A 230,686-nucleotide genomic window follows, 5' to 3' on the forward strand; every position below is an offset into this window, starting at 1 on the left:
CTCGAGCAAAAATCATCCAATAGTGCTTGATTATTTTTCGCCCCCAAACTACTGTATATACATACAGCATGTACAAAGGAACAGTAATTATGATTCAGGCACAGACTCCCATTGGTACTTTCTCAAAATACAATGTTCTGGCTCAGCCTACTCAGCCAATGAACATCAACCAAGATGTTCTTAGCCGTTTAGCAGGCCTGTCGAGTCAAAAGCAATGGATCCTATTTACGGCACAATGTCCGCGTCCTGATTATGATCAACTTTCTGCTTGTCGCATAAGTTGTACCAAAATCATTCAAATGAAAGCATCTCAAACCCAGTCAGAGTTCGAAATCGTAACCAAGGCTATTCAATCAGGTAATGCCAGTGCTGTCATAGCATCAACGCAAATACCACCGGTGGAACAACGATTACTGCAAGATTTGGCGGTTCAATATCAGTGTGAAGTATTCTTTGTTGAGGGCGGAATTAACCAGTATCACTAACAAGCTCAACATTTATACGCTGTCTTTGCCCCCTCATATGAGGGGGCTTTTTGTCTTTCCCTTTTAAATAAACGTGCCCTTGGCGTTCAAATTGCAAAAACAAAGCAAACGTTTGCTTTTTCACTGGCGAGGAGAATTAGTTCTGGTATTATGCGGTGCAAATGGATTATCAGAGCGTGATAATCCCCCCATGTTGCTTAAAGATAGGAATGTCTAAATGAGTCTCGCAGATCAAGTACTCGCCGTAAACGACGATCTTCCCATTCGTACAGATAAACCCGTTCATAGCGGAAAAGTTCGCTCTGTCTATTGGCTAACCGAACAAGACAGTAAACGCCTTATCAAAGAAAAAGGCTATGATGTGGCTGAAGATGCCCCCCTCGCGATCATGGTCATCAGCGATCGTATCTCTGCTTTTGACTGTATTTGGCACGCAGAAGGCGGATTGAAAGGCGTTCCTGGCAAGGGTGCGGCGCTCAATGCCATTTCTAATCATTGGTTTAGTTTGTTTAAACAACACGGGTTGGCCGATAGCCATATTTTGGACATCCCCCATCCATTCGTTTGGATTGTACAAAAAGCAAAGCCAATCATGATTGAAGCCATTTGCCGTCAATACATCACGGGATCAATGTGGCGCGCTTACTCCAATGGCGAACGCGACTTCTGTGGCATCCAACTTCCAGAGGGGCTTGAAAAAGACAAACCACTCCCTGAACTGCTTATGACGCCATCGACCAAAGGCATCCTTCGCGGTATTCCAGGTGTGCCAGAGGCGGACGACGTCAACATTACGCGTAAGAATATTGAAGACAACTATGCGGCGTTCAATTTTTCGAAAGCAGAAGACATTGCGCAATACGAGAAATTACTGCGAGAGGGTTTTGTTGTTATTAGCAATGCGTTGGCAGAAATTGAGCAGATTTTCGTCGATACGAAATTTGAATTTGGTTATGTAACGGATTCCAAAGGCCGTGAAAAGCTGATTTACATGGATGAAGTGGGCACACCAGACTCTTCTCGTATTTGGGATGAGAACGAGTACAATGCGGGTAATATCGTCGAAAACTCTAAAGAAGGCTTCCGCCAATTCTTGCTCAACTACTTCCCAGATCCAGACATTCTGCTTAACAAAGAACGTATGGATGAACGTGAAGCGCTCGCGCGTGACAACGCCCTGCCCGTTGATGCCCTGATGGATATTTCACGCACGTATCTCGGTATCGCCGAAAAAATCACAGGGCTTAAGATCACATTAAGTGAGAATCCTAAGCAAGAAATCATCGATGTTCTTGCTCAAGACTACGGCCTGATCGATTAAAGCCGCCAAAAAAAGCCTCAACTCAGTTGAGGCTTTTCTGTTACTTGTCTTTTCCTTTACCGCCCTTGTCACCGCCACCTTTATTACCGCCGCCTCGATTGCTACTCCCGCCACCTTTGTTACTGTTTCCACTGCCTTTACTATTCGATTTGGACTGACTGCCTGCTTCGTTGCTCGAACGCAACTGTTGTTTTTGCGTTTTTAACTCACCCGTCCCATTGCCTGGGTTAGAATATTTCGCGTGAGCATTGAGCTCTTCTTGGGTAACGAAACCGTCTTTGTCTTTATCAAATGAGGCGAATGCGCTCAAACCGCTTCGGTTTTCATCTTCATCGCTCTCTATCCCCTCTTGTTCCTCTTCCTCTTGAGGCTCCGATGACCCAAGACGGAACTGGTTAAACTCATCTTGTGATACTAATCCATCACCATCATTGTCCATGTCCTCAACATTAGGGGCAACTTTGGTGCGATTATTAACATCCGCTTCTTCCTCTGCTGCTACGAGATGAAAAGAGACTGCAGCGAACAGCGCAATAAACAAACTGGTTAACTTATTCATACTTGACTCCGCTAAACACATCACCTCTAAGTTTAGGCTAACTGAGGTAAAGTGCTTGCTGATGGGTTTATTGCTACCATTTCATTTGTCTAAACGTTATAACTAACTCTTGTTTCTATAAATTCTTTCGTTATGGATTATATCGCCCTCTCTCGCATCAGTTTAAAGCACCTCACGGTTTTGCATGTATTGCTGAGCACCCACAGTGTCACTGTGGCATCGGAAGTTTTATGCGTGACGCCTTCCAGTGTGAGCAAAACTCTTGCGCAGCTTCGCAGCCAGCTCAAAGACGAACTGTTTTATCGCGATGCATCAGGCCTGTTGCCAACGCAATTTGCACTCAGCATTGGCCCTGAAGTACACAAAATTTTGTCGAGTATGAATGGCATTCTTCATCAAGGTGCCTTTCGTCCTGACACGTTCAAAGGGGCAATTTCTCTGTCGATGCGTGAAAGCACTTTCGAGTTATTTGCGCACAAAGTAGCCAAACTTACTCAACAGTTAACTCAGGCGCGCGCCGTTACTGTCCATGCCAAAGACGCGCTTAGCTTTGACGCACTACACCGTGGACAAGTGGACTTTATGTTGCTGCCCCACGACATTAGCCAGCCTCCCACTCGGAGCCAGCAATTGATGTGGCAGCAAATCATGGCGGACGAAATGGTCTGTTTAATGAAACCAGACCACCCTCTGGCGACCAAGACATTGACCATTGAAGCGTATTTAGCCAGTAGCCACATCGGGATTCTGGATAAAGACTTAGCCGAGCCATACTTTGAGCAAAACCTCACCCAGCAATACGGATCGCGCAATCTAGCATTGTCCGTTTCGGATTTTGGTAGCGCCGCGACACTGTGCCACCACACTCCACTATTATTAACTTGTTCAAAAATGTGGGCGCAACAAGCCAAACAAGCGCAAGGGTTGATCAGTAAACCTTTGCCGTTCGAGTACGGTCAAGTGGCCTACAGTTTGGTATGGAATCCAGCCAGCTTAAATGACCCCGCTTTGCGTTGGGTTCATAGTCAGCTTACTCAGGTATAAACACTCGGTAATATGATTGGGTTTTGGATGCGCTTGGCGAGCAATTGGTGAAAATGAACCATCTGCTGTTCACTGCATTTAGGCCAACTCAGCGCTTCTCCCACTACGCCATGATGCTGGAAGGCATTTAAACGTACGATTACTGACGTAGGTAGACGGTTGATCACGGCCGCGACTGCCTCTATTTCCTCCTCCAAATCACTGATTCCCGGAATGTGCAGCAATCTGATCTCATGCAGTTTACCTCTCTGCGCCAGAAGATACAGTGACTGAATCACGCGCTGATTACTTCGCCCTACGAGCCAACGATGAGTGTCTTCCTGCCATGACTTCAAATCCACCATCACGCCATCGACAACAGGCGCGAGTTTGCGCCAGCCCTGCTCGCTTAAATCACCGTTGCTGTCGACAAAGCAAGTTAAATGATTCAACCTTGGATCTGCCTTTATCTGGCCAAACAGATCGATCAAGAATGGCAACTGCAATGTCGCCTCGCCACCTGACAATGTGACACCATTAATAAAAGGATTCTGTTTAGTAATTAATCTCAACAATTCAGTGACAGTGTAACTAGATACTTTAGGACTAGATTGATGCTGACAGACCTCGATACACAGATCGCAATCAGTACAAGCAGACGCATCCCAATGCACCCGCTGCTGATTATCTACACTCAGTGCTTGGCTTGGGCAACTGGTGACGCAATCTCCACAATGATTGCAATGGTTGATGGTATGTGGATTGTGGCAATTGAGGCAGCGAAAGTGACAGCCTTGCAAAAAGATAACCATGCGATTTCCCGGGCCATCAACGCAGGAAAAGTTTAGGATCCGGCTGACTTTCGCTACATTGGTCATATCACGTCCCACTAATCGAACTTCGGCGTTACTTCAAAACAAGCTACGCGAGGTCGGCGCTGTAATATCTCTGTATTCTTTGCCGCTTCCGCCCCAAGAAACGTGGTGTTGGTTCTTGAGCCTTGTTGTTCGAACTTAGCGATATCAGACAGCTTCACCATATACCCTGTAACCCTAACGAGGTCATTAGAGCTGACGTTGGCGGTGAACTCTCGATAGCCGATACTCAGTGCCCCTTTACACAGATTAAACATCGCTTCTGGATTGGCTTTGACCGTTTCATCTATGGTCAAAATATCACTGATACCGGAGGTATAGTATTGGTGATGCGCGGCCGTCGCTTGAACATAACTCACGGGATCGGGCTCATGGCCGTAGGGAATACGAACACCCGGCGTTACATCCTTATCCAAGCTGATCCCGCCTTGCGCATGCAGAAGCGCCTTGCCATTTAAGCCATATTTCACGGGCAGTTTTTCAACTAACTCTGCCAGTTTCCGAGAAATAGCATACGCAAGATCGTTGGCTTGATCATCATGCCCGTACTTCTTATGACAGCCCTCTTTCTCAAGTAAAATGTTCACCGCTTCCGCCATTCCATAAATACCAAACATTGGGGCAAAACGTTTTTCGTCAATCAGCCCTTCTGTGGTCAGAAAGCCTTTGAAGAAGTTTGACTGCTCATGTAGATAGCTGGATCGCGCATCCATCAACTCGGTCATCAATCGGCTGTATTGAGGCAGCAAGTGATCAATGAAATGGTCACGATTATGAGCCAGCAACGCCACGTGCTTAAGGTTCATCCTAACTAAAGTATTAGAGCCACCAGCGAGGGGAAGTGAGTTATAGCAACTGACGATACCAAACTTTTTGTCACCATACGCCGCAGCATGCATCGGATAATTGGCAATATGCGGTTTACTACACTGACAAATGTTAGATGTTGCTTGGCGCAACAAATCATCGGGCGTCACGCTTGGGTCATACATAAAGGTCAAGTTAGGCGCGATTTGTTTAAGCTCGGCATCGATGATGAGAATAGTGCGACAAATCACGTTGTCACTCGGACCAATATTGACGTGCATAAACGCATCGGGCAGCGTTCTGTCTAACATCACCCAAAAACGTTTCAGCTTTTGGTAAATCGCCTGCTCACTGAGAGCGCCGACAAAAGGCAGTAGCAACTCATCCAACTGGCCGAGATAGACAGGAATATTAGTCACCGAGGGCACGTGGTGGTAAAGGATCGTTAGATGATTCAACGCGTCATCAAAGTCTTGCGCTGGCTGCAGTTCAAGATAGCTTGACCCTTGACGGAGAAACTTAGCGTAATCTGGTAATACATAACGCGGTTTAAATGGCGCATGCCCTTCAAACATATCGCACAATACGCCCTGTTCCATCGCCTGTTTGAGCGGAGCCGAGATAGGGACGTAATCCAAACTTGCTTCTGCTTCGAGAGCAAGAAACTGATTCTTCTGCTTAGGCGAAAGCGTCGCATCATTAATGATATTGCGCACGCGGGTTTGAAATGTGTCGTGGGATACAGTCATAGATAAATCCTTATTAGTTTTGTGGATTTTATCTAGTCCCAGATCTGTCCACCATTGAAATAAAGTCTCAACCAAATTTCCGAAATGGAAAAATCTCAACAAAAAAAGCCTCGGCAGACCGAGGCTTTCAAATCACAATAATAGTTAGAGCTTAAAGCGTTGAATCTCTTGTTCCAGCTCATGAGAGAGTTCGGACAACTGAGCCGCTTGAGACGCCGCATCATGGGCTTCATCAGCCAGTTCATTCGATACATCACGAATACCGACTGTGTTACGCGTGATCTCAGATGTCACTGAGGCTTGCTCTTCTGCTGCCGAGGCTATCTGCGTTGCCATATCACTAATACGCTCTACCGCGGTTTGGATTTGCGTGAGGCTGACAGCGGCTGAGTCGGCGTCTGATACGCTCGTTTCCGCCAATTGACGACTGTCATCCATAATATTGACCGCTTTACCAGTGGTTGACTGCAGCGTCTCGATCATTTGTTGAATTTCTTGCGTCGACGCGTGGGTACGCTGGCTAAGCACGCGAACTTCGTCTGCTACCACGGCAAAACCTCGTCCTTGCTCACCGGCGCGCGCTGCTTCGATCGCGGCGTTGAGTGCAAGTAAGTTGGTTTGCTCGGCAATATCTTGAATCGTCGACAAGATAGTACTGATGCTGTGACCGTGGGCTTCAAGCTCTTGAATCACATCCGTCGCCACTTGAACTTCTGTGGCTAAGTTCTTGATCGAGCCTTGCGTTTGAACCACTTGGTCCCCACCGTGGACACAGGCGCTCACCGCTTCTGATGAGTTTTGCGCAGTATGATCTGCATTGCCGGCGATTTCTTGTGTCGCCGCGGCCATTTCATTAATTGCAGTCGCGACCATGTTGATCTCATCTTGTTGGAGACGGATACGTGCGCTGCGCTCTTCGGCTTGCTGAGCGGTCTGCTTAGACTGCTCTGATAAAGAAGCGGATACTAAGCTTAACTTAGAGACCATTGCATGCATGTTACCGACGAAGGTGTTGAAGTTTGTCGCCAACTGACCCACTTCATCGTCACTACGAGGCTCTAAACGCTGCGTTAAGTCGCCCTCACCAGAAGCGATTTCTTCCAATGCTTTCGACACTCGCCCAAGGTCGCGGAAAAGGAAGCTCACCAACCAAGACACGAGTGCAATGACCACTAGGGTGATCACCACGGCAGTAAAGATCAGACTTTGCAGCAGTTCACTGTGCGCGGCTTCTTCTGTGGCTCTATCCATTTCAATCGCGAAGATCCATGGCGTGTTTTCGACCTGACGGAAGAAATACAGTTTCTGTTGTCCATTACGTTCAATCAGTTCGATCTTTCCTGTCTTCGCCGCGTCTTCGATGGCGCGCAACGTAAACTGTTTAGACAAGGTATTAACTGGCTTTAGTGACAGCGCTTTGTCTGGATGCGCAAGGAAAGTACCGTCTTGCGTATCAATCAGCATCGCATACGCATTGGTGCCCGCATCAAGGTTGATGACGTCGTTGATGAGCTGATCAATCAACACATCGGCCCCTACCACACCGACAAATTGCCCGTTGCGGCGGATCGGTTCAGCAATGGTCACCAACAAAGCATTGGTGATCGCATCTTGATAAGCTGTGGTGATGATCTGTTTTCCCGCACTATTGGCATCGATATACCAAGGTCGCACTCGAGGATCGTAATCGGCACGGTTGCGTTCTGGATGCGAGCGATACATCCCCCCTTCAGGTGTACCTAAGAAAATATCGTCAAAACCACCCGCTTTACGCGCTTGCTGCAAAAAAGGAACGACATCCGCTTGTTGGCTGTAGTCATTAAATGCCGAGGCAATGTCTTCACGAATCGAGATCCAGTCAGAAATGCCTGCAGACGCGGCGTTAGCAAGGCTTTCTGCGCGAGCATAAACGCCGTTTTGGGTTTGTTCTTCAAGTTGATCGGCGGCAAGCCAAGTTAACGCGCTAGCCATTAGCACAACGGCTAATAAGCTTGAGCCTATTAGCTTCTGTTTGAGAGTGAGTTTCATAGAATTTTATTTTGATATTGGAACAGACAGGCGGTGGATTTTATAGTCAAATTGCTGAATATGCACGCAATAATCCTAAAATTTTGGCACAACTTAACTTGTTGTAATATTGTGAATTTTGCTCTGGGCTGCTTATGACGTGATGTTCGTCATGCCTCCAATCCGCCTGTTGTTCTCGTTGGCTATCTCGCCACTCGTTATCTCACAATCAAGTATCGAGTCGTTTGATCAACTTGGCCGGAGTGCCACCATACACGCAATCGGGCGGAACGTCACAATTAACCACAGAGTTTGCCGCAATGACAGAGCGCGCACCGATCGTCACCCCTTGGTTAATCACACTGTTACCGCCTATCCAAACATCGTCTTCAACCACGATTGGTTTACAGATAGTCTCCCACTGACGCCGACGTCGATAGTCGAGCGGATGGCTTGCCGTGTAAAACTGCGTACTCGGACCGACAAGAACGTGGTTGCCGATAGTAATGCTCGCACCATCTAACATCACCACATTCATATTGATGAAGGTATTGTCGCCGATTGAAATGGTTTTTCCGAACTCACAATGGAATGGGGCTTGAATCATAGAATCGCCTACGCTCGCAAATAGCGCATCCATTAATGCTGGCTTTTGTGTGCTATCAAGGCATTGGTTGAATTGTTGAAGCGTTTTCGCCGCTTGGTTTCTGATCTGATCGACTTCCGCTGAGGCGCCATCAAAAGCATCACCGGCCATCATTTTCTCTAGCTCTGACATATCGAATTCCTATACTGCCTATCGATAGTGCCAGCTTAACCTATTGCTGATAAAGAAAAAGAGTAAACAACGGTGCTGGATTTTCCGGTTTTGTAGGTTCCATTAGGAATGAAAGGCTTCGGCTGATACTAACTCCGGCTTAATGTAAGCTTAAGCCGCACTACCACGCAGGCGAGCAAAAAAAGAAGGGTATTTCTGTCTGATGTGACGCTGCTCATCAACCATAATCTTGAACGTCGGCCCTTTGCGCAGTTGGATGATCACTTCATCGTTGTCGAAGCGCAGCACCGCTCCTTCAATCGCGACCGGATTATCACCATGAAGGTTGAGCACGCCTTTAATAGTGAGGCCTTTATACATAGAGGTAAAATTGTTCAAGACCATTCTTATCCCGCCTTCGGATACTTCAGTCACTTGAAACATCTCATCACCAAACCTCACATACGGACGCGCCCGTTTGGGATATTTCAGTCGATAGTATTTCCGTTTTTGTTCAAAGTCGCTCATGGTCGTACTCCTCATAACACATGGCTGCCGCATATTCATAAAGTATAGTCTGTGGCTTCGACAGCGAAATGTCGACCAAATCAATCTAACATACAATGAGTTATATCGACAGCGAGATAGAAGTCTTTAATTGAGCAGGTTGCTGCGGTGAAGAATGGGTAAAACCACTCGAAGAGTGTCTGGTTCTAATCCTTCGATTTGGATATTAAAGTTGAGCGTTGGCATTAAGGCTTCCTTATGTCTTTGACCAGAGATAGAAACTATCGATGGGCAATGAAAGCAATCTTAATACCAACTTAAAGGCATTATATTTCAACAACTTAAATAATCAGCCCCACTCCAACCAAGCAGCTTATTACCCTCTTTAAGCAAAGTTTTGCCCAAGCAGTTTAAAAGCTAGCCTGTTGTAGCAGAGACAGTCACTAAAACGCCAAGCTCAAACTACCATTCCAAATCATGGTGGCAGCTAACATTGCAGTAATACCTAGCACGCCCGCTCCCAAACGTTCGCGACCTTTAAATGGGAGGATACCTTGCTCGCGTTTTGCTTGAACGTAAAAATAGAGCCCCGGTAGATACAATAATGCTGATAGCAGTAAGTAGTTTAAACCTGAGGCATACAATAACCAAATCCCATAAACACTCGCGCCTAAACCGACCAACAGTAGGCTCCCTCGGTGTTTCTCGGTGATCGCAATCTTTAGTACAAACGCACCAACAAAGAAATAAGGGACCAAAATCATTTCTGACGCGATGATAAGCAGGGTGTCATAAGTACTGCCCGCGAACATCACAAAAATCAGCGAAATTTGAATCCATATATTAGTCAACGTCAGCGGCTTTACTGGGCTACCCGCTTGGTTTAACTCGGCGTACTTTTGTGGAAACATCTTCTCTTTGGCGCACAAATATGGGGCTTCTGATGCCAATACAGTCCAACTAAGAAAAGCATCACACACAGAGATCAGTAAACCGACACTGATAATGTATTGACCCCAAGGCCCGAGAATTTCCGTTAACACTTTTGCCATTGAAGGGTTTTGATAAGTCGCGAGCTCCACTGGTTTTACCACCCCCATCGAAAGTAGAGTGACAAACACGTAGATCGCTAAAGCAGTAAGCAAGCCTAGAATCGTGGCTCGACCAATATCTTTTCGGTTTCGCGCACGGCTTGAAACCACCACCGCACCTTCAATCCCGATAAACACCCACACAGTAACCAACATGGTGCTTTTCACTTGCGATAAGAGATCATTCTGCTCGCCAAGATGTAAACCGGTGAAGTCAACGGTGAAAGTTTGCCAACTAAACGCAAACATCGCGCAGAGAATAAAGATGATCAGGGGGACTAACTTGGCATAGGTCGTCACCATGTTAATTAGTGCCGCCGTTTGTACACCACGCAGCACTAACGCGTGGACTAACCAAAGTAAACAGGATGCGCCGATTATCGAAATCAGTGTATTACCTTGACCAAAGATAACTTGGTCAGGAGTATCAAACAGCATTCCCAAGGTGCTGAACACAATCACGAGGTATGAAACGTTGGCTAACATCGCACTTAGCCAGTAACCCCAAGCGGAGCAGAAGCCAACAAAGTCACCAAATCCCTCTTTCGCGTAGCCAAATACGCCACTATCGATATGAGGACGGTGAAAAGCGAGCTTTTGAAAAGATAACGCTAAGAAGATCATGCCCACGCCAGTAATCGTCCAACCGATCATGACGGCAGCAGGGCTGGCAACCGACGCCATATTCTGAGGCAAGCTAAACACGCCTGCGCCTATCATTGAGCCAATCACGATGGCAGTGAGAGAGCTTAATCCGAGTTTATTGTCCATTATGAGTTCCGGAGACAGGATTTTGAAGCGGTGATTTTACGCTGATTTAGTGATAATAGGCAGAGCGGATGTGACCCGTATCGCATACTTTAGTGGCTAATCAGCACTTTCATTGTTACCGATCAATCGAAAAGCTCACCCGCAGTCGAATAAATCAAATACATCCATCAATACAGAGTTTGATGCGCAAAAACATCAATACCATTGGAATTAATAACCAAAAATTATCATTTGGAAAAAGTATACGACCATTAAACAATAACTCATAGCTCGACTAATTATCCCTAAATAAAGGGAAATGTGCATAAATATCGCAAAACCAAGCAAATGAGCTAAACTAAAATAACACGCGTAAAGGCTATACCTCTCGCCTTCACGATATCCATTACTTCCTGTTACTGGTCGCAATCGCGGCCTTTTTTTTGCGCTGTTCTAACGTGTTAACAACAATGAAAATTCAGTACAAGTGAGTGGTTTTGAGAACAAGTACCCTTGCATCAAATGGCATTGTTCTTTCTGAAGAAGTTGACGCTGCTGTTCGTTTTCCACCCCTTCCGCAATCACGACCTTGTTGAGGTTGTTACCGATTTGAATGATAGTTCGAACAATCATGTGATCCGTTGTCTGTTCTACACACTCATCAATGAAAGACTTATCGATCTTAATGACATCGAGCGGTAATTGTTTAAGATAACTCAATGAAGAGTACGCGATACCAAAATCGTCTATCGCAATACTCACACCCAGCTGTTGCAGTTGGTGACAGGTTTGAGCGACATGAGTATGTTTATCCATCATCGCGGTTTCAGTAATTTCGATCTGTAGCAGTTCAGGGGCTAACCGATGACGCGTTAAAAGCGCTTCGATGTAAGGATAAATATCGTCATGAGCAAACTGGACACTAGAAACATTCACTGAGACACATATCGGACACCCAAGATTCTGCCACTCTCTCGCTTGTAGAATCGCTTGCTCAAGTACCCAACGACCTATAGGGATGATTTGTGCGGTTCTTTCTGCGATAGAAATGAAATCAAGGGGTGGCACAATGCCTAAATCTGGGTGATTCCAACGCAACAACGCTTCAGCCCCAACAACAGAGTTATCGGTTAAATCGACCTTGGGTTGATAAACTAAAAATAGCTGCTGATTGTCGATCGCTCCATTTAGCTCCACTTCTATTTGGTGATCACGAATAGTCTCATCCATCAACTCATCATCGTACCAACGAACGATTTGGTGTGGGCTTTTTTTCGCTCTTGCAACGGCTGCATCGGCATTTTTCCCCCAGACGTTAACATTATTTTGCGCATCACTGAGTAAGGCAACACCTATGCTGAATCGTAACCTATGTGAGGTGTTAAACACATGACAAACCGAATCATAATGCTGGGTAAGTTGTTCGACAATTTGCTCAACGACTGACTTGTCGGCGCGACTACATGGCACGATCACTACCAGTTCGTCCCCGCCTAAACGATATACATCTCCTCTATCATCAACCACTTTAACTACTCGAGAGGAGAACTGTGTAAGCAATGCATCGCCATAACCATAGCCAAGGCTGTCATTCACCCCTTTGAGGTTATCTAGCCCTAACTGTAATACAGCATAATCCTGTTGTTGATTGGAAGTGAGCTCATTCGATGCTTGGAAGAAGGATTTGCGATTAGGCAATTGAGTGAGGTAATCGGTTAAACTCGCTTTTTTATAACGTAAAGATTGGCGCAATGATTTTTGTTGATAGTAAGTCATGACGGTAGCGAAGCAAGCAATAAAAATCAGCTCCACCGAATCTTCAATGAACTCATCGAAATCTTCTGCTGGTATGTTAATCCAGTAGCTACCGACTAAGACTAAAGCAACCACAATTGGCCAAAGAGCGCCAGGGAAGAGATAGACATACACCAGAGGCAGCAGAATAAAGCTTTCTTCTATTGCATCTAACTCGAGTGGCTCTATCCAACCTCCCACAAACAGCACCAGTAATGACACAGCAGTGGCATAGGTTCTCGTAGGTCGATGAGCACTGAACAAACAAGTAAAAAGTGAGATGGGAAAGAGTAGATACAACCAGCGAAACATCACATGCTCAGTGATCAAAGTGTATGAGATCAAGAACACCGATACAGAAAAGAAAGCAATGAGCCCCAATCGGACTAGTTGGTTCACTCGTTCAGTTGACACCCACTCCTCCTCTTTCATTGTCACCGTTTTAATAGTAGCCGCTGCAAGTCACCGGAACAATTCAAATACCGAACAAGACGCCGTCAATGAATCGATTTCTTATTTTCAATACTGCTTAAATTAGTAAAGGAAAGACAGTGAGATACGATGTAAGTGCGACAAAACCTAAAAAAAATGCCAGGTTAAACCTGGCATTTTAATGTCGAAAAGAGGAATATCTGGATTACTCGGTCGAGTCGTCTGTCTCTTGACCTGTTTCAGTTGAAGCGTCTGCAGTCGCTTGCGCGTCCTCTTCTTCTCCTTCAAGGATCTCCGCTTCTTCAATTTCGTCGATACGTTGCAGACCAACCACGTTCTCGTCTTCTGCGGTACGGATCAGTGTCACACCTTGAGTATTACGGCCAACTTGGCTAACCTCTGCAACGCGAGTACGAACCAGAGTACCAGCGTCGGTGATCATCATCATCTCATCGCCTTCCTCGACCTGCACTGCGCCAACGACTGGGCCATTACGCTCGGAGACTTTAATCGATACCACGCCCTGAGTTGCACGACCCTTGGTTGGGTACTCCGCAAGTTCGGTACGCTTGCCGTAACCGTTTTGAGTCACAGTCAGGATATCGCCTTCATTCGCAGGAACAATCAGCGATACGACTTGGTCGTTTTCAGCAAGTCTCATACCGCGTACACCTGAAGCGGTACGGCCCATGGCACGTACTTTATCTTCACTAAAGCGTACGACTTTACCTGCCTGAGAGAACAACATGATATCGCTATCGCCATTAGTGATGTCGACACCAATCAATGAATCATCATCACGTAGGTTAACCGCGATCAGACCATTTGAGCGCACGTTAGCAAATTGAGTTAGCGGTGTTTTCTTAACTGTACCGTCACCCGTTGCCATAAAGATAAACTTATCTTCAGAGAACTCGTCAACACGCAGTATTGCTGTAATGCGTTCACCGTCTTCCAGTGGAAGAATGTTGACGATTGGCTTACCACGCGCTGTGCGACTTGCGAGTGGCAGTTGGTACACTTTCAGACGGTAAGTCTTGCCACGAGTAGAGAAACACAGAATGTTGTCGTGGGTATTCGCCACTAAAAGACGCTCAATGTAGTCTTCGTCTTTCATTCTAGTCGCACTCTTACCTTTACCACCACGACGCTGAGCTTCGTAGTCGCTTAGTACTTGATACTTAACGTAACCTTCATGAGACAAGGTAACAACGACATCTTCACGAGCGATCAGCTCTTCCATGTCGATATCGTGACTAGCGGCAGTAATTTCTGTCCGTCGAGCATCGCCGAAGCTTTCGCGAACAAGCTCTAACTCTTCAGTGATCACTTCCATCAAGCGTTCAGTGCTTGCCAGGATATGCATCAATTCAGCAATTTGATCGAGTAGCGCTTTGTACTCGTCTAGGATTTTTTCATGTTCTAGACCGGTCAACTTATGTAGACGTAGATCTAGAATCGCTTGTGCTTGTTGCTCAGTCAGGTAGTACTGACCATCGCGAATACCGTATTGCTCTTCTAACCACTCTGGGCGAGCCGCATCGGTACCAGCGCGTTCAAGCATCGCAGCTACATTGCCTAGATCCCAGCCACGTGCGATAAGACCTGCTTTCGCTTCTGCTGGCGTTGGTGCTCTGCGAATAAGTTCGATGATTTCATCGATATTCGCCAGAGCCAGGGCCAAACCTTCTAGGATATGCGCGCGTTCACGTGCTTTACGCAGTTCAAAAATAGTACGACGTGTCACCACTTCACGGCGGTGGTCAACGAAGCACTTAAGCATATCTTTTAGGTTAAATAGCTGCGGCTGACCATTGTTCAGCGCAACCATGTTGATACCGAAAGTTGTCTGCAGTTGGGTATTGGCGTAAAGGTTGTTCAGCACCACCTCGCCTACCGCATCACGCTTACATTCAATAACAATACGCATGCCGTCTTTGTCAGACTCGTCACGTAGAGCGCTGATGCCTTCGACTTTCTTGTCTTTAACCAGCTCAGCGATCTTCTCGATCAAGCGAGCTTTGTTGACTTGATAAGGGATCTCAGTAACGACAATTGTCTCTCGACCATTTTTGTCGGTTTCGATATCCGCTTTCGAGCGCATGTAAATCTTACCGCGGCCAGTCTTGTAAGCATCTACGATGCCTTTGCGGCCACTAATCAGCGCGGCAGTCGGGAAGTCTGGACCAGGAATGTAGTCCATCAGCTCATCAATAGTGATCTCTTCATTATTGATGTATGCCAAGCAACCATCGATCACTTCCGTCAAATTGTGCGGTGGAATGTTGGTTGCCATACCTACTGCGATACCAGAAGCACCGTTAACCAATAGGTTAGGAATTTTGGTTGGAAGAACGGCTGGGATTTGTTCTGTACCGTCATAGTTAGGTACGTAATCAACCGTTTCTTTGTCTAGGTCAGCCAAAAGTTCGTGGGCGATTTTCGCCATGCGAACTTCGGTATAACGCATTGCCGCCGCTGAGTCACCATCGATCGAACCGAAGTTACCTTGACCGTCGACCAGCATGTAACGAAGTGAAAACGGCTGAGCCATACGTACGATAGTGTCGTACACTGCGCTATCACCGTGAGGGTGATACTTACCGATTACGTCGCCAACAACACGGGCAGATTTTTTATATGGTTTGTTCCAATCATTACCGAGTACATTCATCGCGAATAATACGCGGCGATGCACTGGCTTTAGGCCATCACGCACATCTGGAAGAGCTCGACCCACGATAACTGACATCGCATAGTCTAAGTACGAACCTCGCAGCTCATCTTCAATGTTTACGGGCGTGATCTCTTTCGCTAGATCGCTCATAGAGCCATTATCCCTCTATTTATAGATCGTATGTACAATACGCTTAAGGTGCAAAAATATAACATAGATTTCAGTCGTTCGGCATCACTTTCCCTCCCCTTTTACAAGGTTGTGAGCTTGGTTGCGAATCAAACGCCGACAATTTGCACACTTTCCCCTTATGATGCTGATAACTGGCTATATTTTGCTCACTAAGGGATAAAAGTGACCGGGTCTATGGAGTGTTAGACATTAGCGAGTATAATGTCTGCCCCAAGGAAGCTGGTTTAATAGTAAGAGTTGTTATGACCCAATCACAAAACGTCGACCCGAAAGAAATCAAGAAGTTTGAAGATATGGCTTCTCGCTGGTGGGATTTGGAAGGCGAGTTCAAGCCGTTGCATCAGATCAACCCACTACGCTTAAACTATGTGCTGGACAACTGTGATGGTCTGTTTGGTAAGAAAGTTCTCGACGTCGGTTGTGGCGGTGGCATCCTTGCTGAAAGCATGGCAAAACAAGGCGCAGTAGTCACCGGTCTAGATATGGGTAAAGAGCCGCTTGAAGTCGCTCGCCTGCATGCATTAGAAACCGGAACCGAGCTGACTTATATCCAAAGTACCATTGAAGAGCACGCACTGAACAACGCAGGTGAATATGATGTAGTCACGTGTATGGAAATGCTTGAGCATGTCCCTGACCCACTCTCAGTTATCCGCTCTTGCGCCACACTGGTTAAACCAGGCGGGCACGTATTTTTCTCTACCTTAAACCGCAACATTAAATCGTATTTGTTTGCCATTGTCGGTGCAGAGAAACTGCTAAAAATCGTACCAGAGGGCACACACGATCACGACAAGTTCATCAGACCCGCAGAACTTATTAAGATGATCGACCAAACCGATTTAACTGAAACCGGAATCACTGGTCTACACTACAATCCGCTTACTGACACCTATAAATTAGGCCAAAATGTCGACGTCAATTACATCGTCCATACGGTGAAATTCTAGTCACCCATAACTCAAAAGTGAGTCTGATTTATGCAAAGGCGGTAGCACAAGCTCACCGCCTTTTTTAGTGACATTTCAGTCAATTTTTGTCGGTTTGATTCCAAAATAATCACCCCAAATTTCGCACCCAATTTTGTCTAAAGATCAAGGGATTTTTTTTTGTTTGTGGTTAGTTCTAAACCGATCCTAAAACGGTAATTTTACGTAATCTTATCAGCTCTAATCTCATCGGTTAGTAGCCACTTACTGAAATTTTCATTTTTGTAAGTTATCCACAAGTCTTCCAAGATCTGTAACTTGAAAACCACCTTGGATAGCACTATCTTGTAATCCGCACCTCAGTGCACCCCTATATATTGTGTTTGTACTACAATATATAGATAGACTTTGATCACAAAGCCGGAACGAATTTTACAAGAATTACACAAAAAATCGGCTTTAATCAGTTTTGTTAGGGAAATGAAGCAGAATGAACCAACAACTTACCGTTACTAAGCGTAACGGACGCAAAGAAAGTATTGATCTTGATAAGATCCATCGCGTGATTACCTGGGCTGCCGAAGGCCTAGAAAACGTCTCTGTCTCTCAAGTAGAACTGCGCGCTCACATTCAGTTCTACGATGGCATTACCACGACGGATATTCACGAGACCATCATCAAGTCAGCAGCGGATTTAATTTCGGAAGAGTCGCCAGATTACCAATATCTCGCCGCTCGCTTAGCCGTCTTCCACTTACGTAAAAAAGCGTACGGCCAATACGAGCCGCCAGCACTGTTCGATCACGTATCGCGCTTGGTTGATAAGGGCAAATACGACAAGCATATTCTGGAAGACTACACTAAAGCTGAACTCGACGAACTGGATGCGTACATTGATCACCGCCGTGACCTTAATTTCTCCTATGCGGCCGTTAAACAGCTTGAAGGTAAGTACTTTGTTCAAAACCGTGTAAGCGGCGAGATTTATGAAAGTGCTCAGTTCCTCTACATTCTTGTCGCTGCTTGTCTATTTGCCAAGTACCCGAAAGAGACTCGTCTTGATTACATCAAGCGTTTTTACGATGCTACTTCAACGTTCAAAATCTCTTTGCCTACACCAATTATGTCGGGTGTACGCACACCAACTCGTCAGTTCAGCTCTTGTGTATTGATCGAGTGTGGCGATAGCTTAGATTCGATTAACGCAACAGCTAGCTCCATTGTGCGTTACGTTTCACAACGTGCAGGCATCGGTATCAACGCGGGTCGTATCCGCGCTCTGGGTTCGGAAATTCGCGGTGGCGAAGCTTTCCACACGGGTTGTATCCCGTTCTACAAATACTTCCAGACTGCGGTCAAATGCTGTTCTCAAGGCGGCGTGCGTGGTGGTGCAGCAACTGTATTCTACCCTCTATGGCACGGTGAATCGCAAGCACTGATGGTGCTTAAAAACAACCGTGGTGTAGAAGAGAACCGTGTTCGTCATATGGACTACGGTGTTCAGCTAAACCGCCTGATGTATCAACGTCTGGTTGAGGGTGGCAACATCACGCTATTCTCACCTTCAGATGTACCAGGTTTGTACGATGCGTTCTTCGAAAACCAAGACGAATTTGAACGTCTGTATGTGAAGTACGAAAACGATCCTTCAATCAAGAAAGAGACCGTTAAAGCAATCGAGATGTTCTCTATCTTGATGCAAGAGCGTGCGTCTACCGGCCGTATCTACATTCAGAACGTCGACCACTGTAACACTCACAGCCCGTTTGATTCAGAGGTGGCACCGGTTCGTCAGTCAAACCTGTGTTTGGAGATCGCTCTGCCGACTAAACCACTGACCAATGTGGAAGATGATTCAGGCGAAATTGCCCTGTGTACGCTATCTGCGTTCAACTTGGGGGCAATTAAATCTCTGGATGATTTTGAAGAGCTGTCTGACCTTGTCGTTCGCGCGCTTGACGCTCTATTGGATTACCAGGACTACCCTCTTCCAGCAGCGTACAAATCAACGATGAACCGTCGCACTCTAGGTGTGGGCGTTATTAACTACGCATACTACTTAGCGAAGAATGGTGTGAAGTACTCAGACGGCAGTGCAAACGGCCTGACTCACCGCACGTTTGAAGCAATGCAGTACTACTTGCTGAAAGCGTCTGTGGCACTCGCGAAAGAGCAAGGTAAATGTCCGTCATTCCACGAAACAAACTACGCGAAAGGCCTACTGCCGATTGATACTTATAAGAAAGATATCGACCTCGTTTGTGACGAACCACTACACTACGACTGGGACGGCCTACGCGATGAGATCATGACTCACGGTCTGCGTAACTCTACGCTAACAGCCCTAATGCCTTCAGAGACGTCTTCGCAAATTTCGAATGCGACCAATGGTATTGAACCGCCACGTGGCTACGTTTCGGTGAAAGCATCAAAAGACGGTATTTTGAAACAAGTGGTGCCAGAGTTTACTGAGTACAAAAACAACTATGAGCTGCTTTGGAACATTGGCTCCAATGATGGTTACTTACACTTGGTTGGCATCATGCAGAAGTTCGTTGACCAAGCGATTTCAGCCAATACTAACTACGACCCATCGCGTTTCGAAAGTGGCAAGGTGCCGATGAAGAAACTGCTCCAAGATTTATTAACGGCGTACAAGTTTGGTGTGAAAACACTGTACTACCATAACACTCGTGACGGCGCGAGCGATGATCAAAAAGACGCGGTACAACCTCAAGATGATGATTGTGCAGGCGGCGGTTGTAAGATTTAATTCCTCGGTATTTGGGATTATCTAGACTAAACAAATTATTCGCCCCTCATAAAATGAGGGGCTTAAAAGGAATTGAGGCACCATGGCTTACAGTACTTTTAACCGAAACAAAAATGACCAACTCAAAGAGCCTATGTTCTTGGGTCAATCAGTTAACGTTGCTCGCTACGACCAACAAAAATTTGAAATCTTTGAAAAACTGATCGAAAAGCAGCTCTCTTTCTTCTGGCGTCCAGAAGAAGTCGACGTATCAAGTGACCGTATCGACTACAACAAGTTACCTGATCATGAAAAGCATATCTTCATCTCAAACTTGAAGTACCAAACTCTGCTTGATTCTATCCAAGGCCGCAGCCCGAACGTTGCCCTACTTCCACTCGTTTCTCTACCAGAAGTTGAAACTTGGATTGAAACTTGGTCATTCTCAGAAACGATTCACTCGCGTTCTTACACTCACATCATTCGTAATATTGTCAATGATCCGGGTGTCGTGTTTGACGATATCGTTGAAAATGAGCACATCCTTAAACGTGCAGACGACATTTCTCGCTACTACGATGAACTCATTCAACTGACCAATGACTATCACCGTTACGGAGAAGGCACACACCAAATCAACGGCGAACAAGTGAATGTTTCGCTTCATGATTTAAAGAAAAAGCTCTATCTCTGCTTAATGTCGGTAAATGCGCTTGAAGCAATTCGCTTCTACGTGAGTTTCGCCTGTTCATTCGCCTTTGCAGAACGCGAACTGATGGAAGGCAATGCAAAGATCATCAAGCTAATCGCTCGCGACGAAGCGCTGCATTTAACTGGCACCCAGCACATGATCAACTTGCTACGTAACGGTCAAGACGATTTCTCATTCATGCAAATTGCAGAGGAGTGTAAGCAAGAATGCTTTGACCTCTTCAAGGCAGCTGCAGAGCAAGAAAAAGAGTGGGCAGAATATCTGTTTAAAGACGGTTCGATGATCGGTTTGAACAAGGACATTCTTAGTCAGTACGTTGAATACATTACCAACATCCGTATGCAGGCTGTCGGCCTAGATGCTGCGTACCCTGAAGCCACCTCGAACCCAATTCCATGGATCAATGCTTGGCTGTCTTCAGATAACGTACAAGTCGCCCCGCAAGAGGCTGAAATTTCCTCTTACCTTGTCGGTCAGATCGATAGCGATGTCCGCGCCGATGACTTCAAGGACTTTGAACTGTAATGCCCAGTATCAAAATTAACGGGATCACAACGATCCAATCTCACCCTTCTAACACCATTCTAGAAACGTTAGAAAAAGCGGGGTTGGAGCCAGAGTACAACTGCCGTGACGGACATTGTGGAGCTTGTCGTTGCAAACTGGTCTCTGGCGACGTTGAATACGTTGGTTTTGCGATGGCTTACACTCAAGAACAAGAAATTTTGCCGTGTATCTGTCGAGCTAAAACAGACATTGCAGTTGAGGATGTCACCTATACGCTCAAAGAGAAACGCGCATAAATATGCAAACAGAAAAATGCCAGCAGCAATGCTGGCTTTTTTTATACTTGTACGTTTGGTCCAGATAGGAACTCATCTGCCGTGAGCATAGATACAGATTTGCCAGCGATCTCTCTCCCGCCATCATCGAACAGTGATAAGCGGTAGCCCAAGTAGTCCGTCGTAAGGCGTTCCTCAGGTGCTTTCAGCCACATTGAAATCAAATCTTGATGTTGGCCCCCAAGTGCTTCACCCAAAATGACTTTTTGGCTAGCCACTTGATACCAAACCAAAATTTTGGACTGATTTAACATGCTAACCTCCTTGTTCAGTGATAGTCGAATCGTTATTTTATCGCTTATTACAAGGAATGCACGTAGCAAATCCAAGACAAAATTGTCTTCTATGGAAAATCATTCAGTTAAGCTTTATATCAAATTAGAATAAAAATTAAATATGCTCAACGATGCGTAATAAGATGTGGTTTCATTTACTTATTACAGAATGGCACACTGCGCGAATTTGACAAAACCTGCCTATCCTTCTAACTGCATATTTATGCGCCAATAGCACTTCTAGGAACAAACATCTCTTTTTCGCGCGCCAGAGCGCTATAACGAACAAACATCGTCTTTCCACTCAGATAACGACGCAGCATGTCAGCCGCCACCGTGGTAATCACCAGCGCTTGTTCTTCTCGGCTGTATTGACGACTAAACGCCAGCACTTGCCCCCACTCGCCTTCCGGCGCCGCTAATGTCACTGAAAAACTGTTATCGATAGCCTTACCAGTGACCATCGCAATGTCAGTCGCACACTTATCTCTCGTTGCTCCGGCCAACGCAAAGGCCGATGCTAGTTTATCGTCCGTCTGTTCACCTACCGATACTCGCTCCCCCAGCACCCAACCATGGCCGCAATATTCAGCCGCGCTTGAATGTGATTGAAGCCACTGGGATAGCCCACCGAATGTCGATTGCTCTGCCGTAGAAATGGACATTTTCTTCTCTTGTATTAAATAGGCAACGTGGTCTTTCATTGATTCATCAACGCTCACTACATGCTCTTCAATAAGATTAAAGATGATTTGCAGTAACTTAACACGCGTATCTAGGTCGTCTTTGGGGCCAAAAAGTTTTACCTCGATATAAGGTAGGTACGACCGATAACCCAGTGTATAGCCGGCTGGTAGCTGCACTTTATCGAGCTTATCAGACAAGGCTGACTCGGATGTTCCAAAGGTATAAAGTTTGCTGCAATCTAACCCGAGAACTTGCGGAAAGCAGGCTTTCATATCTGGGATAACCTGTTGCTCTACCATCAGTTTAAACTCACTCGGTACCCCTGGAGTAAAGTAGAAATGGCAGTCATTGAACACCACCTTAAAGCCACAAGCGGTACCGATAGGATTATCGAGCATTACAGCGCCTTGCGGCAGCATAGCTTGCTTGCGATTGCTCTCTGGCATCGGCACTCCGCGAGCGGAAAAAAACTGTTCAAGACGCTCTAACCATTGCGTAAATAAAGTGAGTTCTTGTTCCGCGGCACTGGCCGCGGCTTGCGCACTTAAATCATCTGTCGTGGGACCAAGCCCCCCATTCACCACAACAATATCACTGTTAAAGCTGAGCATGAGCAACTCTTCTGTCAGGGCAACCAGTTCATCGCCAACCGTCGAGCGCTTGGTCACGCTATAACCGTTTTCAAAAAAACGCTGTGATAGCCAAGCCGCATTGGTATCGACAATATCACCATGCAGAACTTCTTCCCCAGTACTGAGCATTGCGATTTTTAACATTGTTATATCCTTTGTGGGAAATCCACCGTTGTGATGGTCTAATTAATCACTAGTGTGCTTGATGCAAACCTTGAGTACATGTTGACATTAGGACAGCTTTGAACAGGTTTTCCTGCTGACATCGTTAGATAACTGTGAACTTGATCATCAAAAAAGTTGCAGTGATAGAGTTTCGCTATTCCAAACACACCTTTATGCTTCATTTTAGTTTGCTCTCAGCTATGACAATGCCAATCTTTGCCAATCAGATCAATATTTTGAGTTCGATGACTGAAACAAACGCCACTATGCAGTCAATGCAACGATATTTTGAACATACGCACACCATCAAACGAAAACCAACCCTATCTATCAAGGCACATTTCAAGATGAAACTCAGGGCTAACATACGAGCGTTTTGTGCTCACGGTAAAATATTGATTATGCTGATAAGGTATTAGGTTTAAAAGTTGATTTACATCAAACCTCGCAGTACGCGCTCTTCTACACTGAATTTAGGCACCAATCAGTTTTCGCCGCTGAAAAGATTGGTATGCAGTATCTACTTCAGCGCTAGGAGGCCCCATTATGAACAACACATTTATCGCAACCTTTGTCGGACGTGCGACGCCCGCGACCATAAAACAATTGGCTGCTATCACTCATGAAAATGGCGGTAAGTGGCTTATCAGCAAGGTCAACTTCATTGAAGATCAAGTCGCTGCAGTGATCAAAATTGAATTGCCCGCATCCAACATCGATATAGTCAAAGAGGCATTCAGCGCTCACCCTGACTTGACGGTTCAGTTTACCGATTCAGATACTGCCGCGCACAATGCCGACACAATCTATCAGTTAAGACTGGATGCCAACGACAGAGCCGGTATCGTCAATGAAATTACCCATGTTCTTGACGGACAAGGGATCAATATTCTCGATATGGACTGTCAGCGCGTCTTTATCGCTGGAGGTGGGGGGGTAAGCTCGAGCTTGTTCACAGCGAGCCTCGCGATCCGCATTCCAGAACAAGTCGACATCAACGATGTGGCCAACGAACTCGAATCATTGAGCGAAGATACCCGAGTTCTGGTTGAAAGTTGATAGCAAAAGAGAGCGAACATCGCTCTCTTTTCATTTAACTACTTAACACTCCACTGCGACAGTGAGCGTTTGAAATCTGCATAATCAAACTCATTGAGTTTTTGAATTTCTCCACTGGTTCGCTCGCAGTAAACTGACGGCATACGTAAACCGTTAAACCAGTTTAACTTGACCATAGTGTAGCCCGCGCTGTCCATGATATGTAGTCGTTGACCAATTTCTAGTGGCTTATCGAAATTCGCCACACAGAACTGATCGCCAGCCAAACAAGAGCATGACCCGATCACATACTCATGTTCACCACTCTCATTAGCTTCTGTAATCGATGCAGGCTCGTTATAAATAAGCGTATCTAAGCGATGTGCTTCTGTCGCCGAGTCAACAATGGCGGTCTTCTTGACGTTTTCGACAATATCCACAACTGTCACAACCAAGTCGGTTGTTTTGGTGATGATCGCTTCACCTGGTTCTAGGTACATTTGCACGCCGTGTTTTTCAGCAAACCCTTTAAGGGCTAAACCAAGCTTGTCGATGTCATAGCCGGGCCATGTAAAGAACACACCGCCACCCATGCTAACCCAATCTAATTTATCTAGATACTCGCCAAACTGCTCTGAGATAGCATCCAACAAACCGATAAACGCATCCACGTCTTTGTTCTCGCAGTTCATGTGGAACATCACGCCGTCAATGCTATCAAACACTTCTGGGTTAATATGATCGGCTTGAACTCCTAAACGTGAGAACTGACGCGCGGGGTTAGCCAAATCCTGACCAGCGTAGCTTACACCCGGATTTAAACGTAACCCCAGAGAGGCTTTACCTTCTACGATATGGCGGTAAGCGGCGAGTTGTGTTTGTGAGTTAAAAATCATCTTGTCACAAATATCGGCGACGTCTCGCACGTCATCTTCGCTATAACCAACGCTATAAGCGTGCGTTTCACCACCAAACGTCTCATAACCAAGTTTCACTTCAAACGGGCCAGAGCTGGTTGTGCCATCTAAGTACGGCTTGATGATGTCAAATACACCCCATGTTGAGAAGCACTTCAGCGCCAACACCAGCTTCACGCCCGAAATCTCTTTCAACTGTTTCGCTTTCTCAAGGTTCTCAATCAACTTATCTTCGTTGATCATGAAGTACGGGGTTTTAAGTTCTTCTTTCTGAAATGTCATCTTATGCACTCAAGCAGAATCTAATGATAAAAAGCCATGGCTGATGGCGTTGCTATTGATTATGTTTATTTTGTCCTGTTTGAACGAAGTAAGTTACAAAACAAACATGGTTAATAGCACACCTAATCGAGCGCTATGACCGAAAAAGGGAACACTGCTGTCCCCTTTTGATACAAAACTATAATTCAGTCGTTACTTTTTAAGCTCATGAATTACTGGTAGACCTTGTCCTGGCTCAAGCTCTTGAACGTGCCAATCTAGACCAATGCTAGGCATCGTTTCTAAGAATGGATCTGGGTCTAGCTGTTCCATGTTGAACACGCCTTTATCCGCCCACTTACCACGGAAGAATTGCAGTGCAGCAGTAATAGCAGGAACACCAGTGGTGTAAGAAATCGCTTGATGCTCGACATCTTCATATGCCACTTCATGGTCTGCGTTGTTGTAGATAAACACGCTACGCTCTTTACCATCTTTCTTACCTTGAACCCAAGTACCGATACAAGTTAGGCCTGTGTAGCCTGGCGCTAGTGATGTAGGATCTGGTAATAGTGCTTTCAACACATGCAGAGGTTGTACCACAGTGCCATCGTGCAGCATCAGTGGATCTGGGCTCAATAAACCGATATCACGCATAACGTTAAAGTAGTTTAGGTAACGATCGCCAAAGCCCATCCAAAATTCAATGCGTTTAGCAGGAATAAACTCTTGCATTGAACGCACTTCATCGTGCGCCATTGAGTACACTTTGTGCGTACCACAGTTCGGGAAATCGAACTCCAGCATACGTGAATGACAAGGTACTTGCTTCCATTCGCCATTCTCCCAGTAGAAGGAATCGCCTTGGATCTCTAGCATGTTGGTTTCTGGGTCAAAGTTGGTCGCAAACTTCTTGCCGTGGTCGCCTGCGTTAACGTCCATGACATCGATAGTATCGATTTCATCAAACAGATGCTTGACAGCGTAAGCGGCAAACACAGAAACCACACCAGGATCGAAACCCGCACCAAGAATCCCTGTGATGCCCGCTTCTGCGAACTTCTCACGGTAGCCCCACTGCCAGTCGTACGCTTGTGGTACTTGTTGGCCTTCTGAACATAGGTCCACCGCGACAGAGGTATCAAGATAAGAAACTTTCGCTTGGTAACACGCTTCCATAATAGACATGTTGACCCACGGAGGACCAGCGTTGATCACTAAATCAGGTTGAACCTCTTTAATCAGAGCAACCAGTGACTCTACGTCATCTGCATTGACTGCGCGAGCTTCTAGCTTCTTGGACGGATCTTTCAGATTGTTTTTTTTCTGAATCGATTCAATAATTTTTTCACACTTACCCACAGTACGAGATGCAATAGTGATATCACCCAGAACATCGTTGTTTTGTGCTGCTTTATGTGCCACTACCCAGCCAACGCCGCCTGCACCAATTTGTAAAATTGCCATAGTATTCGTTACCTTTATTTCGCTAGCTCAAGCGCTAGAGCATTAATTTTGTTTAGCAAAGATTCGAAGTCCGAAATCTTCAAGCAAGGGTTTAAGATGGTGAACTTCAGGGCAGACTGACCATCTACAACTGTTTCTCCAAGTACTGCGATACCACGAGTAAGCGCTTCAAGTCTTAGATTTTTGTTCAGCTCATCAAGGTCTGTTTGACCTTGTACCGCACGGAACAATACCGTCGAAAGCGCAGGTTCAGCCAACAACTCAAAACTATCGTTATTGCGAATCAAGTTCGCGACTTGCTGAGTCTGCGCCAAGAGGTGATCGTACATCTCACCCAAAGTTGCAGGACCTAGGTTTTGCATCGTCATAAAGACTTTCAATGCATCAAAACGTTTTGTCGTTGCAATAGATTTATCGACTAAGTTTGGTAGTTCATCGTGTTCGCGGTTCAAGTAGTCTGCATGGTGAAGCAAGAACTTGAAATTGGCCTTATTGTTGACCAGTAGCGCGCCACAGCTAATCGTTTGATAGAACAACTTATGGAAATCGACACTAACCGATTTCGCTCGCTCAATACCTTTGAGGCGATGTTTATGACTGCTTAAAATCAAAGCCCCGCCATACGCACCATCAACATGCATCCACATCTGGTGCTTGTCAGCCATATCCGCAATAAAGTCAAGATCATCTATCGCGCCGTGATCAGTTGTACCGGCAGTACCGACAATGGCAAACGGAATCAAGCCATCAGCTTTCGCCTGCTCGATTGCAGCGTCGAGTTTGCTGACATCCATCGTCCCGTCAGCATTGGCCTCAACGGCCAAAATGGCTTTCTCACCTAGCCCCATCCAAGAGGCCGATTTTTGTACCGTGAAGTGCGACTTAGTAGAGCAAACAATACGCAACTTCTCAGCATAATCAGGTAAGCCCATTTTTTGCACTGAGTGACCTGATAAGGTTTCTGCAATCCAATCACGAGCCAACATTAAGCCCATTTGGTTACTTTGAGTGCCACCACTGGTGAAAATACCGTCTGACTGCTCACCGAGGTCGTACTTATCACACAACCAATCAATCACTTTCTGCTCAACGTAGGTGGCAGAAGACGCTTGATCCCATGAGTCCATCGATTGATTAAGTGCCGCAATCATCGCTTCTGCCGCAACGGCAGACATGAGTGGCGGCGTATGCAAGTGAGCAATACAGTCTGGATGCTGAGTAAAAATCGCATTTTTAGCCACCAGTTCGGCGGTATCACCAATCACATCAATCAGTGACGCACTATGACCATCTAGGTCAATCGCATTGATCGCCTGCTCTAATAGCTTAGGGGCTAAGCCTGAGTATGGCGCATCTACCTGCTCAAATACCGATTTCATCGTCGCAGTGGTATGGTTCATGACCTTGGCAAATTGGTCACTGCCCATCTCGCCGGTATGAATAAAATGTTGCTTCCAGTTTTGATTCGCTTGCTTGCAGTCAACTTTGTTCGCCCCAGCCACCAGCATCGCCTCTTCGAGAACACGCAGTGCAAAGTCGATTTGTTCGAATGAGATGATAAGTGGGGGTAAGAAACGAATCACAGAGCCATCACGTCCGCCCTTTTCAACCATCAACCCACGCTCAAGCGCAGCACGCTGAATTTTCAACGTCAACTCACCATCAGAAACGGGTTCACCAAACTTGTTCAGTTCACTGCCGGGTTTACGAATTTCAACGCCGAGCATTAAGCCTTTGCCGCGAACCTCAGCAATACAGTCGAGGCGCTGCTGCATTGCCTCTAGCCCATGGCGCAAATATTGACCCGCAATGTTTGCGTGCTCAACTAAGTTATCGCGTTGGATAATTTCTAGTGCTTTCGCCCCCGAGACCATAGCAAGTTGGTTACCACGGAACGTGCCAGTATGCTCGCCTGGGTTCCAAGTATCATGCTGCTTATTGATCACCAAAAGCGACATTGGCATACCACCACCGATTGCTTTGGATAAACAAAGGATGTCTGGCACAATTTCGGCTTCTTCAAACGCAAAATTGTAACCGGTTTTACCCACACCACATTGGATCTCATCAAAGATAAGCAGAATGCCATGTTCATCACAGATTCGGCGCAACTCACGCAGCCAAAATGCAGGAGCGGGTATGACGCCACCTTCTCCTTGCACTGGCTCTACAACGATTGCCGCAGGCTTCATAATGCCGGCTTCATCATCGTTGAGTAAGCGTTCGATGTAACGGATGCTGGCTTTCGCGCCTTCATCTCCACCTAAACCAAACGGGCAGCGTAAATTGTATGGGAAAGGCATAAAGTGCACATCAGACATCAAGCCAGTTCGACGCGCTTTAGTCCCTAAGTTGCCCATCATGCCCATAGTGCCATTGGTCATGCCATGATACGCACCACGAAAAGCAAACATGGTGTTACGACCTGTCGTCTGTTTAGCCAGTTTGATGGCCGCTTCTACCGCATCGGCACCAGAAGGACCACAGAACTGAATAACACAGTTATCGCCCAGTTGGTTTGGCAAAAATGCTTTAACCGCTTTGATAAAGTCGGTTTTCGCTTCGGTTGCGATATCTAATGTTTGGTAAGGCAATCCACTGTCTAATTGGTCTTTCAGCGCCTGATTGATCTCAGGATGGTTGTAACCCAGTGCCAATGTCCCCGCTCCCGCTAGGCAGTCGAGAAAAAGTTGGCCACGCGTATCTTCAACTAACGCACCATAAGCTTGCTTAATTGCGATCGGTAAGCGACGAGGGTATGAACGAACCGCAGATTCGTGTTGCTCTTGGTCAATAAGGATTTGGTCAGGCGTCAGATCGTAAGTGCCTTCCAGAACCGGAACCTGAGTAGAAAAAGGGGTTGCGATAACAGCGTTATCGACTTCAAAGGCTGTGCTCATGTGTTATCCCTTGAAATATAAATAAATCCCCTGTTCAGAAACCAAGTCCGGAATCAGGGCAAAGCAAAAAGTCACGCTAAGAACAAAACCTGCGTGTACGACAAATCGCTCCATCTATCAAAAGAAGATGGACTCTATTACGAGCAATTAGATCAAGGTTCAGTAATGCAACTGTCTTGTAAAACAGGGCATTGAGGAAGAACTAAGCTGATTAATGGTTGTTTGTAATGTGAGTTCAATGTTGGGTTTCCCATTCTTATGCCGCATGGCGACAACAGTATCCCGTCTATCGACAAAAGGACTTGTCGATACCTACCCTACGTGATGCTCACTCAGCCCGAATGTCATCACGCGTATCCCCCAGAATGTCTTATAACTTGTCTCCGAGATTGCGGCGAAAATTATCATAAAATACGACGTAGTGGCAATAATAATTTGTGGTGACGCAAAAAATATTTTTCTCTTTATAAAAACAAAAAGCTGACCATTTGAGGTCAGCTTTTTTCGCTAGTTGTATCAGGGTTAAACCGTATCGGTTTTGAGAATTTGCGTGAGCATCTCCAACTCGTTAGTAATGTTGCTATTATCGATCAGCCCCGCATCTTCAAAAGCGCTAGTCACGCCTTCCAGAATGATGGTTTGCGTTCTTCCTTCATCCGAAACGTTCATGATGACATCGTCACCAGACACTTGCGTTGAAATGGAATCCATCAAATCACCGAGTACCACATTGTCGTCCTGCTCTAAGATACCGGTTAAATCGATAAAATCACTCCCCAGCGTAAAGTTGTCGACAACATCAGTGCCGTTATCTAACGTGCTATCTAACCAAGTAAAGACATTGGCATTTTCATCACCCAGCATCACCTGATTTCCCAAGTCGGCATCGAGGTTATCTCCTTGATCGGCTGACAGAACTTGGTACTCGGGAGATTCCGACACATCGATGGTCACTGTCGATTCATTACTCACGGCGAGATCGGAATCGACCGCCACGTAATCAAACGTCACATCTTCGGTTATATCTTGAGTTCCTGACAAATAACGTAGCTCCCAGTTTCCTCCTGTCGAAGACATTTCCATATTAACGATGGGGTTGTCTGGTGATGAATAGCTAAACTCATACAAGATCTGATCATTACCGACATCACCTTGATCTTTTTGGTACTGCTCAACGTGTTGTGTGCCGTCAGCCAAGGTGTAAGTTACCTCGACATAAACATTACTGTTGGTATTGAATGACGCTCCCATACCATCGAGACCAAACGAGACCACATCTAAAGGATTATCGCTCAAGTCGACAATTAATGTTTCTTGTTTATTAAGACCATTACCGTCACTATCACCGATCCCCCACCCCACATGAGGCTGTTTACCTGTGTATTGATGGAACGGCTTGTCGTTATTATCATCGAGCGAAATGGTGATGGTGTTACCGTTTTCGAGTGTGATTAAACGCTCAGTATCACTCAAGGCAACACCCCAATTGTAGAATCCATCACTGCCCGGTACCATCTCACTCGGATCGCCGCTAAAGCCCATTTCAAATGGGTCACCTTGACCTGGTACATAACTAAAGTTATTTGGGTTGAAGAGCTTCGCTGGGTCAATGGCGTCCCCAAGAGTATGAAGGTCTGCTTGAGTGATAACGCGCGTGTCGCCGAAGTCATCGGTATAGAGCAAAGTGCCGTATTGCGGCAATGACGTTAGCATGATGTTCAAATCGACATTGTTGAAATCATCGTCTTCGTCAGAAATGTGATCCAGTGCTGGCTCGCTTGAGTCAAACACTAATGGGACGTATATTGCGTTGCCTGCGTCTACGTCAAAGTCTTCTGTGACTGGTAATTCGTTAACATTGAGCTCTGACAGTTCAACACTGATATCTGTAGACTTCTGTTCTCCAAATCCATCCACTTCGGTCGCGGTAACAACCAGCATATGGGTATTCGCCAAAGCCTCAAAATTGTTGGTGAACGCCAATACACCCGCAGCGGTCAAACTTATATTGCCGCTGGTAGAGTCAATAGCAAACAGAGGCTCGTTGTTGTAAAAGACATTGGTTTTAATGCTATACGTGACATCCTCACCATCCGAGTCAACCGCTGATACCGTGCCGATAACATGCTCTACATTGTTGTTTTCAAAGTATGAGAATGCGTACTGCTCGCCATCATTTGGGTTAAACTCTGGCGCGTTATCATCGAGGTTCACCTCATCCAGATTGACGTTTACATCGGTGGTTTTTACCTCACCCAAGCCATCGACTTCGGTCGCAGTCACGACGATGTCGTGCATATTGCCCAGCGCTTCATAGTCATTGGTAAAGGCTTCATATCCTGCTGCGGTTAAGCTTATCTCACCGCTTTGTGCGTCAATCTCAAACAGTGGCTCATTGGCCTCATTCAACACATTGGTTTTGATACTGTAGGTTACCGCTTCACCATCGGCGTCGGCCGCCGAAACCGTACCTATCACATAGGACTCAGCCGAGTTCTCGTTGTAAGTGAAACTGTACTCACCATTGTCACCTGTGCCTGTGAAGATCGGCGCATTATCATCGAGATTTACTTCGTTAAAGAACACATCGACATCAACAGATTGTGGCTCTCCAATACCATCGCCTTCGGTTACGGTGACTACCAATTGATGAGCATTCGACAGCAGTTCGAAGTCGTTGACATACGAAGCCGCGCCGGCTTCGGTAAGACTAATCTCACCCGTGTCTGGGTCGATTTGAAATAGGTCATCACCTTGCTCATTTTGGATATTATTGGAAATGCTAAAAATGAGGACCTGATTATCTGGATCGACTGCAGCCACTTGGCCTATGGGTGTACCAGCTTGTGTATTTTCTGGTAAATCAAAGGTGTACGCACCATTTTCAAAGTACGAGGGTACAACAACGTCAGGGTTTTCACTGCCAAAACTATCCGCTGCGACAAACTGCGGTAAATCATTGGTACCATTGATGGTGACTGTTACGCTACCCACGGTGCCATCGGCCGACTGGATAGAGAAAACATCAGAAACCGAGTCACCCACATTGAGTTCATCGAACGCACTGTTGGCAACATAAGTCCAATTACCATCTGCATCTATCGAGAAAACACCGTTTTCACCGACAACATTTTCTTGCACAACGAACGTAGGTAGGTCGGTATCCGTCGCTTCAATCGAGCCATTGAGAACCCAAGGCTCATCGGTTTCAAAAACGGAGACAGAGTCTTGCCCAACAAAGACCGCCTGTGCAACCAAATCAAGTAACGCCAAACTTTGTGTTTCAGACAAACCTTGAGACTCTAATCCAGAGGTTTCAAACTGAGTCCCTGCGAGCGTTTCGGCGCCCGTACGCTCAATCGCCCCCGTCGCAGTGAGGCTAGAGCCGCCTTGTCCACCCGCCGCAGTGGCAAAGTCTTCATTCTGAGTCGGGTCGGCCCCTTGCTCAATTTGCTCAAATATTGCGGCTATTTCATTGTCGAGATCGAGCCCTATCCCCTGACTCTCTTCGCCGAATAATTGTGCTTCAACGCCAACCCCTGCTTCTGCCGTTGTATCTTGCCCTACAGTAACAACCACTTCCCCTGGCGCCGGTACCTCTCCAGGAAGCAAAGCACGGATCTCACCATTTACATCGATCACTACGCTTGTGTTAGCGAGCATCAATGTCGCTAGATTGTTCGCATTCATAACCCAGTTCCCCTGCTGCGTTTATGCGAATAACTCCGCCCACCCAGCCGAGAATATAAAATTCGCATACCCCTACAACCTAAAAACTAGACCCATCACTAATGACAATCTAGTAAATAGCAAAAAAGTCCTAACGAAATATGCAAGCTGACTAAAACTTTTCAGTGATTTTATTGACGATAAACTCACAAAAGCCTCCTATGTCGACTAAGCTTTTGATACCTAGCTTGGGGCAGCTTGCTGCCTCATGTTTAAGCTGACTACGCCATGGCACATCATAAGGAGGCCACCTTGAACTGGAAAAAGCCACTCATAGCAAGCTGCATTGTCATGGCGACACAGACGCCATCCTATGCACAGACTCTCGAACAGGCCGTCGCTATTGCCCTAGCAACAAATCCGGACATAAAGAGCGCTTACAACCAATTTAAAAGCGCGGTCAAGGAGGCCGATGCCTCAAGCGGTGCCTATCTGCCGAGTTTAGATTTGGATGCGGGCATCGGTTATGAAGGGATCGAACCTGCTAGCTCGACGGGCCGTAACGACACTGACTTAACTCGAAAAGAAGCCACAATAAGCCTGACTCAACTATTGTGGGACGGAAACGCCACTTTAAATGATATGGATCGCACCGCCGCAGAAGCTGAGTCAGTCCGTTATCAACTTCTTGCCGATGCCTCTGATTTGGCACTCAAGATCACTGAAGTGTATCTAGACGCAGTTAAAGCAACCGAGGTTCTTGCACTTTCTGAAAGCAATCTCGCTGTTCATAAAGAAATATATCGTGACATCACAAGACGGGCCAACTCAGGTATCGGCTCAACCGCCGATGTGACTCAAGTTGAGGCACGTATCGCTAAAGCGCATGGCAACTTGCTCGCCGCGCAAAACAACCTAATAGATACCCATACCCAGTTTACCCGTTTAGTCGGACAAGCACCGCTCGGACTGATTTATCCGAGAGCCGATGAATCAAAACTGCCACTGTCGCTCTCAGATGCTTTAGTTGAGGCGTTTGACCAGCATCCGGTCATCCACATATCGATGGTCGATGTTGACTCAGCGCGCTATCAATACAAGCAGTCTAAAGGGAACTATTTCCCCACTTTCTCAATTGAAGCCAGTCAAACCTGGCGTGACGATGCGGGTGGTGACCGTGGTCAAAGTGAAGAGACACTCGCTATGCTGCGTATGCGTTACAACTTGTATAACGGCGGCTCAGACAGTGACCTTTCTGAACGTGCGGCCTATCAACTCAATCAGGCTAAAGACCTCAGGGACAATGCGTATCGACAAGTCGAAGAGAGCTTACGCTTGTCTTGGAGTGCTTTAGACCTCACCTTACAACAGAAAAACTTTCTTGCTGACCACGTTGATTCCGCATCAGAAACCGTTATTGCGTACCAAAAGCAATATCGCATTGGTCAACGCACCTTACTGGACCTACTCAATACCGAAAACGAACTGTTTGAAGCGCGTAAAGATTATCTCGACGCGCATTACGCAGAGCAGTACGCCAAATATCGGGTAATGAATGCGATAGGCAATTTACTTGATGCATTGTTAGTCGACACGCCAAAAGAGTGGGCAGAGCCAGTGGAGTATTGATATGAAGATGAAACAACTGATTCCCTACGCGCTGGTCGCTGCCATAGCATGCGCTGCGGCATACGCCGAAGATGAGTACAACTATATAGATACACCTATGGCTGACCAGATCTCGGATCTGACAGATGATGACAGAGATGGTGTCGTGAATGCACGAGACCTTTGTCCAGGCACTCCGTTGGCCGCTAAGGTTGACAACGATGGTTGTGGGGTTGCCATTACTGAGCAAGAAGAGCGCGAACTGCGCATCCTCTTTGCCAATGACTCCTATGAAATCAACCCAATTTTCGCCAGCCAAATCCAAACCATGGCAGATTTCCTTAAGCAGTATCAATCGGCCTCGATTCAAATCCAAGGTTATGCGAGTAAAGTAGGAAACCCTGATTACAATCTAGAGCTGTCGAAGAAACGGGCTCATGCAGTTGAAGACCGACTACTCTCTTACGATATCGATCCTAAGCGCGTTGCGATTGTGGGTTATGGCGAAGACAGGCTTGAAGCACAAGGTGATGACGAGACATCGCACGCACTTAACCGACGTGTGACGGCAAAAGTCGTTGGATTGAAAGAAGACGTTATTGAAGAGTGGACTATCTTTACCATCATTGAAAAATAGCTTTTGTCATGTAAAAAGCGCTCCTACTAGTGGAGCGCTTTTGATTTTCTAGCAGATCACCATTAATGGTGAGATTTCACTTGCTGCTCGCTAGTGTCAGCATTCACCGCTTTTTTGGGTAGCGAGATTCTTAGTAAGCCGTACCCCAGTATCGCTGCTGTGGTTGAACCCATCAAAATACCTAACCTAGCATAAGTGTCGAACTCTGCAGCGACCGAGCCAAATGCGAGTGAAGAGATAAATATCGACATCGTAAAACCAATACCACATAGCACAGAGACTGCAAAGATGTGCCTAAAGCTGATCCCTTCTGGTAGCTTAGCCACACCCGCTTTCACAGCGAGCCAGCTAAATGAGAATATGCCTAACGGCTTACCAATAAGCAAACCAAGTGCAATACCCAAAGGTAACATTGAAGTTAAACCACTCATTGAGACGCCTTCTAACGAAATACCTGCGTTAGCAAATGCAAACAAGGGTAAAATTCCGAATGCGACATACGGATGCAGTGCATGCTCCATATGTTTGAGCGGTGAATGCTCACCTTTTTTGCCTTGGAGCGGAATGGCGAAACCAATAACAACACCAGCCAAGGTAGCGTGAACGCCAGATTTTAATACTGCAAACCACAAGATCGCGCCCACGATCATATATGGGGTCAATTTGGTTACCTTTTTAGCGTTCAACACAAATAACGCTGCGGTCATAGCAAAGCCGACGGCTAAAGCGAGTGTAGATAAATCACCAGTGTAGAACAGAGCGATAATGACCACGACACCTAAGTCATCAATGATCGCTAGCGCAAGCAAAAACACTTTTAGGCTAACAGGAACACGATTACCCAATAACGCCATGATACCCAAGGCAAATGCGATATCAGTTGCTGCAGGAATCGCCCAGCCTTGTATTGCCTCTGGGTCATTGTAGTTGAATAGCACATAAACCAATGCGGGTGCCAACATACCACCTACGGCTGCAATCGCAGGAAATATCGCCGTTTCTTTTGATTTCAGTGCGCCTTCCAAAAGTTCACGTTTTACTTCTAAACCAATGAGTAAAAAGAAAACCGCCATTAGGCCGTCATTAATCCAATGGGATACTGACATACCTAACACATAGGTGTGTAAAAAGCCTTGGTATGCAGCGTTGAGATCCGTATTTGCGATCGTCATTGCAATAGCCGCGGCTATTACCAGAAGAATGCCGCCGGCAGACTCCATTTTGAAAAAATCGCGAATAGCGTCAGTCATGATATTGCCCTTATATTTATTATGTAAATAAGCGAGTAGCAAAGAATAGTCTTGAGTGTATAGAGTAAGGTAACTCAAGAATAATCGCTTGTTTAGAGTTTTCATTTCGGAAATCCCGATACAAATAACTTTAAACCACTTATTTTCTTTCACTAATTATAGGCAATGATGACCATTTGCAATAGACAAATAAAAAGGCCACTTCTCATGTTTCGAGAAGTGGCCCTGCACTGCCGTCGGATTAATAACCCGTCATCTGCATAAAACCCTGGGCTTGATGACTTCCAAACGCTGTGACCGGCCCTTCCCAGTACGGAATCACAAAAGGTAGCCAAAGATCATGATTGACGGCACGTACGGTGACGTTAATATCCTGATCCGGCACCAGAACCTGCCATTCTACCGGAACCTCTTTGCCATTCTTTAGTACTTGGGTCGATATCGGCTGCATCGTCAGTTGGTCGTTGTCTAACGACACGGTCTTTCCATTGCTGGTGGCCAAGGTGCCAAAAAGGTAAGGCATCTGCATATCATGACGGTAGCGATTCACCGACAACGTGGTTTCATTATCTAAGTTCAACACCAACCAGTCCCAACCTTGCTGACCTTCAGCCAACAAACCGCTGCCCCACTCTTTACTCATCCAAGCTTGACCTTGCACTTGAATTGCGTTGCCCTGACCAAGCTGAATCTCACCTCGTACTGATAAGAAAGGCGCAGTTATGGAATGAGAAGCCACGGGTAGTAAGTTGTGCTTTTTAACGTAGCCACGCTCCCCTGGAACGACTAAAGGTCCACGAGTGGTCGACTGTAAATCCAGTCGTAACTGCTCCGTCTCTACGTTCAGTGCGCCAGGAAACGGCGTCGTTCCGAGCGAGCGCCAGTACCAATTGTCTATCCAAAGTTTGAAAGGTTTTTGAGTCATACCCGCTTGGCCTATCCCACCACGAGCGACTCGTTGATCTCGCCAAACCTTGTCTTGATTTGATATCACCACATTGGCTATGTATAACTGTGGGTTCAACCACCCCTTAAGATTTGTGTCGTGATTAGCGATTCGAAAATAGCTCCACTGGATGGCGTAGCGCTCGCCCTTTTGGTCAACTACATTGGCGAAAAAGTGCCACCAACCGTGTTGAAATTCGTATTGAAATGAAAAATCACGCGGCACGACGACCGGATTGTCGGGCAAAACAGGTTCGAAAACCTGGTGAGTGTTCGTACGCATCACCTCACCAAGACCATCGGGGTTTGCATCGCGATCAGTGTGGTTCAACATAGCCCAGCAATAGATAATTGCAGTGGTGAAAACCACAGATAGCAGTATGGCGAGCGCGATCGTTCGTTTTGTCACTTTAGCCTCCGGTTATAGCGAATCACGTAGCGATTTCATTGGCGTGTTTCTTACCATACGCAACACCGGTAGAGCGCCCGCGAGCATCAAAGAACACATGGCTAAGGCAACGGTGTAGAGATATTCATAAGGAATAAACTGCAGTTCAATGGTCCAGCCAAATGAATGCCTGATGATAATGTCGACGACTAAGCTTGCCAGTGCGACCCCTAGCGGCATGGCGATCAAAATCGAAATAGCACCAAAGACAAACAGCTGTAGGCCACCCATAACGATCAATTCTCGTCCTGACATCCCTAAACAGCGCAGTAACGAGATGTGCCGCTGGCGAGACACCTCGCCCGCGACGGTGGAAAAGAAAATCCCAAACACCGCGATGACTAAAGTAATATTACCCAGTGAGTCAGCAATCGAAAACGTGCGATCAAACACACGCATCGCTTGCTCGTGTAAGAAGCTCGTATCAAAAATACGCTGAGAATCAATACGGAACATGTTTTCCAATCGCCGCTGGAGCACCTCGGTTTTTGCTTGAGGGTCTAACACCACTCCAAGAGCAACGCTACCACTCCCAGCAAAGGCATAGAGCCAATTTCGGTGAGAGAGAAGAACTTGGTTGTAGCGGTTACCATAGTCATAATACACACCACTGACTAACCAGCCATCACCCAGCTCTCCCTCCAAGTCTATGACATCACCCGGACGAATATCGAGCTTCAGCGCCATAGACTCACTGACCATAACTGCCTTAGCTTGATGCAAGTAATACCAATAGTTCGGAATACCTAGCTTGACCGTCAGCGACTCCAACTCGCCTTCTGATGGACCAGTACTCGCAACTTGGAGTAAACCTTTGTCGGTTTGTATCTCTTTTTCCCAGCGCCACCAAATGGCATTCACCCCAGGTTGCTGACTCAGCCAAGAACTGATTCGGGCAGCAGAACTGCTATTTGGATAGACATACATGTCCGCCGCGAGTCGTTGATTAAGCCATTTGTCGGTGGTATCGCGAAAGCTCCCCACCATGGTCTCAATCCCGATATTTGCCGCCATTGCCAGCATAAGCGCCATCGTCGCCACACCACGATAACTCATACTTGCAGCAGCATCCGCAAAGAACCAGCGCGCCTTAACCCAACGCAACGAATAGGACAGACCTTCAAATACACGCCAAACAATGTACGGGGTGAACAGCGCGACACTCAGCATCATCAAAGCGATGATAGCAAATCCAGACTCTTGGCTTTTCGGCGCTTGATATATCGCAACAGCCGCAACGCAAAACGCACAACCCATTAGTGCCTGAAAAGTAAACTCTTTTCCAGCAAATCGTGTCAATGATAACCGCGTGGTCAAACGCGTTGGCTGAGAACGCAGCAGGCGAACTAAGGGCCAGGCACAGGCTGTCATAGCCCCAATAATTGACATGGCAAGGCTATAGAAGCTCGCATGCCAGCTCCAGTTAACCGATAACCCCACATTCGCATCATACAAATCGGATAGGCTTGCAGAAACAGACGGGATGAGTTGCTTCGCCAGTAACATGCCGAGCAAATTGCTACACAACCAACTTATGGCCACCAAAACTAGCAACTCAAGCAACAAGGCTTGGGTCAATTGCCATCCAGAGACACCTGTTTGACGCAACAATCCAACTAAACGCTGACGCTGCGTTAAAGAGAGCGACATCGCTTGATAGAAGATAAAAAGGCCGACCAGAAACGCCAGCATTCCCATTGCACTCAAGTTTATATGGAATGCTTGTGTCAATGACTCCAACTCAATTCTCGAGCTTTGGGTTAGCTCCATCCCGTTAGGAAGTTTGGCTCTAAGCTTCTCGAGTTTACTGGAGTCCATTTCGCTACATGCGACGACAGAAATACCTGCACTACGCTCCATCATGCGCAGCAACGCGATATCGGCGACGATCCGCGTGCCTGTCACCACACCATCGTTGTCGATTAATATCGGCCCCAAGGTCCGTCCATCTTGCAGTTGAATGGTATCGTTTTCTTTCCAACGCATGTGGGCAGCAAGCTCACCACTGACCATCACTGGATAAGGCGGACGCATCAATGCAAGTGAAGAAAACTGATTGAGCTTGGCACCTTGCTTAAACCGAATCATGGCTGCAGGGTCAATGCCCATTAGAGTGATGTCGGTACCATCAAGGGTGTTGAGGCGAATGCTTTCAAACGGTACGCACTGATGAAAACCATCACGACGTAACTGGATATAAAAGCCTTGGGGAATCTTGTTTGGCGCATGCTTTGAACGAATGCGATAAGGTAAGGGGTTGTCAAAGAGTTTTTCACCATGCGCGTAACTTAAGCGAGCATGATCGTTGATCAGCGTGACTCCCACTAACAGTGAGCCGCCTAGTGTTAAACCGAGCCAGACGAGAAGTATTTGGAACGGATAACGCCGATAGTGACCCAGTAATGCCTTAATTACGGGCCATAACATGCAATTGCCCTCCTTGTAGCCTCACTCGACCTTGCATATGTTCGGCAACGCGCTCACTGTGCGTAACCAATAGCAGAGTGCAGTCCAATTGCTTAGTCAAGGTTGTTAGCAAGCGCATAACAGCCTCAGCATTGCGCTCGTCTAAGCTACCAGTCGGTTCATCCGCCAACAACAACTTCGGCTCCATATACAAGGCTCGTGCAATCGCAGCTCGCTGCTGTTGGCCCCCCGACACTTCTTCTGGGTAACGCCCTAGTAGAGGCATGAGATCGAGTGAAGAGAGTATCTGCCGCCACAAACCCGTATCTTCAGGTAAACCTTTTAACTGCCGACAAAAACGAATATTGTCGGCGACGTTAAGGGTTGGGAGCAAGTTAAACTGCTGAAAAATAAGGCCAATGTTATTTCGGCGATAAGCGGTGCGCTTCGTTTCTGCCACTTCATGCATCGAGAAGTTAGGAAACAGAACTTGCCCGGAATCTACGGTATCAAGTCCAGCGATCAGATTGAGTAAGGTACTTTTTCCAGAACCACTCTCACCCATCAAGGCAATTTGCTCACCTTGCTTCAAAGACAACTCAGCACCTTGTAAAACTGGGTGAAATTCTCCCCCATCCAGATAGCCTTTACATAGGTCTGTCAGCTGTAACATTGAAACTCTCGATAATGTAAATTTAGGTGTGTGAATCTACACTAAATCTCACGCTCAAGAAAGTATTTTGGATACTGGATCACAACATATGCACTAAAGCACTATAAAATGACGTTCAAAGTCTAATTTTCAATCAAATTTCGAATCCATTTTTTCGAATGGGTTCGGTGCAGTGAACCAAACCACTTAATCAGTTCTTCGGTCAAAAACAGTAAATATATCCATTCAGGTGGCCACCCCAACCCAATCGCCGCAAAAGCTGCGAGAGGAATACCAATCAGCCATTGAGCAACAATATCTTGATATAAGCAGAATTTAACATCGCCTCCCGCTCGCAACACACCAACAATCGTCATCATAGGAACAGAACGCAAAACAATGCTCAAACTGAGCACCAACATAAATTTTTCGGCTAACTGGCGGGTTTCTATGGTTAACGCGCTAAATGCGTCTAAAACATGACCTTGGACAAAGTACAGCACGCCCGCCACCACGATTCCGACTGACAAGCTGAGCAAAGTGACTCCCACCGCTTGATAGTACACCGCTTGGTAATTCTTCGCGCCGATCTGATTTCCGATTAATACCGCAGCGGCGTTAGACATACCAATCAAAAGAGCAAGAGAGATGGACTCGACTGGAGTCATCACCGACAAGGCGGCAAGCCCCTGTACGCCTGATTGACCCATTATGGCGTGATAGGCAAAAAGCCCGCCTGCCCAAGCAAGAAAATTAAACGTTGTGGGCAACGAGAGCCTAAGAAATTTCACCACACGTTGAATCTCTAAGACTTGACGTATATCGGTAACACCAAACGCCAACAAATGTTTTTTCGCATACAGATAACCAAACAGCGTAGTGACTTCAATCGCTCCACTCATCACAGTAGCAATGGCCGCGCCTTTGATACCCATAGCAGGTAAGCCAAATTTACCAAAAATCAGTATCCAGTTGAGTAAGATGTTTGAACCAATACCGATCCCGCTAAAAAAAGTACTGATCCCAGGACGGTGTATTGCTCTGAGGCCAACCGACATACTCGCCACACAGGCCACAGCAAACATAGTCACTGAGGTTATGACCAAGTACTCGCTACCGAGACGGTTTACTTCAGGAGCATTGGTGGCGAGCCCCATGATCTGACTCGGGAAGAGAATAAACAAAATCGCAGTCAATGCCGCAAAGACCGTGCACACAAGCCAAGTCAGCGCTGTACTCTGACGTACACCTTGCCTATCTCCTGCTCCCCAATACTGAGCAGTGAGCATGGCGCCACCCGTCGTGACACCCACGAGCATAATCGTTGTGACAAATGTCGCTCGAGCCGCGACACCCACGGCCGCAATTTCGGCTTCTCCCAGTTGCCCCAACATGAGTACGTCGACCAAACTGCGACTTGAAAACATAATGCTTTGTAATGTAATTGGCATTGCGATAGCCAATAAACGCCGAATAAAGTCGCCGCGTGTATGGTGGAGAACTAATGACAGCATGGTGAAACCCGAACCTTAGAATGCAACAGCATGAAAAACGAGAAAAAAATAGCTGCCTATTATATGATCACTCCTAATATGAAACCAATAAAATAACAGGGTTCCTCAATGAAGAAAGTGCTGGTATTGGGCGCTTCTGGCTATGTTGGCTCGCAGCTTCTCACTCAGCTTTGTGAGCAAGGTTACAGCGTCACTGCTGCCGCACGGCAGATTGACTACCTACAAGCTCGTGTCACACCACACTCGAATCTTACTATCCGCTATCTTGATCTTGCCGATCTCAAGGCAACTTTGGCACTTATTACTCACTATGACTTAGTCTACTTTCTCGTGCATGGAATGGCTCATGGTCACGACTTTGTCGATTACGAGATTTCTTTAGCCGAGAACTTTAAACAAGCGTTGCAACAAAGCTCGGTTAAACACGTAATTTATCTAAGCGCCATTCAACCGCAAACTGGTGACTCCAGCCATTTAAAAGCGAGAAGAATGACCGGAGATATTATTCGTCAAGCAGGCGTGCCGATCACTGAGCTAAGAGCTGGAGTCATTATCGGCCCGGGCTCAGCTGCATTTGAGATTATGCGTGACTTTGTCTATAACATGCCTCTACTCATTACACCAAAATGGGTCGATTCAAAAGCCAACCCAATCGCGCTCGAGAACCTCAACCACTACCTGCTGAAGTTAGCAAAAGAGTGCCCCACTGAGCACCAGTTGTATGAGGTTGGAGGACCAGATACCTTGAGCTATCGCCAACAGTTTCGTGTGATTGCACAGGCGATCAATAAACCTATTAACATTGTCTCAACGGCGCTACTCACACCAAAAATGGCATCACGCTGGCTTGGCGTGGTTACCTCTGTCCCTTCAAGTATTGGCTCTGCGTTATTATCAGGACTTGAACACGACTTCATCGCCGACTGCCATCAAATTCATCACAAATACCCACAGCCCTTGATACGCTTCGAACAGATGGTGCAAAACAGCATCAAGCACGAAGGTAAGTTTGTACGCAGTAATGTATGGGGCTTTGATCCCACTGCTTTTTCGCGCTGGCAACCAGGTTTTGGCTACTATCCGAAACAAACAGGCGCAGAAATAACGACACATTTGAGCGCAGATCAGCTTTGGCGAGTGGTAAGCAAAATTGGCAGCCGAGAAGACGGCTATTTCTTCGCAAATATTCTGTGGCGAATACGCGAATGGCTTGATTTCTTTGTTGGAGGCGGAAGACCTATCAGACGCTCACCACCCGGCCCAGAGTTACAAGTTGGTGACTTTATCGATTCTTGGAAAGTGATCCGCTGCGAGAAGAATGCCTTTATTTCACTGCTTTTCGGTATGAAAGGGCCAGGCTTGGGTCGGCTTGAGTTTACGATTGACGATTTGGGAGAAAAGCGCAAACTCAATGTCACGGCCTGGTGGCACCCCAAAGGGTTCACAGGTCTACTGTATTGGTTTGCGATGATGCCTGCCCACCTGTTCATATTTAAAGGTATGGTCAAAGCGATAGTGCGCAAAGCAAAAGAGCTCCAATAATTGAAGCTCTTTATCATTTCAGCCATGCGGGTTAGGCATTGAAGCTAAGTGGGATCTCCGCCAGCTGATTTCCACGGTTAGCGGGAAAGATGAGGTACTCGCCATGATACTTAACGTTGGACTTGTAGTCGGTGACTTTATGCACCATAAATCCTGCAGCGGAGGCTTTCTCGACAAAGTCCGCATGGTGTCCACGGACAAACCAGCTCATCGGTTTAACCAGTTCCTCGCCTTCAAAACAGCTATCACATTGCTCAGAGCACAATGCGAGTGAGTTTGGCCCTTCGGTAAAAATCTGGACTTTACCACACCCCACTAGTGGCTCTGAAGTCGACACTTCCCAACCATTTTGCTCCATCATATCGAGAAAAGCGTCGATCTCTTTATCTCTGATCACGCGCTCCGGTTTATCTTGCGGCAAGCACTGCTGATAGTAGTTCGAAATACGCTCAAACGTCGGCATGAGCTCGGCGTTGTTGCCTTTTGAGCGGCCCATTTTTTGCCAACGAATAAGGTCGTTGGCGACAAGACGCGAAAACTGCTGCGATTTGATTGCTTTCGTCACCCACCGAACTAAATAGAGGTTATTGGCCACTGAGCCATTACTGAGTCGACCCGATTCATGCTCTTTAGCGATATCCGCCAGAGCTTGGTTCACCACTTTTTGTATTTCTACTGAATATTGCGACATCACGCCTTTCTTCCAAACATCCAATAACACGCGGCCGAAATCACCGAACACGCGCTCATAACTAATATCATCGGCCAAGTGACTCCACCTGGCAACCAAGCCACGACCGCACCAATGATGGATCCTGTGCCAAATCTTAACGTACCTGCAAGCGATGAAGCTGTACCAGCCATCGTAGGGTAGCCGCTCAACAACAGCCCCATTGAGTTGCTCCCTATGGTGGAAAGCGTCCCAATAAACATCACGACAAACACCACGGTGCTCCACAAGCCAAGATCCCACAACCAAGTGGCAAATAACCCAAGCCCCGCAAACAGTTGTACAGACAAACCAAAACGCAACATAGCGTGAGAGCCGACCTTTTTCACCAAGCGCCCATTGACGCTAGTCATGATGATCATCGCCACAATATTCATTCCAAACAAGTAGCCAAACTGATCGGGTCGAACACCATAGATATCAATGTAAACAAACGAACCAGCGGTTAAAAAAGCAAACATACCTGCAAAAGAAAATGCGCCAGAGAAGATCAAACCAAGAGCTTGCGGGTTACTAAACAAACGAAGATAGTTTCTTAACGCACTTCTAAGCCGTAGTGGTTGCTTGTTCTCTGCACTCAATGTCTCTGGGATTTTCCACAGTACCAGCGCGATCACCACCAAAGAAAAACCCGCTAGAATCCAGAAGATCGCGCGCCAACCAAACCACACGGCCACGTAACCACCAATCATTGGTGCGACCAAAGGCGCTATGGTTATCACTAAGGTGACAAATGACATCGCTCGCGCAAAATCTTCGCGATCAAACATATCGCGCACAACGGCTTGAATCACCACCGCTGCCGCTGCGCCCGCAAAACCTTGTGCAGTACGCACCCAAGTCAGTGCCTCAATTCCGTGCGTCGTTGCGCTGACGACTGAGGCAAGTGCAAAAGCCAATATACCCAGTATCAATACCGGACGCCGCCCGTAGCTGTCCGCCAACGGACCATGAATGAGCTGTCCAATTGCGAAACCAGCCGTATAGGCGGTAAGAGTGATTTGCACCGCCCCTTGTGTGACGCCTAAGTCGCGTGCAATGGTTGGCATCGCTGGCAAATACATATCAATCGCTAGCGGTGTCAGGGCACCAATAGCACCTAAGACGATGAAGAGTAATAAACTGATTTGCGGTGGGTTGGGTTGCGCTTGCGTTGTCTCGGACATAAAACTCCTACTCGGTTGCGGATCAGATGCAGCGTCCATGCTGCAACCAAACAGAATAATCTGAGTACCTAGCTCCCTTCTTCATGAAGAGAACAATGGGCACTGAGGTGTATGTGTTAACCGATCTATCCTCAGGCATTTATGAGTAAAAGACTAGTTCCCATTTGGAAATAAACCATTTCCTATTCAGTTCATTATTTCCAAACAGATTCAATTTCTTGTTCCGTTAGGTAACGATACTCACCAGGCTCCAAGGAATCACACAGTTCAATGGCACCAATACGTTCGCGATGTAGATGCTCGACTTTATTCCCAAGCGCGGCAAACATACGTTTAACCTGATGATATTTACCCTCAGTGATCGTCAGCAATACTTGGTTTTCATCTCGGTCGATAATCTCCAACTTGGCAGGCAACGTCAGATCTTTTTCGTTGCGCAGTTGAATACCTTGCTCAAACAGCTCGATGTACTCATCCTTGATCGGATCAGCCAGCCATACTCGGTAAGTCTTCTCACACTTATGCTTTGGCGATGTGATTCGATGTGACCATTTACCGTCATCAGTAATCAGAACAAGCCCCGTCGTATCCACATCTAATCGGCCTGCGAAATGGAGGTCTTCCATTTTGACTTCATCAAGCAACATAAACGCGGTTTGATTGAAACCATCTTCATGCGAGCAAACAAAACCATCGGGCTTGAACAACATGATATAGCGAGGACCCGGTTTAACGATTTCTCGACCTTGCCACTCAACCTGGCTGTCATCCGTGACTTTAAACGCGCCACTCTTTTGCACCACATCGTCAACCGTTACATCGCCGCTTTTTATAATCTTTGTTGCTTCTTTACGCGTCGCACCGAGTGCGTCACACAGATATTTATCTAAACGCATGAATACCTCATCTTTCTTTGCTGAGGTATTATAGTGTGACTGACCCAAATAGTTGAGCTATTTCACACAATTTATGTATACACTTCGCCCCTATCAAGCTGATTCGGTCAAAGCCGTTATCCATTACTTTCGTAAACACTCTACGCCAGCAGTGTTGGTGCTTCCTACTGGAGCCGGAAAAAGTTTGGTGATTGCCGAGCTCGCACGGCTGGCTAAAGGTCGCGTGTTGGTATTGGCACACGTTAAAGAACTGGTTGAACAAAACCATGCGAAATACGAAGGCTATGGCTTACAAGGCGCAATTTTCTCTGCGGGTTTAGGCAGGAAAGAGACCGACCAGCAAGTGATATTTGCTTCGGTACAATCTGTCGTGCGCAATCTCGACCAATTCAAGAACCAATTCTCTTTGTTGGTTATTGATGAGTGTCATCGTGTCCCTGACAATAAAAATACGAGTTATCAGAAGGTCATTCAACACCTCACTGAGCAAAATCCAGGCATCAAGGTCCTCGGATTAACAGCCACCCCTTATCGACTGGGGATGGGTTGGATATACCAATACCACACGCGTGGATTGGTTCGCAGTGAAGAGCCACGTTTTTTCCGCGACTGTATTTTTGAGTTGCCGATTCGATATCTACTCGATGAGCAGTTTCTCACACCGGCCAGAATGATGGACGCCCCTGTGCTCAGCTACGACTTCTCACAGCTAAAGCCCGCCAGTACTGGTCGGTATAAAGAAGCAGAGCTAGACATGGTGATTGATAAAGCCAAGCGAGCAACACCTCAGATTGTCGAACAGATCATGGAGTTGGCCAAAGATAGAAAGGGCATTATGGTGTTCGCCGCGACAGTCAGACACGCTCAAGAAATACTCGGATTGTTACCAGCCGATCAATCAGAAATAGTGATTGGTGATACACCAACACCAGAGCGGGACATCATCATCAATCGCTTTAAGCAGCAACAAGTAAAGTATTTGGTTAATGTCTCCGTACTGACAACAGGGTTTGACGCTCCACATGTCGACTTAATCGCCATCTTACGCCCAACAGAATCGATTAGCCTCTACCAACAGATTGTTGGCCGAGGTCTACGCTTGTCTCCCGGCAAACAAGAGTGCTTAGTACTTGATTATGCAGGTAACAGTTACGATTTGTATCAACCCGAGGTTGGCGATCCCAAACCAGACTCAGACAGTGAAATCATCACCATCCCTTGTCCAGCGTGCGGCTTCAATAACAACTTTTGGGGGAAACTAGATAACAATGGCTTTCTAATTGAACATTACGGGCGCAAATGTCAGGGCTTTTTTGAAGACCAAGACACCGGTGAACGCGAACATTGCGACTACCGTTTTCGCGCAAAATATTGCGCTGAATGTGGCGCAGACAATGACATAGCCGCTCGCATATGCCATGAATGTGATGCGACACTCGTCGACCCTGATAAAAAGCTTAAGGAAGCGTTAAATTTAAAAGATGCTTTAGTTTTCGAGTGTATTGAAATGGATCTTTCAGTCTATAAAGACGAAAAAGGTAAAAGCAGCCTAAAAGTTTCTTATATCGGTGAAAACCAAGCTCAAGTGAGCGAGTTTTGGTCTCTAACAACAAAAAATCAGAAGCAACGCTTTAAAGACCAGTTTGTTCGCCCTCACTTAGCCGATAAGCATAGGCCGTTCGATGATGCTTCACCGGCCAAGGTAGTCAATAATCAGCATCGATTTCGCCCTCCTCAGTTTGTTATCGCAAGGAAGTCTGGTCGATTTTGGAAAATGCGCGATAAGATCTTTGCTGACGAACTCACTGGCTAACTGACACCAATTCACTTAGTGTTCATGTTTGAATCCATATACTCCGTATAAAGGTATGGCAATAAGGTAGTATTATGTCTATGCGTTTTGTTATTCATAGCACTGTGTTAATAATATGCACTCTCGCAGCTTGGCCTACACTCGCCAAAAAACATAATGAGTATGATGGCCACGCTTTAGTTCAAGATGTCCACAAACCCGGCGCACGGGTTGAGTTTGATGAAGACCAGAACGAAGTCTATGAAGCGGTAAAAAAAGGGGAAATCAGGCCTTTCTCTGAAATGTATGCCGTTGTCGAGCGCGACCTTCACGGTCGCATCATCCAAGTGGAACTCGAAAAAGACGATGATATGTGGGTATACGAGCTCAAACTCAACTACGACAATAATATCATCAAAGTTGAGTACAATGCTCAAACCCTCGAAATGCTGCAGCTCAAAGGCAGAAACATCAGACAAGCGCTAAAAAACACAGAAGATTAAGGCTTATGAAAATTCTCGTTGTTGAAGATGAACCCCGTTTAGGTGACCAAATCGTAGAGTCCCTCGAACAGACTGGTTGGGTCCCAGAACTGTCCCAAGACGGTATCGATGCGTTATATCGTGCCACGTCTGAACAATGGGATGCAATTGTACTCGATTTAGGCCTGCCGAAATTAGATGGCTTGACGGTACTTAAAGGCATCCGAGACGAAAATATCAATACACCGGTGATTATTCTCAGCGCGCGTGACACTCTTACTCAAAGAGTCGAAGGGCTCAACGCTGGCGCGGATGACTATTTAACCAAGCCTTTCGAAATGGTTGAACTGACCGCACGTATTCGAGCGCAGCTTCGTCGCGCTTCAGGTAATGCGTCTCCAGTATTGCAAGTCGGCAATTTAAGCCTAGACACACGCACTTCGAAAGTCATGTGGCAAGGCCAAGCGGTAAGCCTGACCGCTTTAGAATACAAAGTCGTCGCCTACTTTATGCACAATCCCGAAAAAGTTATCTCTCGCACTGAACTGGTCGAACATATTTATAAACAAGATTTTGACCGTGACTCCAATACCATCGAAGTATTTATTGGTCGTATCCGTAAAAAAATTGCGCCAAAAGTAATCAAAACCGTACGCGGTTTGGGGTATCAATTGAATGCCGAGTAAGCAACGCCCAAGACTTAAGCGCTTAAGCCTTAAAAGTCGCTTAGTACTTGCTGCCATCGTATGGCTCACTGCCATGGTGTTTGCCGTCGGTGTGAGCGTGCCAAGCCAACTGCATCACTATATGGTCGATGATACCAAAGACCAGCTTAACTTGTTTATTGACGAAGTTTCCGCATCGATTGAAGCCGACGAAACAGGCAATATCACACTTTCTAGCAACCTCTCCGACCCTAGATTCAGTCGCCCATATAGTGGGCTATATTGGTCTGCGCAAACCGAATCAGATCGACTACGTTCACGCTCATTGTGGGATAAAAACATGACCTTTGAGCGAGATGGCAAGCGCTTATTCGGTGCCAGGGACGAGACGCTTATCTATGTTCAAACCAACCTCTACTACCCTGATTACAACGGACCAATCGAGGTAACAATCGGCATCGATGAGCAACCCATTAGGGAAACGGTTGGCAGTATCATGAGCCAGTTGTGGGTCATACTTGCCCTGCTCTACTTCGGGATATTAGCGGTCATCATACTGCAAGTGCAGTGGTCGTTAATTCCATTGAGTAAAATGCATAAAGAACTATCTCAACTGCGTGCCGGAGAAAAAACACGCCTTGATCAAGAGTACCCTAAAGAAGTCGCGCCAGTAGTGTCAGACCTCAATGCGTTGATATTCCACTACCAGGAGTTGCTTCAGCGAGCCCGCCACCACGCGGGGAATATGTCACACGCGCTAAAAACCCCTCTGTCGGTACTAAATAATGAAATCAATACGTTAGATAAACAAACCCAACAGCAACTGTTGCCATCTGTCGAACAAATTCAAACTCAGATTGACTACCATTTAGGAAGAGCCCGTATGGCGGGTTCGGAGCATATTCTCTCTGTCCGATGCAATGTAGCACAGCGCATTGACGCAATTTCTATGGCATTCGACAAAGTATATGCGTCACGTCAAATTACACTGGTTAATGAACTCGATTCCGAAATCGAGGTAGCGGTAGACCAAACTGACTTAGACGAAATGGTTGGTAACTTACTGGAAAATGCCTATAAATGGTCATCCACGATCATCCGGGTACATTCACTCCCTAGCGATGACGGCAGCATCAAGATAATGATCGAAGATGATGGCCCCGGCATACCAAAAGAAAGCGTACCTCGCGCAGTTGAGCGTGGTGTTAGGCTCGATGAAACCACGCCAGGTTCAGGATTAGGACTGAATATCGTCAGTGAAATGGCGCACAGTTATCGCGGAAAACTGGATCTGGAAGTCAGTTCACTAGGCGGCTTAAACGCTATTTTGACTTTGAAGCTCTCTTTCTAGAGATCACGTAGCATTTTCAAGGCTGCCAGCAGAAAAAACTGAGCCCTGCTATATGCAGGGCTCTAAATCATTGCTCTAATCGATATCTGAATAGACCTTGTTAACCCTATCCCATGGAACTGGGTCTATAGACACACCGGCCTGTTTGGCTCTTTCGGCCATTCTAGCACTGTAGTTCGCTCTGTAGATTTCAGCATTATTGCCAAAGGTATCAGCCTCTAGCTCTGCATCTGCCGCTATTTCAGTGATGTATTTGTATTCACCACAACCATCTAGCCATATTTTTGTGTTTCCATTAGGTAAAAAGCCAAAAATCATGTCAGTACGATAACAATCACTTACCACACCTTCCCAGGTAGTATATTGCTCTTTAGTTCTCATCATTTCTTTTAATTCTGGGGTAAGCTTCCACTTAGTGGTGAAAAAGCGTTGATTTGTGATTGAAGCCCAGTAGATATAGATGGTATCGGGCAAAGACTGAGTGCCTGCTACTTGTCTCTTTTCCGTTACTGGTGGCCCGAGGGCTAAGCCAAAACCATCATAGTCGGGGTAATAATATCTAATACTCTTTAACTTAGTTCTTGTCATAAAATGCATATCATTATGCACAAATGAAGTCCAACCTTGCTCTTCATTAACACCATAGGCTTTGGTTATCTTCGCAGGGTAGAGATGTGACATAGCATACCCAATTCGCCATTGAGGTATATCATCAGGGACACTCGGCGTTTTAACAAATGCGCAAGAAGCGGTAGACATAATAAGTAACAAAGCTGATATCAATCGAACCATTTTAGTTTTCCTTCTTGCATTCAAATATCTCCCTGACAAAGGTTTCTCCAGATTTGTGTGGTTTATTAGCAAGTGAGCTATCCGATGAGTGATGAACTAAGTTTGCATGCATAAAAGCAGACATGAGGGGGCTATCTTGAGTTTTTTCTACGTTTTCGACATTTAACACATTCAATAGCTGTCCATTTTTAGCAGCCTGCAGTGCTTTATCGCATAACTCCCCAAACGGATAGTCTCCAATAACCGAAGGCACCGAATAGTAGCTGTCACCAGTCTTTTCCCATAGCTGACCATTATCATCATCAACTGGCACGCCCGAACTTTGCGCTAGACCGAACATCACTCTCAAGTACAAGCGCGAAAGATCGCCCTCAACGACTCGCTTCTTGTATAACTTACCCTCTAAGTAGGTTTGATCACTGTTACCGCGAGTAATGGTTTTATAGTCAACGATATAGTGTTTTTCACTCCACCCCAATGAAATTTCATTCTCGAGGATTTGACCAAATTTTTTATCTAACGAAGCTTTGACTTTATCATAGTTCCAACGACTGACACTGCGGCGCATCCTTTTGATCGGTTTTTTCTCAAGCAGAGGCAGTTGATAACGGCTTTGGTTTTGTCCTCCGAGTGTGTCATAAGAGAGTGTGGACTGATAGCCACCACCGAGATCGGAGTGAGCTCCGGTAACCACAAACTCCTCAAAATTGCTATGTGGGTTAATTTTGTTTAGACAGAAGTTATAGCGGTATTCCGTCTTCTTATGGGCGGTAAGGTGAACGACCTTATCAATACGCTTTGGATCTAACCAGAGTCTTACGTCTCCGTTGTTATCATTATGAGGGGTAAAATCCCCATTCCATGGATCAAATATGGCGGCAACTGTATCAAAAAGACCAACAAATTTTATCCTACAAGAATCGTTACTTCCCCAGTCAAATCCCGATTTCAAGCCAATTGAATTAGTCTGACAAGCTTTATCAAATTCTGTGGCAAACGTTCCTTGGTCACCATCAGATACTATGTTGGCAAAATGTCTTGCAGCCGCGGCCCCTCGACTGAATCCAAAGATATCTATAATTATTTCTGCAATTCCATCCAGCTCGTTTTTCACCCATTCTTTTGAGCTTTTCAATTTCTTTAGGTTTGAACTTAGCTGATCTATCCCCGTTTCAACTTTAGCGATTACACCGTAGTCGCCGGTACCAAATGCTTGACCGGGAACCAGAGATTCATCCGCCGGTTTAGAGCTGTCTTTTTCATTTCCAGTGCCGATTCCAGTGATATATTCCGGGTGCACAAAAGTATTAGTGCTAGGATCAAAGATATCATCTGGGTACAAATCATGTAGTTTCTGGATATTTGTCAGCTCATTGGAAGCACTGCCATCAACCGCGTAGTCCTCTTCCCAGAAGAAGTGAAACTTTTCGTCATCTGGATATTCGAACATCTCATCCGGCCATTCAGTGACTGGTTTGTCTTTGTGTACAATGTTCTTGTTACGCCACTTGGTATAATACTTATCTAGCTGCTGTTTGCCCCACTGAGCACTGTACGTATTGTTCCCTGTTCCATCAAAAAACATCCCCACACGCAGAGTAATAAAATTGAAACCTCTTACTTTTAGTACGTAGCTCTTGTCGGCAACCAGCTTTAGCGCATCCGCTTTGCCTTTTTGGTGGCGTGTCGGCAACGTTTGGTCTTCTGTTAGATCCGTTAAATCGCCGGCCGTAACTTCAAAGAAATTGGATTTGGAACCATTGTGGCCTTGGTATTCATCCGCAAAGTCTTTGGTTGGGTTCCCTTCTTTATTGGGCTTGCGCTCATCCCCCTGAGACGCCAATAACCAAGAGTCACTTTCAAGCTTGAGGATCACCTCACCGGGACAGATGCCTTCGAGTAAAATGGGGGCTTCACTCAACGTGACTGGATATTCGTTACAAGCACCATCAATCACGACGCCACCGACGTTTCGGAAAGGTTGATTGAACTCATCCCTTACGACTATTTCTATCCAATGTGACTTTTTCTCGCAAGGTATGCAATAAGGGCTCGCTCCAGTGGCACTGCTCATACACCACTCTCCTTGATAGCTTGTAACATTTTTAACTCTTCGAAAGTCAGGTGAAATGGAATCGAGAACTCTGAAATGTGTATCCCAGTTTGTTGGGCGGCATCAACCATAACGTAATACTCTGCTTGTTGTTGGCACCCGGCATCTATGGCTTTTTGTAGAGCTCCAGAAATAAGCGCTGCCGGACTGTCCGTTTTTTCCATTAACTCGGGAAACAGCTCCCACCACCGGCGCTCAATCGCATATGCGTGAGCGCCGAGGCTATATAGCTCAGCGAGGTGATGCGGTTGAATTTTCCACCATATATCGGTGTTAGGTTGAAACTCTGGTTTTGGTGTATTGGAAAAAACTGTCAGCGCATCATTGGTAACGGCCATTGCTGTCAGGTTGCCGAGAAAGCTAGACCTTTCTCCCTCATCCATCGCTTCAAGCATAGGAAGCACTACGTTAGGGTCATAGAAACGGAACATGACCTCTTCACCTTCTAAAGAGGCGGTCAGCAAACTGCGCAAATGCGCCAGCACTGCTTCAGTGTTCTCGCTACTGCAAAGACCAATGCCTCGTTGGAGAGTCTCTTCTTCAAGCGCTAATACTTCTTCAGAAACAGGAATAATCCATGGCGATAAATCTTTCACTTCGGAGAACAACTCTCCAACAAAGAGAGGGATAGAATCCTCAAAACCAAAACCGCGTTCTTTGACCGCGTCTGTATGAGTACTGCTGTTGGCCAACCAATAGCCATTTTCTCGCCTCTCACTTAGCCAATCCTTTATCATCATTAATCTCCAGATAGCGGACAAGGCTTGACGGCTGGCACACTCGCCTGCTCAGCTTTTAACAATGCTTGATAACTAACGGCTTTCGATACTTTCGGCACCTCGGGCGCTTCAACATGATTGGGTAACGCAGGAGCTGTACCCGCATAACCACTTCCCGAGCCTGCACTGCCACCAGCATTTAAGTTGATAGTAGGGCCGACTAAATGTACCCCCCCACCGTCGACTTTAACGAAACTTCCTCCCGCTTTAAGGGTGATTTCTGCTCCCGCTTCAACGACCACTTTAGCGCCACTGTTTAGTGATATTTCACGTCCCGCTTGAGCCACCAATAGAGTACCCAGTTTGTTCTCCGCGCTACCTTGCGTGATATCAGAATAAGTACCTTTGACCGATATTCGTGACTCCGCCTGGGTTATACTATGGTGGTCATTCGTTACAGACTGGAACTGATCATTATCGATTTCAACATGCTGGTTATGCTTGATATGTTTGATCGCATCGTTGAGTACTTTGGTCTCTAAATCTTTTTGCGCGTGAATATAAACTTGCTCAATGCCTGCTTGATCTTCAAAGCTGAGTTCGTTAAATCCGCTACCTTGATGTGACTCCGTTCTAAATACCGTTTTGCTTTTGTTCTCTGGTAGCGCATAGGGCGCCACATTCGCCGCATTATACGTGCGACCAGTGATGATCGGCTGATCAGGATCCCCTTCGAGGAAGGATACAATCACTTCTTGCCCAACTCTTGGTAGCGCTAACATACCATACTGAGAGCCCGCCCAACCTTGAGAAACCCTAACCCAGCAAGAGCTCTGCTCATCACCGTTTGAATAACGGTCCCAAGGGAAATGTACCTTAACCCGGCCATGCTCATCGCAATAGATCTCTTCGGCCTCTGGGCCTACGACAATGGCAACAGAAGCCCCGTCAACCTTAGGCTTACATTGAGGTTCTGCTTGCCAAGTGACATTAGCGGGAATAAGCACCAAACGATTGTTGTAAGTGGTAGCGCCCTCTCCCCCTTCTTCTTGTAAAGCCTGAGGTTGCGTACCAGACACATACAGATTAATCACTTGCCAATGTGGTGTAGAAAAGTTTTCTAAGTCATCTTCTAGCTGAAATTTGCTTCCAACCTGCATTTGCAGATGGTTGCTTTTCGCCAATGCAGAATGGGACATACTGCGCAAGTATTCCAACCTTGCACGACTAAATTCCAAACCGATGGAGTCTTGTTTATAGCGCCCTGGGAAATCAAAATGCTCATAGAGTTCGGTATTTTGATATTCAATGTCACTCGCCTGACTTTGCTGTAAAAAACGATACGTCGGTTTTTTAAAACTATAGTCACCCATAGTCACTCTACTGACCTGGGATTTTTTAGATTCGACTAAACTAGAAATATAATTACTATCTTCGCTGCCACCGGTAGTTGGGTTATAGAGAACCGGTGATTCAAATGCTATTAAAGATTCGGCTGAGTCGCAGAAAACAACGGTGTGCTTGCCGCTCTCATGCAAGAAGTAGTAACTGATCCCCTCTTCAGCAAGTAAACGATGGATAAACTCTAGGTCGGTTTCACGGTACTGAACACAATACTCTCTGGCCACATAGTGGTGCTTTAAAGAAAATGCGTACTCAGACATCCCCATTTCTTGAAGAAGAATTGAAACGATCTCGGGAACAGTCTGCAACTGGAAGATACGACTATTATGGCGCAATGAAAGACGTTCTAGCTCGGGTACTATAACAACGGAGTAAAACGTATGATGATGCCCCGTATCACCTTTAACGAACTGACGAGCGATGCCATGAACCACGCGTTGCAGCACACTGTTTTTATACAGTTCAAGCTGCACTTTTTTATCGACGATATCATCTTGATGTAGGTTATTTCTTCTACTCGCTAGGTCAATATGGTATCGATAGCCAGTGCATTCAGCCTCTAACGCTAACTGAGATGAAGAGATCGACTCAGTACCAGAAAACTGCCGGACCACGAGGGAGTCATCGTCTAACCCATCAATTTTTATCTGGTAATGCAGTGTTGCCATAATGCTTCCTATACTTGCTATTCGCATGTGAGACGATTCAATCAATTACGCGACACTGCAAAGATAGCGCCAACCGAAAGATGGCTTTAAGTCTTGATATTTGGTGAATATGAACGAACCGCCAAGCAAGCTTTTGCCTATGCTTAGGCAGTATTTTACTCACGGGCAAAAAAACTCGAGTTGCCTCTTGGGAAAGCATTTCTGATTCAAGCATAAACATTTGATAATTAGATGATGTTAAAACACGCGATCACTTGATTTAAAGTTGCGATTGAAGGGATAGAGTGATAGTATCCGCGCTCGCTTATGGAGTTACTACCAATTTCTCCTAGGCGCTTGATATCCGCAAGGTCGCATTGTGGATGTATAAACTCAATTTCTATTTTAGAGAGTCATACTATGAAATTTGAAGCAGTAGTACGTACTGAACTAGGTAAAGGTGCGAGCCGCCGCCTACGTCACGCTGGTAAATTCCCTGCAGTTGTATACGGCGGTGAAGAAGCAGCAGTAGCAATCGTTCTTAACCACGATGAAGTTATGAACCAAATGGACAAGCCAGAGTTCTACGAAGCAATCACTCTAGTGATTGACGGCGCTGAAGTTAAGGTTAAGCCACAAGACGTTCAACGTCACGCGTTCAAGCCAAAAGTTGAGCACATGGACTTCATCCGCATCTAATTCCCTACAAGGAATTAATTCGGATTAAATCCAGCCTTTTGCATATAAGATAATCGGCCTTACCATCCGAGACATCTAAAAATTCGAAACCCCGATGCTACCAACATCGGGGTTTCACCGTTTTTGAGCCCTCAAAAACGCTCTCAATTCTCTTCAACTTACTGAAAATTAGCCACTTTACCCTAACCCACAGTAACCACATTATTTTTGGGTGGATTAAGTGTGGACGAATAGTGGACTTATACAGTAGTTTTTCTCTCAACTATCTTAGACCCATTTTCACCACAACTCAAATCACAGCCCTACTTCCCCTACTTTATTCTTTACTCTAGAACATATCTGAAATGTCTCTCACAAGCTTCCGAGTAAATCCCACATCAGTGATATACTTCCAATTAAATTGCTTACTAGCGAGGATACAGAAGTGGATAAGAAGACGTTTACCGAGCAGGAGCTACTCGAAGGATTAGATGCACATACTGCGCATGCTGATGAATTGTTGGAGCTGGTTGATACAGAGATAGACTTTGACGAAGCAATGGAAGATTTCAGTCACGAATAGAGAAATTATTCGTAGCTGCTTACTTTTTAAGTTGAAGTTGAAGTTGAAGTTGAGACTCTAAATCATTTCTGGACAGAAATGAGTTTTGGAAAATCAAACATTAGCAAATGACTAATAGCTTCAGGTATGACAAATAACTAAACCTGATAGAAAAACTGCCACCAAAAAGCAAAAGACAAGACCTGACCCTATTGGTTTTTTTGGCTTCTATCTTTAGAAATAAAGAGGATTTTGTTGGTAAAAATCAATATGAGACTATACTGACTATTAATTCTTATGGTGATTGGTATTCTGTATATCGTTTCCTTGATAGTAATCTATCAAACTGGAAAGCGATTTATGGTGATAGTTATTATGTTTTGATTGACATGCTCATTGATTCAATATCTTATTTCCCTCCTTCAGAAAAACGACTACACCTAAAAAATAGTTAGATAATAACTTAGCACTAAATTTATAAAACTAGTGCTAAGTGTGTACCATGCCAAAATAAAAGTTAGCAAATGGCAATGTTGATTGCTATCAACACAATCAAATTTAACCATTACATTCGTCGGTTAATAATCAACTCAATATCACTGATCAACTTACTACATTTATTAATAAAATCTTTATTCATGGATTGAGTGCAATCATTGAACTTAATTAAAGATATCAAGTAAGAACGATAACCTATTAGTTTGTTATTTATCTGTGACTTGGAGTACTCATCTTTAAATGAGTCCTTGGGGTTAAATCTAAACTTCAACTTTTCAACATCAACATTGAATACTGCTTTAAGAATCTCCCGATCACTTTTGTCAGTACTACACTCGTATATTAGTTTAGATACAACTTTCGTCTTCTTGTTTGAAACCCTCAACTCACCTATTATATAAGGATAGTTTGAACCTTCTATAAAGTAACCATTAATGGATATATAACCAGACTTTTTAATGGTTTTCCTTCTATTTATTTTATAGCCATCAATATTAATTATAAATGATAACTGCTCAATAAATCTCTGGGAGTGAACGAATGGTTTTTTGTCTTTGATACCTAGAACTCCATCAAACGGAGTCTTTTCTCGATATTTACCATCCCTCATCGTTGAGCTAGAAAACAACATATCATCAGCATATCTAGTGTATGTAATATTATGTTCAGAACAGAACTTTTCAATTAAGATATCTAGCTTTCTAAATACAATATTAGAGATCAAAGGTGACGTCTTAAAACCGATCGGCAAAATTGAACGTCCAACAAAATCAGTATTTTTTGCTGACTTAGGTAAAGTGTAGGTGACAAGGCTTGTAACCAAATCTAAATGACTCTGACTACAGGTTTCACTAATGTTTGATGTTGAAACATGTTCCTTTAGAGACTCTCTAACGATTTTGTCACTAATAAAGTGGAAGAAGTTTTTTAGATCAACTCTCAAATAGTGGTAGTGGTTTCTATGTGGCTCAAGAAAGTTAAGGTATGTTTTGTTTTTAACATAAGCTGTAGCAGATTGATTTACAGGAATTCTACTAAAGAGACTTCTATTTAAAGCCTCATGGATATGATTAATCTTATCGCCTTCTGATCCAGTGATACTGTAAATAAACTTATTTTTAACTTTTGTTTCATGCACACAGCTTAAAGGGAGCGACTTAACGCCACTCCCTTCATTGAAAAACATACACTCCTTGACCAAGGATAGAATAGAACTACTAACAGTGTAATTTTTCATACAGATTCCACATAGATACTAATTCATCTTTTCACGAACTTGTCGTGCAGTAAAAGTACATCACAACCTGGATGCGCGGGATTAGACAATGTTGAGACTGGGATACATAAAGCATCTGCTTTGCGAACAAAGCCTCTCTATACTATCGATGAAGAAATCTTCCTAAGTATATCACTTAAATAGGGAAAATTTCGAGTGAAATTTACATGGAAATCATCGTGATCTTTAGACTCTATCTCAATGCTGTTTATCGCATAGTCTAAAAATGATGTCACCCAACCTCCGGTTTTTCCAAGTTGAAATTGAAGTTTCCTAAGACAATTTTCCTTAATATTAGCAACGGCACTTTGTACATCATCACAAATGTAGCTCTCATAAAACTTAGACTTTTGACTACATAACGTATGAGTTTTACCATCAAGAGCTAACCTTAAAACAGTCACTTGGTCTTTTCGACTTAGTGCGTTACTTTTGCAGTAAAACTGTTTGAGCAATCCCATAAGGTTTAGGACCAATATTTTCCTAACAAATGCTTTGTTAACCTCCGATAACTCTCCGCTATATGGTGATTTAGTGAACACTCTAGAATAGATGAACTCAACATTGCTTTTAGTTAAGTTCCCTCTGAGGCTATCTAGCTTTTTATTAATATCACCACCACCACCTATCATCAAAACTCCATCAGCTAATTTCTTGGTTTCTTCAATTAGCCACCTTAACGCAAGCTTCCGTGAAGTTTCGCATAGAAGCACTTCTTCGATTGTTGATGGAGCAATATGAACTCTATCTGTTTTTGTAAGTACTTCATTACACATAGAAATAAAGTAGAGGTATTTGAATTTTTCAAATCCCGTACCAAGGGAATTAGTTGAGATTTTATTACCATAAATAGTAAGAATAGATTTCAAATTTTTCTTTAAAGAGTAATTGTCAGATATAAAACAAGTGTATTTAAAACGCTCAGCCAAGCCAATCAAATTAACTTCTTTTTGTTTTAATATAAATTTCTTATCGTCAAAGTCATATGAGACCATTTTGTCCGCATCGTAGATGTTCAGGTATGGTATTGGAGCTTTTGAAGCTCTCGGGTTTAGGGAGCGTAAAATAACCTCATTTGTTTTATATATATCAACATTGATCAGGAAGTCAAAATATTCCATTAACCTCATATTGCCGAACAATTCAAGCTCTGTCTCTCCTTCAACAAATAGTATAAAATCACTAAAGTAGAGCCTCGCCTCGTTATCACTAAATACATTAAGAAAACGCTTATCTTTAAACCTCGTATTTAATAAAGATACAGTTGTCCTCCTAGATTTTATTCCAAAATGAAAAATACTATGTTCCCCTTCGGATTCAAAACTTTTGATAACTGATTTTAATATATTAGGTGAATGTGTGGTCATCAATACTGTTGGAAAAGGTGTGGCATATTTTCCTAAAGATTTTTTTTCTGTTCGCTTCTTTAAACTATCATATAGGTTATATAAGTTATATATTAATTTTTCATTCAGCTTGGGGTGCAACCCTAGCTCAGGCTCATCAATATATACTATTGGTGTAATAAACTCGCGTCGAGTTAGGGTTATAATTAGAGAAAGAAAAAGCTCTATGAACTTATGTGAATTAGTTCCATCAGATTGCGTAGTCAACTCAAAACCATCAATATTGAATTTGTGACCGCTGAGCCCTACTTTTATGTAATTTAAAATCAAGTCTTGATAGCTATAAGGAGAAGCTTTAGTTAAGTCACCTATTATCTTCACATATTCTTTGTAGGAGTTACTATTGCTTGACACTTTCTTATCAAAAAAGTCTACGATTTGCTCAGTTTTTAAAGCTTTTGTATTAAGAAATTTAAGTTGACTAGTTGTTTTCCAAAGCCCATCCCAGTCATATAAGTCAATTTTCCTAACATCTATAAAGAAAAATGGGTATATTCTATTTATTATCTTCCTGACACTTGCATCCTTATCTGACCAACTAATTGAACCGTTATTTTTTATAGTAAGAGTTAAGGAGAAATTTTTTCTTATCTTTCTTTTGGAAACAAGGTTGAAGTTATCATCTTTAAATAGAGAACTATAGATATGCTTTTGATAAATACTTTTATTTTTCCTCGACTTAATAACCTCTTCTAAACGAGTCGTGTCATAAGTTAAGGTAATAGTGCCTATACTAGAGTAGTTAGAATTTAAAGGTAAAGGTACAACCGACTCTTCTTTAAGGTTTGCATAAAAATATCGTAGAACCTTAAGAAAGTTTGACTTACCAACATTGTTTTTTCCTATAATGCAATTAAAATCACTAAAGTCGGTAATCGTGCAGTCATCAAATGACAGTATGTTTTTTATTCTAACGGATTTTAAAGCCATTCATAGTTAACCAACTGATATTAGATAAGTTATTTTAACTAAAGAATGTATTGATTTAAACCTGTCTGTTATCGTATGTATCGCATTAAAAACGCCTTTGGACGCAAACAAAACTGATATAAAGCTCAACTTAGTGACTGCAGTATGAGACTTCATTCAAAAGATACAAGGCTCGAAAAGCTCATTTGACTACACCGCTTCCCCCCCCCCCCTTATCTCAAGTGGGGGAAGTGATGCAAAAGCCTTAACTTAGATCTTTAGCACTGTTGGGAAACAGTATCTGTTCGTGCCATCTTTCTTCTTGCGTTCTATTAGCCCCTCACTACTGAGAGTTTCAGCGCTTTACCTGTAGCATTCGCTTTCGAGTAATCGAACCTCATTAAGTCGCAGATCTCTTTTGTAGTCATCCATTGTCTAGCCCTATCACCACAAACCGAAACATGGTCTGATAATAGCTGAGCACATACTGGGGTCAGGTCTTGATTCTTGCCTAATCATTAGCTTTCGTTATGCAAGTATTAGGAACAATGAAGATTAGCTTTATTAAGGTCAGAACGTTTTGGGGCACAAATGAATTCGAGAATCCGTTCACATTAGACTAAACCACATTATTGCTTTTCTTATTTGTTAAGCGGTTCTACTTCATTTCTAGCAAACTAAGAAATGCATTTTAATGCGTGGTTTTAAGCTCATAATGACCTTAAAACTCCTTCACCACCTACCAACAAATGAGTAATTATTGCGTTGGACCTCAATAAGCGGTCCAACGCTTAATAACTCACAGTATGAAGCGTTTACAAGAACTTACCCAGGTGCTGAAATATTTTGTCTAAAGCATTAGCCACCTGAGCCACTACTTTGACCTTGTCTTCAGAACTCTTCAGCATTTCTTGCGCCCCTTTCGCTTGCTGAATCAGTTCCTTAATGCACCCTTGTTCCGCCTCATACATTCGAGAGTTATTCTCCAGTATGGCCGCATTGTAGGTATAGATTTTATCACCCAAATGCTCGCATTTGCGCAATAACTGTTCATCCTCAGGTTCAAGCATCACTGAATCTAGATAGTTTTTAAGTTCATTGTACATGCTTTGCAATTCGCTATATGCGGTCTTGTGGCTAGCGTCCATTGGTTATTCCTCTAGGCTATCGCGATATTCTTTGATGGCATCGATCTGGTTTTTGGTCGACTTGAGCGCCTTTTTAGCTGCATCTATGGTTACATCATCATCACTTTTCAAAGATACGACTATCGATTGGTTTAAGTGCTGAATCGAACGCAATGCATCTTCAAGTTTTGCATACCTTGCATCCAGACCATTTAAGCGTGATCTGATCTCGTAAGCTTTTTCATATGCATCAACCCTTTCTTCAAGTGAATGCTCGAAAGTAACGCAACGCTTATCATCGCTTTCTTCACATCGATTGGGGTTATTGAGTAGGTACAAACGGATCCGCAGTTCTTTTTCCAGAGAAACTCTGGTGGCAGACTTCCAAGCCCCTAACTCGGCCTCTAAAGACTTAAATGAGCTCTGCACGATTTTTTCAGAATCAATCACCACTTTTTTGAGCAAGTCATATCGTTTTTTCTCCGTGTAAGCGCGAGCTATAGCATTGACGCTTGTTGTAAGCAGCTCTACGTCTCCGTCATCGATACCTTCAAGTTGAGGCATTTCCGATAGAGAGACCAAAGAAGAGTTCAGTTTTTGGGAATACTTGTCCAACTCTTCACCTCGATCATCCGTCGCCAAGAGGTAAATACTTTGAGTGAAAGTCTGCAAATTGTGCAGCAACGTTTCTTGACCAGAACGATCAATAGTAGAAATGTCGAGCCCTTTTCCCGTCACACCATCTCTTGCTGCTTTTACCAGTTCAGCACTAACCCTAGCGTCATCAGCAGACTCATAAACCTCTATCAGAGCATTCTGCACCTGTGTTGATTGCTTCGCATATTCACCTACCAAGTGAATCGACTCATTGGAAGCACATCCTGCTAATCCAATAGTGACCAACGAAGCTAATATATTGAATCGCCACCTCGAGGCATTTAAGCTTTGAAGTCGTATTATCATGTTTTAAGCCTTTTGTTTTCCATAAGATTGATTTACTAAGCGATACAAATGCCATACGCAGGCAGGACATCTCTGATTATTTCTAAACGATACGTTTTTAGTGCATCATGGAAGTGCTTCCAGTCTGAGTCCAGAAAGGCATGTGAATATGGATAAACAAGTTGGCCATCTTGAAAAAAGCCTGTTCCCCTAGCCTGTTGTTTCCAGCTATTCTCACCATCTTTGTCAAAAGTTAAATCAACGGGATCAAAACCAAATCGCCCTTCACGAAGCCACTCAATCCATGCTGTATGCCGAGCTTCACCGTCATCATCTTTAATGGTTGTTAAAGCGTACTCAATCTTGGAACGTTGCTCCGTTGTCAAGCCAGGTTGGTTATCAATGCTCGCCCGAGAGTCACCCTCATTCCACCATTGTAGGGCTTTGCACATTGCTTCCGCAGCCTTTAGAAATATTGTGGTATTGTCCCTTTCAATAGTATCCCCTTCACCATTTTCGTATGTCCAAGAAACATAAGGTCGGTCAGGGAAAGACAGTGCAGCGCCATGGCCGAGTGGAGACGACGCAGAAATACTGTCACTTAACAAATCATCTTTGATTCGTTCCAATAGAGAGCTGGATGAGGATCCTAGATTATCCACTTTATTATAATCATGGATAACTCCTGCAAACCCCTGGTGAGCAAACGTGTCTGCGTAAACATGCATGGCGATCCCCATTAAGTGGGCAGCGTAAGGTTGGCCCCAATGCGAAGCCACCATTGTCAGCATGTCCCGTGCTACGCGGCTGTCAGGCCGACAGACTAATCGATGTATAAACTGACCATCAGGCTCTACTCCAGATGGTAACCCTTCATTGCCGGGAAGAAAGTGAAACGGTATCCAAACTAAGTGATTAGCCAAATCCTGAGTGTTTCGGTAATCTAGCATTTTGTGAGCGGATACAATGCGGTCATACATTGCTCCATTGTCAAAATGAATCGGGTTGTCATTGGTAGCCTCATCCACATATTGAGCGGAATACGCCACCTTCTCAGCGAGACGATGTTCGATTCCTGCATAGCGAGCAATGACATACGTTAAAGTGTGGTGTCCATCGATTTGCATGTGTGCCTCCAGTAATATGATATTTGACGTTTAACACTCGGCAAGTAAATGTGCAAACTACTAGAATACAGCTGTTCGAATCTCACCTTACTAAGCTTGTGAACCGTCTACTTGTTATTACAATTCGATATGAAACAAAGAGAAGATAACAACAATGCTCCACAATTCATACAATCGATGAATAAGTGCGCAATGTAGATCTCAAACATCATGACTTCTCGTTGTTACTGGGGAGATAATGTGTACATCTATAGTACTTGTTAACGGGTTTGCATCCTTGGTGGGAGGGTTTGGTCAAAGCTTATTCAGCCATGTTGTGCCTTTGGTTTATTTCATGGTGCGCTTTTCTTGTAATCGTCTTCTTTGGTTTACTATGGCTTGTCGCGAAACATCATAATAAGTTGTGCGGTCCGACTGATTTAAAAAATGAATAGAATTTTATTAGAACTCAGCTTTCTACCGCAGTTTCACTGGCCGCTGCGGTATCAAGACAGTCAGGGTTCAAGGACATTTATAGTTCGACCTCTGGGGTATCGTTACAAACATTAACATGCGGTATTTATGTAAAATACCCAGGTCTGATCACATCCTTGAATCTCGAACTTTTCATTTATATCCATATTTGACAACTTGTTTCACAATAGCCCGTTATAAAACGCTCAGTTATGGAGATAAAGTCGGTATGGATTTAGGTCTAAAACAAAAAGGGATTCTACTATTTCTGCTATTGGCTGGCAGCGTTCAGGCTCGTGAGTGTGATAACTCACCAACACCTAAGGAAAATCATGTTGTCGACAAAGGTACTTTCATGGTGACTTTAGTTGACGGTCATGCCCCAGTCTCCTCCTATCTGCCATCAGGCGCTGTTGTAAAACTGCTTGGTAAGCAAACGATTTATTACAAAAAGCGACAAGGAAGACCCCCTATCCCGCAATGCTACTACCAAGTAAAAACGAACTTAGGTAAATCCGGATATGTCTTGCAGGACACTTTAGACAGCGAATCTATGTATCAAGGTGAATATGTCTTTCCCCGAACTGAAATTGAAATCTATAAACGAGCGAGCCTAGAGCAAGTAACCGACTATCGCTCGCAAGGTAAGACATCACGAAGTGCCGTTTTCATGTCTTCAACCAACCCAAAGGTGAATGAAAAACTTAAAGTGATTGGCATGGACCCCAATCAGGACTTTTATATCGTAACGGCTGAATTTCTGGGAGAAAACGTAAAAGGGTTTGTATTTGCAGACGATATTGATCGAGGAATGGCAGCGGTCGTGGACCCAAGAAAAGTCGATTTTGCCGACCGACAAATCAAACAAGTAAGCAGTAACCTTAAACAAATCTTCAAAACACTCTTAAGTGATAAAGTGTATGATGAAATGAGCAGTTATTTCGAGGGCTTTGGACAAGGCGCGACCTTGGAAATGTGCAAACTTCCTTTAAGTGTCACTCCGTCAGCTGAACTAAAAGCCAATGCATGGTGGATCAGTGGCTCGATTAAGGTCGAAGGGAAGATGATGATTAAGCCGGAGAATCGAAGCTTCTCTCACGAGTCTTACACCATTGCCCGAGGAAATGAACACTACGATATTGAGTTCATGAAAAGCTTATCATGTGATACCGAGAGTATGTTGTATCCCGTGATACTTAAGATTAAGCAAGGATCTCTCGAGCTCAGAAGAGAAAACTTCAGCAAACTCGGTCCGATTTTTCGAACGAAGAAAGATCCTGTTGGAGAAAAGCAATATGAGACCATGTTAACCATCAAATCATACGGTGACTGGTATTCCGTTTATAGTCATTTAGACGACAATTTATCTGATTGGAAAGCCGAATTTGGTGATAGTTACGATGTCCTACTGGATATTCTCATTGACTCAATTTCTTATTTTCCACCATCTGAAAAACGTACCGCTAGTAAAACATCATAACCACTATCATTTTCTCTACGATGCCTCCAATCGTGTTACCCCAGCCATGAACAAAAAGTCATGGCTGGGTTTCAACGGGTTAACTCACTTAATTTCGATTTAACCTAACACCGTCATAGGGTCCCGTGTTTTTGGTCCCTAACGTTTGCTTCCAGCGGTATTCTGCTTTGAGAGCCAAACTTTCACTGGTAAACTCAAGAACAGTAAATACCAAGTTGTTATACCCATGCTCCAACACATACAGGTTAAGATGTTTTGCATCACCATTGCTATTGAGGTGTTTTAGCCACCGGCTCAAGATCCCTCCACAGTTGTATGCAGAACCAACATAGCGAGAAGTGCCATCAGTTGACCGCTGTAGGTAGACTCCAGCTTGAGACAATACCTTTTTAAGTTCGTTGTCTGGCGACTCATCTTCAGAAATCGCAATGATCTCTTTCCAGGTAAACTCCATCCCCAAAATCTCGGTATCTGAAGTGTTCACATCGGCAAAGCCAGACCTTCATACGCACTATTACGCGTGTAGATTTTGTTTTGGCTCGCGATCTCTTTAGTTGTATCGCTTGAAAATAGGGCGTAAAAATATTGGAAAATCGCTTCTCCATCGCCCTCTAAATCTGAATAGTGTTTCGCGCTTCTTTTATGGAAAGGATAAGACTCGAGCTCCGCTTTGATTGCTGCAGGAACATCACCATGATAGATCCGAAAAAAGCTCCCTTTGGTGTTTTCCCATAACTCAAAAGCTCGGAGTCTAAACGCATTTTGCTTTAAGCGAATGGCCGAATAACTGCGCTCTAGGTAATCTTGCTCAACACGAATGTCAAACAATCCCGCTAGCCCACTTTCTTCGTATAGTTTTTTAGGGATTCAGCACACACTGATTTGCCTCTAAAGATAAATGAAGGTGCGGATTATATAGCAGCAATACACCAAATGTAACGCATCGTTTATTACCTCTAATCAAGCCGAAAGCAACCACTCTCTCAGAGTCATTATTGATATCACCCAATATCATTCGTTTCTGCACATCGAAGCCAACCCATCGCCTCCCCTAACCCACACTAAGAGTAATTCGTAAGTATGTATTCCGTACTCAACGACGCTTGAGCACCGCCGTGCCCACGCCAGTACTATCTATACGAAGAACACACCCAAGACCACCCAGACACCTCTCTCAAGAAAGACAACAACGACAACTATTACCTAAAATAAAAGCAGCCAAGTGAAACATATGAAGCTTCTGAAAAAGTGTCACAAACGTACTGCTATGTAAGTTCTAGCCCCTAACCTTAATGAGCTTACTTTAAACTAATTTAGTAAAGAGCACGAACTCCAAGTACCAAGGGGCAGTATAAGCAAGCCAGAGTAGCTGGCCAATTTTGGTTCTACGGTCGAATAATCCAACTACAAGTTAGATAAGCTGTTATAACTATTCTCACTTAATACACCTTGTTGCTACGACATAACACTAAAACCGTTCTAACTTAGAACGCCCAACCACTCAGACATACCGCCCAAAACCGTTCTAACTTAGAACACCCTGCAGCTCAGACATACCGCCAAAACCGTTCTAACGTAGAACACCCTGCTCCCAGACATACCGCCAAAACCGTTCTAACTTAGAACACCCTGTTACTAAAACATGCCTCCAAAACAGTTCTAATTCAGAACAATCTGCTGCTCGACATACCTCTAAATAGCTCTAACTAAAAATGACTCAGCCATTATTCAACGCCCTAGATAAACTACTGTCACTTCCTCTCGGCCATGCCCTAGCTCTTCGCTTATGATCATTCTGGCTTCATAGTCACGCTGCTTGTCTGCACCACTCAACCCTTTCGTTGACGGGCCTCCCGCAGCAGGAGCGCTATTACCCGTCAACTCAAGGTATCGCTGGTGCGCATACGCATGTCTTAGGCCATGTGCACGCTCTAGCCCCATCTTGATACACGCTCGTTCATATCTACCTAAATGAGTTTTATACGTGTCCTCTTTCGGTATTAATGAACCATCCCCCACCCACTTTTTTATCGAGTCGATGAGTTCACGCTGTGCTTGGGTTCTGATTGGTACGGTTCGAGGCCTAGCGCCTTTCGTTTTAGTCAGGACTAAGTGATCACCTTTATCCGAAAAGCGCAGTATTATCTTCATGCACTCTTCTCGGCGAAGACCAAAGGCGGCCTGTAATCTGAAACTCGCTTCTAAATAGCGGTTATTGAGCCTTGATAACTGCTCATTTGATATATGGCGGGACCGATTGATGTTTGTAACGTAATGGCGCTTTTCAATACCTAGAGATGCATTGTTAGCGGGTATAAGCCCAGGCTTACCAATTTTTTCTGATAGCCATCTTAGGTGAGACATTCGGTTTTTTATTGTACCAGCCGATAAGCCTTGCGATTGCCAATGAGTCAATAGCTTTACTGCGTGTCGACGGCCAAAGTTCTTTAGCTCTAAGTTTCGTACATTCAGCTCTTTCAGTTGACTGTCCACCAGCTTGAGCACTTTCTTTCTCTCTGCTTGAGTGGCTTTCGAGCCATCTGGGTTTCGGTGTAGTAAACGGGTAATTTGGAAATAGAAATTAGTAGCCATGCGCTAACCCTCTTCTTGTTCAATGAAAAATAAAGAGCCGTATGGTGTCGGCTCTTTCTCTTGTCATTCGAAGGTTCTTATTTCACGGGTGCAGTAGTTAGGTATCAATGCGATTTCAGATTAGTGTTGTTACTCCCGTTCATTTCGACAGAACGCCTATCGCTTGGTTGAAGCAATTAGGTAATGGAGTGAGACTACTGTGCGGTCAGAAATTCCGAACAATTGAATGACTGTAAGCCATGTGCAATTGCTTAATCCCCAGAAGCCCGTAGGGCTGATGAGATAAGAATGCGCTGGTAATTAATTGGTTTCTTTTACAAGTAGGCTATGCAGCAATGACTGCGTATTTAATTCCATTTCATTGTGTACGATGAGTGCCGAGCATTCAAATTTGGTGACGCTCTCAGCGCCAGTTTGGGTTCGGCGTCATTCGCTGATAATTCTGAGAATCGGCTCGGAAGGTAGTAATGGCGGGCGCTGTCCGTCCTGTCACTCCTTGTTTGGAGTGACAGGACTCGAGTAGCTTGACTTACTTCTACCTTGTTTCCCCAAAAAGTGAGTTAGATAGAAATCAAATATCCACTGTATTCTTTAAGATGTAGGTGCGCATCGAGCAAATTTTTGCCCCGACCATTTTTCTGATATGGTGCTAGACCTTCAGTTTTATTATCAGAAAATCAATGCTCTACGACGTCTTTTCCAATAACGAGTTCAACCGAAGGCTAAAGAGAAAGCGTTGGCTAAAAGTTATGATTAGTTGGCCTCTTATGGTTTATATGGTTTGGTTGAGTTATAGCTCAATTAATGAGTTATTCAGCATTAACAGTTTAATCGGCACAATTCCTAAAGTAAGAATTGCAGGATTATTGAATAATGTAGCTTCTTTTGTCGGCTTTATAATATTTGGGTTTATAACGATCGTACCCTTAGTCATGCTTCACCCATCAATGGAGCTATTACTAAAAGCACCATTTTCGACAAAAACAGGTCTATACACTGTAGCGATCGTCGTAATCAGCTCTGTGGTTTCTGCTGTATGGCTGGATAACAACATTAGAAAAAAAATAGATCAATACAGCTATATCGAATGTACATCTCAGAGAGAACTCACATTAAAATACTCAAGTCGCACATACGTTTTAGACCACAGCCTGTGTGATTGATTTGCTTTTCAAACTCTTGAGGTAACTGATCTATCCTAGAGCGCACTGATACCACTTAAGCCCTTCTAAGCCGATTAACGGCCCTAACCAACCTTTGGCTTAACCTCAATCGCTGGAACCTGATTCCAGCGAATATCATTTTCTCTCGTGTAAATCTTAGTTGTATCCGCGTTGGCATGAGCCATTCGCTCAGTTGCGCTTATGCCCTGCTCTTCAATCATTCTTGCAGATAATCCTCGGATCTCATGATAGGTTGGCCGAAGGGCTTTCTTAAGGTGATCGTATAGGCCCAAAGAGTCTCTTACTTTGCTGAACTCTTTACTGATATTGTGGTGATGGACCTGATAAAGATGGTCAGTTTCCTTAGAGATACCTCTTTGTAATTGGCGAGGTTTTCTATGCACCACATACGGACAGTGCAACCTTGAGGTTTTGGACAGGTCGACAATGTCTTTTATCGCCTGAGTAACTGGAATTGCTACCGCAGAAGTCTCCGACTTTTGGACTTTCTGGCGGTGAATATAAAGCGTTCCATAGATGGGTTGGCCGTCAATGTAACCCACCCTACCCTCTGGGTTCCACAGAATACCGCATACGCCTTCTCTTGGCTTCTTGATTCGATAACGCAATCGGTAGATTTCTCGCACAGCATGAGTTGTCTCTAAGGTTAAAGACATCGCGACTTTCAAGAACAGTGGTGCTGCTTCGTAAATCTGAAGATAGCTTTCATAATCTAAGTTGTGACGCGCTTTGGTGTAATCCTCTTTCGATAAGCGTCGCTGTTTCTTGTTAAGAACAAAGTTACTCTCTATCGCACTCTCGTCAGCCAAATAGGAAAATATCTTTTTCAGATTGCTGATTTTTCCATTTAGCTGTCGATTATTAAGTTCTGCATAGTATTTACCAATGTGTTCATTGATATGCTGTAACTTCAACGATTTTGTTAAGCACTTACCCATGTGCTCTTCCAGCCTTTCACAGTCACGTTCTAAGTTTCGAAAAACGTCTTTTGAGAGTTTTTCTTCGGCTTTGACACGGGCCAACACGACAGGAAGCCAATCTTTTAATGGCTTATTAAACTTATCTCTACGCCCTTTTGATATAGCTCTTTGAAATTGGCTTGGCTCATTAAGATCGAAGTCTTGCGTCAATTCCGGCCTGTTCTGCATGTTATAAACATACGCCGCTTGAATCGCCTCTTGCTCAGTGGTGCCACTAGGGAAAAGTCGTTTAACACCTTCAACAGTTGTAAAGCGAAAACGAAGCTCTCCCCTGTGGCTCATTCGCACAAGAAATGCTGGGTAGTGAGCCGTTTCTTTACTTCTTGCTCGACCTACCATCACGACTCCAGAAATCTGACTAATTCTGAAATTCGATCGGCTGGGTTGCCTATATCTTCATCTATACAGACAAGGTATCGGCCTGTGGGGGTTCGAGTGCCGCCCAGCTTGCCAATTTTTATCCAATTAATGATCGTGGCGCTGCACATACCAGATCCAGGATAAAACTCCTCAATGTACTGACTCGGTCTTAAGTATCGGATTGCCATGTTCTTCTCCTCACATTTCAAATAATGAAAATTGCTTAAGAAAAACTATGCATGAAATTTTCGGTAAGATTTGTTTTGAGCGGCAATTGGCCACAAAAGCAAATGAAGAGGAGATGAGTAAAGTGGCCGATATCAGTCGCTATAGGGTGGACTTATACAGTAATAGCAAGATTACAAACGATTGATTTATAAGCTTTTACCAATTAGAGCATTTTCGCATTTAAGACGTCACTTTAAGATATGAAATGCTCTATAAAGTAATGAAAACTTTAAAAATCAATACCCTACAATTGTGCTTACTACCAACATCGGGGTTTCACCGTTTTTGAAGCCTCAAAAACGCTCTCAATTCTCTTCAACTTACTGAAACTTCGCCACTTTAGCCAACTCCACAATAACCACATCACTTTTTGGTGGAATAAGTGTGGACGAAATAAAGGAGAAAGTCAGCCACGAATAAGGTTATCATTCTCAGCTGAAAATGTTCTATATTGACCCTAGTTGCCAGCTTACTTTCGTGCACCATATTGATGGTGCGGCTCAGTTGTTACTGGTGAAGAACAATTGAACGCTCAACAGTTCCAAAGTCTGTAAAGAATCACCTCTTATAGGTACATTTCTGCCTATTAGCATACTCTTTGGTAACTGTTTTGTTTTAACAACTCGGATAAGCTGCCTACTCCATGTTTTTGAGTAGCATGTTGCTGCTGTTGCCTGATGACTTGGTCAAAGGTCGGTTTTTCAATCGCACGAAAAACGCCCACTGGAACCGGAAACTCTGGATAGCATAGATTGGCTAAAGCATAAGCGTAGTGTGCTTCTTCATTTTGAGTAGAATGGGTCATAAGACATGGCGTTTCTGAATCAACGACTGTAAAGCTAAACCCTTTACTGTCTATCGCCTTAGAGAGTTCTTTACCAAACAACAAGGGTTCACCATCGCTCAGATACAGCAAATGTTCACTTCTGTTAGCGGGGCTGTTGTATGGCGCGTGAACTTTATCGTTAAAAATGACGCAATTTTGCAAAATTTCAACAACCGCCGTCCCTGTATGCGAAGCCGCCGCTTCTAGTACCATTGCCATGTGCGTTGGATCATTATCCGAGGTTCGTGCCAGAAATGTCGCGCCTGCTGCGGCTGCGAGAGCTAAAGGCCTTAGCGCTTGGTCGGGAGAACCTTCAGGACTCGATTTAGAGACAAAACCTTGTTCACTGGTTGGTGAAAACTGGCCTTTAGTGAGGCCATAAACTGCGTTATTAAACAGAAGAATTTTGATGTCTTGATTGCGTCGAATCGCGTGAATAAAGTGATTCCCTCCAATACTTAAGGCATCACCATCTCCAGTGACCACCCAAACATCGAGAGCGGGATTGGTCGCTTTAACGCCTGTGGCAATGGCCGGCGCGCGTCCGTGAATAGTATGAAATCCATAAGTATCCAGATAGTAAGGGAGCCGTGATGAGCAACCAATGCCAGAGATGAACACGGTATTTTCTCGTGTTCGACCAGTTTTAGCCAGCACGGATTGTATCGTTTTTAATACGTTAAAGTCACCGCAGCCTCGACACCATTTCACCTCAACATCTGAAGCAAAATCTTTGCGATTGAGTTCGTTAGTTGTCATGTCTGATCTCCTCTAAGTATCGATTGATGGATTCAATAACGTCATGAACTTTGAATGGTAAGCCCTTAACTTGGGTTGTGCTGCGAGCAGCAATGGCAAACTCTGAACGAATTACTTTCACCAGTTGTCTATTGTTCAATTCAAAGACGATAACGTGTTTAAAGCGACCAATAATATCCTTAAAATTTTCAGGAAACGGATTGAGATACTTGATATGAACGTGAGCAACAGAGGCACCTTGTTTTCTCATACCATCAACAGCCGTTGATACCGAGCCAAAGGTCCCTCCCCAACTGATCACTAGTAGTGAATCGTTCGTGCTGCCCATTAACGTCTGTTTAGGGATGAAATGACGAATGTTGTCGATTTTTTTCGCTCTTTCATCGGTCATTTTCTGATGGTTTTCAGGATCATGAGAAGGCTCCCCCGTTAGCGATTGCTTCTCCAATCCTCCAATCCTATGCATTTTATCCTTCGTTCCCGGTACGACCCACTCTCGACTGTAATACACATCGTCACGTTGATATGGGTAAAACTGCCCAACTCCTGAATTGTGAACCTTGGCACTGAGCTTAATATCGTCAGGGTTCGGAACAGACCAAGACTCTGAGCCATTCGCTAGATAACCATCGCTTAATAAGATCACTGGTGTCATAAATGTCGTTGCTATGCGACTGGCTTCTATCGCCATATCAAAGCAGTCTGCAGGAGAAGCCGGAGCCAACACTGGTAAAGGTGAATCACCATTTCGACCATACATTGATAGCAGTAAGTCCGATTGTTCGGTTTTGGTCGGCAAACCGGTAGATGGTCCTCCTCGTTGCACGTTGATAATAACCAACGGCAGTTCAGCCATGACCGCAAGGTTAATGGTTTCTACTTTTAGACAGAGTCCGGGGCCAGAAGTCGATGTGACTCCTAGGCCTCCCGCGTACGATGCTCCCAGAGCAGAGCAAGCAGCGGCAATTTCATCTTCAGCCTGAAAGGTTTTTACTCCGAAGTTCTGATAGGAAGCCAGTGTATGTAGAATGTCGGAAGCTGGCGTGATCGGGTACGAGCCCAAAAACAATGTGCGCTCGAGTTGTTCAGCAGCGCAGATCAATCCGAGAGACAAAGCTTCATTTCCTGACACAGTGCGATACAGGCCTGATTTTTCCGCAACCGGAGCGACCTGAAAGCTCTCACTAAAAATCTCGGTGGTATCCGCGTAATTAAAGCCCGATTTTAGTGCCATAATATTCGCTTCTTTCGCGTCCAAGTTGTATTTGAACTTGGTGCTTAACCAGTCGATAGTAGGCTCTAAAGGGCGGCTATAAATCCAGAAAACAATACCAAGCATAAAGAAGTTTTTGCTTCGTTTGACTACCTTTGGTGCAATGTTCATTTCAACAAGAGATTGCACAGTCAAACGTGTGAAATTGTCAGCAATCACCCGATAACTTGAAAGGCTACCATCACTTAATGGGTCAGATTGATAACCTGCTAGTTCAAGATTCTTTTTATTAAAGCCATCAATATCAATCAGGACGAGGCCACCTTGAGAAAGCTGGGAAATTTTGCTTTTTAACGCTGCTGCATTTAGGGCAATCAACACAGAGTACTCATCACCAGGGGTGAAAATTTCGGTAGATGAGAACTGCATCTGAAAGGCAGACACACCCGATGTCGTTCCGGCTGGCGCACGAATCTCGGCAGGATAGTCAGGCAACGTCATCACATCGTTACCCTGTTTAGATGAGTTGTCGGAGAAGCGTTCTCCAAGCAATTGAATGCCATCTCCGGAATCGCCAGCAAAACAGATCACTTCGCGTTCAAGTTGAATTATTGTCATTAATACCTCTGGCAATGTTCAAGCCAATTAAGTGTGGTTCATTGCGCTGTTTAGTTGCATGGAATGAAATAGATAGTAGGAAAAAATTACGATAAAGCGTCAGTTCAAACCTAAATTCTAGTCAATTAGATTCCAAGCTCAGGTTTTGCTTCATCTTCATATCGTTTCTCTACCCACCTAGCGAGTTTCCCTTCAACCGAATGTAGGTTCTCCACTTACTATTAGAAAGCTTGATTTGAAAATCGAGAGTATTGCAGCGCATCAGCCACTTCTTCGGCTTTAGCGGGAGAGCTCATCAAGTTTAATAACTTGAGAGCGGCTTGGTAGCTCACTAGACTGCCATTCGACGTCAGAACCTTACCATCGATGACGTAGTTTTTATCGCTCAGCACGTTAACTTGTGGGTAGTCACTTTGGAAATCACGCTCTCCCCCTGCCCATGTTGTGGCTTGTTTTCCATTCAATACGCCGGCTTCGGCTAACAGGTAAGCACCAGAACAATTGCTTGCCATCCATTCAGCCTGTTTCGCTGTGGAAGCCACGTATTCAACCAAGCTACGATTGTTGATCAATGGTTCCATGTCATAGCTTGATGTCAGTATCAAAACATCTAATGGGGGCGCTTCCCCGATCCAGGTATCTACACCGATTTCTAATCCTTCTTCGGTGGTGACGATTTGTTTGTCCGTCACGGAAATCGTCACGACGTCATAATCACTAAACCAAGTTAATCGACTGGCGACGCCAAACACCTCGAGGGGAGCTGTCACATCGGATGTAAGCACACCATCGTAAACCAGAATACCAATGGTCTTATCGGCAGCTGATACGGTCGGCGTCAGAGTAAAAAGCCCGAGAATAAATATTGATAGAGTAATAGTGCGGCGCTTCAGTTGACCATTAAACATTGTTTCACCTCGTGATTAGACTGAAAGAGTTCGCATTATCTTATCGAACCCACTTCGTGATTGAAGTGCCTAGATAACTCATCTATAGTGAATTAAATTCACGAATAATGGCGGCATAGGGTTGGATAAGATACGTACTTTACGCTTTTTTGTTGCGACGTTAGAGCGAGGAAGCTTTGCAGCCGCCGCTAAAAAGTATGGTACTGACCCATCCACAGTGAGTAAGGCGCTGCATAGGTTAGAGTCAGAGCTAGGGATCCAGTTATTTCAGCGCTCCACTCGCCAGCTCAATCTAACCTCAGCAGGTCATCAATACGCTCGAACGGCGCGATTGGTACTCGATGAACTCAGCGCCTGCGAAGAAGAACTGCAACAATCTAATCGACTTCCATCAGGTACATTAAAGCTGAACTTGCCTGTGTCATATGGGCGGAGATACATCCAGCCCTTACTCACAGAATTTCGCCAGTTGTACCCTAACATTGCCCTAGATATTCAGTTTGATGACGCTTACCTAGATATGATCGAGCATGGCATTGATGTCTCGATTCGTTCAGGGGCAGTTCAAGACTCACAACTGATCGCTCGACAACTGAGCCCTATAGACTATTTGATTTGTGCGAGTCATAACTACCTCAATCAACACGGTGCCCCAAGCGGACCACATGAATTTCATCAACATTCTTGGATACGCTTTCGCTTTAAACAAACAGGAAAATTGTTACGACTGAAACTGCCCCCGAGCGACGAAGCAAAAATACCTGAAATAGCCCAAAACATTGTTGTCAATGATGGAGAATCAATGGCAGAGCTTTGTGCTCAGGGCCTTGGCTTAACCCAAATTCCTCATTTCATCGCTCGTGATTGGATAAAAGCGGGGGAGATCACGCCGCTATTTCCAAGCTTTCGCCCGCAAGATGAAGGTGTTTATATACTCTATCATCGCCGTGAGCATTTACCCCTCAGGATCAAACTGTTTGTAGATTTTGTCGTGGAATCAATACAAGCTCAAGGAGAGAACCCACGTCGCACTTGGGTCAACGCTCTCACTGAGATTTAGTTTTGATTTTTAGTTGCTTCTCAGCTTATTCCATAAGCTCAGTCGCGTACCCTTTCCCTTAAGACTGAGGAAGTACAGCTAAAGGTGCTAAGACATAACACTTAATATGCGGCCTCACGTTATCAAGCCGAATCTAATATGAAATGTGCAAAGGCATCCTAAACACAAATCAGAGCGAACTGACCAAACAAAGGCTCTCAATAGATGAAAGCCTTCACGTGAGATCAGAGTTTAATTAGCCGTTAACCAGTCGGAAAGGCGAGTAGAGGCTATAAGGGGATGGTCTAACGTACTCGATTCTGGCTCTTCTCCAACTTTTTCGGTGTAGGACAATAGATCGACTGAATCAAGCAAAGTGTCATCCGCCACCTCTTTGGCATAGTCCCAGGCCTCGCTTTCTGTCATGTGGTACCTGCCAAGTTTCTTAGCTTGCGCAAACAGATCCGCAGCTTCGGTAATGGTGAAGCTTTCCGGTCCTAATAACGTTAATCGTTTATTGTAAAGTTCTGGCATTCCATAACTTTGTGCGACAGCCTTGGCGTAATCTTGAACGCTGATCCAGCGTAAAGGTTGTGTTGATTGGCACATGGTCGTTACAGTTTCTTGGTCAACCAATAAGTTTAAGGTTTCGAAAAACCAGCTTGGTAGATATGTGATGTATGGGATCCCACTATTCTTTAACAGGTTTTCTGCTTCGAGTTTCGCCTTCGTATCAGCTCGAAAACTGTTCTTTTCATACGCCGTCGCTGTTGAAATCATTGTAATTAGTTGGACCGACGATTTATCGACAGCGCGTAGAATGTGTTTTGTTCCCTCGACGTGATTTCGATAGTAAGTCTCTGGGCTATTACCACTGAGGTTGATATGAATCGCTTCTACTCCCTTCAACGCAGCAGTTAAGCTTTCTTCATCAAACAGATCGGCTGCGAAAAACTCATACTGAGGCCCTTGAAATAGATCACGAGCTTTAGATGAATCTCGAGAAATAATTCGAACGCGATGCCCATCCTGAGCGAGCTTTTTTGCGACAGGTAAACCAAGCATGCCAGTTGCACCGATAACAGCAATTGTTCTAAACATAATTAGACTCCTTGTGAATGTATCGTCAATAGTAAGTGGCATTGATTAATATTATTAGTAGGATAAAGTGAGAGTCTATTTATCAAAAATGGGATAAAAATGGATCTTGAAGCGAGCTTATGGTTTTCAACAGTGGTGAGAATGGGTTCTTTTTCAAAAGCCGCAAGCGAGTTAGGTGTACCAACTAGCACGGTGAGCCGACGCATCGCCAATCTAGAGAGCCAACTGGGAACGACGCTGTTGGTAAGAAACACTCGTAGCATGCAAGTCACCCAATCTGGCAATGAGTATTTGATACTAACCAAACAACTCGAAATGGGGTATCAGTCATTAAAAGATTGGCAAGATAATCAATCCCAAGTCTCTGGAACATTCCGTATCACAGCCCCACTTCAATTTGTTGATTGGCCACTCAGCGACTGGGTTATTGAGTTTAAATCGACCTATCCAAAACTCAACATTGAACTGGTTGGCAGTAACGAAAACCTCGATTTCTACGAAGATAGAATTGATATCGCCTTTCGGCAGGGTCCACTATCCGACTCTGATCTGAGACAGCGTCGGTTATTTGAGTTGCAGTACGGGATCTACGCGTCACCGAGTTGGCTTAACAAGCATGGCGATTGTCTGGATTTTGCGTGGCTGCAGGCTCAAGAGGTGGTTAACATTGGTGTTAAGGGGAAAGGCTTTCCATGGCTAATCAAGCAAAATAACAAACTGCATACCATTATCCCAAAATCGGGGTTGTTGCTCGAATCTCCCCAGCAAGCAGTGCGAGCCGCTAAAGCAGGGTTAGGACTTATATACGTACCGTACTTCGATGCCCATTCTGCGATAGCCAAAGGGGAAATAGTGCCAGTGTGTGAATCACTATGGCCCGATGGGATTAATTTTTACCTTGTATTTCATGAGTCAAGAACCAAGTCTAAAAAACTGTCGACGTTTATCGATTTCATCTTGGATAAACAAAAAGAACTGATGACACTAACGGGTATTCGTTAGTTTACAGAACCGCGCTTCTCTGATCTTTTGGATTGATGAATACAAAGCTAAAAATGTTCTGACTTTGAACACTCTGCTCCTTCGAAAGTGACACAAAGTGTTCTAACCTAAAACACGTTTAAGATCGGCCGTTGGGATCTAGCTGTTACTTCAATGCCCAAACAAACCGCAGTCACTTCCATGCCCTAGCTCTTCGCTAATGACCGTTCTGGCTTCATAGCCACGTTGCTTGCCTGCAACACTCAACCCTTTTTGAGGAGCCTCCCGCAGCAGGAGCGCTATTACCCATCAACTCAAGGTCTTGAACTTGAAGAAGATATTTTCGTGCTGGCTGACGAAATCGCCATCAAAAACGCTCACTTCAGCCATTCTATCACTCATTTACTAAGACGTGATACAACGGTCAATACCGCGAGCCCGTCTCGGATTAACGCAATAGATCTCAAACCTAATAGCTCTTAACAGCTCTGCTCATTAAACTAGCATTTTGATTTTCTTTTTACTTCTTCTGCTGAACTGTCGTACGACTCTATGTTTGATACCTTGTAAATTTTGCAACGACCTAATTTTTGGCCGGTAGCATAGAGCGAATGGGAATCATCATTTGTCACGAAGTCCAACGCTGCGCTCTCGCTGTTATTAGACGCGGCAGTACACTGAACAGGGCCACATGCAAACCATTTACCATATTCATTTTGCCATGTGAGAGCCAAGCCATCGCGTTTCTTCTTTTGTATCTCTTTTGAACTACAAGATGTATTCGAAGCGCCACATTTATCAACCGACTTTGCTTTAACAGAAGTAGTTTTGCTATGTTTCGCTGGCTGACCGAGAGTATCTCTGTTCACGCTAGAATTATTTGCTTTCACTGCTACCTTCGCTGTGTTGCTTGAAGAAGTCCTACTTACAGTCGCGAGTTGTTGTTTTGCTCTTTCAAGAGATTGGTTTTGCTTTCTTAAAACTGTCCCAATATCTATAGTTTGTTTAAGTCTTTTCTCTGCTGAGAGACTACGTTTTTCTAATACTTGGACCTGACTCCTGAGAGCATTTTGAGTCGCAGCTAAAGCGTAGTTAGAGTCGTCATAAAAGCAATCTGAGTCTACCTGCTCAAAAAAGTGTGGTTTTTTTAAAGAATATCCTCCTAAGCGTCGCAAAGCCTTTAACTGACTGCAGTAATATGCGGAATACTCAATAAGATGATCCATAGCGTTTTCTCCATAATCATCGGCTTGATTGAGTTTCCCACCCGCAACCATCAGCAGCTTGACATGAGAGAGCCGTCTAGGCGCAGCAGCCATGATAGGGGTCTCTCCTCTTCCCTTTAAACGTGGGAGGTTCGGGTCAGCGCCTGCCGCTAATAAAAGCTTCACTAAATCATCAGACGACTTGTTCTCAGCCGCGAGATACAAAAGTGACTTTCCTTCATAGTTTCTTACGTCCGGAGATATCCCGGCAGCCAGTAGTAAGGTAGCCTGCGAAACGTTATTTTTATCGACTGACCTTACCAACAATACTTCAAGCGTTTTTCTACTGCTGTCATCATTTAAATAGTACGGAAGAAGTCTGTTAATCGCGCCCGATTTACCATAACTGGTCGCAAAATCTAGCGGTGTATTCCCTTTACCGTTTACGGCCTTGGGGTCGGCTCCCAGTTGGAGGAATCGCTCAATCGCATAATTAAAACCTAAAGCACTCGCCCTATGTAAAGGAGTATCTCCAAAAATATTGGCATCTGACCAAGATATTCCTCGCTCTAATAAATGATCAAGTAACCGTTCAGACAACTGAGGCAACGACAGCATGATCAAACTGTTTCCCGATGAATCTAAGTGCTCAGTATTGGCTCCAGACGCAAGTAGGGTTTCTATAGTCAACACACTGTCTTGTTGCTGCGTCGCTTCATACAAAAGCTGACGGTGAGCCAGTGGTCCATTGACGCTTGGTTCGAAGTCAATCAGGACTTGCAATGCTCGGGGCTGATTTGCTTTTACCGCCTCTAATTTCAAATCCCAAAGAGGCCCCTCTGGTTTGAACTTCTCAAGTAAACTCAACAAAGTGCTATCGCTCCCGCTACGGATAGCTTCGAGATACTTAGCGTTAATCTGACTTAGCGTGAGTGGCTTTGGTTCAGTCGATTTTTTCAATAACGATTGTGGCTTCTCTGACGTGTTAGCAAACAAGGTGTCAGTATTTAGTTGCTTAGGCTCATAGGTCTTAGCAAGGGCGAAATGCGCACTCTTCTGATCTTTACTAGGCTCAACTACCCCGCCAGCAGATCGAATCAGTGTTGCACTTTGATGGTCTGCTTCATCTATAGCGGCTTTAAGTATAGATTTGGCATGCGTAGAATATGGAAAATGTGCATTGGGATTCGCTCCTGCTTCAAGCAGCAACTTAACCATTTGAGAATCTTTGTTGAGCACCGCGCGCGTCAACGGATAATCACCCAACGGCAAATGAGGGTTGGCCCCTTGTTCCAATAAATATTGTGCGATTTTCAGATTTCTTTTTTTGACCGCAACCAACAGTGGCGGATCTACCCTTTGAGCCATCGCACTTCCTGCAGGATAGTTGACAGGAATGCCATCACTCTCAACAAGCTCTTGCGTTAACTCTAAACTCCAGCCCGAGGCCATAGACAGTGCTTTGTACAGACGTTCAGATCGAGTTCCCTCCTCCAAAGAAGGATCGAGACGAATATGATCAATCTCCTTTCGCGCGTTAGTCTCGTTTTTGTCTATGTTGGCATTCACCAACGCTAGCGTTGCTGTGCCGCACCCGACGAGCAATGCTGCGATGAAGATGCTCACCAACAGCCTAGTGACATGGACACCGTAGGAAAAGTTGCGAGGACACATTATTCACTCTCCAATCAGAACATTCTGTCAATAACCTTTCTCGATTATACAGAACAGAGCTGAAGCATTACTGCGGTGAATCAATGCGCTAGCGTCTATATCGAGAACTATCATTATCGAAAGCGGCGACAGCGGCACTCATAAACATGAGGCTTACACTAGCTGGTACTGTTTCGCCAACTGATATTTGTTCTGATACTGCCTAGTCAATTCTTCTAGAGACAACCCATCATTGTGGTAAAACAAAGCACCGTTATTTTTAAGCATCGGATAATGCTCGTTGAGAGTTGTTTGTACTACCTCTATTCGCTTTAATGTAAGAGGGGTGCAACTTTTCCCTTCCAAATCATCCTCAATATCAAGCACATGAGAGCGAAACATTGACAGTAAATAGCATGCTTGCAACGCCTCGTCACTCGATAACGCTTCCCTGAACTGAGCTCGCAATCCACGGTAATAGTTGACAATATGCTGCTCAGCACCCTGATCGAATAACCACTCGATTTTATTTTCGATTGCCTTTAGCGCGGCGCGTCTTACTCTGCTAAAAATCTCCAGCGCTTCTTTATTCGAGTATTGCCCCTCAAGCAGCCACCCAGATAAAAAACGGGTTTCAAAGCGTTCACAAAAGTTGAAAAGTGGATCACTCACACCATTGCTGTTGAACTCGCGCTTCGGGTCAAATGGGTACATGTAGCCAAAGTCAAACAGCTTGATATATCCATTATTATCAACAAGTAAGTTTCCTGAGCATAGATCCCACTCAAATAACCCATGCTGTTCACACATCATCAAGGTAGCAAAAAAACGCTCTAATTGACTGAAAGACAATGCTTCGATCGCATCTCCCTCAATCCAATCAGACAGGATAATGCCTAGCCGGTAGTCCGCATAAACTGTGTTCACAATATCTGCACAGCCAAGGTTAGCTTGGTCTCTTTTAATCACCTCAAAATCAGCTCTTCTCTGCACCTCATTGAGAAATGAAAAATGGCCATCTAAATTACGGACTTTGGCTTGCTTGCGTCTCTTTTTTAATGTGAAGTCTTGGTTGTCAATACGAATACGAAACACTTCCGCGGTCAACCCGCTATCAAATGTTTCCACCACATACTCAGACTGAGCAGTCGTCTCTGCGAGTTGTTTCGGAGATATCGGGCAGCTCACGACATCACCAACAATAATATTGCTTTCACTATCATCAAATACTTGTTGTTGTTTCTGGCGCATGTTCATCAAATTTCTCCTGCTTGTTCACTCTATGCTTCACGCTAACAAACAGAGGGGAAATATAACTCCTCTGTGGTTAGCAAATTTAAGGCGTAGACGATAGGCTGAAGTCAACACTGTAGTCTGAGAGCATGCCTTCTCCCCCTGCATCGCTTGCGATTCAAGAGGTCTGGCTCTGACTCGAGGTAAGGCCCGACAAAAGAAAGGATTAACGCACCATATTTCTTGCCGGGGATACATGAGAAGTGAATGGGATATTTTTGCGTAAGAACGTCAGGCTCTCCATCACCTCTGGCACCGTGATTCGGTCCATTCTAAAGTATCGGAAAGCATTTCGTGTTGGATCCCAAGCGACCAAATACCACAATGGAGGTAAGATCAGCATCGCCTGAGGCTCAACCTGTCGGTGCGTTACAGCCCCCTTAGCATCGCAGTAGTCAAAACGTAAGTATTGTTGCTTGAGAAACGCGTGTTCAAAGGCAGGCAGTAAATCTGGATGCATCTTACCGATATTAGAAGTATCTACCTGCGCGGCCAACTCGCCGATATACAAGCAATCGAGTAGCCTTCGCAAATCATGTAACTTTTCTTGTGGTAACGCCTGCTCAATTTTTTCTAGCGCTCTGTCTGCCAAACCGTTGAACGGGACTCCACCATTGGCATACATCGAAGTGACACTAATGAGTAAGGCAAACACTTCTGCCACAGAGAGCGTGACTGTTGTTTGTAGTGAGCGAAGGTCGAGCTGCAAACCACCTCCGCGGCCTGACTCTGACTCAATCACTACGCCTTGATCACGCAACGAACTCAAATCTCGCAGTATTGTGCGCTTTGATACTCCAAGCTCTTCTGCTAAAACCGAAACAGTCGTAGGGCCGCCACGGCGTAAGCTGCGCAAAAGAGCGTCTTGTCTTTGTCGAATATTCATTGTGTAAGGTTAGCCGATACTGGTGACACCATTTGTCACCATTAGACTATATAAATGCGGTGACGTTGTCAGCTGCGCTCGGTACGAGTGCATCGTTATGTGCTTCGTCAAATCACTGACATTCCCTTGCAAAGGAGCCACCAAATGCACGCATTACCTAATTTCCCTCAGCCCAAAAAGATTGCCATTAATGGAGTAATACTTGAAGTCTTTGAATCGGGTACAGAAAATATCGGGAAACCTATTATCCTTTGCCACGGCTGGCCAGAACACGCGTATTGCTGGCGCTATCAGATCCCCGCTCTCGTCGCAGAGGGCTATCACGTAATTGTTCCCAACCAACGTGGTTTTGGGCATTCTTCTTGTCCGGATACTATCGAAGAGTATGACGTCGAACACTTGTGCAGCGATCTTATTGGACTACTTGACTATTATGGCTATGCCCATGCCACTTTCGTTGGTCATGATTGGGGGGCAATGTTGGTCTGGTGGTTGGCTTTAATCCACCCTCAAAGAGTCAGCCACATCGTCAATCTCAATTTACCCTATCAGGAGCGTGGTGACATACCGTGGATAGAATGGATGGAACAGTTTTTTGGTTCAAACTATTACTTTGTCCACTTTAATCGCCAACTTGGTGTTGCAGATGCAATTTTGGAACAGAACACCTATCGTTTCCTGCACAACCTATTTCGCAAAAATCTGCCTGTTGCTACTCCTAGTGATGGCATGGAGATGATTGATCTCGCCCTTGCCGAACAGGCTCTTGGGGAGCCTTTGATGACAAAGCAAGAACTGATGGTGTTCAGTCGTGCGTTTGAGTGTTCTGGATTTACCGCAAGTATCAATTGGTACCGAAATCTAGACCGAAATTGGCAACTGCTTGCCGATGTTGACCCCATTGTGCGTCAACCTGCTTTGATGATTTATGGCGAGCAGGATGTGATCCCTCAATCTCCTTCTCTGACCCATTTTGTACCCAACGTGGACGTCATTAGCCTTAAAGGCGGTCATTGGTTACAACAAGAGTGTCCAGGACAAACTAATCAAGCCCTTATCACATGGCTACGCAAACAGGTTTAGCCTTGGATTAACTCGACATCAAAGCGTATCTTGATGACTAGCAAGATGCACAGACCAAACTATAAAGGCCCGACTTAGCCATAGTTTATAGCTAAGTCAGGCCTTTGCCAGTCCTAGTGGATCAGCTCAGTTTGAAGTTAGCCACTTGACGTTTTAGATCGTCATTCGTGTCATTGAGCAACTCTGTCGCTTGAACAGTCTGCTGACCACTAGTGACTAGTGACTCAACAATATCTCGAATTGAGAGCATATTGCGGCTAAGCTCTTCAGCAACGGTACTTTGTTCCTCCGTGGCTGCCGCAATTTGAATGCTAACATCATCAATTTCTTTTACTGAGCCACTCATAACGGTCAAGCTTTCCGAAACCTCGGCCGTTTTCTCCGCGGTTTCTTGGCATTGCTTCTTAGTCGAGTCCATCGCTTTTACCACACCCTCTGTTCCTCCAAGCAACTGGCTAAGCATGTCCGATATTTCCATTGTACTGTTCTGTGTCCGTCCCGCTAAGGCCCGCACCTCATCAGCAACAACCGCAAAACCCCGTCCTTGCTCCCCTGCACGCGCAGCCTCGATAGCAGCATTCAGTGCAAGCAAATTGGTCTGCTCAGAAATTTCACCAATCACATTGAGCACATTACTGATCTTGTTGGCATCTTGGTTCATGCGCAAAATGCTATTAGACATGTCTTCAACCTCAGTCACTAGTGCACTGACCGTGCTCACAGCGTTATTAACGATAATCAAAGAAGACTCCGCTTCTTTGCTCGCAGCGTCGGTAATTTGGTTCGACTGATTCACGTTCTCGGCGACAGTTCGTGCACTCTCACTCATCTCTGTAATCGCGGTCACTACCTGTTCTGTTTCGCTCGAGTGGGTCATCAACTTGGATTCATTTTCACGAGCTGTAGCGCCGAGTTGCTTAACACTGACAGAGATGTTTTGACTAGCCTGGGAGATCTGCAACATCATCTGTTGCAAGTTGGAGACAAACTGATTAAACCCACTACTGATCTGAGCTAGGTCATCTTCTCCTTCGACTTGCAGCCGTTGGGTCAAGTCACCATTCCCTTGAGACAGGTCTAACACTGCAGACTTTAAACGCAGCAGCGGTCTATACGCATAATGTAAGATGGCAAAGATGGCTCCGCAGCTCACCAAGAGTAGTATCCCTCCTGTCACAACAGACTTATACATAGCAGAGTACACATCGGTCAGAGCTGATGCTTGGTCGACGAAAACCATTAAGGTCCAGTACATATCGGGGGTCAGATTGACTCGTTCAAAGTAACCATCAAACTGAATGCCTAAGTATGGAAATGTGAGGTGCCCTGATTGCTCTGTAAAAAATAACCTCTCCATCTCAGCGAAGTTGCCACTAATTTGTGACGGTGTTTTACCGATATCGTTAGGGTCATCACTGGCGAAAAAGACTGCGTTGTTATCGGTTAACGTCGCAGCGCCACCAGCAAAACGCATATTACTGACAGAGGTAATCACATCACCCAGCTGGATATCACCCAATAACACACCAATAAACTCTCCGTTCTGTTTTACCGGCATCGTTACACTCACCACTTTCTTTTGGGTGACCTGATCCTGATAGACGCCAGTAAGCGTCACACCATTGGCTGTTTTTGCTTGTTGATACCAATCTCTGCTACGAAAATCGTATTTAGCCCCATCCAGCGACATATAGCTGCGGCCATCTTCATAGGTCATGATCACATTAGAGATTGAGGCACTGTCGGCTAACAAAGAAACCAGCCTTTGGTTGTCGCTGTCATCTAGTGCGAGATTAAAGCTCTCGGCCCCCCGTTCTATCGCGTCGACTTTGAACGTCATCATCTGCTCAAGTTCAGCCACATGAAAGCTGAGTTTGTCGGCCGTTTTTGAAACTAAGCCCTGTATCATTTCGTCCCTCATCGCTAACATGTTCAAGGTTCCTAGAACAATCAAAGACACAGCGACAAGCGTACCCACGCCAATATATATTCTCGATTTAAAGCCTAAAGTCATCCTATACCTCACACGCAAGCGAGCCAAAACGGAAATTGAGCATGATGATTGGTTGAACTCATTGTTATTTTCACTGTTCGAATCACGAACAACCAAACCATCACCTAGCCAACAACCCGACCGCCATATGCAACCAGGTTAATTATTGAAGATTTAGTTGTTAGTCAGCGTTAGATCAACTTTTTTTAATGATAATCCTTCAAAAAACACCCTTAATTACCAATCACTCATTTCCGAGTTAGATATATGCGACTTTGTTCATAATTCAATCAAATCTTACCGGCTCATCAGATTGCTATGTCTATAGTCAGCTATACGCGTCTAATTCGCGTTGGCTAGGTAGCGAAAAACTCTCTCGCTACTTGTTCCGGATACTAGAGATAAAAACCTTGGAGCAAAAAATGAGTGACAACAAAATACCCTATGGACCAAGCCAGTTACCTTGGTCTGATCAGGTGCCCGACTTTGCACTGACGCACATCTCCGCACCCAGTGCCAATCCCGTCGATGTTTATGCAGAGCGCAACTACGACTTTCACTACACCGAACAAGCCATCAACGGCTTCGACGTCGAAATACCTCCCACGGGTCAAAACAGTACCGAGCAAGAGAGCGTCTATCAGCAATTGCTGTCCTACGTCGATTCTCAAAAAGCACGATTCTTGGGCTATCAAACAGAGGAAAACATTCACTATCAAGACCGCTTATCCCCCTTTCTGAATGTCAGTCTGAACAACGTCGGTGACCCGTTTGTTAACGGCAACTACACCATCAACTCCAAGTGTGTCGAGCGCTCCGTTCTCGATTATTACGCATCGCTTTGGAACGCAAAATGGCCATCACAAGGGCCTTACATCGATGAAAAGGGTCAGTTTCAAAAAGGCGACCCTGAGAGTTACTGGGGGTATGTACTAACTATGGGGAGTACAGAGGGCAACCTTTACGCCATGCTTAATGCTCGCGATTATCTCAGTGGCGTCATGCTGCTGGAGGAAGAGGTTCGCAGTGAGACCAATGATGGAGACCAAATCACTAACTGCCAAGTTTATGCGCATCACCCTTGCCCTCCGAAATGCAATCCCAATGCGTACACACCTGTGGCCTTCTTCTCGGAAGACACTCACTATTCAATTGTCAAAGCAATGGCGGTTGAAAAAATAGAAACCTTCGGCGAACTGGGAAATCGACTCTACCCCGACCAAAACCCTGTCAATCAAGGTCAACCATGGCCAAGTGAAGTGGGCTCTACGCCTCCTCCTCCCTCGGGAAAACTCCGAGTCAGTAGTGGGGCGATTGATGTCGACGAACTAGTCAAATATGTCGAGTTTTTCGCAGACAGAGGCTACCCAATACTGCTAGTGCTTAACTGCGGCACTACCTTTAAAGGCGCCTATGACGATGTATCTCAAGTCACGCAACGCCTAGAGCCCATCCTAAAACGCAATAATTTGTGGCAAAGAGAGGTTCCCGTAGACCCCGAGGACCCTAGCAGCGGCTATGAAACACGCACAGGTTATTGGCTCCATATTGATGGTGCGCTCGGAGCGAGCTATCTACCTTTTATCAAAATGGCGAAAGAGTGCCCTGAGTATCAGTCGTTTTTTAAACAAAATGATGGCTATACAGGCCCTGATTTCGACTTTAAAAACCCGATGGTTCACTCTATCGTCACCAGTGGACACAAATGGCCGGGCGCACCATGGCCAACTGGCGTCTATATGACTAAACAGAAATTTATGGTCTCACCACCAGATAACCCTGAGTATATCGGCTCACCCGATACCACCTTTGCAGGGTCAAGAAACGGGCTTTCCCCCCTCGTACTTTGGGAGTACTTTGCGCGTAACAGTTATAGCGACCAAATTAAGTTGGCAATGCAAGGTCAAGAAGTCGCACGATATGCAGAAGAGCAGTTGGGTATCGTCGCTAAGCATTGGCTCTCCAAAGGGTTAGATCTGCGACTGCAGCGCACTCCACTTTCTCTGTCTCTTATTTTCCTTCAACCTAACGAGGAGATCATTTTCCGCTATTCGCTGGCAAAAGAGACAATCTCACAGCCCATCTCATGTGATCAGGATGCTGACACCCAGATTTTGAACTATGTCCACCTTTTCACTATGTGGGATGTAGACAAGTCACTGATTGATTGCCTGTGCGAAGATCTGATGCAGGAGGATGCGTTTGATCCGTCGATGTTTAAAACGATCGTCAACACCCAAACCGTCAAACCCAGAGTTAAGAACGCACTCAAACAAATGAGGCTACCGCTCAGGGGGAGGTCTTTTCGTTAAAGAGTTAGAAATCTATTAGCCAGAAGGCGTCCCAATATGGCTCTGTCATCATTGGGGCGCTGTTTTTGAGCCATCAAATCAGTGGCTAAGCTTATTCACTCAATTGCGTTAAATTTGAGCGGCATCACTCGTGCTTGCAGGGAGGTAAACTACTCTTTCGATAGATATAATTAATTACTGCAAGGACGGATATCAGTGGATATGGTAGAAGCGAAAATTGCTGATTCTTTTTCTGTCGACCTCAAGCACGCCCTAGTTTGGGTCGCGCGTGCACTGGACTATGTCGGGATTGATGATATTCACCACAATCATCGCGTCGCTTACATCGCGCATGAATGTGCGAAACGTCTCAACTGGCCAGTACAAAAGCAAGAATTTACCTTCCTGTCTGGGTTGATTCATGATTGCGGCGTTTCACAAACCAATGAACACAAAAATTTGATCAGTGAAATCATCCCTACCCATGTTCAAACCCATTGTTCCATCGGCTATCACGCATTAAATAACTGCAAGTTACTGACTCAATTTGCCCCTATCATTCTTCATCATCACACTCACTGGGAACTATTAAAAGACATTGAGCTACCATCATTTGAAAAAGATATTGCCGCCTTGGTGTTTATCTCAGACAGGCTCGATTTCCTTCGTGCGCAGTATTCCAAGGCTGAAAGTTCCGACTTGGTCACCTTAAATAAATGCGAAATTTCAAACGAGTTGACGAGACGAAGCGGCACACTTTTTCGCCCTGAATATGTCAAGGTGCTCAATGAATTAGTGGAGAAAGACGGTTTTTGGTTTGCAATGGAACCAGAAAATATCGAGTCGATTCCTCTGCAGTTCACTCACTTAGAATGGCTACAGAAAAACTTATCTATGCAAGACCTGATTCAGTTAGGCCGTTTTATTGCGGGCATCGTCGATGCCAAAAGTCCATTTACTTATCAGCACTCTCTCAAAGTTGCAGAGCTCTGCTTCTATCTAGCACAAGGACTCAATTTACCTATAACTACCGCACGCATGTTATATGTTTCGGGGCTTGTCCATGATATTGGCAAGCTGAGAACACCTGATGACATCCTGCATAAACCTGGCAAACTCACTCAAGAAGAGTACATTCATATCAAACGACACACGATTGATACTGAAATTGCCCTACAAATGGTCTTCCCGTGTTCAAAGATAGGCGAATGGGCTTCCAATCATCACGAGAAGCTGGATGGGACGGGCTACCCATATAACAAAACGGCGAATGAGCTAGACTTACCGTCGCGAATTATCGCTGTCGCCGATATTTTCCAAGCCTTGTCTCAAGACCGCCCTTATCGGGGCCGTTTAAGCGCACAAGAAATCGTCGATATTATTAAACCTATGGTTGACGCAGGCCTTCTTGATCAACATGTGTTCCAGCACCTGAGTGAACACCTAGACCGCTACTACCAAATATCGACGTCGACCAATGTAGAAGTACCAGAACTTTGATTGAGTCTACCGTGTCATGAACCGCTACAGACAGGAAGGCTGGCTATCCCATCTGTAGCGCGTTTGGCCTTCATTTTATGACCTCAGCTTGCTTTTCACTTTAGTGCGTAGCATTGTCACTCGGCTGACCAAACTCAGCTTGTTGATATATGTCTGCCAAGCGACGCTCTTTACGCGCTTGAGTTTTTTGAGTTGAATGAGTACCGCGGTGAGTTTGTGACTTCAACGCCTTCTCGTGCTCTTTTGCAGAATGGAGAAATTTAGGGTCATTAAGCGCTTGTTGGCGTAGGCGGTTTACACGTTCGATGGTTTCTAACAACATACACACCTCCTTTTACCTGTACCTATATCCAGTATAGTTAAGTTATTGGCTAACGCAATAAACACTGGTCATAAAAACAGTATTAAGTATATCTTTCTGTTTATTAAGGTATAAAAAGTGTTACGCGAGCAAAACCAGTCTATGTCAATCGTTGAAATTGGTATCTCCTATTGATAGGTGGGCTCTATCGCAGTGATTTGTACCATCCATTTTTAAATCCCCTTCTCCATCAATAGACTGAGTGCATTATTCTTGAGGTTGGGGGATTAAAAATGAAGGCGATCGTTGTTGAGGGTGGTGCGATGCGTGGGATATTCGCAGCTGGTGTGTTAGACCAGTTTTTGAACCACGATTACAACCCCTACGATCTCGCGATCGGTGTATCAGCGGGCGCTTCTAATCTCGTTGGCTTTTTGGCGAAACAGCACGGACGCAGCCATCAAGTGATCACTCGCCTAGCGACAAACTCGCTATTTTATAGCCCGAAACGCTTTTTAACCGGGGGAAGTCTGGTCAATGTGAAATGGTTGGTAACCCAGTCTGAGCGTCACTATCCACTCGACAAGAAAACACTATTTGGCAACACGCCCCTACTGGCAACGACAACTAATGTAGCAACGGGCAGAGCAGATTATTACAAGGTGACGCCAAACAACCTCAGCCAAGTATTAGAAGCCACCAGTGCGTTGCCGATTGTCTATAAGCAAACGCCTTGTTTTTCAGGTCAATGCTATACCGATGGTGGCGTAGCCGACTCTATTCCCGTGAAAGAAGCTTACCAACGCGGTGCTCGAGAGATCACCGTTGTCCTCTCTCATCCGCTTAACTATCAAATGCCAGAGCGCAAAAGTGCCTTGCTGTTTAAGGGGCTGCTAAAGAGATATCCAAAGGTCGGCCAAGCGATGGTGGAACGCGCAAGGCGTTACAACCAATCGCTTGAATTTATCCGTCGCCCACCTAACGATGCCATCATTCGTGTCATCGCGCCGCCGGAAAATTTTGCGGTCAAACGCTTAACGATGGACCTAGGCCTGCTTGAGGCTGGCTATAAAATTGGCCTAGAGGAAGGAAAAAAACACCTCGCCAACCGTCAGGGTTTACATGGCTTAACTAATGAGAACTGTCACTTTTGCGTTTAGTTAGCGATATCGAGAGAGTTGCCACTCACGCCATTAACACGAAACCAACCTGCGATACTATAGCGCTCGGTATTCGTAGGCTTTACTTCGTGAGGAAACTGTTCTGAGAAAAATACCAACAGACGACCAGCTTTGGGCTCAACTGTCGCAAGTTGACGGTCTTGAAGGTCGTAGATAACCAACTCTCCCGCGTCCTGCGGCTGCCACGCTTCGTTCATGTAAAATACGGTGGTTAGTCGCCGATTTTCATTGCCTTTGAAACTGTCTAAATGCTTTTGATAAAAATCGCCACACTCGTATTTTGCAAAGTGTGCTTCATACTCAAATAGACCGAGAAAGAAATGTCGATTCACTTCGAGACGAATGTGTTCCATTTTATCCAAGTAAGCACTAACAGGATCCCCCATGCCGGGATTAAGCCATTGAATTTTATCGCTACGAACGGAAGTGGCTCGGATAGCCTCATCGTTACGCCCAATACGCGCTTTTCTCCACTGCTCTGGAATGCAATCACGCAAGCGTTCAACTTCCCTGCTTGGGAGAAAATCATCCCAAATATAATAACCACGGGTAAATAACGCATCGATAAGTTGATTCATTTGCTGGTAGGTCCATATAAGCGAGTTGGGACACGCTTATACACACCCACAAAGAGCTAGGACAACTCAGATTAATTGTCGTCACGACAAAACTATCAATCAGTTAAGCCACAATCCCTTGTTCTAGCGCATATTTCGCTAGCTCGGCCGTACTGTGTAGGTCCAATTTATGTTTGATATTTTGCCGATGAGTCTCGACAGTGCGATAGCTAATGTTTAGAAGGGAAGCGATTTTTTTGCTGCTATTCCCTTCTGCCACTAGCTTAAGGATCGCTTCTTCACGACGGCTTAGCGGATTAGGCTTTTGCGCCGTTGGAATCACCTCTTGAGAAAACAGCGTTTGCGTGACTGATTCGCAAAAATAAGTCGAACCTTGATAGACGGTTTTAATCGCCTGCACCATACGCTGAGCACAGATTTCTTTCAGCATGTACCCCACAGCGCCTACTTGCATTACCTTCATGATGTATTCGCGGTTATCATGCATGGTCAGCATCAAGACTTTGACTTCTGGCATCGATTCTTTGATTACGCGTGTGGCATCAATACCGTTCATTAGCGGCATACTGACATCCATCAGAACTACATCGGGTTGGAGTGCTTTAACCACATCAATTGCTTCGAGGCCGTTACTAGCACAACCTACCACATCGATGCCAGACTCTGTTTGAAGACGTGCTTTAAACCCGTCTAACACCACCTGATGATCGTCAACAATAACAACTTTAATCGGTTTATCCATAAACTAATCCGTCCAACTCTAGCAGCACAGTAATTTCTGTTCCAAAGCCTGGTTCGCTCTCGATATCGAGTTCACCGCCTATAAACTCCACCCGCTCACGCATGTTACGTAAACCGATGCCACTTTTTCTCATCGTGGCGTTGACGTCGAACCCAACGCCATCATCACGAATAATCAATTGCAGCATAGTGCCCATCTGCTGCAAAATCACACTGACCTTGCCAGCATGAGAGTGTTTTTCAATGTTAGTTAAAGACTCCTGCGCAACACGATAGAGCGTCGTTGCCACTTCAGATTGTAGCTTAGCAGCCGGTTGAGTTTTCAGCGTGGCTTCAACATCAATTCCTGAGTGAGCTTTGAAGTCTAGCAGTAGACTGTTGAGCGCAGCTTCTAGTCCAATGTCATCCAAAGCACTGGGACGTAAGTTGTGGGAAATGTGTCTCACTTCGTTTATCGCCATCATCAATGACTGTTGGGACTGTGCTAGGTGCTGTTTAAGCGGCGCATCTTCAATTTTGTTGGCTAATAGCTCGAGGTGACACTTACTCGACACCAGCAATTGGTTAATACCGTCATGTAACTCTCTCGCAAGGTGTTTCTTCTCATCTTCCTGAAACATAACCGTCTTATGCGCGAGTTCTTTTAAGCTTTTGTCTGCCAAACGGTGCTCATGAAGATTGACCGCCAGAGTGATCACTACTATGACACCTACGGTCACACTCATAATCACGATCACCGAGAAAAAAGTCGTTTCAATATTTCGTTTTACTTCTGACTTTAAGTTTGCGACTTCATTAGTAATATCTTCGATATACAGCCCAGTCCCCACCATCCAGTTCCACTTATCAAGCCACGCTGCGTAGCTGAGTTTAGTCACATTCTCGCCCGTCGAAGGCTTCTGCCATAGATAGCGATGAAAACCACCCCCACTCTGTGCCTGGTGAAGCAGTGCTTCAATCAGGTAGTCGCCATTTTCATCTTGAATGTGGAGCAAGTTTTGTCCGACTAATTCGGGCTGGATCGGGTGGACTAAGTTCACACCAGATTCGTCGTAAGCAAAAAAGTAGCCGTCCTTGTCCTTGCCGTAGCGAAGCTTATTCAATACCTCTTTCACTTGCTCTTTCGCTTCATGCTCTGCCAGGCTCATATCGTTGTAGATATGATCAATGGCATCAAACGCAAGGTCGACATGGTCTTTAAGCGCGGTCTCTTTTGAACGAATTAACCCATCTTCAAATATCTGAATTTCCTTTTCGCCCAAGGTTTTGGCTTGATGGATAGAGATCCAACTGGTCAAGGCCGTGACCAGCAAGAGTGGTAACAAACTCAGTAGTATCAGTTTTGCTTGTAGAGGCATCCTTTTCCCCAATAAAAACAAAGGCTGCGTACCTCAGCGGTAAGCAGCCTCACTTTAGCAGGAGTTATAGCTAAATCGTAACTCGGGGATCACATTCCGTAGAATCCAGGGAACGCAAGTAGGGACGCGAGCACCAAGACCTGAATAGCGATAAACGGCATTACCCCACGATAAATATCTCGAGTAGTGACACCATTGGGTGCGACCCCTTTGAGATAAAACAAGCTGAAACCAAACGGAGGTGTCAAGAACGACGTCTGTAAGTTCATCGCCACAAGAATCGCGAACCATGTCATGTTGATTCCAAGTAACTCTGCAACTGGTGCTAAGATTGGCACGATAATAAAACAGATTTCAACGAAGTCGATGAAAAAGCCCAGAACCAAAATAACCAGCATGGTAATGATCAAGAAGCCCCATTTTTCACCCGGTATCTCCATCATCCACTCTTCAACTAAGTAGTCACCTCCGGTATAGGTAAACGCCATTGAAAAAGCGGTCGCGCCAAGCAAGATAGCAAATACCATTGCAGTGACTTTGACTGTTTCTTTTGCCGCTTCATAGACCATGTTAAAACTAAATTGACCATAGAGAAGCGCGAGCACGATAGCCCCTGCACCGCCTAGCGCCGCAGATTCAGTCGGCGTGGCCACGCCCGCAAAAATTGATCCAAGCACGACGACAATCAAGGCCAGAGGAGGCACAACCGCTTTGAGAGCAGCAATCACTTCTTGTTTTCGATTGAGATTTTCGTCAGCCGGAATGGCTTGTGCCGCTTCAGGATTCATTTTTGCGTAAATGAGAATATAAACCACGTACGCACCAACCAAGACCAGTCCTGGCCACAATGCAGCTTGGAATAAATCGCCAACAGGCACGCCTAATACATCACCAAGCAAAATAAGAACAATAGAGGGAGGAATGATTTGACCTAAGGTTCCCGACGCACATATGGTGCCGCAAGCAAGCCCTTTATCGTAGTTATATTTGAGCATAACAGGCAAGGATATGAGGCCCATCGCGACAACCGACGCACCAACTACACCCGTCGAGGCAGCCAGCAACGCTCCCACCAGCACGGTTGAGATGGCAATCCCGCCACGAACTCCACCAAACAATTTACCCATCGACTCGAGCAATTGTTCAGCCAGACGAGTCTTTTGTAATACTAGACCCATAAAAACAAACAGAGGCACCGCCATTAATACGGTGTTCTCCATAATGGATTGAATTCGATACGGCATAAAGGCAAACATATCCATGCCTTCTGCCCAAACGCCAAATATCAGCGCGATCCCACCGAAGGTAAACGCCACGGGAAAGCCAAGTAGCAGCGCAAATAAGGCTACAAAAAACATTACAATACCGACCATTTTTTTGTCTCCTTATTTTTGCTCTTGAGCGTATATGAGGTGTGGATTAACAATTTTGTTTATGGAGTGAAGCAGCAAGCCCACTCCACTGACTGCCATAAAGAAAAAGGACAAGGGAATCATCGCTTTGATGATCCAACGGTAAGGCAAACCACCTGGATCACCCGACGTTTCTCCCAACTCGTAGCTCTCACGCGCAAAGTCGATGCCGTAATAAGCAACGAGCAAGCAGAATGGGAAGAGAAATATTAGCGTACCAAGTAGATCGATAATTGCTTGAGCCTTGTGAGAGAGACGTTCGTAAAAGAGGTCGACACGAACATGACCGCCTGACTTGATCGCGTACGGCACGCCAAGAAGGAACACGGCTGAAAATAAGTGCCATTCCATTTCTTGAAATGCAATCGACACATCATTAAACGCGTAACGCATGACCACGTCATAGACGACATTGGCAAGCAGCAAAATGAATAGAATGCTTGATAACCATCCGAGGAAGTCACCAAAGCGATTAAACGCTCGCTCGATATATATTAGGCTTCTCATTCCCTACTCCATGGAATTCTGAATCAACGCCGCTTAAACGCGGCGTAATAGTATAAAATGTCTTGGGCTTCGAGCTGGGTGACACTGTCACCCAGCAACTTCTATTATTATTGTGCTTGGCTGTTTAAGTATGCGCGATGAGAAATGTCAGACCATGGGCGAACTTGATTGAGGTAGTTCGCTTGAGACTCTTGAATTTCTTTTGCCATTGCGTCTTTCTCAGCGTGATCTTTGAGCAAACGATCATTCGCTTCACGAAGTGCGGTCATGACTTCTTCAGGGAAGTCTTTCACCATTACGTTCGGGTATTCAGACTTGATAGACGCCCAGTTCTTACCACTCTCGTGCTTAGATTGGGTATACATGTCGTAAGCTGCGGTCTTCATCGCTACACGTAAGATGGCTTGAAGATCTGCTGGTAGACGATCCCATACACGTTTGTTGACTAAGAACTGCAGCTCGGTCGCAGGCTCATGCCAACCTGTGTAGTAGTAAGGCGCAATTTTGTGGAAACCCATACGTAAGTCGAGAGAAGGTCCAACCCACTCCAGAGCATCGATGGTACGACGTTCTAGCGAGGTGTACAGTTCACCCGGCGCAATGTTAGTCGGTTTAGCGCCTAGCTCGGCAAGAATTTCACCCGCAAAACCAGGGATGCGCATTTTCAGGCCTTGTAGGTCTTCGACTGAGTTGATCTCTTTTTGGAACCAACCACCCATCTGGGTATCTGTGTTACCACCTGGGAACGACAATAAATTGTGTGGAGCATAGACTTTTTCCATCAACTCCATACCACCGCCATAGTAGAACCAGGCGTACTGTTCGGTTGGCAGCATACCAAACGGCATTGAGGTGAAGTACAAGGTGTTTGGCACTTTACCTTTCCAGTAGTAAGACGCCGAGTGGCCCATGTCATACTGACCAGACTTGACCATATCAAACACACCTAGAGGCGCTTTATGCTTGTTCGCCGAATCGATACGGATTTGAAGTCGGCCATTTGACATCTCTTCGGCCATCTTGGCCATATTTTTTGTCGCATCACCAAAAATTGGGAAGTTTGGCCCCCAAGTTTCAGCCAGCTTTAAGCGATAGACTTTTTCCGCTGCAGAAGCAGAGGTTGCCATTACAGCCAAGGCGGCTGCCATAGCGGTTCCTTTAAAAACTCGTTTTAGCGATTTTTTAATAACACTCATGTTCACGTCCTTTGTTAACGGGTCATACCTTTTCAGATATGTTCTTTAGCGCTTAAAGGATGATCCATCACAGGCAAAGTTAAAATCAGCGTGAACACGGATAAAATTTAACAATGAAAGCAAGTGTTAGACTAAAGACCTACGTATTACTACGTAATCTTTCGGCCAGAAATTACCTTTCGGTGTTGTTATATCAACAAGTTATCAAGAAAAACAAAAAGAAGTCATCGCATAAAGTACGTAGTCATAAACGCGAGGCATTGTTGTGTATCTTTTAAAACAAATGTGACAAAGATATTAATAATTGATTGGAGAAATGAAAAAGCCCTGACAGGTCAGGGCTTTCTGTCGCTGTTTTCACAGCAGTAATAGACAAGTTAGCGGCGCTTAAACGGCTTTGTAGATAACTTTGTTGCCGGCTAGTTGCTCTTTCACTACCAAGTTTTCTTCAAGTAGTTTTTTCAGAGCGCCCGTTGCCCAAGAAGCCGCTTTTGCATCTTCTTGGCCCGCTGCTAGGCCGATACCTTTCGGATTGATGCCGTCGGCTTGTTTCGCCACGATATCTAAAACTTGTTGCTGCTTAGGAGTCAGCGCGATGTTAGTTGATTTTACCGCTGCTACTACTTTTTCAGCTGCTGGCTTAGTCGCGATTTTTTTCTCAACCGCAGGCTTCGCTTTCTGTGTTGCTTCTACGTTTGCAACTGTCGCTTTAATGCGCTTTTGCAGTTTAAGCTGCACTTTACGCTTATGAGCAAGTCTCATCGAGTATTTCTCCATTTCACTGCATACGTAGCAGTGGTGAAAATTTGAAGCGCGATTTATAGCAAATTTTTGGCTGAATTTACAGGGCATCTGCGGCTTATTAGCACAAAAGTGCCCGATATGCGGGTATCAGACTACAATTTAATCAGTATTGAAAGTGATCGATTCTTCGACTACTGATTATATAAACAGAGGTATTAAACTCATCGAGCCGCAACCTATGCAAACCGTACACCTCACCAATCAGCCGTTTGTTTTTTCATCCATCACTGTGCGTTGGATGTCGGGGCTTTTAGTCATCGGTAGCCTGTTTCTGATGCTATATGCCCCAGGCTGGCAGCAAGCGCTGCTTACAATAGTTTCTGTTACTTGCCTTATTGGCTTTGGCTATCTGTTAATCCTAAAGAGCACGGTCAAGTTTACCCTGACCGCCACCCACTTCCAGCAACATTTGTTTAAAGGCGGATGGGTCGTTAAGTGGAGCAATATTCAACGTATTGGCATCTGCACCTATAACCAAGACGGTTGGCATCAGCCTATACCTTGGATAGGCATCAAACTTAAACACTACTCTCCTTATCTCAACAGCATTTGTCCGCGGATCGCGACTGAAATTTTACTCAGCCAACGCGCACTGCTCTATTTAGGCGCGAGACAAAACAAGCAAGGGGCACAATTCGAAGATATCGTTCTCGATTCTTCAGTCTACACCAATGCAGAGGGCCAAGAGTTTAGAGGACTGCAAGCTATGCTCGCCAACAGAATGCGCTATCAAAGACGCTATTTTGACTACGACATTTTTATTGCCGCGCAAGATTTAGACCGTGAACCTGAAGAATTTGTTGGCCTCGCAAGGCGCTACCTCGCAGCAGCAGAGCCGGAACCTAGCGAGCCTGCTTAAAATGAATACGGCCGCTCCTGCGGCCGTATTGAACCAATAAGAAGTGTTCGGTTAGTAGAGTGGCATTTCGTCGGCGACAAACGGGTTACTCGCTCTTTCACGACCGAAGGTCGACTCAGGGCCATGCCCCGGCACAAAGCGTACATCATTCCCCAACGGCCAAAGTTTGGTTTTAATCGACGAAATAAGCGTATCAAAGTCCCCTTTAGGAAAGTCTGTGCGCCCCACCGAGCCGTTAAATAGAACATCTCCGACGAACGCTAGTTTCGCCTGTTGGCTAAATAGAACCACGTGACCAGGAGTATGACCAGGGGTGTGAATCACATCCAGCACTTGGTGACCAAAATGAACTTGATCGCCATCGTCAAGCCACTGATTTGGTTCAAACGCTTGCGTTAAGGGAAAGCCAAACATTTGGCTTTGCCCTTCTAGCCCCTGCAACCAAAAGTTGTCCGCTTTATGTGGCCCGACAATGTCAACCCCACCAAGCGTTTGTGCAAGTGGCTCGGTCCCACCGACATGATCAAGGTGACCATGAGTTAGGACTAATTTCACCACTTTGACACCTAGCTCATTAATCAGTGCTGCCAGTTGCTTTACGTCACCACCTGGGTCTACGACCACACCTTCCATCGTTTCATCACACCAAACGATCGAACAATTTTGAGAAAACGAAGTAACGGGTACTACTTGATATTTAAGCGACATAGGTAAACCTTGATATAGTTCTGAACTGGCAGAACTATGACATTTGCAGGCCGATTTGACAACTGACTACGCCCAGTAGCGAACAGGGCCTGTATCGATATGAACAAAGTTACTCCGTGGGTAATAACCCACACCACCAAGTTTGAGCTCACGCGTTACGTCTTTCACCCGCTTGAGCTCAACGCCATCGAGGCGAAAGTCTATCGCTTGCCCTAGCATATGATAACTTTTCTTAGCGACACCACTAGAACGACTGCGCAGGGCTTCGTTCGTTGCAGGGGAGCGATAGCCTGAAATGATTTGTACTTCGGCTTCAACGCCGAGTTCGGCCTGGATCAAGCTAATGTGGTCAAAAAGACGCTTGTCCATCGGGTGAACCTCGTTGCGTCTAAAATCGCGGCACAAATGGTTGATACGACGCAGCTCACGCGACACATACTGCGCGCCATCAAAATAACAGGTTTCTAATGCTTCTTGAGTATGCAAGTTGGTTAAAGCAAGGGAACGCGGCGGTTCTGGGTAAGAAGCCAATGCGATACTCGGCGTACAACTTGCTATGACTATGCCGCTTGCGGATAGTTTTAAGAAATCTCGTCGGGATAACGCCACAATCTTTTACCTTCACTATGTTGAGTTGCCAAACCTATTCGGCAGGCGACACTACCGAACTCTCAAGTGAAGTGCAAATGCATAAAACGTGCTCAAAGCTGCGTCAATTGTGGTTGTATCTACTTAGTTATTGAACCTCAAAGAAAAATAGACTGGTACATGACTAAGTCAATATTCTGTTAATCCTATCCTTTTGTGTAACCAAATCTATCGAAGCGGTAAATATCTTCCCGGTAATGGACTGCCCCCCCTTCAAACCATGCCGTTTGATAAATAATGTGAACAGGAATGCGGCTTTTAAGTGGGATGGATTGGTTGGGTAACGGTTCTGATTGCGTCGACGATTCGATTTGCAACCCTTGGGACTCCAACAGCAGATTGGCAAACACATCCGCATTTTCAACCCGGATGCAGCCGGAACTGAACGCTCGTTGATTTTGAGCAAACAGATTTTTACTCGGTGTATCGTGTAGGTATATAGCCCGTCGGTTCGGTGTGTTGAATTTATACAAGCCCAACGCATTGGCGTTGCCTGACAACTGGGTCATTCGGTAGGGAAATGCGCTCGGTTTAAGGTTATCCCAATCAATATCGCTTGGATCTATCACCACATCCGAGCCCCATTTGGGGATAATTTGAATATTGTGTTTAGTCAAATACTGCTTGTCTTGCTGCACTTTGGGGATGATGTCTTCCACCATGATCTTCCATGGCACATTCCAAGTCGGGTTGAGGATCAAGGAGTCCAACTTGGTATTCATCACTGGAGTGGGACGCGCTTTCTTGCCAACCACAACTTTGGAATGAAACACTTCTTGGCCAGATGACCAATACTTCATTTGGAAGCTTGGCACGTTAACCACAATAATCGTATCGCGCTGTGTCGGCCAGTAGCGCATGCGCTCGGCATTGATAGCCAGCGTCGCCAGACGTCTTTCAATCGGCACATTGAGCCATCTCACCGTATCAGGGCCAATAATACCATCGGCTTCAAGCCCATGTAGTTCTTGAAACTGTTGGATTGCCGCAAATAAAGATTGGTCATACCAACTGACATCTTTACGGACTTCAAATAGGCCAACATCCACCATAGCAAGGCGCTGGAGCAACACATCTCTGTCATTGAGCTTATCCCCAACTCGCTTTAAGCCCTGCTGACGATAAGTGGCAATGTCGAGTTTTTGATACTTAATCAGGTGTAAATAGGTATCGACAAGTTTTTGATATTCTCGGTTGTCGGGGGTATAGGCATCAATAAGCTCACCCAGTTGCTGCTGGGCGATGGCTCGATGCATAGCGATAAGTGCACTATTTGGTGGCAGAGGTAAAGAGCGGTTAAGCTTAGTTTGAAAAAACCAGCGCTGCCCTTGAACCTTGGCTTGCTCCGCATAGCTGAGATAGAGCAATAGCGTATCGGTGGCGAGGATGTCGTATTCATACCAACGATTGCTTTTTCGATAAAACTGAAGGTAACTCAGTTGACGTGAGAACAGCGGGCTAAAGCCCGCATGTTGAATGACTTCCAACTGAAATTCGAGCTTGCTGCTCTGCTGTAAATCAAACCAGATCATCTGGGTATTGTTGTTACGATAGATATCCTCAACCACAGCCGGATACTGCAACAGTTTTGTAAGCTGACTATCACTCTCAAGCCAGCCAATTTGGTTGAAGTACTGCCCCGAAAGCGCCCCGGTTGGTACTAAGCACAATACCAACAGCCAGCAAGTCCATTTCTGCATCAATTCGTCTCCACCACGTCCCATCTATGAGTATGGCAGAGATGAATGACGCCGATGTGACGACTTTCTAAGAGTTTAAACCGTGTCTAAGTTTTTCTATCGATATTAAGCAATTACCGACCAGTGATTATCCCATTGAATCCCAGACTGATGGGTTTGTTTCTGGTCTGGGGAGCGTTGTGACACCACTTGCCCTGCGCCAGAGCTCACTTTAAACGTATCACCTTGCACAACAACACCGGACGCATCAGGCAATGGGGCAAGTTCAACCAGTTTTAGCGTTTGCTTAGACCAAATACCATAGCAGTTACCTCGAGGAGAGGTGGCTAAAATCCACTGATCGGTCGCCGCAATACTAGCGATATAGTGATTGAAACGAGCCCATTGCTCGGGTTCAGCTTGCAAAGAGAGCAACTCAGCACCCGCGGTATGCATAGCCAACAACGCGGGGTACTCGTCGGGCTCACCCCGATATTGTTGGCCACATAACACGGTGTCTGCGCCGTCATGAGCGAGGTGGCGAATACTCAGTTTGTGGTCGCCCAAGCCCACTTGTTCGATTAACTCACCGTTGCGATTTAAGTAGCTCAAGCTCGGCTTCATTGTGTCTAGGTTAAGCGGCGCTCGACCATCAGTATGAACACCACCTACGCCGATCACGAGCTTGTCATCTGGCATCACGATAACCTCGTGGGGGCCAATGCCAAAGCCACTAAACTCAGCGACTTTGTCATACCCCGCCAACACATCGTACACCCCGATAATACCGCGACTAGTAGAGGCCTCTCCCTCCGTAGCGTAGAGCCATTGCCCATCATTCGAATAGACGCCATGCCCGTAATAATGTCGGTTGTGATCGGCACTGCGTAACTTAACCGATTCGCCGCTGCGGTAGTCAAACACCTGAAAGTAACGACCGGGACGACGAGCAAATGCCACGGCGTGCCCTAAGGCGGCATGACTGGCCACGCCATGCCCGCGCTCTGGTAACGGTATTGTCCTCAGTGGCTGACCGTTTTGGTCTGCCACCACAGCGTTAAAGTGATCGCGCCCCGAGATAGAGCAGCCGATCAAGGCGGGCTTCGCGACACTTGAAGTCCTGCTCACGCAAGCGGATAACGGATAAGCTGCACCAAGTAGTGCGGCTTTAAGTAATGAACGTCGGGTATTATCAGTCACCATCAGTTGCGTTAAATCCTATGACGACACCTAATTCAATCGCGACCTCTTCATGGATGAGGTATTTCAGTTGTTCTAGCTTGTTATACTGCGCATAGGCATATTGATAACCTTGCTTAGTTTGCAACAACTCAAATAGGCTTTTATCGCGCGGCCAAGTTTCTATCGCCATCGCAAATTGGTTGACGATACGATCTGCTAGTGCGGCTTTGTCCATATCACGTAACATGGCGTCTAGCCCCGCTCCTCGCGCCAAGTAAAGCGTCTGCATCGAGACTAAGTTTGCATACAAATTCTGCATCGAAGTCTGTGAGCGCCAAGACTCTGAAAAGTAAGGGCGTGGATGACCAAAATTAGCCAGAGGACGACTCATTTTCTTCATGCTGTACTCAAGTTGATTGGACAGCAGTGCGATGTACTCCGACTGCCACTGTTTCGCATCCAACTGAGTCCAGGGATTGAGCTGCCATGCTTGTAAAATTAGCGCCGCGTTGTGTTGAATATTGTCACTAATCGCCATTGCCGTCTGACAGGTGGTCGCTGAAGTCGCAAGATCAGACTTATTGTCATAAAGCAACCATTCCACTGCTCCAAGGCCTTGCACCGTTACACTTTGCGCCGCTATTTGCGCCTGTGTCCAACTCTGTTCGGTTGCGATCAGGCGTTGCATTTTGCGCCCGGTGGTATTTTTTTTATCAGGCCAGAACTGCATATTCCAACTTTGCGCCAGTGCCGCCTGTGGACCGCGTTCTTGACCTTGTAATGCCATCCAGCTTTGCATCGTTTTCCGCCACTGTTGCTTGACAGTATCGACATCAACAGACCGCTGACAATACTTCGACATGACCTGTGACAAGCTGGTTGCTTGGGTGTTTAAAAGCCCTGCAAATTCTGTCTCTACTTCATAAACCTTTTGGCTGATATGGTTGGTATTCTCAAACACTAACCGTTCATCGCTTGACGTTTGACAGCCAAACAAGGCAAGAGTCAGTAGAGCCCCGGTTGAGATACGTTTTGTTTTCATGTCATACCCTATAGAGAGTTGAGAAAAGCGATTAACGCTTCACGCTCTTTTTGATTAAATGTTAACACTTTCTTTTGAGCAGCTTGCGCCTCACCGCCGTGCCACAACACCGCTTCCATTAAGTTGCGCGCTCGGCCATCATGCAAAAAGTAACTGTGGCCATTCACCTCTTCGGTATAGCCAATCCCCCAAAGAGGCGCAGTCCGCCACTCTTGTCCATTGGCGAGGTATTCAGGGCGATTGTCTGCCAACCCTGGTCCCATATCATGCAATAACAGGTCGGTGTAGGGGTGAATCGTCTGCTCAGAGAGTGCGGGCAGCCCTTCGCGCTTCGCCGTTTTCACTATCGGCTTATGGCAACTGTCACATCCGGCTTTGGCAAACAAGCGTTGACCTAACTGGACTTGTGGATCTTGGGTTTTTCGCCGCATTGGTACCGCTAAATGCTGCGAGTAGAACTCGACAAACGTTAAAATATTATCGCTTACTTCCACATCGCCGCCGTCTGGCATATCAGCACAAATCGATTGTTTAGCGGTACAGTTTTCGTGAGGAAATAACTGACTCGTTAATCCGACATCACCGTTAAACGCGGCAGCATTTTGCTGCATTAAGTTTGGTTGACCAGCCTTCCAGCCAAAACGCCCCAGTGCAAAGTCGCCAGAGCGAACATCCCACACTCGATTGACTTTCCCTGAGATACCATCGCCATCGTTGTCATTTTCATCGGCCCAAGCCAGTAGCGTTTCATCGGCGATCGTTTCTAATAAGCCCAGACCGATCATTGGCGGTGCAACGCGTGCTGACATCTGGGTTTCAGGATGCATTGGGCCATAGCCCAAGTTGGTAATCCGAACTTCAGGTTTTCGCAACGTAACTTGTGTACCGTCGGTAAAGGTCACTGGAACTGGCGTATAATGGATATTTATCTTGCCCTCTGGTGTTTGGTCTTGCAGGGCAAAATCTTGCAACTGACCACCATAAGTCGGTTCAGGGATGACGCCATCTTTAATGAAGGCTTTTTTTTGTTCTGCGGTCATCGCCGGAATACTCAGCCTAACCAACATAGAAACCGCGTGTAAATCGCCTTTTTCTGGAGGGTGCCCTCGCCCATCTTTGATATGGCAGTTTTGACAGCCGTTGGTATTAAACAGAGGGCCTAGACCATCTCGAGCATCGGTTGATGCGGGCGCTTGAACCCAAGGATTACGAAAAAAACTATTGCCGACACTAAAGTCGAGGCGCTTTGACATCGGCAAATTTGCCGCGGGCAAAGAGTAAGCGTTGGCTCCCTGCTTTTGCACAGAGGTGTCGCCACCTGATTTAACGTCATACGCGACACTAGGGTTACTTACACCTAGAGCAAAACAAAGAACAGCTACGGGTTTGATAAAAGACTGCATGCGATGGCTCACTAAACGGCAGAAACCGTACAACTTAAATGGTAATTATTCTCAAATACTTACAGATAAAAACAGCAAAGGGCTCCAATGAGCCCTTTGCGTACTATTGATTCTCGATTAAAACTCGTGATCGGCGGTATCTGGATTTAGGCTACTGATACCAACAATTTTTGCGGTTCGCTCAATTTGTGCGGTTTGCGCCACCAAAGACATGATGGTGTCGTTAACCAGTGCATTGCCTTGTGTGTTACCAGCGGCAATAAGTTGGTCGAAGAACTGGTTATGCTTTTCAGCCGATGTGACCAGTTGGCCTACTTGAGCACGTGTCAGATCGAACTGCTTCTGAATCTCTTTAGCCGCTTGTGCGTCTTCTTGCGCAACGAGGTCATGAAGGCTTGGGCCAGACAATAGTGTCCCGTCTTCACGTTTGTACAGACCGGTATAAACGTTGTAGATGCCCTGCTCGTTATAGTAATGAGAGTTGTGAGTGTTGTCTGAGAAACAGTCGTGCTCATCCTCGGTTGAGTTGGCTTCTAGTGCCACTTTCATTCGCTCACCCGCTAACTCGCCCAGTGATAATGACCCCATACCAAATAGCATCTTACGCAAACCGTTGTCTGCCGAATCATTCAGTAGCGCCTCACGGTAGTTGCCTTTTTGATCGGCAGACCACTGTTTCTCCATCCACTCAAGGTCTTGCACTAACAAATCCGCAGCGGCTTTTAAGTACTCGCCACGACGATCACAATGATCATTGGTACACTCTTTTCCAACCACAAAGTCGGTATACGCACGCGCACCAGCACCCGCGTTAGTCCCGTTTAAGTCTTGACCCCATAACAAAAACTCTATCGCATGATAACCAGACGCCACGTTCGCTTCAGAACCGCCCACTTCGTTTAGATCGGCAATAAGTTCTGGTGTAATCTTCGACACATCTAATGTTGAGGCACCAATCTTAAGCTCTTGGTTTGCAATGATGTTTGCGCTCGCTCCTTCATTACCCAGCTCGTACTGATAATCTGCAGCGACGTAATCAATCAAACCTTCATCAAGCGGCCACGCATTCAGCTGACCTTCCCAATCGTCCACGATAGCGTTACCAAAGCGGAACACTTCCGATTGTTGATACGGTACACGGGAGGCTAACCATACTTGCTTCACCTGCTCAAATTTCGCCGCCGTTGGGTTAGCAAGAAATGATTCGATCGAAGCGTCTAACGCTTTCGCGGTTGTCAGAGAGTCTGCGAATACCGCGTGGGCGACATCTGCATAATGCTCAACCACTTGTTGTTTAGTCACGTTTGCCGCAAAAACAGAGCCGCTGGCCATCAATAAAGAGGCCGCGACCGATTGAGTCAGAAGAGATTTAACATTCATTGAAAAGCATCCTTGTTGAGCTTAATTATAATCTAGTATTGCTAGTGCTAATTATTCTCATTTGCACTACTAGGCGCAAATAATACAAAGTTACAATTTTTTTGCAAGCATTAAACAGAAATGACTCAACAATACGCTCGCTTTATGTTGGCGTTTCTCAATGACAAGTGCGGCCAGCGTGGTTGCCTTCGCTCATAAAACAAACCCCCACTCATAAAGTGGGGGTGATGGTTAAACCAATTGACACATCAAGCGATCATGCTTGGTCAATGCTGGACAGCCATTACTCGTCTTCACTCACCACGCGTGCGTTGTCTGGTGTTGTGAAGTTTTTGGACAACTCGCGATTAGAGAGTATGTACCCAATCCATAATCCCCCCATGCAGGTAATGATCGCCACACCCGTGACTAATTGAGCTTGACTCGCCATCGCTGCCACCAATGCACTCGATAAGCTACTTACCGTAATTTGCAGGCTGTTTTGCAGACCAGCGGCAGTGGCTGGACTTTGCTGCGCGCTGGCTAGAGCGCGGTTAACCACGATGGGGTATAGCGCTCCATTCGCGATAGCAATCAAACAGAAAGGAGCAAGAATGGGCCAAATGGACGTCAGCTGCCATTGAGAAGCGAGGAATATTAATAACGCGGCAACACTGAACAAACCAATCAGTTGACGGAGTACTTTCTCATCGCCAAATTTACGCACACCGACTTTTCCTAAGTACCCACCAACCATAAACGCTACCGTTTGTGGAATAAAACTTAAACCAATGTCTTTGGCTTCATAACCAAGTTGGGCCATGATTTCAGGCATACCCGTAAGGTAAGCAAAGAATGCGGCCGAGGCCGTTGCAAACATCAACACATTCCCAAGATACACTTTACAACTCAGTAGTGTTTTGATGTCGTCAGCAATACGGGTCTGCTTAGACTCGACGGCTTGATCCTCTTGTGCCATGGTCGCTGCGATTAACACAACACCTAACACTGTCAGTGCAATGAAAATACTGCTCCAACCGAAATGGTCAGCGAGTAATACACCTAGCTGTGGCGCGAGTGCTGGAGACAGAGCAACAAGCGGCATAATGGTGGCAAAGATTTGTTGGCTACGGCTAGCGTAACGTTTGATCACCATTGCCTGCCAGATCACGGCGGGCGCACACACCCCAATCGCTTGAACAAAACGCAGCGTGAGCAATTGCCATACTTGGTCGCTGTAAGCGAGCCCTAATGAAGCCATAGTGAACAAGGTTAGACCCGCCACTAAAGTATTACGGTGCCCATACTTATCAGACGCTAAGCCCCACATAAGCTGTCCCATTGCCATACCGACAAGAAATACTGTCAGTGATAAAGCGATTTGTTCTGGGCCAGTGGCAAAGTCGACCTCCATCGCTTTGAATGCAGGTAGATACATGTCCGTGGCGATAAAGCCGAGCATAGAAAGAAGCGCTAAGTAAAAAAGCTGTAATTTTGACATACTATGAGTTTTCCATTCAAAATATTTGATTGATAGTTATCTGTTGGCGCCAACCTTTTTATTAACTCTGGTAGTCTATCGGTCACTTTTGATAAAATGAAACGCTAAAATTTATAGTTATCAATCAAAATTTTTGAAGGTTTATATGAGTGCTTTTTCCCAACCTTCGCTCGAACTGGTCGATACGGTTGCAAAGCTAGAAAGCTTCACCGCCGCAGCTGAGGTGCTACATAAGGTGCCTTCAGCGATCAGTTACAGCATTCGCCAAATTGAGCAAGAGTTGGATGTTGTCCTGTTCAAACGATTGCCTAGAAGAGTGGAGCTCACACCAGCAGGAGAACTTTTTCTCACCCAAGCTCGGACAATGCTTCGACAGATGGAAGAGGTAAAAGCTCAGACACGTCGCGTAGCTCAAGGATGGCAAAAAACGTTGAAGCTAACACTAGATAACGTCGTCAAGCTCGAACGAATCAAGCCATTGATCGAAGATTTTTATCATGCCTTCCCCAATGCTGAACTGCAGATCAATATGGAAGTATTTAACGGCTCCTGGGAAGCCATCTCCCAAGGTCGCGCCGATATTGTCCTTGGAGCGACGTCGGCGATACCTGTCGGTGGCGACTTTGAAGTAAAAGCGATGGGAGTTCTCGACTGGGCGTTTGTCATGTCATCGAGTCATGCATGTGTCAAACGGCAACATCTCGACGAAGCATTTGTGAGCCAGTTTCCTGCGATTTGCTTAGATGACACGTCGAATGTGTTGCCTAAGCGCCATACCGTGCATTACCCGCAACAGCGCCGATTGCTGTTACCAAACTGGTACAGTGCGATTGAGTGTTTAAAGCATGGTGTGGGGGTCGGCTACATGCCACGCCACATTGCAGCGCCTTTAATCGAAGAAGGTGTTTTGGTAGAGAAAATCCTACCGGAAAAGAAACCACTCAGCCACTGTTGTCTGGTTTGGCGCAAAGATGAAAATCATAAAATGATTCAGTGGATGGTGGACTACTTAGGATCAAGTGAGCAGCTGTATCAAGATTGGTTGCAAGCTAAATAGCGACTCACAACGGTTTGATGAAAAACAACCCCACCTCTTCACTGTGGGGTTGTCATCCATTTGTGATCTCAAAGCATTGAGTATGAGTCAGCGTTAGAGGTGAAGCTTGTGCTTACCATGTGAAACTTTGGCTTTGAGGTACCCTTCATTGCCGTCTTTGATGTGCGCTGACGTGTTGACGACTTCTTCAATTTCGATACCGTGTTGCTGCAGTTCTCTGACTTTCTTTGGATTATTAGTGACCAGTCGAATCTTGCTGATACCTAAGGCTGTCAACATCTGAGCCGCTTCGGTGAAATCCCTTAGGTCGTCGCCAAACCCAAGATGGTTGTTGGCCTCGTATGTGTTCATGCCTTCGCTTTGCAACTTGTACGCATCAATTTTATTGTAAAGACCAATGCCACGCCCTTCTTGGCGTAAATAGAGGATAATGCCGCCTGATTCAGCCATACGGTTGATGGTTTCATCGAGTTGTTCACCACAATCACAACGAGACGAGTGAAATACATCGCCAGTCAGGCACTCTGAATGCATGCGCACAAGCGGTGCGGATTGGCTCTGGTCGGCCTGCTTAAAAATCACTGCCACATGCTCTTTGTCTGTCTTCAAACCATGAAATGACAGGATTTCCGCGTCGATATTGCTTTGCATACCGACTTTGAAGTCAACTCTGGCTCTTACTTCCGCCATATTCTTACTCACTTGGGTTTCTGTAATTGTTATATCTGTCGCCGCATTCATACGATGCTCCGCTTTGAGGTTAACTATGGGGACTCTTACTCGATAATTCAATAACAAGATCACTTTTGTTATAATATAACAATTATTCTACTGGCAATAAAAAAACCTCGTCAAGCACTCGACGAGGTTTCTTTTTAATATCATTCGGTGTTTTTGTTCAGTCTTGTTGGTGTTTCCAGACTGACAGTTCTATCCAGCAAGCTTCTAACTCCCTGAGCTCTTCTTCGGTCAAGAACGATAAAGTCGGTTTGGTTTGTGGCAGCGCATACGCTTGAATAGCGCTAAGATGAGCATAAAAATCTTCGCGTAATTGAGATACGTTCATGGCCACTGCTTTTCCCTAAGAAGATGGTATTGGGTAAAAATTACTCACTGAGTACATTTGTCTTAAAAATGATAACAAATCCTAATTCCCATGCAAAAAATAGGTTCAATTATGGGCTTGAAATCACATTTTATCGACGGACATACCCTTTACATTTCTTATACTTAGTAGATCAGAAATGATCTTTTAGGAGAAAAATGCGATCACCTATTTCAACGTCAATTAATATCTATTCTTTAGTTTGACCGTCAACGCCGAAGCTTTAACAACAATGAAGGCAGCTTGCCTCATTTACGCAGACCCAGTTTCACGTTACCCTCACTATCAAACCACAAGGCTTCACTGCGACGACGACCAATGAGGATTGGGCCGTCATCGTAAAACAAGAAGTTTTTCCAATACTTTTTGAACACCGACCATTTCGTTTCCACGACGTTGTATTTCTCGTAGCAAAAATAAACAGTGACGTCATCTTGCCAATCGATAAAGTCTACCACTGGCAGTGGCAGTGCCTGATCATCGGATTCCCAGGCCGCCATCCAATCAACGGTCTCTTTCCAGTTCGACTCTTTCATCGGCCAATCACTCGAACTCAATCTATCTGAGTCTGGGCTTTGTGCACTGATGTTTTCTTGCCACAACTGAGCCGAACGAGCTTGAGTCATCGGCTTAATCGCCTCAAGTTCGCCCTCAGGAACGGGCATTGATTGATGAGTAAAAATCCATTTTCTTTGGTATTGGTCCAAAGGTTGGTACGACATTCAGTTTCCTCTTAAAGCGTTATGCTTTTAGCCATCCGTTCTCGGTAGCTTGGTTAATTATCTGTAGTGCTTTTTGCCATAAGGCCTGCGAGCCCAGCTCAATCTTCGCATTCACGGTCAGTGCTTGCTCTCGGGTTACACCAAGTTCCTGCCAACTCTGTCCTTGGTTGTGGAAATTGAGCAGCATTGGGATGATTCGATCCAACGCTTTGGCAAACTTCGCATCCTGGCTGTGAGCATGTTCAAACTCCAGCCACAGTTCCAACAATTCGCTGCCTTGATCTTCGGGCAGCATGGCGAACAAACGCTCTGCGGCTAGACGCTCTTTTTGCTCCTGCTCAGCAGAAGCGGCAGCATCGTACACAAAGGTATCTCCTGCGTCGATTTCGACGATATCATGCACAAGTAACATTTTGACAACGCGCGTAATATTGACCGGTTGATTGGCGTGCTCTTCCAGCAACACGGCCATCAACGCCACGTGCCAACTGTGTTCGGCGCTATTTTCTAAACGCCCTTCTCCACTCTTCACTCGTGTTCGGCGCAATACCGCTTTGAGTTGATCAAGCTCGATAATCAGAGCGAGTTGTTTTTCTAGTCTGTCCACTCTTACCCCTTCTGCCAGTCGGGATTGACCAAGGAAGTCAAATTATGATCTTCCCATTGGTCATTAATTAATAAGTAGTCTTTAGCAAACCCTTCTTTTTTAAAGCCCAATCTTTGCAATACCGCCTCACTGCGTGAGTTCCGCGGCATATAGCTCGCCATAATACGGTGCATATTCTGCACACCAAACATATAGTCGATAGCAAGGCGCAGTGCCCGAGTCATCACGCCGCGTCCTTGGGCTTCTTTCGCTAACGAATAGCCCATGTTGCAGGCATGAAATGGGAAGCGCGACAGGTTGCTAAAAGAAATGGTTCCCAGCATTTGCGAAGTATGCTTATCGATAATCAAGAGGTAGTACCCCAAGCCCATTTTGTGTAGTTCATTGAGCTTGATCAGCCGTTGCGTCCAACCAGCAGCAGAATAAAATGCTTCTTCTCGCTTTGGCTCCCATGGCGTCAAGTGAGTTCGATTGGCGACAAAATAATTGGCGATTAACTCCCCATCCGTCGATTCCGCGGTACGAACAATAAGATCGTCGTCGACCTCAAACATTTGCATCGGCGTAGTTACACGTTCCATCAATTCTTCCGAATTCCGTACTCTCTGAGTTTGTTCGCCACTGACGTGTGAGAAACATTAAGTCGTTTCGCCAACTTACGGCTGGATGGGAAAGACTGATACAAACGCTCAAGCACTTGTGACTCGTACTCTTTCATGATCTCATCCAATGAACCGTCGAGGTTTAGCGTTGGCGCGTTGGCGTTGGTTGCCTCAAGCTGCGGCAAGTGGAATAGCTCTGCGGTCAGTTGATCAGACTCAAGTTCCGTCAATGCACGCAAGACCATATTCTCCAATTGACGCATATTTCCCGGCCACTGATAGCTGACCAATTGATCAATAAGTAGATCGTCAATGTTCGGTTTGGCGATGCCTAACTGCTTAACGTATTTAGCGACAAACAGGTCTAACAGGGGCGCGATATCGTTCGAACGATCTCTCAATGGTGGAATGTGTAGAGTCAACACATTAAGACGATAGAAAAGGTCTTCGCGGAAGGAACCCGACTCAGCCAGATCGGCAAGATGATGACGAGTAGAAGCAATCACTCGCACATCGACATGTATTTCGTCTTCTTCACCAACACGGCGGAAAGTACCATCTTGGAGCAAGCGCAGCAGTTTGATCTGCAGATGAGAGCTCATCTCGCCGATTTCATCCAGAAACACCGTCCCGCCGTTAGCCTGCTCGAAAATACCTTTGTGCCCTTGTTGATGGTTGAACGATCCTGGGGCATGCCCAAACAGTTCTGTCTCTGCCACATCGTCAGGCATAGACGCACAACTTAGCACTAAAAAGGGATGTGACGCACGATGAGAGCGGTTGTGGCAAGCGCGAGCCAGCATCTCTTTACCTGTACCCGTCTCCCCCTGTATCAACAAAGGCTGGTCGAGCATCGAGAGTTTTTTTGCTTGGCTCATCAACGCTTTATGTCTATTCGATACGCCAACAAAGTGCTCAAACCCTAGATTATTGTGCACTGGCAACGAGTCATCAAACAGGCCTTTCTCATTACGTGAACGGATAATCATCACGGTACTGGCGAGAACCGATTCATTGGTTTCATCACTAATGTAAACGGGCATGATTTCCATCATGTAATCGAGCCCGCCAATCACGATCTCTTCTCGTTGACGAGCTATTTTGCCTTCGACCCACTTGGTGAAGTTAAAGCTTGGCAGATGGGTGGTGATCTGGTGGCCAATAATGGCTTCTTCATCGCAGCCAAACAGGGTTAGTGCGGCGTGATTCGCCATATCGACGTGGCCTTTAAGGTCGATAGCCAACACTGGTTCAGGGAGGTTATTGAGCAGCGAAATCAGTTCGTTATTGTGTCGTTCAATGGGCATAAACTGAATCTTGCGCACATCTTTGACACCCGCAATGCGGCGAATCTCCGCCATAAGCTCACTAAAGGTATCGAATTCAATATCAGGGCAATTGAGATAGATAATACCGCTGACATCAATTTCGATACCGCGTAAATCTAAGTTTTTAGACGCAAGGATATCGAGTAATTCACGAGTCAGACCCAGTCTGTCTTCACAGGAAACTTCTAGACGCACGGATGAGTTCCTAACTAAGGTGTCACGAAAAGTTGACAGTAGTTTCCCTTAAGCCTAGATCCCCGTCAAGTAAACTGATAGCGCAGGAGTCACATTCGCGCTATTTGAGGCTAATAGCGGCGACTTTTTCGACAATTTGCTTGCGAATTGCCCCTAGCCTCACTCGTCGCTCCGGGTGCCATGGGGTCGGTCTTAGCAACGCCATCGCTTTTAAGCCTAAGCGAGCAGTCAGAATGCCCACCCCGAGCCCTTGTCCCGCTCGGGCCGATACCTTACCCGCTAAGTCCATCGACATCAGGTCCATACTTGCATCGATGGCCAATTCACTTGCACCCGCGGCGGCCATATTTATCAGCGTCGCTTTAAACAATTTAAGCCGCGACCAATACCCGAGTTCAACACCATAAATCTGTGCCAAGTTATCGATCATTTTGAAGTTGCGCCACGCGACCAGCAGCATATCCGCCACCGCCAGAGGGCTTATCGCCACCAATGCCGCAGACTCGGTCGCATGGGTCGACACCATTTTTGTTGCCCGTTTATCTTGCTCGGCCACTACCATGGCGTCATACATATCAAGAATTTCCGCATCAGAGTGCGAAGGATTGATACTATTTATCCAGCGGTCATAACTCGGGGATTCTGGCTGGATACCCGCTTGGCTTGCCAACAGCTGACAAAACTCACTCGCTTGTCCGACGCTTTGCTGTTTAATCATCGCCTCACTGCGCTCTTGCGAACTGAAATGGCGCTTAAGCTGACGTAGCTTAAAGAGTTCCTTGCCTATCGCGGTGATGCCTAACGTGGCGAGCAGCGAGATAAACCCAGCCCAGCCTAACGCCAGCCAATCCCCATTTTGCCACGAGACCATTACGCTATCGACCGCTTGCCAAGCGATTAAACCAGAGAAAGTGCCCAGCAGCCCAGTGGTTAGCCATGGGCGTCGCGTTTTTGGCCGTATCACTTGCTCAATCCCTTGCTCTATTTCGCTCGAAGTTTCGTTATCGACACTCACCGCGACGAACGTCTCGCTCTTGTTAAATGCGCGCTGCGCCGTTAAGTCTTGCTCTTTCGCGCTGGTGTGCAAGGGCTCCTCAAACACCTGCTTTGCTTTGAGCGATGTTTTGTCTGTAGAGGTCATTTCAACTTATCTCCAATTAGATATTCCAACGCTTTGTCGAGGCGAATATGGGCTAAGGGCTCATCGCTGCCACTTTGCGTGGGACGAAAACCGATAAACTCGAACCCCGCGTTGTTCCAATAGCTTGGTTGAGGCAACTTCTTGGGTACCTCGCCTGGAAACAGCGTCATCGGCTGTTCATCTAAGGTCACACCTTGCAAGGCTGGGTGCGATTTATCGCCATCGTTGATAAAACCCGCCTGTGTCGCTTGAATCGAAGCCAGTGTTATACACTGCATGTCAATATTTTCGTAGGCGGCAGTTTGCCACGCCGGATGGACCATTTGCTGCAGCAACGAGACCAGATTGGTGTGTTGCTCGGGGGTAACGTGATCCGCTTTAGTCGCGGCAAACAGAACTTTATCTATCCTTGGCGCAAACAAGCGTTTAACCAGATTGCTACGACCATAGCGAAAGCTGTGCATTATCTGTTCTAGGGCATGACGCATGTCACGGAACGACTCAAACCCCGCATTCAGGGGTTGTAGGCAATCAACCAAAACTATTTGGCGATCAAATGTGGCGAAGTGGTGTTTATAGAACGCTTTGACCACTTTCTGTTGATACTCGTGATAACGTGCCCTAAGCATCTCGAGGTTCGAGCCTTTGGGCACTTTTTTATCACCATCAAATTGACACGGAAAAAACTGGAGCACTGGCGCGCCTTGAAGCTCACCTGGCAGTACAAAGCGCCCTGGTTGAACCCAATGTAACCCCTTTTTCTTGCAGGCAAACAGAAATTCAGTGTAAAAACTCGATATCTCGGCAAGCCGCTTTTCGTCGAGCGGAGCACTGGGTTCGAACTGCTCCATCATCGACAGCCACTCTGTCGCAAGCTCGGCACGTACACCTTTTAACGCATCGAACTGCGCTTGCGTCCACTCGGCGAAGCTTAAGTTCAACAGTGGCAAGTCCAACAACCACTCGCCTGGATAGTCGATAATGTCGACATTAAGCGTTGCCGTACTGGCAAACAACTTTTTACTACGCTTTTTAGGGCGATACTTTATCGCCAAGCGAATTTCACTGACATCTCGTGTTGGCTCCGGCCACTGTGGTGGTGTCGCATAGACCTTGTCCATCGCCTCGTCATAAGCAAAGCGAGGCACCAGCATATTACTTTGGGGCACGCGTTTAGCCCCAATCACACGTTTATCACGGGCGGCAGAAAACAGGGGTAAGTTATCGTGAGTGGATGTATGAAGCAGTTGGTTGACCAACGAACTGATAAATGCGGTTTTTCCCGCTCGGGACAACCCCGTAACTGCGACCCGCACATGAGAGTCCATGGTTCTGCTGATTAGATCATTCATGTCTTGAGTGAGTTGCTTCATTCCTAATCTCTATTACTTCGATTCGCACTAGCTTATGGCGACTAACCTTAATCTTAGATGAACAAAAAAGCCCCTGACCGGATCAGAGGCTTTAGGGAACATGTTGCGTTCAGCATGATTTAATCGTCTTCAATCAACTTATAAATCACAAACAGCGCGATTTCTAACAATACGAACAGCGCACAAGTGATGGTCACATACTTTTCATCAAAAATGCTGATCCCGTGCAAGATGAGGTCATAGCCGACAAATACACCGACCACCACTGCGATGATAAGCTGCAAGATCTGAATGAAACGTGGCATGTTAGGTTAGCTCCTGACAGTTGTTTTTATTAGAGTATATAGACAAAAGGTGCCGCGTTGGCGCCACCTTTGTCAAATATTTGCTAATTAAATCAGTGATTTTCTCGTTAGTTAGTCACGTAACTAAGATTGAGACTCCATCTCCTGGATTTTTACTTTCCATGTATCAGGGCCGATTTGGTGGGCGTTGGCTCCATTGGAGTCAACCGCGACAGTGACTGGCATATCTTCCACTTCGAACTCGTAGATGGCTTCCATGCCTAAGTCTTCAAACGCTACCACACGCGCCTTCTTAATGGCTTTAGCAACTAGGTAAGCCGCACCACCGACCGCCATCAAATAAACCGCTTTGTGCTTTTTAATCGACTCGACCGTCGCAGGACCGCGCTCTGCTTTACCTATCATGCCCATAATGCCTGTCTCTTCCAGCATCATGTCGGTGAACTTATCCATACGTGTAGATGTTGTTGGGCCAGCCGGACCTACGGCTTCATCGCCAACTGCATCAACTGGGCCAACGTAGTAGATAAACTTACCTTTGAAATCGACACCTTCAGGCAGGCCTTCGCCATTAGCCAGCATGGTCTGAATACGTTTATGCGCCGCATCACGGCCGGTTAGGATCTTGCCGGAAAGGAGTACGGTTTCACCGGTTTTCCATTGCTCGACGTCAGCTTGAGTGACTTCATCGAGGTTAACTCGACGCGTATTGGCTCCCGCTTCCCACGTGATATCTGGCCACTCTTCCAGTTTTGGTGGCGTGAGATCGGCAGGTCCAGTTCCGTCTAGAGTAAAGTGTACGTGACGAGTCGCCGCACAGTTAGGGATCAAACAAACGGGTTTAGACGCCGCGTGCGTTGGCGCGGTTTTTATTTTAACGTCTACGACTGTAGTTAGGCCACCAAGTCCCTGCGCACCAATGCCGAGCTTGTTAACGCGATTAAAGATATCGAGACGCAGTTCTTCTTCAGCATTTTGCGGGCCACGCTCGATAAGCTCTTGGATATCGATGTGCTCCATCAATGACTCTTTCGCCAATACCGCGGCTTTCTCCGCCGTACCACCGATACCGATACCGAGCATTCCCGGTGGACACCAGCCCGCCCCCATTGTTGGCAAGGTTTTTTCCACCCATTCCGCGATATCATCGGATGGGTTGAGCATCACCATCTTAGTTTTGTTCTCGCTACCGCCGCCTTTGGCCGCGATTTGAATTTCAACTTTGTCGCCTGGCACCATATTAATATGTACAACCGCTGGTGTGTTGTCTTTGGTGTTAATACGCTTGCCCGCCGGGTCCATCAAAACCGATGCACGCAGTGGGTTGTCTGGATTGGTGTAAGCTTGACGAACACCTTCATCCACCATCTGCTGAACCGTCAGGTCTGTTGAGTCCCACTGAACGGCCATCCCAACGTTAACGAAACACGTCACGATACCAGTATCTTGACAGATTGGACGATGACCTTCTGCGGACATTCGAGAGTTGATCAGTATTTGAGCAATCGCGTCTTTTGCGGCTTGGCTTTCTTCACGTTGGTAGGCTTTTTCTAGGGCTTGGACAAAGTCTAATGGATGGTAATAAGAGATGTACTGAAGTGCATCAGCGACACTGCTGATCACGTCCTGTTGGCGAATTACGGTCATTGCATGCCTCGTTATATTTTTTTGCTTCCTTTTGCCATCGCTCACAAACGTTTGCTGATTGGCTTTATAATAGCAAAACACTGGTGTAGCGACCTTTGTGGTCAATATGATACTCTTGCTTTCCCCAACACGCCACGGTAGCAACGATCTCTTTGTCACAAATTAAACAAATGAACAACAACAATTCAAATCGCTTAGAAATCAAGCTGATCCCTTACCATGAACGCCTTGCAATTGAGCTTTTCAGCGCGATTGAATCCCAACCTTGGGCCATGCTGTTGCGATCACCGTCCCGCTCGCATATTGATAGCCGCTTCGATATTTTGGTCGCGCGCCCGATTGCCACTATCACCACTTGCGGCCAGCAAAGTCGCATCGTTGAAAATGGCCACACCACACTCTCACAGCAAGACCCATTTGAGTTACTTAACCTCTGGCAACAATCCTTGTTGAGTGGTATCGATTATCAGGGAGAATTGCCTTTTGTTGGCGGGGCATTAGGCTACTTTGCTTACGACTTGGGCAGGCGAGTCGAAAAGCTACCCACGTTGGCCGAGCAGGATCTAACGACGCCCGATATGGCTGTTGGGCTGTATGATTGGGCGATTGTGGTAGACCACCAAACTCAGCAAGCACAAGTTGTCGGCGTCAACACAGAACAACGTTGGCAATGGCTTCAGAGCCAAAGCGCCGCGGCTAGCGAGCATTTTTCGCTGACCAGTGACTGGCAATCCAACATGACTCACAGCAGCTATAGCCATAAGTTTGCTCAAGTCCAAGAGTACTTGCGTTCTGGGGATTGTTATCAGATCAACCTAGCGCAGCGTTTTCAAGCGACTTATATCGGCAGTGAGTGGCAAGCTTATCTCGAGCTTGAAAAGGTCAATCAAGGTCCTTTCTCCGCTTTCATACGCACAGAACAAGGCGCGATTATCAGCGTCTCTCCTGAACGTTTTTTGCAGTTAAAACAGGGCATAATTGAGACTAAGCCGATCAAAGGCACCCGACCTCGCCATAGCGATCCTCAGCGCGACCAGAGTGCAGCCAATGAGCTGGCCGCCGCCGAAAAAGACCAAGCAGAAAACCTAATGATTGTTGACTTACTGCGCAACGATGTAGGTCGAGTCGCTAAGCCCGGTACGGTTCATGTACCAAAACTGTTCGACATCGAAAGCTTCCCTGCGGTGCACCATCTCGTCAGTACCATTCGCGCTCAACTGGACCATAACTACACCCCCGCCGACCTACTTCGCGCGTCATTCCCGGGTGGTTCAATTACTGGCGCACCCAAAATACGCGCAATGGAAATCATCGAAGAACTCGAACCCCACCGACGTAGCGCTTATTGCGGCAGCATCGGTTACATTAGTCGACACGGTGCGATGGACACCAGCATCACCATTCGCACATTGGTGGCAGAAAACCAACGTCTGTATGTGTGGGCAGGTGGCGGACTGGTCGCCGATAGTCAATGCGAAAGTGAGTATCAAGAAACTTTGGATAAGCTGAGTCGTATTCTTCCCGTACTACAAGACTTTGAGCACTAATGAATTGCAAGCGTTAGTGCGTCCACTTTTCCAAAATCAAAGTTAAGTCTTTCGCGGTGTAAGGCTTGGTCAGAATATCGTCCATTCCCGACTGAATGCACCGCTCGCGCTCACTCAAGGTAGTGCTGGCGGTAAGCGCAATAATGGGTAGCTGGCACCCTTGTTCACGAAGAAGCTGAGTTGCTTCAAACCCATCCATTTCAGGCATGCGGCAATCCATGAAAATTAAGTCATAATGCCCATGTTGCACCGCTTGGATCGCCTCGACACCGTTGTTGGCTATATCTGGGTTGATCGTGAGTTTTTTGAGCATCTGATTGATAATTAATTGATTCATACGAATATCATCGACTACCAACACTGCCAACTGGTCAAACGGTGTTCCACGCTCATTGGCCGTATCTGTGGCTTGATTCATCGATTCCACCGCTGAGATTTCAAGAGGAAGCTCAACTTCAAAGCAGCTTCCCTCACCGAGTACACTGCTAAACGTCATCGTTCCCGACATCAGTTCAACCAAATTCTTGCAGATGGCTAGGCCTAATCCCGTACCTTCAAAGTTGCGTTTGGCCGTTCGGTCAGCTTGGACAAAAGGGTTAAATAAATCATGCTGCGCTTGTTCACTGATGCCCACGCCGGTGTCAGTGATCATCAAATGCAGTGCGTTGTTTTTCCAGCCAACCGTTAAACTCACTGTACCTTGTAGGGTAAATTTAACTGCATTACCCACAAGGTTAACTAAGATTTGTCCTATCCGCTCAAAGTCGCCAATCATTGCTGACGGGATGCCATCCTGCTCAATGATGTCGAAAACAATTCCTTTTTCACGCGCTCTACTATCAAAAATGCCTAGTAACATGTCACGTAAATCTGACCACTGAAATTGAGCCGGAATGAGCTCCATCATACCAGCATTCATTTTGCTAAAATCCAGCAAGTCATTGATTATGTGGCGCAATAAGTCACCTGAATGGGTCAGATTAGACAGCAGCGCCTGTTGTTCGTCATCCAGCTGACTGTCAGCAAGCAGTTCAGCACTCCCAAGCAAGCCATTTAATGGTGTGCGTAACTCATGGTTAATCATCGCAACAAATTCTTGAGTTGCTCGTTCAGACTCTTCAGCTCTATCACGCGCTTGTTGGTTGCTGATCAAGATTAATTGGCGACTTATCGCACTGCACATTAACTCGGCGACCAACAGCATTTGATTGACCACAAAATCCCTTTCAATGTCGTCGTCTTCTATCCTCACCACCAATTGACCAACGACACGGCGTTCCACTTCAAGGGGCAGAATTAACTGACAATCCTGCCAAACAGGATAGGCTTTCACTGATGTCAGATCGCGTTGCACACATTGACCAAATTGATGAGCGTTGACTGTAGCAATAAGCCCCGGTTCAAGTGTCAAGCTTGCGGCACTGATCGCAGCCATCGCTTCTAAGCGTTCCAATAAGCTCGCGATCATACCGTCGTCGAAGCTTCTTCTTAAAAAAGCACGTCCAAAGTGAATCAAGGCCTCATTAAGGTGCTGTTCAAACTCAATTTTGTGCAAGTCATTACGGGTTTGTAATTTCAGCTGGTTGAGGACCAACTCAAGCTGCTGGTTGGCTTGATACAGTTCGAGACTTTTGCTTTCAAGCAATTGCTCAGCTTGTAGGCGCGCCGCTTTCTCCCGAGCCAGTTTTCTCTCTAACGCAGAAGAGGGGTCCATGGGTTTACTCCACTAAACGTACTGTAAAACGGACTTGGCTGCCATCGTCGACGCAGCTCTGCATGTCAACCGTCACTTTCTGTTGATAGTGCTCTGCACAGCCTTGGATAAGCCCTAGACAAACGTGTGACATACACCGTGCACTGAGGTAATCAAACACCAGCTCCGTCTCCGATTCAGAAACAAAGTTAAACTTAGGCGGGTTCGCATCGGGGTAGAGCTTTTTTACTTCGAGATGGATGTAATCTTCAACCAACTTAATGAAATGAAAGGTAGAATGACAGGTTTGTAGACTACTATTACTAGGTAAGGAACGATAAAGGTTGTGAAATACAGATTGACCGAAAATGCATTGTAAATCTTGAGCAGAAATCCCGGTTCTCTGACTGAGCTGAACGATGAGTTTGACCAAGTTTCGATGGTCGTAGCTTCCTACGGCGGTGTAAACCCCGTCATCTCCCGCCAGGGATAGAACGGTATCTAACTCTTCGAGACCGAACTTTTGTTCGACTAAGTCCATAAATTCGGTAAAGATAATCCCTTTCATTATTGTGCGATCCTTGCCTGACTTATTGCTTTTAAAAGCATGAGTCACATTATGAATATTTTCAAATGAGTACGGAGCTAACATCTTGTTGGAACTGAATAAAAGTGATCTGATACAGCGTTTTCAGCTACACCAAACTGTTGACTATCATCAAGAGGCATTAAGACGTGTTGCTCACCTTGAACACACTTCGCTACGCAAAGCTTCAGTCCTGATTGGATTCGTAGAACGAGACAGTGGGCTCAACGTATTGTTCACTCGCCGAGCTCGTCACTTGAAACACCATCCGGGTCAAGTCAGTTTTCCTGGCGGAAAATATGAGCGCAGTGATGGCGACTTAGCGACTACCGCGCTGCGTGAAACCTTTGAGGAAGTCGGGATCGCTCACAGTAAGATTTCCATTTTTGGCCAGCTACCAGAGCTTGTGACCGTGAGCCGCTTCACCGTTACTCCGTTTATGGCATTTATTGATGCAGATTATCGCCCAGCAATTGACCGTAACGAAGTCGACGAGGTGTTTGAGGTTCCTGCTAGGATCGTTCTCAACCCTGGTGAGTTGCACAGCGAACGCTTCTACATTAACAATCACTCTCACCGCGTTTTTGGTCTCTCCTACCAAAACCACTTCATTTGGGGCATGACAGCACAAATTATCGACGCAATGCAAAAGCAAATCATGCAGTAATGAAACGTAAACGTAGGAATCTGTTGATAAGTTGTCACATTAGTAAAAATATTCAGTAATAAAGCAAACGGTTTCCTACAGCATTGATAAAACAAACTCATAACAAGATTAGTTTTTCTAATGTCACGAATTAGCATAAATCACTAGTAGCACATCATTTTCGTGAGCAAAAACCTATTTTTGACATATCCTATTATAACTCTTATCAATTCATGATTTAGATCTACTTTTCATGAAAGAAATTTCTGCAAAATTGCACCCGACTTATTTCCTGTTCCCAAAAATGAGTATCACAACATGAATACAACTACATCTGCGGTTTCTTCCGCACAATCGTCTAGTAAGTTTACTTACAAAGACTTCACTTGGTGTCTGTCGCTTTTTGGTACTGCGGTAGGTGCTGGCGTACTTTTCCTTCCAATTAAAGCGGGTGCTGGCGGTTTTTGGCCATTAGTTATCCTTGCTCTAATCGCGGCACCAATGACTTGGTTCGCACACAAATCTCTCGCTCGTTTCGTACTTTCTGCAAAAAATCCTGAAGCTGATATCACTGATACTGTTGAAGAACACTTTGGTAAGACTGGCGCAAACCTTATTACTTTTGCTTACTTTTTCGCTATCTACCCAATCGTTCTTATCTACGGTGTTGGTATCACAAACACGGTTGACTCGTTCCTAGTAAACCAAATGGGCATGGAATCCATCCCTCGCTGGCTACTGTCTGGTGCGCTGATCGCTGCGATGACTGCGGGCGTGGTGTTTGGTAAAGAGCTAATGCTAAAAGCAACGTCTGCACTGGTTTACCCACTCGTTGCAATCCTGCTAGCACTTTCTTTTTACCTAATCCCTGACTGGAACAGCTCAATGATGTCTGTTGCACCAGACTGGTCTTCTATGCCATCTGTTGTTTGGCTAGCCATTCCAATCATTGTGTTCTCTTTCAACCACAGCCCAGTCATCTCTCAGTTCTCTAAAGAGCAACGTCGTGTACACGGTGATGACGCAGTTAAGAAAACTGATGCGATCACGGGTGGTGCAGCGATGATGCTAATGGGCTTCGTAATGTTCTTCGTATTCTCTGTAGTACTTTCTCTATCTCCAGAGCAGCTAGCAATGGCTAAAGAACAAAACATCTCTGTTCTTTCTTACCTAGCGAACGTTCACGAATCTCCACTAATCTCTTACATGGGTCCACTGGTTGCATTCGCTGCGATTACTTCAAGCTACTTTGGTCACTTCCTAGGTGCGCATGAAGGTCTAGTTGGTCTAATCAAGTCTCGCTCTGAAACGCCAGTAAGCAAGATTGAAAAAACATCGCTAATCTTCATCGTTGTTACCACTTGGATCGTCGCTATCGTTAACCCAAGCATCCTTGGCATGATTGAAACTATGGGCGCGCCAATGATTGCCGCTATCTTGTTCCTAATGCCTGTATTTGCGATGCAGAAAGTACCAGCAATGGCGAAGTACAAAACTTCTGCGCCTGTGCAGATTTTCACAACTATCTGTGGTCTTGCGGCAATTACTTCTGTAATCTACGGCGCTCTTTAATCTTTAGACTGATTTAAGTCTGATTAAACCAAGAATATAACGATAATAAAAAGCCTCCCTCTCCCCTTGGGAGGCTTACTTTTGAGGTAATCGATATGATTAGTGTTTTTGACATCTATAAGATCGGTGTTGGTCCTTCAAGTTCACATACTGTTGGACCAATGAAAGCGGGTAAAGAGTTTATTGATGACTTACGCTCAATGGGAAAATTGCGCGACATCACCAAAATTACCGTGGACGTTTATGGATCACTATCACTGACAGGGAAAGGTCACCACACAGATATCGCAATCATCATGGGTCTTGCTGGCAATACTCCTGAAAAAGTGGATATCGACTCGATTCCGGGCTTTATTGCTCGTGTTGAGGAAACTGAGCGCCTTCCTGTTGGCATGCACTGTCATACAGTATCGTTCCCGAAAGAAGGCGGTATGAACTTCCATACCACCAACCTTGAACTTCACGAAAACGGCATGCAAATTCATGCTTGGATTGGTGAAGAGAAAGCATACTCGAAAACTTACTACTCTATCGGCGGTGGCTTTATCGTCGATGAAGAAAACTTTGGCAAAGAAGAACAGAACCCAGTCAAAGCGCCTTACGAGTTTACGACGGCCGAAGAGCTCGTGAACCAATGTAAGGAAAGTGGCCTTTCTATCAGCACGCTAGTGATAAAAAACCAAGCGGCGCTGCACTCGGACGAAGAGTCTCGCACTTACTTTGCTAACATCTGGAAAACCATGCGTGAGTGTATGGAACGTGGCATGAATACCGAAGGTATTCTTCCGGGGCCACTGCGTGTGCCTCGTCGTGCTTCTGCACTTCGTCAGCAGCTGTTAACGTCAGAGAAAACCACCAACGATCCTATGTCTGTGGTTGACTGGGTCAACATGTTTGCTTTTGCTGTAAACGAAGAAAATGCTGCAGGTGGCCGCGTGGTTACCGCGCCAACCAACGGTGCATGCGGCATCATCCCTGCGGTACTGGCTTACTATGATAAGTTTATCCAAACAGTGACTGAGAAAGACTACATCCGTTACTTCGCCGCTTCTGGCGCAATCGGTGGTCTGTACAAGCGAAACGCGTCTATCTCTGGTGCTGAAGTCGGTTGTCAGGGTGAAGTGGGCGTCGCATGTTCAATGGCGGCAGCGGGCCTTGCTGAACTCATGGGCGGTAGCCCTGAACAAGTGTGTATGGCGGCAGAAATCGCCATGGAGCATAACTTAGGTCTCACGTGTGACCCAGTAGCAGGTCAGGTTCAGGTTCCTTGTATTGAGCGTAACGGTATCGCGGCAGTAAAAGCGATCAACTCGACTCGTATGGCGCTACGCCGTTCTTCTGCTCCGACGGTGTCTCTGGATAAGGTTATCGAAACCATGTTAGAGACCGGCAAAGACATGAACGCAAAATATCGCGAAACGTCACAAGGCGGCTTGGCCGTGAAAGTTATCTGCTAAACGACTGTTTTGACAATACTAAGCCCAAGCTTTTGTTTGGGCTTTTTTGTGTCCAGTTACCGCACAATAAACGTGAGATCCTCTGCATAAAATTGTACTAAATGTTCTTTCATTCATATTAAAGTGGGATCTATGGTAGATTTATTGAGCAGATTTATCATTATCTTATTGGTGATTTTTCACCCAATGAGAAACAGTATGATAAATAAAACATTTTCCCTACCCTTACTCGCTTTGATCTGCTCTCCCACCATTCATGCCTCTGTTTTAAATGGCGACTTTGAGCAATGGAGCGGTAACACGCCGAGCCAATGGACGGTGATTGACTCAGGCATTACCACGGCTCCATCGTCCACACAGCTTTACTCTGGTGGTATCGCAGCTCAAGTTTCGGTTAATACCACCACTCAAGGTAATACTGACCTGCTACAGACGGTCAAAGTTGAACAAGGTAAAACTTATCCTTTTTCAGTCGCGGTGTATCACACTGAAGGTGGCGTAAAAGCTCGCCTCATCGTTGATGGCTACCAAGGTTACTCAAATGAAAACAAAACGGATCAGTGGCAAACCATTAACCATCAATACGTCGCGAGTGTCGATAAAGAGATTCAAGTCGGGCTACGATTTTACGATGTGAACGGTTTTGATGGTTCTGAGCTCGTGTATGTCGACGCGTTTCAACCGAATACTTCTGCAACCACGCCTCCAACGTCCAGTTGCCAAAGCCACTCTGTCACCTTGTCGCTGACAACAGACCAATACGCGGCGGAGACGCGTTGGCAACTACTCAATAGTGAGTCTCAAAGCATCGCGACAGGAGATAGCTATCAAAATACCACCCGCTATACTGAATCCTTTTGCCTGCCTGATGGTGAGTACACCTTCACCATCTTTGACAGCTATGGCGACGGCATTTGCTGTGGCTCTGGTGACGGTAGTTATCAACTGAGCACCCCACAACAGCTTCTCGCGAGTGGTGGTGAATTTCAATCAAGCCAATCAACGACGTTCAAACTCGGACAAACAGTTCCTGACGAAACAGACAACTACTACGATTCAGCGCAAAACAAGACAGGTTATGAACTCAAAACCGCATTGCACGAAATTATAAAAGACCACAATAGCCGTGGTTACTCAGCAATATGGCAATTAGTGAAACAAGCCGATATCGATAAGTATTACGAACAAGACGGGTCAATCTTAGACGTCTATTCAGAGAAACCAGAAACACAAGACAGTGTCAATTTTGCCGCCGTCACCAATCAATGTGGTCAGTACCGCAATGAAGGCGATTGCTATAACCGCGAGCACTCATTCCCTAAGAGTTGGTTTGGAGGCAAAGTCGAACCTATGAATTCCGATGGTCACCATTTGTATGCAACCGACGGCTTTGTAAATTCAAAACGCAGTAACTGGCCATTTGGTGAAGTAGGCAGTGCCAGCTACATATCGAGCAACGGCTCAAAGCTTGGTAGTGCAGCAAGCACACTCGGCTACCAGGGGACTGTCTTCGAGCCAATCGATGAGTTCAAAGGTGACTTTGCCCGCGCTTACTTCTACATGGCCACACGCTATGAGGATGTGATCGCAGGATGGGAAGGAAATAGTGCCAATTCAGATGCCGTTTTAGATGGAACTAAGACTCGTGTATTTGAACCCTGGTTACTGACTATGCTGAAACGCTGGCACCACGCCGATCCGGTCAGTCAAAAAGAGCGCGACCGCAATCAGGCTGTGTTTGACTTTCAAGGCAATCGCAACCCTTTTATAGACCACCCAGAGTACGTAACTCAAATTTGGGGAGAGTAGAGAATAGGCGCTTCGGCGCCTATTTTTTAATCTATAGCCATTGCGATAACAGCAAGAATAGCCCAAACCCAAGGGTGAATAGTAGCATTACACGCCCTCCCTCCGCTTGATAAGCATGCGTCCCCTCCCCTCCACGACGTAAGCGCATCACCATGGCTAACGGCACAAATACGGCAAGGAAAACCAGAATGACACCTGCGTACGCCAATACCGACAGAAACTGCTCTGCCGCGCAAATCGCGCCTACAAGTGGCAAGACAAAGGTCACCAAATAGATCACCACCTTATTTTGATTGAGCGCGTCGCTGTTTTGATGGAACAGAGACAAAGCAACACCAAAAAAGGAGGTCAACAATGCTAATCCAGTAAACAGCGACAACACACCACCAATCCAAGGTGACTGCTGCTGAAATACCGTCATCAGCTGCGACACATTGGCAAATTGCTTCAGTTGATCGCTTGGTAAGTTCCCCACCACTGCAAACAACCAGCACAAATAACATATGAGAGGAATCGACGACCCAATCACCACCATATTACGCAACTGTGTGTCACTCGCTTCACTGTTGTAGCTGACTAAACTTGGGATCACCACCATGAAGCCAAAACTTGTAAACAGTACTGAGCTTGTTTGAATAAGGTTAACGGGGTCGTGATTGCTAACACTACTCAAATGCGTCAGCGAGAACTGAGGTAAAAGCGCACTCAAGGCCACAACTAGACACGCGATCATCACAAAGAATAGTAGCCGATTGAGCTTATCAATCGTGCTCGTACCACAAGCAACAACGAGCCCTGCCATCAAGGTAAACAGCACTTGACTGGTAGTGGGACTCAATTGAATCCCTACACTTGCGACCAATTGCGCTAGCAGGTCACCCGCACCAAGTATGTAGGCCATCAGCAGACAAATCAGAAGCGCATAAAGCAGAGCGTTGGTCACCAACTGACCACGTCGACCCAGGATTTTTCTTGCGATTGAGTTTAACCCTAACCCACCGCCTGCTTTTACCGTCGCTTCAAGCAACAACAACGCTGCGTAAGTGGTACCAAACCAGATAAAGGCCATCAACAACGTGCCATACGCAAGGCCAAACTGCGCCAACACCATTGGAATAGCGAGCATACCTGCACCAAGAGCGGTGCCCGAAATAATGAGCGCACTGCCCAAAAGTTTTGTGTTCATTTTCTATAAAACCGTCGATTGAGAAATTGCAAAAAGTAGAAAGCGTCTGAAGCGCAAGTATTGAATGTCACATTCAATACGAGGGACTAAATCGAGAAAATGAATAAAAAGGCAAATTGGCGTTGAAAACGCAGAGGGAGAAAGCGGTAGATTGATCGAGAGATTGCATGGCACCGAGATGATGAGGTGAACCTTCAGTTGGCTCTAATATTGGTGTCGTTATTTTGAAAATCACGGGGAGATCCTGATAAATAACCGTCCATTGGCAACAAGCATAGAACGTCCTGAACTACGTCGGCTCACTATGAGCGTTTTCATCTTATCGCGAAGCAGAACGAATGCAACAGCAAATTAAACGCTTGTTCAAAACGCAAACATGGCTGTCACCAAAACAAAAAAAGCGAAGCTAACGCTTCGCTTTTACCCTGTTCTTGGCTTTAACCTTTGTATATACAGCCCGCGGTACAAGTCTCTTTGATTTCAACTTTACTGAGTAGTGGCAACGCCGGCTTAAGCTCGTTCCATATCCACTTCGCGAGGACTTCACTGGTTGGGTTCTCCAGCCCTTCTATATCATTGAGATAATAGTGATCGAGCCTGTCGTAAATGGGCTTAAATGCCGCTTTGATCTCAGCAAAGTCAACCACCCAGCCTGTATGTGGGTCAACCTCACCTTCTACATACAGGCGAACTAAAAAAGAGTGACCGTGGAGACGACCACATTTGTGTCCTTCAGGTACATGCGGAAGGTGATGGGCGGCTTCAAACATAAACTCTTTGTATAATTCTGTTCTCATTTTAAGTCTCAGGCTTGTCAAATCAGACGCAATACTAAGGAATAACCATTATTGAGACAAGCATTGACCTATATATAGGCCCATTTCGCTTCTAAGAAAACGTTCCCTCTTTCCTAGCACGTCAAATTTACGTTACTGCGTCAAACTTTTGATTACACGAAGCTTACATCACATTTACAATGCCCTTACAGCGAGTGAGGTCACAGTATAAAGTTCGATAACTTTTCTTTCGCTCAAAGCTGAGACAAGATCGCACGGGTCTATTCTAATAATACTCAATAATTATTCAAAAATGCGCCTAACAATTACAACGAAGTTGCTCATCACGCTATTGACCGTATTTGGCTTAGTCCTGGTCGCCTCAACAACCTATCAATATTTACAACAACGCGAGTTGATTAACTCAGTACTCAGTGAACAGTTACACGACAAAGCGAGTAACTATTTTGACAGTCTGAACATGATGATGCTAACAGGCACCATGGCTCAGAAAGAGACACTACGTCAAAAAGCACTCGCCCAGGACGGTATCGAACAAGTCAAAGTCTTACGCGCAGAAGCGGTCAGTAAGCTTTATGGCCCGGGACAAACCAACCAACAACCCGTCGACGAGATCGATCAACGTGCGTTAGCGGGTGAACTGGTGATTGAACCTATCGCTGCCGATTGGGGTAAAGGGATTGTTGTCGCCCTGCCAATGAAGTCGAGCGAAAACTATCGCGGTACAAACTGCGTCTCTTGTCACATGGCACCGGAAGGCGAAGTGCTAGGCGCTATTCGCCTTGAGTACAACCTCTCTCACGTTAACCAACTGATCAGTCAACGCGCATTTATTGCCTTGGCGATTATGTCGGCATTTGGTTTCGTCGGATTTCTAGTGACCATGTGGCTAATTCGAAAAATCATCGTACGTCCGATTCAACAGACGTCCGGGTTCATGCAGAAGCTGAGTAAAACCAAAGATTTGAGCCAGAGATTAACCACCAAGCAAACCGATGAAATCGGTCAGTTATCTGGCGCAATCAACTCCTTTATGGAAACGGTCAACCACAGTCTAGAGCAAGTGCAAAATACGTCGCATAAAGTGGCGCTCAGTGCCACCGAACTGACGCAAGTTGCTCAGGTCACTGACTCAGCGGCCGATAATCAGCAAAAAGAGACCTCTGAAGTGCAAACGCATATGGAAGAAATGCAGTCTCAACAAGTTCAGGTAGAACAAGCGACCGAAGATGCCTCAACCTTGATCAAACACACCACTACCATCGCCAATCAAAGTGCCCAACAAGCGCACAGTGCCAGCAACGATATCAAGTCCTTGGTCGACGATATTGAGCAAGTCAAAGAGAGTATTGTTGATCTCAACAATCAAACTTCAGAAGTATCGAGCATTCTCGAAGTGATCAAAGGCGTCGCTGAGCAAACAAACTTATTGGCACTGAACGCAGCAATCGAAGCAGCCCGAGCTGGCGAACAAGGTCGTGGCTTCGCCGTCGTCGCCGACGAAGTGCGTAATTTGGCCAGCCGTACGGCTGAAGCCACTGGTAGCATCGAAAGCATTATTTCTCAGTTCCAGCAAGACAGTCAATCATCGTTGAGCTCTGTTGATTCTGTATGTGGTACTGCGCATCAACGCTCTGCTGAAATCGAGCAACTTTCACAAGCCATGTCTGAAGTGGTCGATGAAATGAATCAGGCGCTCGCTCATGCCAACAGCATTGAACAACAAACGAACACAACCGCAGCGCTCAGTCAGCAAGTACAAGGCAAAGTTCAAGTCATCACGCAACACGCTAACCAGACGAGTGAATCTGCGGCGCAAACCCATAATATTAGTATGAATCTTGAGCAACAGTCGGAGCATTTAGAAGCACTACTCGACCAATTTACCCTCTCCAACAAGAAATAGCCGTTAATCGGCTATTTTTGTTCGTCGAATTGACAATAAAGGTTGAAGCCTAAGATTTGAAAGGTAATATGTCCCATTGAAGATATAGAATTCTATCCAACCCAATGTTTGCTCATTATTTATACCGTGAATAGTGCGACATTGGGTTGAATTTTTACCTCAATGGAGAATATTGAAAACATGACTTACGCGCCTGTATCAGACGTATTGAAAGGTCAGCTAGCAGTAGACAGTGAAGTCACTGTTCGTGGCTGGATCCGTTCACGTCGTGATTCCAAAGCTGGAATCTCTTTCCTTGCCATATATGACGGCTCTTGTTTCGACCCGATTCAGGCCGTGGTCCCTAATAATCTTAATAATTACGAAGACGAAGTGCTTAAGCTAACCACTGGCTGCTCTGTTGAAGTAACGGGTAAGATTGTTGAGTCTCCTGCGAAGGGCCAAGACTTCGAACTAGCGGCAACGGCTGTAAAAGTGGTTGGTTGGGTTGAAGACGCAGAAACATACCCAATGGCGAAAACTCGTCACTCAATCGAGTACTTACGTGAAGTGGCGCACCTACGTCCGCGCACCAACGTGATCGGCGCTGTCGCTCGTGTACGTAACTGCTTATCTCAGGCGATTCACCGCTTCTACCATGAGCAAGGTTACTTTTGGGTATCTGCACCACTAATTACCGCATCTGACGCAGAAGGCGCAGGCGAAATGTTCCGCGTGTCTACTTTAGACATGGAAAACCTACCTCGCACCGACAAAGGCGACGTGGATTACAACGAAGACTTCTTCGGTAAAGAAACCTTCCTAACCGTTTCTGGTCAACTAAACGCCGAAGCATACGCTTGTGCACTGAGCAAGGTGTACACGTTCGGTCCGACTTTCCGCGCTGAAAACTCAAACACCAGCCGCCACTTAGCAGAGTTCTGGATGGTTGAGCCTGAAGTCGCGTTTGCCGATCTAAACGACATCGCTAAGCTATCTGAAGATATGCTTAAGTATGTTTTCAAAGCGGTATTGGTTGAATGTCGTGACGACCTTGAGTTCTTTGCTCAGCGCATCGACAAACAAGCTATCACTCGCCTTGAGCAGTTCGTCTCTTCTGACTTTGCGCAAGTTGACTACACTGACGCAATTCAGATCCTTCTAGACTCAGGCAAAGAGTTCGAGTTCCCTGTAGAATGGGGGATCGATATGTCTTCTGAGCACGAGCGATTCCTTGCAGAAGAACACTTCAAAGCACCTGTTATTGTTAAGAACTACCCGAAAGACATCAAAGCATTCTACATGCGTTTGAATGACGACGGTAAGACAGTCGCCGCGATGGATGTTCTTGCACCTGGTATCGGTGAGATTATCGGTGGTTCTCAACGTGAGGAGCGCCTGGATGTTCTCGACGACCGTATGCGTGAAATCGGCATCGACCCAGAGCACATGGGCTGGTACCGCGACCTACGTAAATACGGCACAGTGCCACACGCAGGCTTTGGTCTAGGCTTTGAGCGTCTAGTCTCTTACGTAACAGGTATGGGCAACGTACGTGACGTGATCCCATTCCCTCGTACTCCGCGCTCTGCGAACTTCTAAACGCCGTTTCGCACTGAAAAAACCTCCAACTGTGGAGGTTTTTTTATGCCACTAAGCATTGGAAAACTCATTGTGAATCAGCTAGTTTTATTAGTGTGATAGTAAATGGAGTTAAGGCTATGAAGTTATTTAAGATTGAAGATCTCGCCTACAATGGTGTGGAAGAGGGCGTCCACAGCTGGGATCACCCTCAAGGAGAACAGCCCTACTACTGGCACCCAGATTGGCTGCACATCGCTGAAGACATTACCGGTATGCATGGCAGGCGCGCCCTGACAGTTCCAGACGGTGAGAAAGCCAATGAAGAGCACGCCAAGCAAGCGATCATCGACCAACTTAACGATAAAAAATAGCCATCGAGCCCCGAGTAAAATCGGGGCTTTATTGTTCGCCGTTGCTATCTTTCGCCGCGTAACGAATACCAAACAAGCATAAGCCGAACATCACAAAAGGTATCGCTGCCGCGGTATATTCGGTCCAAGCGAATTGTGTAAACGATTTGGCTAATATGAGATGCCCAAACACCAGCAGAGCAGCGCACACGATTGCAACAACCAGCAGTCGATATTCACGCTTTAAATTGGTTCGTTCCATTACAGATCCTCATTGATGACAATCCGTCTATTTGAACACAAAGCGACGAGGTTACAGCGATACAGTTAGCCAAATAAACCACTAAGCAGTGTAACGCTGTGCCAACTGACCTATTTTAGCCACCGCTTGCTCGATAGCGCTGTCGATAGCGAACGAAACGTTGATACGTAAACAATGATTAAACTGCGATGACGGGCCGAACAAACCACCATCAGCCACCGAGATACCCTCTTCAAGTAAAGAGAGGTATATCGAGTGACAATCGACATGTTTAGCGAACTCAACCCACACAAAGTAACCTCCCTCACTCACATGCACCTGGCTATGTTCAGGCAAATGTTCATCAAGTAACTCAAGCATTGCACAACGACGCAAGGCTAAGGTTTTACGCAATTTGCGTAAGTGATTATCAAAACTTTCGTGCTGCAGATAATGCGCCACTCCTTGCTGTATCGGCGCGCTGGCAGATAACGTCGAAAGCATTTGCTGTTTTTGTAATTGAGCACTCAGTCTTCGGTTAACTACCCAGCCAATGCGATAGCCAGGGCAAAGCGATTTGGACAAAGAACCACATAACAGCACTTTATCCTCTTGGTCGTAATATTTAAATGGACTCAGCACAGGGTCACTCACACCCAGCTCGGCGTAGACATCGTCTTCAATGATCGCCACATCATAGCGATGGGCTAAATTTACTACCGTCTGTTTGTCTTGTTGGCTCAAGCTCGCGCCAGTCGGGTTATGGTAGCGTGACATCAACCAACACGCTTTGATGTTATGATGCTTAAGTGCCTGCTCAAGCGCCGAGACACAGAGCCCAGTTTGAGGGTCAACCGGAACCGTAATAGCCTCTAAGCCGAAACGTTCAACCGCTTGTAGCGCGCCATAAAAAGTAGGCGATTCTAGCACGACTTTGTCACCTGGCTTACACAAGGTGGCTAAGCTGAGATTAAGCGCTTCCATAGCGCCAGAAGTGAGCACAATGTCATCATGGGACACATTAAGACCACTCATTATATAGCGCTGCGCAATACTGCGGCGCAGTGATTCATTGCCTGGTGGTAGGTTGTGTAATACATGTTGAGCCGGCAACTGACGCCCTGCACTGGCTAAATGACGATTGAGTACAGCTAAAGGAAACAGATCCGGCGCGGGAAACGCCGACCCGAAGGCGATCTCTGCGCTGGTACTGCGTTTAAGGAACTGATAAAGCCTATCATTGTATGCCAGAGTAGGCGTCGTTCTATGCGCCCCACTTTGGCGTCGCACTCTATCGGGAGTAACAAAATAGCCCGATTGAGGCTTGGCGATTAACCAGCCTTCACTTTCTAGTAATTGGTATGCTTGGAGCACCGTGGATGGGCTCACCAAATAACTTTTACTCGCAGCACGAATCGATAGAACTTTCTCTCCGGCTCGCCAAGTACTTTGTTCGATTTGATGCTTGATTTGATCTGCAAGTTGTTGATAGCGATTCATATTTCCCTCTGTTCTCAGCGCCAACCATATCACAGTCCGCCGCCGGAATAGAGATCCCTTCTCTCATTGAAGGGGAGAGAATTTAGCGAACACTGTTTGTTGAAGCGAATCACATTAAATACCTATCAGTTTGTTACATTTATCAGGCAACAGTGATCTCAATAACCTAACATAAGGAACAGATAATAATGAAAAAATACGATTCCTCGCATATCGAGTACAAAGGTGAAAGTAATGGTGTGCACAGTTGGATAGCGCCGAGTGGCCAACCCTACTACTGGCACCCTGATTGGTTACACATCGCCGAGGACGCAACCGGCTCACATCCTAAACAAGAACTCGATGTGTCAGAGGGAGAAACCGCGAACGAAAAGCATGCGGTGACCGCTATCTTATCTCACCTCAATAACTGGGCGGCAAAGAAACTCAGCCAAAACCCAGAGATTGAAACCAACGCCATCGAATCTCAAATCGATCTAAAGAAATAATGTTAAGCGCACACCTTACTCGGTGTGCGTTTCATTCCCTCGCCTCATATCCTCAATTAAGTCGTAAAACCGTATCCATTAATGTAAGAAATCGATATGATACTCGGTCTTGTATTGAGTAGACGGATAACACTCAACTTTGCTACTGCGCAGCTACACTGATGGTTAACAGAGCGCATTTTGGATATGGGCATCGCTATGAAACATTCACATTATAATGCACCCTTAACTCTTCAACTCTACGTTTTAGCCGGTGTGGTGTTTGGCATTTATGCGGGCCGAGTGTGCCCAATGTTGGAAACTTTGACCTTTACTGAGTTGTTCAGCCACATTACTGCCAAGTTTGGTGTGGTGTTTTTCACTCGCCACTTTTTGCTCAGTGACCACGCTCTTTTACGTCAACAAAGACAAGCACGCCTCGACGCCACCCTGATGTTTTTTGCCAGTATCGTTTTAGCAAGCTTCTATAACGTTCACTATGACTTTACCATTGATAGCAATCTCAAGGTTTTGTTTGGTATGACTTTATTTGGCTTTTTTACTGGATTGCTGCTCCAACTAGAGTCTAAGATTGCCTCTTTTGAGCAGCTCGATAGTCAGCAGCGTTACCAGTTTCAGCTCAGCGGCCAGCGTCGTTCTCTGGTCAAGCAGATGATCTCGCTCATCAGTCTGCTGTTGATTACGCTTACCGCGATGCTAACCATGGTGGCGATAAAAGATATCTTCTGGCTAGAGCATAACCCTCAACGGGTGCTTGATGGCACGGGTAAGATTAGCGTCATTAAGGAGTTCATTTATATCGCGCTAGTGTTGGGGGGATATGTGGTAGCCATTATGGTGCTGTGGAGCAAACTGATGCGCAAGGTGTTGCTGTCTCACGAATGTTCACTGATGGAAGTCACTCAGGGTAATGTGTCAAAGCGTCTTGCGGTATTTGAACACAACGAACTCGGTTCAATGGCGTCACTGACCAACCAAATGCTTGATAGCCTCGAATCGTCGCAAGATGAGGTTAAGACCACGCGCGACGTTGCCATCGTCAGCCTTTCGGCACTCGCTGAATCACGAGACAACGAAACCGGCGCGCACATTCTGCGCACTCAAGAATACGTGCGAGCACTCGCTCAGTATCTGGCGCAGTTTGAGCCCCACCGCGAACTGCTGACCGACACATATATTGAACTGCTGTATAAATCGGCGCCACTGCACGATGTCGGTAAAGTGGGTATTCCAGACAATATCTTGCTAAAGCCGGGGAAACTCACTGACGATGAGTTTGAGATAATGAAACGTCACCCTGAAATTGGTGCCAAAGCCTTATCGATGGCCGAGCAACAACTCGGTAGTAACTCTTTCTTGAAGTTGGCTAAAGAGATCTCGCTTACTCACCATGAAAAGTGGGACGGGTCCGGCTACCCAAATCAATTAAAAGAACAAGAAATCCCGCTTTCAGGGCGATTAATGGCATTAGCAGACGTTTATGACGCACTTATCTCCGAGCGCGTCTATAAAAAAGCCTTCAGCCACGACAAAGCCAAATCGATTATATTACAAGGAAAAGGGAATCATTTTGACCCTCAGGTCGTCGATGCCTTTTTAGCTATCGAGCAGCAGTTTGTCGCCATTGCTGACAAGTATCGCAGTATGGAAGCAAAAGAAAACGCACTGGAAGAAGGCGTGATACCTGCCTAACTCAAGAATAATAAAACGCCACGTGTATCAGTTAAGTCCCCCTAGCTCGTGTGGTTAGAGGGACTTTTTATATGGAAATCCCTATTACAAGACAAATTGTCAGTAAATACTGGTGTTTTAAAAATTTTCTTTGCTTTGGTTGTTGTTTCATTACCCTTAGAAAGGTATAAATAACGGAGTTACTAGTATCCTCCCTTCGATTAACATGGATGACGATTATGTTTGAAAAAGTAGTTGCTGCTCCGGCAGACCCTATCCTCGGCCTCACTGAAGAGTTTAAAAAAGATCCACGCACTGAAAAGATCAACCTAGGTGTTGGGATTTACAAAAACGAACAAGGTGAAACCCCCGTTCTCGCCACCGTTAAGAAAGCAGAAGCTGCGCTGGTTGAAACCGAAAAAACTAAGTCATACTTAACGATCGAAGGTACTGCTGAATACGGTCTTGCAGTACAAAAATTGCTGTTTGGTGCCGATTCAGACATCGTGACATCGCAACGAGCAAAAACTGCGCAAGCACCAGGCGGTACTGGTGCACTTCGTGTCGCGGGTGAGTTTATCAAACGCCAACTTGGCGACGTTAAAATCTGGATCAGTAACCCGACTTGGGCGAACCACAATGGTGTCTTCACGGCGGCAGGTATTGAAACAGCGCAATATAGCTACTACGACGCTGAAACCAAAGACAAAGACTTTGCTGCTATGGTGTCAGATTTAGACAAAGCAGCAGAAGGCGACATCGTACTACTACATGGCTGCTGCCATAACCCTACCGGCATTGATCCGACAGCCGAAGAGTGGGAAACACTCGCCAAGCTGGTCGCAGACAAAAAGCTACTCCCATTATTCGACTTCGCATACCAAGGTTTCGCAAAAGGCGTAGAAGAAGATGCGGCCGGACTGCGCATTTTTGCCAAGTACAACAAAGAGATTCTAGTCGCTAGCTCGTTCTCTAAAAACTTCGGTTTGTACAATGAACGTGTCGGTGCGTTTACGCTTGTTGCGGAATCTGAAGAAGTCGCGACGACGGCGTTCTCTCAAGTGAAAGCGATCATCCGCTCCATCTACTCTAACCCACCAGCTCACGGCAGTGCAGTCGTGACGCACATTCTCAACAATCCTGCTCTACGTGCCGAATGGGAGCAAGAAGTGAAAGAGATGCGCGATCGTATTCAAGACATGCGCGAACTGTTCGTTACAACGCTAAAAGAGCAAGGTGTAGACGCAGACTTTAGCTTTATTGAACGTCAAAACGGTATGTTCTCTTTCTCTGGACTAAATAAAGAACAAGTGAACCGTTTAAAAGATGAGTTTGCTATCTACATCGTTGGCTCAGGCCGAATCAGCGTAGCGGGGATGACTCGCTCAAATATGCTGCCGCTATGCAAAGGCATCGCTGCCGTGCTGTAATATAGAGCCGATACCGACAAAAAGAGCCAGCTTTTGCTGGCTCTTTTTAGTTTCGCTTATCAATTTTTACTCAAACCAATGCGATCAAAAACGAATCATCAGTTCATCTTGAGTCAAGGATGAGATATTGACCCCCGACTTACTACGCATTCGCTCAAGCTGCTCATTGTCTAACTCATAAGGCATTACTAACTTGAGCTCTTCGACGCCTTCAAAGCGAGCCAGTTCGAGTAAGGTAAGAATATTAGATTCGTCACTTCGATTTGCAGATAGGCTATTCATCGCCTGCTGCCACAAGCGGTCTTCAACCGTCGTCGACTCTTTGATGGTGTTCTTCCATGCCAAACTAAAAATTGGCGCAAAGGTGCTCATTGCTTCCAAGAAAGTCCATTTCTTACTGCATGAAGCGCCAAGAAAAGAGGTATAGTCGAAAACAACACTTGTCTTGCCTAGATGTTCCATATCATCCCCCGTCATAGCGGCAACACAGTGTACTCAATATCATAGATTCCGGTTCTTATGGCAATAGGATATAAAACATTAGTCTTTTATACCCATTTTTTGTTTGAAAAAGCTATATAAAAAGCAACCAAGTAACAAAATATGTACATCAGTGAGATATAAGTAACCGGTTGCTTAATATTTCATTTATCGAATAATATACTGACGCTAACGAACATCGACGATTTTGCTCGCCCTCTTGTACTGCACTCGCCAACCTTGCCATTTCGGTAGTTCCCAGCGCTTGGGGTACCCTTTGCGTAGCCCATCACGGTACACCACATAAACGCGCTTTTTGTCCAACTGATACTCAACGTCTAAGTTGAGATCGCCTAATGCCAATTCAAATGGGTACTGCTCGGCAAACTCTTGGTATTGCCAATCAGGAATGCCATCAAAGAGAAAGTCTTCGGCTTCGAACATCGCCAACTCATCAATCTCATTGACTCCTAGCATGGAAAGCTGCTCAGTGAACCAGCTTTCAAACGTCAACGTTGAACCATCAGATGGGGCGTCAGCCAAGCCAAGCCCTTGATAAATCTTCCAATGTTCGATTTCTTGGCTGCGGCGCTTGGCCAACCCCGGTAAAACCGCTTCAGCGATAACCGCTTGTAAGATCGGCTGAATCGCCAACTCCCCTTTCGCTGCTTCGTAACGTGTCGCCACTGTCCGACCTGCATACACAAGGTGACGTTCAACCAAAGTTTGCGCCTCTTGGACCATGACTTCACCTTGCTGCCACTCCCCTAGATTCATCTCTTCTAGCAATGCAAGGCGCAAGGGGATTGTCACCGTTGCTAAATTAATGGTTTGTTTGACGCCTCTGCCCGGAACACTATGCGTATCGAGCACCAACAAAGCTTCCTGGGCTGTTTTTATCCGGCTATCGCGCGTTAGGATCGCTTCCATCTCTCCATTTGCAAACGCCTCGCGACGTTTCTCGCGTCGCACAAAAACCAGTTCGGGGTGCAAAGAAGCGATCGCTTCTCCAAGTTGGGTGGGTTGATATCGCGACGCAACACTCAGCTCTGGCAGTTCAAATGCTTGTCTCATCTGCTCCGCCAACAAACGGGCCTCTCTCAGCACCTCTTGATCAACATTGACCCTAGAAAAGACTTTGCCGCGCACTAATCCAATCGCGAGTTGAGCATCGCAACCAAGCGGCTCTTCTTGATCTAACTGCATTTGCAGTTGCTCATCACCAGTGAGTCGATATAAGGTCGCTGGGGTTGCCAGTACAGAGGTCAGATCCAACATTGCCTCTTGTAATGGCCGAGTCGGCATTCTGGTCACCAAATCGGCATACAAGGCATCAATGGGAAGTGGATAGAGGCGTCGACCGTGGTCGGTCGCAAGCCCGTTACTTGAAATCGCATTCATAGTGAGCAATACCTGCTCTGCCTGGACTAATGATTTCTCCGGTAAAGCTTCGAGAAAGCTCAGTTGAGTCAGCGCCGTCCCACAACATGCCGCCGCCAACATAGCCTCTGTTAACGACTCGCGGTGCATCTCAGGGGGAGTCACATCAGTCAGAGCAGCAAACTCACCATATAAGCGGACACACTCACCTCTCATCACTCGTCCGGCACGTCCGGCTCGCTGTTTAGCGCTGGCTTTGGAAATGTGTTTTAGACTTAAGGTTGTACGGCCATTACGCTGCTCTGTGCGGCGCTCGAGACCTGAATCAATGACTGCGCTTATATTGGGTATAGTTAGCGATGTTTCCGCAACATTCGTCGCGAGAACCACCTTCTTATAGCTTTGCGGTTTAAGTGCTATCTCTCTTTGTTGGTCTGAGACTGAAGCGTGTAAAGGCACAGGTACGATATTATCCAAGCTCGAAAGCCGGCTAACACATTGATTAATCTCTTTACGTCCCGGTAGAAAGACCAAAATATCACCTGGGGTGTTTTCTAACCCGATGACCTCGCGCAATATTCTTTCATCGAGGTGACGGACATCAGGCAACTGCTTAGCATCTTGAGCGCGATGATATAGCGCCACGTCAAACTGGCGCCCGCTGGCACAGAGCCGTTTAGCGCCAAGATAACGCGCCAACCGTTCACCTTCCATTGTTGCCGAAGTGACGATGAGCCTTTGAGCTGCACGTTCATTAAGCAAAGCGACCAAAAGGTCGGTATCCCAACGTCGTTCATGAAACTCATCGACCACGATAAAATCAAAATCGGCCAATTGGTTGTCAGCATACCATCGCAACGCGACACCTGGGGTAACAAACACCACTTGTGTCTTTTCGTCATAGTGGCTTTCAAGCTTGATTGCGTAACCAACAAACTGCCCTACACGCTCTCCCGCTTGTTGCGCCAAAAACTGCGCCAGTGATGTACAAGCAATTCTTCTTGGTTCAATCACCAGCACCCGTCCTCTTTCTGCCGCCCAAAGCGGTAACCGAGTCGATTTCCCCGAGCCAGTTTCGGCTTCCACCACTAAATCATGTTGGGAAATTAACTGGTCAAATTGAGGTTTGAGCGTATCGATGGGAAGTGAAGACATAAGCTAAACAGGGTTGGTGTCAAAACCGTCAATTATATACTCTATGCTAAGCAAAATGGAGGAATATTCAGTTTACAATGCGACTACGAATCCCTATCATTTTTAGGTTCCTGTTCCCGATGGTCTGTTGACCTAAACCCTACTATAGGCATGAGATGAATAACGATAAACGCCCACTTTATATCCCCTATGCAGGCCCTGCCTTGCTCAGTACTCCTCTGCTCAACAAAGGCAGTGCTTTCTCTGCGCAAGAGCGTCGCTCTTTTAACCTAGAAGGCCTACTGCCCGAGAACACGGAAACCATTCAAGAGCAGGTAGAACGCGCTTATATGCAGTATCGCAATTTTGAAAGCGATATGGATAAGCACATCTATCTGCGCAACATCCAAGATACCAACGAAACCTTGTTTTACCGCCTAGTGCAAAATCACATCTCCGAGATGATGCCGATCATTTACACCCCGACAGTCGGCGCGGCGTGTGAGAACTTTTCCAACATCTATCGCCGTGGACGCGGCTTGTTTGTTTCTTATGCCAATCGCGACAGAATCGACGACATCTTAAATAACGCGTCAAATCATAATGTGAAAGTTATCGTAGTGACAGATGGCGAGCGTATTCTCGGCCTTGGTGACCAAGGGATCGGTGGTATGGGTATTCCGATTGGTAAGCTGGCCCTATACACCGCGTGTGGAGGAATTAGCCCAGCGTACACACTACCGATCGTTTTGGATGTAGGTACCAATAACCCACAACGCCTTGCCGATCCAATGTACATGGGCTGGCGTCACCCACGCATCACCGGCGCCGAGTACGATGCGTTTGTAGAAGAATTTATGCAAGCGGTGCAGCGCCGTTGGCCAGATGCGCTTATTCAGTTCGAAGATTTTGCCCAAAAGAATGCGATGCCGCTGCTTGAGCGCTACAAAGACCGCGTTTGTTGTTTTAACGATGATATTCAGGGCACCGCCGCAGTCACGGTCGGCTCACTGCTTGCCGCTTGTCAGGCGGCTGGAAGTCAGCTTTCTGAGCAGCGCGTGACTTTCCTAGGCGCTGGCTCTGCTGGTTGTGGCATCGCAGAAGCCATCATCGCACAAATGGTTTCTGAAGGAATCAGTGATGCACAAGCGCGTTCTCAGGTGTTTATGGTTGACCGTTGGGGCTTGCTGCAAGAGGGCATGCCAAACTTGCTCGATTTCCAACAACGTCTGGTGCAAAAGCACAAAGACACCTCTGATTGGCAAGCTGAAGGCAATGGTTTCTCATTGTTAGATGTGATGCGCAACGCTAAGCCAACAGTATTGGTTGGCGTTTCAGGAGCCCCGGGCTTATTCAGTGAAGAAGTGATCAAAGAGATGCACACTCATTGTGCGCGCCCGATTGTGTTCCCGCTGTCAAATCCAACCAGCCGCGTCGAGGCAACACCGAGCGATATTCTTCGTTGGACTAACGGAGAGGCACTGGTGGCGACGGGAAGCCCATTTGACCCTGTTATCCACGAAGGTAAAACCTACCCTATCGCCCAATGTAACAACAGCTATATTTTCCCAGGTATTGGTCTTGGGGTGTTGGCGGTACAAGCCAAGCGCGTCACTGACGAGATGCTCATGGAGTCGAGCCGCGCCCTCGCGACTTGTTCACCATTGGCGATCAACGGTCAAGGCCCACTGTTACCGCCTTTAGAGGCGATCCACTCGGTATCGAAGAAAATCGCTTTTGCAGTGGCCAAAAAGGCGATTGAACAAGGTGTGGCTCTTGAGATCCCTGATGAAGCACTCGAAGAAGCCATCGATGCTTCGTTTTGGCAACCTGTTTACCGCCGCTATAAGCGCACCGCATTCTAATCCATTAAAAAAACCCAGCAACGCTGGGTTTTTTGTTGTTCGTCAACTCTAGACATCCTGCCACTGCTTCGTGGTATCCTTGCACCGTTTTGAGATAACTGTTTAATCAATAATGGAATATTTAAATACGCTGGGTAATTACTTGTACCCTTACTTGAATGAAATCTCGACCGCACTGATCGCCTGCTTTCTGGTCATGGCAGGCAGTGAGATCAATGCCATGGTGCGCAGATGGCTGAGAAACTACAACTTTGTTCTAAGAACCTTAGCCTTCATCTTGATTAATGCGTTTGGTTACGGCTTGATCATTATTAAGGCAACGCCTCATCTCACTCAGACGCTACGTACGTTGGAAAGCGGCATCATGTTCTCTATCATTTTGTCTTGCTTTATCATTATTGGTCTTTGGGCACAGAGGAACCGTCAAATCTAGTGCGAAAACTATTCCATCGAGACACACAAACTCAGACCTGGCTAAAAAAGGGACTCCGTCGAGTCTTGTTCTGGCTACCTGCAACCCTAGTACTTATCGCTTTGGGGCTGTTTGCCATCGATCGCTGGGTGTCGGTGCAAGCACGCCAACAGCTTTTTTTGCAAGCCGATCAAGTCGAGCCGTTTAATGTCGCAGTTGTTTTAGGTACCAGCAAGTACCTCGGTAAGGTACTCAATGAGTACTATATTCATCGTATTGACGCTGCAATCGCACTCTACCAGCAGGGTAAAGTGAGTCACTTTCTGTTAAGCGGGGACAACGCTCATCGCTCATACAACGAACCCTGGACCATGAAACGCGACTTACTAGCCGCTGGCGTTCCAGAAGAGCGCATCTTTCTTGATTATGCAGGCTTTCGAACCCTAGACTCTGTGGTTCGAGCCAAAGAAATTTTTGATACCGATAACTTCTTGATCATCACCCAGAAATTTCACTGTGAACGTGCTCTGTTTATCGCTAACTCGCACCACATCAACGCCAAATGCTTCGCTGTCCCCGGGCCGTCTCGTCACTCTGGGTTAAAAGTGCGCGTACGTGAGGTATTTGCTCGCGCAAAAGCGGTGCTAGACCTCTATATAACCAATGCTAAACCTAAGTTCCTTGGACCAAAGGAGCCGATCGCCATCGAAGCACCGATGACCGATTCGCAGCAGCCGCCTATCGAGATCACTGAGGAAGTGCGCTAATCGCTACTTGATTGCGTCCACGGCGTTTTGCCAGGTAGAGCGCCTCGTCGGCTCTGGTGAGCATCTCATTAACTCGTTCATTGCCTTTTGCGGCGACACCAATACTGGTGGTGAGCGGGTCCCCATGCACCCAGATATGCGCTTCTATGCGATGACGAATCTTCTCTGCTAGTTGTGTCGCTCGTTGTAAATCGAACTCGGGGCAGAAAACCACAAACTCCTCGCCCCCCCAGCGAACCAAACGTTGTGATGAGTCTAACGCGCTAAGTACCACCATGGTGAACTCTCTCAGAATGTCGTCACCCATTTTATGGCCATAGGCATCATTGACTCGCTTAAAATGGTCAATATCGAGATAGAGAACCGCAAGAGATTGACCAGAAGACGAATCCTGATAGTGTTCATCAAGCCATTCACGAATCGAGTGACGATTCATCGCCCCCGTTAACGCGTCTCGATTAGCCAGCTCAGCAAAATGGATGTTCTGCTCTTGGAGCTCACGATTGAGTCGACGTAAGTGCAACTGACGAGACTGCGCCAAAGAGATCACTTGGTGGCTACGACGAATCTCTATCGAACTGTACACCAAAGCCAAAGATACCCAGAAGATCAGTAACCCAAGCAGGAGTGATTCACCTTCAATATAGTTGCCGACAAGCTCAATGTTGTGGACGGTCAACTGATAATGACCGACATTTTCTCCTGATCCTGTCGCTAGCTCCAGTTTGCTGACATTGGAAAATTCAGGCGCAGAGTGCTCAATAGCAATATCATTATCCGCCAGCCACCAAGTCAACACCTGTAAATTAGCCAGCGGGATATCAACCGCGCCTTGAGAAACACCCGGTGTGTACTCTAAGCCGTTGTATTTTAGTGTGTACTCATTATCTATGCTTGAGTAGGCAGGATTGAAGTTACGCAGATAAACGCGTAGATCTGGGACTTTCTGGCTGTCTAAACGTACAAAATCGAGATTGAGCCTAAGCGTGTGGAATTTCTCTAAATTGATGCCTTGAGATAAGCTGGCACCTAGCTGAATCGAAATACCGCAATATGGCCATGGATAGGCGTCCGTTTTTACCAACTGACACTCGAGCACCATGCCATCGTTGCGTTCGGCTAATGCCGCTGAACTAGCCCCGCCTTGACCTTGGTCATCAGTCGCAAGAAATGTAAACTGATCGGGCCCAATCCGATAGACACGACCATCGCCGCGCAGCCAATAAATCTGAACCACCACGACCGTCACTAGCACCAGTAAAAATATAATCTTATGAATGGTTTTCAATCGCTGCCTCAAATAATACCGTCGACTTAATAACGAGTTTGAATATAGCAGTGTCAATTTATATGACGTTAGTTCCATTTTAGCTCAATTAGCCATTGCTCATGACGCTATTTATTAGAGATGACTCATAAAGTTATACTTGGCAGGGCATCGACGTCTTGTCACGGGCCTCAGACACGCTTCTCTTTATCCTCGATTTGTTTTGTTTAGATGCAGGCAAACAAAGTTGTTACAATCGGTCACACAACGAAAGGGTAATCTACCGAACAACAAAAGAGCAAAGTCATGTCTGTAATCGCTAAAGGTACATTAAGTAAAATGCGTGCCGCCTTAGATGCTAAGGTCATCTATCAACTCCCAGTCGGAGAACACAGTGTCGACCTAACCCCATTTATCGGTCAGTCACTCACACTGACCCACACTGGCAATATTTTTTGTAGTGCCTGTGGGAAGAAGACTAAAAAGAGTTACTCGCAAGGGCACTGCTTTGTTTGTATGCGAAAACTGGCCAGTTGTGATATGTGCATCATGAAACCAGAGACGTGTCACTATGATCAAGGCACTTGCCGCGAGCCGCAGTGGGGCGAAGAGAATTGCATGGTCGATCACTATGTCTATTTATCTAACACATCCAGCTTAAAGGTCGGGATCACCCGCCATACCCAAATCCCAACTCGTTGGATTGATCAGGGCGCAACGCAAGGCTTGCCAATTTTTAAGGTCAAAACCCGTCATATTTCCGGATTGATTGAAGTCGAGCTTGCTAAGCATATTGCCGACAAAACCAACTGGCGCACGTTATTAAAAGGCGATGGTGAACCGATAGATTTACGTGCCCGCTTTGCTGAGTTACTCCCTCTGGTGAGTGAAAAAGTAGAGCAAATCAAGCAGCAGTTTGGGCCAGACGCTATCGAAGTGCTCGACGCTGACACGCTATCGATTCAATACCCGGTAGAACAGCACCCGACTAAAATCACCTCACATAACTTTGACAAAAACCCTCAAGTGACCGGTGTACTCCAAGGGATCAAAGGTCAATACATGATTTTTGATACTGGAGTGATCAACATTCGTAAGTTCACCTCCTACGAAGTGGAAGTCAGCGCGTAAATAAAAAGGACCTCAATTGAGGTCCTTTTTATAGTTAAGTGACTGACATCACTGCGCCAAAATGGCTTGCAGCTCGTCAAACAAAATATCGACTTCTTCTAAAGTGTTGTAGTGCATAAAGCCAACTCGCACTACCCCACCTGATTGCTCCAACTTGAGTTGACGTATCAGGCCCAATGCATAGAAATGCCCATTCCAGACGCAAATATTACGCTGTCCCAATCGACTCGCTATATCCTGTGGCGAATGGTGGTCAAACGTTAGTGCAAAGGTCGGCGTGCGTTGTTCTGCATCCGCAACCGCTTTACCAAACAAGCTCACGCCTTCTAACTGAGACAGTCGTGATAGGAAGCGTTCACTGATGGCCGACTCGTGTTGATTGTAGTAACGATAAGACTCTACCAAGCGCTCCCGTAACGAGGCTTGACTCGATCCCCACTGGGCCAAATATTTTACCGCAGCGACAACGCCTGCAAGGCCTTCAAAACTCTGCGTACCCGTTTCAAAACGTCCTGGTCCAGTGTCGGTTGCTGGCTCAACTTTGTAGGGCCGCAACGTCTGTAACCATTTTGGGGCAACATAGGCAATACCCACGTGCGGTCCAAAAAACTTATAGGCAGAGCAGGCTAAGAAGTCACAGCCCAGCTCTTGTACATCGACCAAGTGGTGAGGGGCATAATGCACCGCATCAACATACACCATAGCGCCAACTTGATGCGCAGCTTGAATAACGCGCTTAACGTCAACGACAGATCCTGTGGTGTTCGATGCATAAGTGAGCGCCACCAGCTTAGTGTTAGGGCTTAACAACGACAACAGGTGGTCGATGTCTAAACTGCAATCACGTTCGTCGACTCGCGCTTGGTGAACCACCGCGCCTCTATCTTGCGCGGCTTGCTGCCAACTCGACACATTCGAATAGTGATCAAGCGCGGTCACGATCACCTCATCGCCTGCTTGCCAATCGCGACTAATGGCTCGGCTCAATTGGAAAGTCAATGACGTCATGTTAGCGCCAAATACGATATTGTCGCTCGACTCGGCGTTTAACAGCGCAGCGCAATGCTCACGCGCCTGGCTCATTAACGTCGTGGTATGTTGGCTTGAAAAGTAGTGCCCACCTAGATTTGAGTTAAAGTACCCCAAGTAGCCTTGCATCGCATCTAATACAGATTGCGGGACTTGCGAGCCTCCAGGGCCATCAAGAAATACCACTGGCAAATCGTTGTGTGTTTGGCTAAGCGCACTGAACTGCGCTCTGGCTAAATTAGGAGTGAAGCTCATTCACGGCATCCTTAGCGGTCAGTACAAATACGTCCATGTGGCCTTGTTCACCCTCGATTACAGAGCGAATGGGCTGCGCGTTGTGCCACAGTTTGTTGTCGGCAAGCATCGCCACTTCACCACTTTGTAGCACTTTTCTAAAAAACGGTGCTTCATTGAAGCTGTTGTATAGCATGATGTCGCCACCTTCAATGTTGTGACGCCCCATACCCACTAAGGCGATGTGTTCAAAGCCATCTTGGTGAACCCCTTCTGGCGCCACTTGGGTTTCGTCATACACTGCCGCGATACGGATTTGATGAATTTCGATTTCGTGACCATCCTCAAGGTGATTAGAGGCGGCGAACAGCTGACACATTTCGCGCATACCTTCGCTGTTTAGTGTTGTTTGCTCAATAGGCTCAAACTGACGTACCACATTACCTTGAAAGCGATTAATATCATCGGTCTGCATAAACTCATTTTTGTTTAAATCAATAACGTCGCCATCCTTTAATGCGACCACCGAGTAACGACGCAAGCGATATTGACCATCGGCATGCTCTGTATGTGGCAGCTTGGTAAACGTCGGGGCAAGTTGAGCGATGGCATCGTCGCTGAGTTTGGTTAACTGCAGAGTGGTTTCACGTTGATGTAACATCATCTTCTCCTTAATGAGTGTACATACCTATAAATAAATTAACACTTTGTTCACATTCATTATCTGCGCACATATGTTGCTAGATCAACCTTTTTTAGCATCTAAATCTATCAAAAAACGTAAATCAACATTTAAAACCAGCATAGAGTAAAATATCAGTTTAACAAACCACTTCTCAGCTTTGACACACCAATAAATTAGACAACTTCACTATAGGGTGGGTATATCACGTTATTATTCATCGCGTTAACGACCAAATGCGACTCTCACAACCTCATTCATCTGTTCTAATCTATAACCAATTATTACAGCTTTCTCGATGGCTAACTCTTTCAAAGACCTTACATATTCCCTACAATCGAGACAAAACATTCAGTAAGCGTCATCGCTAATGGAGCACAAATGAGCGACGTAAAACATAGCAACCTTCTAATTCTTGGCTCGGGTCCTGCTGGCTATACCGCTGCAGTCTACGCCGCACGCGCCAACTTGAAACCGGTTCTCATCACTGGGATGCAGCAAGGTGGTCAATTGACCACAACCACCGAGGTGGAAAACTGGCCAGGTGATCCTGAAGGATTAACAGGCCCTGCACTAATGGACCGTATGAAGGAACATGCTGAACGTTTTGAAACTGAGATTTTATTCGACCATATCAATCAGGTTGACTTCAGCCAACGACCATTCCGTTTGACTGGCGATAGTGCTGAGTACACCTGTGATGCACTGATTATTTCGACTGGTGCATCGGCTAAGTATCTTGGGTTAGAGTCTGAAGAAGCATTCAAAGGTCGCGGCGTTTCAGCGTGTGCGACCTGTGATGGTTTTTTCTACCGCAATCAAAAAGTCGCCGTTGTTGGTGGCGGCAATACCGCCGTTGAAGAAGCGCTGTATTTATCCAATATCGCCTCAGAGGTTCACCTTATCCACCGCCGCGATAGCTTCCGCGCCGAGAAGATTTTGGTTAAACGTCTAATGGACAAAGTGGAAAGCGGCAATATCGTTTTGCACACCGACCGGACACTCGAAGAAGTGGTTGGCGACGATATGGGGGTAACTGGCGTACGTATTAAAGACACCAAATCAGAGTCGATTGAACAAGTCGATGTTATGGGTGCCTTTATCGCCATCGGTCACCAACCTAATACCTCAATGTTTGAAGGCCAACTAGAGATGAAAGATGGCTACATCATTGTTCAATCAGGCTTAGAAGGCAACGCGACTCAAACCAGTGTGCCAGGTGTTTTCGCAGCAGGCGATGTGATGGACCACAACTACCGCCAAGCGATTACCTCTGCGGGCACTGGCTGTATGGCGGCGCTGGATGCAGAGCGTTATCTAGACGCCCTAGCAGACGCTAAATAATATTTTCCACTTTTAGCTCAAATCCTTACAGCCCTACGGTATTCCCGTGGGGCTTTCTTTTGTATAATGCCCGACTCAAATTCGTAATAATAATTCTCATTAAGCCTTCACGATGGACAAAAAGAAACAACGCAGCTTGAACGTATGGCTCAAGCAGCAAAGTAAGCTCGCCAAGCGCTGGCTTATGGTCGCAGTGAGCCTCGGTGTACTCTCTAGCCTCTTTCTTCTGGCGCAAGCCGCTTTGCTCGCCACTATCTTGCACCAGTTGATCATTGAACATGTCGACAAATCGCAACTGACCATGCACTTTATCGGCTTAGCCGTCGTGATCGCGCTGCGTGCTTTATGCTCTTGGGGACGTGAGATAGCCGGCTATCGCTGTGGTGAACAAATTCGAGTTTATGTTCGTCAGTTGATATTAGATAAGTTGCGAGAGCTAGGCCCCGCTTTTATCAAAGGCAAACCTGCCGGTGCTTGGGCAGCATTACTGCTTGAGCAAGTTGAAGACATGCAGGACTTTTTTGCCCGCTATCTGCCACAAATGTCGTTATCAGTGCTGATCCCTTTCGTGATCCTCATTGTCGTGTTCCCGATAAACTGGGCTGCAGGACTTATCTTCTTACTCACGGCGCCATTAGTCCCACTATTTATGGCCTTAGTGGGTATGAAAGCCGCAGACGCGAATCGCAAAAACTTCAAAGCACTGCAACGATTATCTGGCCATTTTTATGACCGACTACAATCCATGACCACCATTCGACTGTTCGACCGTACTCAGGCCGAAACCGAGGTGATGCGCGGGGCGTCAGAAGTGTTTCGTACCCGTACGATGGATGTGCTCAAAATAGCGTTCCTCTCTTCTGCCGTTCTTGAGTTCTTTACTTCAATATCCATTGCGCTTACCGCTGTCTATTTTGGCTTTGCCTTTATCGGCGAACTGAACTTTGGTGACTATGGTGTGGGCGTTACACTATTTTCTGGTTTGTTTATCTTGGTGTTGGCTCCTGAGTTTTATCAACCGCTTCGAGACCTTGGTACCTTTTACCACGCCAAACAGCAAGCTGTCGGCGCGGCTGAGAGTATCGTTGATTTCCTTGAGACTGACGTCGCCACGGTTCGCAGCGGTCAAACGCCATTGCCTTGTGAGTCATCGGTGCGAATCGAAGCCCAAGATCTCGTCGTTTTATCACCTGAGGGCACATCCTTGGTGGGTCCGATTAGTTTTACTCTTCACCCCAGTGAAACAACTGCTTTAGTTGGGCCTAGCGGCGCTGGGAAAACCAGCCTTATCAATGCATTACTGGGATTTCTTCCCTACCAAGGATCGCTCACGATCAATGGAGTTGAAAGGCGCGAACTCGACCTCAACCATTGGCGTAGCCATATCAGTTGGGTGGGACAAAACCCTCTACTGCTGCACGGCACTATCCGAGACAATGTCGCGCTTGGCAAACCAGGCGTAGAGGATGAGCGGATTCACCAAGTGCTGGAAGAATCATTTGCTGCTGAGTTTGTCAATCAGCACGGCCTAGACTACGCGATCAGCGACCGCTCTGGAGGCCTTTCAGTTGGACAAGCACAGCGTCTCGCCCTCGCGCGAGCGATGATTCAAGAAGGTCAGTTCTGGCTTCTCGATGAGCCGACGGCCAGTTTAGATGCCCGTAGTGAACAACTGGTAATGCAAGGATTAAACAAACAGATAGCGAATAAAACCGCACTGATGGTAACCCATCAGCTTTCACCGCTTAAAACGGTCAATCAAATTCTTGTTATGCAAGCGGGACAGCTGGTCCAGCAAGGCTCATTTGAGTCACTGGCCCAACAGCAGGGACTGTTTCAACATATGCTGGCGTCAAACCAGGCCATCAACCAAGAGAACAAGGGGAATCTTGATGCGTGACCTACTTCCCTACTTAAAACTGTACAAAAAGCATTGGTTTGGCCTATCGCTCGGTATGCTACTTGCGTTTCTCACTGTTGCGGCATCGATAGGCCTCCTCACCCTGTCTGGGTGGTTTTTATCCGCCGCCGCAGTGGCGGGTTTATCCATCGCTCGTGAAACTTTTAACTATATGTTGCCCGGTGCGTTTGTGCGAGGTTTTGCCATGAGCCGCACCGCGGGTCGTTGGGGTGAACGCGTCGTCAGCCACAACGCAACCTTTAAGCTTCTCACCGACTTGCGTACCTTCTTTTTTGCAAAGCTTGCCCCCTTGATCCCTGGACGAGTGTCTAACCTGCGCGATGCCGACCTACTCAACCGTTTGGTGGCGGATATCGATGCGATGGACCATGTGTACTTACGCTTAGTGAGTCCAATGGTTGTCGGGACGCTCGGCATCATAGGGTTAACGGCATTAGTATGTTGGTTTGATGTTCAACTAGGTCTGATACTAGGCGCCGTGTTATTGGCCCTACTTATTACATGGCCGATGGTGTTTTACAAGCTGGGTAGAAACAACGGGCAAGATCTCACTCACAACAAGGCGCAGCTTCGCATTGCGACGTTGGATTGGTTGCAAGGTTACAGTGAACTGACTCTATTTGGCGCGGAGAAACGCTATCGTGACGTAATCTTGGATGCTCAACATCAACTGCTCAAAAACCAATTTTTTAATGCTCACTTCTCTGGCTTAGCGCAAGCGCTATTGCTGCTGGCGAATGGGTGGACCTTAGTCTTAATGTTATGGATTGCCGCAGACGGCGTTGGAGGTAACGCGCCCGATCCTATGATCGCACTGGTGGCATTTGCGACTATGGCGAGCGTAGAGTTACTCATGCCTATCGCAGGCGCATTCCAACATCTAGGTCAAACGCTGACCTCTGCGCGCCGACTCAACGAGATCATTCTTTCTGAGCCCGACGTGATTTTCCCGCAACACAAGCTGGTACACGATAACCACTACGCGATTGACTATCAGTCCGTCTCATTTCGCTATCCAGGAAGTGCGACTGCTGCTGTCAATAATGTCGATTTGCATATTCCCGCCCAGCACCGCATCGCCATCGTTGGTCAGACAGGCTCGGGTAAGTCCACCTTAATCCAGCTACTCAACCGTTACTGGGATGTCGAACAAGGCCAAATTCAGATAGCGGGCAAGCCTTTGCAGCAATGGAGCGAATCGCAGCTTCGCCGCGCGATCAGTGTGGTCAGCCAACGTGTCGATATTCTTAATGGTACTCTGCGCGATAATTTACTTATGGCGCAACCACAAGCAACCGACCAGACACTGGTAGAGATGTTGGACAAAGTAGGCTTGGCTAAACTTGCTGAAGACAATGGGCTTGATGCTTGGCTTGGCGATGGGGGGCGACAACTCTCTGGTGGTGAGAAGCGACGCATCGGTATTGCCCGTGCTCTGCTGCATAACGCCCCAATTCTGCTGCTAGACGAACCAACCGAAGGGCTAGATAAACAGACGGAACAGCAAGTAATTGCGCTGTTTGACCAGCACTTTACTGGTAAAACGGTCATTTTTATTACTCACCGCCTAGTGAACCTCGATAAGATGGACACCATTTGTCTTATCGAGCAAGGTCAAGTGGTCGAACACGGCAGTCATCAAACGCTGCTTGATAAGCAAGGGCGCTACTTCCAACTAACGCAGACCCTTTAACCCAAAGACGTCGGCAACCCACCAAGTTGCCGACGTCATGCTTGGGTTCTTTGTTCAACGAACTCATATAAGTCATCAAGACTCATAGGTTTTGCAAAATGGTAGCCTTGAAACATGTCACAACCTAATTGACGCAACACCGCCACTTCTTCGGCCGACTCGACACCTTCAGCGACCGTTTTCATGTTGAGTCGCTTCGCTAGGCTGATCACACCAGCTAACATTGAGTACGACTTATCACTGCTCAACATGTCCGAAACAAAACTTTTGTCGATCTTTACTTCACAAATCGGTAAGTGCTTAAGCAAGCTCAACGACGAATAGCCGGTACCAAAGTCATCCAAAGAGATACGAATAGCATGTTTTTTGAGGTCATCTAGCAGCATAACTAAGTTGTCGACATCTTCAGCAAACACACTCTCAGTCACTTCCAAAATCAGGTTGTGCGGGTCGAACTGGTGGCGACTGAGTTCAGATTTCACCGTTTCGACAAAGTCATAATCCTGTAGCTGTTTGACTGACACATTGATTGCGACGTCCAACTTCATTCCAGTGTGTGTTTTAAATTGAGCCATATCGGCTAACGTCTGAGTCAAAATAAAATCGCCTAAAACGGGCATGTAACCACAGTTTTCTGCAACGTGTATGAATTTGTCAGGAGGTACAAAGCCCAAGTCGGCATTGTGCCAGCGTACCAGCGCTTCTACTCCCTTTAGCTCACCTTGGGTATTGATTTGTGGCTGGTAGGCCATAGAGAGCTCACCTCGCTGAATCGCCTGTTTGAGTTCAAGTTCTATCCGGTGCTGTTCGAGGTACTGCTCTAAGAAGCGGGCTTGATAAAACGTCAGTTTACTCCGTGTCTGCTTGGCATAGTGCATCGCTAAGCCCACATTTCGTTTCACAGACTCGATATCCCTATTGCACTCCTCACTGGTCGCAACACTGATGGTGCATTCAAGTGAAATCTCAGCGCCTCGATAAGAAAACGGCTCATTGAACGCTTCACTTGCATCTTGGCAGAGCTCTGTTAGCGCTTGTGGCTCTGTCAAATGTGTCACTATAGTGAACTCGTCGCCACCAGAGCGAAACAGTCGACAGCGCTTGCCCACACACTGGTGCAAACGTTCGGCAATGCGTTTCAACACCACATCACCAGCGTGATTACCAAAGTTATCGTTGACCAACTTAAAGCTATCAACATTAAGAAGCACTAAACTGAAACTTCTGCTGCGATCCAATTGACTGAGGTGGTGCTCGAAACAGAATCGGTTTTCTATCCCCGTCAGATAATCGTGATTAGCTTGATAACTCAGTTCTTGCTGCTTACGCCTTTCGTTGTTGGCGATGCTGCGAAACAGAAAGAACATCACGCTTATCGCAACAATGTATAAACCAATAATTACCGGCAGCTTAGCCAAGAAACTCTCCGTCACTCGACTCTTTTTGATTTCACTGACCACCCAAAGCTTATCGTTATCAACGTAGGTCGCCGCCCCGATTGTTTTACGCTCGACGTTTTCTAGCTGGTTAACAACGACCTGACTGTTCGATTTAATCTGCTCATAATCCAGGCCAGATTTTCGTTCAAGCCGCGCAACACTCAGGTCAACTTCAGACTGACGCAATTGATGGCGATAACTGTTCGCTTGGTAGATCTTATCTTTGGGGGCAATCTGATAGTATCTGTCTTCTTCACGATAAAGATAAATATCAAAATCACTGCCGACACCTTGATCTCGGTATGCGTAGAAGTAATCAAAGCCTTTCTTCAATGAAACCAGAATCGATAAGACAAACTTAGCGTTGCCGTCTTGGCCATACATCTGTTTACGAAACGGGATAATGAGCTCACCGAGCGTACTCTTATAGTAAGTCCGTCCGATGACCGTTTTGTTCGTTTTGAGTGTTTGTTGAAAGCTTTCTCGAGTCTGAGGGCGATATAGAGGGTTATTGAGGCGGGCTTTGTTGCCCGAGGTGGAACTGATTATCGGCCGACCATCAAGATGATAAAGTTCTACCGCTAATATCGACTCGTTTAGGCTAACTGTTGAGTCGAGCAGTTGCTGGGTATGAGCGATGTCAGCTTCGACGTCGAAACGCAGCAAATCGGTTCCGACCAAATCAAGAATGGTACGATATTGCGTTAAGGAAGCGTCAAAGGCGTTCGCGGTCAACTTAGTGAGGTTGACTTGTGAGCTCGTGACGTCTTTGTAGGTCGTTTGATAAGAGAGATAGCCAGCGGCCGCTGACACTAGTGTCCACACAAGAGTGATAAAGTAAAACGCTAACCAAATATTTTTCTTAATGAAAGCCATTTAAGCTTGTATCCCTACCTGTCACTGATGAATAGTCAACGATGCAGTGACTCAGCATGTGCATCCTCTGCTCAACTGAGATTAATTTGTCGTCACTGACCAAAGTATCGACCATTTTTTACGCTTTGTGCCATAGCATATATCTTCTTGCGCAAAGATGAGTCTACTCGATCAAAAAGTACAAAAAAAGCAGCGACTAAATCGCTGCTTTTTGAAGTATGTTCACGTTCAACACTTATCGCTGATTGTTTCTCGAATTTTGCTGGCCTGCACTCTTTTTCGGCTTACGGCGCGAAGGGTTGTTGCTGCGGCCACCACCGCTGCTCACTCGTTCTTCATGACGCTTCACCGCACGGCGGATCTTTTGGCTACGTGAACGCTCACGCTTGCGTGATGAGTTCGCTTTGTTCTCGTCTAGCAACGTCTGTTTTTCGGGACGCAACTCAACTAATTCTCGCAGATAGTTGACTTCTTTCAGGGTCAGTTCCATCCAGCCGCCTCGTGGCAGTTTCTTATCTAGATAGATGTCACCGTAGCGAACACGTTTCAATCGGCTTACCGTGGTATCTTGCGATTCCCACAGACGACGAACTTCACGGTTACGGCCTTCATTGATGGCCACATAGAAGGTATGGTTCATACCATCGCCACCCGCATAAACAACGTCTTCAAAACGGGCCATGCCGTCTTCGAGTTCAACACCGCGAACTAAGTTTTTGACCTTTTGTTCCGTCACTTCGCCAAATACGCGTACCAGATACTCACGCTCCACCTGACGACTTGGATGCATGAGTCGGTTCGCCAGCTCACCGTCGGTCGTAAACAGCAATAAGCCAGATGTGTTAGCATCCAGACGACCAACTGAAATCCAGCGAGAGCCTCGAATCTTAGGCAGACGGTCGAATACAGTTCGACGTCCTTCTGGGTCATGACGAGTACACAGTTCACCTTCCGGTTTGTAGTACGCCAGTACTCGACAGATCACCTCTTCCTGCGCTTTGGCAGAAACCACATGACCATCGATACGTACCACTGCATTTTCGTCTTCTAGTCGTTCACCAAGTTTAGCCACGATACCGTTAACACTCACGCGACCAGCTTTAATCAAAGCCTCTAGTTCGCGTCGAGAGCCATGGCCAGCTCGAGCCAATACTTTTTGAAGTTTTTCGTTCATTTATCTACCTATGTGTCGTCTTCTCAGACGTCGAATAAACAAGTGCGACCCAAAATCGCGGCCGCACATTATCGCAAAAAGTGTGGAGAAAATCACGAACTTTCGCCTATTCGAATGGGGCGGGATCCCCTTGACCTACGCGAGCGATAACAGGCTCACCGTCACTGAAATCCACCACGGTGGTGGGTTGCTCTCCAAGAAAGCCACCATTGAGAATGCAGTCCACTGCATGCTCGAGTTTGTCACGAATATCTTCTGGGTCAGATTCAGTAACTTGATTGCCTGGCAAAATCAGTGAGGTCGACATCAATGGTTCGCCCAGTGCCTCAAGAAGGTCAAGGGCAATGCGATTGTCAGGGACACGAATACCGATGGTTTTGCGCTTACTGTTCATTAAACGGCGTGGCACCTCTTTGGTCCCTTTAAAAATAAAGGTATAAGGCCCAGGTGTATTGTTTTTTAGTAAACGAAACGCCACGTTGTCGACGCGCGCATAGAGAGAAAGCTCCGAGAGATCACGACATAACAGAGTAAAGTTGTGTTTATCGTCAAGTCGACGAATCTGACAGATGCGGTCTAACGCTTGTTTGTTTTCAAGCTGACAACCAAGGGCGTAGCCTGAGTCGGTAGGATAAACGACAACCCCACCGTTACGAATGATTGCTACTGCCTGATTGATCAAGCGAGCCTGTGGGTTTTCTGGGTGAACGTAAAAAAACTGGCTCATTGTCATTCCTCATTATCGAGTCTCACGACTCTATAGTTAATTGGTATTGATGGAATCCGATCTAAAAGGCTCAATACCCCAATCTTTCCATACAGGTTCGACACCGGCGGGTAGCCATAAATTTCTTCCTAGCTCCATCCAAGGTGACGGATAATGAAAGTCACTGCCCTGAGAGGCTAATAGTTTGTATTGTATAGCATAATCTGCCAAGTTGCGCCTTTCTTGTTGCCCTTGCTGAGGCTGCGCAACTTCCATCGCGTCCCCTCCAGCGTCTGCAAATGCACTCAACAAGCGCTTAATCCATTTTGCCGTTAGGTCATAACGCCCGGGATGGGCCAACACCGCCTGTCCACCTGCCGCATGAATCGCGCTAATGGCATCGCCAATCGAACACCATGTAGGGGGGACGTAGCCCGGGTTATTGCGGGTAAGGTACTTTTTGAATACTTGCTGCATGGTTTTGGCATACCCATTATCGACCAACCATTTGGCAAAATGTGCCCGAGTAATAGGGGCGTCACCAGCCATTTGCTTTACCTCATCCAGCACCCCTTCACGAGTCGCTTTTTGTAGCCGATGGGCGATGAGCTCAGCGCGCGAGACGCGATGCTGTTTCTGCTGCTCAATCAATTGATTTAGCGCAGGCGCGTTGGGGTCGACATTCAATCCCACAATATGGATATCTTTATTCTGCCATACGGTCGAAATTTCAATGCCATTGACCAAGATGATCGGCAGTTGATTGTCGCGAATATATTGATGCGCCCGGGGTAACCCATCGACAGTATCATGGTCGGTGATCGCCAACACCTCTAGCTTAAAGCTCAGCGCTCTATCAATCAGTGCTTCTGGGGAGAGTCGGCCATCAGAAGCTGTAGTGTGGCTGTGTAAATCAATTCGCATAATTACTATTTTTTAGTTGACTTTTTACCCCTGCACTAGTTAACTAGTACACAAATACGAAGTACTTGAATGTAAGGCTCACTATGTTACAAGACATTAACCAAATGCATAAAGCAAAAGTTGTTGGACATGACTTAAATCATGCAACAACCGATCTTGCTTGGTGGCGCACTTGGACTAGTTCTTGGTGGGCAAACGTGTACTTTTAATTACTAAATCATGTTTAAAAGCCCGCTGCTCAAGCGGGCTTTTTTGTTTTGCAAGCTTCCTCACACCCCGTTGACGAAACATTGATCAATTTTGACCAAAACCCGCTTGGGAGAATCAACGCTTTATGCGAGTATGGGTTAATCAGGAAGAACAACGATATTTACAAGGAGGTCTTGTGAACAAGGCCATTGAAATCAAAACTCTAGGTAAAGTTGAGTTGCTAAGAACCGACGCGCCTTACGCGCAAGATCCGACCCAGCTGTTTCATACATTGTGTGAAAATAAAACCGATAGCTTGCTCCTAGAATCAGCCGAAATCGATTCAAAACAAGACTTAAAAAGTTTACTGATTGTTGACTCGGCGGTGCGTATTGTTTGTCAGCAACACACGGTGACTATGACAGCACTCACCGATAACGGGCGCAACTTGCTACGCCACATCAACCTTAACATTGATTCTTCAGTTCAGCGTACTTTTGACGGCTCGGCGCTCGCACTTTGCTTTAGCGCGCCTTGCGATAGTCTAGATGAAGACTCACGACTACGCGAAGCATCTTCCTTCGATGCGCTGCGCCTGATCCAGCACAGTTTTGATCTTCAAGGCCTGCACAAGCACGCCGTTTTCATCGGCGGCCTTTTCGCTTACGACTTGGTCGCAAATTTTGAGCCGCTAGGCGACGCTGAGGTGAGCAATCAATGTCCAGACTACGTCTTTTACGTGGCAGAGACACTATTAGTTGTTGATCATCAAACTCAAACCTGTGAACTGCAAGCCACCGCGTTTACAGACACTTCACAACTGACACGTTTACAAGCGCGTGTTGATGACATTCGTCGCCAGTGTGCACAGCTTAAAACGGTACCCAACGCAGTCTCCTCGGCCGATATGAGCGTGACACCCAGTGTGTCTGACCAAGACTTCTGTCAAATCGTACGTGACTTAAAGCACTATGTGGTTAACGGCGATGTGTTCCAAGTCGTCCCATCGCGACGCTTCACCTTAGCTTGCCCTTCCCCGCTAGCGGCCTACAGAGAGCTCAAACGCAGTAACCCGAGCCCTTATATGTTCTACATGCAAGATGAGCTATTCACCTTATTTGGCGCATCGCCAGAAAGTGCCCTGAAATACGAAACACACACCAACCAAGTCGAAATTTATCCGATCGCTGGCACTCGTCGCCGAGGTAAAAGTGCCAACGGTGACATCGATTTCGACTTAGACAGCCGTATCGAACTCGAGCTGCGCAGTGATAAAAAAGAGAACGCCGAACACATGATGCTGGTTGATTTAGCGCGCAACGACGTCGCCCGTATCTCTGAGCCAGGCACTCGTCATGTCGCTGACTTACTTAAAGTAGACCGCTACAGCCATGTGATGCACTTGGTCTCGCGCGTGGTTGGTCAACTGCGTTGTGACTTAGATGCGCTGCATGCCTATCAAGCGTGTATGAATATGGGTACGTTAACTGGCGCGCCAAAAATTCGCGCTATGCAGCTCATTCGTGATGTCGAAGGGGCGCGCCGAGGCAGCTATGGCGGCGCGGTCGGTTACTTGACCGGAGAAGGTACACTCGATACCTGTATCGTCATTCGCTCTGCGTATGTAGAAAACGGCATTGCCCAAGTCCAAGCTGGCGCGGGTGTAGTATTTGATTCAGACCCTCAAGCAGAAGCCGATGAAACCCGCGGAAAAGCGCAAGCCGTCATCTCTGCGATTCAAGCCGCGCACAAGGAGTAATGCAGAGATGGCCAACATTATCTTTATCGACAATTTTGATTCATTTACTTACAACCTCGTTGACCAGTTTCGCTCTTTAGGTCATCAGGTTACGATTTATCGCAACAGCATTGCTGCTGAGAAAATTGAAGCGGTGGTCAAGCGGCTAGACAACCCTGTTGTGCTATTGTCACCAGGCCCAGGTGCACCTTCCCAAGCGGGCTCTATGCCCGAAATTATCGCTCGCCTGCGCGGTAAAGTACCAATGATTGGTATTTGCCTCGGCCACCAAGCCATTGTTGAAGCCTATGGCGGTACTGTCGCCGGCGCTGGCGACATCATTCATGGCAAAGTATCGATGATGGCTCATCAATGTCATCCCACTTACGCCAACTTACCTTCTCCGCTAGCGATTGCTCGTTATCACTCACTGGTCGCAACCAAAGTGCCAGAGTCGTTGACGGTCACTGCCGAAGTCGATGGTTTGGTCATGTCTGTCGTGCAAGAGCAAGATCGGGTCTGTGGTTTTCAGTTTCATCCAGAGTCGATCATGACTACCTATGGTGCCACCCTACTCGCCAACGCTATCGAATGGGCGCTTGAGACCCAACCACAATAAGGATTCGTGTCATGGAACAGATTATTAATAAACTATACAACCAAGCGTCATTGACTCAAGACGAAAGTCAGCAACTTTTTGACACCATTATTCGCGGTGAACTAGACCCAATTTTGATGGCGTCGGCACTCACGGCCCTAAAAATCAAAGGCGAAACGCCACAAGAAATCGCCGGCGCGGCCAAAGCACTGCTTGCCAATGCCAAGCCGTTTCCTCGCCCAGACTACGATTTCGCTGACATTGTGGGTACAGGCGGAGACGGTCACGACACAATCAATATTTCTACCACCGCTGCGTTTGTCGCTGCGGCGTGTGGACTCAAAGTAGCGAAACACGGCAACCGTAGTGTATCCAGTAAATCAGGCAGCTCAGACCTTCTTGACTCGTTTGGCATTAACCTAGCAATGAGCGCCGAAGACACCCGCTCAGCCGTCGACAAACTCGGCGTCGCTTTCCTGTTTGCCCCGCAGTACCACCTCGGCGTCAAACACGCGATGCCTGTACGCCAAACCATGAAAACACGTACCATCTTCAATATTTTGGGCCCACTGATTAACCCAGCCAAACCCAACATCGAGTTGATGGGCGTTTACAGCAAAGAATTGGTTCGCCCTATTGCCGAAACCATGTTACAGATGGGAATGAAGCGCGCTGCGGTCGTTCACGGAAGTGGCTTAGACGAAGTCGCCATTCACGGCGAAACGACGGTCGCTGAAATCAAGCAAGGTAACATCCACGAGTACACCCTTACCCCTGACGATTTCGGAGTAGCGACACACCCACTGGAAGCGATTAAAGGCGGCTCTCCTGAAGAGAACAAAGCCATCATCACCAATATTCTGACGGGTAAAGGCACCGATGCACAGCTGGGCGCCGTAGCGGTCAACGTTGCGCTGCTAATGCGCCTATTTGGCCATGAAGACCTCAAAGCTAACACTCAGCAAGCCATAGAGGCGATGAATTCGGGCAAAGCGTATCAGCTCGTCCAACAATTAGCCGCCCATGCTTAGCGCTCACATAGATAAGGTAGTCAACATGACTCAGTTAAAAGAAAAACTGTCCGAACACGTTTCTTTGCAGGAAGCGCAGATGGCCGAAGTCCTTGCCAAGATCGTGCGCGACAAATATCAATGGGTCGCCGAGCGCAAGCAGAGCCAACCTCTAGAGACATTCCAATCATCGCTGGTAGCAGCTGAGCGTAACTTTTATCAAGCGCTGCGCCAGACGAACACCGTTTTTATTACCGAGTGTAAAAAAGCTTCCCCGTCTAAGGGACTGATTCGTGATGATTTTGATCTCGACTATATCGCCTCGGTCTACAATCAACACGCTGATGCGATTTCGGTTCTCACCGACGAGAAGTACTTTCAAGGCAGTTTCGATTTTATTGCTCAAGTTAAGCAGCAAACTCGCCAACCCATCTTGTGCAAAGACTTCATGGTGGATACTTATCAGGTCTACCTGGCGCGCCACTACCATGCCGACGCCATCTTATTGATGCTTTCTGTGCTCGATGATGAGCAGTATCAAGCGCTTGCCCAAGTAGCTCACTCACTAGAGATGGGCGTGTTAACAGAAGTTAGCAATGAGCAAGAGCTTGAGCGTGCGGTAAGTTTGGGTGCCAAGGTGATTGGGATCAACAACCGAAACTTACGCGATCTTTCAACCGACCTCAATCGCACCAAAGCATTGGCGCCATTGCTGCGCGAGCGTGCACCTGACGCAGTCATCATCTCCGAATCGGGTATCTACACCCACCAGCAAGTACGCGATCTTGCGCAGTTCGCTGATGGCTTCCTCATTGGCAGCTCGTTAATGGCAGAACACAATCTTGAGCTAGCAGTACGCAGAGTCACCTTAGGTGACAATAAAGTCTGCGGGCTTACCCACCCTGACGATGCCGCCAAAGCCTACCAATCGGGGGCGGTATTTGGCGGGTTGATTTTTGTCACCCAGTCACCGCGTTACGTAGAACGAGAAGCCGCAAGACTCACCATGAGCGGCGCACCACTTAAGTATGTGGGTGTATTTCAAAATCAGCCACTTAAGGTCATTGTTGACACCGTAAACGAGCTTGGCTTAGCTGCGGTGCAACTACACGGTTCAGAAGATCAAGCCTACGTTGACCAACTTCGCTCTGCGCTTCCAGCATCGATTGAGATTTGGAAAGCTTATGGCGTTAGTGACCATGCGCCAGAACTGCTCGCTCAACACGTCAACCGCCATCTATTGGATACCAAAGTGGGTACCCAAGTCGGCGGAACGGGGTTGGTGTTTGACTGGTCACTGATTGGCGATCCATCCAAAGTGATGCTCGCCGGAGGCATTACGCCGTTCAATGCGCAAAAAGCGGCACAACAAGGTTGCCTTGGACTCGATCTCAACTCAGGCGTAGAAAGTGCGCCTGGCAGAAAAGATGCCGACAAGCTCAACCAAGCGTTTCACGCTATTCGCGACTACTAAACTATTTCGTCGGTGTGGTGTAACTGCGCTGACTCAAATTAAAGGGAATCAAATCATGGCAAAACTCGACGCCTATTTTGGCGAATACGGCGGACAATATGTTCCGCAAATCCTCGTCCCTGCGCTTGAACAGTTAGAGCAAGCGTTTATAGACGCGCAACAAGACTCAGAATTTCGCAGCGAATTCATGTCATTGCTGCAAGAGTATGCGGGTCGTCCTACAGCACTAACGCTCACTCGCAACCTGACTAAGGGCACCAAAACTAAGTTGTACCTTAAACGCGAAGACTTGCTTCATGGCGGCGCGCACAAAACCAACCAGGTACTGGGCCAAGCGCTCCTCGCCAAACGTATGGGTAAAGAGGAAATCATCGCTGAAACAGGTGCAGGCCAGCACGGCGTCGCCACCGCACTCGCCTGTGCACTGCTCGGCTTAAAATGCCGAGTTTACATGGGCGCGAAAGATGTAGAACGTCAGAGCCCGAACGTATTTCGGATGAAGCTAATGGGCGCAGAAGTTATCCCAGTTCATTCGGGTTCGGCCACGCTAAAGGATGCGTGTAACGAAGCACTTCGCGACTGGTCAGCAAGTTATGAAGAAGCTCACTACCTGCTCGGAACAGCAGCCGGCCCTCACCCTTTCCCAACCATAGTGCGTGAGTTTCAACGTATGATTGGGGAAGAGACCAAGAACCAAATCCTAGCCCGAGAAGGTCGTCTACCTGACGCTGTGATTGCCTGCGTCGGTGGCGGCTCTAACGCGATTGGGATGTTTGCTGACTTTATTGAAGAAGAGAGCGTACGTTTGATTGGCGTTGAGCCCGCAGGTAAAGGTATCGATACCGACCAACATGGTGCGCCGCTCAAGCACGGAAAAACTGGGATTTTCTTTGGCATGAAAGCACCGCTTATGCAAGATGCTTATGGTCAAGTTGAAGAATCTTACTCGGTTTCCGCTGGCCTTGATTTCCCATCGGTTGGTCCTCAGCATGCCCACTTAAATGCAATTGGTCGTGCTGAATACGACAATGTCACCGATGATGAAGCGCTTGAAGCATTCCAAGAACTCGCACGCAGCGAAGGCATTATCCCTGCGCTCGAATCCTCTCATGCGCTGGCACACGCACTGCGTATGGCTCGTGAGAACCCTGAGAAAGAACAATTATTGGTGGTCAACCTCTCAGGCCGTGGTGACAAAGACATCTTCACCGTACATGCCATCTTAGAAGAAAAAGGAGTGATCTAATGAGTCGTTATGAGAAGATGTTTGCGCGTCTCAATGAGACCAACCAAGGTGCATTTGTTCCCTTTGTGACGGTCTGTGACCCCAACCCTGATTTGTCATATCAAATTATGGAAACCTTAGTTGAGTCCGGTGCCGATGCGCTTGAACTCGGCATTCCATTTTCTGATCCTCTCGCCGACGGCCCCACCATTCAAGGGGCGAACATTCGCGCATTAGACGCTGGCGCCACGCCCGATATCTGTTTTCAACACATCGCTAAGATTCGCGACAAGTATCCGCAGTTACCGATTGGGTTGCTGATGTATGCCAACTTGGTGTACGCACGCGGTATTGAGTCTTTCTACCAGCGCTGTTCAGAAGCTGGGATCGACTCTGTCCTCATTGCAGATGTACCGACCAATGAAAGTGGTGATTTTGTCGCGGCTGCCGAGAAATTTGGTATTGAACCGATTTTTATCGCTCCGCCTACCGCCAGTGACGATACATTGAAGCAAGTTGCGCAGCTTGGTCAGGGCTACACTTACCTGCTGTCACGCGCTGGCGTAACAGGCGCTGAAACAAAAGCCAACATGCCAGTGAGTGACATGCTGGATAAACTGATTCAGTTCGACGCACCCCCTGCGCTGCTCGGTTTTGGTATTTCTCAACCCGAACAGGTCAAACAAGCACTCGAGTCAGGTGCCGCGGGAGCAATTTCTGGCTCTGCTGTCGTAAAAATCATCGAAGAGAACCTAGACGACCCTGCGAAAATGTTAAACCAACTCGCAAATTTTGTTTCATCCATGAAGGCTGCAACACAAAAGTAACCGGTTCGCTATCGATCCCTCTATGAGATCAGCTTCTTATTTACCCTATTAAGCTGATCTCTTTTTTAACATCTAACCCGTCTTTTGCTCCTAAACGCTACCAGGAAAACTGTAAATTAGACGCGCCTAAATCATCACTCAGCTCAATAGCAACCGTTTGCTACTGAGTAAAAAATTAGCACTCGTCAATAAAAGCGCGATTAATAACCCCATTCCTACTTGCTTGATATTGCCAATTGTAAAAATTACGTGTACAAAGCTAGGCAGAATTATCATCCATTACAGATCGCATTGATGGTTTGTAATTCTAGGAATTTAAAATTAATTAGCACAGAGGTTATGGAAGTGTTAAAAGAAAAGAGTTTACTAAGCAACATTGGCGTTCAAGTCGTCATTGCTATGATCGTCGGTACTGCCGTGGGTGCCATGATGGGTAGCGACGCGACCCTATTCGCTCCTTTAGGCGCCATTTTTATCAGCCTGATCAAAATGCTGGTTATTCCACTCGTTGCCGTGGCACTAATATCTGGTGCAGCCGGTCTAGGAAATAGCCAGTCAGCAGGTAAAGTTGGCCTAACCACACTCGGTTACTTCGGTTTGACCTCGGCGCTTGCCGTGGCACTTGCGCTCATTATGGGCGAAGTTTTCCAACCGGGCATGGGCATTGACGTCTCTGGCGTGGAAGGCATGTTCTCGGCGGAATACGCTTCAAAAGGTGAACTACCTACTTTCTGGGCAACCATTACTGGTATGATCCCAACCAACGTTTTCCAATCACTGAATGAAGCCAATATTCTGCAAATTCTCGTGTTCTGTATGTTCTTTGGTATTGCGATTTCAAAGCAAGCGAAAGAACGCCGTGAACCGATTATCAACGGTGTAAACTGTATCGTTGACGCTATGGTTTGGATGATTAACAAAGTCATGATCATCGCACCTATCGGCGTATTTGGTTTGATGGCAGAAGCGGTCGGCACCTTCGGTTTTGGCGCGCTAATGGTGGTGTTTAAGCTGTTTGTCGTTTACGTTGCTGCGATCCTCATCTTCGGCTTCGTTGTTTACCCGCTTATGGTTCACGTTTTCACTAAGACCTCTGCGAAGAAGTTCCTAACCGCAATGAAAAAGCCACAAGCAGTCGCGCTATCGACGGCTTCTTCTATGGCAACACTGCCTGTGACTACGGATACGGTTGAACACGAACTCGGTGTTAGAAACTCAACGGCTTCATTCGTTCTGCCGCTTGGCGCGACAATCAACATGTCAGGTAACGCGATTTACTACGGTTTGGTCGCTATCTTCTTTGCACAGCTATTTAACATCGACCTAGGCATGGGCGCTTACATCGCTATCATCGTGACCTCAACGCTTGGGGCTGTTGGTCAAGCGGGTGTCCCTGGCCCTTCTTTCCTAGTGGTTGCAGTACTGCTGGCTGCTGGCATTCCAATCGAAGGTCTACCACTTCTGTTCGCTCTTGACCGTATCTTCGATATGATTCGTACCGCGCTAAACATCACAGGTGACGCAGCCTGTGCCGTGATTGTTGACGCTTTAATCGAAGAAGAAGCGCCACAAGCTGAACTAGAAAAGCAGCAAGCATAAACATAAGCTTGAAGTCAAAAAAGCCACTCGATTGAGTGGCTTTTTTGTATTTGGCTCTTCTGCGATTGGACGAGCCTAAGTGTCCTAAAGCATATTTGGACAATTCCGTTTCGGAGAAGTCACAAACTTAGAAAAATCCAAATAACCTAAACTATCGCAATACTTGTTTTCTACTTAGATGTTTTTTAGGCCCCGTCATAATTTTGTTAGACCACTGGACGTTTAGTCACCCAAAGCCACTACTCCCTATTTTCTTTGATTTATAAAACAGCAAGTGCAACAAAATTTGCAACCTCCTAGTTTCCCCCTGATTTGTAAGCAAATAGCCCAATCGATAAATACAACAAGCCATTAAGATTGACCTATCAACAACGCAGGTAGGGTTACCCTACGTTTTAAAAGGTCACATAGATATGGCAGTGATACACAGCAATCAACTCAGCAAGCATAACCGTTTACGGGCGAGCTGTTGGTACTTATTGTCAGTAACGCTGTACTTGAACAGCTTAAAAACACATTAAACCTAGCGTGGAAAACCATTGCTAACCCCCTTACAAAAATCCAGCAGCTTTACGAGCAAAGTGCCTCACCTGAGAGCATTGCAGGTTATGTAACACGGTAGCTTAGGTGGGTAAAAAGCGGCGTCACCATAGCGTTAGAGCAAGTGGTCACGCAGGTATTTAACAGCACACTAGGAAAACAGTTTGGCCTTCGGGAGGTTTATAGGGGCTGAGCGAGTGGGAGAGGTACCTGCTGGTTTGAGTGGGTGTCTCTTTTATTTTTCTAAATCAAGGAGAGTAGAATGAACCAAGATATGAACAACCTTACTTATAGAGAGGTGACTGAACATGATGGAAAGAAGATTGTTATGGATGCCTTGAATGAATGGGCCTCTGCGGCTCTGTCTGACCATACAGAGGCTTTAAACGAGAAGTTTCATCGTGAGCGCGAAGAAATCAATAAACATCAATATGCGCAGTGCACACCTAGTACATGGGGCAAGCGTGAGGAGCTTGCCTGCGTTTGTTTAGATATCATAGACGCATTTAAAAACGAAGAATGCGATGAAAAGTTATACGTGATTAAAAACGAAACAGGGACAAGTGTTGCTGTAATCACCCTTAGTGAAGCCAATGACTTTGTAGGGCGTGTTGATTTTGAAGATACAGAAGATAAAGAAGACAAAGAAAATAAAGAAAATCCCATAGTGACAATAACAGGTCTAGTTAAAAACCCTGAGTACAAGCCATCCATTCTAACGGGTATGACTAGCTTTTTTACAGACCGAAAAATAAATGGTGTTAAGATTGTGATGGTCGCTTCGGCTTCGGGCGCTGGTAAGGCTTATACTAAGTATGGTTTTACCGGTACCCGGCTGGATGCCCGCCACAATTGGTGCAATCTCAAGAACAAACCGATCGTATGTGGCTGTATGTTGATGTATAAGGCCTTATAACCACAAGTAAAATATTTTTAGGCTGTGAAAATGCACCGGTAAAAGGAAATATAAGTTAAAAAGGACAGGCACTTATAAAAACGCAACCTAGACTATCTTTATCAATGCATCTTTCAGTCGACATCCCCATCAAATCCAGTGAGTTATTAGGTAAATTCTCGGTGTTTAGGCGTGATTTTTAGCAGTTTTACGCTTTTTAAGGCGAGTGACATCAGCAAAACGTGCTTTGAGAGAGGTTGAGAGGGAAGTAGGGGCAGAGGTTTAGATATCTGGAAGCCGAAGGCCTGAGACTCGCTTTCTTTTGAGAGTCGGTAGAGCACGCTTTACCGATGCTTTTTTACCAATTGAATTCTCCTTTCCAGTTTCTCTAATCAACTTTTTTTCGTTTCACGTTCTCCTCTCAAACCGAAAAATCATTCTAGGTTCAAGGCAAACCGGCATTTCTTGCCGCTTAAAACCAATGCTCTGCAGTAAGTTTTGAGAAGCATAGTTGCTGTCGAACACATCGGCATAAAGCTGGGTTATGCCTTGCTGCTTGAGTTGGTGGATCAACTGCTTGATGGCTAATGAAGCAAAGCCTTTACGTTGGTAGGGAGGGGATATCCAGTAATAGATAAAGGCGTGAGGTTGTCGCTGGTCAGTGTGTAGGTAGTAACCCACACAACCGATGAGGCCAAACTCGTGATGAAATACCCCTCGCCGAGTATGTGGCTTGCCACTGTTTTCTAAAATGTAATTCTGAGCACTTTCAATGGAGTTTATCGGTGAGCAATTCAACGCTTGGCAGATGTCTTTACTCATGCGTTTTAGTATGATCGGTGCATGCTTAAGATGAATAGGCGCCAGCTGAATCGTATTTGCTTGTGGAATCACATCCGTTTTGGCGGTTTGCTTTTTAACGTTGTGATTGTTGAATTGTTTTAAAGGGCTAACCTGCATAAATAAGAGTTTGAAAGTGCTGCAAAGCGCCTAGCTACTCATGACGTTATTGTTGAAAGTTAATGTAGTACTAGTGAGTAACTTTCTCTCCGTAGATCCCATCAATAACCCAGTTCAAATAACGAAATTACTACAAGCCCAGTAACACAGAATGGGGCAAGAATGAGTCACAGCGGCTATCGAGTTTGTACCTATCACTCTTCACTATTTATCTGTTTAAACTGCAGCTCAACCAAACGCTGGTAGAGCTCGCAGCTCTGGAGGAGGCTATTGTGATCGCCGATATCGACCAACCTGCCCCTATCCAGTACGGCTATTTGGTCTGCATGCTGAATCGTCGATAGCCGATGAGCAATAATGATGGTCGTTCTTCCCTGCATCAACTCCACCAGCGCTTGCTGAACTTGGAGCTCACTTTCGCTGTCTAATGCGCTGGTCGCTTCATCGAGCAATAAAATGTCTGGGTCTTTCAATATTGCCCGGGCAATCGCAATACGTTGCCTTTGCCCGCCAGACAATCGAACGCCGCGCTCACCTAAGAAACTGTGGTAGCCTTGCGGCAAATTCTCGATAAACTCATGGGCATGGGCCTTTTTCGCCGCTTCGATAACCTCTTGGTCGCTCGCCTCAGGTCGTCCATAACGAATGTTGTAAAAAACGTCGTGGCTGAACAGGGCCGGTTGCTGCGGCACCAGCGCCATTTTATTGCGCAGTTGCCGCGGATCTAGGTGGCGAAGGTCTGTACCACCCAGGGTGATGGCACCTTGCTCGGGGTCGTAAAAGCGCTGTAGCAGTTCAAAAATGGTACTTTTCCCTGCTCCCGATGGCCCGACTAAGGCGAGTGTTTTACCCTCCTCTAGCGCGAGACTGAGTTGATCCAGCGCCGGTTGTTGCAGTCTTGACGGGTAACAAAACGACACTGCTGCAAACTCGAGTCGAGCCGAAAGTTCGCTGGCTTCAATCGCAGAGGGATTGGAGGTGACGATGTCGCTTTGGACTTTTAACAGTTCGATTAATCGTTCGGTCGCACCGGCAGCGCGCTGCAACTCTCCCATGACCTCTGACAGTGTTGCCAATGACGAGGCAACGATGATCGCGTAAAACACAAACGCACCTAAGTCACCACCCGATATCGTCCCAGAAATGACGTCACTGCCTCCGACCCACAACATGCCTGAAATCGCACTAAACACGATAACAATGACGCCTGAAATCAATATTGCACGTTGTTTTACTCGCTGCAGGCCAACTTGATACGCTTTTTCCACTTGCTGGGCGAACATTGACTGCTCTTGGTACTCACGACTGTAGCTTTGAACCGTCTTTACCTGCTCTATCGCTTCTCCAGCATACCTGCCTACGTCGGCCATTGAATCTTGACTTTGTCGTGATAAAAAACGAACTCGACGCCCATAATAGAGAATAGGCACCAAGATAAACGGCACGCTTGTGAGCACAATCAAAGTCAGTTTTACATTGGTGGCGAATAGCATAATGGTGGCGCCAACACACATTAGCGCGCTGCGCATCGCCATTGAAAAAGAAGACCCGATAATGCTTTGTAACAGTGTGGTATCCGTGGTGAGACGCGACATAATTTCGCCACTACCATTGGTCTCAAAGTAGCTTGGATGAAGGGTAATAACGTGATTGAACACGGCCTGGCGAATATCGGCACTGACTCGCTCACCAACTGAAGAGACCAAGTAGAAGCGAAAATAAGTGCCGATGGAGATCAACAAGGTGACCAACAAAATAAACTGAATAGCATTGCCAAGCTGTTGATGTGACTGACTGGCGAAACCTTGGTCTATCAGTAATCTCACCCCATGCCCAACTGACAACGTTAATGTCGCGGTCACAATCAACGCCGCCAACGCCGCGGCCACTCGCCAGCGATAGGGCCGCACGAAACGCATCAACTCGGCAAGGATCGTAAGGCTTTTCTGTTGACTGGGCTTCTCATCTGTCTGAGAGGATGGCTCCATTTGCTTTACTTTGGGCGTGGTCATAGTGCTTCCTTACCTGACGTTGATAACACCAACATACACACACCACCGCGATTAAACAAACGCCAGAAAAGAAAAAGGCCATTACTATGAATGGCCTAGATTAAATCAAGTGGATGTCACTGTGATTAGATATCGAATCGGTCGGCGTTCATCACTTTGGTCCACGCTGCGACAAAATCAGCGATGAATTTATCGCGATTATCATCTTGAGCGTAGACTTCCGCGTAAGCACGTAGAATCGAATTAGAGCCAAACACTAAGTCCACTCGGGTCGCTGTCCATTTAGTTTCCCCGCTCATTCGATCCTTGATGTGGTAGAGATTGCGACCTTTTGGCTGCCATTGATACGCCATATCCGTTAGGTTAACAAAGAAGTCGTTACTCAACACACCCACTCTATCGGTAAACACGCCGTGCGCTTCGCCGCCGTAGTTCGCCCCAAGCACGCGCAAGCCGCCAATAAGTACCGTCATCTCGGGGGCTGTCAGACCCATCAATTGTGCGCGGTCAAGCAGCATCTCTTCCGGCGACACCGCATAGTGCTGCTTCTGCCAGTTTCTAAATCCATCAGCGACTGGTTCTAGCACGTCAAAGGAGTCAACATCTGTCATCTCTGCTGTTGCATCCCCTCGTCCTGGGGTAAAAGGGACAGCAACGTCAGAGCCGGCTGCGTGAATCGCTTTCTCCAGCCCAACATTACCGGCCAGCACTATGGTATCGGCGATGCTAATACCAAACTGCTGCGCAATCGGCTCTAATACCGCCAATACACGTTGTAAACGTTCAGGCTCGTTGCCTTGCCACTGATTCTGCGGCGCAAGACGAATTCGCGCCCCATTGGCACCGCCTCGATTGTCTGAGCCCCGGAACGTGCGCGCGCTGTCCCACGCGGTGCTGACTAGCTCACTGACCGATAAGTCGCTTGCCGCTATCGCGGCTTTTACCGCATCAACATCATACTCATCGCGACCCGTTGGAATGGGGTCTTGCCAAATGAGGTCTTCCTGCGGCACATCTGGGCCAAAGTAGCGAGCTTTCGGGCCAAGATCTCGGTGAGTCAGCTTAAACCAAGCACGGGCAAAGACTTGGTCAAAGTAAGCCGGGTCATTTTTGAAGCGCTCGGAAATCTTACGGTATTCTGGGTCAACCTTCAGCGCCATGTCGGCATCGGTCATCATTGGCTTGACGCGAATAGAAGCGTCTTCGACATCGACCGGCATATCTTGCTCTGTAATGTCTATCGGCTCCCACTGCCAAGCGCCAGCTGGACTTTTGGTCAATTGCCACTCGTATTTAAACAGCAGATCAAAATAACCGTCGTCCCACTGGGTTGGGTGAGTGGTCCACGCTCCTTCGATGCCACTAGTGACAGTGTCACGACCGATACCGCGAGTTTTGTGGTTGTTCCAACCCAGTCCTTGCTCTTCTACATCCGCCGCTTCGGGCTCAGGGCCTAGATTTGCCGCATCACCATTGCCGTGCGCTTTACCGACAGTGTGACCACCCGCGGTGAGCGCGACAGTTTCTTCGTCGTTCATCGCCATGCGAGCAAAGGTCACACGCATATCTTGCGCGGTTTTGAGCGGTTCCGGATTGCCATCAACACCTTCAGGGTTGACGTAGATAAGCCCCATCATCACCGCGGCTAGTGGGTTTTCGAGGTCACGCTCGCCGGAGTAACGGCTCTGTTCACCACCGCTAGGCTCAAGCCACTGCTGTTCAGAGCCCCAGTAGATGTCTTTTTCTGGGTGCCAAATATCTTCGCGTCCAAAAGCAAAGCCGAAGGTTTGAAATCCCATTGACTCATAGGCCATATTGCCCGCGAGGATCATCAGATCTGCCCAACTGATCTTGTTGCCATATTTGCGCTTAATCGGCCACAGTAGACGGCGAGCTTTGTCTAGGTTGCCATTATCTGGCCATGAATTGAGAGGCGCAAAACGTTGGTTACCAGTTGCCGCCCCCCCGCGGCCATCAGCGGTTCGATAACTACCTGCAGAGTGCCACGCCATACGAATCATCAAGCCACCATAGTGGCCCCAGTCAGCGGGCCACCAAGCCTGACTGTCTGTCATCAGATCTTTTATGTCTTGCTTTAACGCTTCGACATCAAGCTTCTCGAGCTCTTTGCGGTAGTTAAAATCCGCGCCAAGTGGATTCGTTTTGCTGTCATGCTGGTGGAGGATATCGAGATTGAGAGCATTGGGCCACCACGCAACGTTTGAGTCACTCGATTGCGTCATCGCGCCATGCATTACTGGGCACTGGCCCGCAGCGGTTTTATTGTCTGACATTGGCTATCCTTTTGTATCATTGACCTTATTTACGTCATTAAGGATAGACAACAAAGCGCTCAGACACCCATTGATTACTTCTATTTCATTGATGGGTAAAAACAATCAAAAAAAAGCCAGGGCTAAAAGCCCTGGCTAAGTGCCATTCGTGTTTAGAGCCAGCTTATAAGAAGTGGAAGGTTGCGTTAAGAGAGAAGTTTTTTACGTCTTCTTCTTTCATTGAGAATACGTTGTAGCTAGCGCCAAACGAAATTGGCCCCATCATAAAGTACTCAGCGCCAACACCGTACATCATATCCACTTCGTCTTCTTTAAAGCTGTTGCCCGTTAACTCGTATGAGTGTATGCCTGCTTTTGCATAAACATGTAGCGGACCAAAATCAATACTTGGCTTAGCGGCAAAATAAACCCCAGAGCCCTCTAGGTCACCGGTGTAGTTACCGTAAGTGACGTTGTCGAAGTCACCAAAGTTTTGATAGCCCGCTTCCAAACCGATAAAAGGCAGGATACCAGTACCCACGTGAACGTTGTATGACGTCGCAGATTCATTGCCTAGATCAGCCTGACCTACACTCGCGCTGCCGTAGATCCATGAATCTGCCGAAGCAGTAGCGGATGCGCCAATCAAAGCTAGCGCCAGTAGTGTCTTTTTCATAATAAACCTTCTCTAGTGTTAGGCTGCAGAGGCTCACGCTGGCAAACCTCTGCCGTGTTTGTCAAAATTCCGAACGGTATAAGTATTTATGCAATTTATATACCTAGCAAGCTTCAATCGCCATTTTTATTCGCTTATCAGAAACAGGATAAGGTGTGCCCAGTTGCTGGGCAAAATAACTCACGCGCAACTCTTCGAGCATCCAACGGATCTCTTTCACCTTGTCTGGCACTGCCACCCCTTTCGGAATCTTATTAAGCAGCTCTTTGTAATCGTTGGTTACGGATTCAATCTTTAGCATATGCAGTCGATCTTTGTTCGGATCGATCGGCAGTTTCTCCATTCGACGCTCAATCGCTTTCATGTAGCGCAAAATGTCAGGCAGGCGCTGCCAACCACACTCGGTGGCAAAGCCCTTAAAGATCAGTCCTTCCATTTGCGCTTTGATGTCCGACAAGGCAAACGCCATACTAAAATCAATCTTACCTTTGAGCTTTTTGTTGATGTTAAAGGCAGTGGTCAAAATCGTTTCTACCTGTTGAGCAATCTCAACCACAGTGTCGCCCAATTCGGCGCGAACATACTCTTTCAACTGTTCGAACTCTTCAGGTTGCCAGACCAATCCGCCCTTCTGTTCTATTAACTTGTCCACCCCACATGCGATGCAATCGTCAATAAGGTCGAGCACTTTTCCATACGGGTTGAAATAAAGGCCCAATTTGGATTTGTTCGGTAGATTTGAATGCAAGTATTTGATCGGTGAAGGAACATTGAGCAAAACTAAGCGGCGTTGACCCGCTTTCATCGCCTGAACTTGCTCCTGTTCAGTTTCGTACAGCTTGATCTCGACACTGTCTTTACTGTCCACGATGGCGGGGTAAGCCTTCACCTCGTAGCCACCGCGCTTCTGCTGATAAACTTTGGGCAGTTCGCCAAAACTCCACGTATGTAGGCCTTGTTGTTCGATATCGTCATCAGCCACTTTAGATAAGGTTTGCTGAACTTTATCTTTTAGGCTCTCTTTCAGCTCGTGTAAATCACGGTGTTCTTTCAACTTACGATTGCGATGGTCAACGGCGCGGAACGTCACCTTAAGATGATCAGGAACTTGGTCGTAATTCCAATCTTCGCGCAATACTTCCACCCCAGTCATTCGACGCAGCTCTTTTTCAAGCGCATCGAGCAGCGGCGACTCCATTGGTGTCGATCGGGCTAAAAATGCATCCGCATAATTGGGCGCAGGAACAAAATTTTTGCGCACGGTTTTGGGCAAAGACTTGATGAGACTGACGACCAACTCATGGCGCAGCCCCGGAATTTGCCAGTCAAACCCAGCGGGCTCAACTTGGTTAAGGATTGGCAATGGCAAATGCACGGTGACACCATCGCTGTCTTCGCCCGGTTCAAACTGATAACTGAGTTTAAGTTTAAGCCCGTTTTGATGCCAGAAATTCGGGTAGTCCAAGTCAGTGACATGGCTGGCATCGCCCTTAAACAGCATCTCTTTTTCAAAGTTAAGCAGCTCAGGGTTAGTTTTCGCCGCCGACTTCCACCAAGTATCAAAGTGACGACCTGACACCACCTCCGTACCAACACGCTGGTCGTAAAAGTCGAACAGTTCGTCATCATCGACCAAGATATCGCGGCGACGTGACTTGTGTTCGAGCTCTTCAACTTCTTGCAACAGCTTACGGTTCTGTTTGAAAAAGGCGTGCTTAGTTTCCCATTCTCCTTCAACTAATGCACTGCGGATAAAGAGTTCACGGCTAACCACAGGATCGATACTGCTATAGTTGACCAGGCGTTTAGGTACAATAGGAATGCCATACAGCATCACCTTTTCATGGGCCATCACCGCCGCTCGCTTTTTCGACCAATGAGGTTCGCTGTAGCTGCGTTTGATCAGGTGTTTTGCCAAAGGTTCAATCCATTCGGGTTGAATTTTGGCGATAATACGTCCCCAAAGCTTAGAGGTTTCGACCAACTCGGCCGACATGATCCACTTCGGTTGCTTCTTAAACAGACCAGAAGCGGGGAAGATATGAAACCTCGCATTCCGCGCACCTTGATATTCATTCTTCTCTTGGTCTTTGATACCAATATGAGACAGCAAGCCAACCAAAATCGCACTGTGGACGCCTTGGTAGCTGGCGGGCTCGTCATTGAGCTTAAAACCCATTTCACGCATCGCTTGGTGAACTTGGAAGTAGACGTCTTGCCACTCGCGCACGCGCAAGTAATTGAGATAATCCTGCTTACACTGTTTACGGAACTGATTGCCTGACAATTGCTTTTGCTGTTTTTGGATATAGTCCCACAGATTAACAAAGGTCAGGAAGTCGGACTCTTCATGGAAGAAACGGCGATGCTTATCATCAGACGACTGCTGTTTATCACTCGGACGTTCACGCGGGTCTTGAATAGACAACGCAGAAGCAATGATCATTAGCTCTTTCAACGCGCCGTATTTAGGCGCCTCAAGCACCATGCGCGCTAAACGAGGGTCGATCGGCAACTTCGCGAGTTGGCGACCTGTTGCCGTAAGACGTTTTTTCGGATCTTTGGCTTTGTCATTAATCGCACCCAGCTCTTCAAGTAGGCGCACACCGTCTTGAATATTACGCTTATCTGGCGCTTCAACAAACGGGAACGCTTCAATGTCACCTAGCCCGAGTGCGGTCATCTGTAATATGACCGAAGCCAAGTTGGTGCGTAAGATTTCAGGGTCAGTAAACTCTGGGCGAGCGTTAAAATCTTCCTCAGAATAGAGGCGAATACAGATCCCCTCTTCGACACGACCACAGCGACCTTTACGCTGGTTGGCGCTGGCCTGAGATACGGGCTCGATAGGTAGACGCTGCACTTTGGTGCGGTAACTGTAGCGGCTAATACGTGCAGTACCCGGGTCAATCACGTACTTAATCCCAGGTACGGTCAACGAGGTTTCGGCGACGTTGGTCGCGAGCACAATACGACGTCCAGCGTGGGGCTGGAAGATTTTATTCTGCTCGCCAGCAGACAAACGCGCGTAAAGCGGCACTATCTCTGTGCTCTTCAAATTGCGCTTCGCCAAGGCATCGGCAGTATCACGGATTTCTCGCTCACCGTTCATAAAGATAAGGATGTCACCTAGCCCTTCGTCACACAGCTCGTCGACCGCTTCGAAAATGCCTTCCAACTGATCACGGTCGCCATCGTCGTCACCGCTAAGTGGACGGTAACGGGTCTCAACAGGATAGGTGCGACCGGAGACTTCAATAATTGGCGCGTCATTAAAATGCTTAGAAAAGCGCTCTGGGTCGATGGTCGCCGAAGTGATGATCACTTTAAGGTCGGGGCGTTTTGGCAGCAGTTCTTTTAGGTAGCCTAAGATGAAGTCGATATTAAGACTGCGTTCGTGAGCTTCATCGATGATGATGGTGTCGTACTGATTAAGGAATCGATCGTGCTGGATTTCAGCTAACAAGATACCGTCAGTCATCAATTTAATTTGGGTATTTTCTGAGATTTGATCGTTAAAGCGGACCTTGTAACCGACAAACTCACCCAATTTGGTTTGCATCTCTTCCGCGATACGGTTGGCCACCGAACGCGCAGCAAGACGACGAGGCTGGGTGTGGCCAATTAGGCCAAATTTACCCCGGCCCAACTCAGCACAGATTTTGGGCAACTGAGTGGTTTTACCCGACCCGGTTTCACCAGCCACGATCACCACTTGATTGTGTTCAATCGCGTGCGCAATATCGTCTTTCTTCTGACTGACTGGCAAAAGTTCAGGGTACTCAATCGTCGCGGAGACTGAACCACGCTGTTCGGCTTCCATCATCGACTTGGCAATGTCGAGCGCGATCTCGTCAAATACGGCGTGGCGCGCGGCGTCTTTTTTGATTTTATTTGCCCCGGAAATACGCTTACTTAAACGAAATCTGTCTTTCAACATGCACTGACTCAGTGCTTTGCGTAACGATGCCGCGCTGTTCGCCTGAGCTTGATTGTCAGGGGCGGCTGAGTTGTTTGGCTGTGACGAAGTCAAAGCATTACCTATTCTTTTCTATCGATAAAACTGCGCGGATTGTAGCACAGGTGAGAGTAAAAACGCCCACAACGCGATGCGGGTGGGCGTGTGTGACACGACGATCGTTCAAAAATCGATCTGTACATAGAGGGTGTTGTAATTGCTCCCCCCTTTGATGCGGCCAAATTGCGACGCTTTTTCAAAGATCGCACTGCGGTGATGGAGTGAATAGCCAAACCAAACATGCTTGAAGTCAGGTTGATTGAAGAGATCACCAACGTTGACATCAAAAGAGAAATCTAGGTAGTTGAGCAGTTTACTTGGCGTATAGCCTTTTCGCTTCATCTCTTCGTGCTCGATATAGGTATAGCTATCAATGTACGAAAGCCCTTCTGCGACGCCAAACCGCCACTGTGTCGGCCAATCAAACGTGTAATAAGCCTTAATCGCAGCCACGTACTCCGTCGAGGCAGACTGAACCGAAGATGACCAATGGTGAACGAGGCCAGGCGTCAAGTAGATATCGATCGGCACGCCAAACAGTTCGTCCGTCAACGGATGCCCATAAAATAGCGAGGTCAATTGGTTGTTGTATGGATCTTTTTCACGGTTAAAACTGAAAATTTCGCCAATATTGGAAGGCGTCGCCCAGCCGTGCGCCACTCGCCAGTAACGCGGATTACTCAACTCTGCCTTGGGCGCTTTGGTTTTATCGTTAAAAAAGCCAAAGCCGAGAAAGAACTCACCCTGAAATCGGTCATCGACGACCGTCGAATTATACGCGTTGTTATCAAGACGCGTCACACTCGCCCCGCCGAGTAGGTACAGGTTTGAAGCGACATGATAACGGGCTTTGACCCCAGCATTAACATCAATACCCGCACCAATCGCCTCTCCGGTGTACGGTTTAAACGCGTAGTACTCACTATTAAAGTCCGCATCTTTATATCGAAGTGTGGTATGAGGTTCGAGTTCCCAATCGCCCCATTGATAATTGGCCGATGCCGTCAGATTGACATGAAAGCGCATATCTTTATCGCTCATTACTTCGCCATCTAAAGTCCAAGTATCATCGAGTTGGTAACTTAGTTGAGCGCCAAAATCGACCGCATCGCCCTGGTAACTATTTTGCGCGGAGGCGGGAATATCAACAAAACGTAACCGCATTAATGCATTAAGTTGAAACCTATCTTTTTGATACAAATAGGCTCCACCTTGTGTGCCGTCGATAAACACGTGTTCATTTTCAAAGAACATCATAGGCACAAAGGTACTGACAGTTTGGTCACTGCTGTCAGTTATAAACGGAATAGACGCGGTACGAGATACCGCAGCAATCCCCCACTTTTGCTCCGCTATCACGCCCTTTTCTTGAGCATACGATGTGGGAGCCCACAAACCACTGACCGCGATCGAAAGTATCGATAACGAAGTTTTATTTATCATTTTCTATCCAAAAGTAACGTAACCACTCAAAAACCAACCAACTAATGTGCTTAATACTTAGGTTTCTGCGCCATTGGTCGTTAAAATAGGAAGATATGATCCCTTAAATCCAATGATTGTGAAAGCATCTGAATTAAAAAAAAGACTCGATACATTGCCAACCGATTGTGATCCAGACATAGTGACCGGAGAAACTTGGCTGCCTGAGCGCCTATTAGAGACCCACTTAGATAATGAGCTATTGTTTCTCAGTTTCGATACCGCCCCAGAAGAGTCACAAGGCGAAGAGGAAGGGCGCGGTTTTGTCGAACACGAAGTCGCGATGATTCGCCAGCGTTTCGAACAGATTCTGGCTGACAGTTCCGACAACAAGACCAAAGCGGATGCTATGTTGGCTCTTTTTTTAATGGGACATGAACGTTCCAGCTCAGAGGTCGTTGAAATTTTAGAAGACCCCACCCCACCAGACGAGCCGACAGGGTAACCCATGCCAGATTCTCCCCCTTTTTTGATTGCCGGACCAATATTGCGCAAAGCCGCTGGCGATGAGTTGGTATTTTGGTTAGTGACGCGCGAGCCACTGAAAGGAGAGTTCACACTATGCCGCAGCGGCCAAGTACTGTTTCGCTATCAACTCGAACAACTCGAACCGATTCAAGTTGGCAAACAGTGCTTTGTCACTCTCGCCCAGTTCAAGGGCCAGTTCCCTCTCGATTGCACACTGAGCTATCAGTTCGATACTCAGTTTGGTTCGCTCAGCGAGCGCTACCCGCACTTGTTGTACCCTGGTGAATCTGAACTGAACTTCACGATATCCAGCAAAGCCGACTATGTGATGCATGGCTCTTGTCGCAATCCACACTATCCTAGCGATGACGCCTTGGTTCGCAGTGACGAGAAGGTGGCAGCCTTGACGGTTGAAGAGCGTCCTGATTTATTGATGATGAGTGGCGATCAGATCTACGCCGATCATGTTGCTGGACCAATGCTGGATGCCATCATCCAAACCATTGAACTGCTCGGATTGCCCAACGAGCGCTTCAAACAGGCTCCCGTGTCAAACAGCCAATCGCTGTATACACACCCCGATTGCTACTACGGTCGTGACCGTCTGTTGCCACATCACTATGACGATGGCCACCTGTTAACTAAGCTGTTCCCGAAACGCAACGCACCTATTTTTACCTCCACCGATGCAGAGAACCACCTCGTGACTTTCAGTGAGTTCTTTGCCATGTATCTGTTAGTGTGGTCTCCTACCCTGTGGCCCGAACTTAACCTCGGCCGTTTGCGAGATAACGCTTTTGAACATGCTGGCCACACCTTAACCCCAGAACTTCAGCAACGTTGGCATGACGAACACCAAGTGATCCGTCAGTTCGTTGCAGGGCTTGATCGCGTTCAACGTTTATTTGCCCATATCCCTACCTATATGATCTTTGACGACCACGATATAACGGACGATTGGAACCTCACCATAGGTTGGGAAATGGCCGCTTATGGCAACCCTTTTTCAAAACGAATTATTGGTAACGGGCTCATCGCCTACTGGTTGTGCCAGGGCTGGGGAAACGAGCCGTCTAATTTTTCACCCCAGTTTGTTCAGCGTGTAAAAGACTTTTTGACCGCGCCCGACAGCAATAATCATGACCATTTGATTGACCACCTTTACCGATTTGAACAATGGCACTACACCATTGAGCGCTCACCGAAAGTGGTGGTACTCGATACTCGAACTCGGCGTTGGCGGTCTGAGTCGCGTATGAATAAACCATCAGGATTAATGGATTGGGAAGCCATGGTTGAATTGCAGCAAGCGCTCCTTCATCAAGATAAAGTCATTATCGTTTCTGCCGCGCCCATGTTCGGCGTAAAGTTTATTGAAACACTGCAACGCATTGTCACCGCACTTGGTAAACCTTTGATGGTGGATGCCGAAAACTGGATGGCTCACCGCGGCAGCGCGAACACGCTGCTGAGTATCTTTACTCACACCAAAACACCGACCAACTTCGTGATACTGTCGGGTGATGTTCATTACTCATTTGCCTATGACATCACACTTAGATTCAGACGCAACAGCCCCAACATTTACCAAGTGACCTGTAGCGGGTTGAAAAGCCAGTTTCCTGAGCCTCTACTCGCATTGTGTGATCATGCGGACCGGCTGCTCTACTCGCCGCGATCACCACTCAACTGGTTTACTAAACGCAAACGTCTTAAGGTGAAAAAACGCAACCCAAACACACCGGGTCGACGTAGGTTAGTCAATAGCAGCGCGATTGGCGAACTCAAGCTCGACGCGCAAGGTAAACCGCAGCGTATCTCGATTCTGACCGGGGATGGGGACGAGTGGGAGTTTTTACCGATAAAAGAAAAGTAAGATTTTTGTCAAATAGGTTGTGATCATTCTCGCTTGCCATTATCTATAACTTAACAACACCGACAAAGGCGCACGCTATGCTAAATTCGATCACTAAACTCTTTAAACAGCTGCTAGATGGCGAAGATTTGGGCCAACACAAACTCGACGACCCCAACTTAGCGATCGCTTGCTTACTGTGTGAAGTGGCAGGCGCCGACCATCAAGTCGACCAGCAAGAGCGCGACGCAAAGCGCCACCTGATACAAAAACTGCTTGAGCTAGACAGCGGCCAAGCAGAAGCCCTGTTAGCCAGAGCCCAACGCGCAAGCCAAGAGTCAACCTCGCTGTATGATTTCACTTCGCAGTTAAGAACGTTAACCCCTGAGGCGCGTTTTCAGCTAGTGCAAGCAATGTGGCAAGTGGCCAACGCGGATGGCAACATTGACCCATTAGAAGACGCGGTGATCCGTAAAAGCGCCGAGCTCCTCTACGTCGACCACAGTGAGTTTATCCGCGCTAAACTGTCGGCGACGGAAAACACTGCCAAAGACTAACCATCGTCTGCGGGAAAATCCCGCCGATGTCGTCACCATTGCGATGTGAATTGCGTTTCCAAGCATCGTGTTGTGGCTACCACAACTCATCGGCTACGCCTAGCATGGCATAAACAATAAAGAGGGAGCCGTTGCTCCCTCTTTTCAGTCACAGCATAGTCAACGCCAATTTGGCTAAGTTGTATGCGTCGACATAGCCTGAGTGTTGGCGACCTTCCCACTCAATACCTTTGCTCTCTTGCGCCGCTTTATGTCCGACCCGTTTATCTTTCAATCGGTTTTGAATACGAAACAGTGTGGCTAGGTTAATGAATTCGTTAAATGGCATCTCGATGCCCTTGTCTTGGCACTCTTTGGCCAAAATGCGGTCATCACGACCCCAAGCTGCATAAATCTTGTTTGCTCCGCCGAAGTTTTTCACCATCGACTTGATGACTTGTTCAAGCGGACGTCCCTGCTTTTCGACCTTACGTGGAGTAATCCCAGTTAACTGAGAACAAAACAGCGACACCTCATCATGGTCAGGTTTGACGTAATATTGAGCGCGCTTGACGATTTCGCCTTTCACCAAGTCGATTTCAGCTAGCCCGACTTCGATGATTTCTCCTGTGGTACCGACACCGTTTTCATTCCAACAGCACATCTCTAAATCGAAACACACTACACGGTTATGGTTCATGATTGGCCTTTGTTCAGTTTCCGCAAAGCGCGAAATTCTACATCAGAAAACGACAAAACTCGAATTCAAGTTACCGATAGATTGATGGCAGCCAATTGAAAGCAAATTATCTGGTACTATACGTCGCTATACCGCCAGGCAAACATAGTACCTATTGACGGGTAAAACTCAGCGACATTTCGGTTAAAAACAGACCAGTTGGGCGCCTAGCGCCCTGATTAGACCTGTTTTAGTAGCTGAACACTGGCTTGATTATGCTAATATTCGGCCCAATCTAACAGAATAACCAGGCTCCTATTCCAACCCAGAGCCTTCACAGAGATTTGCCCATCTCTGAAATCAAAAACTAAAAGAGAAATGTCATGACGTTCGATTTACAAATGATCCCTCAAACGTTCGATATGCTTCACGCAGGCCTAACGGCATCGAGTGTGCTACTGATGCTCATCGCGGTGTCACGCAAGTCTAAAGTGATTGAAAAAGTGGTCGAAAAGCCAGTGGAAAAAATCGTAGAGATCGAGAAACCTGTCGAGAAAATTGTCGAAGTTGAAAAAGTGGTTGAAGTCGAAAAAGTGATCGAAAAAGTCGTCGAAGTGGAGTCGAAACTCGCGACTGCTTCGACCGATTCTGCCGCGCAGCTGCTTTCAATCATGCAGCAAGAGGCGCGTTTAATTGATTTTCTAAAAGAAGACCTGACGACATTCTCTGATGAAGAAGTCGGCGCCGCTGCGCGCGTGATCCATAGCGGTGGTCAGAAGGTACTTAGCGACTATGTGACGCTTGAAGCGATTCGTAGCGAGGATGAAGAAACTCGCATTACTGTAGAAGAAGGCTTTAACCCGCAACAGGTCCGCCTAACGGGGAATGTCACTGGCGACGCCCCATTCCACGGCACACTGGTCCACAAAGGGTGGAAAGCAAGTGCCATCAACTTACCGAAATTGGCTGAGAACTACGACGCATCTGTCATTGCGCCAGCCGAGGTAGAGTTGTAATGGAACACCAAAACAACCAGCAACACGCAGGTGAGATCCAAAGCACAAAGTTCAGCGTCGGCATCGACTTGGGCACGACCCACTGCGTACTTTCTTATGTGGATACACACGACGAAGACTCGCGAGTTGCCGTAATGCCGATTGCACAATTGACCGCGCCCGGCACCGTCGAAACCCGCTCTCAACTGGGTTCATTTCTATATCAGCCTCACGAGCATGAAATGAACCCCGCATCACGGGTGTTGCCATGGTCAACAGAACCCAACGCCCTCGTCGGCGCCATCGCGCGTAACTTAGGGGCGAAAACCCCTATTCGTTTAGTGGCGAGTGCAAAGTCGTGGCTTTGTCATGGCGGTGTAAATCGCCGTGAAGCATTTCTTCCGGCCGGAAGCCCAGTAGAAGTCGAGAAAGTCTCGCCACTGCGCGCAACTGAACTCTACCTCGAGCACCTCAAGCAGGCATGGGATCATACCCACCCGCAACACCCGCTCGCGGAGCAAGATGTCACCATTACCGTACCTGCATCATTCGACCCAGCGGCGCGTGATTTAACGGCAGAAGCGGCACGTAACGTGGGTTTGGCTCACCTGACTCTACTTGAAGAACCACAAGCGGCGCTCTATCACTGGATTGATAACAGCAACGATACCTGGCGCGATCAGGTGGCTGTCGGCGACATTGTGTTGGTTGTCGATATCGGCGGTGGAACCACAGACTTATCATTGGTCGAAGTGACAGAGCAAGAGGGTAATCTTAGCCTCAACCGTATCGCGGTCGGCGAACATATCCTGCTAGGCGGCGACAACATGGATCTGGCGCTGGCGTATCGTTTAAAAATGAAACTCGCTCAAGAGGGCAAAGAGCTTCAGCCATGGCAAATTCAAGCCATGACTCACGCATGCCGTGACGCCAAAGAAGCATTACTTAACGACAGCGAGCTGCAGGCGGTGCCTATCGTGGTACCAAGTCGTGGCTCAAAACTGCTCGGAGCAACACTCAAGACAGAGCTGACTCAAGATGAAGTTCAACAAACCTTGGTTGAAGGCTTTTTCCCTCAGGTGGCAATCGACGAACATCCTGTCCAACGCAATCGTGCAGCATTAACCCAAATGGGTCTGCCGTATGCGCAAGACGCCGGGATCACTCGCCACATTGCCGCTTTCTTGACCAAGCAAGCCAATGCCCAAGGTGGAGAATCGCAGAGCGAACCTACATTCAACCCGTTCGCTAACATGCCCGGTATGGGCGGCGAGCAAGCCGCAACGGCGTTTATTAAACCAACCGCCATCTTATTCAATGGCGGTGTGTTGAAATCGAGTCTGCTTGCTCAGCGTTTGGAACAAAGCATCAACCAATGGCTTGCACAAGCAAGCGCGCCCAATGCAAAGCGCCTCTCTGGGGTCGATTTAGATCTTGCTGTGGCAAGTGGTGCGAGTTACTACGGCGCGGTTCGTCGCGGTCAAGGCGTGCGTATTCGCGGTGGTATCGCCTCGAGTTATTACGTCGGAATCGAAAGCGCGATGCCTGCCATTCCAGGAATGGCCCCTCCAATGGAAGCCTTATGTGTCGCGCCATTTGGTATGGAAGAGGGCTCAAGTGTCGACGTTCCAAGTCAAGAATTTGGCTTGGTTATTGGTCAGCCGGTCAACTTCCAATTCTTTGGTTCAACCGTTCGCCGCGATGATGATGCTGGCACCCACCTTGACCATTGGGGTGACGAGGAGCTTGAAGAACTGCCAGAGATTCAAGTCACGTTGCCTGTTTCAGAAGGACGTCGCCAAGGTGAAGTAGTTCCCGTGACATTAGCTTCTCGGGTAACTGAACTGGGCACCCTGTATCTGGAGGCAATTGCCAGCGACAATGGTCAGAAATGGCATGTTGAGTTTGACGTGCGTGAAGACGCGCAAGCGAACTCAAATCAATAAGCATAATCCGATAACGGCACCCTAGGTGCCGTTTTTCTTAGTACCTTTCGCCTAAGCGATATTGTCTGGCTTGTGTTGGTACGAGATAGTTTGAACAAAGGTTTGATTACATGGCATCAGCGCGCTTTTTAGTCGGCATCGATTTAGGCACCACCAACACTGTGGTCGCTTACTGTGAAATTACCGAGCAACTTCAACAATCCGAAGTTCGTTTGTTTTCAATTGATCAACTGATCGGCCCCGGTGAGGTAGTACGTAAGCCGTTACTGCCCTCTTTTCGTTATCACCCAGCCAAGCAACAAGTCTCGGCGCAAGACCTAACGCTCCCTTGGGAACATCAACCAGTGGACGGAGATATTAGCAACGTCATCATTGGAGAGTGGGCACGTGAGCTCGGAGCCAAAGTGGAAGGACGTCAAGTATCAAGCGCTAAGAGTTGGCTTTCTCATCAAGGCGTCGACCGCCGTTCCGATATTCTTCCGTGGGCAGCCACCGACGATGTCGACAAAGTTTCTCCGGTAATCGCGAGTGCCAGCTATCTTAATCATATCCGTCAAGCTTGGAACTATCGAAACCCCAGTAACAAACTTGAAGATCAAGATGTGGTGGTCACCGTTCCGGCCTCGTTTGACGAAACCGCGCGTAAGCTCACCTTGGAAGCTGCCCAATTGGCGGGACTCGGCCGCATTATTTTGCTCGAAGAGCCTCAAGCCGTCTGCTACGACTGGTATGCACGCCATCAACAAACGGCTGAGCAGCAGTTGCAAGAACTGCCGCTGATCCTCGTCTGTGATGTTGGCGGCGGAACCACCGATTTAAGCCTAATTGAAGCCAAGCAGGTGAACAATGAGTTAACCCTCGACCGCATCGGTGTCGGTGAACACTTGATGCTTGGCGGTGACAACTTAGACTTAGCACTCGCACACCTCGCCGAGCAGAGGTTAAGTCAAAGTAAAAAACTCAATGCCGCGAGTTTGACCAAACTGATTCAACAAACCCGCAAAGCCAAAGAAGACTTACTCTCAAGCGACGCGCCAGAGGAAGTCAAAATCACTATGCTTGGCAGTGGGTCAAAGCTGCTAGGTGGAACAAAAAGCATCGGCCTAACGAAAGCAGAAGTGCATCAAATTGCGTTAGATGGCTTCTTCCCGTTGTCGGATTTTTCACAGCAGCCTGATAAACGTCGCAGCGCGGTAGTGGAGTTCGGCCTGCCCTATGTGTCTGACCCTGCCGTCAGCAAGCACATTGCCGAGTTTTTAAACCAGCATCAAGGCGTATGTTGTGCGGCACTTGGTCAACAAGAGTCAGACCAACCCGCCGTCCCCGTAGCCATACTGCTTAATGGCGGGGTATTTAACAGTGAAATGATCACCCAACGTGTCACCCGCCTACTCGGCAACTGGTGCGGCCAACCCATCACCGTATTGGATAACCCCCACCCGGATTGGTCGGTTGCATTAGGGGCTGTCGCGTTTGGTAAAGCGCGACGCGGCGCACAACTCAAGATTGGCGGTGGTGCAGCGCGTTCTTATTTTCTGCATTTGCAAGAAAAAAACAAAATGGGTAAAGCGTTGTGTTTACTCGCCAAAGGGACGGAAGAGGGGCAGGAAATTCGTTTGAGTGGCCGCCGCTTCGCGCTTACCCTTGGCGAGCCGGTTCGCTTCAACCTTCTTACCTCCACACAAGATTCCCTAAACAATCAGGTTGCGATTCAAAATGGTGTCATGCTGGATATTGACCCAGACCACTTTACCCCTCTCCCGCCTTACATCTCGACATTAGAAAGCCAAGGTGGCACTTTGCACGCCAATCAAAAGGAACGGGTTGAAGTTCAGCTCGCCTGCCAATTGACCGAAGTGGGCACATTGAAGATCGAGTGCGTCCATATTGATGACGATAGCAAACGTTGGGCGCTCGAATTTGAAGTGCGTAATCAAAAAGGTGATAGAGACCAAGAACAAGACTTACACCCGCGCCTTGAAGATTGCAAAGCCCTGATCGCTCGCATTTACAGCGCAAATAAGAAAAGCGCCGAAGGGAATGAAATCAAAACCTTGGCTAAAGAGCTTGAACGCAAACTCGGTAAGCGCGATGAATGGGACTTCACCACCTTGCGTCAGTTGTTTGATGCCTTCGCTTTGGGGCGAAAACGTCGTCGGCGCTCAGAGCCTCATGAGAAAAACTGGCTACGACTCGCAGGTTTCTGCTTGCGGCCTGGATTTGGTGATGCGACCGATTCTTGGCGCATCGAACAAATCTGGGGCTTATATCAACAAGGGATTCAATTTAAAAACCATCAAGGTTGGACCGATTGGTGGGTGTTTTGGCGCCGGATTGCGGGCGGGCTAAATCAAGAACAGCAAGAGACCATTTTGGCCGAGATCGCCAAATACCTTCACCCTGGCGCAATGAAAAACCCCCAGTCAGCCAAAACTGCACACGAAATGGGTTATGAGTCTATGGTGCGTCTCGCAGCGTCACTTGAGCACTTGGTGGTTGAGGATAAAGTCTTGCTCGCCTCATGGTGCTTGAGTAAGGCGCTCAATGACCATCAATTTGAGCAAGCACATTGGTGGGCGCTTGGGCGACTCGCCTCTCGCACACCGCTGTATGGCAGCCAACACAATGTGATTGCTCGCGAACAAGTGCAGCAATGGCTGCCTAAGCTACTTGATCAAGACTGGCAAAAACAGCCGATGGTAGCGTTTGCTGCTGTCATGATGTGTCGACGAACGGGTGATCGTCTATTTGATATTGAGGACGACTATCGCCATCGAGTGGTGAATAAACTCAAACAAAGCAAAGTGCCTGATTCATGGTTGGGACTGGTCGAACAAGTCACCGAATTATCAGCCAACGAGTCAAAGCGCGTATTTGGCGATGCCTTACCCCATGGGCTAGTGTTAGTACGTAGCTAACAACCTATGAGCTACAATCAAGCGTAAACAGAGGATAACGATGAAAAAACTGATTCTGATCTTAACCTTGGTGGTTCTCTCTGGTTGTATGGGAATGCCAAGCGGTGTGACACCGGTTAATAACTTTGAGCTTGAGCGCTACTTGGGTACTTGGTACGAAGTTGCCCGTTTAGACCACTCGTTCGAGCGCGGCTTATCTAAAGTTACCGCCACCTATTCATTACGTGAAGATGGTGGCGTCAATGTGCTTAATCGCGGATATTCTGAGTCAGAGGGTGTCTGGGAAGAAGCCGAAGGCAAGGCCTTTTTTGTCGATGACGCCGATCAGGGCTACCTAAAAGTATCATTTTTCGGACCATTTTATGGCTCTTATGTGGTGTTTGAACTCGATCAAACCAACTATCAATACGCCTTCGTTTCTGGTCCCAACACAGACTACCTTTGGTTATTGTCGCGCTCCCCAGAAGTCGACCCTCTGTTACTAGACGCATTTATCGCTGCGGCTAAACAACGTGGATTCGACACCGATAACCTGATTATGGTCGATCACTAACCGATACGCGGTGCCTGTCTCCGGTGCAGGCCGACACAAAACTGCACCCGAGACAGATAAAACCATAAACCAAGATATCAACAACTTAACTGCTGCACCGTCAAACATCCTTCCCGGCCCAAAAAGTCGAAACCCATCACAAATAAATCAGCAATTTTTGTAACGAACGACCCAAGTCGCACAAAAAACGACCAATATCTCAGTATCAAGCCTTTTTGCCTTACTTTTTTCATGGTTATGTGAAAGATCAACTATTAACTACCACTAAAGGAGTAAATTGCGACACAGTAGTTAAAACAACTTGGGGCTGATGCAAATTATGTCGATAAAAAAACGGACTATCGCGCTTATCGCGGTGATCGGAATCGCGATTGGATGGCTAACCCTAGGAGGTACTGCAGCTGTCATGCACTACACCTCCAGCACCGAGTTTTGCCTCTCTTGCCATACGATGCAAATCCCCTACGAAGAGTATCAAGGCTCACTACATTTTAGTAACGCCAAAGGCATACGTGCTGAGTGTTCTGACTGCCATATTCCCACCGACCCTATCGACTATGTGGTCACCAAAATTCGCGCCAGCAAAGACATCTATCACGAGTTTATTACCGGAAAAATCGATACTGAAGAGAAATATGAGCAGCACCGAATGGCAATGGCTGAAACGGTTTGGGCTCAGCTAAGAGCCAATGACTCGGCAACATGTCGCACGTGCCACACTTTCGAGGCGATGGATACCTATGAGCAATCCGAAGAGTCGGTAAAAATGCACCAATACGGTCAAGACAACAATCAAACCTGTATCGACTGTCACAAAGGGGTGGCCCACTTTGCTCCAGAGCCAGAAATGGACAGTGAAGCGTTTGATAATCTCATGGCATTTACCGAACAAACCGCGAAGGACGCCACACGTGTTTATTCGGTTGACTATACCAAACTTGAAGACCTAGCCATCATTAACCCCACCACTGAGCTCAGTGTTATCGAAACAACGTCCGACTCGCGCATGGTGCGGTTAGCTGGTTATCAGATGAAAGGGGCAGAGCAGGTACTCTACTTCGGTGAAGGCCAACGCGCCATCATCGCGACTCTAACCGAACAAGGTCAAAGCCAGTTAGAGGTCGGCGAGTACCACATGGACGAATATGGTAATGAGTGGCGTACAGCTTCATTAACTGGCCAAATCACAACGCCTGTCCTCGACCAAGCTCAACCACTATGGGCGTATGCCGAGCAACTCGATACCGTTTACTGCTCAACGTGCCACGCCAAAATACCTGCCGGTCACTTTACCGTTAACGCTTGGGGTCCGGTTGCAAAAGGAATGGGTGAGCGCACTGACATTTCAGACTATGACCTTGAAGTACTGACTAAATTCTTCCAATACCATGCCAAAGATGTGGTAGGACACTAAGAGACAAAAGGATACGATTATGACTGAGATTACACGTCGAGGGTTTCTCAAAGGCACGGGTATGGCGGCCGGTGCGGCTGCGATCACTTCCCTCACCCCGTTAAGTGCTGCTGCATCAAATAAACGTGGTTCTGGTGTACTCACCGCGAGTCGAATGGGGCCACTTCTTTGTGAAGTAAAAGACGGCAAACTCGTAGCGAGCACCAACGCGTTAGCGCAAACGGTAGACAACAGCCTTCAATCAACTGGCCCAGATCAAGTTTATACCAAAGCCCGTATTAAGTACCCTATGGTGCGTAAAGGGTTCTTGTCTAACCCAAGTCAACCCACCGGAGTACGTGGTCAAGACGAATATGTGAGAGTTTCATGGGACGATGCATACAAACTGATCCACGAGCAGCATATGCGGATTCGCTCTGAGTTTGGCGCAGAATCGGTGTTTGCTGGTTCCTACGGCTGGCGTTCCAGTGGTGTCCTCCATAAAGCGCAAACACTCTTGCAGCGTTACATGAGTATGGCAGGCGGATATTCGGGCCACCTCGGTGACTATTCTACAGGTGCCGCTCAGGTCATTTTGCCGCACGTGATGGGTTCCATTGAAGTGTACGAGCAGCAAACAACGCATCCAGTCGTGCTAGAAAATTCCGAAGTTGTCGTCTTATGGGGAATGAACCCTCTCAACACCTTGAAGATTGCGTGGAGCTCTACCGACTGCTCTGGTTTAGAGTTTTTCCATCAATTGAAAAAATCAGGCAAAACCGTCATTGCCATCGATCCCATGCGTTCGGAAACCATCGATTTCTTCGAGGATAAGATCCAATGGATTGCGCCTCATCCCATGACGGATGTTGCACTTATGTTAGGTATTGCCCACTCACTAGTGAACAGCGGTAAACACGATAAAGCTTTCTTAGATAAATACACCACAGGTTATGCGGAGTTCGAGACTTATTTACTCGGCAAAAGCGATGGGGTCGAGAAAACCCCACAATGGGCAGAGGCTATTACCGGAGTGCCAGCCAAACAAATAACTATGCTCGCGGACATCTTCAGCCAAAATCGCACTATGCTGATGGCGGGCTGGGGACTGCAGCGTCAACAGTACGGTGAACAGCGCCACTGGATGTTGGTCACGCTTGCTGCCATGCTAGGCCAAATCGGTTTGCCCGGCGGTGGTTTTGGTTTCTCTTATCACTACTCAAATGGCGGCAACCCTACCCGAGACGCAGGCGTCTTACCGGCGATTTCAGCGTCGATTGGTGGCGGCTCTTCAGCGGGGAACGACTGGGCGGTGTCTGGCGCAGTCAACAGTTTCCCAGTCGCACGTATCGTCGAGGCGTTGGAAAACCCTGGCAAATCCTATTCTCACAACGGTAAACAGCTGACCTTCCCAAATATCAAAATGATCTGGTGGGCAGGCGGCGGCAATTTTACTCATCATCAAGACACCAACCGCTTAATTAACGCGTGGCAAAAACCTGAGCTTGTCGTTATCTCAGAGATCTACTGGACCGCAGCCGCCAAACATGCTGATGTTGTCTTGCCGATCACCACATCGTTCGAGCGAAACGACTTAACCATGACGGGGGATTACAGTAACCAGCACCTTGTGCCAATGAAGCAGGTCGTGGAACCTCAAGGCGAAGCACGCAATGACTTTGACGTGTTTGCTGATATGGCGGAAATGATCAAGCCTGGAGGCCGCGAAGTCTTCACCGAAGGCAAACAGGAAATGGATTGGCTCAAAGAGTTCTATGAAGCCGCGCAAAAAGGCGCACGTGCGGCGAGAATTCGTATGCCACGATTTGGCCAATTCTGGGAAGAGAACCAATTGATCGAAATGAAGTTCAACAAAAAGGCCGCACAGTTTGTTCGTCATGCCGACTTTAGGAAAGATCCGGTGATGAACCCGCTTGGAACGCCAAGTGGCAAAATTGAAATTTACTCGCGCACCATCGAGAGTTATAAACTCGAAGACTGCCCTCCCCACCCAACTTGGATGGCCCCAACCGAATACACTGGGTCTGCAAAAGAAGGCGAACTTCAATTGATGACGGCACACGCTGCGCACCGCTTACATAGCCAGTTCAATTACGCCACACTGAGAGATCAGTATGCGATTGCTAACCGTGAACCGATCACCATCAACACGCAAGATGCGGCCGCTCGAGGCATCAAAAACGGCGACTTGGTGCGCGCATACAATGACCGAGGTCAAGTGTTGGTTGGTGCTTTGGTCACCGATGGGATTAAGCCAGGTTCTGTGTGTATTCACGAAGGCGGTTGGCCAGATCTGGATGCGAAAACGGGGCTATGCAAAAACGGCGGGGCCAATGTCCTCACGCTCGACATTCCGACCTCGCGTCTTGCCAACGGCTGTGCGGCTAACTCGTCATTAGTGCGCATAGAGAAGTACACTGGACCGGCATTAGAACTCACTGCCTTTGTTCCACCACAGAATGGCTAATCATTTGTAAAACCTCAATAGCCAGAGCATAAGCTCTGGCTATTGCTTAACAGCGACCTTTTTTAGCTTGCCCTGGCGGACAAAATACCCTGTTTTGTTGCACCTCTGCTTCACTACCGTACTTCACTTCGACATCGCGGTACTCCCCCTCAACTCGGGTAATCTGGCAACCGACCAACACGCCACTCAGAACGAGTAAACATCCAATACGTACCATCACTTTCCTCCTTATTTTTCGCAGACTTTACCCGTGCTAATCGTTACCATGTGTCATCGGTCGGTTAGAGTCGGTATGCATAACGTTAGCTTGCTGAAAATAAGGGAGAACATCACGTTGACACTAGAAAAATTTGACACAATTTATCAACGCGCGTCAGAACGTAAAGGTGGCACAGCGCAGCTTGAATCACTACTTTCCACACCACTGACTCGTGAGCAGTTGGCACAAATCAACGATGACCGCTGGCTAGCCGCGTTCAGTATGAAAGTGTTTCAAAGTGGCATTTCATGGCAAGTGGTGCGAAACAAGTGGCCTCAATTTGAAGAGGTCTTTTTTGGCTTTAGCATCGAGCCTTTACTGATGTTATCTGATGAGCAATGGGACAACAAAGCCGCCGATAAACGCATTATTCGCCATCACAGTAAAGTGAAGTCGATACAAGCCAATGCGCAAATGATTCATGAAGCTCGATTGCACTACGGCTCCTTTGCCAACATGGTCAGCCAGTGGCCACAAGAAGAGATCACTGAGTTATGGCTGTATCTGAAAAAACACGGTCAACGTTTGGGAGGCAACACTGGACCTTATAGCTTACGCCAGATGGGCGTCGATACCTTTATTCTCTCAGGCGACGTCGAGAGCTACTTGCGTCATAGTAAAATCATCGAAGGTGGACGCGATACCAAGCGTTCACTGAGCGCAGCGAATCAAGCCTTTCTAGAATGGCAACAGCAAAGTGGCCGCTGCTTCACTCACATTAGCCAAGTGATCGCTTACAGCACCGGCGACAATCGTGTCATTTAATGCTTGGATTGCCACTGCTCACGAGTGATACAGTACAGACAATGACGCTGTAACGCATGCCCCGAAGGTAACTTGGGGTGATCAAACACCTCGCCAGTGTTTTGCATACCAATTTTGTTCATCACCCGCTGAGAGGGTAAGTTACTCAACGCCGTGAACGAGTAGATTTGTTCCAAGTCAAGAGTGAGGAAGCCGTAGTTGAGTGCCGCTTGCGCCGCTTCAGGGGCATAACCTTGCCCCCAATATTGGGCGTCAATACGCCAGCCGATTTCCACCATGGGTGCTTTAGGCAATCCACTCTCTTGCGCTTGTGGCCACAAGCCGACAAAACCAATAAACTCACCACTTTGCTTTAGTTCTAGCGCCCAAAACCCCCAACCAAATTGCTCAATGTGCTCGGCTATCCTGTTCGCCTGGTCGCGACTCTCTTGTTGAGACAAACAAGCGGGAAAGAAACGCATCACTCTCTCATCAGCATTAATTCGCCCGTAAGCCTCTAGGTCAGACTCACGCCATTGACGCAAGCGCAAACGCGGTGTCTCTATCATGATAAATCGTCTCCTACCATTGCCAAATTAGAATTATGCACTAGGTTTTATATTAAGTTCACTTCGCCATCCCCTGACAGGAGTCTGCAATGTTTCTCACTCGATTAGTGTATGCCAGCACCATAGAGCAAGGGTTTGATCTCTCGACGGTAGAAGAGATCATCGGCTCGGCTCGTGAACATAATCAAGCGCTGGATGTCACTGGCATGCTCTGCTTTGACCGCAACTTTTTTTTGCAGTGCTTGGAAGGCTCTCGAACGAACGTCAACTTAATCTACCAGCGAATTTTGAGCGACAAACGTCACACCAAGATCGTCATGCTCGACTATCGCGAAATCAACTCACGCGACTTCAGTCAATGGTCGATGGGATATAGCCCTTCCTCTTCGCTTACTGCGCCACTTTACTTACGTTATTCTGGCTCAAAAGCCTTTAACCCATACCTAATGTCGGGGGAGAGTGCGTATCAACTGTTACTGGAACTCAAACACTCTCTGCCATCGATCAGTTAAAGGGCTTGAGGATCAGTGCTCATCCTCTATCGAGGCCAACACTTTTTCACACAGGTGCTTTAGAGTGATCAGCTCATCTAACTCGAGATGAAACTGGCACTGCATCTGCTGAGGTATTTGCAGTGCTCGCTGTTTTAAATCGGCCCCTGCTGCGGTCAATTTCAGAACCCGAACTCTTTCATCTTGCTCACTGCGCCCTCTTTCTACATAGCCTTTTAAGGCCAATCGCTTGAGTAGTGGTGTCAGTGTTCCAGAATCAAGGTGTAAGCGTTGACCTAGCGCTTTAACACTCACCCCATCACACTCCCACAACACCATCATCACCAAGTACTGTGAATAGGTAAGGTCCAACTTTTCTAACAGTGGACGATAAGTGCGAATGACCGCATTAGACGCGCTATACAGCGGAAAACAGATCTGATTTTCGAGCAATAATGACTGCTGCTCTGCCGACATTTCTCGACCATCGCAATCGGACATGATGCCATCCTCTCAAAATAAATTGTGCACAATATACTTGCATTATCACTAAGATTCGATCTAATATTGCTAACAATTAAATTGCGCACAACTTAAAATAGGAACTAATGATGACCACACTCTACACAACTAAAGCAACCGCACTAGCAGGCCGCAACGGTCAAGTAAAAACAGAAGATGGACTGCTGGATGTCGCGCTTGCTTATCCAAAGCAGATGGGTGGCGCTGGAAATGCAACCAACCCTGAACAGTTATTTGCTGCCGGTTATTCTGCTTGTTTTTCCAATGCAATTCTGCACGTCGCTCGAGAAGCAAAAGTGGCCTTGCAACAGGCTCCTGTGACCGCAGAAGTGGGAATTGGCCCCAATCAGCAAGGCGGTTTCGCTCTTACGGTAAGCCTAGCCGCCAACCTTGAACTTGATCAGACTCAGGCTTTGGAGTTGGTGCGCACCGCACATCAAGTGTGCCCATACTCAAATGCAGTACGCGGTAACATTGACGTTAAGGTCACGGTCAATGGTGAGCCAATCTAACCCGCGTTCGCCCACTGCCTCAACGTCACTCATTCACAACAATGCCGACCAAAAGGTCGGCATTGTTGTTTTGCTAAGTTAGGCTGCGTAGGCTCGACGTAACGCTTTGGCGGCGAGCACCATGTTGGTCAACGATGCTTCGGTTTCCGCCCAATTGCGTGTTTTCAATCCACAATCGGGGTTCACCCAAAGTCGCTGCGCCGGTATTTTATCCGCGGCCTTATTAAGAAGTCCTTCAATCCACTCTTTGGTCGGAATGTTCGGCGAATGGATGTCATACACCCCCGGACCAATTTCATTGGGATAGTTGAACGCTTCAAACGCCTTGAGCAGCTCCATGTTAGAGCGTGAAGTCTCAATGGTGATCACATCCGCATCCAGCGCCGCCACTGAATCGATGATCTCATTAAATTCGGAATAACACATATGGGTATGTATTTGGGTTTCAGGCTTAGCACTGGCGGCCGAGATCTTAAACGCATCAACAGCCCACTCTAGATACGCTTTGTGGTCACGCTTCTTAAGCGGTAAGCCTTCACGAATAGCTGGCTCATCAATTTGAATAATATTGATCCCTGCTTGCTGCAAATCCGCCACTTCATCGCGCAGTGCCAAAGCAAGCTGGTTAGCGATCGCTTTACGGCTAATGTCCTCGCGGGGGAACGTCCAACACAAAATGGTGACGGGTCCTGTCAACATGCCTTTCATCTGTTTGGACGTCAGAGATTGCGCGTAAGTCGACCACTCGACCGTGATTGGTTTTTCTCTTTCGATGTCGGCAACCACAATCGCAGGTTTCACACAACGTGACCCATAGCTCTGTACCCAACCAAATTGGGTTGTTTGGAAGCCAGTTAGGTTCTCGGCAAAATATTCGACCATATCATTGCGCTCCGCCTCACCATGCACCAAGACGTCAAGGTCTAGAGCTTCTTGGCGCTTCACCGCGTCTGCAATATGGCCTTTTAGCGCCTGTTGATATTCATCATAAGAGAGCTTGCCGCTACGGTAAGCACTGCGCTGCAGTCGGATCTCATCGGTTTGTGGAAAAGAACCTATGGTCGTGGTTGGAAACAGCGGCAGACCAAGCACTTCGCTTTGATGCGCGGCACGCTCTGGATAAGCGGCACTTCGCTCGGTCAACGCCTTGCTGATTGAGTTTAAGCGTGCTTGTACCTTGGGCTTGTTGACATGTTTTGCCGCTTTGCGCGCTTGTATCGGCGCACTGTAAGTGTCGCACTGGCGAATCGCCGCTTTGTCACCGTCGAGCGCTCGGCCGAGTAGTGACACTTCACTCACTTTCTGCTTGGCAAAGGCAAACCAGCTTTGTACTTCGTCACTCAGATTTGGCTCCAAAGCTAGGTCAACCGGGGTGTGAAGCAAGGAGCACGAACTGGCAAGCCAAAGCCTCTCTCCGAGCGCCTCTTTTACCGGTTGAAGCTGAGAGAGCAGCGCGCTTAAGTTTGCTCGCCACACATTGCGACCATTGATCGCCCCCGCCGATAACACCCAGTGCGATGGCAACTTAGCCAAAACCGCATCGAGTTGGTTCGGCGCGGCTGATAGGTCGACATGCAAACCATCGACATCTAGCTCAACAATTTTGTCCAGTGTCTCTTCTACGGAATCGAAATAAGTCGTTAGAAGCACTTTGACCTCACCTCGAATCACTTGATACGCGAGTTTAAACGCGTCTTGCCAAGGCTTATCGAGTTCGAGGGCTAAAATAGGCTCATCAATTTGTACCCACTGTACGCCTTGTTTGGCAAACTTAGCCAAAATAGCTTGGTAGGCACTGAGCAGTCTCGGCAATAGCGTGAGTCGGTCAAAGCCCTCCTCCACCTCTTTCCCCAGGTAAAGGTAACTCACAGGCCCTAGTAGCACAGGTTTGACCTGATGCCCCGCTTGCTGCGCTTCATTTACTTCTTCAAACAGCTGTGGCCAGCTAACATCAAAAGTGTCGTCTCGGCTAAACTCAGGGACAATATAGTGATAGTTAGTATTGAACCATTTCGTCATATCCGATGCAGCATTGCCACTGCAACCACAGCTGGCTTGCGACTGACCACGGCCAACCTTAAACAGGGTATCGAGATCGGGGAACCCATCACGATGACGCTTAGGTACGTGCCCCAATAGCAAGGTGGTGGTCAATACATGATCGTACCAAGCAAAATCTCCAGCGGTCACATAACTTAGCCCCGCTTCCGCTTGAGTTTGCCAATGGGTTTGACGCAACTGCGCACCCACCGACTTCAATTGCGCTTGATCAATTTCACCACGCCAATATTTTTCTAATGCAAATTTCAGTTGTCGTTTATCGCCAATGCGCGGATAACCGAGGATATGAGTCGTTGTTGTCATGTTGAGTGTCCTTAGCAGTCTCGTGTGCGTAATGTTCAGTATCAGTTCATTACATCCTTGGGATGTCTGGATGGCTAAACTATCACCTGAACGGCTGGCGAGAACAATCTCCAAATATTCAACATGTTTATTAAGATCTGTCATGTTCGACCACTAACCGACACAGCAATCCTCACAACAAATAGACGTCTAGATGTTTACACTTCTTTGCAAAAGGAGTAGGTTAGTTTTATTCATGCAAAAACAGATTATCTGAAGGGAATTCATGATAGAGCTCAAACACCTAAAAACGTTAGTGACACTGCGCGATACGGGTTCGCTGACCGCCACCGCGACCAGTTTGCATCTCACCCAATCTGCGCTCAGCCACCAGCTAAAAGATCTTGAAACCCGCATGGGTGGCCAACTGTTTTTGCGCAAAACGCGTCCAGTGAAGTTCACTGCTGAAGGCGACATCTTGCTCACACTGGCAGACGAGGTTTTACCCCGTATTGCGATAGCAGAAAATCAGGTCGCTAGTCTAAAAGAGGATGTGAACGGCAGGTTGCATATGGCGATCGAGTGTCATTCATGTTTCCAATGGTTAATGCCTGCCTTGAAGGAGTATCAACAGGCTTGGCCAAGCGTCACGCTCGACTTTTCATCTGGGTTCGGATTTGAGCCTATCCCTGCGCTTGTCGGGGGAGAATTAGACTTAGTGATTACATCTGATATCCAACCGCGCTCAGAAGTACACTATGAGCCTCTGTTTGATTTTGAAATGCGCTTGGTGACGGCTGTCGGTCACCGGTTGTCGACTCAAACCTTTATCCAGCCGAACGACCTGACAGACCAAGTCATGCTCACTTATCCGGTGCAAAAGAACCGACTCGATATCGTGAAACATTTTTTGCAGCCCGCCGGTGTGGAACCTAAACAGTGGAAGCAAGCGGATAATACCTTGATGTTGATTCAAATGGTGTCGGCCGGTTTAGGCGTCGCCGCACTTCCCAACTGGGCGATCAGCGAGTTCTCTCGCCAAGGATTGATTACGAGCATTCCATTGGGGAAGGGGTTATGGCGACGACTGTTTGCCGCGACGCGCCACTCAGACAAAGACAAGCGCTATCTTCAAGCCTTTTTCAACACCGCCAGAACTCAATCGCAGAGCCATCTCGATGGAATCAAAACGGTCGAGTTAGGCTAGCACTACCGAACAGAAAAGTAGAAAGGAGGCTTGCGCCTCCTTTCTTGATTCAACGTTGATACGATTTGAATTGATTGGTCAGTGGATCGTAGCTGTAGCCGAGCGTATCTAGCTTACCGATCACTTGTTCGACATCCATTTCATACATGCTCACAAGCTCCTCAAAGCTGTCGCACTCTAAACGGAGTTTTTCGTTGACGATTCCTAATAAAATGATGCTATCAAAACTGCCTGCATTACTCAGATCCATCTCCGTCTCCTTTTTACACACCTGCTTTGAAAAGCATAGTTAGGATCCCATCATTTTCGAGTGAGCCAGATCCAAGTTTCGGCTTACAACAAGAACAGAGCTTGATTCGATGACAACGCCAATAACATCAATGCTAAGGCAAATCCGAGCTGTAATTTGTTAACTGGCTTTGATGATAAAAGATGCCAACTCCAGATGATGACCGAGGCGATCATGAGCGCAAAGCCGATAATAAGTGGCTCTGTCACCACGTTGAGCGTGTGTGAATCAAGCCCATACGCTTGCAATAAAATGGCGCCGCTCATCAACATCGCCGACACCACGCCAGCGACAGGGAGAATACGGTGGAAGGCGTCTAAGCGTGTTCGCGCGATGGTCAACAACAGATGCGCAAACAGAGCACCGAGCAGCGATATCGCCACCAAGACACTCAACCCTGCCGCAATGGAAGCCTGTTCCATCATCATGATAGCAACGTACGACAGCGCAAGACCATTGGCTAGATACATCACCCACAACGGCCCTTGTATGCGCGTTTTCTTGGTTTGAACCTGAGAGTAAAAATAGCCAATGGCAAACACCACCATCATGGCCTCAATGCGCAGCGATGCCACGGCTAACCACAGAATGGCCACTGTCGGCAACATCTTATGAATACGCCCACGCTGACCCGGGCAGATATCACCTTTAACCAAAATAAGAGTAAGAATAAGCTGCGCACCGAGTAACATCGGTGGAAGAACGGCGAGTAGTTGCTGAATCATAACACGACTAAGTTGATGGAAGTTTGGCTGCGGATGATAGCAGATTCCTAACGTTTAGCCATCTGAGAAATAGTTGAGTAGATCTTGGTTGGTGACAATGCCTAAGAACTCATCCGCCTCGTTAACGACTAGCCAAGGAGGCTTAATACCCGACTGAATCAACTCTTTGACCTGAGACAATTTGGTGTTGAGTGAAGCGGTAAACAGTTGAGTGCGCATCACTTGGTTGAGTGTTTTCTTAGCCATTACCAGATCACGGGTAGACTCTAGCTTTGTTCCTAATGTGGGTGAAATATGATGATTGAGTTGCTCACGACCGACCACACCCAGACACTTTTTACCATCCACGATAGGGATCACTTCCAACTGATACTGCTCAGAATGAAACATCTCATAGGCACGCATTAACGTATCGTTCGGTGCTAACGTCGGCGTATGTACTTTACACAACGAAAGTAAGCTGTCCCTTCGAGCATAGTTCGATCCAGACAAGAAACGTTCCAGACGATCATAGTATCCCCACGCTTGGTCGAGATTGTGCAAAGGTAAGGGTTTAGAAAAGAAATAACCTTGAATATAGTCGATCCCAACCGAGCAAACGACTTCTAACTCTTGATGGGTCTCCACCCCTTCAGCCACCACTTTTACGTCTAAGGTATGAGCAAGTTGAGTGATCATCTTAACGATATAGTATTGCCGAGTATTGGGCTTCAGGTCTTTGATGAACTCGCGGTCAATTTTGAGCACATCAAAGTTACAGTCACTCAAGTAGGCAAACGAGCTATAACCCGTGCCAAAGTCATCAATCGCAATGCTCACGCCTTGACGGCGGATGCTGCGAATCAAGGATGAACGGCGCGACTCACTATCAAAATAGGCGCTTTCCGTCAGCTCAATGGTGACCGTGCTTGGTGACTGGGCATAGGTTTGGATGAGAGAGTGGGCGCTTTGCAACACCTCATCGACCTCCAGTTTGGTATTGAGCGAGCGGTTTATCGTCACCCCTATTTGGGAGCCAAAACGTTGTTGGATCACCACTAAATCTTGAAGTGCTTGCTTACCGACACACCAGTCCAAATCAGAGACGAGATCCAGATCCTCGGCGATCATCACCATTTCTTGAGTATTAAGAATACGTCCGTCAGGGCCTTTAAAACGGCTCAACGCTTCAAAGCGCACCACATCCCAGTTCCTGACATCAACGATGGCTTGATAATACACCTCGACCGTCTGAGACTTGATCTGCTGCTCTGCCCACTCTTCCATCTCTTTACGGCGCAACACTTCTTTGTGCAGTGCTCCGTGATAAAAACTAATCTGCCCACGCTGCTCGACGCTCTGCTCCAACATGGCTTGTACAGCATGGTTGACTAGTAAATTAGGTTTGTGCGTATCGTGACCAAGCACAGAGACCCCTACTCGTCCATGCATAATCGAGCGATGAACCACGCTGCCGCAAGCCTGATTCAAAGAGGAGAAAAACCGTCTAATCGTTTGATGAATCAAGCGCACTTTAGAGGGGCCAGCCAATACCGGACACTCCAAACAGGCGACAAAATGATTGTTGCCCAGATAACCGACATACTTGGCAACCGGGTTGAGTGTAAGCTGTTCTGACAATAGCGACTTAACCTCGAAGTCATCCACCTGTTCAAAGTGAGGGTTAAACGCCACCACCATGCAAATAACGGGTTCTGTTTGTTCCATCCAGTCACTTGTCACTGCATGATTAAATTGTTTTTCGGTAGGCAGCTGAGTAAGGAGGTCCACCCCTCCTAGTTCAACATCAGCGATACGATAAAGATGGTCAGAGAGATCTAAATAAACGGCGCAATAAAACGTCCCCTCGACCAGAGTGACCTTCTGCAAGGTTAAGTCTTGGGCATAAGTTTTACCCAGAGCATTTTGAATCAGTACTACGCCAGACCAATGAGTATTACGTTCAACCTGTTGCCAAATCGATTGATAGAAGTCCTCACTGTGCTTATTTGAGTTAAGCACATCCATTGATTGCCCGGCCAATTGCCCATTCTGGTACTGACTATGAGTGAGAAACGCGTCATTGCAGGCGATGATCTCGCGCTGATGGTTGGCCAACACCACGCCGTGGTGTGAGTTGTTAAATAGCTGGGAAAAGAGTGCGCTTAAGGTCGAGGTCGTCGCATGCAAAAACAACAAAGCCCGGAGTGACCCAACCACTTGAGTACGCTCAACGCCTTTGAAGATCAACTCCACGTAACAGCACTGATCGTCACTCAGCTGCAAACAACAACTGTACCTATGCTGACTTCTATTTTGGCCCGCTTCGGTCAACAAACCAAGCAGGCGTTGTTGGTCGTGGTAGCCCATGCAGGGTAACAGAACGTTGCCCGTTAGGGTCGGCAACTCAGAGTTAAGAATTTGCCGACATAAAGGCTCATCAATAGACAAGCGATGGGATTCAAGATCCCACTGCCACTCTATTGTTTGCGTTTGACTTATCTCGTCATGAAGCTCGGTCTGCCCGTTTCCCTCAGAACCCGATTGTGGATACACATCTCATCCCTTAGTTAAGGTCGCTCTACTATTAAAGTTAGAACAAACCCAGCTAAGTGACAGAAATATTAGTAGCTAAATACACCATCACCACGCGCTCACCAACCAGTCCTTTAAAGTTTCCCTCCTCATCCACTAAGCACCAAGGAAAAGCGGTCTGGGTGGCCACCAGTTCGGTAATTTGTGATTTTGGTGTTTGCCACGCCAGTTCTGTGTGGATTGGGGACATGATTCGGTTAGCGGGTTTGTGCCAATAACTGCTTTCTTTGTTCGATTCCCAATCAGTCCCCATTCCTGGTGTGAGGTGCAAGTTCATATGTGTTCTATCGATGTAACCGACACACTCTTTACCATCAACAACGGGCAAGTAATCAAACTTATTTTCAGAGAAATACTGAAATATCAGTGATAAAGGCTCTCCAGGGTCGATATGGTGGCCCGACTCTGTTAACTGCATAATTGAATCAGGATGCGACGCTGCGGACGACGTCGCAGCGGAAAATCGGTCAGTGACGTCGGTTAACTGGTCAATGGGCAATGGTTTGGCAAAATAGTAACCTTGAATATAGTCGGCGCCGAGTTTACTTAGAATCTCCAATTCCAACTCAGTTTCGACACCTTCTGCGATGACGTCTAAGCCAAGACGTTTCGCCAACTGAATTAACGCCATCACTATATTGTACTGTCGCGACTGATAAGTAATGTGTTGAATAAAGGCCCGGTCAATTTTCAGAATGTCGAAATAGCGCTCTTTAAGATAGCGAAATGAAGAGCACCCGGTACCAAAATCGTCCACTGCAATCGTTACGCCAGCGTCACGGAGTGCAGCAAGCAACTCGATGTTTTTCTCATCCGCTTCAAAATAAGCGCTCTCAGTAAACTCAAACGTAATTTGTGCGGGATTAATGCGCTGCGTATCGAGCGTCATGGCCGCTTGCTGCAAAATAGTGGTTAAACTGGTGGTGGTTTTGAGTGAGCGATTGACCGATAACTGAATGTGCTTACCAAAGCGCTCCTGCAGCGCTGGTAAATACTGTAATGCTTTGAGCAAAACCAAATCGTCGAGTTCTACGACTTTGTCTAACTCTTCGACAACGGTAACCAGCTCTTGGGTGTTGGTTTCAAGCGACTCGACTTCGGGAAAACGACACAACGCTTCAAATTTATCGATACGCTGCTTTTTCAAATCGACAATGGGTTGAAAGTAGATGTCGATAGATCCTTTTTGCAAAGCATGCAATACATGCTCTTCCAGCTGTTTTTTTCTATCGATTTGCGCGTGAATATCACGATCAAAAAAATTGATCCGTCTCGCGTGGCCTGAGTGAAGCTCTAACAACGCTTGATACGCATGCGAGACTAACTGATTGGGTGTTGAGGCATCGACGCTCAGTACCGAAACCCCTGTCACCCCTTCTTTGAGTGCTTTAGCCACCGACGATTGCGCATGTTTAAAGCTGTGAAACAGTTTAGTGATCGCACGTCCAATGTTCGTCACCACTTGACTGTTTTCTTGGTAAGCAAAATCCACACATACTGCGAAACAGTCGTGGCCTAAATAGCCACTGGCTAACACTTCCGTGTTATCGCGCAAGTAGCTCGCAAACTGGCGTTTTTGCTCTTGGATGTTGCAGCTCACAAACTTGGGTTGTAGCGCCAATACCACCAAACTCTTCCCCATCTCTGCTTGCTGACACAAATCGCCCAGGTGTTGCAAAAAGGTCTCTTTATTTGGTAACTGGGTCAGCAAGTCCACACCACCCGAGGCGATATCTTCCAACCTATCGAGTTCAAGTGACAAATCTGACGACAACCCCAAGTAATAGGTTTCGCCATTTCCAGGGTCGATACGATGGATGGTTAAATCTTGAGGAAATACACTACCATCTGCGCGGCGCGACAAAATGGTACCACTCCAATGTCCCTGCTCGGCGACTTGCGTCCATAATTGCTGATAATAAGCTTGGCTATGCCGTTCCGCATTGAAGATCTGAGTTTTAAGCCCGACAATTTCATTTCTGAGGTAACCCGTTAGCGATTCGAAATGATGATTGCAGGCGAGAATACGTGTCTCAGAGTCGGTGACCACTATTCCATGATGTGCGTTCTCAAACACCGAATAGAAAATTTCTGCGATTTCGTATTTATTCGAGATATTTAGGCAAGGTGAGAGTGTGCCTTTCAGTTCGTGGCTACTGACACGCTCGATATAGATATCGACATAGATGAATAAACTGGTTTTGGCCAGCAAACAACAGTGCGCAAATTGGGGTTGACCGTTGTCGAGGACAGATTGAAACGCCTTCTTTATCACCGAACGTTGCGATTTAGGCAGCAAGTCAAAAAAGGTCTTAGCACTCAGCGTTTCGGTTTTGGTGCCGAGCAGTAACTCCAACGCCTCACTCTCGCAGTTCAACGTTTGGGTCTTGAGACTGAGAGACCAATCATACACCGCGTACTTGCGATTGGCATGCGGTGACAATACTTGCCCACTTTCTGATTCAACCACACTCATGGAGTTTCCAACTTGTTCATATCACTTATATGCATATTGTAGGTGGTCTGGACAACTTGCGTTGTTACTCACTTAACACTTTCAAATCATTTGAATAGCTCGCAAAAGAAGGCTTTGTCGCTCGATCAACCACAATGATATTGAGGTGGATAGTCGCAGCTCAAGTCGCTATAATTCGCGCTCCCTGGCACAGAGAGCATAATATGTACAGCAATATCACCCCTATCCACCAGCACAAAAAATATTGGGCAGAGTGCTACGGCACGGCGCCATTCCTACCGACTAGTCGTAAGGAGATGGACGCTCTAGGTTGGGATAGCTGTGACATCATTATTGTTACAGGTGATGCTTACGTTGATCATCCTAGCTTCGGTATGGCGATCATCGGTCGGTTACTCGAAGCGCAAGGGTTTCGTGTCGGTATCATTGCTCAGCCAGAATGGAACAATAAAGAGGCCTTTATGGCGCTTGGTCAACCCAACCTATTTTTCGGTATTACAGCCGGCAACATGGACTCGATGATCAACCGCTATACCGCCGATCGCAAATTACGCCATGACGACGCTTATACCCCGAATAACGAAGGTGGGAAACGCCCCGATCGTGCCACGCTTGTCTATTCCCAACGCTGCCGAGAAGCATACAAAGGCGTCCCGATCGTACTGGGTGGTATCGAAGCCAGCCTACGCCGACTCGCACACTACGATTATTGGTCTGATAAAGTGCGTCGTTCGGTACTCTTTGATGCCAAAGCCGATATTCTGCTATTTGGTAATGCAGAACGTGCGTTAGTGGAAGTCGCCCATCGTTTGGCAGACGGCGAATCTATAACGTCCATGACCAACATCCGCGGCACTGCTGTTAACCTCGCCGCCGCGCCAGAAAACTACACCATCATCGACTCGTCACGCATCGAAAAACCGCGTAAAGACGCCTTTGTACCACCCAATCCCTATGCGGTTGAAGAGCAGTGTGACACAAAAGCGTCAAACGAAGAGCCAAAAGCGCAACCAATCACAATTCGTCCGTCTCGTCACGACGCGAAAACCACAGCGGTTCGCTTACCTCCGTTCGAGAAGCTCAACAATGACCGTATCCTTTATGCTCACGCTAGCCGTGTCATGCACCTTGAGACCAACCCTTATTCGGGCCGAGCACTGATTCAACGTCACGGTGACCGAGAGCTATGGGTTAACCAAGCCCCGATTCCACTTACCACCGAAGAGATGGATTACGTATTTGGTCTGCCCTACGCACGCGTGCCGCACCCTATGTATGGTAAAGCGAAAATCCCGGCCTACGATATGATCAAAACGTCGGTCAATATCATGCGTGGCTGTTTTGGAGGCTGCTCTTTCTGCTCGATTACAGAACACGAGGGCCGAATTATTCAAAACCGCTCGAAAGAGTCGATCTTGACCGAGCTCGAAGAGATCCGTGACAAGGTACCTGGCTTTACTGGCACTATTTCTGACTTAGGTGGCCCAACAGCGAACATGTATCGTTTGGGATGCAGCGATCCCAAGGCAGAGGCCAACTGTCGCCGACCATCGTGTGTTTTCCCGGGCATTTGTCACAAGCTTAATACTGACCATAAGCATACAATTGATCTCTATCGTGAAGCCCGCAAAGTCGAGGGGATCAATAAAGTCATGATAGCTTCTGGCGTGCGCTATGACCTAGCGATTGAATCACCAGAATACGTCAAAGAGCTCGTAACTCACCATGTTGGTGGCTATTTAAAAATCGCGCCAGAGCATACAGAAAAAGGCCCGCTTAACCTGATGATGAAACCAGGCATGGGCACTTATGACCGCTTCAAAGAAATGTTTGAAAAATACAGCGCTGAAGCGGGTAAAAAACAATACCTGATCCCTTACTTCATCTCTGCCCACCCGGGTACAGAAGACGAAGATATGCTCAATTTGGCTTTGTGGTTAAAGAAAAACAATTTCGAGTGCGATCAAGTACAAAACTTTTACCCATCACCTATGTGTAATGCGACCTCAATGTATTATTCCGAAACTAACCCATTGAAACGCGTTAAGTATAAACAACGTGAAATGGTGCCTGTTGCCAAGGGAGAGCGTCAGCGCCGTTTACATAAAGCGCTGCTGCGCTATCACGATCCGGCAAACTGGCCTATGATTCGTGAAGCCTTGATCAGCATGGGGAAAAAGCACCTTATTGGGGATAAACCGAGCTGTCTTGTTCCTGCAGAAGATATGGATACGCAAACGCCAGCACAGCGCCGTAAGTCAGGGCGTCACGGCTCTCAACGTTTCGCCACCAAACATACCAAGTCACAACCTGGCTTTGAAAAGATGAATGGGGAAGGTCGTGGTAAAAATAGCGGCAAGCAGGGCACCAAAGCGAGTCGAAACGGTCACCCTACTCGAAGTAAAGCAGGCGCCAAAGGCCAGCCCCCGCGCGGCGGTAAGCCAGGCGGCAAAGGCAAGTCAGCGGGCGCACGCCAACAAGGGACGCGCTAGTTCTTAGGTATTAAAAAAGCCTAGCGATGATTCGCTAGGCTTTTTTGTTAAAGTGATTAAGCGTAGTGGGCTTCAAACTCACGCATAAAGTTCACTAACGCTTGAACGCCTTCAATCGTCATCGCGTTATAAATAGAAGCCCGCATTCCTCCAACCGCTCGGTGTCCCTTCAAAGCGACCAAACCTTTTGCCTCTGCTTGCTCTAAAAACAGCGCGTCGAGCTCTGGTTTCACCAATTGGAAAGGTACATTCATACGTGAACGATTATCAGGATGCACATTGTTGATGTAGAAGTTGGACTCATCAATTTGCTGGTATAACAACGCGGCTTTCTCTTGGTTGATTTTTTCCATTGCCGCTACGCCGCCTTGTTGCTTGAGCCACTTGAACACCAATCCAGATAGATACCAAGCAAACGTCGGTGGCGTGTTAAACATGGAGTCTTTTTCAGCCAGCACTTTGTAGCTCATAAAACTTGGCAACAGGTCGTGGGCCAAATCGAGCAAATCATCACGGACGATGGCAATACAAATGCCCGCAGGTCCGATGTTTTTTTGCGCCCCCGCATAGATCACACCATATTGAGAGACATCTATTTGGCGCGAAAGGATATTGGATGACATATCCGCCACAATAGGCTTGTCAGTGTCAGGTAGTTGACTTATCTCAATGCCATCAATGGTTTCATTGGGACAAAAATGTACGTAAGCCGATTCAGGGTCGATAGCCCACTGCGCGGCATCCACGATAGCAGTTTTTCCATCGCGCTCGGTTTTTGCGTCGAACACATCGACTTCACAGTACTTGTACGCTTCTTTAATCGCGCTTTCAGCCCAGTAACCGGCATCAATATAGGTCGCTTTGTTCGCGCCACCCAACAAGTTTAACGGGACGGCGGCAAACTGAGCCCGTGCCCCACCCTGGCAGAAAAGGACTTTGTAATTATCTGGAATATTGAGCAAGTCGCGCAGATCTTGCTCGGCTTGTTCAGCAACCTCAATAAACTCTTTACTTCGGTGGCTAATTTCCATCACCGACGTACCGAGGTTATTCCAGTCGACAAACTCACTCTGCGCCTGTTCCATTACGGCTTTAGGTAACCCAGCTGGGCCTGCACTAAAGTTAAATACCTTGTCCATTTCACTTTCCTTGCTCAAGCTTGTAAATACGTTAAGAGGATTAATAGCATGTTTTTTGCTGGATAAAAAGCAACAAAAGAGGTCTTTAGACCTCTTTATTTGTTTAAACCTACAAAGTTACTAGTTAAGGTTGCATGAACATTGGTAAGAGTAACGCCATTAAAGGGATTGACTGCCCGTTTTCAAAGACCAAATTACCTTCTTGTAGCTGCGCTTTCATGCGATAGCCGAGTTCCGTTTGTTGCATTATTTCCATCACCATGGCTTCATCAACGCCCTGTTGAATAAAAGGAAAATCTGCCACCAACCCATTGGACACAAACGTATCAATATCCCCAGTCAGAGCAGGCAAAATTTTTGCCATATTCTGAGTGACGTTATCGGTCCCATTTGGGACTTCGATCGTCCACTGCGTCGTAAAACGACTCTGCTCGTTGAGTGTGACCGCCATGTTGTTGACCGCGACATAAAAGCCATTTGAGAACAAGCGGTCGACGTACGGAATCGCGGCTTGAATGTCCTCGTTGCTTGGTACAGGGTTGTTTTGGTAAAGATTGACCAACTGCTCGAACGCTACGCTGTCTAAGTCACCAAATGCAAGATCTAGCGACACTTGCTCGACTTCACCATCACTTGTCACCACCTTGTTTAAATCGACAATATGTTGGCTACTGACCGTTTGGGCGACGTCATCCAACGAACTAATAAAGCGATATTGGCTATGATTAAGCTCAAATAAGGTTTGCTGCTCTTCGCTAACGACTGATAACTGTTCGAGTTGAAGTGTCTGCTCACCAATCCAGAAACTGTCGACTTTTTTTCCTTCGCCCTGGCCCGTCACACCTGAAAGCATCATTTGCTCACCAGAGTTGAAGTCAACTTGAATAGAAGGCACATCGAGCTGGTATGTCATTTCGCCCAACACCGTGATGTCGCCACTCAAGGTCGATGAAGACACAGAGATCATGGCCCCTTCGGCTCCGGGCGTCGATTGATGCCAGTTATCTAGCTTTAATACATAGTCGGTATTGCCATTCAACTGAGTCACGGTTTCTAGCTTCAATGGGAACTCAGTGGCATTTTCGAGTTCAGACACGGCCGTTAAGCTCATCAAACCATGAGAGACTTGGCTCTTCATCACCAACTCTGTCGGTAACCCATCCACCGCCAGTTGCTCTGCGAGCGCAGGGTCAGTAATGGTGTAGCGTGTGGTCACCTGTGAAGTCAGATAGCCTCGGTCATACTCTACCACCTCGGCCTTTAACGAGTCGCTGTTGAGATGGGCAACACCATCTTGGATAACACTTTGTCCAATCTGGCCAACGGCAAGTGGCCAACACAACGCAAGCGTAATGGCGCCACCAATAGCGCCGAGTTTTTTCAATTCCATAGTCATTCATTCTTATTCACTATTTCGCTCAGTCTACACCAAAAAACCTTGAGATAAATCAGAGTATTGGCCATAAAATGAAAACAAATAAGATTCTTCGTACTCAGCTCTCAATACCGTTTACCCAAGATTGCTAGAGTGTAGACAGTGATTTGTTAATATTGTTGCTTAGCCGTGAACCCATTTTCTGTACTCTGTTTAGACAACAACCCGATTAGCGTCGAACAACTGAGGCGCGAGCTGAGTCCGTTTGCCAGTAAGTTCGACCTTCACACCGCCGACACCATTGAAGATGCCAATGCGGCACTCGAGTTTTGCCTTGAGCATGAGCAAACCGTCGCACTGGTGATCGCCAGCCATCATGAGAACTTCAACGGCGCCGACTTTCTTGTTCAGCTAGATAAAAACCAACATACTCAAAGCGCGCACAAAGTATTGATCAGCTGCGGCCAAGATATTCAGGCGATTCTATCGGCCGTCAATGACGGTCGGCTCGACTACTGCTTGACGAAGCCACTTCAAGACAATGTCGTGCATAAAACTGTGCAAAAAGAGCTCACCTCTTTTATTCTCAAACACGATAAAGAGAACTTGCTCTCTTATAGCCAAGTGCTCGACCAGCATAAACTGTTACGTGCGCACATCGACCAAAAGATGCGTAGCTACCGTGAAGGCTTCATCACTGACCATCATAGTTTGAGCGATCAAGAGTTGGCGCAAAAGGTGTCATCTGCGTTGCTCGATTTCTTCGCCCAAGCCGATGAAAGCCGCGCATGCCGCACTTATTCCGCCGATCACTTGTTGACAATCGAGGGTGAAGAAAACCAGTTTTTATGGTTCATAACTAAAGGCGAAGTAGCGTTATATAAAAAAGACGAAATCGGTATGCAACGCGAAGTCGTTCGACATACCCAAGGGAATATTGTTGGTGGGATGTCGTTTGTGACCGGGGAACCGTCTTTCTCAACAGCAGTCACCTTATCTCAGACCGAGGTGATCAAACTCGATCGCGAGGTATTTGCCAAGGTCATGCACTCCAATATGACCTTATTGCCACTCTTCACTAATCTGCTTTTGCGTCACTTCAACCGTCGATTGCAACGCAGTATTAATACCAAGCTTGAACTGCAAAAAACTCTGGAATCACTGGAGTCCGCTCATCAACAACTGATCGAACGCGAAAAAATGGCCATGCTAGGCCAACTGGTCGCAGGGGTGGCTCACGAACTAAATAACCCCATCGCCGCTATCCTTCGTGGCACTGAAACACTTACAGGCAAGATTCAGCATTTAGTCGATAGCCGTTCGATTGACGAAGTGGGCATTGACGCCATCGAGGTACTGAAAGAAGGGCTAACTCAACGCCCTCGCTCCACAGCAGCTGAAAGAGCGCTAACTCGGGACGTTGAGCAGCAAGTCACAGACCGAAGAATTGCCAAACGTCTAGTGAAGCTTGGGCTGGAAAACAGCAGCGACTGGCTGCAAAAAGCGCAAACCCAACCAAAACTTTGCCTCGAACAATTAACGCGCCTAGACGACTACCATTTAGCGGGAAGCACGCTGCGCTCTATCAATGTGTGTGCCAGTCGCATTGCCGATATGGTGCGCAGCCTCAAAGGCTATGCGCGACCTGATGATGAAAAGCGCCACGTTGTTGACATCCACGAGGGTATTGAAGACACCTTGGTGATCTTTGAGAGCAAATTGAAGTTTCATGATGTCGAGAAACACTACCAAGACTTGCCTCCTATTCAATGTTTACCGATAGCGCTTCAGCAAGTGTGGACCAACTTAGTGTCAAACGCGATCGATGCTTTCCCCAGCAAAGGGCGTCTGGTCATCGAGACGCAACTTGCGGAACAAGATGGTCGACAGTGGGCGGTCATTTCTTTCACTGATAACGGCTGCGGGATTCCACCACATGTTCAGCAGCAAATGTTTAATCTGAACTTTACCACCAAGAAAGAAGGCAATTTTGGACTGGGTATCGGCTTATCCGTCTGCCAACAAATCATCCACCATCATGGTGGCAGGATCGACGTTGAGTCCGAAATCGATCAGTTCAGCAAATTATCGGTTTGGCTGCCATACGACCAAACCTCTTCTCTACCAAGGAGCCCTGAATGAACAAATATCTAATCTTATGTGTCGACGATGAACGTGAAGTACTGGATAGCGTCATTCAAGATCTCGACTGCTTTGAAGAACACTTTGTCCTCGAAGCCGCTGAATCGGTTGCCGAAGCGAAGCTATTGATTAAAGAGTCTCTCGCGGAAGACGTAAAATTGGCGCTAATACTCTGCGACCATATCATGCCAGAGCAAACGGGCATTCAGTTTCTGATTGAACTGAATGAAGACGCACCGACTAAAACAGCCCGCAAGCTCCTGTTGACCGGCCAGGCAGGTCTTGAAGATACCGTTGAAGCGGTCAACCATTCGAGTTTAGATTTTTATATTGCCAAGCCTTGGCGAGGTGATGAGCTAAGAGACATCGTCAAAAACCAACTCACCACCTATATGATCAACAACGAGTCCGAACTGATGCCTTGGGCCTCAGTGCTCGATACCGAGAAAATCTTCGCGGCAATGGCTAAAAACCGAGTGTCCTACGGCGAATAAACAATCAGATTTGGCATAGCGTTTGCTTATTTTTATAAATAACGACAAAACAATGACATTTCTATAGTGACTGTTGTTATGATGCATTATTATGTCGTACTAAATGTCATGGCGCACACGTCGCTAAAGGCCAAGGAAATTAACAAGATATAGGTTTATCGTCCATATGCGTAAAACAATCTTAGCTGCAGCCCTAGTGCTTGCATCGGGTCAATCATTCGCTCAAACCGATCCAAACAGCCCAGCAGTAATGAGCAACTTCAGTTATGACTTTTTAGAAGCTCGTATCGGTGCCAGCCCTGTGACCTTTGGCGCTGCTATGAGCAAGTCTGTCCATCCAAATGCGCACATTGTCGGCCGTGTCGATTCCGAGTTTGAAGGCGATTTCGACGCAGCCGCGGGTTTTGGTTTTCACGCACCGATCAACAACTGGGCGGATTTCACCGGTGAGATGCTGCTACGCCTTGTTGACACAGGCAATGATCGACGCGATGGCTACGGTCAGGGTACCAACACGGGCATGGAGCTCAACCTAGGTGTTCGTCAATGGTTAGGCCCTCAATTAGAAGTGGGTGGCAAAGGTGGCTACGTCTCTATCGATGACGACGACAAGTGGATTGGTTCTGCTTACGTTCGCTTCCACTCAACCGAGCTGTTCTCTGTCGGTGGAGAAGCGCGCATCAACGATTTCTATGGCGATCAACTGATGTTCACCACTCGCTTTAAGTTCTGATTTGAATTGATACAAAAAAACCGAGGTCGCCACCTCGGTTTTTTTTTGCAAATCCATTTGCTTGAGCAATTTGTCCTAATAAAGGATGTAATTAAAGTGAGTCAATCAGTGACAACTTGCCAGTAGTTGGCGCTTACGCGGCTCTTGGATCAGTTTCCAATGAATACCTTCAATTGCGCCAGCGAACTTCCAAAGTAACTTAACATCGACATCACTGCCATATGTTTGTTTTACTTTAGAAAATACCTCGGGCGCGCCTAGCTGAACAAAGGTCTCGACATCTTCAATGCCGGCCTTTTTAACCATGCGTTCTAAGGTTAGCTGCATATTGGGTAAGTCACGTAAACGGCGATTAGCCGAAGAACGTTTAAACTCGCGTTCAGAAACAGAATAATCGATCGACTCTTCCACTAAACGGTCCATTCTGCTGTCTTCGCTGACAAACAGCGCGGTGACATCATAGTAATTCACTGTGGCTGTGGTCTGCTTTTTAACATGACGATACTTCTCACAGCCGAGCTCAGACAACTCACTATCGAGCTTTTCACCACCGCGGATAAACACACGTTCATTGCTGAGCAGTGCAAACATCGCTTCTTCTTTGAAGAGGCCGGTACCGCCAAACATAGAACGTTTTTGAAAATCACCAAACTTTTTAACGTATTGAGTAAACTTTTGCTATGTCATATCCATTGATCCTTAATCAAATACCCCGATTAGTAGAGATCACCAGATAGCAGCAGTGTTAAGCGAATAAACAATATTGGCTCAAGCATTATTGTTGTGTTTTGCGACGCTTGAGCAATTTGCGCAATAAGAATGATAGTTAACGAAACGAATTAAGTCTGTGCATTTATCACATCAATTATATTTGAGTAGTTGCGTACCGAGATGGGAATCACATTATTTCACTTTTGATGCCTCAACTCCTAAGTCGATAAGGGAAATAAATCGCTACACAAATTATCAATCCAGCGCATCTAGTGATTGCTAATATACAACCTGAACCGTTACACTGCACAGAGTATTATAATTATGTAACGTCTATGAACCATCTATCATTCTATTGGCTACCCGAAAACGGTGAGCTTCTACTTAAAGGGATAGAATCCGAATTTTCGGGCTTGATTGAAAATTCAATCAAGAACCGCAAAATTTCTCTGCCACCGATTCCTGAAGTCGTCTTAAAAATCCAACGACTCTGCACCCAAGATACCACTACCATTTCTGAAGTTGCCGATTGCCTAATTGAAGATCCAGGTTTGGCCGCCATCGTAATTCGAGTGGCCAACTCCGTCATTTTCAACCGACGCAATATAACGTGTACCGACATACTCACGGCCGTCTCTCGGCTTGGCATCCTGCGCGTACGCGACATTGTTACCGCCCAAGCGATCGAACAATTAAAGCACTCGGTCAACCTGACTCATTCTTGCAATAAGATTTTGAGTCAAAGTGCCGCGAACTCACGTGAACTCGCGGCGACTATGGTGCTGGTCACTCGCGGCTTTAAACAAACGGCCCTACCCGCGTACAACAACTTAGAGACAGATAAAGCCCTTTTAACCGGCTTGTTGGCTGACATTGGCTTATTTTGTATCGTCAACGAGTACCATAATTATTTGGAGCAAGGTAACTACCTCGCCGAAGAGATCGCCTTCCAAATATTTGATAGACAGTGTTCCAACGCCAGCAAGTTAGTCCTCGACACTTGGGGCTTTGACGCCGATTTCCTTGAAGTGGCCTCCAATCAAGCCATGGCGGCATCCGACGTTGATGTCTCCTATTTAGATGTGGCGCGGATCGCCAACCATATCCTAATGTTCCGACGTCAAGACGAACAGATTGATGAGCATACCGTTGAATTTGACGTAACGGGCGCCGAAATACTGTACAATCTCAGTAATTTAAGTGATATTGAGTTCAATAAACAGATAGATGAACTCATAAGCGCAAGTGGTCTCTAACCACTAAACAGGATGTACCATGTTCTCAGGGATGCTATTTATTTTTGCCCCACTGGTGGTGGGGTATTTTATTGCTGTGTCAAATACGGCAACACTTGAACGAATCAACACCGCCACATCTAACCTAATCTATGTCATTCTTGCCCTCATGGGGTTAAGTCTGGCCGCTTTGGACAACCTGGGTCAAAATCTGCAGCTGATTTTAAAAACCACCGCGGTGTTTTTTACCTGTTTAAGCTTGTCGAATTTAGCGGTGCTGCCGCTGGTCGACAAATTGCTTCCCATTCAAACCGATGCGAGTCATACCAAACTACCGCTGTCATCAATGGCGCTCGAGTCAGCGAAGTTGATCTTGGTGGTAGGTAGCGGCTTGGGGATAGGTTTAATGCTGCCATTTGACCTGAGTTGGGTCGATACCGCCAGCGAGTGGATTTTATTCCTGTTACTGTTTTTTATCGGTATCCAGCTACGCAACAGTGGCTTAACGCTAAGGCAAATTCTACTGAATAAACATGGTATGCTCATTGCTGTCGTCGTCATCGCAAGCTCGATGGTCGGAGGGGTGATCTCCGCAGCCATTTTGCAAATCGACCTTTATCAAGGCCTGGCCATGGCCTCTGGCTTCGGCTGGTACTCACTGGCGGGTATTTTAATGGGCGACGCATTTGGCCCCGTCTATGGCGGTGCCTCTTTTATGATCGAGTTACTGCGTGAGCTGATTGCGTTAGTACTCATTCCAATGTTCATCCGCACTAAACCTTGTACCTCTATCGGTTACGCTGGAGCGACAGCGATGGACTTTACCCTGCCTGTCATTCAGACCACCGGAGGCGTACGCTGTGTTCCGATCGCCATCGTCAGTGGCTTTATTCTGAGCCTGCTAGTGCCAGTTATGATGTTATTCTTTGTCTCTCTTGCAGCCTAGATCGCAGAATCAAGGGGTTAACTTTTTATATTATGCCCGGTAAGCCCAACTACTTTAGTTAACGCTAAAGTTAATCAATACACCTATAATAATTATCTTTAAAAGGAATCACTATGAAACGCACTCTTGTTGCTCTGTTGCTCGGCGCGGCTTCTACAATGGTTAGCGCGGCTGACAACACCTGTTTGTCGCAAAAGTACGACGCCTATATCGACGCTTCTCTGCATTGGTATGAAGACTTGTCTTTGCTTACGACCGAGCAATACCCAGACCTAGCGGAAGTCAGTGCTTGGTTCCTCAAAGGACGCCAACATCATTTTGAACTCAATCGAGCTGCGGTGCATTATTATCTAGAGCAAGATCCAAGCAAAATTGCGACCAGCCAGCCTGTAGAAGCTTGGCTAAAACTTGAACAAAAAGAGATCAAAGTGCTCGCATCACGCAGTGATGAGTTAGGTGAATTGGCCAAAATGACCTTCGACGATCGTCAGTCAAAACCGCACGCAAAGAACTATGAACTGCGCTCAGCATTTGCAGATCTGCTCAGCCACCCAACAAAAATTGATACGGCTCTAAAACGCTACAACCAATCCATTCAACAACTTGAAGAGATTGAGTGTCAAAAATAGGCACTAGATATCATCCAAACACAGATAAAGAATGCGGTGCGGATAAAACTAAGATTCGACAATTAAGACGGGACATTGGTCCCGTTTTCGTTTAGATTGTCCCGCTTGCAAGAAAAACGATTAGAGCAAAGTCGCTGTATGATAACGGAACATAAAACGGCTGATGTGAATTTTGAGAGCTTATTGCGCATATTCACAGTACCTGAAGGGCCGGACTCAACGTTAACCCAAATTGAAGAAGAACTCTCTCGCAACTTAAACAAGTTTCTGCGTGAGCATATTGTTGCCGAAGAAAAGCCCCTGCGCGATATCGAAAAAGACTTCTCAAATGCCTCGATTCCTGAACAACCTGAGTTTGTGTCAGATCATACCCAGCACTTGTTAGACACTCTTGTATCCCAGTCAGTCCATACCTCTGCCCCCAGTTTTATCGGTCACATGACCTCGGCGCTGCCCTACTTCCTGATGCCACTGTCGAAGATCATGATTGCGTTGAACCAAAACTTAGTCAAGATCGAGACATCCAAAGCCTTTACGCCTCTTGAACGCCAAGTGTTAGGCATGCTCCATCGCCTCATCTATAACCAAGATGACAATTTTTACGGCCAGTGGATGCATAGTGCGAATCACTCTTTGGGGGCATTTTGTTCCGGTGGGACCATCGCCAATATCACGGCCCTATGGGTGGCGAGAAACAATGCGCTAAAAGCGCAAGGCCGCTTCAAAGGCGTCGAAAAAGAAGGTTTGTTCAAAGCCATGAAGCACTATGGCTATGAAGGGCTTGCAGTACTGGTATCCGAACGAGGCCACTACTCGCTCAAAAAAGCCGCCGACGTATTAGGTATTGGCCAAGAGGGGTTAGTTGCTGTCAAAACTGACAGTCACAATCGGATTTGTCCTAAAGCTCTTGAGCAACGTATCGCTGAGCTCAAAGCGAACAATATCAAACCTTTTGCCGTGATTGGTGTGGCAGGCACCACTGAAACTGGCAGCATTGACCCGCTCGAAGCGATGGCTGAAATATGTCAGCGAGAAGCTTGCCATTTTCACGTCGATGCGGCTTGGGGCGGTGCAACATTGATGTCAAATAACCATCGCCATCTGCTGCAAGGTATTGAAATGGCTGACTCAGTCACTATCGATGCTCACAAGCAGCTCTACATCCCTATGGGAGCTGGGATGGTGTTGTTTAAACAGCCCGATGCCATGAAATCTATCGAGCATCATGCTCAGTATATCTTACGTAAAGGTTCAAAAGATCTTGGGAGTCACACTCTCGAGGGCTCACGGTCCGGTATGGCGATGTTGGTCTATGCTGCAATGCATATTATTAGCCGACCTGGCTATGAGTTGCTCATCGACCAAAGCATAGATAAAGCCCGCTATTTCGCTCAACTGATTGAACAGCAAGAGGACTTTGAGCTAGTGTCTCACCCTGAGTTGTGCCTGCTCACTTATCGCTACATTCCAAGTCACGTACACCAAGCGCTCGGCCAAGCGAATACCGTACAACGGGCACAATTGAATGAGTTACTGAATGAGTTGACTAAATTCATTCAAAAACGGCAACGCGAAACGGGCAAGTCGTTTGTCTCTCGAACTCGACTCAACCCCGAAAAATGGGACCGTCTGAACACTATTGTCTTCCGCGTGGTATTGGCCAACCCGCTCACTGGTCGTGATATTTTGAGCAGTGTGTTGGAAGAACAACGTGATATCGCTAAACAAGCACCAAACCTTATGAGCAAAATCAATCGTATCGTCGAGGCGATCCTTTCTCCCAAAGCGTCGTTCTGAAATTTTCTTTCTTAAACATGTAATTTCTTTATCAACAACCGGTGTGTTCCTCAATGAACCCACCGGTTTTACGATTATTTTTGTAGTTTAAACAAAATTTTGTTTGAGGCCTGTCATATATTGACTAATTGCTTGGCAGAAAAGTTGTAGTAAACCTTTTGCTTAGGTTTATACTGGTGCAATGGCGCTGGACAGCACTTACCCTATTGGCAAACAGCTTGTTACCCTTTTCTTTTCGGGTATGTCCAGTGAGTTGTTCTCTATACCCTCGTGAACACTATGAACACATTAGAAAAAATTCAAAAAAATCTAGAAAATTTTAGTAAGTCCGAGCGAAAGGTTGCCGAAGTTATCATGGCATCACCGCAAACTGCTATTCATTCTAGTATCGCAACCTTGGCCAAAATGGCCGATGTGAGTGAGCCAACTGTCAATCGTTTTTGCCGCCGCTTAGATACCAAAGGTTTTCCTGACTTTAAGCTCCACTTGGCTCAAAGTTTGGCCAAAGGCACACCGTATGTGAACCGCAATGTTGCAGAAGATGACGGCCCAGATGCTTACACGCACAAGATTTTTGAATCGACCATGGCGTGTTTGGATGTAGCCAAGAACAGTCTAGACCCGATGCAAGTGAACCGCGCTGTTGACCTGTTAACACAGGCAAAGCGTATTTCATTTTTCGGCTTGGGGGCTTCCTCAGCCGTCGCTAAAGATGCGCAAAACAAGTTTATTCGCTTTAACATTCCAATTACTTGCTTTGAAGATATTGTCATGCAACGCATGAGCTGTATCAACTGCACGGACAACGATGTCATCGTTTTGATTTCGCATACAGGCCGCACCAAGAGTCAGGTAGAGATTGCTAATCTGGCGCGCGAAAATGGGGCAACCGTGATCGCAATTACGGCCAAAGACTCCCCGCTCGACAAAGCAAGTTCGCTATCTATTTCGCTAGACGTTCCTGAAGATACCGACGTTTATATGCCAATGGCAAGCCGCGTCGTACAGATGACGGTGATCGATGTGCTGGCAACCGGCTTTACTTTGCGCCGCGGATCTGGCTTTCGAGAGAACTTAAAGCGCGTCAAAGACGTACTCAAAGACTCACGTTACGATAAGCTATCGCAATTCTAATAAAAAGGAGCACTTGGTGCTCCTTTTTTCATTCGCTACTCTGTAAACGCCCTTTCTCTTCTCGGTAACCGTGACGAACAATCGTTGCCTTCGCTTTGGACTGTGACGTTTGCTCATTGTCGCATTCGCCGTCACACTGACACACTTGGGACAAAATATACATCAAGCGTGGTTTAGTAAGAGGAATAGGATTTCCCTTGATAGCCATCGACTTCAGCGCGTCCTCGGCGACCTGTTCAAACGACGTTGAACACACCCCAAAACGCTCAATAGCGGGTAAGGCTAACTTATCGAGCATCATATTGACCCAAAGAACACTGTCTTTGTAATGGGCGTTATTTCGCCCAGTCAGTATTTGAGCAAGTTTTTCATAGCGCGCCAAAATATCGCTACGTTCTGACTCTTTAGCCGCGTTGATATTCTCCTGCATCACATAAGGTGCAAGGCGCGCGGTGATCACGCTGTGCGGCGCATCGAGCTTCCCGCCAAGCGCCGACGCTAAGCCGTGAGCAGCCCCGAGCTTGGCATTGGTGATCGCCATTCCTCCTAACATCGCCGCAAAAGACACGTCACTCCGCGCTTGAGGTTGATCATCTAAACAGGCAGCCAACATAGAGCGACTCAACTTTCTCAACCCCTCTTCACAGATCATATCCGTGAGCGGGTTGGGATCACCACACACATAAGCTTCCATCAGGTGGGTAAAGGCATCCATCGCACCGCGAGCACTGGTCTCTCTGTCGGTGCCATAGGTTAAGGTTGGGTCAACAATAGCGACGTCGGCGAGCATATCAGGGCTTCGCAAACTCACTTTCACCTGATCTTGTCCTGACCGTAGTACTGCGTTGCGCGTTACCTCAGACCCTGTGCTCGCCGTCGTAGGAATCGCGATAAACGGCAGTGGCTTGGTTTTGAGCGGAACACTCCTACCCACAACTTCCACATAGTCATACACGTCACCTTGATTGGGAATGATCGCCGCCAATGCTTTTCCCATATCCAGTGCACTGCCGCCTCCAATTGCAACGACCATATCGGGTTTAAATTTGCGCCCGGCTAACGCGACCTCTTCCACCATAGTGATGTTAGGTTCGCCATAAATCGCCACATGCTGATAACGCATCGCTTGGCTGTTGAGGTAATCAATAATAGGCTGAGCTCGAGCGAGATTTTTTCCGCTCACCAAAAGAACGCTATAGCCATACTGACTTAACAGCGATAAAGAGGACGCAAGCGCCCCTTCTCCGAAGACAATTCGAGTTGACGTCATAAATTGGAACATGCTCAAACACTCCTTGTAGCCGCGCTATATAAGCCTGCCTGTTATGCCGCAGAATAAAATTGAGCCAGTGCAACTTATCGCCAATAACCACTTATAATTTATGGTTTTATGACGCGAGTCCACAATATGAATACGCCTATTTAAAACACCAGGTTCATTTTTTGGCCGATAGCTTTCAGCTATTGAACTAACAGGCATTTGCTACTTTATTTCCGTTTTTGGATCGGGCATAGTTGCAGGTAACAAAATACAGGAGAAAGTGAATATGTTCGTAGTTATCTTTGGTCGCCCAGCTTGCCCTTACTGTGTTCGTGCAAAAGAGCACGCGGAAACACTGAAAGCAAAACGCGAGGATTTCAACTACCGCTATGTTGATATCCATGCCGAAGGGATTTCTAAAGCCGATCTTGAGAAAACCGTGGGCAAACCTGTAGAAACCGTTCCACAAATCTTTATCGATCAAGAACACATCGGTGGTTGTGACGAGTTTGAAGCATATGCAAAAGAGCATCTTGGTCTTTTTGACGAGTAAGCTCAGATAGATTTAGAGAAGCCGCGATTTTCGCGGCTTTTTTGTGTGCGCAATATTAGGCGAGCGCGGCAGAACCACCAGCGTATGCAGCCTAGGTAAACTAATTGTAAATTATAAAATATTTCACTTATTTTTTAGTTATATTCAGATACAATTTGCCCATCCAACTCCTCCTCGGCCGCAACACAAGAATCGCCCGTGAATATTGACGTCGTACTTTTGCTCGAACAAAACCCAATCCTTTTAATTTTTGTCGTCCTGGCTATCGGACTCGCGATCGGTAAAATCCGTTTTGGCAGCCTCCAGCTGGGGAACTCAATCGGTGTATTGATTACCTCGCTGATTATGGGCCACCTCGGTTTCACTTTTAACGCAGACGCGCTGACCATTGGATTTATGCTGTTTATCTACTGCGTAGGTATCGAGGCTGGGCCAAACTTTTTTGGCATCTTCTTCCGAGATGGTAAACATTACTTCATTTTGAGTATGGTCGTTCTTGCAACCGCCCTATTCATTACCTACATCGCCTCACATCACCTAGGGCTTGGTTTTGGTTTATCGGCGGGCATGATGGCAGGGGCACTCACATCGACCCCTGTGCTCGTTGGCGCTCAAGACGCTTTGAACTCCGGGTTAGCAACCATTCCACGTAACATGGAATTTAGCCAAGTGATAGAGAACCTCTCGGTTGGCTATGCAATGGCGTATCTTATCGGCCTTATCAGTATGATTATGTTCGCTAAGTTACTGCCAAAACTGCAAAAACAGAACTTATCAGACTCTGCGCAACAAATCGCTCAGGAACGGGGACTAGGTAGCTCAGGACAACGTAAGGTCTACCTCCCTATTATTCGCGCCTATCGCGTCGGCCAAGAGTTGATTAACTGGACTGACGGTAAAAACCTCAGAGAATTAGGCATTTATCGCCAAACCGGCTGTTATATCGAGCGTATTCGACGCAATGGAATATTAGCCCACCCAGATGGCGACGCTATCTTACAAGAGGGTGATGAAATCGCTTTGGTCGGTTTCCCGGACAGCCACGCTCGACTCGATCCAAGTTTTCGCAACGGTAAAGAAGTGTTCGACCGCAACCTGCTCGATTTGCGCATTGCCGAAGAAGAAATCGTGGTAAAAAGTGACGCGATTGCCGGTAAACGTCTATCTGACCTTAACCTCTCGGAGTATGGCTGTTTTCTAAACCGAGTAGTGCGTGCACAAATTGAAATGCCGATGGACCTCGATATCGTCCTTGCCAAGGGAGATGTACTGCAGGTGAGCGGAGAGAAGAGTCGCGTACACGGGTTAGCGGAAAAAATCGGTTTCATTTCGATTCACAGCCAAATGGCTGACTTGCTGGCCTTTTGTAGCTTCTTTATTCTCGGGATTTTGTTTGGCTTGATCACCATGACTTTTGGTCAGGTCTCGTTTGGTCTAGGCAATGCAGTGGGCTTATTGCTCTCTGGTATCACTTTGGGCTTTTTACGTGCTAATCACCCAACGTTTGGTTACGTCCCCCAAGGCGCATTGAACATGGTCAAAGACCTGGGCTTGATGTTTTTTATGGTCGGGATCGGGCTCAGTGCTGGTGGAAAAATGTTTGAGCATCTGTCCCAAGTGGGCCCTCAAGTGATCGGTTTAGCCTTTTTGGTCAGCGTGGTCCCTGTCGCCATCGCCTATCTGGTTGGTGCCTATTTACTAAAAATGAACCGTGCACTGCTATTTGGTGCCATCATAGGCGCACGCACATGCGCGCCAGCAATGGATATTGTCAATGACTACGCTAAGTCGACCATCCCAGCGCTCGGATACGCAGGCACCTACGCGATAGCGAATATTCTGATGACGCTAGCGGGTACCATATTGATCATTTTGAGTTAGTCACTGAAACGCAAAAGGCTTCCATAAGGAAGCCTTTTCATTATGCTCTAACCGTTTAGCTAAGTGGTCTCAAATATGCCAGAAAACGTTTCTCAGCCGCTTTAAAACACATCAATATGATGAAAGTGAGCGCCATGTAAAACAAACCAGCGGTCAAGAATGACTCAAATGGTGCGTAATAACGGGAGTTCACCAAACGTGCCGCACCAGTTAAGTCAACGATGGTCACAATACCTGCCACTGCACTACCGTGGAGCATAAAAATCACCTCGTTACTGTAAGCGGGTAAGGCGCGGCGCAGTGCACTTGGCAAAATCACACGTCGATAAGTCATAAAAGTGCCCATACCATAAGCTTTAGCCGCTTCAACTTCGCCTTTAGGCAAACCGTTGATCGCTCCGCGAATGATTTCTGCTGTGTAAGCCGCCGTATTCAGTACAAACGCCACTAGCGCGCAAAACCAAGCGTGCTCCCAAAGCGTACCTTTCACTGCAATAAACTGATCCATGCCGTAATAGATTAAATACAGCTGCACCAGAAGTGGTGTACCACGGAAGAAGTAAATAAACGCCCAGCTTGGACCATTGATAAAATAGTTATGGCTGTTACGGGCAACACCAAGTGGAATGGCAACAAACAGACCGATAAACAGCGCCAACGAGACTAACCAAACTGTCGTCCACAGGCCATCTAAATAGATAGGCAAGCTTTCGATAATTAATGAGAAATCCATTCTATTACCTCGCGTGGATACTGAACTTGCGCTCTACCATTTTCAAAAGACCGGTTGAAACGCTGGTAAAGAATAGGAAAATAATCGCGACCGCCATGTAGAAGGTGAACGGCATTTTTGTCGAACCCGCCGCTAACGAACTCATGCGCACCATATCTTCTAAGCCGATAATTGAAACAAGCGCCGTTGTCTTTAACAGCACCAGCCAATTGTTACCAAAACCTGGCAGGGCGTGTCGAATCATTTGCGGTAGCAGGATCCGTCGAAATGCCAGCACCGAACTCATACCATACGCTTTGGCCGCTTCTAGTTCACCTTTATCGACAGCCATAATCGCGCCGCGAAATGTTTCGGCCATATACGCGCCAAAAATAAAACCAATCGTTAACACACCAGCGATGAATGGGCTGACATCAATATAGTCGGGTAAATATGACGTCCACTCGTGATTGGGATTGCTCGATGTGAACCACTCGTTGAGACTTTCATTGATAGCATACAAGCTGTTATTGAGAAGGATTTGTCCGCCGAAAAAAATCAGCATCATAAGAACTAAGTCGGGAATACCACGAATCACTGTGGTGTAAAGTGTCGCAATCGCTCGTGCCCAGCGATACGGTGCCATTTTGGCCAGTGCCCCCAGCATACCCAAAATCATTGCCAGCACTAATGACAACAGGGCGACTTCGATGGTCACTACTGCCCCTTTTAATATCGAGGCTTCATATCCTTGTAGATCCAGCATAGGTAAGTTCCTGATCCCTAAACTTTATAAAATTCGGCCGTTGGCTACTACTCCAAGGAACAAGAACCAACGGCCGCACAACAACGATTACTGACCGTATACGTCGTATTTAAAGTATTTCGCAGCAATTTCCTGATAGATACCTTTCTCGCGCAGAGATAGGATAGCTGCATCTAGTTTTTTGGTGAGGTCTTTGTCTTGCTTACGTACCGCAATACCCATGCCTTCGCCGAACCATTTAGGATCCATCAGAGCAGGGCCAACAAATTCATATGCGTCACCGCCCGCTTTGTTTAGCACACCTTCTTCAAGAGCTGATGCATCACCAAGTACAGCAACAACACGACCATTGGCAAGATCTAGATAGGCTTCATCGAAAGAGCCGTAACGTACGATTTCAACTTTATCACCGTAGTTATCAGTCAGGTATTTGTCGTGGGTCGTCGCACGTTGAACCGCAATTTTTTGACCGTCTAGGTTGTCAAAATCAAGGCCAGCACCTTTTTTAGCGATAAACTTGTTCGGGATTTGCGCGTATTTGCCTGTAAAGTCGACTTTTTTCTTACGCTCTTCTGTAATTGACATAGCTGCGATGATCGCATCGTACTTACGCGCAAGTAGTGAAGGAATAATGCCGTCCCAATCTTGAGGTACGATCTTACACTCTACTTTCATTTCCTGACACAGAGCGTTAGCCATATCCACATCAAAGCCTTTCAGCGAACCATCGGCTTCTGTCCAACTAAATGGAGGGTATGCACCCTCAATACCGAAGCGAACCGTTTTCCATTCCTTCGCTTGGGCCATCCCAGAGACAGCTGTTGCTGCTAAAGTTGCTGCTAATAACCACTTTTTCATTTCCATACTCCTGTGATTGAGATTTTTTTTGTGATTGCTTTAGTTTGTTGTGTTTGCCGCAAAGCGGCGTTTAGTAAATTGAAGAGATAAACTGTTGTAAACGCTCTGAATCTGGGTTTGTAAACAGTTTAGCTGGGTTTCCTTGTT

184 protein-coding genes, 1 pseudogene and 1 other annotated feature (1 of these 186 only partly in view) are annotated in these 230,686 nt (G+C 46.7%); of the genes and pseudogenes, 77 read left to right on the forward strand and 108 right to left on the reverse strand.

Annotation, left to right across the window (positions count from 1 at the left end):
• The first annotated feature begins 89 nt into the window (after window positions 1–89).
• The gene (locus FCU94_RS07430) at window positions 90–485 is read left to right on the forward strand and encodes a SulA-like leucine-rich domain-containing protein (RefSeq protein ID WP_176287901.1); all 396 of its coding nucleotides are present in this window, start codon (window positions 90–92) and stop codon (window positions 483–485) included.
• A gap of 217 nt (window positions 486–702) precedes the next feature.
• A complete protein-coding gene (locus FCU94_RS07435; RefSeq protein ID WP_176287902.1) occupies window positions 703–1,806 on the forward strand; it encodes a phosphoribosylaminoimidazolesuccinocarboxamide synthase in 1,104 nt (367 codons plus the stop codon).
• 40 nt (window positions 1,807–1,846) lie between these two features.
• Here FCU94_RS07435 and FCU94_RS07440 read toward each other — a convergent pair whose 3' ends face one another.
• Window positions 1,847–2,365 (reverse strand): hypothetical protein, encoded by a 519-nt coding sequence (locus FCU94_RS07440; protein WP_176287903.1) that lies wholly within the window; start codon window positions 2,363–2,365, stop codon window positions 1,847–1,849.
• Between the two features lie 132 nt (window positions 2,366–2,497).
• On the opposite strand from FCU94_RS07440, the gene FCU94_RS07445 reads away from it, so the two are divergent.
• Entirely contained in the window at window positions 2,498–3,409 is a 912-nt protein-coding gene (locus FCU94_RS07445) for a LysR family transcriptional regulator (protein ID WP_176287904.1), read from the forward strand.
• Here FCU94_RS07445 and FCU94_RS07450 read toward each other — a convergent pair.
• The 8 genes from FCU94_RS07450 to gyrA all read right to left on the reverse strand — a co-directional run bounded on the left by FCU94_RS07450 (window position 3,400) and on the right by gyrA (window position 15,984).
• Window positions 3,400–4,266 (reverse strand): YjjW family glycine radical enzyme activase, encoded by an 867-nt coding sequence (locus tag FCU94_RS07450; RefSeq protein ID WP_176287905.1) that lies wholly within the window; start codon window positions 4,264–4,266, stop codon window positions 3,400–3,402. The genes FCU94_RS07445 and FCU94_RS07450 overlap by 10 nt on opposite strands.
• 11 nt (window positions 4,267–4,277) lie before the next feature.
• The gene (locus FCU94_RS07455) at window positions 4,278–5,819 is read right to left on the reverse strand and encodes a YjjI family glycine radical enzyme (RefSeq protein ID WP_176287906.1); all 1,542 of its coding nucleotides are present in this window, start codon (window positions 5,817–5,819) and stop codon (window positions 4,278–4,280) included.
• A 144-nt stretch (window positions 5,820–5,963) separates the two neighbouring features.
• Window positions 5,964–7,847, reverse strand: coding sequence for a methyl-accepting chemotaxis protein (locus FCU94_RS07460; RefSeq protein WP_176287907.1), 1,884 nt, complete (start codon window positions 7,845–7,847; stop codon window positions 5,964–5,966).
• Window positions 7,848–8,055: 208 nt separating this feature from the next.
• The gene (locus FCU94_RS07465) at window positions 8,056–8,604 is read right to left on the reverse strand and encodes a sugar O-acetyltransferase (protein ID WP_176287908.1); all 549 of its coding nucleotides are present in this window, start codon (window positions 8,602–8,604) and stop codon (window positions 8,056–8,058) included.
• 150 nt (window positions 8,605–8,754) lie between these two features.
• Window positions 8,755–9,111 (reverse strand): PilZ domain-containing protein, encoded by a 357-nt coding sequence (locus tag FCU94_RS07470; protein WP_176287909.1) that lies wholly within the window; start codon window positions 9,109–9,111, stop codon window positions 8,755–8,757.
• 422 nt (window positions 9,112–9,533) lie between these two features.
• Window positions 9,534–10,952, reverse strand: a complete 1,419-nt coding sequence (locus tag FCU94_RS07475) for a basic amino acid/polyamine antiporter (RefSeq protein ID WP_176287910.1) — start codon at window positions 10,950–10,952, stop codon at window positions 9,534–9,536.
• Between the two features lie 432 nt (window positions 10,953–11,384).
• Window positions 11,385–13,139, reverse strand: a complete 1,755-nt coding sequence (locus FCU94_RS07480; protein WP_369597235.1) for a putative bifunctional diguanylate cyclase/phosphodiesterase — start codon at window positions 13,137–13,139, stop codon at window positions 11,385–11,387.
• Between the two features lie 223 nt (window positions 13,140–13,362).
• Entirely contained in the window at window positions 13,363–15,984 is a 2,622-nt protein-coding gene (gene gyrA / locus FCU94_RS07485) for a DNA topoisomerase (ATP-hydrolyzing) subunit A (RefSeq protein ID WP_176287912.1), read from the reverse strand.
• Between the two features lie 284 nt (window positions 15,985–16,268).
• Here gyrA and ubiG point away from each other — a divergent pair, with 284 nt between their 5' ends.
• From ubiG to yfaE, 4 genes are all read left to right on the forward strand, one after another.
• Window positions 16,269–16,976 carry a bifunctional 2-polyprenyl-6-hydroxyphenol methylase/3-demethylubiquinol 3-O-methyltransferase UbiG gene (gene ubiG / locus FCU94_RS07490; RefSeq protein ID WP_176287913.1) on the forward strand — a complete coding sequence of 236 codons (708 nt, stop codon included), beginning with the start codon at window positions 16,269–16,271 and terminating at the stop codon, window positions 16,974–16,976.
• 469 nt (window positions 16,977–17,445) lie between these two features.
• Window positions 17,446–19,728 carry a class 1a ribonucleoside-diphosphate reductase subunit alpha gene (gene nrdA, locus FCU94_RS07495; RefSeq protein ID WP_176287914.1) on the forward strand — a complete coding sequence of 761 codons (2,283 nt, stop codon included), beginning with the start codon at window positions 17,446–17,448 and terminating at the stop codon, window positions 19,726–19,728.
• Window positions 19,729–19,810: 82 nt separating this feature from the next.
• Window positions 19,811–20,944, forward strand: a complete 1,134-nt coding sequence (gene nrdB, locus FCU94_RS07500) for a class Ia ribonucleoside-diphosphate reductase subunit beta (protein WP_176287915.1) — start codon at window positions 19,811–19,813, stop codon at window positions 20,942–20,944.
• A complete protein-coding gene (gene yfaE / locus FCU94_RS07505) occupies window positions 20,944–21,222 on the forward strand; it encodes a class I ribonucleotide reductase maintenance protein YfaE (RefSeq protein ID WP_176287916.1) in 279 nt (92 codons plus the stop codon). Before nrdB ends, yfaE begins: the two co-directional genes overlap by 1 nt.
• Before the next feature lie 41 nt (window positions 21,223–21,263).
• On the opposite strand, the gene FCU94_RS07510 is transcribed toward yfaE, so the two are convergent.
• Both FCU94_RS07510 and FCU94_RS07515 read right to left on the reverse strand, forming a co-directional pair.
• Window positions 21,264–21,515, reverse strand: coding sequence for a 30S ribosomal protein S6 modification protein (locus tag FCU94_RS07510; RefSeq protein ID WP_176287917.1), 252 nt, complete (start codon window positions 21,513–21,515; stop codon window positions 21,264–21,266).
• A 242-nt stretch (window positions 21,516–21,757) separates the two neighbouring features.
• On the reverse strand, window positions 21,758–22,999 hold the full coding sequence (locus FCU94_RS07515; RefSeq protein WP_176287918.1) for a CinA family nicotinamide mononucleotide deamidase-related protein: 1,242 nt from the start codon (window positions 22,997–22,999) through the stop codon (window positions 21,758–21,760).
• A 567-nt stretch (window positions 23,000–23,566) separates the two neighbouring features.
• Here FCU94_RS07515 and FCU94_RS07520 point away from each other — a divergent pair.
• A complete protein-coding gene (locus FCU94_RS07520) occupies window positions 23,567–24,079 on the forward strand; it encodes a glycine cleavage system protein R (protein WP_176287919.1) in 513 nt (170 codons plus the stop codon).
• 38 nt (window positions 24,080–24,117) lie between these two features.
• On the opposite strand, the gene nspC is transcribed toward FCU94_RS07520, so the two are convergent.
• From nspC to FCU94_RS07540, 4 genes are all read right to left on the reverse strand, one after another.
• Window positions 24,118–25,257, reverse strand: a complete 1,140-nt coding sequence (nspC, locus tag FCU94_RS07525) for a carboxynorspermidine decarboxylase (RefSeq protein WP_176287920.1) — start codon at window positions 25,255–25,257, stop codon at window positions 24,118–24,120.
• Between the two features lie 192 nt (window positions 25,258–25,449).
• Entirely contained in the window at window positions 25,450–26,703 is a 1,254-nt protein-coding gene (locus FCU94_RS07530; RefSeq protein WP_176287921.1) for a carboxynorspermidine synthase, read from the reverse strand.
• Between the two features lie 14 nt (window positions 26,704–26,717).
• Window positions 26,718–29,603 (reverse strand): pyridoxal phosphate-dependent class III aminotransferase, encoded by a 2,886-nt coding sequence (locus tag FCU94_RS07535; RefSeq protein WP_176287922.1) that lies wholly within the window; start codon window positions 29,601–29,603, stop codon window positions 26,718–26,720.
• A 522-nt stretch (window positions 29,604–30,125) separates the two neighbouring features.
• On the reverse strand, window positions 30,126–33,293 hold the full coding sequence (locus FCU94_RS07540; RefSeq protein WP_176287923.1) for a cadherin domain-containing protein: 3,168 nt from the start codon (window positions 33,291–33,293) through the stop codon (window positions 30,126–30,128).
• A gap of 330 nt (window positions 33,294–33,623) precedes the next feature.
• Here FCU94_RS07540 and FCU94_RS07545 point away from each other — a divergent pair, with 330 nt between their 5' ends.
• Both FCU94_RS07545 and FCU94_RS07550 read left to right on the forward strand, forming a co-directional pair.
• Window positions 33,624–34,901: a TolC family outer membrane protein gene (locus FCU94_RS07545; protein ID WP_255199248.1), complete on the forward strand. Its 1,278-nt coding sequence runs from the start codon at window positions 33,624–33,626 to the stop codon at window positions 34,899–34,901.
• A gap of 1 nt (window position 34,902) precedes the next feature.
• On the forward strand, window positions 34,903–35,517 hold the full coding sequence (locus FCU94_RS07550) for an OmpA family protein (RefSeq protein ID WP_176287925.1): 615 nt from the start codon (window positions 34,903–34,905) through the stop codon (window positions 35,515–35,517).
• Between the two features lie 62 nt (window positions 35,518–35,579).
• Here the strand turns inward: FCU94_RS07550 and nhaA are convergent, their stop codons facing one another.
• The 5 genes from nhaA to FCU94_RS07575 form a co-directional block, all read right to left on the reverse strand.
• A complete protein-coding gene (gene nhaA / locus FCU94_RS07555; RefSeq protein WP_176287926.1) occupies window positions 35,580–36,767 on the reverse strand; it encodes a Na+/H+ antiporter NhaA in 1,188 nt (395 codons plus the stop codon).
• A gap of 241 nt (window positions 36,768–37,008) precedes the next feature.
• Entirely contained in the window at window positions 37,009–38,121 is a 1,113-nt protein-coding gene (locus FCU94_RS07560; protein WP_369597236.1) for a lipocalin-like domain-containing protein, read from the reverse strand.
• 12 nt (window positions 38,122–38,133) lie between these two features.
• Entirely contained in the window at window positions 38,134–40,587 is a 2,454-nt protein-coding gene (locus FCU94_RS07565; RefSeq protein ID WP_176287927.1) for an ABC transporter permease, read from the reverse strand.
• Complete coding sequence (locus FCU94_RS07570; RefSeq protein ID WP_176287928.1) at window positions 40,568–41,239, reverse strand: ABC transporter ATP-binding protein; 672 nt, start codon at window positions 41,237–41,239, stop codon at window positions 40,568–40,570. The genes FCU94_RS07565 and FCU94_RS07570 overlap by 20 nt, the downstream gene beginning before the upstream one ends.
• A 122-nt stretch (window positions 41,240–41,361) precedes the next feature.
• Window positions 41,362–42,732: an MATE family efflux transporter gene (locus FCU94_RS07575; RefSeq protein WP_176287929.1), complete on the reverse strand. Its 1,371-nt coding sequence runs from the start codon at window positions 42,730–42,732 to the stop codon at window positions 41,362–41,364.
• 108 nt (window positions 42,733–42,840) lie between these two features.
• Here FCU94_RS07575 and FCU94_RS07580 point away from each other — a divergent pair, with 108 nt between their 5' ends.
• The gene (locus FCU94_RS07580) at window positions 42,841–44,274 is read left to right on the forward strand and encodes a DUF2867 domain-containing protein (protein ID WP_176287930.1); all 1,434 of its coding nucleotides are present in this window, start codon (window positions 42,841–42,843) and stop codon (window positions 44,272–44,274) included.
• Between the two features lie 31 nt (window positions 44,275–44,305).
• Here the strand turns inward: FCU94_RS07580 and FCU94_RS07585 are convergent, their stop codons facing one another.
• The 3 genes from FCU94_RS07585 to rsuA form a co-directional block, all read right to left on the reverse strand.
• The gene (locus FCU94_RS07585) at window positions 44,306–44,965 is read right to left on the reverse strand and encodes a DUF2913 family protein (RefSeq protein WP_176287931.1); all 660 of its coding nucleotides are present in this window, start codon (window positions 44,963–44,965) and stop codon (window positions 44,306–44,308) included.
• Window positions 44,965–46,170 carry a Bcr/CflA family multidrug efflux MFS transporter gene (locus FCU94_RS07590; RefSeq protein ID WP_176287932.1) on the reverse strand — a complete coding sequence of 402 codons (1,206 nt, stop codon included), beginning with the start codon at window positions 46,168–46,170 and terminating at the stop codon, window positions 44,965–44,967. Before FCU94_RS07590 ends, FCU94_RS07585 begins: the two co-directional genes overlap by 1 nt.
• Window positions 46,171–46,364: 194 nt before the next feature.
• Window positions 46,365–47,066, reverse strand: coding sequence for a 16S rRNA pseudouridine(516) synthase RsuA (gene rsuA, locus FCU94_RS07595; protein WP_176287933.1), 702 nt, complete (start codon window positions 47,064–47,066; stop codon window positions 46,365–46,367).
• A 73-nt stretch (window positions 47,067–47,139) separates the two neighbouring features.
• On the opposite strand from rsuA, the gene FCU94_RS07600 reads away from it, so the two are divergent.
• The 4 genes from FCU94_RS07600 to FCU94_RS07615 all read left to right on the forward strand — a co-directional run bounded on the left by FCU94_RS07600 (window position 47,140) and on the right by FCU94_RS07615 (window position 51,356).
• Window positions 47,140–48,879 carry a DEAD/DEAH box helicase gene (locus tag FCU94_RS07600; protein WP_176287934.1) on the forward strand — a complete coding sequence of 580 codons (1,740 nt, stop codon included), beginning with the start codon at window positions 47,140–47,142 and terminating at the stop codon, window positions 48,877–48,879.
• 74 nt (window positions 48,880–48,953) lie between these two features.
• On the forward strand, window positions 48,954–49,361 hold the full coding sequence (locus tag FCU94_RS07605) for a PepSY domain-containing protein (RefSeq protein ID WP_176287935.1): 408 nt from the start codon (window positions 48,954–48,956) through the stop codon (window positions 49,359–49,361).
• 5 nt (window positions 49,362–49,366) lie between these two features.
• A complete protein-coding gene (locus FCU94_RS07610; protein ID WP_176287936.1) occupies window positions 49,367–50,026 on the forward strand; it encodes a response regulator transcription factor in 660 nt (219 codons plus the stop codon).
• Entirely contained in the window at window positions 50,016–51,356 is a 1,341-nt protein-coding gene (locus FCU94_RS07615; RefSeq protein WP_176287937.1) for an ATP-binding protein, read from the forward strand. Before FCU94_RS07610 ends, FCU94_RS07615 begins: the two co-directional genes overlap by 11 nt.
• Window positions 51,357–51,431: 75 nt before the next feature.
• Here FCU94_RS07615 and FCU94_RS07620 read toward each other — a convergent pair whose 3' ends face one another.
• The 4 genes from FCU94_RS07620 to FCU94_RS07635 are packed head-to-tail and all read right to left on the reverse strand — an operon-like array spanning window position 51,432 to window position 57,052.
• Window positions 51,432–52,148 carry a DUF2931 family protein gene (locus FCU94_RS07620; RefSeq protein WP_176287938.1) on the reverse strand — a complete coding sequence of 239 codons (717 nt, stop codon included), beginning with the start codon at window positions 52,146–52,148 and terminating at the stop codon, window positions 51,432–51,434.
• A 1-nt stretch (window position 52,149) separates the two neighbouring features.
• Window positions 52,150–54,222, reverse strand: a complete 2,073-nt coding sequence (locus tag FCU94_RS07625) for a phospholipase effector Tle1 domain-containing protein (RefSeq protein ID WP_176287939.1) — start codon at window positions 54,220–54,222, stop codon at window positions 52,150–52,152.
• Window positions 54,219–55,001 (reverse strand): DUF4123 domain-containing protein, encoded by a 783-nt coding sequence (locus FCU94_RS07630; RefSeq protein WP_255199241.1) that lies wholly within the window; start codon window positions 54,999–55,001, stop codon window positions 54,219–54,221. The genes FCU94_RS07625 and FCU94_RS07630 overlap by 4 nt, the downstream gene beginning before the upstream one ends.
• Window positions 55,001–57,052, reverse strand: coding sequence for a type VI secretion system Vgr family protein (locus FCU94_RS07635; RefSeq protein ID WP_176287940.1), 2,052 nt, complete (start codon window positions 57,050–57,052; stop codon window positions 55,001–55,003). The genes FCU94_RS07630 and FCU94_RS07635 overlap by 1 nt, the downstream gene beginning before the upstream one ends.
• A gap of 399 nt (window positions 57,053–57,451) precedes the next feature.
• On the opposite strand from FCU94_RS07635, the gene rplY reads away from it, so the two are divergent.
• Together rplY and FCU94_RS07645 are read left to right on the forward strand one after the other, a co-directional pair.
• Window positions 57,452–57,730 (forward strand): 50S ribosomal protein L25, encoded by a 279-nt coding sequence (gene rplY, locus FCU94_RS07640; RefSeq protein WP_176287941.1) that lies wholly within the window; start codon window positions 57,452–57,454, stop codon window positions 57,728–57,730.
• A gap of 424 nt (window positions 57,731–58,154) precedes the next feature.
• Window positions 58,155–58,292, forward strand: a complete 138-nt coding sequence (locus FCU94_RS07645; protein WP_176287942.1) for a hypothetical protein — start codon at window positions 58,155–58,157, stop codon at window positions 58,290–58,292.
• A gap of 544 nt (window positions 58,293–58,836) precedes the next feature.
• Here the strand turns inward: FCU94_RS07645 and FCU94_RS07650 are convergent.
• The 5 genes from FCU94_RS07650 to FCU94_RS07670 form a co-directional block, all read right to left on the reverse strand.
• Window positions 58,837–60,006 carry a reverse transcriptase family protein gene (locus FCU94_RS07650; protein WP_176287943.1) on the reverse strand — a complete coding sequence of 390 codons (1,170 nt, stop codon included), beginning with the start codon at window positions 60,004–60,006 and terminating at the stop codon, window positions 58,837–58,839.
• Between the two features lie 137 nt (window positions 60,007–60,143).
• Entirely contained in the window at window positions 60,144–62,381 is a 2,238-nt protein-coding gene (locus tag FCU94_RS07655) for a retron Eco8 family effector endonuclease (protein ID WP_176287944.1), read from the reverse strand.
• 794 nt (window positions 62,382–63,175) lie between these two features.
• Complete coding sequence (locus FCU94_RS07660; RefSeq protein WP_176287945.1) at window positions 63,176–63,508, reverse strand: hypothetical protein; 333 nt, start codon at window positions 63,506–63,508, stop codon at window positions 63,176–63,178.
• 3 nt (window positions 63,509–63,511) lie between these two features.
• Entirely contained in the window at window positions 63,512–64,450 is a 939-nt protein-coding gene (locus FCU94_RS07665; protein ID WP_176287946.1) for a hypothetical protein, read from the reverse strand.
• Window positions 64,451–64,485: 35 nt separating this feature from the next.
• Window positions 64,486–65,556 carry a DUF6765 family protein gene (locus FCU94_RS07670; protein WP_176287947.1) on the reverse strand — a complete coding sequence of 357 codons (1,071 nt, stop codon included), beginning with the start codon at window positions 65,554–65,556 and terminating at the stop codon, window positions 64,486–64,488.
• Between the two features lie 682 nt (window positions 65,557–66,238).
• On the opposite strand from FCU94_RS07670, the gene FCU94_RS07675 reads away from it, so the two are divergent.
• The gene (locus FCU94_RS07675; protein ID WP_176287948.1) at window positions 66,239–67,489 is read left to right on the forward strand and encodes a hypothetical protein; all 1,251 of its coding nucleotides are present in this window, start codon (window positions 66,239–66,241) and stop codon (window positions 67,487–67,489) included.
• A gap of 88 nt (window positions 67,490–67,577) precedes the next feature.
• Here FCU94_RS07675 and FCU94_RS19300 read toward each other — a convergent pair whose 3' ends face one another.
• The 7 genes from FCU94_RS19300 to FCU94_RS07705 all read right to left on the reverse strand — a co-directional run bounded on the left by FCU94_RS19300 (window position 67,578) and on the right by FCU94_RS07705 (window position 77,157).
• Entirely contained in the window at window positions 67,578–67,973 is a 396-nt protein-coding gene (locus FCU94_RS19300; protein ID WP_369597237.1) for a GIY-YIG nuclease family protein, read from the reverse strand.
• Window positions 67,970–68,317 (reverse strand): hypothetical protein, encoded by a 348-nt coding sequence (locus FCU94_RS19305; protein WP_255199242.1) that lies wholly within the window; start codon window positions 68,315–68,317, stop codon window positions 67,970–67,972. The genes FCU94_RS19300 and FCU94_RS19305 overlap by 4 nt, the downstream gene beginning before the upstream one ends.
• 900 nt (window positions 68,318–69,217) lie before the next feature.
• Window positions 69,218–70,081 carry a phage integrase N-terminal domain-containing protein gene (locus FCU94_RS07685; RefSeq protein ID WP_176287949.1) on the reverse strand — a complete coding sequence of 288 codons (864 nt, stop codon included), beginning with the start codon at window positions 70,079–70,081 and terminating at the stop codon, window positions 69,218–69,220.
• Window positions 70,082–71,327: 1,246 nt separating this feature from the next.
• A complete protein-coding gene (locus FCU94_RS07690) occupies window positions 71,328–72,584 on the reverse strand; it encodes an integrase (RefSeq protein WP_176287950.1) in 1,257 nt (418 codons plus the stop codon).
• A gap of 835 nt (window positions 72,585–73,419) precedes the next feature.
• Window positions 73,420–74,418: a 2-oxoacid:ferredoxin oxidoreductase subunit beta gene (locus FCU94_RS07695; protein ID WP_176287951.1), complete on the reverse strand. Its 999-nt coding sequence runs from the start codon at window positions 74,416–74,418 to the stop codon at window positions 73,420–73,422.
• Window positions 74,408–76,249 carry a 2-oxoacid:acceptor oxidoreductase subunit alpha gene (locus FCU94_RS07700; RefSeq protein WP_176287952.1) on the reverse strand — a complete coding sequence of 614 codons (1,842 nt, stop codon included), beginning with the start codon at window positions 76,247–76,249 and terminating at the stop codon, window positions 74,408–74,410. Before FCU94_RS07700 ends, FCU94_RS07695 begins: the two co-directional genes overlap by 11 nt.
• Before the next feature lie 221 nt (window positions 76,250–76,470).
• On the reverse strand, window positions 76,471–77,157 hold the full coding sequence (locus FCU94_RS07705) for a DJ-1/PfpI family protein (RefSeq protein ID WP_176287953.1): 687 nt from the start codon (window positions 77,155–77,157) through the stop codon (window positions 76,471–76,473).
• A gap of 121 nt (window positions 77,158–77,278) precedes the next feature.
• Between FCU94_RS07705 and FCU94_RS07710 the strand changes: the two genes are divergently transcribed.
• Complete coding sequence (locus FCU94_RS07710; protein WP_176287954.1) at window positions 77,279–78,217, forward strand: LysR family transcriptional regulator; 939 nt, start codon at window positions 77,279–77,281, stop codon at window positions 78,215–78,217.
• 231 nt (window positions 78,218–78,448) lie between these two features.
• Here the strand turns inward: FCU94_RS07710 and FCU94_RS07715 are convergent, their stop codons facing one another.
• The gene (locus FCU94_RS07715) at window positions 78,449–79,297 is read right to left on the reverse strand and encodes an SDR family oxidoreductase (RefSeq protein ID WP_176287955.1); all 849 of its coding nucleotides are present in this window, start codon (window positions 79,295–79,297) and stop codon (window positions 78,449–78,451) included.
• A gap of 99 nt (window positions 79,298–79,396) precedes the next feature.
• Here FCU94_RS07715 and FCU94_RS07720 point away from each other — a divergent pair, with 99 nt between their 5' ends.
• Window positions 79,397–80,299: a LysR family transcriptional regulator gene (locus tag FCU94_RS07720; RefSeq protein ID WP_176287956.1), complete on the forward strand. Its 903-nt coding sequence runs from the start codon at window positions 79,397–79,399 to the stop codon at window positions 80,297–80,299.
• A gap of 479 nt (window positions 80,300–80,778) precedes the next feature.
• Here the strand turns inward: FCU94_RS07720 and FCU94_RS07725 are convergent, their stop codons facing one another.
• The 3 genes from FCU94_RS07725 to FCU94_RS07735 form a co-directional block, all read right to left on the reverse strand.
• Window positions 80,779–83,109, reverse strand: coding sequence for an ankyrin repeat domain-containing protein (locus tag FCU94_RS07725; protein ID WP_176287957.1), 2,331 nt, complete (start codon window positions 83,107–83,109; stop codon window positions 80,779–80,781).
• Window positions 83,110–83,310: 201 nt separating this feature from the next.
• Window positions 83,311–84,393 carry a phosphotransferase gene (locus FCU94_RS07730; protein ID WP_176287958.1) on the reverse strand — a complete coding sequence of 361 codons (1,083 nt, stop codon included), beginning with the start codon at window positions 84,391–84,393 and terminating at the stop codon, window positions 83,311–83,313.
• 202 nt (window positions 84,394–84,595) lie between these two features.
• On the reverse strand, window positions 84,596–85,315 hold the full coding sequence (locus tag FCU94_RS07735; RefSeq protein ID WP_176287959.1) for a helix-turn-helix transcriptional regulator: 720 nt from the start codon (window positions 85,313–85,315) through the stop codon (window positions 84,596–84,598).
• A 144-nt stretch (window positions 85,316–85,459) separates the two neighbouring features.
• Here FCU94_RS07735 and FCU94_RS07740 point away from each other — a divergent pair, with 144 nt between their 5' ends.
• Window positions 85,460–86,398: an alpha/beta fold hydrolase gene (locus FCU94_RS07740; RefSeq protein WP_176287960.1), complete on the forward strand. Its 939-nt coding sequence runs from the start codon at window positions 85,460–85,462 to the stop codon at window positions 86,396–86,398.
• Window positions 86,399–86,519: 121 nt separating this feature from the next.
• On the opposite strand, the gene FCU94_RS07745 is transcribed toward FCU94_RS07740, so the two are convergent.
• A complete protein-coding gene (locus FCU94_RS07745; protein WP_176287961.1) occupies window positions 86,520–88,412 on the reverse strand; it encodes a methyl-accepting chemotaxis protein in 1,893 nt (630 codons plus the stop codon).
• Between the two features lie 401 nt (window positions 88,413–88,813).
• Here FCU94_RS07745 and FCU94_RS07750 point away from each other — a divergent pair, with 401 nt between their 5' ends.
• Window positions 88,814–90,703, forward strand: a complete 1,890-nt coding sequence (locus tag FCU94_RS07750; protein ID WP_176287962.1) for a pyridoxal-dependent decarboxylase — start codon at window positions 88,814–88,816, stop codon at window positions 90,701–90,703.
• Between the two features lie 201 nt (window positions 90,704–90,904).
• Entirely contained in the window at window positions 90,905–92,182 is a 1,278-nt protein-coding gene (locus FCU94_RS07755; RefSeq protein WP_176288357.1) for an HD-GYP domain-containing protein, read from the forward strand.
• Window positions 92,183–92,282: 100 nt separating this feature from the next.
• Here the strand turns inward: FCU94_RS07755 and FCU94_RS07760 are convergent, their stop codons facing one another.
• Window positions 92,283–92,504 (reverse strand): hypothetical protein, encoded by a 222-nt coding sequence (locus tag FCU94_RS07760; protein WP_176287963.1) that lies wholly within the window; start codon window positions 92,502–92,504, stop codon window positions 92,283–92,285.
• A 272-nt stretch (window positions 92,505–92,776) separates the two neighbouring features.
• On the opposite strand from FCU94_RS07760, the gene FCU94_RS07765 reads away from it, so the two are divergent.
• Window positions 92,777–93,643, forward strand: a complete 867-nt coding sequence (locus FCU94_RS07765) for a patatin-like phospholipase family protein (RefSeq protein WP_176287964.1) — start codon at window positions 92,777–92,779, stop codon at window positions 93,641–93,643.
• Here the strand turns inward: FCU94_RS07765 and FCU94_RS07770 are convergent.
• The 7 genes from FCU94_RS07770 to FCU94_RS07800 form a co-directional block, all read right to left on the reverse strand.
• On the reverse strand, window positions 93,640–94,242 hold the full coding sequence (locus tag FCU94_RS07770; protein WP_176287965.1) for a 2OG-Fe(II) oxygenase: 603 nt from the start codon (window positions 94,240–94,242) through the stop codon (window positions 93,640–93,642). The two genes, FCU94_RS07765 and FCU94_RS07770, sit on opposite strands and share 4 nt — an antisense overlap.
• 103 nt (window positions 94,243–94,345) lie before the next feature.
• Window positions 94,346–94,984 (reverse strand): response regulator, encoded by a 639-nt coding sequence (locus FCU94_RS07775; protein WP_176287966.1) that lies wholly within the window; start codon window positions 94,982–94,984, stop codon window positions 94,346–94,348.
• On the reverse strand, window positions 94,977–96,341 hold the full coding sequence (locus FCU94_RS07780) for a cache domain-containing protein (protein WP_176287967.1): 1,365 nt from the start codon (window positions 96,339–96,341) through the stop codon (window positions 94,977–94,979). Before FCU94_RS07780 ends, FCU94_RS07775 begins: the two co-directional genes overlap by 8 nt.
• Window positions 96,342–96,430: 89 nt before the next feature.
• The gene (locus FCU94_RS07785; protein ID WP_176287968.1) at window positions 96,431–97,714 is read right to left on the reverse strand and encodes a TRAP transporter large permease; all 1,284 of its coding nucleotides are present in this window, start codon (window positions 97,712–97,714) and stop codon (window positions 96,431–96,433) included.
• A gap of 12 nt (window positions 97,715–97,726) precedes the next feature.
• Window positions 97,727–98,260, reverse strand: a complete 534-nt coding sequence (locus tag FCU94_RS07790) for a TRAP transporter small permease subunit (protein ID WP_176287969.1) — start codon at window positions 98,258–98,260, stop codon at window positions 97,727–97,729.
• Window positions 98,261–98,367: 107 nt separating this feature from the next.
• Complete coding sequence (locus FCU94_RS07795) at window positions 98,368–99,456, reverse strand: TRAP transporter substrate-binding protein (RefSeq protein ID WP_176287970.1); 1,089 nt, start codon at window positions 99,454–99,456, stop codon at window positions 98,368–98,370.
• Between the two features lie 387 nt (window positions 99,457–99,843).
• Window positions 99,844–100,218, reverse strand: a complete 375-nt coding sequence (locus FCU94_RS07800; RefSeq protein ID WP_176287971.1) for a MarR family transcriptional regulator — start codon at window positions 100,216–100,218, stop codon at window positions 99,844–99,846.
• A 220-nt stretch (window positions 100,219–100,438) separates the two neighbouring features.
• On the opposite strand from FCU94_RS07800, the gene FCU94_RS07805 reads away from it, so the two are divergent.
• Complete coding sequence (locus FCU94_RS07805) at window positions 100,439–101,119, forward strand: DUF2982 domain-containing protein (RefSeq protein ID WP_176287972.1); 681 nt, start codon at window positions 100,439–100,441, stop codon at window positions 101,117–101,119.
• Window positions 101,120–101,170: 51 nt separating this feature from the next.
• Here FCU94_RS07805 and FCU94_RS07810 read toward each other — a convergent pair whose 3' ends face one another.
• The 8 genes from FCU94_RS07810 to punC all read right to left on the reverse strand — a co-directional run bounded on the left by FCU94_RS07810 (window position 101,171) and on the right by punC (window position 110,641).
• Window positions 101,171–101,827 carry an MBL fold metallo-hydrolase gene (locus FCU94_RS07810; protein ID WP_176287973.1) on the reverse strand — a complete coding sequence of 219 codons (657 nt, stop codon included), beginning with the start codon at window positions 101,825–101,827 and terminating at the stop codon, window positions 101,171–101,173.
• Window positions 101,828–101,893: 66 nt separating this feature from the next.
• Window positions 101,894–102,436 carry a DUF882 domain-containing protein gene (locus tag FCU94_RS07815; protein ID WP_176287974.1) on the reverse strand — a complete coding sequence of 181 codons (543 nt, stop codon included), beginning with the start codon at window positions 102,434–102,436 and terminating at the stop codon, window positions 101,894–101,896.
• A 185-nt stretch (window positions 102,437–102,621) separates the two neighbouring features.
• On the reverse strand, window positions 102,622–104,175 hold the full coding sequence (locus tag FCU94_RS07820; protein WP_176287975.1) for a L,D-transpeptidase family protein: 1,554 nt from the start codon (window positions 104,173–104,175) through the stop codon (window positions 102,622–102,624).
• A 105-nt stretch (window positions 104,176–104,280) separates the two neighbouring features.
• Window positions 104,281–105,357, reverse strand: a complete 1,077-nt coding sequence (locus FCU94_RS07825; RefSeq protein ID WP_176287976.1) for a DUF1513 domain-containing protein — start codon at window positions 105,355–105,357, stop codon at window positions 104,281–104,283.
• Entirely contained in the window at window positions 105,347–106,378 is a 1,032-nt protein-coding gene (locus FCU94_RS07830) for an imelysin family protein (protein WP_176287977.1), read from the reverse strand. The genes FCU94_RS07825 and FCU94_RS07830 overlap by 11 nt, the downstream gene beginning before the upstream one ends.
• Window positions 106,379–106,386: 8 nt before the next feature.
• A complete protein-coding gene (locus FCU94_RS07835) occupies window positions 106,387–107,781 on the reverse strand; it encodes a di-heme oxidoreductase family protein (RefSeq protein ID WP_176287978.1) in 1,395 nt (464 codons plus the stop codon).
• 117 nt (window positions 107,782–107,898) lie between these two features.
• Entirely contained in the window at window positions 107,899–109,161 is a 1,263-nt protein-coding gene (locus tag FCU94_RS07840) for an imelysin family protein (RefSeq protein ID WP_176287979.1), read from the reverse strand.
• 283 nt (window positions 109,162–109,444) lie between these two features.
• On the reverse strand, window positions 109,445–110,641 hold the full coding sequence (gene punC / locus FCU94_RS07845) for a purine nucleoside transporter PunC (protein ID WP_176287980.1): 1,197 nt from the start codon (window positions 110,639–110,641) through the stop codon (window positions 109,445–109,447).
• Window positions 110,642–110,786: 145 nt separating this feature from the next.
• Between punC and punR the strand changes: the two genes are divergently transcribed.
• Window positions 110,787–111,698: a DNA-binding transcriptional activator PunR gene (gene punR / locus FCU94_RS07850; protein ID WP_176287981.1), complete on the forward strand. Its 912-nt coding sequence runs from the start codon at window positions 110,787–110,789 to the stop codon at window positions 111,696–111,698.
• 93 nt (window positions 111,699–111,791) lie between these two features.
• Here punR and FCU94_RS07855 read toward each other — a convergent pair whose 3' ends face one another.
• The 10 genes from FCU94_RS07855 to FCU94_RS07900 all read right to left on the reverse strand — a co-directional run bounded on the left by FCU94_RS07855 (window position 111,792) and on the right by FCU94_RS07900 (window position 120,723).
• Entirely contained in the window at window positions 111,792–112,439 is a 648-nt protein-coding gene (locus FCU94_RS07855) for a GTP cyclohydrolase II (RefSeq protein WP_176287982.1), read from the reverse strand.
• 157 nt (window positions 112,440–112,596) lie between these two features.
• Entirely contained in the window at window positions 112,597–112,764 is a 168-nt protein-coding gene (locus tag FCU94_RS07860; RefSeq protein ID WP_176287983.1) for a hypothetical protein, read from the reverse strand.
• A gap of 287 nt (window positions 112,765–113,051) precedes the next feature.
• The gene (locus FCU94_RS07865; protein ID WP_176287984.1) at window positions 113,052–113,525 is read right to left on the reverse strand and encodes a DUF2947 domain-containing protein; all 474 of its coding nucleotides are present in this window, start codon (window positions 113,523–113,525) and stop codon (window positions 113,052–113,054) included.
• 19 nt (window positions 113,526–113,544) lie between these two features.
• Window positions 113,545–114,132 (reverse strand): HD domain-containing protein, encoded by a 588-nt coding sequence (locus FCU94_RS07870; RefSeq protein WP_176287985.1) that lies wholly within the window; start codon window positions 114,130–114,132, stop codon window positions 113,545–113,547.
• 2 nt (window positions 114,133–114,134) lie between these two features.
• Window positions 114,135–114,713, reverse strand: a complete 579-nt coding sequence (gene rimJ, locus FCU94_RS07875) for a ribosomal protein S5-alanine N-acetyltransferase (RefSeq protein ID WP_176287986.1) — start codon at window positions 114,711–114,713, stop codon at window positions 114,135–114,137.
• On the reverse strand, window positions 114,713–116,257 hold the full coding sequence (gene tyrR, locus FCU94_RS07880) for a transcriptional regulator TyrR (RefSeq protein WP_176287987.1): 1,545 nt from the start codon (window positions 116,255–116,257) through the stop codon (window positions 114,713–114,715). The genes rimJ and tyrR overlap by 1 nt, the downstream gene beginning before the upstream one ends.
• Before the next feature lie 100 nt (window positions 116,258–116,357).
• On the reverse strand, window positions 116,358–117,398 hold the full coding sequence (locus FCU94_RS07885) for a YcjF family protein (RefSeq protein WP_176287988.1): 1,041 nt from the start codon (window positions 117,396–117,398) through the stop codon (window positions 116,358–116,360).
• Window positions 117,395–118,771 carry a YcjX family protein gene (locus tag FCU94_RS07890; protein WP_176287989.1) on the reverse strand — a complete coding sequence of 459 codons (1,377 nt, stop codon included), beginning with the start codon at window positions 118,769–118,771 and terminating at the stop codon, window positions 117,395–117,397. Before FCU94_RS07890 ends, FCU94_RS07885 begins: the two co-directional genes overlap by 4 nt.
• A 119-nt stretch (window positions 118,772–118,890) precedes the next feature.
• Complete coding sequence (locus FCU94_RS07895; protein ID WP_176287990.1) at window positions 118,891–119,076, reverse strand: hypothetical protein; 186 nt, start codon at window positions 119,074–119,076, stop codon at window positions 118,891–118,893.
• Window positions 119,077–119,199: 123 nt separating this feature from the next.
• Complete coding sequence (locus tag FCU94_RS07900) at window positions 119,200–120,723, reverse strand: fumarate hydratase (RefSeq protein WP_176287991.1); 1,524 nt, start codon at window positions 120,721–120,723, stop codon at window positions 119,200–119,202.
• A 170-nt stretch (window positions 120,724–120,893) separates the two neighbouring features.
• On the opposite strand from FCU94_RS07900, the gene pabB reads away from it, so the two are divergent.
• Entirely contained in the window at window positions 120,894–122,270 is a 1,377-nt protein-coding gene (pabB, locus tag FCU94_RS07905; RefSeq protein WP_176287992.1) for an aminodeoxychorismate synthase component 1, read from the forward strand.
• A 13-nt stretch (window positions 122,271–122,283) separates the two neighbouring features.
• Here pabB and FCU94_RS07910 read toward each other — a convergent pair whose 3' ends face one another.
• Both FCU94_RS07910 and FCU94_RS07915 read right to left on the reverse strand, forming a co-directional pair.
• Window positions 122,284–123,984: a response regulator gene (locus FCU94_RS07910; protein WP_176287993.1), complete on the reverse strand. Its 1,701-nt coding sequence runs from the start codon at window positions 123,982–123,984 to the stop codon at window positions 122,284–122,286.
• A 4-nt stretch (window positions 123,985–123,988) separates the two neighbouring features.
• Entirely contained in the window at window positions 123,989–124,531 is a 543-nt protein-coding gene (locus FCU94_RS07915) for a heme NO-binding domain-containing protein (protein WP_176287994.1), read from the reverse strand.
• An 82-nt stretch (window positions 124,532–124,613) separates the two neighbouring features.
• On the opposite strand from FCU94_RS07915, the gene FCU94_RS07920 reads away from it, so the two are divergent.
• The 4 genes from FCU94_RS07920 (at window position 124,614) to FCU94_RS07935 (ending at window position 130,033) form a co-directional block, all read left to right on the forward strand.
• The gene (locus tag FCU94_RS07920; protein ID WP_176288358.1) at window positions 124,614–125,216 is read left to right on the forward strand and encodes a CoA pyrophosphatase; all 603 of its coding nucleotides are present in this window, start codon (window positions 124,614–124,616) and stop codon (window positions 125,214–125,216) included.
• A gap of 297 nt (window positions 125,217–125,513) precedes the next feature.
• Window positions 125,514–126,767 (forward strand): aromatic amino acid transport family protein, encoded by a 1,254-nt coding sequence (locus FCU94_RS07925; protein ID WP_176287995.1) that lies wholly within the window; start codon window positions 125,514–125,516, stop codon window positions 126,765–126,767.
• A gap of 95 nt (window positions 126,768–126,862) precedes the next feature.
• Window positions 126,863–128,224: an L-serine ammonia-lyase gene (locus FCU94_RS07930; RefSeq protein WP_176287996.1), complete on the forward strand. Its 1,362-nt coding sequence runs from the start codon at window positions 126,863–126,865 to the stop codon at window positions 128,222–128,224.
• A 198-nt stretch (window positions 128,225–128,422) separates the two neighbouring features.
• Window positions 128,423–130,033, forward strand: coding sequence for an endonuclease (locus FCU94_RS07935; protein ID WP_176287997.1), 1,611 nt, complete (start codon window positions 128,423–128,425; stop codon window positions 130,031–130,033).
• A 31-nt stretch (window positions 130,034–130,064) separates the two neighbouring features.
• On the opposite strand, the gene FCU94_RS07940 is transcribed toward FCU94_RS07935, so the two are convergent.
• Complete coding sequence (locus FCU94_RS07940) at window positions 130,065–131,219, reverse strand: amino acid permease (RefSeq protein ID WP_176287998.1); 1,155 nt, start codon at window positions 131,217–131,219, stop codon at window positions 130,065–130,067.
• A 437-nt stretch (window positions 131,220–131,656) separates the two neighbouring features.
• Window positions 131,657–132,016, reverse strand: a complete 360-nt coding sequence (gene queD, locus FCU94_RS07945; RefSeq protein WP_176287999.1) for a 6-carboxytetrahydropterin synthase QueD — start codon at window positions 132,014–132,016, stop codon at window positions 131,657–131,659.
• Between the two features lie 292 nt (window positions 132,017–132,308).
• On the opposite strand from queD, the gene FCU94_RS07950 reads away from it, so the two are divergent.
• From FCU94_RS07950 to FCU94_RS07960, 3 genes are all read left to right on the forward strand, one after another.
• A complete protein-coding gene (locus FCU94_RS07950) occupies window positions 132,309–133,922 on the forward strand; it encodes a methyl-accepting chemotaxis protein (protein WP_176288000.1) in 1,614 nt (537 codons plus the stop codon).
• A gap of 180 nt (window positions 133,923–134,102) precedes the next feature.
• Entirely contained in the window at window positions 134,103–135,503 is a 1,401-nt protein-coding gene (asnS, locus tag FCU94_RS07955) for an asparagine--tRNA ligase (protein ID WP_176288001.1), read from the forward strand.
• A gap of 119 nt (window positions 135,504–135,622) precedes the next feature.
• Window positions 135,623–135,856, forward strand: a complete 234-nt coding sequence (locus tag FCU94_RS07960) for a hypothetical protein (RefSeq protein WP_176288002.1) — start codon at window positions 135,623–135,625, stop codon at window positions 135,854–135,856.
• A 28-nt stretch (window positions 135,857–135,884) separates the two neighbouring features.
• Here the strand turns inward: FCU94_RS07960 and FCU94_RS07965 are convergent, their stop codons facing one another.
• Entirely contained in the window at window positions 135,885–136,097 is a 213-nt protein-coding gene (locus FCU94_RS07965) for a hypothetical protein (protein ID WP_176288003.1), read from the reverse strand.
• A gap of 81 nt (window positions 136,098–136,178) precedes the next feature.
• On the reverse strand, window positions 136,179–137,576 hold the full coding sequence (locus tag FCU94_RS07970) for an aminotransferase-like domain-containing protein (protein WP_176288004.1): 1,398 nt from the start codon (window positions 137,574–137,576) through the stop codon (window positions 136,179–136,181).
• 188 nt (window positions 137,577–137,764) lie between these two features.
• On the opposite strand from FCU94_RS07970, the gene FCU94_RS07975 reads away from it, so the two are divergent.
• The 3 genes from FCU94_RS07975 to FCU94_RS07985 all read left to right on the forward strand — a co-directional run bounded on the left by FCU94_RS07975 (window position 137,765) and on the right by FCU94_RS07985 (window position 141,165).
• Entirely contained in the window at window positions 137,765–138,064 is a 300-nt protein-coding gene (locus FCU94_RS07975; protein ID WP_176288005.1) for a hypothetical protein, read from the forward strand.
• A gap of 198 nt (window positions 138,065–138,262) precedes the next feature.
• Window positions 138,263–139,756: an HD-GYP domain-containing protein gene (locus tag FCU94_RS07980; protein WP_176288006.1), complete on the forward strand. Its 1,494-nt coding sequence runs from the start codon at window positions 138,263–138,265 to the stop codon at window positions 139,754–139,756.
• Between the two features lie 218 nt (window positions 139,757–139,974).
• A complete protein-coding gene (locus FCU94_RS07985) occupies window positions 139,975–141,165 on the forward strand; it encodes an amino acid aminotransferase (RefSeq protein WP_176288007.1) in 1,191 nt (396 codons plus the stop codon).
• 84 nt (window positions 141,166–141,249) lie between these two features.
• Here the strand turns inward: FCU94_RS07985 and FCU94_RS07990 are convergent, their stop codons facing one another.
• Together FCU94_RS07990 and FCU94_RS07995 are read right to left on the reverse strand one after the other, a co-directional pair.
• Complete coding sequence (locus tag FCU94_RS07990; RefSeq protein ID WP_176288008.1) at window positions 141,250–141,627, reverse strand: transporter; 378 nt, start codon at window positions 141,625–141,627, stop codon at window positions 141,250–141,252.
• Between the two features lie 207 nt (window positions 141,628–141,834).
• Window positions 141,835–144,180 (reverse strand): helicase-related protein, encoded by a 2,346-nt coding sequence (locus FCU94_RS07995; protein ID WP_176288009.1) that lies wholly within the window; start codon window positions 144,178–144,180, stop codon window positions 141,835–141,837.
• Window positions 144,181–144,335: 155 nt separating this feature from the next.
• Between FCU94_RS07995 and FCU94_RS08000 the strand changes: the two genes are divergently transcribed.
• The 3 genes from FCU94_RS08000 to FCU94_RS08010 all read left to right on the forward strand — a co-directional run bounded on the left by FCU94_RS08000 (window position 144,336) and on the right by FCU94_RS08010 (window position 147,203).
• Window positions 144,336–146,024, forward strand: coding sequence for an NAD-dependent malic enzyme (locus FCU94_RS08000; protein ID WP_176288010.1), 1,689 nt, complete (start codon window positions 144,336–144,338; stop codon window positions 146,022–146,024).
• A 112-nt stretch (window positions 146,025–146,136) separates the two neighbouring features.
• Window positions 146,137–146,457 carry a DUF3392 domain-containing protein gene (locus FCU94_RS08005; protein WP_176288011.1) on the forward strand — a complete coding sequence of 107 codons (321 nt, stop codon included), beginning with the start codon at window positions 146,137–146,139 and terminating at the stop codon, window positions 146,455–146,457.
• Window positions 146,430–147,203: an ElyC/SanA/YdcF family protein gene (locus FCU94_RS08010; protein WP_217906389.1), complete on the forward strand. Its 774-nt coding sequence runs from the start codon at window positions 146,430–146,432 to the stop codon at window positions 147,201–147,203. The genes FCU94_RS08005 and FCU94_RS08010 overlap by 28 nt, the downstream gene beginning before the upstream one ends.
• Here FCU94_RS08010 and FCU94_RS08015 read toward each other — a convergent pair.
• Window positions 147,184–148,491 (reverse strand): GGDEF domain-containing protein, encoded by a 1,308-nt coding sequence (locus tag FCU94_RS08015; RefSeq protein ID WP_176288013.1) that lies wholly within the window; start codon window positions 148,489–148,491, stop codon window positions 147,184–147,186. The two genes, FCU94_RS08010 and FCU94_RS08015, sit on opposite strands and share 20 nt — an antisense overlap.
• A 285-nt stretch (window positions 148,492–148,776) precedes the next feature.
• Here FCU94_RS08015 and FCU94_RS08020 point away from each other — a divergent pair, with 285 nt between their 5' ends.
• Window positions 148,777–149,601 carry a DUF2797 domain-containing protein gene (locus FCU94_RS08020; RefSeq protein ID WP_176288014.1) on the forward strand — a complete coding sequence of 275 codons (825 nt, stop codon included), beginning with the start codon at window positions 148,777–148,779 and terminating at the stop codon, window positions 149,599–149,601.
• Between the two features lie 48 nt (window positions 149,602–149,649).
• On the opposite strand, the gene FCU94_RS08025 is transcribed toward FCU94_RS08020, so the two are convergent.
• Together FCU94_RS08025 and FCU94_RS08030 are read right to left on the reverse strand one after the other, a co-directional pair.
• Window positions 149,650–150,885 (reverse strand): cysteine desulfurase-like protein, encoded by a 1,236-nt coding sequence (locus tag FCU94_RS08025; RefSeq protein ID WP_176288015.1) that lies wholly within the window; start codon window positions 150,883–150,885, stop codon window positions 149,650–149,652.
• Window positions 150,869–151,525, reverse strand: coding sequence for a 2OG-Fe dioxygenase family protein (locus FCU94_RS08030; protein WP_176288016.1), 657 nt, complete (start codon window positions 151,523–151,525; stop codon window positions 150,869–150,871). Before FCU94_RS08030 ends, FCU94_RS08025 begins: the two co-directional genes overlap by 17 nt.
• Before the next feature lie 402 nt (window positions 151,526–151,927).
• Between FCU94_RS08030 and trxB the strand changes: the two genes are divergently transcribed.
• The 3 genes from trxB to cydC all read left to right on the forward strand — a co-directional run bounded on the left by trxB (window position 151,928) and on the right by cydC (window position 156,504).
• Complete coding sequence (gene trxB / locus FCU94_RS08035) at window positions 151,928–152,890, forward strand: thioredoxin-disulfide reductase (protein WP_176288017.1); 963 nt, start codon at window positions 151,928–151,930, stop codon at window positions 152,888–152,890.
• Window positions 152,891–153,002: 112 nt separating this feature from the next.
• Complete coding sequence (cydD, locus tag FCU94_RS08040; protein ID WP_176288018.1) at window positions 153,003–154,790, forward strand: heme ABC transporter permease/ATP-binding protein CydD; 1,788 nt, start codon at window positions 153,003–153,005, stop codon at window positions 154,788–154,790.
• Complete coding sequence (cydC, locus tag FCU94_RS08045) at window positions 154,783–156,504, forward strand: heme ABC transporter ATP-binding protein/permease CydC (protein WP_176288019.1); 1,722 nt, start codon at window positions 154,783–154,785, stop codon at window positions 156,502–156,504. The genes cydD and cydC overlap by 8 nt, the downstream gene beginning before the upstream one ends.
• 35 nt (window positions 156,505–156,539) lie before the next feature.
• On the opposite strand, the gene FCU94_RS08050 is transcribed toward cydC, so the two are convergent.
• The 4 genes from FCU94_RS08050 to rnm all read right to left on the reverse strand — a co-directional run bounded on the left by FCU94_RS08050 (window position 156,540) and on the right by rnm (window position 161,623).
• Window positions 156,540–158,819, reverse strand: a complete 2,280-nt coding sequence (locus FCU94_RS08050; RefSeq protein ID WP_176288020.1) for a bifunctional diguanylate cyclase/phosphodiesterase — start codon at window positions 158,817–158,819, stop codon at window positions 156,540–156,542.
• A 235-nt stretch (window positions 158,820–159,054) separates the two neighbouring features.
• Window positions 159,055–159,993: a 23S rRNA pseudouridine(2605) synthase RluB gene (gene rluB / locus FCU94_RS08055; protein WP_176288021.1), complete on the reverse strand. Its 939-nt coding sequence runs from the start codon at window positions 159,991–159,993 to the stop codon at window positions 159,055–159,057.
• 106 nt (window positions 159,994–160,099) lie between these two features.
• A complete protein-coding gene (locus tag FCU94_RS08060) occupies window positions 160,100–160,720 on the reverse strand; it encodes an L-threonylcarbamoyladenylate synthase (RefSeq protein ID WP_176288022.1) in 621 nt (206 codons plus the stop codon).
• Between the two features lie 36 nt (window positions 160,721–160,756).
• On the reverse strand, window positions 160,757–161,623 hold the full coding sequence (gene rnm, locus FCU94_RS08065; RefSeq protein ID WP_176288023.1) for an RNase RNM: 867 nt from the start codon (window positions 161,621–161,623) through the stop codon (window positions 160,757–160,759).
• Between the two features lie 83 nt (window positions 161,624–161,706).
• Between rnm and FCU94_RS08070 the strand changes: the two genes are divergently transcribed.
• The 9 genes from FCU94_RS08070 to FCU94_RS08110 all read left to right on the forward strand — a co-directional run bounded on the left by FCU94_RS08070 (window position 161,707) and on the right by FCU94_RS08110 (window position 171,739).
• Window positions 161,707–161,832: a Trp operon leader peptide gene (locus tag FCU94_RS08070; protein WP_176288024.1), complete on the forward strand. Its 126-nt coding sequence runs from the start codon at window positions 161,707–161,709 to the stop codon at window positions 161,830–161,832.
• Window positions 161,779–161,879: a sequence feature (Trp leader region), on the forward strand. It overlaps the preceding gene by 54 nt.
• A gap of 129 nt (window positions 161,880–162,008) precedes the next feature.
• Entirely contained in the window at window positions 162,009–163,571 is a 1,563-nt protein-coding gene (locus tag FCU94_RS08075; protein ID WP_176288025.1) for an anthranilate synthase component 1, read from the forward strand.
• A 7-nt stretch (window positions 163,572–163,578) separates the two neighbouring features.
• Complete coding sequence (locus tag FCU94_RS08080; RefSeq protein WP_176288026.1) at window positions 163,579–164,169, forward strand: aminodeoxychorismate/anthranilate synthase component II; 591 nt, start codon at window positions 163,579–163,581, stop codon at window positions 164,167–164,169.
• 11 nt (window positions 164,170–164,180) lie between these two features.
• On the forward strand, window positions 164,181–165,179 hold the full coding sequence (gene trpD / locus FCU94_RS08085; RefSeq protein ID WP_176288027.1) for an anthranilate phosphoribosyltransferase: 999 nt from the start codon (window positions 164,181–164,183) through the stop codon (window positions 165,177–165,179).
• A 25-nt stretch (window positions 165,180–165,204) separates the two neighbouring features.
• Window positions 165,205–166,632, forward strand: a complete 1,428-nt coding sequence (gene trpCF / locus FCU94_RS08090) for a bifunctional indole-3-glycerol-phosphate synthase TrpC/phosphoribosylanthranilate isomerase TrpF (protein WP_176288028.1) — start codon at window positions 165,205–165,207, stop codon at window positions 166,630–166,632.
• A 55-nt stretch (window positions 166,633–166,687) separates the two neighbouring features.
• Entirely contained in the window at window positions 166,688–167,878 is a 1,191-nt protein-coding gene (trpB, locus tag FCU94_RS08095; protein WP_176288029.1) for a tryptophan synthase subunit beta, read from the forward strand.
• On the forward strand, window positions 167,878–168,684 hold the full coding sequence (gene trpA, locus FCU94_RS08100; protein ID WP_176288030.1) for a tryptophan synthase subunit alpha: 807 nt from the start codon (window positions 167,878–167,880) through the stop codon (window positions 168,682–168,684). Before trpB ends, trpA begins: the two co-directional genes overlap by 1 nt.
• Window positions 168,685–169,023: 339 nt before the next feature.
• Window positions 169,024–170,283 (forward strand): dicarboxylate/amino acid:cation symporter, encoded by a 1,260-nt coding sequence (locus FCU94_RS08105; RefSeq protein ID WP_176288031.1) that lies wholly within the window; start codon window positions 169,024–169,026, stop codon window positions 170,281–170,283.
• Between the two features lie 802 nt (window positions 170,284–171,085).
• Window positions 171,086–171,739 (forward strand): hypothetical protein, encoded by a 654-nt coding sequence (locus tag FCU94_RS08110; protein WP_176288032.1) that lies wholly within the window; start codon window positions 171,086–171,088, stop codon window positions 171,737–171,739.
• A 387-nt stretch (window positions 171,740–172,126) separates the two neighbouring features.
• Here FCU94_RS08110 and FCU94_RS08115 read toward each other — a convergent pair whose 3' ends face one another.
• The 6 genes from FCU94_RS08115 to FCU94_RS08140 form a co-directional block, all read right to left on the reverse strand.
• Window positions 172,127–172,678: a GNAT family N-acetyltransferase gene (locus tag FCU94_RS08115; protein WP_176288033.1), complete on the reverse strand. Its 552-nt coding sequence runs from the start codon at window positions 172,676–172,678 to the stop codon at window positions 172,127–172,129.
• 194 nt (window positions 172,679–172,872) lie between these two features.
• The gene (locus tag FCU94_RS08120; RefSeq protein ID WP_176288359.1) at window positions 172,873–174,666 is read right to left on the reverse strand and encodes an ABC transporter transmembrane domain-containing protein; all 1,794 of its coding nucleotides are present in this window, start codon (window positions 174,664–174,666) and stop codon (window positions 172,873–172,875) included.
• 149 nt (window positions 174,667–174,815) lie between these two features.
• The gene (gene katG / locus FCU94_RS08125) at window positions 174,816–176,984 is read right to left on the reverse strand and encodes a catalase/peroxidase HPI (RefSeq protein WP_176288034.1); all 2,169 of its coding nucleotides are present in this window, start codon (window positions 176,982–176,984) and stop codon (window positions 174,816–174,818) included.
• A gap of 163 nt (window positions 176,985–177,147) precedes the next feature.
• Entirely contained in the window at window positions 177,148–177,639 is a 492-nt protein-coding gene (locus FCU94_RS08130; protein WP_176288035.1) for a porin family protein, read from the reverse strand.
• A 103-nt stretch (window positions 177,640–177,742) separates the two neighbouring features.
• Window positions 177,743–181,672, reverse strand: a complete 3,930-nt coding sequence (gene hrpA / locus FCU94_RS08135; protein WP_176288036.1) for an ATP-dependent RNA helicase HrpA — start codon at window positions 181,670–181,672, stop codon at window positions 177,743–177,745.
• Window positions 181,673–181,780: 108 nt separating this feature from the next.
• Window positions 181,781–183,100 carry a MipA/OmpV family protein gene (locus FCU94_RS08140; protein ID WP_176288037.1) on the reverse strand — a complete coding sequence of 440 codons (1,320 nt, stop codon included), beginning with the start codon at window positions 183,098–183,100 and terminating at the stop codon, window positions 181,781–181,783.
• Window positions 183,101–183,218: 118 nt separating this feature from the next.
• Here FCU94_RS08140 and FCU94_RS08145 point away from each other — a divergent pair, with 118 nt between their 5' ends.
• The 3 genes from FCU94_RS08145 to FCU94_RS08155 all read left to right on the forward strand — a co-directional run bounded on the left by FCU94_RS08145 (window position 183,219) and on the right by FCU94_RS08155 (window position 186,019).
• The gene (locus FCU94_RS08145) at window positions 183,219–183,584 is read left to right on the forward strand and encodes a hypothetical protein (protein WP_176288360.1); all 366 of its coding nucleotides are present in this window, start codon (window positions 183,219–183,221) and stop codon (window positions 183,582–183,584) included.
• 3 nt (window positions 183,585–183,587) lie between these two features.
• Complete coding sequence (locus FCU94_RS08150) at window positions 183,588–185,483, forward strand: alkaline phosphatase D family protein (protein WP_176288038.1); 1,896 nt, start codon at window positions 183,588–183,590, stop codon at window positions 185,481–185,483.
• Between the two features lie 77 nt (window positions 185,484–185,560).
• Window positions 185,561–186,019 carry a TerB family tellurite resistance protein gene (locus FCU94_RS08155; protein WP_176288039.1) on the forward strand — a complete coding sequence of 153 codons (459 nt, stop codon included), beginning with the start codon at window positions 185,561–185,563 and terminating at the stop codon, window positions 186,017–186,019.
• 148 nt (window positions 186,020–186,167) lie between these two features.
• Here FCU94_RS08155 and FCU94_RS08160 read toward each other — a convergent pair whose 3' ends face one another.
• Complete coding sequence (locus FCU94_RS08160; protein WP_176288040.1) at window positions 186,168–186,698, reverse strand: 3'-5' exonuclease; 531 nt, start codon at window positions 186,696–186,698, stop codon at window positions 186,168–186,170.
• A gap of 362 nt (window positions 186,699–187,060) precedes the next feature.
• Between FCU94_RS08160 and FCU94_RS08165 the strand changes: the two genes are divergently transcribed.
• The 6 genes from FCU94_RS08165 to FCU94_RS08190 all read left to right on the forward strand — a co-directional run bounded on the left by FCU94_RS08165 (window position 187,061) and on the right by FCU94_RS08190 (window position 196,970).
• A complete protein-coding gene (locus tag FCU94_RS08165) occupies window positions 187,061–187,693 on the forward strand; it encodes a DUF2760 domain-containing protein (RefSeq protein ID WP_176288041.1) in 633 nt (210 codons plus the stop codon).
• Window positions 187,693–189,618: an Hsp70 family protein gene (locus FCU94_RS08170; RefSeq protein ID WP_176288042.1), complete on the forward strand. Its 1,926-nt coding sequence runs from the start codon at window positions 187,693–187,695 to the stop codon at window positions 189,616–189,618. The genes FCU94_RS08165 and FCU94_RS08170 overlap by 1 nt, the downstream gene beginning before the upstream one ends.
• 110 nt (window positions 189,619–189,728) lie before the next feature.
• On the forward strand, window positions 189,729–192,536 hold the full coding sequence (locus FCU94_RS08175) for an Hsp70 family protein (RefSeq protein WP_176288043.1): 2,808 nt from the start codon (window positions 189,729–189,731) through the stop codon (window positions 192,534–192,536).
• 40 nt (window positions 192,537–192,576) lie between these two features.
• Window positions 192,577–193,089, forward strand: coding sequence for a lipocalin family protein (locus FCU94_RS08180; protein ID WP_176288044.1), 513 nt, complete (start codon window positions 192,577–192,579; stop codon window positions 193,087–193,089).
• A gap of 319 nt (window positions 193,090–193,408) precedes the next feature.
• Window positions 193,409–194,503, forward strand: a complete 1,095-nt coding sequence (locus tag FCU94_RS08185; RefSeq protein WP_176288045.1) for a NapC/NirT family cytochrome c — start codon at window positions 193,409–193,411, stop codon at window positions 194,501–194,503.
• A gap of 19 nt (window positions 194,504–194,522) precedes the next feature.
• On the forward strand, window positions 194,523–196,970 hold the full coding sequence (locus FCU94_RS08190; protein ID WP_176288046.1) for a molybdopterin guanine dinucleotide-containing S/N-oxide reductase: 2,448 nt from the start codon (window positions 194,523–194,525) through the stop codon (window positions 196,968–196,970).
• 46 nt (window positions 196,971–197,016) lie between these two features.
• On the opposite strand, the gene FCU94_RS08195 is transcribed toward FCU94_RS08190, so the two are convergent.
• Complete coding sequence (locus tag FCU94_RS08195; RefSeq protein ID WP_176288047.1) at window positions 197,017–197,187, reverse strand: hypothetical protein; 171 nt, start codon at window positions 197,185–197,187, stop codon at window positions 197,017–197,019.
• Window positions 197,188–197,304: 117 nt separating this feature from the next.
• Between FCU94_RS08195 and FCU94_RS08200 the strand changes: the two genes are divergently transcribed.
• Entirely contained in the window at window positions 197,305–197,994 is a 690-nt protein-coding gene (locus FCU94_RS08200) for a DNA-3-methyladenine glycosylase I (protein WP_176288048.1), read from the forward strand.
• Here FCU94_RS08200 and FCU94_RS08205 read toward each other — a convergent pair.
• Window positions 197,991–198,542, reverse strand: coding sequence for a GNAT family N-acetyltransferase (locus FCU94_RS08205; RefSeq protein ID WP_176288049.1), 552 nt, complete (start codon window positions 198,540–198,542; stop codon window positions 197,991–197,993). The two genes, FCU94_RS08200 and FCU94_RS08205, sit on opposite strands and share 4 nt — an antisense overlap.
• 89 nt (window positions 198,543–198,631) lie before the next feature.
• Here FCU94_RS08205 and FCU94_RS08210 point away from each other — a divergent pair, with 89 nt between their 5' ends.
• Window positions 198,632–199,054 carry a BLUF domain-containing protein gene (locus tag FCU94_RS08210; RefSeq protein WP_176288050.1) on the forward strand — a complete coding sequence of 141 codons (423 nt, stop codon included), beginning with the start codon at window positions 198,632–198,634 and terminating at the stop codon, window positions 199,052–199,054.
• A gap of 12 nt (window positions 199,055–199,066) precedes the next feature.
• Here FCU94_RS08210 and FCU94_RS08215 read toward each other — a convergent pair whose 3' ends face one another.
• Window positions 199,067–199,534 carry a MarR family winged helix-turn-helix transcriptional regulator gene (locus FCU94_RS08215; RefSeq protein WP_176288051.1) on the reverse strand — a complete coding sequence of 156 codons (468 nt, stop codon included), beginning with the start codon at window positions 199,532–199,534 and terminating at the stop codon, window positions 199,067–199,069.
• 110 nt (window positions 199,535–199,644) lie between these two features.
• On the opposite strand from FCU94_RS08215, the gene FCU94_RS08220 reads away from it, so the two are divergent.
• On the forward strand, window positions 199,645–200,067 hold the full coding sequence (locus FCU94_RS08220) for an organic hydroperoxide resistance protein (RefSeq protein WP_176288052.1): 423 nt from the start codon (window positions 199,645–199,647) through the stop codon (window positions 200,065–200,067).
• A 78-nt stretch (window positions 200,068–200,145) separates the two neighbouring features.
• Here FCU94_RS08220 and metE read toward each other — a convergent pair whose 3' ends face one another.
• A complete protein-coding gene (metE, locus tag FCU94_RS08225) occupies window positions 200,146–202,431 on the reverse strand; it encodes a 5-methyltetrahydropteroyltriglutamate--homocysteine S-methyltransferase (RefSeq protein ID WP_176288053.1) in 2,286 nt (761 codons plus the stop codon).
• Window positions 202,432–202,696: 265 nt separating this feature from the next.
• Here metE and FCU94_RS08230 point away from each other — a divergent pair, with 265 nt between their 5' ends.
• Complete coding sequence (locus FCU94_RS08230; protein WP_176288054.1) at window positions 202,697–203,617, forward strand: LysR substrate-binding domain-containing protein; 921 nt, start codon at window positions 202,697–202,699, stop codon at window positions 203,615–203,617.
• Between the two features lie 49 nt (window positions 203,618–203,666).
• Here FCU94_RS08230 and FCU94_RS08235 read toward each other — a convergent pair whose 3' ends face one another.
• From FCU94_RS08235 to FCU94_RS08250, 4 genes are all read right to left on the reverse strand, one after another.
• Window positions 203,667–203,867, reverse strand: coding sequence for a DUF4250 domain-containing protein (locus FCU94_RS08235; protein ID WP_176288055.1), 201 nt, complete (start codon window positions 203,865–203,867; stop codon window positions 203,667–203,669).
• Between the two features lie 83 nt (window positions 203,868–203,950).
• Window positions 203,951–204,631, reverse strand: coding sequence for a hypothetical protein (locus tag FCU94_RS08240; RefSeq protein WP_176288056.1), 681 nt, complete (start codon window positions 204,629–204,631; stop codon window positions 203,951–203,953).
• 54 nt (window positions 204,632–204,685) lie between these two features.
• Window positions 204,686–207,166 carry an EAL domain-containing protein gene (locus tag FCU94_RS08245; protein WP_176288057.1) on the reverse strand — a complete coding sequence of 827 codons (2,481 nt, stop codon included), beginning with the start codon at window positions 207,164–207,166 and terminating at the stop codon, window positions 204,686–204,688.
• Between the two features lie 52 nt (window positions 207,167–207,218).
• Window positions 207,219–209,681, reverse strand: coding sequence for a sensor domain-containing protein (locus FCU94_RS08250; RefSeq protein WP_176288058.1), 2,463 nt, complete (start codon window positions 209,679–209,681; stop codon window positions 207,219–207,221).
• Between the two features lie 203 nt (window positions 209,682–209,884).
• On the opposite strand from FCU94_RS08250, the gene FCU94_RS08255 reads away from it, so the two are divergent.
• Window positions 209,885–212,173 (forward strand): YgiQ family radical SAM protein, encoded by a 2,289-nt coding sequence (locus FCU94_RS08255; RefSeq protein ID WP_176288059.1) that lies wholly within the window; start codon window positions 209,885–209,887, stop codon window positions 212,171–212,173.
• Window positions 212,174–212,229: 56 nt separating this feature from the next.
• Here the strand turns inward: FCU94_RS08255 and serC are convergent, their stop codons facing one another.
• Both serC and FCU94_RS08265 read right to left on the reverse strand, forming a co-directional pair.
• Window positions 212,230–213,312, reverse strand: a complete 1,083-nt coding sequence (serC, locus tag FCU94_RS08260) for a 3-phosphoserine/phosphohydroxythreonine transaminase (RefSeq protein ID WP_176288060.1) — start codon at window positions 213,310–213,312, stop codon at window positions 212,230–212,232.
• A gap of 124 nt (window positions 213,313–213,436) precedes the next feature.
• Window positions 213,437–214,702, reverse strand: a complete 1,266-nt coding sequence (locus FCU94_RS08265) for a DUF945 family protein (RefSeq protein ID WP_176288061.1) — start codon at window positions 214,700–214,702, stop codon at window positions 213,437–213,439.
• A gap of 174 nt (window positions 214,703–214,876) precedes the next feature.
• On the opposite strand from FCU94_RS08265, the gene FCU94_RS08270 reads away from it, so the two are divergent.
• The 3 genes from FCU94_RS08270 to FCU94_RS08280 all read left to right on the forward strand — a co-directional run bounded on the left by FCU94_RS08270 (window position 214,877) and on the right by FCU94_RS08280 (window position 218,056).
• The gene (locus tag FCU94_RS08270) at window positions 214,877–216,829 is read left to right on the forward strand and encodes an ATP-binding protein (RefSeq protein ID WP_176288062.1); all 1,953 of its coding nucleotides are present in this window, start codon (window positions 214,877–214,879) and stop codon (window positions 216,827–216,829) included.
• On the forward strand, window positions 216,826–217,323 hold the full coding sequence (locus FCU94_RS08275) for a response regulator (RefSeq protein ID WP_176288063.1): 498 nt from the start codon (window positions 216,826–216,828) through the stop codon (window positions 217,321–217,323). Before FCU94_RS08270 ends, FCU94_RS08275 begins: the two co-directional genes overlap by 4 nt.
• Before the next feature lie 166 nt (window positions 217,324–217,489).
• The gene (locus FCU94_RS08280) at window positions 217,490–218,056 is read left to right on the forward strand and encodes a hypothetical protein (RefSeq protein WP_176288064.1); all 567 of its coding nucleotides are present in this window, start codon (window positions 217,490–217,492) and stop codon (window positions 218,054–218,056) included.
• Window positions 218,057–218,161: 105 nt separating this feature from the next.
• On the opposite strand, the pseudogene FCU94_RS08285 reads toward FCU94_RS08280, so the two are convergent.
• Window positions 218,162–218,749 (reverse strand): annotated as a pseudogene (locus FCU94_RS08285) (TfoX/Sxy family DNA transformation protein).
• A gap of 353 nt (window positions 218,750–219,102) precedes the next feature.
• Here FCU94_RS08285 and FCU94_RS08290 point away from each other — a divergent pair.
• From FCU94_RS08290 to FCU94_RS08310, 5 genes are all read left to right on the forward strand, one after another.
• Window positions 219,103–220,023 (forward strand): HDOD domain-containing protein, encoded by a 921-nt coding sequence (locus FCU94_RS08290; protein WP_176288065.1) that lies wholly within the window; start codon window positions 219,103–219,105, stop codon window positions 220,021–220,023.
• A 19-nt stretch (window positions 220,024–220,042) separates the two neighbouring features.
• A complete protein-coding gene (locus FCU94_RS08295; protein ID WP_176288066.1) occupies window positions 220,043–220,948 on the forward strand; it encodes a lysine exporter LysO family protein in 906 nt (301 codons plus the stop codon).
• Between the two features lie 113 nt (window positions 220,949–221,061).
• A complete protein-coding gene (locus FCU94_RS08300) occupies window positions 221,062–221,577 on the forward strand; it encodes a hypothetical protein (protein WP_176288067.1) in 516 nt (171 codons plus the stop codon).
• A 138-nt stretch (window positions 221,578–221,715) separates the two neighbouring features.
• Complete coding sequence (gene panP, locus FCU94_RS08305) at window positions 221,716–223,374, forward strand: pyridoxal-dependent aspartate 1-decarboxylase PanP (RefSeq protein ID WP_176288068.1); 1,659 nt, start codon at window positions 221,716–221,718, stop codon at window positions 223,372–223,374.
• 279 nt (window positions 223,375–223,653) lie between these two features.
• Complete coding sequence (locus FCU94_RS08310) at window positions 223,654–224,508, forward strand: MurR/RpiR family transcriptional regulator (RefSeq protein WP_176288069.1); 855 nt, start codon at window positions 223,654–223,656, stop codon at window positions 224,506–224,508.
• Between the two features lie 28 nt (window positions 224,509–224,536).
• On the opposite strand, the gene FCU94_RS08315 is transcribed toward FCU94_RS08310, so the two are convergent.
• The gene (locus FCU94_RS08315; protein WP_176288070.1) at window positions 224,537–225,790 is read right to left on the reverse strand and encodes an iron-containing alcohol dehydrogenase; all 1,254 of its coding nucleotides are present in this window, start codon (window positions 225,788–225,790) and stop codon (window positions 224,537–224,539) included.
• 265 nt (window positions 225,791–226,055) lie between these two features.
• Between FCU94_RS08315 and FCU94_RS08320 the strand changes: the two genes are divergently transcribed.
• Together FCU94_RS08320 and FCU94_RS08325 are read left to right on the forward strand one after the other, a co-directional pair.
• Window positions 226,056–226,322: a GrxA family glutaredoxin gene (locus FCU94_RS08320; RefSeq protein ID WP_176288071.1), complete on the forward strand. Its 267-nt coding sequence runs from the start codon at window positions 226,056–226,058 to the stop codon at window positions 226,320–226,322.
• 198 nt (window positions 226,323–226,520) lie between these two features.
• On the forward strand, window positions 226,521–228,203 hold the full coding sequence (locus tag FCU94_RS08325; RefSeq protein WP_176288072.1) for an aspartate:alanine antiporter: 1,683 nt from the start codon (window positions 226,521–226,523) through the stop codon (window positions 228,201–228,203).
• Window positions 228,204–228,258: 55 nt separating this feature from the next.
• Here FCU94_RS08325 and FCU94_RS08330 read toward each other — a convergent pair whose 3' ends face one another.
• The 4 genes from FCU94_RS08330 to FCU94_RS08345 form a co-directional block, all read right to left on the reverse strand.
• Window positions 228,259–228,936, reverse strand: a complete 678-nt coding sequence (locus FCU94_RS08330) for an ABC transporter permease (protein WP_176288073.1) — start codon at window positions 228,934–228,936, stop codon at window positions 228,259–228,261.
• 4 nt (window positions 228,937–228,940) lie between these two features.
• Entirely contained in the window at window positions 228,941–229,681 is a 741-nt protein-coding gene (locus FCU94_RS08335) for an ABC transporter permease (RefSeq protein WP_176288074.1), read from the reverse strand.
• Between the two features lie 87 nt (window positions 229,682–229,768).
• Entirely contained in the window at window positions 229,769–230,539 is a 771-nt protein-coding gene (locus FCU94_RS08340) for an ABC transporter substrate-binding protein (protein ID WP_176288075.1), read from the reverse strand.
• A gap of 70 nt (window positions 230,540–230,609) precedes the next feature.
• Window positions 230,610–230,686 carry the end of an ABC transporter ATP-binding protein gene (locus tag FCU94_RS08345; RefSeq protein ID WP_176288076.1) on the reverse strand. 694 nt of this gene lie beyond the right edge of the window, so the window shows 77 of its 771 coding nt (coding positions 695–771); the start codon falls outside the window, past its right edge; its stop codon occupies window positions 230,610–230,612.

The organism is Vibrio sp. JPW-9-11-11, from assembly GCF_013369335.1.
In the GTDB taxonomy this organism is placed as follows: Bacteria; Pseudomonadota; Gammaproteobacteria; order Enterobacterales; family Vibrionaceae; genus Vibrio.

Excerpts from the sequence above, each read along its gene's own strand:
- FCU94_RS07430 (WP_176287901.1), top strand. The coding sequence starts at position 90 with ATGATTCAGGCACAGACTCCCATTGGTACTTTCTCAAAATACAATGTT.
- FCU94_RS07435 (WP_176287902.1), top strand. The coding sequence starts at position 703 with ATGAGTCTCGCAGATCAAGTACTCGCCGTAAACGACGATCTTCCCATT.
- FCU94_RS07440 (WP_176287903.1), bottom strand. The coding sequence starts at position 2,365 with ATGAATAAGTTAACCAGTTTGTTTATTGCGCTGTTCGCTGCAGTCTCT.
- FCU94_RS07445 (WP_176287904.1), top strand. The coding sequence starts at position 2,498 with ATGGATTATATCGCCCTCTCTCGCATCAGTTTAAAGCACCTCACGGTT.
- FCU94_RS07450 (WP_176287905.1), bottom strand. The coding sequence starts at position 4,266 with ATGACCAATGTAGCGAAAGTCAGCCGGATCCTAAACTTTTCCTGCGTT.
- FCU94_RS07455 (WP_176287906.1), bottom strand. The coding sequence starts at position 5,819 with ATGACTGTATCCCACGACACATTTCAAACCCGCGTGCGCAATATCATT.
- FCU94_RS07460 (WP_176287907.1), bottom strand. The coding sequence starts at position 7,847 with ATGAAACTCACTCTCAAACAGAAGCTAATAGGCTCAAGCTTATTAGCC.
- FCU94_RS07465 (WP_176287908.1), bottom strand. The coding sequence starts at position 8,604 with ATGTCAGAGCTAGAGAAAATGATGGCCGGTGATGCTTTTGATGGCGCC.
- FCU94_RS07470 (WP_176287909.1), bottom strand. The coding sequence starts at position 9,111 with ATGAGCGACTTTGAACAAAAACGGAAATACTATCGACTGAAATATCCC.
- FCU94_RS07475 (WP_176287910.1), bottom strand. The coding sequence starts at position 10,952 with ATGGACAATAAACTCGGATTAAGCTCTCTCACTGCCATCGTGATTGGC.
- gyrA (WP_176287912.1), bottom strand. The coding sequence starts at position 15,984 with ATGAGCGATCTAGCGAAAGAGATCACGCCCGTAAACATTGAAGATGAG.
- ubiG (WP_176287913.1), top strand. The coding sequence starts at position 16,269 with ATGACCCAATCACAAAACGTCGACCCGAAAGAAATCAAGAAGTTTGAA.
- nrdA (WP_176287914.1), top strand. The coding sequence starts at position 17,446 with ATGAACCAACAACTTACCGTTACTAAGCGTAACGGACGCAAAGAAAGT.
- nrdB (WP_176287915.1), top strand. The coding sequence starts at position 19,811 with ATGGCTTACAGTACTTTTAACCGAAACAAAAATGACCAACTCAAAGAG.
- yfaE (WP_176287916.1), top strand. The coding sequence starts at position 20,944 with ATGCCCAGTATCAAAATTAACGGGATCACAACGATCCAATCTCACCCT.
- FCU94_RS07510 (WP_176287917.1), bottom strand. The coding sequence starts at position 21,515 with ATGTTAAATCAGTCCAAAATTTTGGTTTGGTATCAAGTGGCTAGCCAA.
- FCU94_RS07515 (WP_176287918.1), bottom strand. The coding sequence starts at position 22,999 with ATGTTAAAAATCGCAATGCTCAGTACTGGGGAAGAAGTTCTGCATGGT.
- FCU94_RS07520 (WP_176287919.1), top strand. The coding sequence starts at position 23,567 with ATGAACAACACATTTATCGCAACCTTTGTCGGACGTGCGACGCCCGCG.
- nspC (WP_176287920.1), bottom strand. The coding sequence starts at position 25,257 with ATGACATTTCAGAAAGAAGAACTTAAAACCCCGTACTTCATGATCAAC.
- FCU94_RS07530 (WP_176287921.1), bottom strand. The coding sequence starts at position 26,703 with ATGGCAATTTTACAAATTGGTGCAGGCGGCGTTGGCTGGGTAGTGGCA.
- FCU94_RS07535 (WP_176287922.1), bottom strand. The coding sequence starts at position 29,603 with ATGAGCACAGCCTTTGAAGTCGATAACGCTGTTATCGCAACCCCTTTT.
- FCU94_RS07540 (WP_176287923.1), bottom strand. The coding sequence starts at position 33,293 with ATGAATGCGAACAATCTAGCGACATTGATGCTCGCTAACACAAGCGTA.
- FCU94_RS07545 (WP_255199248.1), top strand. The coding sequence starts at position 33,624 with ATGGCGACACAGACGCCATCCTATGCACAGACTCTCGAACAGGCCGTC.
- FCU94_RS07550 (WP_176287925.1), top strand. The coding sequence starts at position 34,903 with ATGAAGATGAAACAACTGATTCCCTACGCGCTGGTCGCTGCCATAGCA.
- nhaA (WP_176287926.1), bottom strand. The coding sequence starts at position 36,767 with ATGACTGACGCTATTCGCGATTTTTTCAAAATGGAGTCTGCCGGCGGC.
- FCU94_RS07565 (WP_176287927.1), bottom strand. The coding sequence starts at position 40,587 with ATGTTATGGCCCGTAATTAAGGCATTACTGGGTCACTATCGGCGTTAT.
- FCU94_RS07570 (WP_176287928.1), bottom strand. The coding sequence starts at position 41,239 with ATGTTACAGCTGACAGACCTATGTAAAGGCTATCTGGATGGGGGAGAA.
- FCU94_RS07575 (WP_176287929.1), bottom strand. The coding sequence starts at position 42,732 with ATGCTGTCATTAGTTCTCCACCATACACGCGGCGACTTTATTCGGCGT.
- FCU94_RS07580 (WP_176287930.1), top strand. The coding sequence starts at position 42,841 with ATGAAGAAAGTGCTGGTATTGGGCGCTTCTGGCTATGTTGGCTCGCAG.
- FCU94_RS07585 (WP_176287931.1), bottom strand. The coding sequence starts at position 44,965 with ATGTCGCAATATTCAGTAGAAATACAAAAAGTGGTGAACCAAGCTCTG.
- FCU94_RS07590 (WP_176287932.1), bottom strand. The coding sequence starts at position 46,170 with ATGTCCGAGACAACGCAAGCGCAACCCAACCCACCGCAAATCAGTTTA.
- rsuA (WP_176287933.1), bottom strand. The coding sequence starts at position 47,066 with ATGCGTTTAGATAAATATCTGTGTGACGCACTCGGTGCGACGCGTAAA.
- FCU94_RS07600 (WP_176287934.1), top strand. The coding sequence starts at position 47,140 with ATGTATACACTTCGCCCCTATCAAGCTGATTCGGTCAAAGCCGTTATC.
- FCU94_RS07605 (WP_176287935.1), top strand. The coding sequence starts at position 48,954 with ATGTCTATGCGTTTTGTTATTCATAGCACTGTGTTAATAATATGCACT.
- FCU94_RS07610 (WP_176287936.1), top strand. The coding sequence starts at position 49,367 with ATGAAAATTCTCGTTGTTGAAGATGAACCCCGTTTAGGTGACCAAATC.
- FCU94_RS07615 (WP_176287937.1), top strand. The coding sequence starts at position 50,016 with ATGCCGAGTAAGCAACGCCCAAGACTTAAGCGCTTAAGCCTTAAAAGT.
- FCU94_RS07620 (WP_176287938.1), bottom strand. The coding sequence starts at position 52,148 with ATGGTTCGATTGATATCAGCTTTGTTACTTATTATGTCTACCGCTTCT.
- FCU94_RS07625 (WP_176287939.1), bottom strand. The coding sequence starts at position 54,222 with ATGAGCAGTGCCACTGGAGCGAGCCCTTATTGCATACCTTGCGAGAAA.
- FCU94_RS07630 (WP_255199241.1), bottom strand. The coding sequence starts at position 55,001 with ATGATGATAAAGGATTGGCTAAGTGAGAGGCGAGAAAATGGCTATTGG.
- FCU94_RS07635 (WP_176287940.1), bottom strand. The coding sequence starts at position 57,052 with ATGGCAACACTGCATTACCAGATAAAAATTGATGGGTTAGACGATGAC.
- rplY (WP_176287941.1), top strand. The coding sequence starts at position 57,452 with ATGAAATTTGAAGCAGTAGTACGTACTGAACTAGGTAAAGGTGCGAGC.
- FCU94_RS07650 (WP_176287943.1), bottom strand. The coding sequence starts at position 60,006 with ATGAAAAATTACACTGTTAGTAGTTCTATTCTATCCTTGGTCAAGGAG.
- FCU94_RS07655 (WP_176287944.1), bottom strand. The coding sequence starts at position 62,381 with ATGGCTTTAAAATCCGTTAGAATAAAAAACATACTGTCATTTGATGAC.
- FCU94_RS07660 (WP_176287945.1), bottom strand. The coding sequence starts at position 63,508 with ATGGACGCTAGCCACAAGACCGCATATAGCGAATTGCAAAGCATGTAC.
- FCU94_RS07665 (WP_176287946.1), bottom strand. The coding sequence starts at position 64,450 with ATGATAATACGACTTCAAAGCTTAAATGCCTCGAGGTGGCGATTCAAT.
- FCU94_RS07670 (WP_176287947.1), bottom strand. The coding sequence starts at position 65,556 with ATGCAAATCGATGGACACCACACTTTAACGTATGTCATTGCTCGCTAT.
- FCU94_RS07675 (WP_176287948.1), top strand. The coding sequence starts at position 66,239 with ATGGATTTAGGTCTAAAACAAAAAGGGATTCTACTATTTCTGCTATTG.
- FCU94_RS07685 (WP_176287949.1), bottom strand. The coding sequence starts at position 70,081 with ATGGCTACTAATTTCTATTTCCAAATTACCCGTTTACTACACCGAAAC.
- FCU94_RS07690 (WP_176287950.1), bottom strand. The coding sequence starts at position 72,584 with ATGGTAGGTCGAGCAAGAAGTAAAGAAACGGCTCACTACCCAGCATTT.
- FCU94_RS07695 (WP_176287951.1), bottom strand. The coding sequence starts at position 74,418 with ATGACAACTAACGAACTCAATCGCAAAGATTTTGCTTCAGATGTTGAG.
- FCU94_RS07700 (WP_176287952.1), bottom strand. The coding sequence starts at position 76,249 with ATGACAATAATTCAACTTGAACGCGAAGTGATCTGTTTTGCTGGCGAT.
- FCU94_RS07705 (WP_176287953.1), bottom strand. The coding sequence starts at position 77,157 with ATGTTTAATGGTCAACTGAAGCGCCGCACTATTACTCTATCAATATTT.
- FCU94_RS07715 (WP_176287955.1), bottom strand. The coding sequence starts at position 79,297 with ATGTTTAGAACAATTGCTGTTATCGGTGCAACTGGCATGCTTGGTTTA.
- FCU94_RS07720 (WP_176287956.1), top strand. The coding sequence starts at position 79,397 with ATGGATCTTGAAGCGAGCTTATGGTTTTCAACAGTGGTGAGAATGGGT.
- FCU94_RS07730 (WP_176287958.1), bottom strand. The coding sequence starts at position 84,393 with ATGAACATGCGCCAGAAACAACAACAAGTATTTGATGATAGTGAAAGC.
- FCU94_RS07735 (WP_176287959.1), bottom strand. The coding sequence starts at position 85,315 with ATGAATATTCGACAAAGACAAGACGCTCTTTTGCGCAGCTTACGCCGT.
- FCU94_RS07740 (WP_176287960.1), top strand. The coding sequence starts at position 85,460 with ATGCACGCATTACCTAATTTCCCTCAGCCCAAAAAGATTGCCATTAAT.
- FCU94_RS07745 (WP_176287961.1), bottom strand. The coding sequence starts at position 88,412 with ATGACTTTAGGCTTTAAATCGAGAATATATATTGGCGTGGGTACGCTT.
- FCU94_RS07750 (WP_176287962.1), top strand. The coding sequence starts at position 88,814 with ATGAGTGACAACAAAATACCCTATGGACCAAGCCAGTTACCTTGGTCT.
- FCU94_RS07755 (WP_176288357.1), top strand. The coding sequence starts at position 90,905 with ATGGTAGAAGCGAAAATTGCTGATTCTTTTTCTGTCGACCTCAAGCAC.
- FCU94_RS07760 (WP_176287963.1), bottom strand. The coding sequence starts at position 92,504 with ATGTTGTTAGAAACCATCGAACGTGTAAACCGCCTACGCCAACAAGCG.
- FCU94_RS07765 (WP_176287964.1), top strand. The coding sequence starts at position 92,777 with ATGAAGGCGATCGTTGTTGAGGGTGGTGCGATGCGTGGGATATTCGCA.
- FCU94_RS07770 (WP_176287965.1), bottom strand. The coding sequence starts at position 94,242 with ATGAATCAACTTATCGATGCGTTATTTACCCGTGGTTATTATATTTGG.
- FCU94_RS07775 (WP_176287966.1), bottom strand. The coding sequence starts at position 94,984 with ATGGATAAACCGATTAAAGTTGTTATTGTTGACGATCATCAGGTGGTG.
- FCU94_RS07780 (WP_176287967.1), bottom strand. The coding sequence starts at position 96,341 with ATGCCTCTACAAGCAAAACTGATACTACTGAGTTTGTTACCACTCTTG.
- FCU94_RS07785 (WP_176287968.1), bottom strand. The coding sequence starts at position 97,714 with ATGGTCGGTATTGTAATGTTTTTTGTAGCCTTATTTGCGCTGCTACTT.
- FCU94_RS07790 (WP_176287969.1), bottom strand. The coding sequence starts at position 98,260 with ATGAGAAGCCTAATATATATCGAGCGAGCGTTTAATCGCTTTGGTGAC.
- FCU94_RS07795 (WP_176287970.1), bottom strand. The coding sequence starts at position 99,456 with ATGAGTGTTATTAAAAAATCGCTAAAACGAGTTTTTAAAGGAACCGCT.
- FCU94_RS07800 (WP_176287971.1), bottom strand. The coding sequence starts at position 100,218 with ATGAGACTTGCTCATAAGCGTAAAGTGCAGCTTAAACTGCAAAAGCGC.
- FCU94_RS07805 (WP_176287972.1), top strand. The coding sequence starts at position 100,439 with ATGCAAACCGTACACCTCACCAATCAGCCGTTTGTTTTTTCATCCATC.
- FCU94_RS07810 (WP_176287973.1), bottom strand. The coding sequence starts at position 101,827 with ATGTCGCTTAAATATCAAGTAGTACCCGTTACTTCGTTTTCTCAAAAT.
- FCU94_RS07820 (WP_176287975.1), bottom strand. The coding sequence starts at position 104,175 with ATGCAGAAATGGACTTGCTGGCTGTTGGTATTGTGCTTAGTACCAACC.
- FCU94_RS07825 (WP_176287976.1), bottom strand. The coding sequence starts at position 105,357 with ATGGTGACTGATAATACCCGACGTTCATTACTTAAAGCCGCACTACTT.
- FCU94_RS07830 (WP_176287977.1), bottom strand. The coding sequence starts at position 106,378 with ATGAAAACAAAACGTATCTCAACCGGGGCTCTACTGACTCTTGCCTTG.
- FCU94_RS07835 (WP_176287978.1), bottom strand. The coding sequence starts at position 107,781 with ATGCAGTCTTTTATCAAACCCGTAGCTGTTCTTTGTTTTGCTCTAGGT.
- FCU94_RS07840 (WP_176287979.1), bottom strand. The coding sequence starts at position 109,161 with ATGAATGTTAAATCTCTTCTGACTCAATCGGTCGCGGCCTCTTTATTG.
- punC (WP_176287980.1), bottom strand. The coding sequence starts at position 110,641 with ATGTCAAAATTACAGCTTTTTTACTTAGCGCTTCTTTCTATGCTCGGC.
- punR (WP_176287981.1), top strand. The coding sequence starts at position 110,787 with ATGAGTGCTTTTTCCCAACCTTCGCTCGAACTGGTCGATACGGTTGCA.
- FCU94_RS07855 (WP_176287982.1), bottom strand. The coding sequence starts at position 112,439 with ATGAATGCGGCGACAGATATAACAATTACAGAAACCCAAGTGAGTAAG.
- FCU94_RS07860 (WP_176287983.1), bottom strand. The coding sequence starts at position 112,764 with ATGAACGTATCTCAATTACGCGAAGATTTTTATGCTCATCTTAGCGCT.
- FCU94_RS07865 (WP_176287984.1), bottom strand. The coding sequence starts at position 113,525 with ATGTCGTACCAACCTTTGGACCAATACCAAAGAAAATGGATTTTTACT.
- rimJ (WP_176287986.1), bottom strand. The coding sequence starts at position 114,713 with ATGGAACGTGTAACTACGCCGATGCAAATGTTTGAGGTCGACGACGAT.
- FCU94_RS07885 (WP_176287988.1), bottom strand. The coding sequence starts at position 117,398 with ATGACCTCTACAGACAAAACATCGCTCAAAGCAAAGCAGGTGTTTGAG.
- FCU94_RS07890 (WP_176287989.1), bottom strand. The coding sequence starts at position 118,771 with ATGAAGCAACTCACTCAAGACATGAATGATCTAATCAGCAGAACCATG.
- FCU94_RS07895 (WP_176287990.1), bottom strand. The coding sequence starts at position 119,076 with ATGCCACGTTTCATTCAGATCTTGCAGCTTATCATCGCAGTGGTGGTC.
- FCU94_RS07900 (WP_176287991.1), bottom strand. The coding sequence starts at position 120,723 with ATGACCGTAATTCGCCAACAGGACGTGATCAGCAGTGTCGCTGATGCA.
- pabB (WP_176287992.1), top strand. The coding sequence starts at position 120,894 with ATGAACAACAACAATTCAAATCGCTTAGAAATCAAGCTGATCCCTTAC.
- FCU94_RS07910 (WP_176287993.1), bottom strand. The coding sequence starts at position 123,984 with ATGGACCCCTCTTCTGCGTTAGAGAGAAAACTGGCTCGGGAGAAAGCG.
- FCU94_RS07915 (WP_176287994.1), bottom strand. The coding sequence starts at position 124,531 with ATGAAAGGGATTATCTTTACCGAATTTATGGACTTAGTCGAACAAAAG.
- FCU94_RS07925 (WP_176287995.1), top strand. The coding sequence starts at position 125,514 with ATGAATACAACTACATCTGCGGTTTCTTCCGCACAATCGTCTAGTAAG.
- FCU94_RS07930 (WP_176287996.1), top strand. The coding sequence starts at position 126,863 with ATGATTAGTGTTTTTGACATCTATAAGATCGGTGTTGGTCCTTCAAGT.
- FCU94_RS07935 (WP_176287997.1), top strand. The coding sequence starts at position 128,423 with ATGATAAATAAAACATTTTCCCTACCCTTACTCGCTTTGATCTGCTCT.
- FCU94_RS07940 (WP_176287998.1), bottom strand. The coding sequence starts at position 131,219 with ATGAACACAAAACTTTTGGGCAGTGCGCTCATTATTTCGGGCACCGCT.
- queD (WP_176287999.1), bottom strand. The coding sequence starts at position 132,016 with ATGAGAACAGAATTATACAAAGAGTTTATGTTTGAAGCCGCCCATCAC.
- FCU94_RS07950 (WP_176288000.1), top strand. The coding sequence starts at position 132,309 with ATGCGCCTAACAATTACAACGAAGTTGCTCATCACGCTATTGACCGTA.
- asnS (WP_176288001.1), top strand. The coding sequence starts at position 134,103 with ATGACTTACGCGCCTGTATCAGACGTATTGAAAGGTCAGCTAGCAGTA.
- FCU94_RS07960 (WP_176288002.1), top strand. The coding sequence starts at position 135,623 with ATGAAGTTATTTAAGATTGAAGATCTCGCCTACAATGGTGTGGAAGAG.
- FCU94_RS07965 (WP_176288003.1), bottom strand. The coding sequence starts at position 136,097 with ATGGAACGAACCAATTTAAAGCGTGAATATCGACTGCTGGTTGTTGCA.
- FCU94_RS07970 (WP_176288004.1), bottom strand. The coding sequence starts at position 137,576 with ATGAATCGCTATCAACAACTTGCAGATCAAATCAAGCATCAAATCGAA.
- FCU94_RS07975 (WP_176288005.1), top strand. The coding sequence starts at position 137,765 with ATGAAAAAATACGATTCCTCGCATATCGAGTACAAAGGTGAAAGTAAT.
- FCU94_RS07980 (WP_176288006.1), top strand. The coding sequence starts at position 138,263 with ATGAAACATTCACATTATAATGCACCCTTAACTCTTCAACTCTACGTT.
- FCU94_RS07985 (WP_176288007.1), top strand. The coding sequence starts at position 139,975 with ATGTTTGAAAAAGTAGTTGCTGCTCCGGCAGACCCTATCCTCGGCCTC.
- FCU94_RS07990 (WP_176288008.1), bottom strand. The coding sequence starts at position 141,627 with ATGGAACATCTAGGCAAGACAAGTGTTGTTTTCGACTATACCTCTTTT.
- FCU94_RS07995 (WP_176288009.1), bottom strand. The coding sequence starts at position 144,180 with ATGTCTTCACTTCCCATCGATACGCTCAAACCTCAATTTGACCAGTTA.
- FCU94_RS08000 (WP_176288010.1), top strand. The coding sequence starts at position 144,336 with ATGAATAACGATAAACGCCCACTTTATATCCCCTATGCAGGCCCTGCC.
- FCU94_RS08005 (WP_176288011.1), top strand. The coding sequence starts at position 146,137 with ATGGAATATTTAAATACGCTGGGTAATTACTTGTACCCTTACTTGAAT.
- FCU94_RS08020 (WP_176288014.1), top strand. The coding sequence starts at position 148,777 with ATGTCTGTAATCGCTAAAGGTACATTAAGTAAAATGCGTGCCGCCTTA.
- FCU94_RS08025 (WP_176288015.1), bottom strand. The coding sequence starts at position 150,885 with ATGAGCTTCACTCCTAATTTAGCCAGAGCGCAGTTCAGTGCGCTTAGC.
- FCU94_RS08030 (WP_176288016.1), bottom strand. The coding sequence starts at position 151,525 with ATGTTACATCAACGTGAAACCACTCTGCAGTTAACCAAACTCAGCGAC.
- trxB (WP_176288017.1), top strand. The coding sequence starts at position 151,928 with ATGAGCGACGTAAAACATAGCAACCTTCTAATTCTTGGCTCGGGTCCT.
- cydD (WP_176288018.1), top strand. The coding sequence starts at position 153,003 with ATGGACAAAAAGAAACAACGCAGCTTGAACGTATGGCTCAAGCAGCAA.
- cydC (WP_176288019.1), top strand. The coding sequence starts at position 154,783 with ATGCGTGACCTACTTCCCTACTTAAAACTGTACAAAAAGCATTGGTTT.
- FCU94_RS08050 (WP_176288020.1), bottom strand. The coding sequence starts at position 158,819 with ATGGCTTTCATTAAGAAAAATATTTGGTTAGCGTTTTACTTTATCACT.
- rluB (WP_176288021.1), bottom strand. The coding sequence starts at position 159,993 with ATGAACGAAAAACTTCAAAAAGTATTGGCTCGAGCTGGCCATGGCTCT.
- FCU94_RS08060 (WP_176288022.1), bottom strand. The coding sequence starts at position 160,720 with ATGAGCCAGTTTTTTTACGTTCACCCAGAAAACCCACAGGCTCGCTTG.
- rnm (WP_176288023.1), bottom strand. The coding sequence starts at position 161,623 with ATGCGAATTGATTTACACAGCCACACTACAGCTTCTGATGGCCGACTC.
- FCU94_RS08070 (WP_176288024.1), top strand. The coding sequence starts at position 161,707 with ATGTTACAAGACATTAACCAAATGCATAAAGCAAAAGTTGTTGGACAT.
- FCU94_RS08080 (WP_176288026.1), top strand. The coding sequence starts at position 163,579 with ATGGCCAACATTATCTTTATCGACAATTTTGATTCATTTACTTACAAC.
- trpD (WP_176288027.1), top strand. The coding sequence starts at position 164,181 with ATGGAACAGATTATTAATAAACTATACAACCAAGCGTCATTGACTCAA.
- trpCF (WP_176288028.1), top strand. The coding sequence starts at position 165,205 with ATGACTCAGTTAAAAGAAAAACTGTCCGAACACGTTTCTTTGCAGGAA.
- trpB (WP_176288029.1), top strand. The coding sequence starts at position 166,688 with ATGGCAAAACTCGACGCCTATTTTGGCGAATACGGCGGACAATATGTT.
- trpA (WP_176288030.1), top strand. The coding sequence starts at position 167,878 with ATGAGTCGTTATGAGAAGATGTTTGCGCGTCTCAATGAGACCAACCAA.
- FCU94_RS08105 (WP_176288031.1), top strand. The coding sequence starts at position 169,024 with ATGGAAGTGTTAAAAGAAAAGAGTTTACTAAGCAACATTGGCGTTCAA.
- FCU94_RS08110 (WP_176288032.1), top strand. The coding sequence starts at position 171,086 with ATGAACCAAGATATGAACAACCTTACTTATAGAGAGGTGACTGAACAT.
- FCU94_RS08115 (WP_176288033.1), bottom strand. The coding sequence starts at position 172,678 with ATGCAGGTTAGCCCTTTAAAACAATTCAACAATCACAACGTTAAAAAG.
- FCU94_RS08120 (WP_176288359.1), bottom strand. The coding sequence starts at position 174,666 with ATGGAGCCATCCTCTCAGACAGATGAGAAGCCCAGTCAACAGAAAAGC.
- katG (WP_176288034.1), bottom strand. The coding sequence starts at position 176,984 with ATGTCAGACAATAAAACCGCTGCGGGCCAGTGCCCAGTAATGCATGGC.
- FCU94_RS08130 (WP_176288035.1), bottom strand. The coding sequence starts at position 177,639 with ATGAAAAAGACACTACTGGCGCTAGCTTTGATTGGCGCATCCGCTACT.
- FCU94_RS08140 (WP_176288037.1), bottom strand. The coding sequence starts at position 183,100 with ATGATAAATAAAACTTCGTTATCGATACTTTCGATCGCGGTCAGTGGT.
- FCU94_RS08150 (WP_176288038.1), top strand. The coding sequence starts at position 183,588 with ATGCCAGATTCTCCCCCTTTTTTGATTGCCGGACCAATATTGCGCAAA.
- FCU94_RS08155 (WP_176288039.1), top strand. The coding sequence starts at position 185,561 with ATGCTAAATTCGATCACTAAACTCTTTAAACAGCTGCTAGATGGCGAA.
- FCU94_RS08160 (WP_176288040.1), bottom strand. The coding sequence starts at position 186,698 with ATGAACCATAACCGTGTAGTGTGTTTCGATTTAGAGATGTGCTGTTGG.
- FCU94_RS08165 (WP_176288041.1), top strand. The coding sequence starts at position 187,061 with ATGACGTTCGATTTACAAATGATCCCTCAAACGTTCGATATGCTTCAC.
- FCU94_RS08170 (WP_176288042.1), top strand. The coding sequence starts at position 187,693 with ATGGAACACCAAAACAACCAGCAACACGCAGGTGAGATCCAAAGCACA.
- FCU94_RS08175 (WP_176288043.1), top strand. The coding sequence starts at position 189,729 with ATGGCATCAGCGCGCTTTTTAGTCGGCATCGATTTAGGCACCACCAAC.
- FCU94_RS08180 (WP_176288044.1), top strand. The coding sequence starts at position 192,577 with ATGAAAAAACTGATTCTGATCTTAACCTTGGTGGTTCTCTCTGGTTGT.
- FCU94_RS08185 (WP_176288045.1), top strand. The coding sequence starts at position 193,409 with ATGTCGATAAAAAAACGGACTATCGCGCTTATCGCGGTGATCGGAATC.
- FCU94_RS08190 (WP_176288046.1), top strand. The coding sequence starts at position 194,523 with ATGACTGAGATTACACGTCGAGGGTTTCTCAAAGGCACGGGTATGGCG.
- FCU94_RS08195 (WP_176288047.1), bottom strand. The coding sequence starts at position 197,187 with ATGGTACGTATTGGATGTTTACTCGTTCTGAGTGGCGTGTTGGTCGGT.
- FCU94_RS08205 (WP_176288049.1), bottom strand. The coding sequence starts at position 198,542 with ATGATAGAGACACCGCGTTTGCGCTTGCGTCAATGGCGTGAGTCTGAC.
- FCU94_RS08210 (WP_176288050.1), top strand. The coding sequence starts at position 198,632 with ATGTTTCTCACTCGATTAGTGTATGCCAGCACCATAGAGCAAGGGTTT.
- FCU94_RS08215 (WP_176288051.1), bottom strand. The coding sequence starts at position 199,534 with ATGTCCGATTGCGATGGTCGAGAAATGTCGGCAGAGCAGCAGTCATTA.
- FCU94_RS08220 (WP_176288052.1), top strand. The coding sequence starts at position 199,645 with ATGACCACACTCTACACAACTAAAGCAACCGCACTAGCAGGCCGCAAC.
- metE (WP_176288053.1), bottom strand. The coding sequence starts at position 202,431 with ATGACAACAACGACTCATATCCTCGGTTATCCGCGCATTGGCGATAAA.
- FCU94_RS08230 (WP_176288054.1), top strand. The coding sequence starts at position 202,697 with ATGATAGAGCTCAAACACCTAAAAACGTTAGTGACACTGCGCGATACG.
- FCU94_RS08235 (WP_176288055.1), bottom strand. The coding sequence starts at position 203,867 with ATGGATCTGAGTAATGCAGGCAGTTTTGATAGCATCATTTTATTAGGA.
- FCU94_RS08240 (WP_176288056.1), bottom strand. The coding sequence starts at position 204,631 with ATGATTCAGCAACTACTCGCCGTTCTTCCACCGATGTTACTCGGTGCG.
- FCU94_RS08250 (WP_176288058.1), bottom strand. The coding sequence starts at position 209,681 with ATGAGTGTGGTTGAATCAGAAAGTGGGCAAGTATTGTCACCGCATGCC.
- FCU94_RS08255 (WP_176288059.1), top strand. The coding sequence starts at position 209,885 with ATGTACAGCAATATCACCCCTATCCACCAGCACAAAAAATATTGGGCA.
- serC (WP_176288060.1), bottom strand. The coding sequence starts at position 213,312 with ATGGACAAGGTATTTAACTTTAGTGCAGGCCCAGCTGGGTTACCTAAA.
- FCU94_RS08265 (WP_176288061.1), bottom strand. The coding sequence starts at position 214,702 with ATGGAATTGAAAAAACTCGGCGCTATTGGTGGCGCCATTACGCTTGCG.
- FCU94_RS08275 (WP_176288063.1), top strand. The coding sequence starts at position 216,826 with ATGAACAAATATCTAATCTTATGTGTCGACGATGAACGTGAAGTACTG.
- FCU94_RS08280 (WP_176288064.1), top strand. The coding sequence starts at position 217,490 with ATGCGTAAAACAATCTTAGCTGCAGCCCTAGTGCTTGCATCGGGTCAA.
- FCU94_RS08290 (WP_176288065.1), top strand. The coding sequence starts at position 219,103 with ATGAACCATCTATCATTCTATTGGCTACCCGAAAACGGTGAGCTTCTA.
- FCU94_RS08295 (WP_176288066.1), top strand. The coding sequence starts at position 220,043 with ATGTTCTCAGGGATGCTATTTATTTTTGCCCCACTGGTGGTGGGGTAT.
- FCU94_RS08300 (WP_176288067.1), top strand. The coding sequence starts at position 221,062 with ATGAAACGCACTCTTGTTGCTCTGTTGCTCGGCGCGGCTTCTACAATG.
- panP (WP_176288068.1), top strand. The coding sequence starts at position 221,716 with ATGATAACGGAACATAAAACGGCTGATGTGAATTTTGAGAGCTTATTG.
- FCU94_RS08310 (WP_176288069.1), top strand. The coding sequence starts at position 223,654 with ATGAACACATTAGAAAAAATTCAAAAAAATCTAGAAAATTTTAGTAAG.
- FCU94_RS08315 (WP_176288070.1), bottom strand. The coding sequence starts at position 225,790 with ATGTTCCAATTTATGACGTCAACTCGAATTGTCTTCGGAGAAGGGGCG.
- FCU94_RS08320 (WP_176288071.1), top strand. The coding sequence starts at position 226,056 with ATGTTCGTAGTTATCTTTGGTCGCCCAGCTTGCCCTTACTGTGTTCGT.
- FCU94_RS08330 (WP_176288073.1), bottom strand. The coding sequence starts at position 228,936 with ATGGATTTCTCATTAATTATCGAAAGCTTGCCTATCTATTTAGATGGC.
- FCU94_RS08335 (WP_176288074.1), bottom strand. The coding sequence starts at position 229,681 with ATGCTGGATCTACAAGGATATGAAGCCTCGATATTAAAAGGGGCAGTA.
- FCU94_RS08340 (WP_176288075.1), bottom strand. The coding sequence starts at position 230,539 with ATGAAAAAGTGGTTATTAGCAGCAACTTTAGCAGCAACAGCTGTCTCT.